Annotated in this window: 213 protein-coding genes, 4 tRNA genes, 3 rRNA genes and 5 pseudogenes; 80 read left to right on the top strand and 145 right to left on the bottom strand. The window is 61.0% G+C overall.

The window, feature by feature from the left end; all coding sequences use genetic code 11:
• The first annotated feature begins 13 nt into the window (after positions 1-13).
• A complete protein-coding gene (locus tag D7I37_RS12475; protein ID WP_061796310.1) occupies positions 14-328 on the top strand; it encodes an MGMT family protein in 315 nt (104 codons plus the stop codon).
• Positions 329-392: 64 nt separating this feature from the next.
• On the opposite strand, the gene D7I37_RS12470 is transcribed toward D7I37_RS12475, so the two are convergent.
• Complete coding sequence (locus D7I37_RS12470; RefSeq protein WP_061796308.1) at positions 393-884, bottom strand: YbaY family lipoprotein; 492 nt, start codon at positions 882-884, stop codon at positions 393-395.
• Positions 885-1,113: 229 nt separating this feature from the next.
• Between D7I37_RS12470 and tesB the strand changes: the two genes are divergently transcribed.
• A complete protein-coding gene (tesB, locus tag D7I37_RS12465) occupies positions 1,114-1,977 on the top strand; it encodes an acyl-CoA thioesterase II (protein WP_061796307.1) in 864 nt (287 codons plus the stop codon).
• Between the two features lie 85 nt (positions 1,978-2,062).
• Here the strand turns inward: tesB and amtB are convergent, their stop codons facing one another.
• The 5 genes from amtB to D7I37_RS12440 form a co-directional block, all read right to left on the bottom strand.
• Positions 2,063-3,349, bottom strand: a complete 1,287-nt coding sequence (gene amtB, locus D7I37_RS12460; protein WP_061796306.1) for an ammonium transporter AmtB — start codon at positions 3,347-3,349, stop codon at positions 2,063-2,065.
• Between the two features lie 36 nt (positions 3,350-3,385).
• Positions 3,386-3,724 (bottom strand): P-II family nitrogen regulator, encoded by a 339-nt coding sequence (glnK, locus tag D7I37_RS12455; protein ID WP_004949337.1) that lies wholly within the window; start codon positions 3,722-3,724, stop codon positions 3,386-3,388.
• 294 nt (positions 3,725-4,018) lie between these two features.
• Positions 4,019-5,797 carry a multidrug efflux ABC transporter permease/ATP-binding subunit SmdB gene (smdB, locus tag D7I37_RS12450; protein WP_061796304.1) on the bottom strand — a complete coding sequence of 593 codons (1,779 nt, stop codon included), beginning with the start codon at positions 5,795-5,797 and terminating at the stop codon, positions 4,019-4,021.
• Positions 5,790-7,565, bottom strand: a complete 1,776-nt coding sequence (gene smdA, locus D7I37_RS12445) for a multidrug efflux ABC transporter permease/ATP-binding subunit SmdA (protein WP_095096045.1) — start codon at positions 7,563-7,565, stop codon at positions 5,790-5,792. The genes smdB and smdA overlap by 8 nt, the downstream gene beginning before the upstream one ends.
• A 92-nt stretch (positions 7,566-7,657) precedes the next feature.
• Positions 7,658-8,119, bottom strand: a complete 462-nt coding sequence (locus tag D7I37_RS12440) for an Lrp/AsnC family transcriptional regulator (protein ID WP_061796300.1) — start codon at positions 8,117-8,119, stop codon at positions 7,658-7,660.
• 122 nt (positions 8,120-8,241) lie between these two features.
• Between D7I37_RS12440 and D7I37_RS12435 the strand changes: the two genes are divergently transcribed.
• Positions 8,242-9,282, top strand: coding sequence for a PLP-dependent cysteine synthase family protein (locus D7I37_RS12435; protein WP_061796298.1), 1,041 nt, complete (start codon positions 8,242-8,244; stop codon positions 9,280-9,282).
• 40 nt (positions 9,283-9,322) lie between these two features.
• On the opposite strand, the gene cof is transcribed toward D7I37_RS12435, so the two are convergent.
• The gene (gene cof, locus D7I37_RS12430) at positions 9,323-10,147 is read right to left on the bottom strand and encodes an HMP-PP phosphatase (protein WP_061796296.1); all 825 of its coding nucleotides are present in this window, start codon (positions 10,145-10,147) and stop codon (positions 9,323-9,325) included.
• 104 nt (positions 10,148-10,251) lie between these two features.
• On the opposite strand from cof, the gene D7I37_RS12425 reads away from it, so the two are divergent.
• Together D7I37_RS12425 and queC are read left to right on the top strand one after the other, a co-directional pair.
• Complete coding sequence (locus tag D7I37_RS12425) at positions 10,252-11,958, top strand: SgrR family transcriptional regulator (protein WP_129543738.1); 1,707 nt, start codon at positions 10,252-10,254, stop codon at positions 11,956-11,958.
• 135 nt (positions 11,959-12,093) lie between these two features.
• Entirely contained in the window at positions 12,094-12,792 is a 699-nt protein-coding gene (queC, locus tag D7I37_RS12420; RefSeq protein WP_061796290.1) for a 7-cyano-7-deazaguanine synthase QueC, read from the top strand.
• Between the two features lie 34 nt (positions 12,793-12,826).
• Here the strand turns inward: queC and D7I37_RS12415 are convergent, their stop codons facing one another.
• From D7I37_RS12415 to bolA, 9 genes are all read right to left on the bottom strand, one after another.
• Positions 12,827-13,240: a thioesterase family protein gene (locus D7I37_RS12415; protein WP_061796289.1), complete on the bottom strand. Its 414-nt coding sequence runs from the start codon at positions 13,238-13,240 to the stop codon at positions 12,827-12,829.
• A 155-nt stretch (positions 13,241-13,395) separates the two neighbouring features.
• Entirely contained in the window at positions 13,396-13,770 is a 375-nt protein-coding gene (locus D7I37_RS12410) for a helix-hairpin-helix domain-containing protein (RefSeq protein ID WP_129543737.1), read from the bottom strand.
• Positions 13,771-13,908: 138 nt separating this feature from the next.
• Entirely contained in the window at positions 13,909-15,792 is a 1,884-nt protein-coding gene (gene ppiD / locus D7I37_RS12400; RefSeq protein ID WP_061796285.1) for a peptidylprolyl isomerase, read from the bottom strand.
• 180 nt (positions 15,793-15,972) lie between these two features.
• Positions 15,973-16,245 carry a nucleoid-associated protein HU-beta gene (gene hupB, locus D7I37_RS12395; protein ID WP_004940351.1) on the bottom strand — a complete coding sequence of 91 codons (273 nt, stop codon included), beginning with the start codon at positions 16,243-16,245 and terminating at the stop codon, positions 15,973-15,975.
• 216 nt (positions 16,246-16,461) lie between these two features.
• Positions 16,462-18,816 (bottom strand): endopeptidase La, encoded by a 2,355-nt coding sequence (gene lon, locus D7I37_RS12390; protein WP_061796283.1) that lies wholly within the window; start codon positions 18,814-18,816, stop codon positions 16,462-16,464.
• 194 nt (positions 18,817-19,010) lie between these two features.
• A complete protein-coding gene (clpX, locus tag D7I37_RS12385; protein ID WP_004940354.1) occupies positions 19,011-20,282 on the bottom strand; it encodes an ATP-dependent protease ATP-binding subunit ClpX in 1,272 nt (423 codons plus the stop codon).
• A gap of 142 nt (positions 20,283-20,424) precedes the next feature.
• A complete protein-coding gene (gene clpP / locus D7I37_RS12380) occupies positions 20,425-21,048 on the bottom strand; it encodes an ATP-dependent Clp endopeptidase proteolytic subunit ClpP (RefSeq protein ID WP_061796281.1) in 624 nt (207 codons plus the stop codon).
• A 438-nt stretch (positions 21,049-21,486) separates the two neighbouring features.
• Positions 21,487-22,791, bottom strand: coding sequence for a trigger factor (gene tig / locus D7I37_RS12375; protein WP_061796279.1), 1,305 nt, complete (start codon positions 22,789-22,791; stop codon positions 21,487-21,489).
• A 367-nt stretch (positions 22,792-23,158) separates the two neighbouring features.
• The gene (gene bolA, locus D7I37_RS12365; protein WP_004949296.1) at positions 23,159-23,473 is read right to left on the bottom strand and encodes a transcriptional regulator BolA; all 315 of its coding nucleotides are present in this window, start codon (positions 23,471-23,473) and stop codon (positions 23,159-23,161) included.
• 315 nt (positions 23,474-23,788) lie between these two features.
• Between bolA and D7I37_RS12360 the strand changes: the two genes are divergently transcribed.
• From D7I37_RS12360 to D7I37_RS12325, 8 genes are all read left to right on the top strand, one after another.
• A complete protein-coding gene (locus tag D7I37_RS12360; RefSeq protein ID WP_061796277.1) occupies positions 23,789-24,367 on the top strand; it encodes a lipoprotein in 579 nt (192 codons plus the stop codon).
• A gap of 53 nt (positions 24,368-24,420) precedes the next feature.
• Complete coding sequence (gene ampG, locus D7I37_RS12355) at positions 24,421-25,899, top strand: muropeptide MFS transporter AmpG (protein WP_061796275.1); 1,479 nt, start codon at positions 24,421-24,423, stop codon at positions 25,897-25,899.
• Positions 25,900-26,337: 438 nt separating this feature from the next.
• Positions 26,338-27,285, top strand: a complete 948-nt coding sequence (gene cyoA, locus D7I37_RS12350) for a cytochrome o ubiquinol oxidase subunit II (RefSeq protein ID WP_061796273.1) — start codon at positions 26,338-26,340, stop codon at positions 27,283-27,285.
• Between the two features lie 4 nt (positions 27,286-27,289).
• The gene (gene cyoB, locus D7I37_RS12345; protein WP_095096036.1) at positions 27,290-29,281 is read left to right on the top strand and encodes a cytochrome o ubiquinol oxidase subunit I; all 1,992 of its coding nucleotides are present in this window, start codon (positions 27,290-27,292) and stop codon (positions 29,279-29,281) included.
• Positions 29,271-29,888 carry a cytochrome o ubiquinol oxidase subunit III gene (locus D7I37_RS12340; RefSeq protein ID WP_061796269.1) on the top strand — a complete coding sequence of 206 codons (618 nt, stop codon included), beginning with the start codon at positions 29,271-29,273 and terminating at the stop codon, positions 29,886-29,888. The genes cyoB and D7I37_RS12340 overlap by 11 nt, the downstream gene beginning before the upstream one ends.
• Entirely contained in the window at positions 29,885-30,223 is a 339-nt protein-coding gene (locus tag D7I37_RS12335; RefSeq protein WP_061796267.1) for a cytochrome o ubiquinol oxidase subunit IV, read from the top strand. The genes D7I37_RS12340 and D7I37_RS12335 overlap by 4 nt, the downstream gene beginning before the upstream one ends.
• Positions 30,224-30,240: 17 nt before the next feature.
• Positions 30,241-31,131: a heme o synthase gene (cyoE, locus tag D7I37_RS12330; protein ID WP_061796265.1), complete on the top strand. Its 891-nt coding sequence runs from the start codon at positions 30,241-30,243 to the stop codon at positions 31,129-31,131.
• Positions 31,132-31,388: 257 nt separating this feature from the next.
• Complete coding sequence (locus D7I37_RS12325) at positions 31,389-32,753, top strand: MFS transporter (RefSeq protein WP_161990695.1); 1,365 nt, start codon at positions 31,389-31,391, stop codon at positions 32,751-32,753.
• A 32-nt stretch (positions 32,754-32,785) separates the two neighbouring features.
• Here the strand turns inward: D7I37_RS12325 and D7I37_RS12320 are convergent, their stop codons facing one another.
• A complete protein-coding gene (locus tag D7I37_RS12320) occupies positions 32,786-33,277 on the bottom strand; it encodes a YajQ family cyclic di-GMP-binding protein (RefSeq protein WP_061796263.1) in 492 nt (163 codons plus the stop codon).
• Positions 33,278-33,458: 181 nt separating this feature from the next.
• On the opposite strand from D7I37_RS12320, the gene panE reads away from it, so the two are divergent.
• Positions 33,459-34,370 carry a 2-dehydropantoate 2-reductase gene (panE, locus tag D7I37_RS12315; protein ID WP_061796262.1) on the top strand — a complete coding sequence of 304 codons (912 nt, stop codon included), beginning with the start codon at positions 33,459-33,461 and terminating at the stop codon, positions 34,368-34,370.
• The gene (gene yajL, locus D7I37_RS12310; RefSeq protein ID WP_061796260.1) at positions 34,333-34,923 is read left to right on the top strand and encodes a protein deglycase YajL; all 591 of its coding nucleotides are present in this window, start codon (positions 34,333-34,335) and stop codon (positions 34,921-34,923) included. The genes panE and yajL overlap by 38 nt, the downstream gene beginning before the upstream one ends.
• A 104-nt stretch (positions 34,924-35,027) precedes the next feature.
• Here yajL and thiI read toward each other — a convergent pair whose 3' ends face one another.
• The gene (gene thiI, locus D7I37_RS12305; protein WP_061796259.1) at positions 35,028-36,476 is read right to left on the bottom strand and encodes a tRNA uracil 4-sulfurtransferase ThiI; all 1,449 of its coding nucleotides are present in this window, start codon (positions 36,474-36,476) and stop codon (positions 35,028-35,030) included.
• 160 nt (positions 36,477-36,636) lie between these two features.
• On the opposite strand from thiI, the gene xseB reads away from it, so the two are divergent.
• From xseB to D7I37_RS12285, 4 genes are all read left to right on the top strand, one after another.
• Positions 36,637-36,900, top strand: a complete 264-nt coding sequence (gene xseB, locus D7I37_RS12300; RefSeq protein WP_061796258.1) for an exodeoxyribonuclease VII small subunit — start codon at positions 36,637-36,639, stop codon at positions 36,898-36,900.
• A gap of 5 nt (positions 36,901-36,905) precedes the next feature.
• A complete protein-coding gene (gene ispA / locus D7I37_RS12295) occupies positions 36,906-37,826 on the top strand; it encodes a (2E,6E)-farnesyl diphosphate synthase (protein ID WP_061796256.1) in 921 nt (306 codons plus the stop codon).
• Positions 37,827-37,917: 91 nt separating this feature from the next.
• Complete coding sequence (dxs, locus tag D7I37_RS12290) at positions 37,918-39,780, top strand: 1-deoxy-D-xylulose-5-phosphate synthase (RefSeq protein ID WP_129543735.1); 1,863 nt, start codon at positions 37,918-37,920, stop codon at positions 39,778-39,780.
• Positions 39,781-39,886: 106 nt separating this feature from the next.
• A complete protein-coding gene (locus D7I37_RS12285; protein ID WP_061796253.1) occupies positions 39,887-40,861 on the top strand; it encodes an aldo/keto reductase in 975 nt (324 codons plus the stop codon).
• Positions 40,862-40,894: 33 nt separating this feature from the next.
• Here D7I37_RS12285 and pgpA read toward each other — a convergent pair whose 3' ends face one another.
• The 6 genes from pgpA to nrdR form a co-directional block, all read right to left on the bottom strand.
• Positions 40,895-41,389: a phosphatidylglycerophosphatase A gene (gene pgpA / locus D7I37_RS12280; protein ID WP_061796252.1), complete on the bottom strand. Its 495-nt coding sequence runs from the start codon at positions 41,387-41,389 to the stop codon at positions 40,895-40,897.
• Positions 41,382-42,374: a thiamine-phosphate kinase gene (gene thiL, locus D7I37_RS12275; protein WP_129543734.1), complete on the bottom strand. Its 993-nt coding sequence runs from the start codon at positions 42,372-42,374 to the stop codon at positions 41,382-41,384. Before thiL ends, pgpA begins: the two co-directional genes overlap by 8 nt.
• 53 nt (positions 42,375-42,427) lie before the next feature.
• Complete coding sequence (gene nusB, locus D7I37_RS12270; protein ID WP_061796250.1) at positions 42,428-42,844, bottom strand: transcription antitermination factor NusB; 417 nt, start codon at positions 42,842-42,844, stop codon at positions 42,428-42,430.
• Between the two features lie 20 nt (positions 42,845-42,864).
• A complete protein-coding gene (gene ribE, locus D7I37_RS12265; protein WP_061796248.1) occupies positions 42,865-43,335 on the bottom strand; it encodes a 6,7-dimethyl-8-ribityllumazine synthase in 471 nt (156 codons plus the stop codon).
• Between the two features lie 231 nt (positions 43,336-43,566).
• Positions 43,567-44,676, bottom strand: coding sequence for a bifunctional diaminohydroxyphosphoribosylaminopyrimidine deaminase/5-amino-6-(5-phosphoribosylamino)uracil reductase RibD (gene ribD, locus D7I37_RS12260; RefSeq protein WP_129543733.1), 1,110 nt, complete (start codon positions 44,674-44,676; stop codon positions 43,567-43,569).
• A 9-nt stretch (positions 44,677-44,685) separates the two neighbouring features.
• The gene (gene nrdR, locus D7I37_RS12255; protein ID WP_004949256.1) at positions 44,686-45,135 is read right to left on the bottom strand and encodes a transcriptional regulator NrdR; all 450 of its coding nucleotides are present in this window, start codon (positions 45,133-45,135) and stop codon (positions 44,686-44,688) included.
• A gap of 175 nt (positions 45,136-45,310) precedes the next feature.
• Between nrdR and D7I37_RS12250 the strand changes: the two genes are divergently transcribed.
• Complete coding sequence (locus D7I37_RS12250; RefSeq protein ID WP_061796246.1) at positions 45,311-45,871, top strand: DUF3251 domain-containing protein; 561 nt, start codon at positions 45,311-45,313, stop codon at positions 45,869-45,871.
• 76 nt (positions 45,872-45,947) lie between these two features.
• Here D7I37_RS12250 and secF read toward each other — a convergent pair whose 3' ends face one another.
• The 5 genes from secF to queA all read right to left on the bottom strand — a co-directional run bounded on the left by secF (position 45,948) and on the right by queA (position 51,432).
• Positions 45,948-46,916, bottom strand: a complete 969-nt coding sequence (secF, locus tag D7I37_RS12245; protein ID WP_061796244.1) for a protein translocase subunit SecF — start codon at positions 46,914-46,916, stop codon at positions 45,948-45,950.
• Between the two features lie 10 nt (positions 46,917-46,926).
• Positions 46,927-48,774 carry a protein translocase subunit SecD gene (gene secD / locus D7I37_RS12240; protein WP_073970258.1) on the bottom strand — a complete coding sequence of 616 codons (1,848 nt, stop codon included), beginning with the start codon at positions 48,772-48,774 and terminating at the stop codon, positions 46,927-46,929.
• Positions 48,775-48,798: 24 nt separating this feature from the next.
• Positions 48,799-49,131, bottom strand: coding sequence for a preprotein translocase subunit YajC (gene yajC / locus D7I37_RS12235; RefSeq protein WP_004940391.1), 333 nt, complete (start codon positions 49,129-49,131; stop codon positions 48,799-48,801).
• Between the two features lie 33 nt (positions 49,132-49,164).
• Positions 49,165-50,289 (bottom strand): tRNA guanosine(34) transglycosylase Tgt, encoded by a 1,125-nt coding sequence (gene tgt, locus D7I37_RS12230; protein ID WP_061796240.1) that lies wholly within the window; start codon positions 50,287-50,289, stop codon positions 49,165-49,167.
• 72 nt (positions 50,290-50,361) lie between these two features.
• Positions 50,362-51,432 (bottom strand): tRNA preQ1(34) S-adenosylmethionine ribosyltransferase-isomerase QueA, encoded by a 1,071-nt coding sequence (gene queA / locus D7I37_RS12225; RefSeq protein ID WP_061796238.1) that lies wholly within the window; start codon positions 51,430-51,432, stop codon positions 50,362-50,364.
• 120 nt (positions 51,433-51,552) lie between these two features.
• On the opposite strand from queA, the gene D7I37_RS12220 reads away from it, so the two are divergent.
• The 3 genes from D7I37_RS12220 to ggt all read left to right on the top strand — a co-directional run bounded on the left by D7I37_RS12220 (position 51,553) and on the right by ggt (position 54,948).
• On the top strand, positions 51,553-52,134 hold the full coding sequence (locus D7I37_RS12220) for an ACP phosphodiesterase (RefSeq protein WP_061796237.1): 582 nt from the start codon (positions 51,553-51,555) through the stop codon (positions 52,132-52,134).
• A gap of 228 nt (positions 52,135-52,362) precedes the next feature.
• On the top strand, positions 52,363-52,965 hold the full coding sequence (locus D7I37_RS12215; protein ID WP_061796235.1) for a peroxiredoxin C: 603 nt from the start codon (positions 52,363-52,365) through the stop codon (positions 52,963-52,965).
• A gap of 219 nt (positions 52,966-53,184) precedes the next feature.
• Complete coding sequence (gene ggt, locus D7I37_RS12210) at positions 53,185-54,948, top strand: gamma-glutamyltransferase (RefSeq protein WP_061796233.1); 1,764 nt, start codon at positions 53,185-53,187, stop codon at positions 54,946-54,948.
• 55 nt (positions 54,949-55,003) lie between these two features.
• Here the strand turns inward: ggt and malZ are convergent, their stop codons facing one another.
• Positions 55,004-56,827, bottom strand: coding sequence for a maltodextrin glucosidase (gene malZ / locus D7I37_RS12205; RefSeq protein ID WP_061796232.1), 1,824 nt, complete (start codon positions 56,825-56,827; stop codon positions 55,004-55,006).
• A 247-nt stretch (positions 56,828-57,074) separates the two neighbouring features.
• Between malZ and D7I37_RS12200 the strand changes: the two genes are divergently transcribed.
• Complete coding sequence (locus tag D7I37_RS12200; protein WP_095096025.1) at positions 57,075-58,334, top strand: mechanosensitive ion channel family protein; 1,260 nt, start codon at positions 57,075-57,077, stop codon at positions 58,332-58,334.
• A gap of 120 nt (positions 58,335-58,454) precedes the next feature.
• Positions 58,455-58,718: a hypothetical protein gene (locus D7I37_RS12195; RefSeq protein ID WP_061796229.1), complete on the top strand. Its 264-nt coding sequence runs from the start codon at positions 58,455-58,457 to the stop codon at positions 58,716-58,718.
• A gap of 33 nt (positions 58,719-58,751) precedes the next feature.
• Here the strand turns inward: D7I37_RS12195 and proY are convergent, their stop codons facing one another.
• From proY to phoB, 6 genes are all read right to left on the bottom strand, one after another.
• Complete coding sequence (proY, locus tag D7I37_RS12190) at positions 58,752-60,158, bottom strand: proline-specific permease ProY (protein WP_061796227.1); 1,407 nt, start codon at positions 60,156-60,158, stop codon at positions 58,752-58,754.
• Between the two features lie 71 nt (positions 60,159-60,229).
• Complete coding sequence (brnQ, locus tag D7I37_RS12185) at positions 60,230-61,549, bottom strand: branched-chain amino acid transport system II carrier protein (protein ID WP_061796226.1); 1,320 nt, start codon at positions 61,547-61,549, stop codon at positions 60,230-60,232.
• 448 nt (positions 61,550-61,997) lie between these two features.
• A complete protein-coding gene (locus D7I37_RS12180) occupies positions 61,998-63,104 on the bottom strand; it encodes a cobalamin-independent methionine synthase II family protein (RefSeq protein ID WP_129543732.1) in 1,107 nt (368 codons plus the stop codon).
• Between the two features lie 220 nt (positions 63,105-63,324).
• A complete protein-coding gene (locus D7I37_RS12175; protein WP_095096020.1) occupies positions 63,325-64,263 on the bottom strand; it encodes a PstS family phosphate ABC transporter substrate-binding protein in 939 nt (312 codons plus the stop codon).
• Between the two features lie 16 nt (positions 64,264-64,279).
• Positions 64,280-65,596: a phosphate regulon sensor histidine kinase PhoR gene (phoR, locus tag D7I37_RS12170; protein WP_095096017.1), complete on the bottom strand. Its 1,317-nt coding sequence runs from the start codon at positions 65,594-65,596 to the stop codon at positions 64,280-64,282.
• Between the two features lie 24 nt (positions 65,597-65,620).
• Entirely contained in the window at positions 65,621-66,310 is a 690-nt protein-coding gene (phoB, locus tag D7I37_RS12165; RefSeq protein WP_004940438.1) for a phosphate response regulator transcription factor PhoB, read from the bottom strand.
• Positions 66,311-66,534: 224 nt separating this feature from the next.
• Here phoB and sbcD point away from each other — a divergent pair, with 224 nt between their 5' ends.
• Complete coding sequence (sbcD, locus tag D7I37_RS12160) at positions 66,535-67,767, top strand: exonuclease subunit SbcD (protein WP_129543731.1); 1,233 nt, start codon at positions 66,535-66,537, stop codon at positions 67,765-67,767.
• Positions 67,764-71,015, top strand: coding sequence for an exonuclease subunit SbcC (sbcC, locus tag D7I37_RS12155; RefSeq protein ID WP_129543730.1), 3,252 nt, complete (start codon positions 67,764-67,766; stop codon positions 71,013-71,015). Before sbcD ends, sbcC begins: the two co-directional genes overlap by 4 nt.
• A 4-nt stretch (positions 71,016-71,019) precedes the next feature.
• Here sbcC and D7I37_RS12150 read toward each other — a convergent pair whose 3' ends face one another.
• Positions 71,020-72,084, bottom strand: a complete 1,065-nt coding sequence (locus tag D7I37_RS12150; protein ID WP_129543729.1) for an AraC family transcriptional regulator — start codon at positions 72,082-72,084, stop codon at positions 71,020-71,022.
• Positions 72,085-72,232: 148 nt separating this feature from the next.
• Entirely contained in the window at positions 72,233-73,243 is a 1,011-nt protein-coding gene (locus D7I37_RS12145; protein WP_061796219.1) for a phosphotransferase enzyme family protein, read from the bottom strand.
• A gap of 252 nt (positions 73,244-73,495) precedes the next feature.
• Between D7I37_RS12145 and D7I37_RS12140 the strand changes: the two genes are divergently transcribed.
• The 3 genes from D7I37_RS12140 (at position 73,496) to licT (ending at position 77,262) form a co-directional block, all read left to right on the top strand.
• A complete protein-coding gene (locus D7I37_RS12140) occupies positions 73,496-74,803 on the top strand; it encodes an aspartate aminotransferase family protein (RefSeq protein WP_061796218.1) in 1,308 nt (435 codons plus the stop codon).
• A 62-nt stretch (positions 74,804-74,865) separates the two neighbouring features.
• Positions 74,866-76,233 (top strand): ethanolamine permease, encoded by a 1,368-nt coding sequence (gene eat, locus D7I37_RS12135; RefSeq protein WP_061796387.1) that lies wholly within the window; start codon positions 74,866-74,868, stop codon positions 76,231-76,233.
• 186 nt (positions 76,234-76,419) lie between these two features.
• Positions 76,420-77,262: a BglG family transcription antiterminator LicT gene (licT, locus tag D7I37_RS12130; RefSeq protein ID WP_061796217.1), complete on the top strand. Its 843-nt coding sequence runs from the start codon at positions 76,420-76,422 to the stop codon at positions 77,260-77,262.
• 97 nt (positions 77,263-77,359) lie between these two features.
• Here licT and mak read toward each other — a convergent pair whose 3' ends face one another.
• Positions 77,360-78,268 carry a fructokinase gene (mak, locus tag D7I37_RS12125; RefSeq protein WP_061796215.1) on the bottom strand — a complete coding sequence of 303 codons (909 nt, stop codon included), beginning with the start codon at positions 78,266-78,268 and terminating at the stop codon, positions 77,360-77,362.
• 201 nt (positions 78,269-78,469) lie between these two features.
• On the opposite strand from mak, the gene D7I37_RS12120 reads away from it, so the two are divergent.
• Positions 78,470-79,204, top strand: a complete 735-nt coding sequence (locus D7I37_RS12120; RefSeq protein ID WP_129543728.1) for a response regulator — start codon at positions 78,470-78,472, stop codon at positions 79,202-79,204.
• Positions 79,205-79,259: 55 nt separating this feature from the next.
• On the opposite strand, the gene D7I37_RS12115 is transcribed toward D7I37_RS12120, so the two are convergent.
• From D7I37_RS12115 to D7I37_RS12100, 4 genes are read right to left on the bottom strand one after another with little or no spacing between them, the layout of a single operon-like run.
• A complete protein-coding gene (locus D7I37_RS12115) occupies positions 79,260-79,946 on the bottom strand; it encodes a D-lyxose/D-mannose family sugar isomerase (protein WP_061796213.1) in 687 nt (228 codons plus the stop codon).
• A 58-nt stretch (positions 79,947-80,004) separates the two neighbouring features.
• Entirely contained in the window at positions 80,005-80,946 is a 942-nt protein-coding gene (locus D7I37_RS12110; protein WP_129543727.1) for an ABC transporter substrate-binding protein, read from the bottom strand.
• Positions 80,947-80,988: 42 nt separating this feature from the next.
• A complete protein-coding gene (locus tag D7I37_RS12105; protein ID WP_061796210.1) occupies positions 80,989-81,978 on the bottom strand; it encodes a ribose ABC transporter permease in 990 nt (329 codons plus the stop codon).
• A gap of 28 nt (positions 81,979-82,006) precedes the next feature.
• Entirely contained in the window at positions 82,007-83,530 is a 1,524-nt protein-coding gene (locus tag D7I37_RS12100) for a sugar ABC transporter ATP-binding protein (RefSeq protein WP_061796209.1), read from the bottom strand.
• 142 nt (positions 83,531-83,672) lie between these two features.
• On the opposite strand from D7I37_RS12100, the gene D7I37_RS12095 reads away from it, so the two are divergent.
• Together D7I37_RS12095 and rdgC are read left to right on the top strand one after the other, a co-directional pair.
• Entirely contained in the window at positions 83,673-86,264 is a 2,592-nt protein-coding gene (locus tag D7I37_RS12095) for an ATP-binding protein (protein ID WP_129543726.1), read from the top strand.
• A gap of 88 nt (positions 86,265-86,352) precedes the next feature.
• Complete coding sequence (gene rdgC, locus D7I37_RS12090) at positions 86,353-87,264, top strand: recombination-associated protein RdgC (protein ID WP_061796207.1); 912 nt, start codon at positions 86,353-86,355, stop codon at positions 87,262-87,264.
• Positions 87,265-87,328: 64 nt separating this feature from the next.
• Here the strand turns inward: rdgC and ppnP are convergent, their stop codons facing one another.
• The 3 genes from ppnP to D7I37_RS12075 form a co-directional block, all read right to left on the bottom strand.
• A complete protein-coding gene (gene ppnP / locus D7I37_RS12085; protein WP_061796206.1) occupies positions 87,329-87,619 on the bottom strand; it encodes a pyrimidine/purine nucleoside phosphorylase in 291 nt (96 codons plus the stop codon).
• A 175-nt stretch (positions 87,620-87,794) separates the two neighbouring features.
• Entirely contained in the window at positions 87,795-87,995 is a 201-nt protein-coding gene (locus D7I37_RS12080) for a YaiA family protein (protein WP_061796205.1), read from the bottom strand.
• Positions 87,996-88,042: 47 nt separating this feature from the next.
• On the bottom strand, positions 88,043-88,447 hold the full coding sequence (locus tag D7I37_RS12075) for a nuclear transport factor 2 family protein (protein WP_061796203.1): 405 nt from the start codon (positions 88,445-88,447) through the stop codon (positions 88,043-88,045).
• A 97-nt stretch (positions 88,448-88,544) separates the two neighbouring features.
• Between D7I37_RS12075 and D7I37_RS12070 the strand changes: the two genes are divergently transcribed.
• The gene (locus D7I37_RS12070; protein WP_095100023.1) at positions 88,545-89,294 is read left to right on the top strand and encodes an AraC family transcriptional regulator; all 750 of its coding nucleotides are present in this window, start codon (positions 88,545-88,547) and stop codon (positions 89,292-89,294) included.
• Here the strand turns inward: D7I37_RS12070 and D7I37_RS12065 are convergent.
• From D7I37_RS12065 to D7I37_RS12040, 6 genes are all read right to left on the bottom strand, one after another.
• Positions 89,258-89,830 carry a TetR/AcrR family transcriptional regulator gene (locus tag D7I37_RS12065; protein WP_095095994.1) on the bottom strand — a complete coding sequence of 191 codons (573 nt, stop codon included), beginning with the start codon at positions 89,828-89,830 and terminating at the stop codon, positions 89,258-89,260. The two genes, D7I37_RS12070 and D7I37_RS12065, sit on opposite strands and share 37 nt — an antisense overlap.
• 80 nt (positions 89,831-89,910) lie before the next feature.
• Positions 89,911-90,960 (bottom strand): aldo/keto reductase, encoded by a 1,050-nt coding sequence (locus tag D7I37_RS12060; protein ID WP_095095992.1) that lies wholly within the window; start codon positions 90,958-90,960, stop codon positions 89,911-89,913.
• Positions 90,961-91,133: 173 nt separating this feature from the next.
• On the bottom strand, positions 91,134-91,658 hold the full coding sequence (gene aroL / locus D7I37_RS12055; RefSeq protein ID WP_061796200.1) for a shikimate kinase AroL: 525 nt from the start codon (positions 91,656-91,658) through the stop codon (positions 91,134-91,136).
• 115 nt (positions 91,659-91,773) lie between these two features.
• Positions 91,774-92,292 (bottom strand): GNAT family N-acetyltransferase, encoded by a 519-nt coding sequence (locus tag D7I37_RS12050; RefSeq protein ID WP_129543725.1) that lies wholly within the window; start codon positions 92,290-92,292, stop codon positions 91,774-91,776.
• Positions 92,293-92,346: 54 nt separating this feature from the next.
• Positions 92,347-94,458 carry a TonB-dependent siderophore receptor gene (locus tag D7I37_RS12045; RefSeq protein WP_095095987.1) on the bottom strand — a complete coding sequence of 704 codons (2,112 nt, stop codon included), beginning with the start codon at positions 94,456-94,458 and terminating at the stop codon, positions 92,347-92,349.
• Positions 94,451-95,566 (bottom strand): ABC transporter substrate-binding protein, encoded by a 1,116-nt coding sequence (locus tag D7I37_RS12040; protein ID WP_129543724.1) that lies wholly within the window; start codon positions 95,564-95,566, stop codon positions 94,451-94,453. Before D7I37_RS12040 ends, D7I37_RS12045 begins: the two co-directional genes overlap by 8 nt.
• A 212-nt stretch (positions 95,567-95,778) precedes the next feature.
• Between D7I37_RS12040 and D7I37_RS12035 the strand changes: the two genes are divergently transcribed.
• Positions 95,779-96,240, top strand: a complete 462-nt coding sequence (locus D7I37_RS12035; RefSeq protein WP_095095982.1) for a GNAT family N-acetyltransferase — start codon at positions 95,779-95,781, stop codon at positions 96,238-96,240.
• Here the strand turns inward: D7I37_RS12035 and D7I37_RS12030 are convergent, their stop codons facing one another.
• Both D7I37_RS12030 and D7I37_RS12025 read right to left on the bottom strand, forming a co-directional pair.
• Positions 96,241-96,798, bottom strand: coding sequence for a class I SAM-dependent methyltransferase (locus tag D7I37_RS12030; protein WP_129543723.1), 558 nt, complete (start codon positions 96,796-96,798; stop codon positions 96,241-96,243).
• Between the two features lie 244 nt (positions 96,799-97,042).
• Positions 97,043-97,327 (bottom strand): YdgH/BhsA/McbA-like domain containing protein, encoded by a 285-nt coding sequence (locus tag D7I37_RS12025; RefSeq protein WP_061796191.1) that lies wholly within the window; start codon positions 97,325-97,327, stop codon positions 97,043-97,045.
• A 310-nt stretch (positions 97,328-97,637) separates the two neighbouring features.
• On the opposite strand from D7I37_RS12025, the gene D7I37_RS12020 reads away from it, so the two are divergent.
• Complete coding sequence (locus D7I37_RS12020; RefSeq protein ID WP_129543722.1) at positions 97,638-98,813, top strand: low temperature requirement protein A; 1,176 nt, start codon at positions 97,638-97,640, stop codon at positions 98,811-98,813.
• A gap of 31 nt (positions 98,814-98,844) precedes the next feature.
• Here D7I37_RS12020 and D7I37_RS12015 read toward each other — a convergent pair.
• Positions 98,845-100,205, bottom strand: a pseudogene (locus D7I37_RS12015) (esterase-like activity of phytase family protein).
• 444 nt (positions 100,206-100,649) lie between these two features.
• On the opposite strand from D7I37_RS12015, the gene aqpZ reads away from it, so the two are divergent.
• Positions 100,650-101,345, top strand: coding sequence for an aquaporin Z (aqpZ, locus tag D7I37_RS12010; RefSeq protein ID WP_061796187.1), 696 nt, complete (start codon positions 100,650-100,652; stop codon positions 101,343-101,345).
• A 58-nt stretch (positions 101,346-101,403) separates the two neighbouring features.
• Here aqpZ and D7I37_RS12005 read toward each other — a convergent pair whose 3' ends face one another.
• The gene (locus D7I37_RS12005) at positions 101,404-102,174 is read right to left on the bottom strand and encodes a class I SAM-dependent methyltransferase (protein WP_061796186.1); all 771 of its coding nucleotides are present in this window, start codon (positions 102,172-102,174) and stop codon (positions 101,404-101,406) included.
• Positions 102,175-102,291: 117 nt separating this feature from the next.
• Here D7I37_RS12005 and D7I37_RS12000 point away from each other — a divergent pair, with 117 nt between their 5' ends.
• The 3 genes and pseudogenes from D7I37_RS12000 (at position 102,292) to D7I37_RS11990 (ending at position 104,583) form a co-directional block, all read left to right on the top strand.
• Entirely contained in the window at positions 102,292-103,095 is an 804-nt protein-coding gene (locus tag D7I37_RS12000; RefSeq protein ID WP_061796184.1) for a helix-turn-helix transcriptional regulator, read from the top strand.
• 108 nt (positions 103,096-103,203) lie between these two features.
• Positions 103,204-103,946: pseudogene (locus D7I37_RS27685) on the top strand (DUF2076 domain-containing protein).
• Between the two features lie 88 nt (positions 103,947-104,034).
• Complete coding sequence (locus D7I37_RS11990; RefSeq protein WP_095095973.1) at positions 104,035-104,583, top strand: GNAT family N-acetyltransferase; 549 nt, start codon at positions 104,035-104,037, stop codon at positions 104,581-104,583.
• On the opposite strand, the gene D7I37_RS11985 is transcribed toward D7I37_RS11990, so the two are convergent.
• The 5 genes from D7I37_RS11985 to D7I37_RS11965 form a co-directional block, all read right to left on the bottom strand.
• Positions 104,574-104,825, bottom strand: coding sequence for a hypothetical protein (locus D7I37_RS11985; protein ID WP_061796181.1), 252 nt, complete (start codon positions 104,823-104,825; stop codon positions 104,574-104,576). The two genes, D7I37_RS11990 and D7I37_RS11985, sit on opposite strands and share 10 nt — an antisense overlap.
• Positions 104,826-104,911: 86 nt before the next feature.
• Complete coding sequence (locus D7I37_RS11980; protein ID WP_129543721.1) at positions 104,912-105,364, bottom strand: thiol-disulfide oxidoreductase DCC family protein; 453 nt, start codon at positions 105,362-105,364, stop codon at positions 104,912-104,914.
• A 70-nt stretch (positions 105,365-105,434) separates the two neighbouring features.
• Positions 105,435-105,770 carry a hypothetical protein gene (locus D7I37_RS11975; protein WP_061796178.1) on the bottom strand — a complete coding sequence of 112 codons (336 nt, stop codon included), beginning with the start codon at positions 105,768-105,770 and terminating at the stop codon, positions 105,435-105,437.
• 154 nt (positions 105,771-105,924) lie between these two features.
• The gene (ycaC, locus tag D7I37_RS11970; protein WP_061796177.1) at positions 105,925-106,551 is read right to left on the bottom strand and encodes an isochorismate family cysteine hydrolase YcaC; all 627 of its coding nucleotides are present in this window, start codon (positions 106,549-106,551) and stop codon (positions 105,925-105,927) included.
• A 122-nt stretch (positions 106,552-106,673) separates the two neighbouring features.
• Positions 106,674-107,555 (bottom strand): pirin family protein, encoded by an 882-nt coding sequence (locus D7I37_RS11965; RefSeq protein ID WP_061796176.1) that lies wholly within the window; start codon positions 107,553-107,555, stop codon positions 106,674-106,676.
• A gap of 125 nt (positions 107,556-107,680) precedes the next feature.
• Here D7I37_RS11965 and D7I37_RS11960 point away from each other — a divergent pair, with 125 nt between their 5' ends.
• Positions 107,681-108,589, top strand: coding sequence for a LysR family transcriptional regulator (locus D7I37_RS11960; RefSeq protein ID WP_061796174.1), 909 nt, complete (start codon positions 107,681-107,683; stop codon positions 108,587-108,589).
• A 251-nt stretch (positions 108,590-108,840) separates the two neighbouring features.
• The gene (locus D7I37_RS11955; protein ID WP_129544764.1) at positions 108,841-109,458 is read left to right on the top strand and encodes a hypothetical protein; all 618 of its coding nucleotides are present in this window, start codon (positions 108,841-108,843) and stop codon (positions 109,456-109,458) included.
• 15 nt (positions 109,459-109,473) lie between these two features.
• On the opposite strand, the gene D7I37_RS11950 is transcribed toward D7I37_RS11955, so the two are convergent.
• From D7I37_RS11950 to pagP, 3 genes are all read right to left on the bottom strand, one after another.
• On the bottom strand, positions 109,474-109,737 hold the full coding sequence (locus D7I37_RS11950) for a DUF333 domain-containing protein (RefSeq protein WP_061796172.1): 264 nt from the start codon (positions 109,735-109,737) through the stop codon (positions 109,474-109,476).
• 52 nt (positions 109,738-109,789) lie between these two features.
• Entirely contained in the window at positions 109,790-110,278 is a 489-nt protein-coding gene (locus D7I37_RS11945; protein WP_061796384.1) for a DUF2501 domain-containing protein, read from the bottom strand.
• Between the two features lie 139 nt (positions 110,279-110,417).
• Positions 110,418-111,011, bottom strand: a complete 594-nt coding sequence (gene pagP, locus D7I37_RS11940; protein ID WP_174524344.1) for a lipid IV(A) palmitoyltransferase PagP — start codon at positions 111,009-111,011, stop codon at positions 110,418-110,420.
• Between the two features lie 830 nt (positions 111,012-111,841).
• Between pagP and D7I37_RS11935 the strand changes: the two genes are divergently transcribed.
• Entirely contained in the window at positions 111,842-113,521 is a 1,680-nt protein-coding gene (locus D7I37_RS11935) for an alpha-keto acid decarboxylase family protein (protein WP_129543720.1), read from the top strand.
• A gap of 53 nt (positions 113,522-113,574) precedes the next feature.
• On the opposite strand, the gene D7I37_RS11930 is transcribed toward D7I37_RS11935, so the two are convergent.
• Positions 113,575-114,690, bottom strand: a complete 1,116-nt coding sequence (locus D7I37_RS11930; RefSeq protein WP_095095958.1) for a DUF1615 domain-containing protein — start codon at positions 114,688-114,690, stop codon at positions 113,575-113,577.
• A gap of 129 nt (positions 114,691-114,819) precedes the next feature.
• Here D7I37_RS11930 and D7I37_RS11925 point away from each other — a divergent pair, with 129 nt between their 5' ends.
• The 4 genes from D7I37_RS11925 (at position 114,820) to D7I37_RS11910 (ending at position 118,829) form a co-directional block, all read left to right on the top strand.
• The gene (locus D7I37_RS11925; protein ID WP_129543719.1) at positions 114,820-115,278 is read left to right on the top strand and encodes an N-acetyltransferase; all 459 of its coding nucleotides are present in this window, start codon (positions 114,820-114,822) and stop codon (positions 115,276-115,278) included.
• 100 nt (positions 115,279-115,378) lie between these two features.
• On the top strand, positions 115,379-116,239 hold the full coding sequence (gene tehB, locus D7I37_RS11920; RefSeq protein WP_129543718.1) for an SAM-dependent methyltransferase TehB: 861 nt from the start codon (positions 115,379-115,381) through the stop codon (positions 116,237-116,239).
• A 300-nt stretch (positions 116,240-116,539) separates the two neighbouring features.
• Positions 116,540-117,178, top strand: coding sequence for a leucine efflux protein LeuE (leuE, locus tag D7I37_RS11915; protein WP_061796167.1), 639 nt, complete (start codon positions 116,540-116,542; stop codon positions 117,176-117,178).
• A 151-nt stretch (positions 117,179-117,329) separates the two neighbouring features.
• Entirely contained in the window at positions 117,330-118,829 is a 1,500-nt protein-coding gene (locus D7I37_RS11910; RefSeq protein ID WP_129543717.1) for an aldehyde dehydrogenase family protein, read from the top strand.
• A gap of 44 nt (positions 118,830-118,873) precedes the next feature.
• Here D7I37_RS11910 and feaR read toward each other — a convergent pair whose 3' ends face one another.
• The 5 genes from feaR to D7I37_RS11885 all read right to left on the bottom strand — a co-directional run bounded on the left by feaR (position 118,874) and on the right by D7I37_RS11885 (position 123,322).
• Complete coding sequence (gene feaR / locus D7I37_RS11905; RefSeq protein WP_061796165.1) at positions 118,874-119,773, bottom strand: transcriptional regulator FeaR; 900 nt, start codon at positions 119,771-119,773, stop codon at positions 118,874-118,876.
• 172 nt (positions 119,774-119,945) lie between these two features.
• On the bottom strand, positions 119,946-120,455 hold the full coding sequence (locus tag D7I37_RS11900; RefSeq protein ID WP_242502909.1) for a hypothetical protein: 510 nt from the start codon (positions 120,453-120,455) through the stop codon (positions 119,946-119,948).
• Complete coding sequence (locus tag D7I37_RS11895; protein WP_242502908.1) at positions 120,367-122,061, bottom strand: hypothetical protein; 1,695 nt, start codon at positions 122,059-122,061, stop codon at positions 120,367-120,369. Before D7I37_RS11895 ends, D7I37_RS11900 begins: the two co-directional genes overlap by 89 nt.
• 122 nt (positions 122,062-122,183) lie before the next feature.
• Positions 122,184-122,813 (bottom strand): DsbA family protein, encoded by a 630-nt coding sequence (locus D7I37_RS11890; RefSeq protein ID WP_129543716.1) that lies wholly within the window; start codon positions 122,811-122,813, stop codon positions 122,184-122,186.
• Positions 122,814-122,920: 107 nt separating this feature from the next.
• The gene (locus D7I37_RS11885; protein WP_129543715.1) at positions 122,921-123,322 is read right to left on the bottom strand and encodes an Exc2 family lipoprotein; all 402 of its coding nucleotides are present in this window, start codon (positions 123,320-123,322) and stop codon (positions 122,921-122,923) included.
• Positions 123,323-123,529: 207 nt separating this feature from the next.
• On the opposite strand from D7I37_RS11885, the gene D7I37_RS11880 reads away from it, so the two are divergent.
• Positions 123,530-123,778: a hypothetical protein gene (locus D7I37_RS11880; RefSeq protein WP_129543714.1), complete on the top strand. Its 249-nt coding sequence runs from the start codon at positions 123,530-123,532 to the stop codon at positions 123,776-123,778.
• Positions 123,779-123,784: 6 nt separating this feature from the next.
• Here D7I37_RS11880 and D7I37_RS11875 read toward each other — a convergent pair whose 3' ends face one another.
• Complete coding sequence (locus D7I37_RS11875; RefSeq protein WP_095095947.1) at positions 123,785-124,543, bottom strand: NAD(P)H-dependent oxidoreductase; 759 nt, start codon at positions 124,541-124,543, stop codon at positions 123,785-123,787.
• Between the two features lie 85 nt (positions 124,544-124,628).
• On the opposite strand from D7I37_RS11875, the gene D7I37_RS11870 reads away from it, so the two are divergent.
• The 3 genes from D7I37_RS11870 to D7I37_RS11865 all read left to right on the top strand — a co-directional run bounded on the left by D7I37_RS11870 (position 124,629) and on the right by D7I37_RS11865 (position 125,571).
• Positions 124,629-124,994: a helix-turn-helix domain-containing protein gene (locus tag D7I37_RS11870; RefSeq protein WP_095095944.1), complete on the top strand. Its 366-nt coding sequence runs from the start codon at positions 124,629-124,631 to the stop codon at positions 124,992-124,994.
• A 158-nt stretch (positions 124,995-125,152) separates the two neighbouring features.
• Positions 125,153-125,290, top strand: coding sequence for a hypothetical protein (locus D7I37_RS27020; protein WP_165283094.1), 138 nt, complete (start codon positions 125,153-125,155; stop codon positions 125,288-125,290).
• Between the two features lie 74 nt (positions 125,291-125,364).
• Positions 125,365-125,571 (top strand): hypothetical protein, encoded by a 207-nt coding sequence (locus D7I37_RS11865; protein WP_061796155.1) that lies wholly within the window; start codon positions 125,365-125,367, stop codon positions 125,569-125,571.
• 36 nt (positions 125,572-125,607) lie between these two features.
• On the opposite strand, the gene D7I37_RS11860 is transcribed toward D7I37_RS11865, so the two are convergent.
• A complete protein-coding gene (locus D7I37_RS11860; RefSeq protein WP_129543713.1) occupies positions 125,608-126,189 on the bottom strand; it encodes a flavin reductase family protein in 582 nt (193 codons plus the stop codon).
• Positions 126,190-126,365: 176 nt separating this feature from the next.
• Here D7I37_RS11860 and D7I37_RS11855 point away from each other — a divergent pair, with 176 nt between their 5' ends.
• Together D7I37_RS11855 and cybB are read left to right on the top strand one after the other, a co-directional pair.
• A complete protein-coding gene (locus tag D7I37_RS11855) occupies positions 126,366-127,964 on the top strand; it encodes an ABC transporter substrate-binding protein (protein ID WP_129543712.1) in 1,599 nt (532 codons plus the stop codon).
• Between the two features lie 152 nt (positions 127,965-128,116).
• Positions 128,117-128,641, top strand: a complete 525-nt coding sequence (gene cybB, locus D7I37_RS11850) for a cytochrome b561 (RefSeq protein WP_095095936.1) — start codon at positions 128,117-128,119, stop codon at positions 128,639-128,641.
• A 174-nt stretch (positions 128,642-128,815) separates the two neighbouring features.
• Here the strand turns inward: cybB and D7I37_RS11845 are convergent, their stop codons facing one another.
• From D7I37_RS11845 to D7I37_RS11835, 3 genes are all read right to left on the bottom strand, one after another.
• Positions 128,816-129,034: a TM2 domain-containing protein gene (locus tag D7I37_RS11845; RefSeq protein WP_061796147.1), complete on the bottom strand. Its 219-nt coding sequence runs from the start codon at positions 129,032-129,034 to the stop codon at positions 128,816-128,818.
• Between the two features lie 235 nt (positions 129,035-129,269).
• A complete protein-coding gene (locus D7I37_RS11840) occupies positions 129,270-130,298 on the bottom strand; it encodes an alpha/beta hydrolase (RefSeq protein ID WP_061796146.1) in 1,029 nt (342 codons plus the stop codon).
• An 18-nt stretch (positions 130,299-130,316) separates the two neighbouring features.
• Positions 130,317-131,498: an MFS transporter gene (locus D7I37_RS11835; RefSeq protein ID WP_095095933.1), complete on the bottom strand. Its 1,182-nt coding sequence runs from the start codon at positions 131,496-131,498 to the stop codon at positions 130,317-130,319.
• Between the two features lie 229 nt (positions 131,499-131,727).
• On the opposite strand from D7I37_RS11835, the gene D7I37_RS11830 reads away from it, so the two are divergent.
• Together D7I37_RS11830 and D7I37_RS11825 are read left to right on the top strand one after the other, a co-directional pair.
• Entirely contained in the window at positions 131,728-132,642 is a 915-nt protein-coding gene (locus D7I37_RS11830; RefSeq protein WP_061796144.1) for a LysR family transcriptional regulator, read from the top strand.
• Between the two features lie 66 nt (positions 132,643-132,708).
• Entirely contained in the window at positions 132,709-133,407 is a 699-nt protein-coding gene (locus D7I37_RS11825) for an RluA family pseudouridine synthase (protein WP_061796142.1), read from the top strand.
• Between the two features lie 25 nt (positions 133,408-133,432).
• Here D7I37_RS11825 and D7I37_RS11820 read toward each other — a convergent pair whose 3' ends face one another.
• On the bottom strand, positions 133,433-133,972 hold the full coding sequence (locus D7I37_RS11820; RefSeq protein WP_061796141.1) for a DUF2058 domain-containing protein: 540 nt from the start codon (positions 133,970-133,972) through the stop codon (positions 133,433-133,435).
• A gap of 302 nt (positions 133,973-134,274) precedes the next feature.
• Here D7I37_RS11820 and D7I37_RS11815 point away from each other — a divergent pair, with 302 nt between their 5' ends.
• Positions 134,275-135,087, top strand: a complete 813-nt coding sequence (locus D7I37_RS11815; RefSeq protein WP_095095924.1) for an alpha/beta fold hydrolase — start codon at positions 134,275-134,277, stop codon at positions 135,085-135,087.
• A gap of 255 nt (positions 135,088-135,342) precedes the next feature.
• Here the strand turns inward: D7I37_RS11815 and D7I37_RS11810 are convergent, their stop codons facing one another.
• From D7I37_RS11810 to D7I37_RS11800, 3 genes are all read right to left on the bottom strand, one after another.
• Positions 135,343-135,999 carry a GIY-YIG nuclease family protein gene (locus tag D7I37_RS11810; RefSeq protein WP_242502907.1) on the bottom strand — a complete coding sequence of 219 codons (657 nt, stop codon included), beginning with the start codon at positions 135,997-135,999 and terminating at the stop codon, positions 135,343-135,345.
• A gap of 346 nt (positions 136,000-136,345) precedes the next feature.
• Positions 136,346-136,421, bottom strand: a tRNA-Thr gene (locus D7I37_RS11805).
• Positions 136,422-136,578: 157 nt separating this feature from the next.
• On the bottom strand, positions 136,579-136,803 hold the full coding sequence (locus tag D7I37_RS11800) for a helix-turn-helix transcriptional regulator (RefSeq protein ID WP_061796381.1): 225 nt from the start codon (positions 136,801-136,803) through the stop codon (positions 136,579-136,581).
• 104 nt (positions 136,804-136,907) lie between these two features.
• On the opposite strand from D7I37_RS11800, the gene D7I37_RS11795 reads away from it, so the two are divergent.
• The gene (locus tag D7I37_RS11795) at positions 136,908-137,156 is read left to right on the top strand and encodes a helix-turn-helix domain-containing protein (protein WP_129543711.1); all 249 of its coding nucleotides are present in this window, start codon (positions 136,908-136,910) and stop codon (positions 137,154-137,156) included.
• 128 nt (positions 137,157-137,284) lie between these two features.
• On the opposite strand, the gene proA is transcribed toward D7I37_RS11795, so the two are convergent.
• From proA to gpt, 5 genes are all read right to left on the bottom strand, one after another.
• Entirely contained in the window at positions 137,285-138,538 is a 1,254-nt protein-coding gene (gene proA / locus D7I37_RS11790; protein ID WP_061796135.1) for a glutamate-5-semialdehyde dehydrogenase, read from the bottom strand.
• Between the two features lie 9 nt (positions 138,539-138,547).
• Positions 138,548-139,651, bottom strand: coding sequence for a glutamate 5-kinase (proB, locus tag D7I37_RS11785; RefSeq protein WP_061796133.1), 1,104 nt, complete (start codon positions 139,649-139,651; stop codon positions 138,548-138,550).
• 113 nt (positions 139,652-139,764) lie between these two features.
• Positions 139,765-140,166 (bottom strand): sigma factor-binding protein Crl, encoded by a 402-nt coding sequence (gene crl, locus D7I37_RS11780; protein WP_061796132.1) that lies wholly within the window; start codon positions 140,164-140,166, stop codon positions 139,765-139,767.
• Positions 140,167-140,226: 60 nt separating this feature from the next.
• Positions 140,227-141,474, bottom strand: a complete 1,248-nt coding sequence (gene frsA, locus D7I37_RS11775; RefSeq protein WP_129543710.1) for an esterase FrsA — start codon at positions 141,472-141,474, stop codon at positions 140,227-140,229.
• A 141-nt stretch (positions 141,475-141,615) separates the two neighbouring features.
• On the bottom strand, positions 141,616-142,074 hold the full coding sequence (gpt, locus tag D7I37_RS11770; protein WP_061796129.1) for a xanthine phosphoribosyltransferase: 459 nt from the start codon (positions 142,072-142,074) through the stop codon (positions 141,616-141,618).
• A gap of 336 nt (positions 142,075-142,410) precedes the next feature.
• Here gpt and pepD point away from each other — a divergent pair, with 336 nt between their 5' ends.
• On the top strand, positions 142,411-143,871 hold the full coding sequence (gene pepD, locus D7I37_RS11765; protein ID WP_095095911.1) for a beta-Ala-His dipeptidase: 1,461 nt from the start codon (positions 142,411-142,413) through the stop codon (positions 143,869-143,871).
• A gap of 43 nt (positions 143,872-143,914) precedes the next feature.
• Here the strand turns inward: pepD and dinB are convergent, their stop codons facing one another.
• Positions 143,915-144,976, bottom strand: a complete 1,062-nt coding sequence (gene dinB, locus D7I37_RS11760; protein WP_061796127.1) for a DNA polymerase IV — start codon at positions 144,974-144,976, stop codon at positions 143,915-143,917.
• 176 nt (positions 144,977-145,152) lie between these two features.
• Here dinB and D7I37_RS11755 point away from each other — a divergent pair, with 176 nt between their 5' ends.
• A complete protein-coding gene (locus D7I37_RS11755; protein ID WP_129543709.1) occupies positions 145,153-146,049 on the top strand; it encodes a glycerophosphodiester phosphodiesterase family protein in 897 nt (298 codons plus the stop codon).
• 67 nt (positions 146,050-146,116) lie between these two features.
• Here the strand turns inward: D7I37_RS11755 and D7I37_RS11750 are convergent, their stop codons facing one another.
• The 9 genes from D7I37_RS11750 to D7I37_RS11705 all read right to left on the bottom strand — a co-directional run bounded on the left by D7I37_RS11750 (position 146,117) and on the right by D7I37_RS11705 (position 153,814).
• Positions 146,117-146,536 (bottom strand): putative T6SS immunity periplasmic lipoprotein, encoded by a 420-nt coding sequence (locus D7I37_RS11750; protein ID WP_129543708.1) that lies wholly within the window; start codon positions 146,534-146,536, stop codon positions 146,117-146,119.
• 168 nt (positions 146,537-146,704) lie between these two features.
• Positions 146,705-146,932 carry a (Na+)-NQR maturation NqrM gene (nqrM, locus tag D7I37_RS11740; RefSeq protein ID WP_129543707.1) on the bottom strand — a complete coding sequence of 76 codons (228 nt, stop codon included), beginning with the start codon at positions 146,930-146,932 and terminating at the stop codon, positions 146,705-146,707.
• 7 nt (positions 146,933-146,939) lie between these two features.
• Positions 146,940-147,971, bottom strand: coding sequence for an FAD:protein FMN transferase (locus tag D7I37_RS11735; RefSeq protein WP_129543706.1), 1,032 nt, complete (start codon positions 147,969-147,971; stop codon positions 146,940-146,942).
• Positions 147,972-149,195, bottom strand: coding sequence for an NADH:ubiquinone reductase (Na(+)-transporting) subunit F (gene nqrF / locus D7I37_RS11730; protein ID WP_095095897.1), 1,224 nt, complete (start codon positions 149,193-149,195; stop codon positions 147,972-147,974). It abuts the gene before it with no gap.
• 15 nt (positions 149,196-149,210) lie between these two features.
• Positions 149,211-149,807, bottom strand: a complete 597-nt coding sequence (gene nqrE / locus D7I37_RS11725; protein WP_061796119.1) for an NADH:ubiquinone reductase (Na(+)-transporting) subunit E — start codon at positions 149,805-149,807, stop codon at positions 149,211-149,213.
• A 6-nt stretch (positions 149,808-149,813) separates the two neighbouring features.
• Entirely contained in the window at positions 149,814-150,443 is a 630-nt protein-coding gene (locus tag D7I37_RS11720; protein ID WP_061796117.1) for an NADH:ubiquinone reductase (Na(+)-transporting) subunit D, read from the bottom strand.
• Positions 150,436-151,230: a Na(+)-translocating NADH-quinone reductase subunit C gene (locus D7I37_RS11715; protein ID WP_061796116.1), complete on the bottom strand. Its 795-nt coding sequence runs from the start codon at positions 151,228-151,230 to the stop codon at positions 150,436-150,438. Before D7I37_RS11715 ends, D7I37_RS11720 begins: the two co-directional genes overlap by 8 nt.
• Positions 151,220-152,461 (bottom strand): NADH:ubiquinone reductase (Na(+)-transporting) subunit B, encoded by a 1,242-nt coding sequence (locus D7I37_RS11710; protein ID WP_061796115.1) that lies wholly within the window; start codon positions 152,459-152,461, stop codon positions 151,220-151,222. Before D7I37_RS11710 ends, D7I37_RS11715 begins: the two co-directional genes overlap by 11 nt.
• Before the next feature lie 3 nt (positions 152,462-152,464).
• Positions 152,465-153,814: a Na(+)-translocating NADH-quinone reductase subunit A gene (locus D7I37_RS11705; protein ID WP_061796114.1), complete on the bottom strand. Its 1,350-nt coding sequence runs from the start codon at positions 153,812-153,814 to the stop codon at positions 152,465-152,467.
• Positions 153,815-154,381: 567 nt separating this feature from the next.
• Between D7I37_RS11705 and dpaA the strand changes: the two genes are divergently transcribed.
• Positions 154,382-155,149, top strand: coding sequence for a peptidoglycan meso-diaminopimelic acid protein amidase (dpaA, locus tag D7I37_RS11700; protein ID WP_061796112.1), 768 nt, complete (start codon positions 154,382-154,384; stop codon positions 155,147-155,149).
• Here the strand turns inward: dpaA and D7I37_RS11695 are convergent.
• Together D7I37_RS11695 and lpcA are read right to left on the bottom strand one after the other, a co-directional pair.
• On the bottom strand, positions 155,084-155,887 hold the full coding sequence (locus D7I37_RS11695) for a class II glutamine amidotransferase (RefSeq protein ID WP_129543705.1): 804 nt from the start codon (positions 155,885-155,887) through the stop codon (positions 155,084-155,086). The genes dpaA and D7I37_RS11695 overlap by 66 nt on opposite strands.
• Before the next feature lie 101 nt (positions 155,888-155,988).
• The gene (gene lpcA, locus D7I37_RS11690; protein ID WP_015671083.1) at positions 155,989-156,570 is read right to left on the bottom strand and encodes a D-sedoheptulose 7-phosphate isomerase; all 582 of its coding nucleotides are present in this window, start codon (positions 156,568-156,570) and stop codon (positions 155,989-155,991) included.
• Between the two features lie 245 nt (positions 156,571-156,815).
• Here lpcA and fadE point away from each other — a divergent pair, with 245 nt between their 5' ends.
• The gene (gene fadE / locus D7I37_RS11685; protein ID WP_061796107.1) at positions 156,816-159,272 is read left to right on the top strand and encodes an acyl-CoA dehydrogenase FadE; all 2,457 of its coding nucleotides are present in this window, start codon (positions 156,816-156,818) and stop codon (positions 159,270-159,272) included.
• Between the two features lie 103 nt (positions 159,273-159,375).
• On the opposite strand, the gene mtnK is transcribed toward fadE, so the two are convergent.
• On the bottom strand, positions 159,376-160,575 hold the full coding sequence (gene mtnK, locus D7I37_RS11680) for an S-methyl-5-thioribose kinase (RefSeq protein WP_061796088.1): 1,200 nt from the start codon (positions 160,573-160,575) through the stop codon (positions 159,376-159,378).
• A 147-nt stretch (positions 160,576-160,722) separates the two neighbouring features.
• Between mtnK and mtnA the strand changes: the two genes are divergently transcribed.
• Positions 160,723-161,751 (top strand): S-methyl-5-thioribose-1-phosphate isomerase, encoded by a 1,029-nt coding sequence (gene mtnA / locus D7I37_RS11675; RefSeq protein WP_061796086.1) that lies wholly within the window; start codon positions 160,723-160,725, stop codon positions 161,749-161,751.
• A 16-nt stretch (positions 161,752-161,767) separates the two neighbouring features.
• Here mtnA and D7I37_RS11670 read toward each other — a convergent pair whose 3' ends face one another.
• From D7I37_RS11670 to D7I37_RS11660, 3 genes are read right to left on the bottom strand one after another with little or no spacing between them, the layout of a single operon-like run.
• The gene (locus tag D7I37_RS11670) at positions 161,768-162,310 is read right to left on the bottom strand and encodes an acireductone dioxygenase (RefSeq protein ID WP_061796085.1); all 543 of its coding nucleotides are present in this window, start codon (positions 162,308-162,310) and stop codon (positions 161,768-161,770) included.
• A complete protein-coding gene (gene mtnC / locus D7I37_RS11665) occupies positions 162,307-162,996 on the bottom strand; it encodes an acireductone synthase (protein ID WP_061796083.1) in 690 nt (229 codons plus the stop codon). The genes D7I37_RS11670 and mtnC overlap by 4 nt, the downstream gene beginning before the upstream one ends.
• The gene (locus D7I37_RS11660; RefSeq protein ID WP_129543704.1) at positions 162,993-163,607 is read right to left on the bottom strand and encodes a methylthioribulose 1-phosphate dehydratase; all 615 of its coding nucleotides are present in this window, start codon (positions 163,605-163,607) and stop codon (positions 162,993-162,995) included. The genes mtnC and D7I37_RS11660 overlap by 4 nt, the downstream gene beginning before the upstream one ends.
• A 161-nt stretch (positions 163,608-163,768) precedes the next feature.
• Here D7I37_RS11660 and D7I37_RS11655 point away from each other — a divergent pair, with 161 nt between their 5' ends.
• Together D7I37_RS11655 and D7I37_RS11650 are read left to right on the top strand one after the other, a co-directional pair.
• Positions 163,769-164,929: a pyridoxal phosphate-dependent aminotransferase gene (locus tag D7I37_RS11655; RefSeq protein ID WP_061796078.1), complete on the top strand. Its 1,161-nt coding sequence runs from the start codon at positions 163,769-163,771 to the stop codon at positions 164,927-164,929.
• The gene (locus tag D7I37_RS11650; RefSeq protein WP_061796077.1) at positions 164,917-165,690 is read left to right on the top strand and encodes an amidohydrolase; all 774 of its coding nucleotides are present in this window, start codon (positions 164,917-164,919) and stop codon (positions 165,688-165,690) included. Before D7I37_RS11655 ends, D7I37_RS11650 begins: the two co-directional genes overlap by 13 nt.
• A 37-nt stretch (positions 165,691-165,727) precedes the next feature.
• Here D7I37_RS11650 and D7I37_RS11645 read toward each other — a convergent pair whose 3' ends face one another.
• The 10 genes from D7I37_RS11645 to D7I37_RS11600 form a co-directional block, all read right to left on the bottom strand.
• A complete protein-coding gene (locus D7I37_RS11645) occupies positions 165,728-167,080 on the bottom strand; it encodes a nucleobase:cation symporter-2 family protein (protein WP_061796075.1) in 1,353 nt (450 codons plus the stop codon).
• 36 nt (positions 167,081-167,116) lie between these two features.
• Positions 167,117-167,452, bottom strand: coding sequence for a hydroxyisourate hydrolase (gene uraH / locus D7I37_RS11640; protein ID WP_061796073.1), 336 nt, complete (start codon positions 167,450-167,452; stop codon positions 167,117-167,119).
• Positions 167,445-167,945: a 2-oxo-4-hydroxy-4-carboxy-5-ureidoimidazoline decarboxylase gene (uraD, locus tag D7I37_RS11635; RefSeq protein ID WP_061796071.1), complete on the bottom strand. Its 501-nt coding sequence runs from the start codon at positions 167,943-167,945 to the stop codon at positions 167,445-167,447. The genes uraH and uraD overlap by 8 nt, the downstream gene beginning before the upstream one ends.
• Positions 167,945-169,201 (bottom strand): allantoate amidohydrolase, encoded by a 1,257-nt coding sequence (gene hpxK / locus D7I37_RS11630; RefSeq protein ID WP_095095883.1) that lies wholly within the window; start codon positions 169,199-169,201, stop codon positions 167,945-167,947. Before hpxK ends, uraD begins: the two co-directional genes overlap by 1 nt.
• Complete coding sequence (locus tag D7I37_RS11625; RefSeq protein ID WP_129543703.1) at positions 169,201-170,391, bottom strand: alanine--glyoxylate aminotransferase family protein; 1,191 nt, start codon at positions 170,389-170,391, stop codon at positions 169,201-169,203. The genes hpxK and D7I37_RS11625 overlap by 1 nt, the downstream gene beginning before the upstream one ends.
• Before the next feature lie 96 nt (positions 170,392-170,487).
• Positions 170,488-171,231, bottom strand: coding sequence for an amino acid ABC transporter ATP-binding protein (locus D7I37_RS11620; protein WP_061796067.1), 744 nt, complete (start codon positions 171,229-171,231; stop codon positions 170,488-170,490).
• Positions 171,212-171,868 carry an amino acid ABC transporter permease gene (locus D7I37_RS11615; protein WP_061796065.1) on the bottom strand — a complete coding sequence of 219 codons (657 nt, stop codon included), beginning with the start codon at positions 171,866-171,868 and terminating at the stop codon, positions 171,212-171,214. Before D7I37_RS11615 ends, D7I37_RS11620 begins: the two co-directional genes overlap by 20 nt.
• Positions 171,868-172,533, bottom strand: coding sequence for an amino acid ABC transporter permease (locus D7I37_RS11610; RefSeq protein WP_061796064.1), 666 nt, complete (start codon positions 172,531-172,533; stop codon positions 171,868-171,870). The genes D7I37_RS11615 and D7I37_RS11610 overlap by 1 nt, the downstream gene beginning before the upstream one ends.
• Before the next feature lie 12 nt (positions 172,534-172,545).
• On the bottom strand, positions 172,546-173,337 hold the full coding sequence (locus D7I37_RS11605) for a transporter substrate-binding domain-containing protein (protein ID WP_061796062.1): 792 nt from the start codon (positions 173,335-173,337) through the stop codon (positions 172,546-172,548).
• Positions 173,338-173,555: 218 nt separating this feature from the next.
• On the bottom strand, positions 173,556-174,395 hold the full coding sequence (locus D7I37_RS11600) for a MurR/RpiR family transcriptional regulator (RefSeq protein ID WP_129543702.1): 840 nt from the start codon (positions 174,393-174,395) through the stop codon (positions 173,556-173,558).
• 200 nt (positions 174,396-174,595) lie between these two features.
• Between D7I37_RS11600 and D7I37_RS11595 the strand changes: the two are divergent.
• From D7I37_RS11595 to hpxZ, 4 genes and pseudogenes are all read left to right on the top strand, one after another.
• A pseudogene (locus tag D7I37_RS11595) lies at positions 174,596-176,181 on the top strand (gamma-glutamyltransferase family protein).
• 25 nt (positions 176,182-176,206) lie between these two features.
• Positions 176,207-176,398 carry an oxalurate catabolism protein HpxX gene (hpxX, locus tag D7I37_RS11590; protein ID WP_095095869.1) on the top strand — a complete coding sequence of 64 codons (192 nt, stop codon included), beginning with the start codon at positions 176,207-176,209 and terminating at the stop codon, positions 176,396-176,398.
• Positions 176,395-177,795, top strand: a complete 1,401-nt coding sequence (locus tag D7I37_RS11585; RefSeq protein ID WP_129543701.1) for an AtzE family amidohydrolase — start codon at positions 176,395-176,397, stop codon at positions 177,793-177,795. The genes hpxX and D7I37_RS11585 overlap by 4 nt, the downstream gene beginning before the upstream one ends.
• 3 nt (positions 177,796-177,798) lie before the next feature.
• Positions 177,799-178,182 (top strand): oxalurate catabolism protein HpxZ, encoded by a 384-nt coding sequence (gene hpxZ, locus D7I37_RS11580; RefSeq protein WP_061796055.1) that lies wholly within the window; start codon positions 177,799-177,801, stop codon positions 178,180-178,182.
• 24 nt (positions 178,183-178,206) lie between these two features.
• On the opposite strand, the gene D7I37_RS11575 is transcribed toward hpxZ, so the two are convergent.
• Both D7I37_RS11575 and D7I37_RS11570 read right to left on the bottom strand, forming a co-directional pair.
• On the bottom strand, positions 178,207-179,091 hold the full coding sequence (locus D7I37_RS11575) for a siderophore-interacting protein (protein ID WP_129543700.1): 885 nt from the start codon (positions 179,089-179,091) through the stop codon (positions 178,207-178,209).
• A 5-nt stretch (positions 179,092-179,096) separates the two neighbouring features.
• Entirely contained in the window at positions 179,097-180,320 is a 1,224-nt protein-coding gene (locus D7I37_RS11570) for an MFS transporter (RefSeq protein WP_061796051.1), read from the bottom strand.
• A 137-nt stretch (positions 180,321-180,457) separates the two neighbouring features.
• On the opposite strand from D7I37_RS11570, the gene D7I37_RS11565 reads away from it, so the two are divergent.
• The 5 genes from D7I37_RS11565 to D7I37_RS11545 are packed head-to-tail and all read left to right on the top strand — an operon-like array spanning position 180,458 to position 188,486.
• Positions 180,458-182,203 carry an IucA/IucC family siderophore biosynthesis protein gene (locus tag D7I37_RS11565; RefSeq protein ID WP_129543699.1) on the top strand — a complete coding sequence of 582 codons (1,746 nt, stop codon included), beginning with the start codon at positions 180,458-180,460 and terminating at the stop codon, positions 182,201-182,203.
• On the top strand, positions 182,200-183,150 hold the full coding sequence (locus tag D7I37_RS11560; RefSeq protein WP_061796048.1) for a GNAT family N-acetyltransferase: 951 nt from the start codon (positions 182,200-182,202) through the stop codon (positions 183,148-183,150). Before D7I37_RS11565 ends, D7I37_RS11560 begins: the two co-directional genes overlap by 4 nt.
• Complete coding sequence (gene iucC / locus D7I37_RS11555) at positions 183,147-184,895, top strand: IucA/IucC family siderophore biosynthesis protein (protein WP_129543698.1); 1,749 nt, start codon at positions 183,147-183,149, stop codon at positions 184,893-184,895. Before D7I37_RS11560 ends, iucC begins: the two co-directional genes overlap by 4 nt.
• A complete protein-coding gene (locus tag D7I37_RS11550) occupies positions 184,892-186,220 on the top strand; it encodes a lysine N(6)-hydroxylase/L-ornithine N(5)-oxygenase family protein (protein ID WP_061796045.1) in 1,329 nt (442 codons plus the stop codon). Before iucC ends, D7I37_RS11550 begins: the two co-directional genes overlap by 4 nt.
• Positions 186,221-186,254: 34 nt before the next feature.
• Positions 186,255-188,486 (top strand): TonB-dependent siderophore receptor, encoded by a 2,232-nt coding sequence (locus D7I37_RS11545; protein ID WP_129543697.1) that lies wholly within the window; start codon positions 186,255-186,257, stop codon positions 188,484-188,486.
• A 34-nt stretch (positions 188,487-188,520) separates the two neighbouring features.
• Here D7I37_RS11545 and puuE read toward each other — a convergent pair whose 3' ends face one another.
• Genes puuE through D7I37_RS11530 form a run of 3 tightly spaced genes read right to left on the bottom strand, consistent with a single transcriptional unit; the run spans position 188,521 to position 190,964 of the window.
• Complete coding sequence (puuE, locus tag D7I37_RS11540) at positions 188,521-189,459, bottom strand: allantoinase PuuE (protein WP_061796043.1); 939 nt, start codon at positions 189,457-189,459, stop codon at positions 188,521-188,523.
• Positions 189,460-189,477: 18 nt separating this feature from the next.
• Positions 189,478-190,221: an allantoin racemase gene (hpxA, locus tag D7I37_RS11535; RefSeq protein ID WP_061796040.1), complete on the bottom strand. Its 744-nt coding sequence runs from the start codon at positions 190,219-190,221 to the stop codon at positions 189,478-189,480.
• The gene (locus D7I37_RS11530) at positions 190,218-190,964 is read right to left on the bottom strand and encodes a GntR family transcriptional regulator (RefSeq protein ID WP_129543696.1); all 747 of its coding nucleotides are present in this window, start codon (positions 190,962-190,964) and stop codon (positions 190,218-190,220) included. The genes hpxA and D7I37_RS11530 overlap by 4 nt, the downstream gene beginning before the upstream one ends.
• A 154-nt stretch (positions 190,965-191,118) precedes the next feature.
• On the opposite strand from D7I37_RS11530, the gene D7I37_RS11525 reads away from it, so the two are divergent.
• On the top strand, positions 191,119-192,579 hold the full coding sequence (locus D7I37_RS11525; RefSeq protein WP_061796036.1) for an NCS1 family nucleobase:cation symporter-1: 1,461 nt from the start codon (positions 191,119-191,121) through the stop codon (positions 192,577-192,579).
• A gap of 46 nt (positions 192,580-192,625) precedes the next feature.
• Here the strand turns inward: D7I37_RS11525 and D7I37_RS11520 are convergent.
• Together D7I37_RS11520 and dnaQ are read right to left on the bottom strand one after the other, a co-directional pair.
• Positions 192,626-192,702: transfer RNA gene (locus D7I37_RS11520), tRNA-Asp, on the bottom strand.
• A gap of 123 nt (positions 192,703-192,825) precedes the next feature.
• Positions 192,826-193,569 (bottom strand): DNA polymerase III subunit epsilon, encoded by a 744-nt coding sequence (dnaQ, locus tag D7I37_RS11515; protein ID WP_095100014.1) that lies wholly within the window; start codon positions 193,567-193,569, stop codon positions 192,826-192,828.
• A gap of 75 nt (positions 193,570-193,644) precedes the next feature.
• On the opposite strand from dnaQ, the gene rnhA reads away from it, so the two are divergent.
• Positions 193,645-194,112, top strand: a complete 468-nt coding sequence (gene rnhA / locus D7I37_RS11510; protein ID WP_061796033.1) for a ribonuclease HI — start codon at positions 193,645-193,647, stop codon at positions 194,110-194,112.
• Here the strand turns inward: rnhA and D7I37_RS11505 are convergent.
• Positions 194,109-194,827 (bottom strand): annotated as a pseudogene (locus D7I37_RS11505) (class I SAM-dependent methyltransferase). The gene rnhA and the pseudogene D7I37_RS11505 sit on opposite strands and share 4 nt — an antisense overlap.
• A gap of 44 nt (positions 194,828-194,871) precedes the next feature.
• Between D7I37_RS11505 and gloB the strand changes: the two are divergent.
• Both gloB and mltD read left to right on the top strand, forming a co-directional pair.
• Positions 194,872-195,627 (top strand): hydroxyacylglutathione hydrolase, encoded by a 756-nt coding sequence (gene gloB, locus D7I37_RS11500; RefSeq protein ID WP_095095845.1) that lies wholly within the window; start codon positions 194,872-194,874, stop codon positions 195,625-195,627.
• A gap of 71 nt (positions 195,628-195,698) precedes the next feature.
• A complete protein-coding gene (mltD, locus tag D7I37_RS11495; protein ID WP_174524347.1) occupies positions 195,699-197,084 on the top strand; it encodes a murein transglycosylase D in 1,386 nt (461 codons plus the stop codon).
• Positions 197,085-197,136: 52 nt separating this feature from the next.
• On the opposite strand, the gene D7I37_RS11490 is transcribed toward mltD, so the two are convergent.
• Both D7I37_RS11490 and D7I37_RS11485 read right to left on the bottom strand, forming a co-directional pair.
• Positions 197,137-197,931: an endonuclease/exonuclease/phosphatase family protein gene (locus tag D7I37_RS11490; RefSeq protein WP_073970255.1), complete on the bottom strand. Its 795-nt coding sequence runs from the start codon at positions 197,929-197,931 to the stop codon at positions 197,137-197,139.
• 241 nt (positions 197,932-198,172) lie between these two features.
• Positions 198,173-199,348 carry an MFS transporter gene (locus tag D7I37_RS11485; protein ID WP_061796025.1) on the bottom strand — a complete coding sequence of 392 codons (1,176 nt, stop codon included), beginning with the start codon at positions 199,346-199,348 and terminating at the stop codon, positions 198,173-198,175.
• A gap of 105 nt (positions 199,349-199,453) precedes the next feature.
• On the opposite strand from D7I37_RS11485, the gene yafC reads away from it, so the two are divergent.
• Positions 199,454-200,341, top strand: a complete 888-nt coding sequence (gene yafC / locus D7I37_RS11480) for a DNA-binding transcriptional regulator YafC (protein ID WP_061796023.1) — start codon at positions 199,454-199,456, stop codon at positions 200,339-200,341.
• Between the two features lie 44 nt (positions 200,342-200,385).
• On the opposite strand, the gene dkgB is transcribed toward yafC, so the two are convergent.
• The 17 genes and pseudogenes from dkgB to D7I37_RS11395 form a co-directional block, all read right to left on the bottom strand.
• The gene (dkgB, locus tag D7I37_RS11475; protein ID WP_129543694.1) at positions 200,386-201,189 is read right to left on the bottom strand and encodes a 2,5-didehydrogluconate reductase DkgB; all 804 of its coding nucleotides are present in this window, start codon (positions 201,187-201,189) and stop codon (positions 200,386-200,388) included.
• Between the two features lie 144 nt (positions 201,190-201,333).
• Entirely contained in the window at positions 201,334-202,563 is a 1,230-nt protein-coding gene (locus D7I37_RS11470) for a beta-ketoacyl-ACP synthase (protein ID WP_061796019.1), read from the bottom strand.
• Complete coding sequence (locus D7I37_RS11465; protein WP_095095842.1) at positions 202,560-203,291, bottom strand: 3-ketoacyl-ACP reductase FabG2; 732 nt, start codon at positions 203,289-203,291, stop codon at positions 202,560-202,562. The genes D7I37_RS11470 and D7I37_RS11465 overlap by 4 nt, the downstream gene beginning before the upstream one ends.
• The gene (locus D7I37_RS11460) at positions 203,288-203,761 is read right to left on the bottom strand and encodes a hotdog family protein (RefSeq protein ID WP_061796015.1); all 474 of its coding nucleotides are present in this window, start codon (positions 203,759-203,761) and stop codon (positions 203,288-203,290) included. The genes D7I37_RS11465 and D7I37_RS11460 overlap by 4 nt, the downstream gene beginning before the upstream one ends.
• Entirely contained in the window at positions 203,758-204,930 is a 1,173-nt protein-coding gene (locus D7I37_RS11455) for a beta-ketoacyl-[acyl-carrier-protein] synthase family protein (protein WP_129543693.1), read from the bottom strand. Before D7I37_RS11455 ends, D7I37_RS11460 begins: the two co-directional genes overlap by 4 nt.
• On the bottom strand, positions 204,927-205,502 hold the full coding sequence (locus tag D7I37_RS11450; protein WP_061796011.1) for a DUF3261 domain-containing protein: 576 nt from the start codon (positions 205,500-205,502) through the stop codon (positions 204,927-204,929). Before D7I37_RS11450 ends, D7I37_RS11455 begins: the two co-directional genes overlap by 4 nt.
• Complete coding sequence (locus D7I37_RS11445) at positions 205,502-207,805, bottom strand: MMPL family transporter (protein ID WP_095095836.1); 2,304 nt, start codon at positions 207,803-207,805, stop codon at positions 205,502-205,504. The genes D7I37_RS11450 and D7I37_RS11445 overlap by 1 nt, the downstream gene beginning before the upstream one ends.
• Positions 207,795-208,400, bottom strand: a complete 606-nt coding sequence (locus tag D7I37_RS11440) for an outer membrane lipoprotein carrier protein LolA (RefSeq protein WP_129543692.1) — start codon at positions 208,398-208,400, stop codon at positions 207,795-207,797. Before D7I37_RS11440 ends, D7I37_RS11445 begins: the two co-directional genes overlap by 11 nt.
• The gene (locus D7I37_RS11435; protein ID WP_061796005.1) at positions 208,397-208,825 is read right to left on the bottom strand and encodes a thioesterase family protein; all 429 of its coding nucleotides are present in this window, start codon (positions 208,823-208,825) and stop codon (positions 208,397-208,399) included. The genes D7I37_RS11440 and D7I37_RS11435 overlap by 4 nt, the downstream gene beginning before the upstream one ends.
• The gene (locus D7I37_RS11430; protein WP_129543691.1) at positions 208,822-210,543 is read right to left on the bottom strand and encodes a glycosyltransferase; all 1,722 of its coding nucleotides are present in this window, start codon (positions 210,541-210,543) and stop codon (positions 208,822-208,824) included. The genes D7I37_RS11435 and D7I37_RS11430 overlap by 4 nt, the downstream gene beginning before the upstream one ends.
• On the bottom strand, positions 210,534-210,878 hold the full coding sequence (locus D7I37_RS11425; protein ID WP_061796000.1) for a 3-hydroxyacyl-ACP dehydratase FabZ family protein: 345 nt from the start codon (positions 210,876-210,878) through the stop codon (positions 210,534-210,536). The genes D7I37_RS11430 and D7I37_RS11425 overlap by 10 nt, the downstream gene beginning before the upstream one ends.
• Positions 210,875-212,245 (bottom strand): AMP-binding protein, encoded by a 1,371-nt coding sequence (locus D7I37_RS11420; RefSeq protein WP_129543690.1) that lies wholly within the window; start codon positions 212,243-212,245, stop codon positions 210,875-210,877. Before D7I37_RS11420 ends, D7I37_RS11425 begins: the two co-directional genes overlap by 4 nt.
• Complete coding sequence (locus D7I37_RS11415; protein ID WP_231922123.1) at positions 212,212-212,781, bottom strand: hypothetical protein; 570 nt, start codon at positions 212,779-212,781, stop codon at positions 212,212-212,214. The genes D7I37_RS11420 and D7I37_RS11415 overlap by 34 nt, the downstream gene beginning before the upstream one ends.
• Positions 212,782-212,796: 15 nt before the next feature.
• Positions 212,797-213,048: an acyl carrier protein gene (locus tag D7I37_RS11410; protein WP_061795995.1), complete on the bottom strand. Its 252-nt coding sequence runs from the start codon at positions 213,046-213,048 to the stop codon at positions 212,797-212,799.
• A gap of 9 nt (positions 213,049-213,057) precedes the next feature.
• Positions 213,058-213,318: a phosphopantetheine-binding protein gene (locus D7I37_RS11405; protein ID WP_061795993.1), complete on the bottom strand. Its 261-nt coding sequence runs from the start codon at positions 213,316-213,318 to the stop codon at positions 213,058-213,060.
• Positions 213,319-213,322: 4 nt separating this feature from the next.
• Positions 213,323-214,126 (bottom strand): 1-acyl-sn-glycerol-3-phosphate acyltransferase, encoded by an 804-nt coding sequence (locus tag D7I37_RS11400; protein ID WP_129543689.1) that lies wholly within the window; start codon positions 214,124-214,126, stop codon positions 213,323-213,325.
• Positions 214,123-214,838 (bottom strand): annotated as a pseudogene (locus D7I37_RS11395) (beta-ketoacyl synthase chain length factor). The gene D7I37_RS11400 and the pseudogene D7I37_RS11395 overlap by 4 nt, the downstream one beginning before the upstream one ends.
• 285 nt (positions 214,839-215,123) lie before the next feature.
• Here D7I37_RS11395 and D7I37_RS11390 point away from each other — a divergent pair.
• Positions 215,124-215,513, top strand: a complete 390-nt coding sequence (locus tag D7I37_RS11390) for a hypothetical protein (protein ID WP_129543688.1) — start codon at positions 215,124-215,126, stop codon at positions 215,511-215,513.
• Between the two features lie 180 nt (positions 215,514-215,693).
• On the opposite strand, the gene D7I37_RS11385 is transcribed toward D7I37_RS11390, so the two are convergent.
• From D7I37_RS11385 to rluD, 8 genes are all read right to left on the bottom strand, one after another.
• Positions 215,694-215,770: transfer RNA gene (locus D7I37_RS11385), tRNA-Asp, on the bottom strand.
• A 94-nt stretch (positions 215,771-215,864) separates the two neighbouring features.
• Positions 215,865-215,980, bottom strand: a 5S ribosomal RNA gene (gene rrf / locus D7I37_RS11380).
• Positions 215,981-216,082: 102 nt separating this feature from the next.
• Positions 216,083-218,990: ribosomal RNA gene (locus tag D7I37_RS11375) — 23S ribosomal RNA — on the bottom strand.
• 247 nt (positions 218,991-219,237) lie between these two features.
• A tRNA-Glu gene (locus tag D7I37_RS11370) sits at positions 219,238-219,313 on the bottom strand.
• Positions 219,314-219,455: 142 nt separating this feature from the next.
• Positions 219,456-220,997: ribosomal RNA gene (locus D7I37_RS11365) — 16S ribosomal RNA — on the bottom strand.
• The 16S, 23S and 5S rRNA genes sit together here with 2 tRNA genes alongside, the layout of an rRNA operon.
• A gap of 560 nt (positions 220,998-221,557) precedes the next feature.
• On the bottom strand, positions 221,558-224,131 hold the full coding sequence (clpB, locus tag D7I37_RS11360) for an ATP-dependent chaperone ClpB (RefSeq protein WP_061795071.1): 2,574 nt from the start codon (positions 224,129-224,131) through the stop codon (positions 221,558-221,560).
• A gap of 131 nt (positions 224,132-224,262) precedes the next feature.
• Positions 224,263-224,997 (bottom strand): purine nucleoside phosphorylase YfiH, encoded by a 735-nt coding sequence (gene yfiH, locus D7I37_RS11355; protein WP_061795070.1) that lies wholly within the window; start codon positions 224,995-224,997, stop codon positions 224,263-224,265.
• A complete protein-coding gene (rluD, locus tag D7I37_RS11350) occupies positions 224,997-225,974 on the bottom strand; it encodes a 23S rRNA pseudouridine(1911/1915/1917) synthase RluD (protein ID WP_061795069.1) in 978 nt (325 codons plus the stop codon). The genes yfiH and rluD overlap by 1 nt, the downstream gene beginning before the upstream one ends.
• Before the next feature lie 131 nt (positions 225,975-226,105).
• On the opposite strand from rluD, the gene bamD reads away from it, so the two are divergent.
• The gene (bamD, locus tag D7I37_RS11340) at positions 226,106-226,837 is read left to right on the top strand and encodes an outer membrane protein assembly factor BamD (RefSeq protein WP_061795068.1); all 732 of its coding nucleotides are present in this window, start codon (positions 226,106-226,108) and stop codon (positions 226,835-226,837) included.
• Positions 226,838-227,070: the final 233 nt, after the last annotated feature.

Below are 227,070 nucleotides of genomic sequence, written 5' to 3'. Positions count from 1 at the left end.
CAGGAAGAGAGAAATGGAACCAGAAGACGCCTCCTTCAGCCAACGCGTATTTCACGTGGTGGCCGCCATTCCTTACGGCAAAGTCACGACCTATGGCGAAGTGGCGCAGCTGGCGGGTTCGCCGCGCGCCGCGCGCCAGGTCGGCGGCGTATTGCGGCGTTTGCCCGAAGGCAGCACCCTGCCCTGGCACCGGGTGATTAATCGCCATGGGCAAATCTCGCAGCAGGGTGAAGACTTTCAGCGCCAGCGGCAGGCGCTGCTGGCGGAGGGGATCATTTTCGGGCCGCACAGCACGGTGGACCTTCAGCGGTACGGCTGGCGCGGATAAAACAAAACAGCCTTTGGCCGAAGCGCAAAGGCTGTTGATATCAGGCTCGTTCAGGAAAGCGACGTTACGGCATCGCCGTCGGCGTCGTCTGAACCGGCACGCCCTGTACCGGAACCAGCAGCAGGTCGGCACGGGTGCCGTTGCGGTTGATCACTTCCTGGATGGTATCGGTGATAAAGATCATTTGGCCATTCACCGTCACCGCCGCACTCAGAATGATGCGCGCGTTCGGCTGAATATCGGCCGGGTTATACGGCAGCACAAAGTTGAACGGCGCCTGGGTACCTTCGGTGCGCACCGCGCGCTGGGCGATGACTTTCGATGGCGCATCCGCCAGCGAGGCGTCAGAGAGGGTGACCGTCAGTACGGCATCCGGCGGCAGCGCAATGCGCTGGCGAATGTTCACCGAACCAGTCACCGCCGGCCCCTGGATCTGCGTTTGCGCCGCCGCCGGATTTCCCGCCGCCGGGGTAGGCACATCCGCACTCTTTTGGGCACAACCCGCCAGCGTGATCGTCAATGCTGCTGCTCCACCTACGATTTGCCAGAGTTTCATGGATCGGTCTCCTTTTTATTATCAACATGTTGGTGGCTTTCACCGCCTCACCCAATAAACTTAGCACAAAATACTGAAAAATCCATTTTGCTCCGCCTATTAATCACTTCCGCCGCTGATAATGCTCACTATTAAGACAATTTTAGCGCCCCTATAACGCAAGATGTTGACGTCATGCCGTGATATTCCGCACACTGCGCAAAATCATTATTAGAAAGGTAATAACTTTATGAGCCAGGCATTGCAAAACCTCCTCGATCTGCTGGATCTGGAGAAAATCGAAGAAGGGCTGTTCCGCGGCCAAAGCGAAGATCTGGGTCTGCGCCAGGTGTTCGGCGGCCAGGTCGTGGGCCAGGCGCTGTACGCCGCCAAACAAACCGTGCCGGCGGAACGCAACGTCCACTCGTTTCACAGTTACTTCCTGCGCCCGGGCGACAGCAGCAAGCCTATCGTGTATGACGTGGAAACCCTGCGCGACGGCAACAGCTTCAGCGCTCGCCGCGTCAGCGCCATCCAGCACGGCAAGCCGATCTTCTACATGACCGCCTCCTTCCAGAGCCCGGAAGCCGGTTTTGAGCACCAGAACCGCATGCCGGACGTGCCGCCGCCGGAAGGCTTGATGTCGGAATCGGAAATCGCCCAGAAGCTGGCGCATATGCTGCCGGAAAAGGTGCGCGATAAGTTTATCGGCCAAAAGCCGCTGGAAATGCGGCCGGTGAAGTTTCACAACCCGCTGAAAGGCAGCGTTGAGGAACCGCATCGCTACGTCTGGTTCCGCGCCAACGGCAGCATGCCGGAAGATCAGCACATTCATCAGTATCTGCTGGGCTACGCCTCCGATTTCAACTTCCTGCCGACGGCGCTGCAGCCGCACGGCGTCGGTTTTCTTGAGCCGGGCATGCAGGTGGCCACCATCGATCACTCGATGTGGTTCCACCGCCCGTTCCGCCTGGATGACTGGCTGCTGTACGCGGTAGAAAGCTCCTCCGCCTCCGGCGCGCGCGGCTTCGTGCGTGGCCAAATCTACAGCCGCGACGGCGTGCTGGTCGCCACCACGGTGCAGGAAGGGGTGATCCGCCAACGCGACGCTTGAGCCAATAAAAAGGGCGATGTCGCCATCGCCCTTTTTGCATCATCATTATTTTATTATTGGTTAGCGCACTGCCCTTCTTCAGGCCTTATTGGTTGTAGGCGCTCTCGCCGTGGCTGTTGACGTCCAGGCCTTCGCGCTCCTGCTCTTCCGGCACGCGCAGCCCGACGATGGCCCCGGCGACCTTGAAGGCGATAAAGGCGGCGACGCCCGACCACACCAGGGTGATCACCACGCTCAGCAACTGCACCCAAACCTGGTGGCCCATGGTCACGCCTTCCGCGTAGCCGGTGCCGCCCAGTGAAGAGGCGGTGAACACGCCGGTCAGCAGGCAGCCGACGATGCCGCACACGCCATGCACGCCGAACACGTCGCAGGTGTCGTCCACCTTCAGCCATTTCTTCAGCGTCACCACGCCCCACAGGCCGGCAATGCCGCCCACCAGGCCGATGATCAGCGCCCCGCCGACGCCGACGGTGCCGGCGGCCGGCGTTACCGCAACCAGCCCGGCGATGCAGCCGGAGCAGGCGCCCAGCAGCGAAGGCTTACCGCGCACGATCCACTCGGCGAAGGTCCAGGAGAGGATGGCGCCCGCGGTGGCAACCACGGTGTTCAGGAATGCCAACGCCGCAATGCCGTTCGCCGCGCTGGCGGAGCCGGCGTTGAAGCCGAACCAGCCGATATACAGGATCGACGCGCCGGTAAACACCATCGGCAGGTTGTGCGGTTTGAACGCTTCCTTGCCGAAACCGGCACGTTTGCCCAACAGGTAAGCGCCGATCAGGCCCGCGCTGGCGGCGTTGATGTGCACCACGGTGCCGCCGGCGAAGTCCAGCGCGCCGTCGGCCGCCAGGAAACCGCCGCCCCATACCATATGCGCAATCGGCAGGTAAGAAATGGTGAACCAGATGGCCGCGAAGATCACCACCGCCGAGAAGCGGATGCGTTCGGCGAAGCCGCCCACCACCAGCGCCACGGTAATGCAGGCGAAGGAGCATTGGAACGCGACGTGGATCATCTGGTTAAAGGTGCCGGTCAGGCTGTCGATGCCGATGCCTTTCAGCATCGCCGTCTGGAAACCGCCGAAGAAGGCGTTGCCCTCGCTGAAGGCCAGGCTGTAGCCGTACAGCACCCACAGCACGCACACCAGCGCGAAGGTGACGGTGACCTGGGTCAGCATCGACAGCACGTTCTTGGAACGCAGCAAACCGCCGTAAAACAACGCGACGCCGGGCAGCGTCATAAACAGCACCAAAGCGGTGCAGATCATCATGAACGCGTTGTCAGCCTTGTCTGCGACCGCCGGAGCGGCCAGGGCCAAAGAAGGAACCATGGTTACCGTACTCAGGCCCAACATGGATAAAAGTTTTTTCATTATCAATCCATCCCCATTACTTAACTGAGCCTGTGATTACAGTGCTGCTTCGTCGGTTTCGCCGGTGCGAATACGAATGACACGTTGCAATTCGGCAACGAAAATTTTGCCATCACCGATTTTGCCGGTGTAGGCAGCTTTGCTAATGACATCAACCACTTCATCCAGCTGGTCGTCGGCAATAGCGATATCGATTTTGACTTTCGGTAAGAAGTTGACGCTGTATTCAGCCCCGCGATAGAGCTCTGCGTGCCCCTTCTGGCGACCAAAGCCTTTCACTTCGGTTACGGTCAGCCCCTGAATACCGACAGAGGATAGGGCTTCACGCACGTCCTCCAGCTTGAATGGTTTTATCACCACGGTCACCAGCTTCATATTGCCCCTCCACGAATTAAGCCCAAACTCACCCCTGGTACTGGTTCTTATAAAGCAAAGGCTATGCCACAAATGATTTTGCATGCGGATTCAGCCAATTAACGGCAAGGAGAGCGAACACCGGGCCGCCGCCGGGTCTGCGATGCGGCCCGCAGCAACTTATCGGTCAAATATTGCGCACTATTTTGGTGCGCGACGCGTCGAAAAAGTGCAGAAGAAGGGATTTGAAAAGGATCGCTGCCTGTTTATGGTGCGCGAAGGGAAAGACAGGGGCCAGATGATGGCCCCTGAGGATCAGGCGGGCTGGCTTTCTTCGCGGGTCGCCGCCGCCAGCTCTTCGCCCACCAGCTGCAGCTGGTACATTTGGTAGTAACGGCCCTGCTGCGCCAGCAGCTGCTGATGGTTGCCCTGCTCCACCGCCTGACCGCGGTGCAGCACCAGAATCGAATCGGCGTCGACGATGGTCGACAGGCGGTGAGCGATCACCACCAGCGTGGTGTGTTCGCGGATCAGGCGCAGCGCGCGCTGAATAGCCTGTTCGGTCCCCGAGTCGATATTGGCGGTGGCCTCGTCGAGGATCAGGATCTGCGGCGCCTGCACCAACACGCGCGCCAGCGCCAGCAGCTGCTTCTGGCCGACCGACAGGTTATTGCCCTGCTCGCCCAGACGGGTGTGGATGCCCTGCGGGAAGCCGCGCACCAGCTCCGCCAGCTGCACCGTCTCCAGCGCCCGCCACACCGCCTCTTCCGCGATGTTGCGCCCCAGCGTCACGTTGGCCAGCACCGACTCGGCGATCACCACCGGATCCTGCTGCACCATCGCCACGCCCTGGCGCAGCGTGCGGTGCGACAGGCCGGACAGCGGGCGACCGTCGAGGCGCACCTCACCCTCGCTGACCGGGTAATAGCCCATCAGCAAATTGGCCAGCGTGCTCTTGCCGCTGCCGGTATGGCCGACCAGCGCCACAAAGCCGCGCGAAGGCACCGACAGCGAAATATGCTGCAGCACCTTTTTGTCCGCCCGATAGGCGAAGCTCAGGTTTTCGATGTCGATGCGGCCGCTGGCCAACGGACGATCGTCGGCGCCATAGCTTTGCTGGCTGCGATCCATCAGCTCGAAGATGCGCTCACCGGCCACCACCGCCTGCTGCAGGATCGATTGTTGCGAGGTCAGTTCGATCAGCGGTTCGTTCAGACGGCCCAGATAGTTGATAAAGGCATACAGCACGCCGACGCCGATCACCCCTTCGCCGCTGAAGCCGAACAGCATCAGCAGGCCGCACAACACCAGCGCCGAAAACAGGCTGAGCAGCGGCCGCAGCAGGAAACCGTCGAGGCGCAGGGTCTGCATGCGCGCGGTGTAATGCGAACGGCTGGCGGCGCTCATGCGTTCGCCGAAGCGGATCTGCTGGCGGAACTGCTGGATCACGCCCATGCCGTTGATCACTTCGTTGAAGCCGTCGTTGATGTCCGCCAGGTAGCTGCGCACCCGACGCACGATCGGCGTGCTGTAGTACTGATAGATGCCCATCACCACAAACACCGCCGGGAAGATGCAGATAGCCACCAGCGCCATGCGCCAGTCCAGGCTGAACATCGCCACCAGCATGGCGCCGATCAGCGCGGCGCTCTTCAGCACCGTGGAGACCACCATCACGTACAGGTCCTTGATCACCTCGGTGTCGTTGGTCACCCGCGAGATCAGCTGGCCGACCGGCTGGGTGTCGAAGGCGCTGAGCGGCTGACGCAGCGCGGCGTCCATCACGTCGGTGCGCAAACGCTGTACCACCCCCACCGCCGCCTGATTGAACAGCAGCGCCTGAAAATAGTGCAGCGCCGCCGCCAGCAGCTCCAGCAGCACGTAGGCCGCCGCCAGGCCGCCGACGATCATCAGCGGCAGTTGCCCTTTGGCGACGTAGTTGTCGATAAAATAGCTGACCAGGATCGGGCCGGCGACCTCCGCCGCCGCCGCCACCCACAGCATCAAAACCGCGATGCCGAGCGGTTTGCGGTACGGCGAGCCGTAAGCCAGCAGCCGTTTCAGCGTCGGCCACAGCTTTTGCACTTTATTCATTGACTAACGCCTCCTCACCCGCTTCCGGCGCTTCATCCAGCGCCGCTTCCAGCTGCTGGTAGCGATACATGTCGCGATACCAGCCCGGCTGCGCCGCCAGCGCCGCATGCTCGCCGCGCTGGGCCACGCCGCCGTGCTGCATCACCAGTATTTCGCTGGCCTCGGTCAACGCCGACAGCCGGTGCGCGCTGATAATCACCGTGCGATTCTGCCCCCAGCTGCGCAGGTTATGCAGGATCTGGTGCTCGGTGCGGCCGTCCACCGCCGACAGCGCGTCGTCGAGGATCAGGATCTCCGCGTCCAGCAGCAGCGCGCGGGCGATGGAAATGCGCTGTTTCTGCCCGCCGGACAGCATCACGCCGCGTTCGCCCACTTCGGTTTCATAGCCCTGCGGCAGCCGCAGAATATCCTCATGCACGCTGGCCAGCCGCGCCGCCTGCTCGATCTGCTCCTGCGTCGCGCCCGGGTTGCCCAGCGCGATATTGTTCGCCACGCTGTCGGAGAACAGGAACGGCGTCTGGCTGACCACCGACAGCCGCGAACGCCAGTCGTCGAGCTTCACCTGGGTCAGCGGCAGGCCGTGATAACTGATTTGCCCTTCGTCCACGTCGAACTGGCGCTGGATAAGAGACAACAGCGTCGATTTGCCGGCGCCGGTCGGGCCGCACAGCCCCAGCATCTGCCCCGGCGCCAGCTTGAACGCCACGTCATGCAGCGCCGGATGCGAATTCTCCGGATAATGAAACGCCCGGATCTCCGCCGCCAGCACGCCGCGCCCGGCCGGCAGCGCCTGCTGGCCGTCCTGCACCGCCGGCGCCTCTTCGAGCAGGCTGCGAATGCGGCTGTATGCGGCGCTGCCGCGCTCGACGATGTTGAACATCCAGGCCAGCGCCAGCATCGGCCAGATCATCAGGCCGAGATACATCACGAAGCTGGTCAACTGCCCCAGCGTCAGAGAGCCGTTGACCACCATCCAGCTGCCGCCGCCGATGGCCAGCAGGTTGGAGGCGCCGATGGCGATATAAATGGTCGGATCGAAGCGCGCATCCACCCGCGCCACGTGCATGTTTTTGGCGCCGGTCTGCGCCGCCACCTCGGCGAACTGATTGGACTGATGATCCTCCAGCCCGAAGGCCTTGATCATGCGGATGCTGGTCATGCTCTCCTGCGCCTGATCGTTCAGGCTGGAAAACGCCGCCTGCGCCGATTTAAAGCGCTGGTGCAGCTGGTCGCCGTAATATTTGATGGCGATCGCCATCAGCGGCATCGGGATCAGCGACAGCAGCGTCAGCTGCCAGCTGATTTGGGTGCTCATCACCACCAGCACCACCAGCCCCATCACCAGCGAATCCACCAGCGTCAGCACCCCCTCGCCGGCGGCGAACACCACCCGATCCACGTCGTTGGTGGCGCGCGCCATCAAATCGCCGGTGCGGTGGCGCAGGTAGAAAGCCGGGTTCTGCCGGCTGAGCTGGCGGTAAAAGTTCTCGCGCAGCTCGACCGCCAGCTGGTAAGACGCGCCAAACAGCAGTACCCGCCACACGTAGCGCAGCAGGTATACGACGATCGCGGTGGCGATCATCAGCCCCAGCCATGCCATCAGCACGCCGGTGGTCATCTGTTTTTCAGTAACGCCGTCCACGATGATGCCCACCAGCTTGGGCGGCAGCAGCTGCAGAATGGCGATGACGATCAGCAGCACCACCGCCCCCAGGTAGCGGCGCCACTCCCGGCGGAAATACCAGCCGATTTGAGCAAATAATCTCACGCAGTTTGTTTCCAGGATTTTATGGGAATTATCTCTTGTTCTGTCTCAACGGAGCAGGATACCACCGTTGCATCGCCAATTCGGTGAACTTTTCACTCTGGCACCGGCAGCGCGGTAGTGTATTTGATTTTTTCCATGGCGAAGCTGGAGGTGACGTCGATCAGGCCCGGCACGCCGTTGACCAGCCGCTTGTAAAAGCTGTCGTAGCTCTTCATGTCCGCCACCTCGACCTGCATCAGGTAATCGTATTCCCCCGCCATGCGGTAGAACGCCAGCACCTCGGGCATCTGGGCGGTCAGTTGAACGAACGCCTGATACCACTCGCTGCTGTGCTGCTGAGTTTTGATCAACACAAACGCCGTCAGCCCCAGGCCCAGCTTTTCGTTGTCCAGCAGCGCCACCCTGCCGCGGATATAGCCTTCGTCCTCCAGCCGCTTCAGCCGTTTCCAGCACGGCGTGGAGGTCAAATTGACCGCATCGGCCAGCGCCTGCAGCGACTGGGTGCAGTCCTGCTGCAGCATGCACAGCAGTTTACGGTCTGTTTTATCTAACATAACGCCAACCCGGAGAAAATTTTTCTCCCATTAGGCGATTAAACAGGAAAAATGGCAATCCTTTTTTCCCGCTGACAGGCTATGCTACGCCATAAACCAGCCCCCTATTTTGAGGCCAAACGATGATAAACTCTTGGGTAAAATATGCTATCGGTGAAATAGAAGCGGATTTTCAGCGCTCCGCCGACACCCACCTGATTCGCCTGAACCTGCCGGCCTTTCCCGGCATTTGCCTGTACCTGAAGGATGAAAGCACCCATCCGACCGGCAGCCTGAAACACCGCCTGGCGCGCTCGCTGTTTCTCTATGGCCTGTGCAACGGCTGGATCACCGAGAACACGACGATCATCGAAGCCTCTTCCGGCAGCACCGCGGTGTCTGAAGCCTACTTCGCCCGGCTGATCGGCCTGCCGTTCATCGCCGTGATGCCGTCCTGCACCGCGCGCCGCAAGGTGGAACAGATCGCCTTTTACGGCGGCCGCTGCCACTTCGTCGACCATGCGGCGCAGATTTACGCCGCTTCGGAACAGCTGGCGAAGGAGCTGAACGGCCACTATATGGATCAGTTCACCTACGCCGAGCGCGCAACCGACTGGCGCGGCAACAACAACATCGCCGACAGCATTTTCCGCCAGATGGCGCGCGAACCTTTCCCGGTGCCGAAACACATCGTGATGAGCGCCGGCACCGGCGGCACTTCCGCCACCCTGGGGCGCTATATCCGCTATCAGGGGCATGACACTCAACTGACGGTGGTCGATCCGGAAAACTCGGTGTTCTACGACTGCTTCCATCACGGCGATCGCACCCTGATCGGCAGCTGCGGCAGCCGTATCGAAGGCATCGGCCGCCCGCGCGCCGAGCCGTCGTTTATCCCTTCGGTGGTCGACAGCATGCTGCGGGTGCCGGACGCCGCCAGCGTCGCCACCATCCACTGGCTGGAAAGCGTGTTGGGGCGCAAGGTCGGCGCTTCCACCGGCACCAATGTCTGGGGCGCGCTGCAGCTGGCGAAACAGATGCGGGAAAATGGCGAACAGGGATCGATAGTCACCCTGTTGTGCGACAGCGGCGAACGCTATCTGGACACCTATTACAACGAAGCCTGGGTCAGCGAGAATATCGGCGACCTGCAGCCGTACCTGGCGCAGCTGGCCGATTTATAAAAAAAGCCGGGTAGCGATACCCGGCCGGCTGTAATAAACCTCATAATTCGGGGGAATAGGTGAGGCAAGGTGAACGCAGCCAATGTTGTAAATAGTGGGCCACCGCCTGCTGTTGGCAGTGGCCGATAACCGGCAGCTGCGGCAGCAAGGATTTCAGCTGCGGCAGGGCGTTGCCCATCACCACGCCGTGCCCGACCGCCGCCAACATCTCTTTATCATTCATCGCATCGCCAAACGCCATGCAGTCGGCCAGCGTTAACCCCAGATGTCGGCTCAGCCTGTCCAAGGCCGTGCCCTTGTTGCAGCCGAGCGGCAGCACCTCCAGGCACTCATAGGCGGAGAAGCACAGGTCCGCGGCGTCGCCAAGCTGCGCCTGCAGCTGCAACTGCAGCTCCAGCAGCGTCTCGTGCGGCGCCACAAAACAGACCTTGCTGTTGCCGAACGCCGGCAGACCACGCAGTTCGGTCAGTTGGTAACGGAACCCGCTCAGATGGTGGGCCCGCAGCATTTCCTCCGGCACCGCAACTTCGGTCATCCAGCCTTCGTCGCGAAACACGTGCATGCTGGCGTCGGTGCGCCAGCGGGTATTCAGCACCTGCTCGGCGACCTCTGCCGGCAGGTCGGTGGCGTGCAGCCGCCGCCCCTGATTGTCATACACCCGCGTGCCGTTGCCGGTGATCAGATAACCCCGCAGGCCAAGCTGCGCCATGATCGGCTGGGCATCGAGATAATGCCGGCCGGTGGCGAAGGTCACCGCCATCTCTCGCTCCACCAGCTGGTTCAGCACCGCCAGCGTTTCCGGGCCAACCCGGTGATCCGGCATCAGCAACGTGCCGTCCATGTCAAAAGCTGCCAGGCGATACATAGAGACCTCTTGAATGTGAAGACGATTACAATCACTGCAGTATGAGATGGCATTTACGGAAGTAATAGTGAACAATTTGAAAAAACTGTTCCGGATTTAACTTCATGCGCCTGGTTCATCGTCTCAGCCAATATCAACGCCTGTATCAACAGCTCGGCAGCGCACCGGCGGCCATTACCATCGGCGAGCTGGCCGCGCTGTTTTATTGCAGCGAGCGCCATGCCCGCACGCTGGTGCAGCAGCTGCAGGATCAGGGCTGGCTGAGCTGGCAATCGCAGCCGGGCCGCGGCAAACGCGCGCGCCTGCACTGCCTGAAAACGCCGGACGAACTGCGGGCGCTGCTGCTGCAGCAACTGCTGCTGCAGGGCAATCATCAGGGCGCGCTGGAGATGGCGCAGCTGGATCCGCAGCATCTGCAGGATCTGCTCAGCCCGCACCTCGGCGGCCAGTGGCAGGCCGGCAGCCCGACGCTGCGCATCCCCTACTACCGCACGTTGGAAACCCTCGATCCGCTGACGCTGACCGGCCGCGCGGAACAGCATCTGGTTTCCACCCTGCACGCCGGGCTGACGCGCCTGACCACCGGCAACCCCGAGCCGCAGCCGGACCTGGCCCACCACTGGCAAATCGGCAATAACGGCCGGCGCTGGCAGTTCTTCCTGCGCAGCCAGCTGCGTTGGCATAACGGCGAGCCGTTAACCGGCCAGCAGCTACTGCAAACGCTGGAGAAACTGCGGCGCCATCCGCGCAGCCAGCCCAGCCTGAGCAACCTGGCCGCCGTCAGCCTGCCGCACCCGCTGTGCATTCAGTTCGACCTGCAGCTGCCGGATTACTGGCTGGCGCATCGGTTGGCCGAGCTGCCCTGCCTGATGACCCATCCCGAGCTGCCGGCCGTCGGCGCCGGGCCGTTCAAGCTGGCGCTGAACGAACCGCACCTGGTGCGGCTGGAGCAGCACGCCTTCTACCACCTTCAGCACCCTTATCTGGAAAATATCGAATACTGGATCACCCCCGACCTGCCGGCCGACGACGCTTACACCAGCTGCCAGCACCCGGTGCGCATCACCATCGGCCAGCAGGACGATCTGGCGCAGGCCAGGCCGGTGCAGCGCAGCATGAGCCTGGGCTGGTGTTATTTGGCGATCAACCTCAGGCACGGCGTGCTCAGCGAAGCCCAGGGACAAAAATTGCTGATGCTGATCCAGCAGTCCGATCTGCTGAGCAACCTGCCGATCCCCAACAGCGTGATTACCCCCAGCCGCGAAATGTTGCCCGGCTGGCATATCCCGCGCCAGCGGATTGATGAAGACGTCACCTTGCCCGCCAGGCTGACGCTGCTGTACCGCCCGCCGGTCGAGCTGGAAACGGTCACCCTCGCCCTGCAACGGCTGTTGGCGCAGCACGGCTGCGAACTGGACGTACGCTACTATTCGGGTAAGCGCTGGCAAAGCGCGGAACAGATCGCCCAGGCGGACCTGCTGCTGGCGGATAACCTGATCGGCGAAGCGCCGGAAGCCACGCTGGAAAGCTGGCTGCGGCAGGATACCCTGTGGCGCGGCATTCTGCCCGAGCCGCGCTGGCGGCTGCAGCAGGATACCCTGCAGCGGATCCAGCAGCTTCAGGCGCAGCAATCGCGCTTTGCGCAGCTGAAAGATTATTATCAGCGGCTGATGGCCTCCGCCATCATCACGCCGCTGTTTCACTACCAGTACCAGATCAGCGCGCCGCCGCGCATCCATGGCGTTACCTTGACCGCCCACGGCTGGTTCGATTTTTGCCAGGCCTGGCTGCCGCCGCCGGTGGAGAATTAGCGCGCTATTTCAGTAAACCGAGCATGCCCGATCCTGCGGCGAACAGCCATTTCTGCTACCATTGCTGCCGCAACGCATTTTTATCCTGCCGCCCGAATGTGTCTCGGGAAAGGCCAAAGCCCATAAGGTGATTTTATGAAGCGCGCGGTTGTCGTTTTCAGCGGTGGACAAGATTCCACCACCTGCCTGATCCAGGCATTGCAACAGTATGACGAAGTTCACTGCGTCACATTCGATTACGGCCAGCGCCATCGCGCCGAGATTGAGGTGGCTCAGGCGCTGTCGGCGGCCCTCGGCGCCAAAGCGCACAAGGTGCTGGACGTCACGCTGCTCAATGAGCTGGCCGTCAGCAGCCTGACCCGTGACAACATCCCGGTTCCGGCCTACGACCCTAATCAGAAAAACGCGCTGCCGAGCACCTTCGTGCCGGGCCGCAACATCCTGTTCCTGACGCTGGCGGCGATCTACGCCTATCAGGTCGAGGCGGAAGCGGTGATCACCGGCGTCTGTGAAACCGACTTCTCCGGCTACCCGGACTGCCGCGACGAGTTCGTCAAAGCGTTGAATCAGGCGGTGGTGCTGGGCATCGCCAGGGATATTCGTTTCGAAACGCCGCTGATGTGGCTGAACAAGGCCGAGACCTGGGCGCTGGCGGACTACTACCACCAGCTGGAGCGGGTTCGCCAGGATACCCTGACCTGCTACAACGGCATCAAGGGCGACGGCTGCGGAGAATGCGCCGCCTGTAACCTGCGCGCCAACGGTCTGCAGCAGTACCAAGGCAACCGGGCGGAAGTGATGGCCAGCCTGAAGCGGAAAGCCGCTCTGGCCTGAGTGCATAACGGCGGCAACCGCCGCCGTCCCTGTTTCACCGTTCCGCTTCCGGCGGCAGCAGCGCCTGCAGGTGTTCGCGCAGCTGCCCCTCAATCGGCAACGCCCGCTGGGTTTTCAGATCGACGCACACGAAGGTCAGCATCGCGTCCGCCACCGGCGTCCCCGCCGGATCCTGCGTCACCTTCTGGCTCAGCACGCCGCTTTTGCCGTTTAGCTGCACCATCTGGCTGTCGATGCGCAGCTTGTCCCCCAATACCGCCGGGCTACGGTAGTTGATGTTGATGTTCACCACGATGAAGGCGATGTTGTTTTCCGTCATCCAGCGAAAGCCTTCTTCATGTTCCAGCCACTCCCAACGCGCCTCTTCCAGAAACTCCAGATAGCGGGCGTTGTTGACGTGCTGGTAGACATCCATGTGGTAACCGCGGACTTTGATAAAGGTTTGCATAAGAAGCGACGACTCCTGCCTGGTGATTACAGAAAGAAGGGGCCGGCTGCGGCCCCCTCGCCCGTTTGGTCAACGCGCCAAACTGGTAAGACCTGTAAAATGTAGCAGAGGAAAAACGGCTGCAAAGGCACTTTGCCACGCAGCCGCGATCGGGATCACATTTTCAAGCGCGCCTGGTTTTTTTCAAACAGCGCCGGCCCGATGCCCGGCACCTCCTGCAGCTGCTCAATCTGGGTGAAAGGCCCGTTCTGTTCGCGGTAGCGCACGATGCCCTCCGCTTTTTTCAACCCAACGCCCTTGAGCATGCTGGCCAACTGTTCGGCGTCCGCCTGGTTGATGCTCACCGTCACCTCATCCGCGGCAGACGCTCCCGGCCCGGCGGCCGCTGGCGACGTCGACAGGATCGGCGGCGGCGCGGCGGGTTTCTCCGCCGCCATCAGCGGCCCCGTCAGGCACAGCAGACAGGCCGCGAGCGCCGCCCTTGCACAGTGACCATAACCATAACGCGCTTTTTTCTCTGTATGTTGCATGCTGTATCCTCCTTGTGTTTGACAGCAAGCTCACCTTGCCGCGGCGGCGGATATTCAGCAATCGACGGATTTCAGATATGGAAAAGGCCGCGAAAGCGGCCTTTGATTATTGCATTGCGTTGCAGAGAAATGCGGCGGTTACTGAGGCTGTTGCTGCTCGGCGGCGCCCATCTTGATCTTGGCGTCCTTACGCAGGCTCGCCAGCAGCGAGTCGAAGGAAACGCCGGTGGCGCCTTCTTCCATCTTGCCCACGAAGGTTTTCATTTCTTCCGCCGGCAGGCTGCCGGGCTTAACCGCGTCGAGCGCGATCAGCACCACGTTGTCCTGACGGTCCTGCGACATGCCGTAAACCGGTTTGCCTTCCTGCGGGTGCGGCAGCGCGAACACGCTCTCCACCAGCTGGCTGTCTTCCGGCGCGCGCGCCATTTTCTGCACGCTGCCGAAGCTCAGGCCGGCGGCTTTCATCGCTTCGTCGCCTTTGCCCTGCTTCAGCTCAACCAGCAGCTTCTCGCCCTGCAGCTTCGCTTCCTGAACCGCTTTGTTGCGCTTCACCAGCTCCGCCACGCGATCCTTGACCTGGTCGAAAGGTTCGATGCCTTCCGGCTTGTGACCGGTCACGCGCACCACGAAGGCGCGGTCGCCGTCGACGGTAATCACGTCGGAGTTGCTGCCCGGCGCGCCGTTCTCGCCGATCAGCGAGCCGTCGAAGATCGACTGCACCACCGGCTTGAAGTTCAGCGCGGCGGGGATGTTGTCGCGGGTGAACCAGTCGGTTTGCGCCGCCTTCACGCCGGCCGCTTCCTCGGCCGAGGCCAGGGATTCGTTATCGCTGGTCGCCGCTTCGCTCACCTTCTGCTGCAGCGCGTAATAGGCGTCTACCGCTTTCTCCTGCTGAACCTGCTTGGCGATGGCGTCATGCACTTCGCTCAGCGGCTTCACTTTCTCAGGCTCGATGTCGTTCAGGCGCACGATCAGGTAGCCGACGGAGGATTTCACCACGCCGGACAGCTGGCCTTTCTCGGTCAGGTCAGCCTGCTTCAGCTCGTCGGCGGTGGTTTCCGGCTCCAGCCAGCCCAGCTCGCCGCCGGTGCGGCGCGAGATGATGTCGGTGGATTTATCCTTCGCCAGGGTGGCGAAATCGCCGCCCTTTTTCAGCTCATCCAGCACCGCATTGGCTTCCGCCTCGGTTTTCAGCTGGATCACGCTGTAGTTCTTGCGCTCCGGCTGGCCATAGCTGCTCTTGTGCTGATCGTAGTAGGCGCTGACGTCGGCGTCGGTAATCTTTACCTTGTCCTGCATGGACGCGGCGTCCATCGGGATATAGCTGACCTTGACCTGCTCAGGCGCGATAAAGCTGTTCTTGTTCTGGTCGTAATAAGCTTTCAGTTCGTCGTCGCCGGCGCTCTGCTTGGCCTGCAGCGCTTTCAGATCGAGCGTAGCCAGGCGCACGTCGCGCTCCTGCAACACCAGCGCCGCCATGGATTGGGACTCGGCCGGCAGCACGAAGCCCGACTCGCCGAAGGCCTGGATCACCTGCTGATTGACCAGCTGCTGGCGCATTGACTGCGCGAAGTTATCCGCGGTGTAGCCCATGCGGCCGATCAGGTCGAGGTATTTGGCGTTATCGAACTGGCCGTTGGTCTGGAAGTAAGGCGCCTTGCGGATGGCCTCCTTGATCTGATCGTCGCTGACGCTCAGACCTAATTTCTTGGCGTATTGGTCCAGCAGCATGTTGTCGATCAACTGTGACAGCACCTGGCGGCGCATCTGCTGCATGTAGCCTTCGTTGCCCGCCAGCGCGGAGAACTGGTCACCCAGCTGCTGCTGCATGCGGCTGCGTTCGCTTTGGAAAGCCTGTTCCAGCTGAGCGCGTTCGATCGTCTGGCCATTTACTTTCGCAGCATAATCGCCGGAACTCCCCTGATAGCTGACCACCCCAGTCAAAAGAAATGACAAAATGATCAGGCCCAGGATGATTTTGAGCACGACGTGATTAGCAGCCGCGCGTAAATTGTCCATCATAGTGTGACAACACTCCGCTGTGATGTGGATTAAAAACCCTTGTGCAGGCGCGTTCCCTGCGACAAAAATAAAAAAAGCGCATCAATCCGATGCGCCTTGTATCTTACCTTACCAGCACCGTTGCGTCAGGTGATTGTTTATTACAAAACCCTGTCTCGCTAAACGGTTAGACGCAAACTATCAGTTTACTGCGTCTTTCAGCGCTTTCCCTGCACGGAAGGCCGGAACTTTGGCTGCCGCGATTTTGATCTCTTTACCGGTTTGCGGGTTACGGCCGGTACGGGCCGAACGCTCACGAACGGTGAAGGAGCCGAAACCAACCAGGGCCACGTCATCCCCTGCCTTCAAGGAGTCGGTAACAGAAGCAATTACTGCATCTAAAGCGCGTCCAGCTGCCGCTTTGGAAATATCAGCACCTGCGGCAATCTTGTCGATCAGTTGTGACTTATTCACTCTATCATCCCCTCTAGAATTCAATCGTCGCACCGAAAAATCCCTACGGTTGCGACAGCGCAGCTGTTATATCAATCCCATCGGACCTTGGCAAGCCACCGTCTGGGAGGCAAAACACAGGCCGACAGCTTACTAACTTAGCGGTACAAAAAAATGCTGGCAAGTCCGAAATGGCTTGCCAGCATAAGTTTTATCAATGGTTTTTGCGATTCGTCACTATTTTACCGCGACCGGCAGTGCGCCGAAGGCCGGGTTTTGCAACGCAATGTTCAAAACTTCATCGATTCGCTGCACCGGATGAATCTCCAGATCGGCGATAACATTGTCCGGAATTTCTTCCAGATCGCGCTTGTTCTCGTACGGGATCAGCACGGTTTTGATGCCGCCGCGATGCGCCGCCAACAGCTTCTCTTTCAGGCCGCCGATCGGCAACACCTGACCGCGCAGCGTGATCTCGCCGGTCATCGCCACATCGGCGCGCACCGGGTTGCCGGTCAGGCAGGAAACCAGCGCGGTGCACATCGCAATACCGGCGCTCGGCCCGTCTTTCGGCGTCGCCCCTTCCGGCACGTGAACGTGGATATCGCGCTTTTCATAGAAATCGGCGTTGATGCCCAGTTTTTCCGCCCGCGCCCGCACCACGGTCAACGCAGCCTGAATCGACTCCTGCATCACCTCACCCAGGGAACCGGTGTAGGTCAGCTTGCCCTTGCCCGGTACGCAGGCGGTTTCGATGGTCAGCAGGTCGCCGCCCACTTCCGTCCACGCCAGACCGGTCACTTCGCCCACGCGGTTTTCGGTATCCGCACGGCCGTAGTCGACGCGCTGCACGCCCAGGTAGTCTTTCAGGTTGTCGCCGTTGATCTCGATGTGCTTGATCTTCTTGTCCATCAGCAGCGCTTTCACCGCTTTGCGGCACAGCTTGGAGATTTCGCGCTCCAGGCTACGCACCCCGGCTTCGCGGGTGTAGAAGCGGATAATGCCGACGATGGCGCTGTCGTCTACCGTCAGTTCGCCTTTCTTCAGCGCGTTGCGCTCAAGCTGCTTCGGCAGCAGGTGCTGCTTGGCGATGTTGAGCTTCTCGTCCTCGGTGTAGCCCGACAGGCGGATCACTTCCATACGGTCCAGCAGCGGCGCAGGAATGTTCATCGAGTTCGAGGTGGCCACGAACATCACGTCGGACAGATCGTAATCCACTTCCAGGTAGTGATCGTTAAACGCCACGTTCTGTTCAGGATCCAGCACCTCAAGCAGCGCCGAAGCCGGATCGCCGCGCATGTCGGAAGACATCTTGTCGATCTCGTCCAGCAGGAACAGCGGGTTTTTCACCCCGACCTTGGCCATTTTCTGGATCAGCTTGCCCGGCATGGAGCCGATGTAGGTGCGCCGGTGGCCGCGGATTTCCGCTTCGTCCCGCACGCCGCCCAGCGCCATGCGCACGTACTGGCGGCCGGTCGCCTTGGCGATCGACTGGCCCAGCGAGGTTTTACCCACCCCCGGCGGCCCCACCAGGCACAGGATCGGCCCCTTGATTTTGCTGACGCGGCTCTGCACCGCGAGGTACTCGAGGATGCGATCCTTGACGCGCTCCAGGCCGTAGTGATCGATATCGAGCACTTCCTGCGCCTTGACCAGGTCTTTTTTCACCTTGCTGCGCGCATTCCACGGCACCTGCAGCATCCAGTCGATATAGCCGCGCACCACGGTCGCTTCCGCAGACATCGGCGACATCATTTTCAGCTTTTGCAGTTCCGCTTCGGTTTTTTCGCGCGCGTCTTTCGGCATTTTCGCCGCTTCGATCTTGCGCTTCAGCGCTTCGTGTTCGTCCGGCGCGTCGTCCATCTCGCCCAGCTCTTTCTGAATCGCCTTCATCTGCTCGTTCAGATAGTACTCGCGCTGGCTTTTTTCCATCTGTTTCTTGACGCGGTTGCGGATGCGTTTCTCGACCTGCAGCAGGTCGATCTCCGACTCCATCATCGCCATCAGGTACTCCAGACGCTCGGTAATGTCGAACATCTCCAGCACCGACTGCTTGTCGCTGAGCTTCAGCGGCATATGCGCGGCGATGGTGTCCGCTAGGCGCGCGGCGTCGTCGATGCTGTTCAGCGAAGTCAGCACCTCCGGCGGGATCTTTTTGTTCAGCTTGATGTAGCCTTCAAACTGGTTGATCGCGGTGCGCACCAGCACTTCTTGCTCGCGCTCGTCGATCGCCGGCGACTCGAGGTATTCCGCCTGGGCGGCAAAATGCTCGCCGCTGTCGGAAAGCGTGGTGATGCGTGCGCGCTGCAGGCCCTCCACCAGCACTTTTACCGTGCCGTCCGGCAGCTTCAGCATCTGCAGGATCGACGCTACGGTGCCGACGGAGAATAAATCGTTAATGCCAGGTTCATCCGTTGAGGCCTCTTTCTGTGCCACCAGCATGATCTTTTTATCATGATCCATTGCTGCTTCGAGGCACCGAATCGATTTTTCCCGGCCAACAAATAACGGGATCACCATGTGCGGATAAACCACCACGTCGCGCAACGGCAAGACGGGGATTTCAATGCGTTCGGAACGCTCAGGGTTCATAGAGCTCTCTCTTAGTTTAATTTCCGCCAGGTTGAGGGGGAATCTCATGAGACGCAAGCATCAAACGTTTCACAAAATCTGGTTAATGAGTATATGGGGATGAATCTCTTACATTCAACGGCAAGAATGCAGGAAAAAGAAATGGGGGATAAAATCCCCCATTTTGCTATTAACGTTCTGGTTTGACTGGCGAATTATTCGCCTGAAGCCTGCGCTTCCGGCTTGCCGTAAATCAGCAGCGGCTTAGACTGGCCGGCGATCACCGACTCGTCGATCACCACTTTGTCTACGCTGTCCATCGACGGCAGATCGTACATGGTGTCGAGCAGCGCGCCTTCCACGATGGAACGCAGGCCGCGGGCGCCGGTTTTGCGCGCCATGGCCTTTTTGGCGATGGCGTTCAGCGCTTCGTCACGGAACTCCAGCTCGACGCCTTCCAGGTTGAACAACGCCTGATACTGCTTGGTCAGGGCGTTTTTCGGCTCTTTCAGGATCTGGATCAGCGCGTCTTCGCTCAGTTCGCTCAGCGTCGCCACCACCGGCAGACGGCCGATGAACTCAGGGATCAAACCGAACTTGATCAGATCTTCCGGTTCGGCCTGCAGCAGCAGCTCGCCTTCGGTCGCCTTCTCGGATTCGCCCTTGACGGTCGCGCCGAAGCCAATGCCGGAACCGGTATTGACGCGCTGACCGATCACCTTATCCAGGCCGGCGAAGGCGCCGCCGCAGATGAACAGGATCTTCGAGGTGTCGACCTGCAGGAATTCCTGCTGCGGATGCTTGCGCCCACCCTGCGGCGGCACCGCGGCGATGGTGCCTTCGATCAGCTTCAACAGCGCCTGCTGCACGCCCTCGCCCGACACGTCGCGGGTGATTGACGGGTTGTCCGACTTACGAGAAATCTTGTCGATTTCATCGATATAGACGATGCCGCGCTGCGCTTTCTGCACGTCGTAGTCACACTTCTGCAACAGCTTCTGGATAATATTCTCCACGTCCTCACCCACATAACCGGCTTCGGTCAGCGTGGTGGCGTCGGCCATGGTGAACGGCACATCCAGGAAACGCGCCAGCGTTTCCGCCAGCAGGGTTTTACCGCTGCCGGTCGGGCCAATCAGCAGAATGTTGCTCTTGCCCAACTCGATACCGTTGCTGGTGTCGCCGTTGCGCAGACGTTTGTAGTGGTTGTACACCGCAACCGCCAGCACTTTCTTCGCCTGCTCCTGGCCAATGACGTAGTCATCCAGGTGATGGCGGATTTCGTGCGGCGTCGGCAGCGCACTGCGCTCACGATGCGGGGCAACTTCTTTAATCTCTTCGCGAATAATGTCGTTACACAGGTCAACACATTCATCGCAGATATACACTGACGGACCGGCAATCAGCTTACGCACTTCATGCTGGCTTTTGCCGCAGAAAGAGCAGTACAGCAGCTTTCCTGAACCGTCTTTGCGCTTATCTGTCATCAGTAAACCTCTTCTTTAGTCTTTGTCCCGCAGGAAAATCACGGCGGCAGTGCGCCCAAACTCATATCGGGAACGCCGATAATCCTCAACAGAGCGAGCCGCGCCCACTCTGATTACTATAGTCTATCGGCGCCGCGTGGTTCTAGCTGCGGTGTGTCAGAATGCCGTCAACCAGACCGTATTCCACGGCTTCTTCCGCGGTCATAAAGCGATCGCGCTCGGTGTCGCGTTCGATCTGCTCCAGCGACTGGCCGGTATGTTCCGCCATCAGCTCGTTCATCCGCGCCTTCACCTTCAGGATTTCACGCGCATGGATTTCGATGTCCGTCGCCTGCCCCTGATAGCCGCCCAGCGGCTGGTGAATCATCACCCGCGAGTTCGGCAGGCAGAAACGCTTGCCCTTGGCGCCGGCGGTCAGCAGGAAGGAGCCCATCGAGCACGCCTGGCCCATACAGATGGTGCTGACGTCCGGCTTGATGAACTTCATGGTGTCATAGATTGACATGCCTGCGGTGATCACGCCACCCGGCGAGTTGATATAGAGGAAAATGTCTTTTTCCGGGCTTTCCGCTTCGAGGAACAGCATTTGCGCCACAATCAGGTTGGCCATGTGGTCTTCAACCTGACCGGTCAGGAAAATGATGCGCTCTTTCAGCAGGCGGGAATAGATGTCGTAAGAACGCTCCCCGCGTGAAGTCTGCTCTACCACCATCGGCACCAGGGCCATGTTAGGTGCAAATTGATCTCGTTCGCCACTGTATGACATTACCGTCTCCTAATAGAAATTGCCTTGGCGGCCAGGGTTACACCCTAATACACCGATTCTACTTGAGAACGGTCATGATGACTATGCTCAAGCATTCGACCCGCGCCACACGTACCCGACGGTTATTTCATCCCGCGCACTCTGGCAAACAGCCCCTAGATTCTTTTTTACAGATTGGGGAACGACGGCGGAATTTCAAGCCCAGGCGGCGATTTTCTCCACGCGCCCGCGCACATCCCGTTCGGCTGACCCTATCATGCCAGCCCCTTCCCGATGCAACAGGGTAAATATAGTGCATATTGCTACGCTTAACCTGAGATTAATCAGCAACGTGGCAAAAAGAAAAGCCCGCAACCGAAGGTTACGGGCTTTTTTATCATGCAGGGGTTCGAAGGCCGAACCCGCGGGCGCAACGGAGTGCGCCCCCGCACGCAGACATTACGCCTGTTGAGTCTGGTTCATCAGCTCGCTGAAGGTAGTGGCTTTCTCAGTCACTTTCGCTTTCGCCAGCAGGGCTTCAACCGCTTGTTCTTCCAGAGCGACGTTGCGCATGTTGTTCATCAGCTCTTTGTTTTTGCTGTAGAACTCAACGACTTCGCTCGGATCTTCGTAGGCGGAAGCCATTTCTTCGATCAGCGTTTTCACGCGGTCTTCGTCAGCTTTCAGATCGTTGGTGCTGATCACTTCGCCCAGCAGCAGACCGACCACCACGCGACGCTTGGCCTGCTCTTCGAACAGTTCGCGAGGCAGTTCCAGCGCTTGCTTCTCGTTGCCGCCGAAACGCTGTGCCGCCTGACGGCGCAGAACGTCAACTTCGCCGTCGATCAGCGCAGCAGGAACGTCGATTTCGTTAGCGCTGACCAGGCCGTCGATCGCCTGAGTCTTGATGCGGTTGCGCACCGCGCCTTTCAGCTCGCGCTCCATGTTCTTACGCACTTCGGCGCGCAGACCGGCGATGGAACCATCAGCCACGCCGAAACGCTTGATGAATTCTTCGGTCAGTTCCGGCAGCTCGCGCTCTTCAACTTTCTTCAGAACGATAGCGAATTTAGCCGCTTTGCCCTTCAGGTTTTCCGCGTGGTAGTCTTCCGGGAAGTTGACGTCGATGGTGAATTCTTCACCGGCTTTGTGACCGACCAGGCCTTCTTCGAAGCCCGGGATCATGCGGCCCTGGCCCATGGCCAGAACGAAATCAGAGGCTTTGCCGCCTTCGAACTCTTCGCCGTCGATAGAACCGGTGAAGTCAACGGTCACGCGGTCTTCAGCTTCCACTGCGCGGTCGCTGTCTTTCCAGCTCGCCTGCTGCTTGCGCAGGGTGTCCAGCATGGTGTCGACGTCAGCGTCGTTAACTTCAACCACCGGCTTCTCGACTTCGATGCTGTCCAGGCCTTTCAGCTCAACTTCCGGATACACTTCGAACTCAACGGCGAAGGTGAAGTCTTCACCCTCTTTGTACTCGCCCGGCACGTAGTTTGGCGCGCCGGCCGGATTAATCTTTTCTTTGATGATCGCGTCAACGAAGCTGCGCTGCATCGCTTCGCCCAGCACGTCCTGACGAACAGAAGCGCCGTAACGCTGTTCAACGATGTTCATCGGCACTTTGCCTTTGCGGAAGCCGTCGATACGAACGCTTTTCGCCGCGTTGATCAGCTCTTTCTTCACAGCCTGATTGATAGTATCAGCCGGTACAGTAATAGAGAGACGGCGCCCAAGGCCTTGAGTGGTTTCTACTGAAACTTGCATCTTGTTACCTCAAAAAAATCACAGTGCTCGGTCAACTCCGTTCCAAGAACCAGGACGGCTACATTACAGAACCGAGTTCCCTGATGACAGAAGCGTCCCGAAACCATTCCGGAAAAATAAGACGCGACATTATAGCGGCGCATGCGTGGCGAGTCGAGGAAAGCAAGGCGGCGCAGGCGCGCTAAAACTCACACTTTTGCCGATTTGATCGCCAAAAGGCCTCAAAGCCGACCGCCGTTTGGCCGCATTGCGCCTCGGCCGTGTCGTCGTCAAAAACAGAAACGGCCCGCAGGCCGTTCCAAAATTCGTCAGTAGTAATACCCCAAATCATGGGCAAAGTTCCACTGATTACCGCAAATTTTAGCCGTCAGGCCAGCGTGCCGGCTCCGCGACAGGGTGGCGAAGCCGGCACCGTGTCCTGCAGCCCCTCCCACTCTTTCAGGGTATAGGTGTGCAGCGCCAGCGCATGCACGCCGTCCGCCAATTCGTCCGACAGCACGCCGTAAATCGAACGGTGACGCGTCAGGAAACGTTCGCCGACAAAGCGATCGCTGACCAATACCACCTTGAAATGGCTTTCTGAGCCCGCCGGAACGTTATGACGATAGCTTTCATCAACGACTTCCAGATACGCGGGCTCAAACGCCGCCCTTAACTTTGCTTCTATTTGCTCGCGAATCATAGGATCTCCTTACAACACCGGCAGAGGACCGTGCCCATCTAGTTCAATATTAGCCGGTTTTGTTCCGTTTAGACCATCGCCGGGATAAATTTCTGTTTCTTGGCGGGCAAACAATGGCCAACCTCGCCCGCCGCTTGAGGTTAATCCGATTGAGCCGGCCAAAAAAGCATGTTTTTATCAACGACAGGTAAAAATTTGTCACTCGGGCGCGTTCCGCGCTTCCACCGGGCAGCGGCGATGCTATGATGTCGGCAATTTGTTGTTGGCTATCCCGCTCTGATTACGACTAAATCCATCGAGAATGAGACAGTAAACATGTTAAAAAAACTTTGTCTTCCTTTGCTGGCCGCGCTGATGCTGGCCGGCTGCGCGACCAGCAGCAATACCCTGAACGTCACGCCCAAGATTGTCCTGCCGCTGCAGGATCCGACCCTGCAGGGCGTGACCGTCAGCATTAACGGCGCGGATCAACGCAAGGATCAGGCGCTGGCCAAAGTGAATCGCGACGGCCAACTGGTTACCCTGACGCCATCGCGCGATCTGCGCTTCCTGCTGCAGGAAGTGCTGGAGAAGCAAATGGGCGCGCGCGGCTACATGATCGGCGCCGACGGCGCGGTAGACCTGCAAATCGTGGTCAACAACCTGTACGCGGACGTCTCTGAAGGCAACCTGCGCTACAACATCACCACCAAGGCCGACATCTCGATCATCGCCCAGGCGAAGAACGGCAACAAACAGGTGAAGAACTACCGCTCAACCTATAACGTGCAGGGCGCCTTCACCGCCACCAACGAGAAGATCACCGATGCGGTCAACTCGGTGCTGGGCGACGTGATCGCCGATATGGCGCAGGACACCAGCGTCAACGACTTCATCAAGCAAAACGCGCGTTAACCCGCGGACGCCGCGTGCCGCCCGGAACGCCGGGCGGCGCCGACAGGGAACTCATGTCGAAACAGTATCTGAACATCTTCACCCAGCGTAATTCCGCCATTCTCCTGCTGCTGGGCTTTGCATCGGGCCTGCCGCTGGCATTGACCTCCGGCACGCTGCAAGCCTGGATGACCGTCGAAAACATCGATCTGAAAACCATCGGCATCTTCTCGCTGGTCGGCCAGGCCTATGTGTTCAAATTCCTCTGGTCGCCCTTTATGGACCGCTACACCCCGCCGTTCCTCGGGCGGCGTCGCGGCTGGCTGCTGATCAGCCAACTCCTGCTGGTGGCGGCGATCGTGGCGATGGGCTTCATGCAGCCGGCGGAACACCTCTGGTGGCTGGCGGCGCTGGCGGTGCTGGTGGCGTTCTGCTCCGCTTCGCAGGATATTGTGTTTGACGCCTATAAAACCGATCTGCTGAACGCCGAAGAGCGCGGCGCCGGCGCGGCGATCTCGGTGCTCGGCTACCGGCTGGCGATGCTGGTTTCCGGCGGGCTGGCGCTGTGGCTGGCGGATCGCTACTTCGGTTGGCAGGCCACCTACTGGTTGATGGCCGGGCTGATGCTGATCGGCATCGCCGCCACGCTGATGGCGCCGGAACCGGACGAAAGCATCCCGGCGCCGCGCACCATGGAACAGGCGGTCGTCGCGCCGCTGCGCGATTTCTTTGCGCGCAACAACGCCTGGCTGATCCTGCTGTTGATCGTGATGTACAAAATGGGCGACGCCTTCGCCGGCAGCCTGAGCACCACCTTCCTGATCCGCGGCGTGGGTTTCGACGCCGGCGAAGTGGGGCTGGTGAACAAAACCCTCGGCCTGTTCGCCACCATCGTCGGCGCGCTGTTCGGCGGGGTGCTGATGCAGCGCCTCAGCCTGTTCCGCGCGCTGATGCTGTTCGGCATCCTGCAAGCGGTTTCCAATTTCGGCTACTGGATCCTGGCGGTGACCGACAAAAACATCATCACCATGGGCAGCGCCATCTTCCTCGAGAACCTGTGCGGCGGCATGGGCACCGCGGCGTTCGTTGCGCTGCTGATGACGCTGTGCAACCGCTCTTTCTCCGCGACGCAGTTTGCGCTGCTTTCCGCGCTGTCCGCAGTTGGCCGCGTCTACGTCGGGCCAATCGCCGGCTGGTTCGTCGAAGCCAACGGCTGGGCGCTGTTCTATTTATTCTCCATCGCCGCCGCCCTGCCCGGCCTGCTGCTGCTGGGCATCTGCCGCCAAACGCTGGAGCACACGCAACGGACCGGCGAGTTTATGCCGCGCAACGCCTTCGCCGGCGCCTATCGTTGGGCGCTGCGCCTGCTGACGCTGGGATGTTCGCTGCTGGGGCTGTGGCTGCTGTTGCTGATTGCCAACGCTCTGGCGTGGACGCAGGCGCCGTCGCTGGCCGATAGCCTGCTGCAGTTCGGCGCCGCGCTCAGCCTGGTGGGCATCCTGATGGGCAGCCTGCTGGACTACCTGGCGCTGCGCCGCACCCGGCCGACATGAGGGACCGGCCGGCGTTCGCGCCGGCCGGCAAAAGAGCCGCGGCGCGAGGTGTTTATTTGGTTAAAAAAATATTAATTGGCCTTGAAATTATTTTTTATCCGAGCGACCCACGCGGAATAAAATTAAATTCACCTTTAATACACAATTATTTTACATTAAATAAACCTTTCCTGCGTATTTCAAAAAAGCGTTTTTTCTGCCCGGATTCATCATACCTTTAGTTTTCCTTAACATACGAACGACCCGGCACGATTCAGCGCGCCAACGCGTTGTTGCCATTGGTAAATTGTCACGCTGGGTGACATCTGTGACCCCCTTAACATAAAGTGTCAACAAGGCGCTGACACTCCCTTAAGCAGGTTTACAGTACTGCAACCTTCCCGTAAAATGCCCGCACACATGAAACGACAATAGAGCCTTTGTAATTGAGGTCGTTAGATGAGACTTAAGAAATACAATAAAAGTATTGGGATGATGTCATTAATTGCGGCAACTGTAATGCTCAGCGGCTGCAATATGGTATTGATGAACCCCAAAGGAGCAATTGGTGTTGAGCAACGGACACTGATTATCACCGCAATCGCCTTGATGTTGATCGTGGTGATACCCGTTATCTTCATGGCGTTCGCCTTTGCTTGGAAGTACCGTGCTTCCAACAAAAACGCCAAGTACAGCCCGAACTGGGCGCACTCCAACAAGATCGAAGCGGTCGTCTGGACCATTCCTATCATTATCATCGCCATCCTTGGCACCATTACCTGGAAGACTACCCACGAGCTCGATCCGTTCAAGCCGATTGTCACCGACAAGAAGCCGATGACGATCGAAGTGGTGTCGCTCGACTGGAAATGGCTGTTTATCTACCCGGAACAAGGCATAGCGACCGTTAATGAGCTGGCTTTCCCGAAAGATGTTCCAGTCGAATTCAAGATCACCTCTAACTCGGTAATGAACTCGTTCTTTATTCCTCAGTTAGGTGGGCAGATTTATGCGATGGCCGGGATGCAGACCAAACTGCACCTGATCGGCAACGAAGCGGGCAAATACGACGGTATTTCCAGCAGCTTCAGTGGCCGCGGGTTCTCCGGCATGAAATTCACCGCGATTGTGACCCCGACCGAAGGCGACTTCGATCAGTGGGTTGCCAAGGTGAAAGAATCGTCTAATAACCTAAACGCCACCAGCGACTTTAACAAACTGGCAGAGCCGAGTGAAAATAACCCGGTCGAGTACTTCTCCAGTGTCAAACCGAATTTGTTCAAAGAAACTATTGCCAAATTCATGGGTGATATGGACATGCACAAAGGCGCTGCCGCGCACGAAGGTATGGACATGAGCCAGGGTATGGACATGGGTGAACATGCTCACGCCGGAGCCGAGGAATAAACTGATGTTGGGAAAATTAACGCTTGATGCGGTTCCGTACCACGAACCGATCATCATGGTCACCGTTGCTGCAATTGTTATTGGAGGCCTGGCACTGCTGGCGCTGATAACCTATTTCGGCAAATGGAAATGGCTGTGGAAAGACTGGCTGACTTCGGTCGACCATAAAAAAATTGGTATCATGTACATCATCGTGGCAATGGTTATGCTGCTGCGTGGTTTCGCCGATGCCATCATGATGCGTAGCCAGCAGGCGCTTGCGTCCGCCGGCGAGGCAGGATTCCTGCCGCCGCACCACTACGACCAAATCTTCACCGCCCACGGCGTCATCATGATCTTCTTCATGGCGATGCCTTTCGTGGTCGGCCTGATGAACGTCGTGGTGCCGTTGCAAATCGGTGCGCGCGACGTCGCCTTCCCGTTCCTGAACTCCCTGAGCTTCTGGTTCTTCGTGGTGGGCGTGGTGCTGATCAACATCTCCCTGGGGGTCGGTGAGTTCGCGCAGACCGGCTGGCTGGCGTATCCGCCGCTGTCGGGCAAGGAGTACAGTCCTGGCGTCGGGGTCGATTACTGGATCTGGAGCCTGCAGATTTCCGGTTTGGGTACCTTGCTGACCGGCGTGAACTTCTTCGCCACCATCATGAAGATGCGCGCGCCTGGCATGCCTCTGATGAAGATGCCGGTGTTCACCTGGGCGGCGCTGTGCACTAACGTCCTGATCATCGTCTCTTTCCCAATTCTGACCGTCACCATCGCGTTGCTGACCCTGGATCGCTATCTGGGCACCCATTTCTTTACCAATGATATGGGCGGCAACATGATGATGTACATCAACCTGATTTGGGCCTGGGGTCACCCAGAGGTGTATATTCTGGTGCTGCCGGTGTTCGGCGTGTTCTCCGAAGTGACCGCGACCTTCTCCAGAAAACGCCTGTTCGGCTATACCTCACTGGTATGGGCAACCATCGCGATTACCGTTCTGTCGTTCATCGTATGGCTGCACCACTTCTTCACCATGGGGTCCGGCGCGAACGTCAACGCCTTCTTCGGTATCGCCACCATGATCATTTCCATCCCGACCGGGGTGAAAATCTTCAACTGGCTGTTCACCATGTATCAGGGCCGCATTCAGCTCAACTCCGCGATGCTGTGGACCATTGGCTTCATCATCACCTTCTCCGTGGGTGGGATGACCGGGGTTCTGCTGGCGGTGCCGGGCGCGAACTTCGTGCTGCACAACAGCCTGTTCCTGATTGCTCACTTCCATAACGTGATCATCGGCGGTGTGGTGTTCGGTTGCTTCGCCGGCCTGACCTACTGGTTCCCTAAATCCTTCGGCTTCACGCTGAACGAAAAATGGGGCATCCGCGCGTTCTGGTTCTGGATCATCGGCTTCTTCGTTGCCTTCATGCCGCTGTACGCTCTGGGCTTTATGGGCATGACGCGTCGTATCAGCCAGAACATCAACCCTGAGTTCCACCCTCTGCTGCTGGTCGCAGCCGGCGGTGCGGCGCTGGTTGCCTGCGGTATCCTGTGCCAGCTGATTCAGATCTTCGTCAGCGTGCGCGACCGCGATCAGAACCGCGATCTGACCGGTGACCCATGGGGTGCTCGTACGCTGGAGTGGTCAACGTCGTCTCCACCGCCGTTCTATAACTTTGCCGTAGTGCCGCAGATCCACGACCGTGATGAATTCTGGGACATGAAAGAAAAAGGCGAAGCCTATAAGAAACCGGCGAAATACGAGCCGATTCATATGCCGAAAAATACCGGCGCCGGCGTGATTATTGCTGGTTTCAGCCTGGTATTCGGTTTCGCGATGATCTGGGACATCTGGTGGATGGCGATCGCTGCCTTCGTGGGCATGATCGTGACCTGGATTGCCAAGAGCTTCGATGAAGATGTTGATTACTATGTGCAGGTTGATGAAATCGAGCGCATTGAGAACCAACACTATGAACAAATCAGCAAAGCAGGCGTGAAACATGTCAACTGATACTCTGACTAACCATAACGCAGCCCATGCAGAGCATGGGCACCACGACGCGGGAGAGACCAAAGTCTTCGGATTCTGGATCTACCTGATGAGCGACTGTATTTTGTTCGCGAGCTTGTTCGCGACCTATGCAGTACTGGTGAACGGGACCGCTGGCGGTCCCTCTGGCAAAGACATCTTCGATCTGAAGTTTGTCCTGGTTGAAACTTTCCTGCTGTTGTTCAGCTCCATCACCTACGGCATGGCGATGATCGCCATGAACAAAGGCAAGGTTGGCGGCGTAAACACCTGGCTGTTCCTGACCTTCCTGTTTGGTCTGGGCTTCGTCGCGATGGAAATCTACGAGTTCCATCACCTGATCGCCGAAGGCTTCGGTCCGGATCGCAGCGCGTTCCTGTCCAGCTTCTTCGCGCTGGTTGCGACCCACGGTCTGCACGTGTCTACCGGCCTGGTCTGGATCATCATCATGATGATTCAGGTGAGCAAACGCGGCCTGACCTCAACCAACAAAACCCGTCTGATGTGCCTGAGCCTGTTCTGGCACTTCCTGGACGTGGTGTGGATCTGCGTATTTACCGTTGTTTACCTGCTGGGGGTTATGTCATGAGCCATTCATCCCATGAAACTTCTCACGGCGGCGCAAGCCACGGTAGCGTTAAGTCATATCTGATCGGCTTTATCCTGTCGATCATCCTGACGGTAATTCCATTTGCGATGGTGATGAACGGCACAGCCTCTCATTCAACCATCCTGGCGGTTGTTGTCGGCATGGCGGTCATTCAGGTGGTAGTTCACCTGATTTACTTCCTGCACATGAACACCTCATCGGAAGAGCGCTGGAACCTGGTGGCATTGCTGTTCACCGCTATGATCATCGGTATCGTTGTTGTGGGTTCACTCTGGATTATGTACAACCTCAACATCAATATGATGGTCAGTTAAGAGTCGAGCTGCACGTGATGATTAAGCAATACCTGCAAGTCACTAAACCAGGAATTATTTTCGGCAATTTAATTTCTGTCGTTGGGGGATTCCTGCTTGCTTCCAAAGGAAGCATCGATTATCCCCTGTTTCTCGCCACCCTGCTGGGTGTCTCGTTGGTTGTCGCCTCGGGCTGTGTGTTTAACAACTACATTGACCGCGACATCGACAAGAAAATGGAGAGAACGAAGAACCGGGTGCTGGTAAAAGGCCTGATCGCGCCGAGTGTAACCCTGGTTTATGCTACCGTTTTGGGTATTGCGGGCTTTGCGTTGCTGTATATCGGCGCCAACCCGCTGGCCATGTGGCTGGCGGTGATGGGCTTCGTGGTTTATGTCGGCGTTTACAGCCTGTACATGAAACGCCACTCGGTATACGGCACGCTGATCGGCAGCCTGTCGGGCGCTGCGCCGCCGGTTATCGGTTACTGCGCGGTGACCAACGAGTTTGACGCCGGCGCGTTGATCCTGCTGGCTATCTTTAGCCTGTGGCAGATGCCGCATTCCTATGCGATCGCCATCTTCCGCTTTAAAGATTACCAGGCGGCCAACATTCCGGTGCTGCCGGTGGTGAAAGGCATTTCCGTCGCCAAGAACCACATCACGGTCTATATCGTGGCCTTTATGGTCGCCACGCTGATGCTGACCCTCGGCGGCTACGCCGGCTACAAATACCTGATCGTCGCTGCGGCGGTGAGCGTGTGGTGGCTGGGCATGGCGCTGCGCGGTTACAAGACCGAGAACGACAGCATCTGGGCGCGCAAACTGTTTGTGTTCTCCATCGTCGCCATCACCTCTCTGAGCGTGATGATGTCGATCGACTTCAGCGCCACGGCGGCGCCTGAAGCGCTGGTGACCTACGTTTGGTAAGCCAAATCGTCTGTGAATGGGCCGCTTCTGCGGCCCATTTTATTTGCCCGTCCAGAAATCCGTTTTTCCCGACATGACTGGCACCGCAGCCAACGCCGCTGCGACGTCAAGCCTGCAAGGAAAGCTGTAATATCTGTTAAACAACATTAGATTTACCCCCCCTGCCCTTCACACTAAAATGACGCAGCTTTTACAGAGGCCATTCCCTCAGGCGCTCTATCCTGTACCTGACGGAATAGTTTTTACCGAGGTTTGATGTGAACGATAATTCAATGACCCCACTGGAGCTCCGCGCCACCTGGGGGCTGGGCACCGTATTCTCACTGCGCATGCTCGGCATGTTTATGGTGCTGCCGGTGTTGACCACCTACGGCATGGCGCTCAACGGCGCCAGCGAGGCGCTGATCGGCATCGCCATCGGCATCTACGGCCTGGCGCAGGCGATTTTCCAGATCCCGTTCGGCCTGATTTCCGATCGCATCGGCCGCAAGCCGCTGATCGTCGGCGGGCTGCTGATCTTCGCGCTCGGCAGCGTGATCGCCGCCGCCACCGATTCTATCTGGGGAGTGATCCTCGGCCGTGCGCTGCAGGGCTCCGGCGCCATTGCGGCGGCGGTGATGGCCCTGCTGTCGGACCTGACCCGCGAGCAGAATCGCACCAAGGCGATGGCCTTTATCGGCGTCAGCTTCGGCATCACCTTCGCCATCGCCATGGTGCTGGGGCCGATCGTCACCCACGCCTACGGCCTGCATGCGCTGTTCTGGATGATCGCCGTGCTGGCGCTGGCCGGCATCGCCATCACCCTGGCGGTGGTGCCTTCCGCCAGCCACCACGTGCTGAACCGCGAGTCGAGCATCGTGCGCGGCAGCTTCAGCAAGGTGCTGAGCAACTCGCGGCTGTTGAAGCTCAACTTCGGCATCATGTGCCTGCATATTCTGCTGATGTCGAGCTTTGTCGCGCTGCCGCTGGCGATGGAAAAAGCCGGGCTGGCGGCAAGCCGGCACTGGATCGTTTATCTGGTGACCATGCTGGTGTCGTTCGTCGCCGTGGTGCCGTTCATCATCTACGCCGAGAAATACCGCCGCATGAAGCAGGTATTCATGGGCTGCGTGGCGGTGCTGTTCTGCGCCGAAGTGCTGCTGTGGCTGTCCGGCGCGCACCTGTGGGGCATCATCGCCGGCGTGCAGCTGTTCTTTATGGCGTTCAACGTGATGGAGGCCATTCTGCCTTCGTTGATCAGCAAAGAGTCGCCGGCCGGCTATAAGGGCACCGCGATGGGGGTTTACTCCACCAGCCAGTTTATCGGCGTGGCGATCGGCGGCAGCCTGGGCGGCTGGCTGTACGGCCTGCAGGGCGCAGGATTGGTGTTCGTCGCCGGCGCGGTACTGGCCGCGCTGTGGTTCCTGGTCAGCGGCACCATGAAGGAACCGCCTTACGTCAGCAGCCTGCGCATTACGCTGTCGGCGCTGGCGGTGAAGGACTCGGCGCTGGAAAGCCGCCTGAAGGCCCAGCCGGGCGTGGCGGAAGCGATTGTGGTGCCGGAGGAGCGCAGCGCCTACGTCAAGGTCGATACCAAACAGACCAACCGCGGGCAGCTTGAAGCCCTGGTGAACTCACTGTAAAAAACAGGGCCGGCATGCCGGCCCTGATGTTTTTAATCGCGGAAGTTCTTGAACTGGAACGGCTGCCCCAGATCCGCGCCGCGCACCAGCGCCATCACGCTTTGCAGATCGTCGCGCGATTTGCCGGTCACCCGCACTTCATCCCCCTGGATCTGCACCTGCACTTTCAGCTTGCTGTCTTTAATCAGCTTGACGATTTTTTTCGCCTGGGTGGTTTCGATCCCCTGCTTCAGCTTGGCTTCCACGCTGTAGGTTTTGCCGCTGTGGGTCATTTCTTCCGGGATCTCCAGCGCGCTGCCTTCGATATTGCGCTTGCTCAGCTTTTCACGCAGGATATCCAGCAGTTGCTGCACCTGGAAATCAGACTCGCTGGCGACCTTGATGCTTTCGTTTTTCTCGTTCAGCTCAAAGCTGGCCGGCACGTTGCGAAAATCCCAGCGGGTGCCGAGATCGCGCGAGGCGTTCTCAACGGCGTTACGTACTTCCTGCATATCAATTTCGGAAACGATGTCGAAAGATGGCATACTTCTTCCTCCTGAATTAATGCCTAACAGCTTAGGCGATTTTGATGCCGAGCATGATAACCGCTTTGCCTCCTCAGGCAAAATCTGCTGAATGCCCCCATAGAGACTCCCCCGGTAGCAGGAAAGTCTATATTTAAATGACGGTAATTGAGCGGTATTCCCGTGTTCCCAAGGAGACCGGATGAAAATAACAATTCTTGGTTGCGGCGCGCTCGGACAACTGTGGCTCTCCCGGCTTTATCGGCAAGGCCACGATGTGCAGGGATGGCTAAGGGTGCCGCAGCCCTTCTGCGCGGTGAACGTAATCGAACCCGAAGGCGATTCGTTCAACCGCAATTTGCCCACCAACGATCCCGAACATTTGGCGCAGAGCGAGCTGCTGCTGGTCACGCTGAAGGCCTGGCAGGTTTCCGGCGCGGTCGGCGCGCTGCTGCCGAAGCTGAACCCCCGCTGCGCCATTCTGCTGCTGCACAACGGCATGGGCACCCAGGATGAGCTGCCGCCGAACAATCTGCCGATCCTGCAGGGCACCACCACCCATGCGGCGCGGCACGACGGCAGCACCATTGTCCATGTCGCCGGCGGCACCACCCATATCGGCCCGACGTCGCCGGCGGCGCAGCCCCTCAGCCATCTGGCGGAGGTGCTGCATCAGGCCCTGCCCGACGTCGCCTGGCACAACAATATCGCCTCGGCAAACTGGCGCAAGCTGGCGGTCAACTGCGTGATCAACCCGCTGACGGCGCTGTACGATTGCCGCAACGGCGATCTGCAGCGTTACCCCGAACAGATCGAGGCGGTGTGCCGTGAAGTCGCCGGCGTGATGGAAATGGAGGGCTATCACACCTCCTGCGAAGGGCTGATGCAGTACATCATGGAAGTGATCCAGAGCACCGCGGACAACGTATCGTCGATGCTGCAGGATATCCGCAGCCAGCGACACACCGAGATCGACTATATTACCGGTTATCTGCTGCGCCGCGCACGCAGCCACGGCGTCACCCTGCCGGAAAATGCGCGGCTGTTTGAACTGATTAAGCGAAAGGAAAATGAATATGAGCGTATCGGCGCTGGTTTGCCTGGCACCTGGTAGCGAAGAAATCGAAGCCGTCACCGTCATCGATCTGCTGGTGCGGGCGGGCGTCAACGTCACCACCGCCAGCGTGGCCGGCGACGGCGATCTGACCCTCGTTTGCTCGCGCGGCGTTAAGCTGCTGGCCGACGCGACGCTGGTGTCTATCGTCGACGACCCGTTCGACGCCATCGTGCTGCCCGGCGGCCTGCAGGGGGCGGAATGCTTCCGCGACAGCCCGCTGCTGGTCGAGAAGGTGCGCCAAATGCACCTGCAGGGCAACATCGTCGCCGCCATTTGCGCGGCGCCGGCGCTGGTGTTGCAGCATCACGATCTGTTCCCGATCGGGAATATGACCGGCTTCCCGGGGCTGAAGGATAAAATTCCGGCGGATAAATGGATCGAGCGCCGGGTGGTGTACGACCCGCGCGTCAACCTGCTCACCAGCCAGGGGCCGGGAACCGCGATGGAGTTTGCGCTGAAACTGATCGACCTGCTGCTCGGCAAGGCCAAAGCGGCGGAAATAGCGGCGCAGCTGGTGCTGATCCCGGGGATGTACGACTTCCGCGACTAAATCCCTTCGCCTTCCGAGCCGTAGCGTTATTGGCTGATCTCACCCCGTTCACTGAGCTGAGTCAGTGAACGGGATGCGGTTGCCGCTTTAAGCGCGATGGGGATTTAAGGGCGATAGACTTTGACGTTGGTGAAGCCCTGCTCCAGCAGGTACAGCGCCTGCAGGCGGCTCATCACGCCGCGCTCGCAGTACAGCAGGTAGGTCTTGCTTTGATCCAGGTCGCCAAACTGGGTGCCGAGCTTATAGAACGGCAGCGGTTTGACCTCCACCTGCTCCAGCTGCAGCGGTTTGTCTTCCTGTTCGTCGTTCGAACGAATGTCGAGGATCACCTCATCGGCGCCGAAGGCCGCGACGGTTTCCACTTCGGCCACCTGCTCCTGCGCCTGCTCGGCGATGGTGCGGATGTCGACGTTCTTCGCTTCGCTCACCACCCGATCGAGAATGGCGAAATCGAAATGGCTTTCTTCTTCTTCGATTCTGGCTTTGATGGCCTTCACCGTCGGGCTTTTCGAAATCACGCCGCAGTATTCGGGCATGGTCTTGGCGAAGTCTTCGGTGCCGATCTCGCGCGCCACCTTAATGATGTGCTCTTTGTCGTGAGAAATCAGCGGACGCAGGATCAGCGTATCGGAAGCGTTGTCGATCAGGCGCAGGTTGGTCAGCGTCTGGCTGGATACCTGCCCCAGCGCTTCGCCGGTCACCAGCGCCTGTACGCCATAGCGCTCGGCCACCCGGGAAGCGGCGCGCACCATCATGCGTTTGAGCACCACGCCCATCTGGCCGTCGTCGACCTTTTCCAGGATCTCGCCCACCACTGGTTCGAAGTCGATGGCGACGAAACGCACCTTGTGCGAGCTGGCGAAGCGGTTCCACAGGTAATGAGCCACCTGTTTTACGCCGATTTCATGCGCCGCGCCGCCCAGGTTGAAGAAGCAGAAATGCACGCGGCAACCGCGGCGCATCAGCATATAGCTGGACACGCCCGAGTCAAAGCCGCCGGAGATCAGCGACAGCACGTCTTCCTGGGTGCCGACCGGGTAGCCGCCGATGCCCTCGCGGCGCGCCTTGACCAGCATCAGCTTGTCGTCTTCGATCTCCAGGTTCACCGTCACCTGCGGGCGGGAAAGATTCACCCGCGCGCTGTCGATGTGCTGATTCAGCCCGCCGCCAACGTAGCGTTCTACGTCCTGCGAATTGAAATCCTGCTTGCCGCGGCGTTTAACCCGCACGCAGAAGGTTTTCCCTTCCAGCTGTTCGCGGTAAGCTTCCAGCGTCTGCTCGAAGATGTGGTGAATATCGCGGTAGGCGCGGTCTTCCACTTCCAGGATATGGTGGATGCCGGGAATGCGCGTCAGCGCGTCGGCAATCACCGGCCGTTGATTTTCATCTTTGGCGCGAACTTCGATATGATCCCAGTGACGGACTACCGCCAGCGTTTCATCATACTGCTTCAGGACGTTGCGAATATTGGTCGAGAGGATCTTGATAAAGCGCAAGCGCACAGATTGGCTCTTGATGGTGATTTCCGGGAACAATTTAATGATAAACTTCATGGCGGTCTTTGTTGTCAGATAAGAATTACGGCGCGGAGTATATCACCATATCGCCGGGCTCTGCGCACAAAACCATACAAGCGCGCCATGATTTGCTAATCAAGATCCGCTAGGATAGGCTCTGGCGCCACTGTTCACATGATGACGTAAAAAGAAAATTATGCCGAAAAAACCAGCACAATCAGACAGTACAGAGCAAAATGTCAGCTTTGAAAGCTCCCTCAGCGAACTGGAAAGCATCGTCACGCGTCTGGAATCAGGTGAATTGCCGCTGGAAGACGCGCTGAATGAGTTCGAACGCGGCGTACAGCTGGCGCGCCAGGGCCAGCAAAAGCTGCAGCAGGCGGAGCAACGCGTGCAAATTTTACTTAACGACAGCGCCGAAGATGCCCCTCTGGCGCCTTTCACTCCGGATGCCGAGTAACCACCATGTCTGAGATCGCCCAATCCGCCGCCTTTGCCGATCGGCTGCAGGCTTTCCGCCGGCGTGCCGATCGCACGCTGTTGGATTTCATCGCGCCACTGCCGTTCAATGACGGTAATATGGTGGCGGCCATGCGTCACGGCGCGCTGCTGGGCGGCAAGCGCCTGCGCCCGTTCCTGGTTTATACCACCGGGCAGATGTTTGGCGTGGCGTTGAATAACCTGGATGCGCCGGCCGCTGCGGTAGAGTGCATTCATGCTTACTCGCTGATCCATGACGATCTGCCGGCGATGGACGATGACGATCTGCGCCGCGGCCAGCCGACCTGCCATATCAAATTTGGCGAGGCCAACGCGATTCTGGCCGGCGATGCGCTGCAAACCCTGGCGTTCTCCATTCTGGCCGACGCCGAGATGCCCGAGGTGGCGCTGCGCGATCGCCTGGCGATGGTGTCCGAACTGGCGGCCGCCAGCGGCGTAGCCGGCATGTGCGGCGGCCAATCGCTGGATCTGGCTGCCGAAGGCAAGCAAATCGGCCTGGCGGCGCTGGAGCAGATCCACCGCCACAAGACCGGCGCGCTGATCCGCGCGGCGATCCGCCTGGGCGCGCTGGCCGCCGGTGAACCCGGCCGGGCGGCGCTGCCGCAGCTCGACCGTTACGCCGCCGCCATCGGCCTGGCGTTTCAGGTGCAGGACGACATTCTGGACGTTGTCGGCGAAACCGAAAAAATCGGCAAACGCCAGGGAGCGGACCAACAACACGGAAAGAGTACCTATCCAGCTTTGCTCGGGCTTGACAGCGCGAAAGCAAAAGCGTGGGATCTCTATCAGGAAGCATTAGCTGCATTGGATACTTTGGCAGCGCAATCTTATAACACAGCGCCATTGCGAGCGTTAGCCAGCTTCATTATTGAACGCGACAATTAACGTGTGACGTTATGCCCAAAAGATTTCACGGGCGGCCAACGTCGCTGCAGCGTGAAAGATGGAGGGTAAACTCCTCTGATATGAGTATCGAATGAGTCTTGATATAGCCAAATACCCGACCTTGGCGCTAGCGGAAAATCCCGATGAACTCCGCTCGCTGCCCAAAGAGAGTCTGCCGAAGTTGTGTGACGAACTGCGGCAATACCTGCTGGACAGCGTCAGCCGCTCCAGCGGCCACTTCGCCTCCGGGCTGGGTACCGTCGAGCTGACGGTGGCATTGCACTACGTCTACAATACGCCGTTCGATCACCTGGTGTGGGACGTCGGCCACCAGGCCTACCCGCATAAAATTCTGACCGGCCGCCGCGATCGCATCGCCACCATCCGCCAGAAAAACGGTTTGCACCCTTTCCCATGGCGCGCCGAAAGCGAATACGACGTGCTGTCGGTCGGCCATTCGTCGACCTCGATCAGCGCCGGTCTCGGCATGGCGGTGGCGGCGGAGCGTGAAGGCAAAGGCCGCCGAACGGTCTGCGTGATCGGCGACGGCGCCATCACCGCCGGCATGGCGTTTGAAGCGATGAATCACGCCGGGGATATCGATCCGGACATGCTGGTGGTGCTGAACGACAACGAAATGTCGATCTCGGAAAACGTCGGCGCGCTGAACAACCACCTGGCGCAGCTGCTTTCGGGCAAGCTCTACTCCACGTTGCGCGAAGGCAGCAAAAAAGTGCTTTCCGGCCTGCCGCCGATCAAGGAGCTGGTGAAACGCACCGAAGAGCACCTGAAAGGCATGGTGGTCCCCGGCACGCTGTTCGAAGAGCTGGGCTTCAACTATATCGGCCCGGTCGACGGCCACGACGTTCAGGGACTGGTCGCCACGCTGAAGAACATGCGCGACCTGAAAGGCCCGCAGTTGCTGCACATCATGACCAAGAAAGGCCGCGGCTATGCGCCGGCGGAAAAGGATCCGATCAGCTTCCACGCGGTGCCCAAGTTCGATCCGGCCAGCGGCACCCTGCCGAAGAGCGCCGGTGGCCTGCCGAGCTATTCGAAAATCTTCGGCGACTGGCTGTGCGAAACCGCCAAAGACAGCGCCCTGATGGCCATCACGCCGGCGATGCGCGAAGGTTCCGGCATGGTGCAGTTCTCGCGTGACTATCCGCAGCAATATTTCGACGTGGCGATCGCCGAGCAGCATGCGGTGACCTTCGCCGCCGGATTGGCGATCGGCGGCTACAAGCCGGTGGTGGCGATCTATTCCACCTTCCTGCAGCGCGCCTACGATCAGCTGATCCACGACGTGGCGATCCAAAAACTTCCGGTGATGTTCGCCATCGACCGCGGCGGCATCGTCGGCGCCGACGGCCAGACGCACCAGGGCGCCTTCGACCTGTCGTTTATGCGCTGTATCCCGACCATGGTGATCATGACGCCGAGCGACGAGAACGAATGCCGCCAGATGCTGTACACCGGCTATCACTACAACGATGGCCCGAGCGCGGTGCGCTACCCGCGCGGCACCGGCACCGGCGCCGCGCTGGAACCGCTCAGCGCGCTGCCTATCGGTAAAGGCGTGGTGCGCCGCGAAGGCAAGAAGATTGCCATCCTCAACTTCGGCACCCTGCTGCCGGAAGCCGCACAGGCGGCGGCGGCCCTCAACGCCACGCTGGTGGACATGCGCTTCGTCAAACCGCTGGACGAGCAGCTGGTGCTGGAGATGGCCGCCAGCCACGAGGTGCTGGTCACGCTGGAAGAGAACGCCATCATGGGCGGCGCCGGCAGCGGCGTCAACGAACTGCTGATGGCCAAGCGCCGTGCGGTGCCGGTGCTGAATATCGGCCTGCCGGACAGCTTCGTGCCGCAGGGCAGCCAGGAAGAAGTTCGCGTCGATTTGGGCCTGGACGCCGCCGGCATCCAACGCCGGATCGAAAGCTGGCTGGCGCAGTAATTTTCCCCTCCGCCGGGCCGACGCCTCCGCTTGCGGGGGCGTTTTCGTCTCTGCCGCCCGAGATCCGCGCTACAGTTAATGTCTGAGCCGTAAATGGGAGGCTAGCATGAAGTACCTGAAACTGGGCAATACCGATCTGAACGTCTCGCGCATCTGTCTGGGCTGCATGACCTATGGCGAGCCGGACCGCGGCAACCACGCCTGGACGCTGCCGGAGGAGAGCAGCCGCCCGCTGCTGAAGCAGGCGCTGGATGCCGGCATCAACTTTTTCGACACCGCCAACAGCTATTCCGACGGCAGCAGCGAGGAAATCGTCGGCAAGGCGCTGCGCGATTACGCGCGCCGCGATGAGGTGGTGATCGCCACCAAGGTCTATTTCCCGCTGAGCAACCTGGAGCGCGGCCTGTCGCGCGGCAAAATCATGCAGTCCGTCGACGACAGCCTGCGGCGGCTGGGCACCGACTATGTCGACCTGCTGCAGATCCACCGCTGGGACTATGAAACGCCGCTGGAAGAAACGCTGGAAGCGCTGCACGACGTGGTTAAAGCCGGCAAGGCGCGTTATATCGGCGCATCCTCGATGTATGCCTGGCAGTTCGCCAAAGCGCTGTATACCGCCGATCTGCACGGCTGGACGCGCTTTGTCAGCATGCAGGACCAGTACAACCTGATCCAGCGCGAAGAAGAGCGCGAGATGCACCCGCTGTGCGCCGCCGAAGGCATCGCCGTGTTGCCCTGGAGCCCGCTGGCGCGCGGCAGGTTAACCCGCCCCTGGGGGGAAACCACCGCGCGGCTGGTCTCCGATCGGGTCGGCAAAGAGCTGTACGATGAAACCGAAGGCATCGACGGCATCATCGCCGAGCGCGTGGCCACCCTCGCCGAAGAGCACGGCGTGTCGCGCGCGCAGATCGCCCTGGCCTGGCTGTTGAGCAAACCGGCGGTCAGCGCGCCGATCGTCGGCGCTTCGCGCAGCGAGCAATTGGCGGACGCCATCGCCGCCGTCGATCTGAGCCTGACGCCGGAAGAAGTGGCTGAACTGGAGACGGCCTATGTGCCGCACCGCGTGACGGGGTTTGAATAACGCAGACAGGGCGCGGCGCACCGCGCCCTGCTATCAGAACAACCCTACCGGCCAGTGGTGGCCAATCAGGTAGATGATGCCGGCGGACAGCACCCCGGCGACGATGTCGTCGATCATGATGCCCATGCCGCCGTGCACGTTGCGATCGAACCAGCGGATCGGCCAGGGTTTCCACATATCCAGAATGCGGAAAATCACGAAGCCGGCGGCGACCCAGCGCCAGTCGTTGACCGGCAGCGCCATCAGCGTGATCCACATGCCGACGAATTCGTCCCAAACGATGCTGCCGTGATCGTGTACCCGCATGTCTCTGGCGGTCTGATGGCACAGATACACGCCGATGCAGATGCTGAACATCACCACCAGCGAATACAGTTGCCACGGCAGCTGGATCAGCAGCAGCCAGAACGGGATGGCCGCCAGCGAGCCCATGGTGCCCGGCACTATCGGCGACAAACCGCTGCCGAAGCCGGTGGCCAGCAGGTGCCACGGATTGCTCATCCGCAGGCGGCGTTTGGCCTCATCCATGGTTGCCCTGCTCCGCACTGAAATGGTCGAAACCTTTCCACGCCAGCTCTACCGCCTCATCGTTGCGGTAAAACTTGATGCCTTCCGCCAGCGGGCCAATCTGGCCGATGCAGGTGTAATCCGCGCCGAGATGGCTCAGCGCCACCTCCAGCGCACCGCGATTGATTTCCGGCACGGTGAAGCACAGCTCGTAGTCTTCGCCGCCGGCCAGCGCCCAGCGCAACGCCTGGTCGGCATCCGCCTGGCTGCTCAGCGCCTGCGACAGCGGCAGCTCATCCAGATCGATGCGCGCGCCGCACTCGCTGGCCTTCAGCACGTGCTTCAGGTCGGAGATCAGGCCGTCGGAGATGTCGATCGCCGAGCTGGCCAAATCGCGCAGCGCCTGGCCCTGCAATACCCGCGGCTGCGGCCGCAGGTGGCGGCCGATCAGGTAGCCGCGCGCCGTCGCATCAGCAACCTGCAGGCGATCCTGAATGATCGCCAGGCCGGCGGCGCTGTCGCCCAGCGTACCGGTCACGTAGATCCAGTCGCCGATGCGCGCGCCGCTGCGGGTCAGGGCCCGGCCGGCCGGGATCAATCCCTGAATGGTCAACGTCATGCTCAACGGGCCGCGCGTGGTGTCGCCGCCGATCAGCTGCATGCCGTAGTAATTAAGCTGTTCGAACAGGCTATCGCTGAAGGCCTTCAGCCAGACCTCATTCACGTCGGGCAGGGTGAGCGCCAGCGAAAGCCAGGCCGGATCGGCGCCCATCGCCGCCAGATCGCTCAGATTTACCGCCAGCGCCTTGTAGCCGAGATCGGCCGGATCGATATCCGGCAGGAAATGAACGCCAGCCACCAGGGTGTCGGTACTGACGGCCAAAAGCTGTTTTTCTGCCACTGTCAGAAGTGCGCAGTCATCTCCAATGCCCAACTGTACGTCCCGGCGTACGCTCTTAAACCGGTCAAAATAGCGGGCAATGAGGTCAAATTCGCCGCATGCCATGGTCGATATTCCACTAGAAGAAATTAAGGCCGGGGATACCGGCCTTAATTTTTTTATTTTTTCTTGCGAATGGTGGGTGCCACTTTATCCAGCACGCCGTTCACAAACTTGTGGCTGTCTTCAGCGCCGAAGGTTTTCGCCAGTTCGATCGCTTCGTTGATAGCCACTTTGTAAGGGACATCCTCACGCATTTTCAGCTCAAACAGCGCAATGCGCAGAACCGCACGCTCCACCTGGCCCAGTTCATCGAGCTGGCGCGACAGGTAGGGAGCCATCAGCTCGTCCAACATACCTGCATTCACCGCCGCGCCGGACAGCAACTCGCGAAAATAGGCGACGTCAACATCTTTGACATCCTGCTCCGTCAGGAACTGGTGTTCAACATCGGCAATGTCATTTTTAGACAACTGCCAAGAGTAAAGCGCTTGAACAGCGCACTCACGAGCGCGGCGACGAGCAGCAGGTTTCACGGAATTCCCCTTAACTAAATTCAGGCTTTAATAGCTTTGATAACATTAATCATTTCAAGTGCGGTCAGAGCAGCTTCAGCGCCCTTGTTGCCCGCTTTGGTGCCGGCACGTTCGATAGCCTGTTCGATGCTCTCGGTGGTCAGCACGCCAAAGGCAACCGGGATTTCGGTGTTCAGAGAAACATTGCCGATGCCGGAACTGGCTTCGCCCGCCACATATTCGAAGTGCGCGGTGCCCCCACGGATAACGGTACCCAGCGCGATAACCGCGTCGTATTTGCCGGTGTTGGCCAGCACGCGCGCAGTCAGCGGCAGCTCGTAAGCGCCCGGGACCCAGACAACGGTGATGTTGTCGTCAGCAACCTGGCCGATGCGCTTCAGTGCGTCGATGGCACCTTGCAGCAGGCTGTCGTTGATGAAATTGTTAAAACGTGCAATTGCGATCGCCACACGGGCATTTGGAGTAGCAACAACACCTTCGATAACTTTCATGGGCTTTCCTTAAAAATGGGTTCAATACCCCGCAGGGGGGCGGATTCTATCATATTCTTTATACCCGTCATACTTGAAGCTGCATCTGTGTTGGCTGCGCGCGCTTACCCGGCTAAACTCATCGGGATAAGCGCCTTGGCCGCCTGGCCGCAACTTCAATTATTTAGGGCGCCGCTGCCTGCGCGGGCGGTTTTGCCACGGGGCACCCCAACCGGCAGGCAAAGGTGGCAATCAGTGTTTGGCCCGCAGGATCAGGCGCAGATCGGGGCCAACCTGCCGCACTTCGCTGAAGACAAACTCAGGGGCGTCGGCCAGTCGCTCCAGCCCCGGCAGATGGCACAGGCCCCGGCCATTATCGCCCAACAGTTTTGGCGCGATGTACAAAATGAGCTCATCCACCAACCCGGCCTGCAGCAGCGCGCCGGCTAACCGAGCCCCCGCCTCGACCCAGATGGAATTCACCTGGCGCTTGGCCAGCTGCATCATCATCACCACCAGATCGACGCCGCCGCCGTGCGCCGGGAAAGTCAGCTGCTCCACCTCCGGCGGCCACGCCTGCTGGTCCGGCTGCAGGCGCGCCAGCCAGGTGGCGCCCGCCTGTTGCACCACCCGGTGCTGCGGGGTGACCCGGTTTTGGCTGTCGAGAATAATGCGCAGCGGCTGGCGCAGGTGCTCTCGCGGATAAATGCGCTGCGTTTCGGCATCCAGCTCGTCCCAGCGCACCGTCAGCGACGGATCGTCCGCCAACACGGTGGCGCTGGTGCTGAGAATGGCGGCGCTTTGCGCGCGCAGACGCTGTACGTCTTGCCGCGCCTGCGCAGAGGTGATCCACTGGCTCTCGCCGTAAGCCATCGCCGTACGGCCGTCCAGCGAAGCGCCCAGCTTCAGCTGCAGATAGGGGAAACCGGTGCGCATGCGCTTCAGGAACCCCAGGTTCACCGCCTCGGCTTCGGCCAGCATCAGCCCATGGCGTACCTCCAGGCCGGCCTGCTGCAGCTTGTACAGCCCGCGCCCCGCCACCTGCGGATTGGGATCCTGCATCGCCGCGACCACCCGGCTGACCCCGGCGGCCACCAGCGCATCGGCGCAGGGCGGCGTGCGGCCATGGTGGCTGCAGGGTTCGAGCGTCACATAGGCGGTCGCGCCGCGCGCCTTCTCGCCCGCCATGCGCAGCGCGTGCACTTCCGCGTGCGGTTCGCCGGCGCGCAGATGGTAACCTTCACCGACGATTTCGCCATCGCGCACGATAACGCAGCCGACGTTCGGGTTGGGCGCGGTGGTAAAACGCCCCAGCCGCGCCAGTTCAAAGGCGCGCGCCATGTAAAATTCGTCGTTGTGCATGAAAGATCCTCAGTCCTGCAGGCGGGCGATCTCTTCGCCGAACTCGCGAATATCTTCAAAACTGCGGTAAACCGACGCGAAGCGGATATAGGCGACCTTATCCAGCTTTTTCAGCGCGTCCATCACCAGATTGCCCACCAGCTTGGTCGGCACTTCCCGCTCGCCGGTGGCGCGCAGTTGGGATTTGATATGGTTGATCGCGTTTTCCACGTCGTCCGAGCTGACCGGCCGCTTTTCCAGCGCTTTCAGCATGCCGCGGCGCAGCTTGTCTTCATTGAACGGTTCGCGCACCTCATCGCTTTTAATCACCCGCGGCATCACCAGCTCGGCCACCTCAAAGGTGGTGAAGCGCTCGTTGCACACCAGGCACTGGCGGCGGCGGCGCACCTGAGAGCCATCGCCCACCAGGCGGGAATCAATTACTTTGGTATCAACGGCGGCGCAGAAAGGGCAATGCATAACACGTCCTGATAAACGTTTTCATAGTTAAGAACAGTTTAACCCGAAGTGCAGCCACAACAAAGGCCGCCGGCCATTTGTTGCGATCGGCCGCGCCGAACCGCCCGCCGGCATGACTTTCCCCGCCGGGCGGACTAAGCTGATAACAGGAGCCACGGAAGAGGGAATCGCCGCCATGACAATCAGTTATCCGAAAGTTTGCCTGCTCGCCGCCGCCGTTCTGCTGGCGGGCTGTGCCAAAAACCCTGAGGCGCCGAAGCTGCGCAGCCAGGTGATCGAACTGAACCAGAAAGTGAGCCAGCTGACCGACCAGGCCACCGCGCTGGAGCAGCAGAACCGGCTGAATCTGGATTCAGAGGACGGGGTTTATCTGCTGCCGGCCGCCGGCAACGCCGCCCGCCTGAACAGCGCCATCGGCGAGCTGAGCGTATCGCTGAGCCACGTCAAGAACGAGGCCAACGGCACTCAGGCGCAGCTGCACGTGCGCATCCTCTCTCAGGCCAGGCTGCCGGCCTTCAAAGCGGTGGTGGAATGGGGCCAACTGGACGCCGCCACCGGCAAGCCGCTGACCGCCGACGCCCTGACTCAGCCGATCGCCAGCGCAGACTCGCTGCTGCCGAAGCCCGCGCAGGCGTTCGAACTGCGTTTCAGCGGCCTGACGCCGGACCAGCTCGGCTATGTTCGCCTGCACGGCGTGGTGCCGACCGCTCAACCGGCGGTGGTGCGGCAGCACTGAGCCCCGGCCCGCCAGGCGTGCAAAAAAAAGGAGCGCCAACCGGCGCTCCTTTTCGTTTCGCTGAATGCCGCTTTGCTTACGGCAGAATCGAAGGCTGATCCGCACCCTCTTTTTCCACTTTCTGCTGCAGCATGTGCTCGCGTTTCATCCCCAGCTTCAACGCCAGCGCGGACGCCACGTAGATGGAGGAGACGGTACCGATCGACACGCCGATCAGCATCGCCAGCGAGAAGCCCTGCAGCATCGCGCCGCCGAAGATGTACAGCATCAGCACCACCATCAGGGTGGTACCGGAGGTCATCAGCGTACGGCTCAGCGTCTGGGTCAACGACACGTTCATGATTTCGTAAGGCGTTCCGCGGCGGATCTTGCGGAAGTTTTCACGAATACGGTCGGAAACCACGATGCTGTCGTTCAGCGAGTAACCGATAACCGACATCAGTGAAGCGACGATGGTCAGGTCAATCTCGATGCGGAACAGCGACAGCACGCCCATGGTGATGATCACGTCGTGCGCCAACGCGATAACCGCCCCCAGCGCCAGGCGCCATTCGAAGCGGAACCCGACGTAAATCAGGATGCAGATCAACGCCACCAGCAGCGCCATGCCGCCGGTTTGCGCCAGCTCGCTGCCCACGCTCGGGCCGACGAACTCGATGCGTTTCACGGTGGCGTTCTTATCCACCGCGTCGTTGATCACGCCGATCACTTTATTGCCCAGTTCCTGGCCTGCGGTGCCGGTCGCCGGTGGCATACGCACCATCACGTCGCGGCTGCTGCCGAAGTTCTGGATAATCGGGTCCTGGAACCCGGCTTTCTCCAACGTATCGCGCATCAGGTCGAGGTTGGCCGGTTTTTCCAGGTTGATTTCAATTACCGTACCGCCGGTAAAATCCAGGCCCCAGTTAAACCCGCGCACCGACATGGTGGCGATTGACGCGACCAGCAGCAGCAATGAGATGCCGAAGGCCACGTAATCCCAGCGCATAAAGTCATAGACTTTACGGCCGTAGTTGAGTTGTTCAACAGTATAATCCTGTGCCACAACGCACTCCTCAGATAGACAGCTTGTTAATGCGTTTGCCGCCGTAAAGCAGGTTGACGATGGCACGGGTACCGACAATCGCGGTGAACATGGACGTCGCCACACCGATTGCGGTGGTAATCGCAAAGCCCTTGATCGAACCGGTGCCCACTGCGTACAGAATGATCGCGGTGATCAGGGTGGTGATGTTGGCGTCGACGATACTGGAGAACGCGCCTTTATAGCCCTCGTGGATCGCCTGCTGAACGGAACGCCCGTTCTTCAGCTCTTCCTTGATACGTTCGTTTATCAGTACGTTGGCGTCTACCGCCACCGCCAGCGTCAGCACGATACCGGCAATGCCCGGCATGGTCAGCGTCGCCCCCGGCAACAGGGACATCACGCCGACGATCAGCACCAGGTTGGCGACCAGCGCCGTGGTGGCGATCATGCCGAATTTGCGGTACCAGACCACCATGAAGACGATGGACGCCACCAGGCCCCACAGACAGGCTTCCAGGCCCTGGGTGATGTTCTGCTGCCCCAGGGTTGGGCCGATGGTGCGCTCTTCAACGATCTGAATCGGCGCAATCAGCGCACCGGCGCGCAGCAGCAGCGAAAGCTGACGCGCTTCGTTCGGGTTGCCGATGCCGGTAATGCGGAAGCTGTTGCCCAGACGCGACTGAATGTTCGCCACGTTGATCACTTCTTCCTGCTTCACCAGAACCGCACGGCCGTTGGCGTCTTTCTTGCCGCTGTCCTTATACTCCACGAACAGGGTCGCCATCGGCTTGCCGATGTTGTCCTTGGTGAAGTTGGACATCGAGGTGCCGCCGGCGCTGTCCAGCGAGATGTTAACCTGCGGCTGGTTGTACTCGTCGGTGCTCGAGGTGGAATCGGTGATGTGATCACCGGTCAGGATCACGCGCTTGTACAGCACGATCGGCTGGCCGTCGCGGGAGTATTTCACCTCGGAGTCGCCCGGCACGCGGCCGCTGGCCGCCGCAGTCGCATCCGCGTTGGTGTTCACCAGACGGAATTCCAGGGTCGCGGTAGCGCCCAGGATTTCCTTGGCGCGCGCCGTGTCCTGAATACCCGGCAGCTCGACCACGATGCGGTCGGCGCCCTGACGCTGCACCAGCGGTTCGGCAACGCCGAGCTGGTTAACGCGGTTACGCAGGATGGTGATGTTCTGCTGCACCGCATATTCACGCGCTTCGCTCAGGCGGGCGTCCGTCAGGTTGGCTTTCAGGGTGTTGCTGCCGTTGGCTGACAGCACCAGATCGCGCTGACGCGGCCCGATGTAGCTGATGGCCTGATCGCGGGCGGCGTCGTCACGGAAGCGAACTTCCACGCCGTTGTTGTCCAGCTTGCGGATAGACGCGTAAGGAATGCCCTTCTCGCGCAGCTCGCTGCGCAGGGTATCCATGGTCTGTTCCTGCAGCTTGCTCAGGGCGGTGTCCATGTCGACTTCCATCAGGAAGTGCACGCCGCCGCGCAGGTCAAGGCCGAGTTTCATCGGCTCTGCGCCCAGCATCGCCAGCCAGGTTGGCGTGGCCGGGGCCAGGTTCAACGCGACGACGAATTTGTCACCCAGCTCCGCCATCAGGGCCTCACGGGCGCGCAGCTGAACGTCGGGATCTTTAAAGCGAGCCAGGATGGCGCCGTTTTCCAGCGCAATCGACTTGCTCGCGATATGGTCTTTTTCTAATACGGTACGGACCTGGTCCAGCGTAGTTTCACTGGCGGCGACGCCGCGCGCGCCAGTGATTTGTACGGCCGGATCCTCACCGTAGATGTTGGGAAGCGCATAAAGCAGACCGACGAGGATCACCACGATCAACATCAGATACTTCCACAAAGGATAACGGTTTAGCACGGCAATTCCCTTAGGGAAAAAAAATTACAGGGCCTTCATGGTACCTTTCGGCAGAACGGCCGCCACGAAGTCACGCTTGATCATCACTTCCGTGGTGTCGTTCAGCGCAATGGCGATGATGCCGGTGTCGGCCACCTTGGTCACGCGGCCAATCAGGCCGCCGGTGGTCAGCACTTCGTCGCCCTTGCCGATCGAGTCCATCAGTTTTTTATGATCTTTCGCGCGTTTCTGCTGTGGACGCAGGATCATGAAATAGAAAATCAGGCCGAACACAACCAGCATAATGATCAGAGAGTACGGGCTTCCCTGAGCCGGAGCCCCTGCGGATGCGACGGCGTCAGAAATGAAAAAGCTCATTGAAATTCCCTCATTAAGTTATCAATTATTAGATCAAGCGTTTAAAGGTGGAATCGGCTTGCCGATCCGACCGTAGAAATCCGCAACAAACAGCTCTAATTTACCCTCTTCAATAGCCTGGCGTAAACCCGCCATCAGGCGTTGGTAGTGGCGCAGGTTATGAATAGTGTTCAATCGGGCACCCAGTATTTCGTTGCAACGATCGAGATGATGCAAGTAGGCGCGGCTGTAATTGCGACAGGTGTAGCAATCACAGTCTTTATCCAGCGGAGAAGTATCATCCTTGTGCTTGGCATTACGGATTTTTACCACACCGTCAGTCACGAACAGATGGCCGTTGCGGGCGTTGCGCGTCGGCATGACGCAGTCGAACATATCTATGCCGCGGCGCACGCCTTCCACCAAATCTTCCGGCTTGCCGACGCCCATCAAATAGCGTGGCTTATCTTCCGGAATTTGCGGGCAAACGTGTTCGAGAATGCGATGCATATCCTCTTTTGGCTCGCCTACAGCCAAGCCGCCAACAGCGTAACCATCAAAGCCGATATCCACCAGCCCTTTTACTGAAACATCACGTAAATCTTCGTAAACACCGCCCTGAATAATGCCGAATAACGCATTTTTATTCTTCAGTTCGTCGAAACGCTGGCGGCTGCGCTGCGCCCAGCGCAGCGACATCTCCATCGAACGCTTGGCGTAGTCCCAGTCGGCCGGGTACGGCGTGCACTCGTCGAAGATCATCACGATGTCGGAACCCAGGTCATACTGGATTTCCATCGATTTTTCCGGGCTCAGGAACACCTTGTCGCCGTTGATCGGGTTGCGGAAGTACACGCCTTCCTCTTTGATCTTGCGCATCGCCCCCAGGCTGAACACCTGGAAGCCGCCGGAGTCGGTAAGGATCGGGCCGTGCCACTGCATGAAATCGTGCAGGTCGCCGTGCAGCTTCATGATCTCCTGGCCCGGGCGCAGCCACAGGTGGAAGGTGTTGCCCAGCAGGATCTGCGCGCCGGTCTCTTTCACTTCTTCCGGCGTCATGCCCTTGACCGTGCCGTAGGTGCCGACCGGCATGAAAGCCGGGGTTTCCACGACGCCGCGGTCAAAGATCAGGCGGCCGCGGCGAGCGCGGCCATCGGTTGTCTGTAATTCGTACTTCACAAAGCCTCCAGCATCAGAGAAACAGTCTGATGTCGTTGAAACGGGGCCGCGCCGTGCGCGCAGCCCGGGAATTTAGCCGCCGACGGACTCGTTTTCCGCCTGCGGGTTGCGGCTGATGAACATCGCATCGCCGTAGCTGAAGAACCGGTATTGCTCGGCCACCGCCTGCCGATAGGCGTTCATGGTGTTTTTATAGCCGGCAAAGGCCGACACCAGCATGATCAGCGTCGATTCCGGCAGGTGGAAGTTGGTCACCAGCGCGTCGATCACCTGATAGCGGTAACCCGGATAAATAAAGATGCTGGTGTCGCCGAAGAACGGCGCAATCAGCGCCCCTTCGCTGGCGTTGGCGGCGCTTTCCAGCGAACGCACCGAGGTGGTGCCCACCGCGACCACGCGCTTGCCGCGCGCCTTGCAGGCCAGCACCGCGTCAACCACCTCCTGCGGCACCTCGGCGTACTCGGCGTGCATCACGTGTTCTTCGATGGTTTCCACCCGCACCGGCTGGAAGGTGCCCGCGCCGACGTGCAGGGTAACGAAGGCCATTTCGATGCCTTTGGCGCGCAGCGCGGCCAGCAGCGGTTCGTCGAAGTGCAGACCGGCGGTCGGCGCGGCGACCGCGCCCGGCTTCTCGCTGTATACCGTCTGATACAACTCGCGATCGGCGGCGTCGTCCGGGCGATCGATATACGGCGGCAGCGGCATATGGCCGGCGGCGTTGAGGATGCCGAACACGTCGCGATCGTCGTTGAAGCGCAGTTCGAACAGGGTATCGTGACGCGCCACCATGGTGGCGGCGATGCTTTCGTCATCGCCCAGCAGCAGCTCGGCGCCCGGCTTGGGCGCCTTGGAGGCGCGCACGTGCGCCAACACGCGATGGTCGTCCAGCACGCGCTCCACCAGCACTTCAATCTTGCCGCCGCTGACCTTGCGGCCAAACATGCGCGCCGGGATCACCCGGGTATTGTTGAACACCAGCAGGTCGCCGGCTTCCAGATTGTCCAGCAGATCGGTGAATACGCCGTGCTTCAGCTCCCCGCTCGGCCCATCCAGCTGCAGCAAGCGGCAACCGCTGCGCTCAGGCTGGGGATAACGGGCAATCAGGGATTCGGGAAGTTCAAACGAAAAATCGGCGACGCGCATGGGTATTCACTTCTTCAATATGGGACGGGTTGGTAAAAAACAGGCGGCCTAGTCTAAAGCCGCGGGCGGTCAGCAGCAAGAAATAAGGAGGATTTACCTGACTTCAGGTATAGTTGCCGGATGAATTTTCTCGCTCATCTCCATTTGGCCATGCTGGCCGACAGCTCGCTGCTGGGCAACCTGCTGGCGGACTTCGTGCGCGGCAACCCGGCGGGCGAGTATGCCCCCGAGGTGGTCGCCGGCATCATGATGCACCGCCGCGTCGACGTGCTGACCGACGGCCTGCCGCAGGTGAAAGCCTGCCGCGACTACTTCAGCGCCGCGCATCGCCGGGTGGCGCCGATCACCCTCGACGTGGTGTGGGACCATTTCCTGGCGCGCCACTGGCAGCAGTTAGAACCGTCGCGCAGCCTGCACGGCTTCGTTCAAGAGGCGCGCGGCCAGATTGTGCCCCAGCTGCCCCAGACCCCGCCGCGCTTCCAGAATCTGAACGGCTACCTGTGGTCGGAACGCTGGCTGGAGCGCTACGCCGAGCTGCCGTTTATCGCCGAGGTGCTGCGGGGCATGGCCAGCCGCCGTCCGCGACTCGCCGCCCTGGCGGGCTCCTTCGCCGACGTCGAACGCCACTATCATCAGCTTGAAACAGAGTTCTGGCAGTTTTATCCGCAGATGATGCAGCTGGCGAAAAGCAAAGCGCTGTAGGTCAAGGCCAACATGTTGAAATTGCAGCGCCTTGCAAGAAAATACGTTTTCGCCCTTGCCCTTTTATGAGAAAAGGTTATTTTTAAAGCTCGCTAAAATTAATTAACGACTTTGATAGGTAAAAACTATCTCATCGATTGGTCTTTTACCCTTTATTCGCCAAGTCACGGCCCCTATACTGGCCCCTGCTTTTACATCAACCCTTTAACACCTATTACAGGAGTAATTATGGTCCTGGTAACTCGTCAAGCCCCTGACTTCACTGCTGCTGCCGTACTGGGCAACGGCGAAATCGTTGAAAACTTCAACCTGAAGAAGCACCTGAACGGCAAACCGGCCGTCCTGTTCTTCTGGCCAATGGACTTCACTTTCGTCTGTCCTTCTGAGCTGATCGCTTTCGATAAGCGTTATGAAGAGTTCCAGAAGCGTGGCGTTGAAGTGGTTGGCGTTTCCTTCGACTCAGAGTTCGTCCACAACGCATGGCGTAAAACCCCTGTCGAAAACGGCGGCATCGGCGAAGTGAAATACGCAATGGTTGCCGACATCAAGCGCGAAATCCAGAAAGCTTACGGCATCGAGCACCCGGAAGCCGGCGTTGCGCTGCGCGGTTCTTTCCTGATCGACAAAGAGGGTGTGGTTCGCTCTCAGATCGTTAACGACCTGCCAATCGGCCGTAACATCGACGAGATGATCCGTACCGTCGACGCACTGCAGTTCCACGAAGAGCACGGTGAAGTTTGCCCGGCGCAGTGGGAAAAAGGCAAAGCGGGCATGGGCGCGTCTCCAGACGGCGTCGCTAAATACCTGTCCGAAAACGCTTCCAAGCTGTAATTTCAGCCTGCAAGTGAATAACCGGCCCGCGCGGCCGGTTTTTTTTGCCCTTTTTTAGGGCACCCTGCCCGCATTCCGTGCTTCATTTCCCTGTTTCCGCTCACATTTCCCAGCCTGATTACCGCGTAATCCCTCATCAGTGGCTACTATCAATAACGCTGGCCCGCGCTTTGCAGGCAAGGCGAACACAATAAGAAAACTGACAGGGTAGGAATAACTATGTTTTTACAGAAATGGAGCAAGCCCCTGACCATGGCGGCGCTGTTGGTCAGCGGCAGCCTGTATGCGGCATCCAATCCGGCGGTAGAAGCCAGGAACGGCATGGTGGTGACCTCGCAGCACCTGGCCTCGCAGGTTGGCGTCGACATTCTGAAAATGGGCGGCAACGCCATCGATGCGGCGGTGGCGGTCGGCTATGCCCAGGCGGTGGTCAACCCCTGCTGCGGCAACATCGGCGGCGGCGGCTTTATGACCGTGCACCTGGCCGACGGCACAGATACCTTTATCAACTTCCGTGAAACCGCCCCGGCGGCGGCCAGCGCCAACATGTACCTGGATGCCGACGGCAAGGTGAAGAAAGACGCCAGCCTGTACGGCTATCTGGCCTCGGGCGTGCCGGGCACCGTGCTGGGCATGGAAACCGCGCGCCAGAAATACGGCAAGCTGAGCCGCGAGCAGGTGCTGGCGCCGGCGATTAAGCTGGCGCGCGAAGGCTTTGTGCTGACCCGCGCCGACACCGATATCCTCGACACCACCATCGCGCGCTTCAAGCAGGACCCCGAATCCGCCAAAATCTTCCTGCGCCCGGACGGCACGCCGCTGCAGCCGGGCGATCGGCTGGTGCAAAGCGATTTGGCCAATACGCTGGAAGCCATCGCCAAAGGCGGCACCGACGCCTTCTATAAAGGCAAAATCCCGCAGGCGGTAGAGGCGGCGGCCAAACAGGGCGGCGGCATTCTGACGGCGGCCGATTTCGCCAACTACAAGGTCACCGAAACCCCGCCGATCGCCTGCAGCTACCGCGGCTATAAGTTCGTTTCGGCGCCGCCGCCGAGCTCCGGCGGCGTGACGCTGTGCGAAATCCTCAACGTGGTGGAAGGCTACGACCTGAAAAACATGGGCTTCAACTCGGCGGCGGCTATTCATACCCTAACCGAAGCGATGCGCCACGCCTATATGGACCGCAACACCTATCTCGGCGATCCCGAGTTCATCAAAAACCCGATCGATCGCCTGGTCAGCAAAAGCTACGCCGAAGAGATCCGCAAGAAAATCGTCGCCGACAAGGCCACGCCGTCGGAGAAGGTGCAGCCGGGCATGGAACCGCATGAAAAACCGGAAACCACCCATTATTCGATCGTCGATCACGACGGCAATGCGGTCTCCACCACCTACACCGTCAACGGCCGCTTCGGTGCGGTGGTGATCGCGCCGGGCACCGGCTTCTTCCTCAATGACGAGATGGACGACTTCACCGTGAAGGTGGGCGAGAAGAACCTGTACGGCCTGGTGCAGGGCACCGCCAACAGCATTGCCCCCGGTAAGCGCCCACTATCGTCGATGAGCCCGACGCTGGTGACCAAAGACAATAAAATCTTCATGGTGCTGGGTTCGCCGGGCGGTTCGCGCATCATCACCATCACCCTGCAGACCGCGCTGAACGTGATCGACCACGGCATGGCGCCGCAGGAAGCGGTGGATGCGCCGCGCATCCATCATCAGTGGCTGCCGGATGAGGTGTATTACGAACAACGCGGGGTGTCCGCCGACACGCTGAAACTGCTGAGCGGCATGGGCTACAAGATGGTCGAGCAGACGCCATGGGGCGCCGCCGAACTGATTCTGGTCGGCCTGCCGGGCGCGGCGGGCGTGAGCCCGGCCAACTCCGGCAACGATTCGGCCGTATCCGGCAAGGTGCGCGAAGGCTACCTGTATGGCGCCAACGACGTACGCCGCCCGGCGGGCTCGGCAGTCGGTTACTAATGATGTAAACGCCCACTCACCCTACCGGGGGGCGGTTCAACGCCCCCTTTCTCCCTTATCCTTCACGCCGCCACAGGGTGACCGACTCCTCCGCCAGCCGCAGGCCGATGGCGCCTTGCCGCTCGCTCAGTTCCCCTTCCCCTTCCAGGCGTCGCCATGGCCCCGCCGCCAGCAGCGGGCTAAGCGGCAACGCCAGCTCACCGTCGCCGCCGCGCCGCAACGCCACCAGCACCTGCTCCTGCTGATACATGCGCACGAACACCAGCGTTTCGCCCTCGGCATGCAGCACCTGGCAGCCGCCGCGCCGCAGCGCCAGGCTCCGTTTGCGCAGCGCCGCCATGCGCTGGAACAGCGCCAGCAACGGCCGATCCCAGCGGCTTTCGTCCCAGGGGAACGGCCGGCGGCAGAACGGATCGTTGGCGCCGTCCAGGCCGATTTCATCGCCGTAGTACAGACAGGGCACGCCGATCCAGCTCAGCAGCCACACCGCCGCCATGCGCATGCGCGCCTGATTGCCCTGCAGCAAAGTGATAAAACGCGCGGTGTCGTGGCTGTCCAGCTGGTTGAACTGAATCAGCTGGCGGCCGTGCGGCAACCCCGCGCGGTAGTCGTCCATCCAGCGCGCGCAGTCGGCGGCGTCCAGCCGCACCGGGTGATGCGCCACGTCCAGCCCGGCCAAAAAGGCGCGCACCGGCAGCGCAAAGCCCATATAGTTCATCGCCGCGTCTTCCACCCCGGCGTGCAGCCAGCGGCGCGCGTCGCCGAAGTGCTCGCCCAGCACGTAGGCCTGCGGGTTTTCCTGCTTTGTCGCCCGATAGATGCCCGCCAGATGCCGCAGGTTGCCGGCGGCGCCGCCGTTTTCCCCCAGCATATGCACCACATCCAGCCGCCAGCCGTCGATGCTGTACGGCGGGCGCAGCCAGTGGCGCACCACGCTGCCTTCGCCGCGGTAAATCGCTTCCGCCACCTGCGGCTCGGCGAAGTTGAGCTTCGGCAGGCTGGCGTTGCCCTTCCAGCACAGCGCCCGGCCGTCAGGGTAGAAATTGAACCAGTTGCGGTAAGGGGAGTCCGGGTGATGGCAGGCGCCGCTCTCGCCCTGCCGGTGCCGATCGAACCAGGGGTGTGAGTCGCCGGTATGGTTGAACACCCCGTCCAGCACCAGCTTCATGCCCACCTTGTGAGTGCTCACTCGCAAACGCTGCAGCGCCGCGTTGCCGCCGAAGTGCGGATCGACCCGGTAATAGTCCTCGGTATCGTATTTGTGCACGCTCGGCGCGGTGAAGATCGGATTCAGATACAGCGCCGTCACGCCCAACTGCTGCAGATACGGCAGCCTTTGGCTGATGCCGTCCAGATCGCCGCCGTAGAAGGTGGAAGCGGCGTGATGGTCCTCCAGCGGGTGCTGCCAGTCGCGGCGCACCGTCTCGGCCCCCGCCGCATGATGGCGGTAGCTGCCGCTTTGGATGCCGTGCTCGCCGCCGCTGCTGGCGAAGCGATCGGGGAAAATCTGGTAAAACAGCTGATCCGCCACCCAGGCGGGGCCGCGGTCCGGCTCATCGACGGCGAACTGCGCCAGCTGGCCCGGCGGCGTCGGCGACCGGCCCTGCGGGCCAAACCACTGCTGGCGGTCGGCCCACAGCAGCTTGAAGCAATAGCGGCGGGTCGGTTCGCCTTCCTGCAAGGTCAGGCTGGCCTGATAGCGATGCATGCCGTCGTGGCGATGCGCCTTCATGAGCAGCAGCCACTCCTCGTTATCCGGCTCGGCGCGTAAAAACACCTGCTCGGGAACTTCATCACCCTGTAACCACAGCGTGATATCCAGACGTTGCCCCTTCTTCACCACGAAAGGCGGGACCGGTTGATGCCAGGCGTTAAGCATACTGTTCTCCTGCTGTAGCAAACGAAATCGACGATGTTCTTCAGTGCCACGAACAATGCCACGTTGCGTGCGGCGCCCCCTCCTCTCTGGCCGCAAAACCCAGGGATGAGCCGGGGGGCGGAGAGCGAAAAACAGCGATAACCCTATGTAAAAAAAGGTAAACAGCGACAAATAGTACGGCTTAACCTTTAGGCTAACGCGTTTCGAGTGTAGTGGATATTTTTTGCGTATTTTTTAAGGAGCGGCAATGCAACAACGGATAACGCGCTGGCTGGAGCAGTTTGGGCTGGAATTCGGCGGGATGATGTCTCTGCTGATGGTGCTGGGGTTGATTCTGCTGATTTCGGTGGTGATACACCTGGTGCTGCACCGCGTGGTGCTGGCCGCCATCCAGCGCCGCGGCCGGCAGTCGCAGCGGGTCTGGCAGCAGGCCATCACCCAGTACAAGCTGTTCCAGCGCATGGCGCTGCTGCTGCAGGGGGTGATCATCAACGTGCAGGCGATGCTGTGGCTGCAGGCCGGCAGCCAGACCCAGGCGGTGATCGCCACCGCCGCGCAGGTATGGATCCTCGGCTTCGCCCTGCTGTCGCTGTTCTCCTTGCTGGATACCCTGCTGGCGATGCTGCGGCAGAATCCCATCTCCAACCAGCTGCCGCTGCGCGGCATTTTCCAGGGGCTGAAGCTGGTGGCGGCGATCCTGATCGGCATCATGATCGTCTCGCTGCTGATGGGCAAGTCACCGTTGCTGCTGCTCAGCGGCCTTGGCGCCATGACCGCGGTGCTGATGTTGGTGTTCAAGGATCCGATCCTCGGGCTGGTGGCGGGCATTCAGCTTTCAGCCAACGACATGCTGAAGATCGGCGACTGGCTGGAAATGCCGAAATACGGCGCGGACGGCGCGGTCACCGATATCGGCCTGACCACCGTCAAGGTGAAAAATTGGGACAACACCGTCACCACCATTCCCACCTACGCGCTGATCTCGGACTCGTTCAAGAACTGGCGTTCGATGGCGGAATCCGGCGGGCGACGCATCAAGCGCAGCATCAATATCGATACCGCCAGCGTGCATTTCCTGTCGGATGAAGAACAGCTGCGTTTGAAGCGCAACCCGCTGCTGCAAAGCTACCTGCACGATAAAGACCAGGAGCTGAGCCAACATAATCAACAAATTGAGGTGGACCTGGCTTCGCCGCTCAACGGCCGCCGCCTGACCAACCTCGGCACGCTGCGCGCCTATTTGACGGCTTACCTGCGCGCTCATCCGCGCATTCACCAGAATATGACCCTGATGGTGCGCCAGTTGGCGCCGACGCCGGAAGGCCTGCCGCTGGAAATTTACGCCTTCACCAACACCACGGTCTGGGCGGAGTACGAAAGCATCCAGGCGGATATCTTCGATCATATGCTGGCGGTGATCGGCGAATTCGATCTGCGCATTCACCAGACGCCGACCGGCAACGATATGCGCAGCATGCTGCGACAGACGCTTCCTGACGCCAACTGACAAAATGGTTTCCGTCGGTAACGATCCTCAATCGACGGCAAACGGATGTCTCGTGCCGCTTCTCTTTCGGCGTAAAAACGGCGTTAATGCGTGCATTATCGCCGACCGGAGGAAAGAGGATTGCTGAAACGGTTACGTCACCGGCTGTTTACCCTGCTGGCCACCCTGCTGTTCGTCGGCTGTCTGCACAGCGCCTCGCTGGATGAAAGCCGCATGAGCCGCAACCTGCAGCCGGCGCTGAGCGCCCTCAGCAACAGCATGCAGGATATCCGCGAAGTGCTGGCGCGCTGCGCCGGCGAGGATAGCGAGGAACGGCTGAACGACGGCTGCCCGCGTCTCGAAGCGCGCGCTTCGGGTGACGATGAGCCGGAGGAAAAGCGATAAAAAAACACCGGCGCCCGGCCGGTGTTGTTATTTTCAGTCCTGCTGTTGCGCCAGCAACGCCCGCTTCTTCTGGCGGTTAACCTTGAAGTAGTATCCCGCCAACAGCACCGCCACCCACACTAACCCGGCATACAGGGAGATGCGGGTCGTCGGGAAGTAGCCGATCAGGCCGATGATAAACACCAGGAAAATGATCGCCACAGCGGAAGTGAACACCCCGCCGCGCAGCGGGAACGCCAGCTTTTTCACCTGGTCTTTGCTCAGGCTGCGGCGGAAGGCTATCTGTGAGAACAGGATCATGATCCATACCCACACGGTGGCGAAGGTAGCCAGCGACGCGATCACCAGGAACACGTTTTCCGGCATGATGTAGTTGAGATACACCGCCAGCAGCAGCGCCAGCATCATCACCATCACCGTCACCCACGGAATGCCGCGTTTGGAGACCTTGCTGAAGATCTTCGGCGCATGCCCCTGATCGGCCATGCCGTGCAGCATGCGGCCAACGCCGAACACGTCGCTGTTAATCGCCGACAGCGACGCGGTGATCACCACGAAGTTGAGAATGCCCGCGGCCACGGTGATGCCCATGTGCTGGAAGGTCAGCACGAACGGGCTGCCGTTGGTGCCCACCTGATCCCACGGATAGATCGACATGATGACGAACAGCGTGCCGACATAAAACACCAGAATGCGCCACGGCACCGAGTTGATGGCCTGCGGAATCGACTTTTTCGGGTCCTTGGCTTCGCCGGCGGTGATGCCGATGATTTCGATGCCGCCGTAGGCGAACATCACCAGTTGCAGCGACAGGATCATGCCGATGAAGCCGTTGCTGAAGAAGCCGCCGTTGGACCACAGGTTATGGATGCCGGTCGGTTGCCCGCCGTTGCCAATCCCCCAGATGATGATGCCGATACCGGCGGCGATCATGATGATGATGGTGGCGACCTTGAAGAACGAGAACCAGAACTCCAGCTCACCGAACACCTTGACGCTCATCAGGTTGATGGCGCCGATGATCAACACCACGCTCAGCACCCAGATCCAGTGCGGCACCTCCGGGAACCAGACGCCCATATAAATGCCGAAGGCGGTCACGTCGGCGATGGCGACGATCAGAATTTCGAAACAGTAGGTCCAGCCGGTGATATACCCGGCCATCGGCCCGAGGTAATCCTGCGCATAGCGGGAAAACGAGCTGGCCTGCGGGTTGTGGACCGACATTTCCCCCAACGCGCGCATGATGATAAAGGCCACGATGCCGCCGATCAGGTAAGCCAGCAGCACGCTGGGGCCGGCCATTTTGATGGCGTCCGCCGAACCGTAAAACAGCCCGGTGCCGATCGCCGAGCCGAGCGCCATAAAGCGAATGTGGCGCGTGCTGAGACCGCGTTTCAGCCTATTGGCGGGAGGGGTGGTGGGTGACTGTTGTTGCATGGAAATGACCCGTAGTTTTAAACGTAAAAAAGCCACGGACAAGTCCGTGGCCCAAAATTCAGACCGGTGTGTTACTGGTGCGCGGTCACTTCAGAACGCGTGCACACCCGATCATAAATCGCGACCAGCACCAGCATCAACAGCGAAGGCGACAACCATGCCAGACCCTGTTCCGCCAGCGGCAGATGATGGGCCCAGGCCGGCAGCAGGTGCTGGAGGCTTGACCCTTTCACCGCGTCAAGGATACCAAACAACAGGCTGACTAACATCACCGGCGCGATGATGCGCGGCGCGCTGTTCCACCAGCGCAGGGTGAAGCTCAGCACCACCAGCACGATGCACGGCGGGTAAATCGCGGTCAGCACCGGAATGGAGATCTGGATCAGATGGCTCAGGCCCAGGTTGGACACCACCATCGAGAACAGGCCCAGAATGAACACCAGCGTTTTGTAGGAGAACGGCAGGTATTGGGCGAAGAACTCGGCGCAGGCGCAGGTCAGGCCCACCGCGGTCACCATGCAGGCGATAAAGATCAGCGCCGCCAGGAAGAAGCTGCCCAGGCCGCCGAAGGTATTCTGTACGTAAGCGTGCAGGATCTGCGCGCCGTTGGTGGCGTCCGGCACCAACACGCCGCTGCCGGAACCCAGCTTGAACAGGCTCAGGTACACCAGCGTCAGGCCGACGCCGGCGATCAGGCCGGCCAGAATGGTGTAACGGGTCAGCAGGCCGGCGTCTTTCACGCCGCGGGAACGCGCCGCATTGACGATGACGATGCCGAACACCAGCGCGCCCAGGGTATCCATGGTCAGATAGCCGTTAACGAAGCCGGAAGAGAAAGGCACATTTTGATAGATATCGGTCGCCGGAATTGGCGCACCCGCCGGCCACAGCAGCGCGGCGATGCCCAGCGCGCCCAGCGCCACGATTTTCAGCGGCGCCAGCACGTGGCCGACGGTGTCGAGCAGGCGGCCCGGATACAGGGAAATGCCGATCACCAGCGCGAAATACACCAGGCTGTAGATAAACAGCGGCATGGCGCCGTCGCCGGTCAGCGGGGCGATGCCCACCTCAAAGGACACGGTGGCGGTGCGCGGCGTGGCGAACAGCGGCCCGACCGCCAGATAACAGACGGTCGCCAACAGCAGGCCCGCGCTGCGGCCAATCGGCGTGCTCAGGGCGTCGATGCCGCCGCCGACGCGCGCCAGCGCGATCACGGTGATCACCGGCAGACCGACGGCGGTGATCAGGAAGCCGAACGCCGCGGTCCAGACGTGTTCACCGGACTGTAAGCCGACCATCGGCGGGAAAATGATGTTCCCGGCGCCGACGAATAAGGCAAAGGTCATGAAACCCAATGCCATAATATCTTTTGACGTTAAACGATGACTCATACGATGTCGTGTTGCCTGTTCAAATGAAAAAAAGTGCCCGATAGCGTGGTGGCGTTACGCCCCACCCGGTTGCCGGCTTGCCGCTTCATCGCGAGAACCATAAGGGCAAAAAACGCATGACGTCCGGCGTTTAGTCCTTATTCGAAAGTGACCGCTCATGATGATGGACAGAGTTTTAGGAGTTATAAAATGGAGGTTTAGTCCGACAACGAGGGGTAAGTTAAACGTTTATAGCGCTTCAAGGCAAGGCGCACGGCGAAAAGCAGAGTTATCGACCAGATAAACTTTCACCACCAGTCGATCATATTGGCTATCAATAAATATACACTACATGATTTGTATCATTTTTGAACAACCGCCTCACGAAACGTGAAGCATATCCCCAGTTACCGCGCGAAAACGCCAATAAATCCGCCATTTTCGCGCGGTATGCGCTGGTTTTTTGCCCTTACCAGAGCTGGCCGGCAAGCGTCACCACGCTTTGCAGCTTATCCCACTGCTGCTGCTCGCTCAGGCTGTTGCCTTCTTCGGTGGAGGCGAAACCGCACTGGGTGCTCAGGCACAGCTGGCGACGATCGACGAACTGCGCGGCCTCTTCGAAGCGCTGTTTCACCTGCTCGATATCCTCCGGCTCGCCGTTCTTGGTGGTGATCAGGCCCAGCACCACCTGCTGTTTGCCCGGTTTGATAAAGCGCAGCGGCTCGAAACCGCCGGAGCGCTCATTGTCGTATTCCAGGAAGAAGGCGTCGATATTGACCTGGCCGAACAGGATCTCCGCCACCGGCTCATAGCCGCCTTCAGAGATCCAGGTGGAGCGGAAATTGCCGCGGCAAACGTGCAGGCCAATGGTCAGATCCTCCGGCTTGCCGGCGATCGCCGCGTTCAGCACCCCGGCGTAAATGCGCGCCAGCGCATCCGGATCCTCGCCGCGTTCGCGGATCTGGCGGCGCTGATCGTCGGAACACAGGTAGGCCCAGACGGTGTCGTCCAGCTGCAGATAGCGGCAGCCGGCGTCATAGAACGCCTTGATCGCATCGCGATAGGTCTGCGCCAAATCATCAAAATAGGCCTGGAGATCCGGGTAGACCCGGCTGTCGATCGCCTCGCGCCCGCCGCGGAAGTGCAGCACGCTCGGGCTGGGAATGGTCATTTTCGGTACGGCGTCGCCGGCCACCGCCTTCAGGAAACGAAAATCCGCCAACATCGGATGCTGCGGGTCAAAGCCCAGCTTGCCGACCACCTTGATGCTGCGCGCCTTGGTTTGCACGCCGCTGAATTGGATCCCCTGCGGCGCATCGTAGCCCTCCACCCCGTCCAGCCCTTCCAGGAAATCAAAGTGCCACCAGGCGCGGCGGAATTCACCGTCGGTCACCACCGCCAGGCCGAGATCTTGCTGTTTCGTCACCGCCAGGCGGATCTGCTCATCCTCAACGGCCCGCAGCCGTGCGGCGTCGATTTCACCGCGCTGGAACTGCTGACGAGCGGTTTTCAGCGCCGCGGGGCGCAGCAGGCTGCCGACGACGTCGGCGTGAAAGGCGTGATTGCAGTTGCACATTTTTTGAACTCCCGAAGACGCGCGGCCGGAACGAACCGTCCGCTTCAATGATTTACAGGTTGAACTATTACGCCGGGTTATTATGGACATCCGGACGTCTAAAAGTCTTATTGAAGGGCATCCTGTCATGCGCATCGGCGGGCGGCAATGGAAGAAATTTCATCGCTGTTGAGAAGAATTCATGTTGGCCGCCGGGCGGCGGCCTCAGGAAGGCGCGACGTTATTTCAGTCCCAGCGCCTGACGGGTTTTCTGCAGCGTGGCGGGCGGCAGCGGCAGATAGCCGTCGTGGTTGACCAGCCCCTGCCCGGCGTCCGACAGCACCCGGTCGAGGAAGGCGGCGGTCAGCGGCTCCAACGGCTGGCTGGGCGCCTTGTTGATGTAGATATACAGATAACGCGACAGCGGATAGCTGCCGTTGCGCACGTTGGCGTCGGTGGGGGCGATGTAATCCTCGCCCGACTCGGCCAACGGCAGCAGGCGCACGCCGCTGGCGCGGAAACCGATGCTGGCGTAACCGATGCTGTTCAATGACCCCGCCACCGCCTGCACCACCGAAGCCGAGCCCGGCAGCTCGTTGACCCGCGGCATGAAGTCCCCGCCGCACAGCGCGCGCAGCTTGAAATAACCGTAGGTGCCGGAAGCGGAGTTGCGGCCGAAGCGCTGCAGCGCGCGCGGTGCCCAGTCGCCGCTGAGCCCCAGCTCGCCCCAGCGCGTCAGCGGGCGGCTTTCGCCGCAGCGCCGGGTGGCGGAGAAGATCCGGTCGAGCTGCGGCAGATTAAGGCCGCGCAGCGGATTGTCCTGATGCACCAGCACCACCAGCGCGTCCACCGCCACCGGCACCGCCAGCGGCGCATAGCCGTAACGGTGTTCGAACGCCGACACCTCCGCCGCCTTCATCGGCCGGCTCATCGGCCCAAGCTGAGCGGCGCCCGCCGCCAGTGCGGTCGGCGCGGTCGAGGAACCGGCGGCCTGGATCTGCAGATTGACGTTGGGATAATGCTGGCTGAAATCCTGCGCCCACAGCGCCATCAGATTGGCCAGGGTATCGGAACCGACGCTGGACAGGTTGCCCGACAGCATGCCGTCAGGCTGCGCCAATGCGCCGCGGCCGGCCAGCAGCGCCAGGCAAAGCAACAGCCATCGGGAAATTCGGGTCATACCGGTGTCTCGCGCGTTAATTTTTCACCGCATTCTCTGATAAAGCGGCGGGAACAATCAACCGGTTAGGCAAGGTAAAGATGAATCGCGTGCCGCTCCCCGGCTCGCTGAGGATTTCCAGCCGCGCATCGTGGTGGCTGAGCGCGTGCTTGACGATCGCCAGCCCCAGCCCGCTGCCGCCGGTCTGGCGCGAGCGCGCCTTGTCGACGCGGTAAAAGCGCTCGGTCAGGCGCGGTATATGTTCGGCGGCGATGCCCGGCCCGTTGTCGCTGACCTGGAACTGCGCGCCCTGCGGCGTCTGCTGCCAGCTCACTTCGATATTGGTGCCCTTCGGCGTGTGATTGACCGCGTTATACACCAGGTTCGACACCGCGCTGCGCAGCTGATCGTCGTTGCCGAACACCTTAAGCTGCTCGTTCACCCGGAAGGTGATTTCGTGGTTGCCGCCGCTCAGCGACTGCGCTTCGCGCTGCAGCACCCGCAGCATCAGCGGAATGTCCACCCGTTCATTCATTTCCACGTTGGGCGCCGCCTCGATGCGAGACAGCGTCAGCAGCTGCTTGACCAGCCCGTCCATGCGCCGGGTCTGCTCCTGCATGGTGCCCAGCGCCCTGCCGCGCAGCGAGCCGTCCAGCTCTTCGTCGCTCATCATCTCCAGGTAGCCCTGCAGCACCGTCAGCGGCGTGCGCAGCTCGTGGCTGACGTTGGCGAAGAAGTTGCGCCGCGCGCCTTCCAACTGGCGCATTTGGGTGACGTCGCGCGCCACCATCAGCAGCTGCCCCTCGGAATAGGGCATCACGCGGAATTCGACGTAGTGTTCGTTATTCAGCTGCAGCGTCAGCGGGCGCGAGAACTCCTGCTGTTGCAAGTAGTGGGTGAATTCGGGGTAACGCAGCAGGTTGAGGATATGCTGGCCGTTGTCTTCCGGCCAGCGGAAGCCCAGCAGGTGTTGCGCCAGCCCGTTGCACCAAAAGATGTTGCCTTCGACGGTGGTCATCACCACCGCATCGGGCAGCGATTCGGCTCCGCTGCGGAAACGCTTGATCAACAAGGCCAGCTCGCGGCGGCGGCGGCGATTGCGCTGCTGCATCTGGTACAGCCCGTAGAACAGCGGCTCCCAGCTCCAGCGCCCCGGGGGCGGCGTCATGCTGCGATCGACCCACAGCCAGTGAGAGAGTTTGAGTTGGTTATAAAAATTCCAGGCCAGCGCCGCCAGCGCGGACGCCAGCAGGAACCAGGGCAGATAACCGAAAATCAGGCCCAGCAGCAAGGCGGGCAGACAGAAAAGGGCCAGCTCCAGGGCCAGCCTCTTCCACGACAGACGTTCTAACACGGCATATTCTCCAGCGCGGCGCGATCAGTAGCGCGTTGAGAACCGGTAGCCGGTGCCCCGAACGGTTTGAACCATTTTATCATGACCACTGGTCTCTAACGCCTTGCGGAGCCGACGGATATGCACGTCAACGGTACGGTCTTCCACATAAACGTTAGTGCCCCAGACGTGATTAAGCAACTGTTCGCGGCTATAAACACGCTCCGGATGGGTCATAAAGAAGTGCAGCAGTTTGAACTCGGTCGGCCCCATATCCAGCGCCTGATCGTTGGCCATCACGCGGTGTGAGGAAGGGTCCAGGCTCAGCCCTTGCATTTCAATCACTTCTTCCACCGCCATCGGGGAGATGCGGCGCATTACCGCCTTGATGCGCGCCACCAGCTCCTTGGGCGAGAAAGGTTTGGTGATGTAATCGTCCGCCCCCACTTCCAGGCCGCGCACCCGATCTTCTTCTTCGCCGCGCGCGGTCAGCATCATCACCGGAATGTCGCGGGTCAGCGCTTCGCGCTTCATATGTTTGATAAACTGAATGCCGGAACCTCCGGGCAACATCCAGTCGAGCAACACCAAATCAGGGAACGGCTCAGACAGGCGCGTCACGGCGCTGTCATAATCCTCGGCTTCCAACGGTTGGTAACCATTCTGTTCCAACACAAAGCACACCATCTCACGGATCGGCGCTTCGTCTTCCACCACCAGTATGCGTCTTGCCATCGTCAATCCTGCCAATGTGTTAGCGATCACAGTTGATTGCGGGCGCCATTATGCGTCAGTTTTGTGACACTTTTATGAAAAAAAGGGATGGTTATAGGCAGTAAGCATAGCGATTATTTTTTACATAAAAGAAAAATCATTCGGTTGTCATAATGATTGCGTCACGACAGCCGCTGCCGCGCCCTTTATAATCCTCGCCATTACCTTATCGCCCCGGGAGTGTCATGCGCCTGATCCACACCTCTGACTGGCATCTTGGCCAGTACTTTTTCACCAAGAGCCGCGCCGCCGAGCATCAGGCTTTCTTGCGCTGGCTGATCGAACGGATCGAACAACAGCAGGTGGATGCGCTGATCGTCGCCGGCGACCTGTTCGATACCGGCTCCCCGCCCAGCTACGCCCGCGAGCTGTATAACCGCTTTGTGGTGGAGCTGCGGCGCACCGGCTGCCAGCTGGTGGTGCTGGGCGGCAACCACGACTCGGTGGCGACGCTGAACGAATCGCGCGAGCTGCTTTCCTGCCTGAACGCGACGGTGATCGCCAACGCGCAGAGCGACATCGAACGGCAAATTCTGGTGCTGAACCAACGCGACGGCCAGCCGGGCGCGGTGTTGTGCGCCATCCCGTTCCTGCGGCCGCGCGACCTGCTCACCAGCCGCGCCGGCGAATCCGGCGCGCAGAAGCAGCTGGCGCTGCAGGAAGCGATCGCCGAACATTATCAGGCGCTGTATCGGGCGGCCTGCGACCGCCGCGACCAACTGGGATTGCCGCTGCCGATCGTCGCCACCGGCCACCTGACCACCGTCGGCGTCACCGCCTCCGACTCGGTGCGCGATATCTACATCGGCACGCTGGACGCCTTCCCGGCGCAGGCGTTTCCCCCCGCCGACTACATTGCGCTGGGCCATATTCATCGCGCGCAAAACGTCGCCAAGTCGGAGCATATTCGCTACAGCGGCTCGCCTATCCCGCTCAGCTTCGATGAACTGGGCAAGGCCAAAAGCGTGTTCATGGTCGACTTCGCCGCCGGCGCCCTGCAGCAGGTGACGCCGCTGGAGATCCCCAGCTTCCAGCCTATGCGGCTGATCAAGGGCGATTTGCCGCAGATAGAGCAACAACTGCGGCAGTTCGCCGATTATCAAGGCGAATTGCCGGTATGGCTGGATATCGAGGTGGCGACCCAGGACTACCTCAGCGACATTCAGCGCCGCATCCAGCTGCTGGCGGATGAGCTGCCGGTGGAGGTGGTGCTGCTGCGGCGCGGCAAGGAGCAGCGCCGCCAGGCGATCGAACAGCAGGATAAGGAAACGCTCAACGAGCTGAGCGTCAGCGAAGTGTTTGAACGGCGGCTGGCGCAGGAGCCGGAGATGGCCGAAGCGCGTCAGCAGCGGATGCGCCAGATGTTCCATCAGGTGGTCGATGAGGTGCGGCATCCTCAACGGGAGGCGGACCAATGAAAATTCTCAGCCTGCGGTTAAAGAACCTCAACTCATTGCAGGGTGAGTGGAAAATCGACTTCACCGCCGAACCTTTCGCCAGCAATGGGTTATTCGCCATCACCGGGCCGACCGGCGCGGGCAAGACCACCCTGCTGGACGCCATTTGCCTGGCGCTGTATCACCAGACGCCGCGCCTCAACGTGACCCCGAGCCAGAACGAACTGATGACCCGCCACACCGCCGAGTCGCTGGCGGAGGTGGAGTTTGAGGTGAAGGGGATCGGCTACCGCGCCTTCTGGAGCCAGCGCCGGGCCAAAAACGCCCCGGACGGCAACCTGCAGGCGCCGAAGGTCGAGCTGGCGCTGCGCGAGGACGGCAAGATCCTGGCGGACAAGGTGCGCGACAAGCTGGAGCTGACCGCCGCCATCACCGGGCTGGATTTCGGCCGCTTCACCAAGTCGATGATGCTGTCCCAGGGGCAGTTCGCCGCCTTCCTCAACGCCGACGCCAATGACCGCGCCGAGCTGCTGGAAGAGCTGACCGGCACCGAGATTTACGGCCGCCTGTCGGAGCAGGTGTTCGAACGGCACAAGCAGGCCAAGGCCGATCTGGATGCGCTGCACCAGCGCGCCAGCGGCATCGAGCTGCTGAACGACGAGCAGCGCCAACGGTTGGCCACCCTGCAGGCGGAGCTGGCGACGGAGGAGCAGGCGCTCAGCCGGCAGAATCAGCGGCAGCAACAGGCGCTGGGCTGGCTGCAGCAGTGGCAGCGCCTCCGGCTGCAGCGGGATAACAGCCAACGGCAGCTGGACGGCGTGCAGCGCGAACAGGCCGACGCCGCCCCGCAGCTGCGGCAATTGGCGCGCAGCGAACCGGCCGAACAGCTGCGCCCGCTGCGCAACGAACGCGATCGCTGCCGTGCCGAGCTGCAGACGATACAACAGCAGGCAGCCCTGCTGATGCAGCAACAGGAACGGCACTCGGCGCAGCTGACGCCGCTGCAGCAGGCGGTGGAGAAAACCCGCCTGGCGCAGCAAGCCCATGCCGAACGGATGCGGCAACAGCAACGGCTGATCGATGAGCAGGTCGCGCCGCTCGATCACCAGATAGCCCAACTGCAGTCGACGCAGGCCGAGCGGCGGCAGGCCGGCGATACCGCCGCGCAGCAGTGCGCCCAGCAGCGGGCGGCGCTGGAGCAGCTCAGCGTCCAGCGCGGCCAGCTGACGACGCAGGGGGCGCAGCATCAGCAGCGCCTGAACGCGCTGACCGAAGCGCTGGCCGTTCAACAACGGCAGCAGCAAACGCTGGAGACGCAAACGCCGCTGGCCCCGCTGCGCCAGCGCCTGAGCGCCCTGGCGGATCTGCGCCCGACGCGCCAGCAGCTGTTCACGCTCTCTTCCTTATCACAGCAAACCGTTAAACGACTGGAACAGCAGCGGCAAGAGTTGCACACCGGTCAAAGTGAACTGACCCGGTTGGAGCCACAGCTGGAACTCGTCCGTCAGCAATTTAAGCAGCAGAAAGCCCATCAGGCCGATGTTGAAAAAACGTATGCGCTGGAACAACGGATCGTTGGTCTGGAAGCCGAGCGCGCACGTTTGCAGCCCGACGCTCCCTGCCCACTGTGCGGCTCGTGCCGGCATCCGGCGGTAGAACAATATCAAGAGGTAAAGCTGTCAGAAACTGCGCAACGTCTGGAACAAATGAAAATCCAGACCGAAGCATTGCAAAAACAGGGCGTCGAACTGCGAGCCCGTTACGACAACTTGCAACAGCAATTGCAGCGCCAGCAACAGGCTATCGCGCAGGATGAACAGCAGCTGGCCGCCCAACGGCAACAGTGGCAGCAGCTCAGCGCGCCGTTGGCATTCGACTTTGCGCTGGCGGATGGCGAGCAACTCAGCGCCTGGCTGAACGGCTGCGACGATGAAGAGCGGCGCGGGCAACAGGCGCTGCAGCAGCATGAACAGGCGGCACAGGCGGTACAACAGGCGAAAGACGCGCTCGCCGCTCTGCAAACGCAACAGCAGCAGGCGCAGCAACAGCTGGCGCTGCTCGAAGAGCGCTTTACGCTGCTGCAGAAAACCCATGCCGACAGCCTGCAACAGCAGCAAGACCTGCAACAACGCTGGCAAGAAGGCGAGAAAACCCTCGCCGAACGTCGCGCACAGCGGCTGGCGCTGTTCGGCGAACAGCAGGTCGCTCAGGTGCGCGAACAGCTGCGCGCCAAACAAACCGCCTGCGAACAGGCCAGTGCTCAGGCCGCCGAGCAGTGGCAAAAGGCGCAGGAACTGCGCGAACGCCTGGCCGGCCAGCAGGCCGGGCTGCAACAACAGCACAGCCAGATGCAGGAGCGGCTGCGACAGGCGGAACAGCACTGGCTGCAGGCGCTGGCCGACAGCGAATTCGCCGACGAAGCCGCCTTTAGCGCCGCACTGCTGGACGACGCCCTGCGCCGCGAATTGCAGCAGCGCAAAGAGCGGCTGCAACAGCGGCAGGTGGAGGCCGCCGCGCTGTTGGCGCAGGCCGCGCAGTCTCTGGAGCAGCTGCTGCAAAACCGCCCTGAAGGGATGGATGAAACCGTCGCCGACGCCGACGCCCTCAGCCAGGCGCTGGCCGCACTGGCGCAGCAGCTGAAGGCGCTGCAGCTGCGGCAAGGCGAGGTGCGCAACCAGCTGGAGAGCGATGCCGCCCGCCGCCTCAATCAGCAGTCGCTGTTCGAGCAAATCACCCAGAGCCAACGGCAGTACGACGACTGGAGCTATCTCAACCAGCTGATCGGCTCCAAAGAGGGCGACAAATTCCGCCGCTTCGCCCAGGGGCTGACGCTCGATCATCTGGTTTACCTGGCCAATAACCAGCTCGGCCGGCTGCACGGGCGCTACCTGCTGCAACGCAAAACCAGCGACGCGCTGGAGCTGCAGGTGGTGGATACCTGGCAGGCGGATGCGCTGCGCGACACTCGCACCCTGTCCGGCGGCGAGAGCTTCCTGGTCAGCCTGGCGCTGGCGCTGGCGCTGTCCGACCTGGTGAGCCACAAAACCAGCATCGACTCGCTGTTCCTCGACGAAGGCTTCGGCACGCTGGACGCCGAAACCCTCGATACCGCGCTGGATGCGCTGGACAGCCTCAACGCCTCCGGCAAGACCATCGGCGTGATCAGCCACGTCGAAGCGATGAAGGAGCGTATTCCGGTGCAAATCAAGGTGAAAAAGGTCAACGGCCTCGGCATCAGCCGGCTGGAGCCTCAGTTCCGGCTGGAATAGCAGTTCAAACCGGCGCCTGTCGCCACTGGCGCGGGCTGATGCCAAACCAACGGCGAAAGGCCCGCGAAAACGCGCTGACCTCGGAATAGCCCAACAGCAGCGCCAGTTCGGAAATCGGCAGGTGCCGCTGTTGCAAATAATGGGTCGCCAGCTCACAGCGCACCTTATCCACCAGCGAGGTGAAAGTCAGCCCCTGTTCGCGCAAGCGGCGTTGCAGCGAGCCGGCAGACATGCCGAGCTTTTCGGCGATGTTTTCCAATACCGGCTCGCCGCTCAACAATGCCAAGCGCAGCTGTGCGCGGGTGCCGTCCACCAGCGTCTGTGCCGGCGTATGGGCATTCAGCCGGCAGATAGCGTCTTGTACCACCATCAACAAAATACCGTCTTGTTCCGGCATCGCCCTACCGAGATCGCGCTTCGGCAGAAGCAACGAATTATAGGGTTGATCGAAATACACCGGCGCGTCGAACCCTTTACAGTGCTCATGCCAACTGGCCGGGCGCGGATGTTCAAAATGGACCTCTCGCGGCGACCAGCGTTTACCCAGTGAGTGGCGAATCAGATTCATCACCATCCCCAATGTCAGTTCGGCATCCTGCCGCTTACATAAAATTCCGCCATGCTGTACCTGGTAGTCGAAGCGATAGTGATCTCCCCGGTCCACCAAGCGCGTCAGCGTGCTGTGCTGATGATGGGGGAAGGCCGCCACCAGATTCTTCAACGCCGACTCCACGGTAGGCGAACACAGGCCGACATAGCCGATCAGGCCTAACGATTGCGGCCTGAACTGCTGCCCGTAGTGCAAACCGAAATTATCACAACCGGAATAGCGCGCCGCCTGCTCCAGCGCCTGACAATAGTTGCTCAGACCAATGCTGAGTGTCGGGCAACTCAGCATCCGCTCGTCAATGCCGGCAATGCCGAAAATCCGATCGGCATCCCCTCCCTTGTGCCGAATAAACTCGCTCAGGCCGCTGGCGGCGGCGGCCAGAACGCCGCGATTGCCTTGCATCAGGCCGGCTTCCAGATGAGTGACCACTCCCGGTTGGCGGGAAAGCGCCGTCTGCATGTTTCACCCCACGGTGGTTGTCAGGTTGCAGAAAGAAAAGCAACTTCCATACCAGCTTGGCGCGCCACTCTTGAGCCTCTCACCGGCGGAAGACAAATCACCAAAAATGCGCATTTTCGCCGCCGTGCCGCCTACTTTTGGTGCGCTCTTAGAGGGAGCCGACGGGCAGAAGGTCGGTTTCCAGGTAGCGGCGACACAAGCGCACGCTGTCCGTCGCCCAACCATCGCCCAGGCTACGCGCCATTTCAGTTTCCGCATGGGAACCCGCCCAGGCTAAAAGCTGAATGCGCCGCTGGATGATAAACGTTGGCACCATAGCCAGATCGCGCTCATCTAACGGGCAGATATGTTGATAGCCTGCCAACCAATGCGCGACCCACTCCTGCGCCCGCGGATGATGTTCGACAAAGCTGATCGCCGCCGCCAGATCATGCAAATACCAGCCAAAACCACAGTCATCGAAGTCAATGACCCGCGTTTCCTCCCCTTGCAACAGCAGATTGCTCAACCGCAGGTCGGCGTGGATCAGCCCGTAACGCTGGGGTGCCTGACCATAGGCCAACAGTTCGTCATTCACCCGCACCAGCGCTTCTTCAATGAGCCGATGGCTGGCCCTCGCCAGATACGGCGCCTCCCGCCAACAACCCCAGTGCCCTTTTTCTCCGATCATCGAGGGATGATCCCAGACAATCCGCCTGAACCCCGCCGGCGGCCGCCAAGTGCGGCTATGTTGATGCAACTGCGCGGTGATCTCGCCAAGCCGCAAGAAGGCTCGGGGATCAACCCCGGTAGTCGGCATTTCACCGTCGATCCAATCGAAAATCACCAGGTGGCGCACGGATCCATCCTCCAGAACCACGTTTTGCACCCGCTCGCCGTCGGCTCCGCGAACCGCCTGTGGCACCTGGATGCCCTGTTCGTTCAGCGCGTCCAGCCAGCTCAACTCGCTTTCGATCTCATCGCGCCGATGGTAATTAGCGCGGTGAAGGCGCAGCGCAAAACGCCGACCATCATCGCTATCCAGCCGGAAGGTGGCATTTTCAGAACGGCACAGCAACCTCAGCCGGCCATTGAGCGATAAGGGGTAATGCCGCAGGCCCCGTTCGGCAAGCTGCTGCAGCGTCTGGTTATCCAAAGTGTCGTACTGTGTTGCTGTCATAGGGCGTACTCCATGAATCAGTGGCCTTCCAGCATGAAATGCCCCCTTTCACCTCGCTTGACCTCGGAACCCCAAATTTTGACTTTATGGCCCAGCGATCGGCGGATCGGACAAAAGTTGACCGCCAATGCCGCCGGTCGCCCATCCGGGGTCAAGTCTTGCCCTTGCCTCATGGGCATTATCAAACGACCCGCCTCGATGGGGGCAAGCCTTCATCTTTGCCTTGCGGACCTACAAACTGGAGATTTCCCCATGCTGAAAACCAATGCCTTTGACGCGGCCGCCGGTAGCGGTCTCGCGCCGGCCACCCTGGCGATGATCGAACGCCGCCGCCGACTGCTCGGCCCGGCCTACGAGCTGTTTTATCAGAACCCGTTGCATCTGGTGCGCGGCGAAGGCGTCTGGGTGCATGACGCCGAGGGGCGGCGTTATCTGGACGTGTACAACAACGTGCCGTCGGTTGGCCACTGCCATCCGCACGTGGTGGCGGCGCTGTGTCGCCAAGCCTCGCTGCTCAACACGCATACCCGCTATCTGCATGAGAACGTACTGGACTTCGCCGAGAAATTGCTTGGCACCATGCCGCCGGCGTTGAGCCAGGTGATGTTTACCTGCACCGGCAGCGAGGCCAACGATCTGGCTCTGCGCATTGCGGAAGACTACACCGGCGGTACCGGCGTGATCGTCACCGAGTACTCCTATCACGGCATGACCGCCTCTATCGCGGCGCTTTCCGCCTCTATGGGCCCCTACGTAAAGGTGGGGCGTGACGCCAGAGTGATCCCGGCACCGGTGCATAATCCCGCTAATCCTGCCGAGGTGGGCAAACGTTTCGCCGCCGACGTACGCACCGCTTTGGAGGACATGCGCCGTCATGGCATAAAACCTGCAGCATTGCTGGTGGACACCTTCTTTACCAGCGATGGGGGTTTTTTCGATCCGCCAGGTTTTCTGCGCGAGGCGGTGGACGCGGTTCGCCAGGCCGGGGGGCTGTATATCGCCGATGAAGTGCAGCCGGGCTACGGCCGCTCCGGCGAACATATGTGGGGCTTCCAGCGTCATGGGCTGGTGCCGGACATCGTCTCGCTGGGCAAGCCCATGGGCAACGGCCATCCGATGGCGGGCATCACCATCAAGCCGGAGATCCTGCAGCGCTTCGGCAGCGAATCGAGCTACTTCAACACTTTTGCCGGCAATACCGTTTCTTCGGCGGTCGGTCTGGCGGTGCTGGAAGTGATCGAGCAGGAAAACCTGATCCCGAGCGTGCGGCGCGCAGGTAACGCGATTGTCGAGGGCATTCGCGCACTGCAGTCGCGTTTTGCTGCCATTGGCGATGTTCGAGGCGCCGGGCTGTTCGTCAGCGTAGATTTTGTTGACGCCGAGGGCCGACCGGACTCTGCGGCAGCGCTCAGGACGGTGAACGCCCTGCGGGAAGAAGGCGTGCTGATCGGCGCCTCGGGCCCCGATGCCAACATATTGAAAATCCGCCCCCCGCTGGTGTTTAACTGTGAGCACGCGGAGATTCTGGTGAGCAGTCTGGAGAAAGTGTTGAGCAAATGACAACCACGGCGCCGGCGCAGCGCTTCGGCCGGTTATGCACCCTTTTCGATCGGGAGAGCGACATGACAATGCAACTTAAGCCCACTCTGGGCACCCTGCACCTTTGGGGGATTGCCGTTGGGCTGGTGATTTCCGGGGAGTATTTTGGCTGGAGCTACGGTTGGGGGGTGGCGGGAACGCTCGGTTTTCTGATCACTACCCTGCTGGTCGCCACCATGTACGGCTGCTTTATCTTCAGCTTTACCGAGTTGACCACCGCCATTCCTCACGCAGGCGGGCCTTTCGCCTACAGCCGTCGCGCCTTTGGCGAAACCGGCGGCCTGATCGCCGGACTGGCGACGCTGGTGGAGTTCGTATTCGCGCCGCCGGCGATCGCCATGGCGATCGGAGCTTACCTCAACGTGCAATACCCGGCGCTCAATCCCAAATGGGCGGCCGTAGGCGCCTATGCAATCTTTATGACGCTGAATATTCTCGGCGTAAAACTGGCGGCGCTGTTTGAACTGTGCGTCACGGTATTGGCGGTATTCGAACTGCTGGTATTTATGGGCGTTGTGGCACCGGGCTTCAGTTTCAGCAATTTCGTTCTCAACGGTTGGGCGGGCAGCGATCATTTCGGCGGCGCTGCGTTATCCGGCATCTTCGCCGCCATCCCTTTCGCCATCTGGTTCTTCTTGGCTATCGAAGGGGCAGCCATGGCGGCGGAAGAGGCGAAGGATCCCAAGCGCACCATTCCACGCGCCTATATATCCGGTATTCTGACGCTGGTGGTATTGGCCTTGGGCGTGATGCTGCTGGCGGGCGGCGCCGGTGACTGGAGCAAGCTGTCAAACATCAACGATCCGCTGCCGCAGGCGATGAAAATGGTTGTCGGTGAAAACTCCGGCTGGATGCACATGCTGGTATGGATTGGCCTGTTCGGCCTGGTAGCCAGCTTCCATGGCATTATTCTCGGCTATTCACGCCAGTTCTTCGCACTGGCGCGCGCCGGGTATCTGCCGACCTCTTTGGCCAAACTGTCACGATTTCAAACGCCGCACCGCGCAATCCTGGCCGGCGGCGCGATCGGCATCGCCGCCATCTTCAGCGATGGCTGGATCAATCTCCAGGGCATGAGCCTGACCGCGGCGATGATCACGATGGCGGTGTTCGGCGCCATCGTAATGTATCTGATGAGCATGCTTAGCCTGTTCAAACTGCGCCGTATCGCACCGGAACTGGATCGCAGCTTTTTGGCTCCCGGGTATCCGTTGGTGCCGGCGATCGCGCTGGTATTAGCGCTGATCTGTCTGATCGCCATGCTGTGGTTTAACCCGGTCATTGGTGGGCTGTTCATTGCTCTGATGGCCTGCGGCTACCTCTATTTCCTGCTGACCAAAAACCAGCGTCGCAATGCGCCCCGGGACCTGATGCTGTCCGGCAGTGACTGAGAAATGTGACCGCGGCGGCAGTCCGCGGTGAAAACCGTTGAGCCGGCATCGCCAAGGGTTATCATGCCTTGATAACAGGATTGTTACTGTAGATAACCCAAGATACAGGCAAAACCTGACGCCCGGGATCGCTTCCGGGCGTCGGGTTTTTTGGTTTTCAGCGCGCTGAAACATCCGGGAATAACCATGAAAATCGCTAAAATACTCAATAATAACGTGGTGATTACGCTGAACGACCGTCAGGAAGAGACGGTGGTGATGGGGCGAGGCATCGGCTTTAAAAAGAAGGCCGGCGACGCGCTGGACGAAAGCCTGATCGAAAAGGTGTTTTCCCTCAATGGCGGCGAGATGGCCGAACGCTACAAGGAGCTGCTGGCGGAGATCCCGCTGGCCTGCGTGGCCACCGCCGACCAGATCATCACCCTCGCCCGCCAGCGCCTGCCGGGCAAGCTGCACAACATCGTCTACATCACGCTGACCGACCATATCCACTTCGCGCTGCAGCGCCATGCGCAGGGGCTGGATATCAGGAACGCGCTGCTGTGGGAGATTAAAAAGCTCTATCCGGCCGAATTCGCCGTCGGGCGGGAGGCCCTGGCGCTGATTGCCCAGCGGCTGGAAACGGCCCTGCCGGAAGACGAAGCCGGCTTTATCGCGCTGCACCTGGTCAACGCCCAGCTCAACGACGAAATGCACAACACCCTGCACATCACCCGCGTGATGCAAGAGATCCTCAACATCGTCAAATACCATTTCCGTTTCGATTACAACGAAGAGGCGTTGAGCTACCACCGCTTTGTCACCCATCTGAAATTCTTCGCCCAACGGCTGCTGGGGAAAAACTACGTCGACAGCGACGACGATTCGCTCTATCAGGTAGTGAAGGAAAAATACCGCGAGTCATTCGCCTGCGCCGGAAAAATTAACCGGCACGTCGAAAAAAATTATCAGCACCGGCTGACCAGCGAAGAGACGATGTTCCTGACCATCCATATCGAACGGGTGCGCAGCGAAAGCGAGGTGAAATAATCTTCGGCGATGCCCGCCGACGCGCGCTGAGTGGATTTGGCTGCGTGCCTGTTGGCGCGAACAAGAAGCGCGAGCGGGCCCGCGCCTTAAGCCGGAATTACAGCTGCGGCCACAGCCAGGCCGCGCCGCGCACGCCGCTGGAATCGCCGTGGACCGCCTTGCGGATCGGCGTCTCGCATTCACCGCCGAACACCCAGGACTTCACCCGCTGCGGGACGTTTTGATACAGGCGATCCACATTGCTCATGCCGCCGCCGAGCACCACCACGTCGGGATCGAGAATATTGATCACCTGAGCCAGCGATTTCGCCAGGCGCATTTCATAACGGCCGATCGCCCGCTCCGCCAGGGCATCGCCGCGCCCGGCCAGCGCCATAATTTCATGGCCCGGCAGCGGATTGCCGCTCAGGCGCGCATAGTCGGTGGCGAAGCCGGTGCCGGAAATAAAGGTCTCGATGCAGCCCTGTTTGCCGCAGTAGCACGGCACTTCGCTGCGGTAACGCAGCTCGTCTTCATCCATCCAGGGCAGCGGATTGTGCCCCCACTCGCCGGCGATGCCGTTGCCGCCCGAATGCGCCTGGCCGTTAAGCGCCACTCCGGAACCGCAGCCGGTGCCGATAATCACCGCAAACACGGTTTTCTTGCCGGCGCCGGCGCCGTCGGTGGCCTCCGATACCGCCAGGCAGTTGGCGTCGTTGGCGATGCGCACCTCCCGCGCCAGCATCGCCGACAGGTCCTTATCCAGCGGCTGGCCGTTGAGCCACACCGAGTTGGCGTTTTTCACCAGCCCGGTAAACGGCGACAGCGTGCCGGGAATGCCGACGCCGACCGAGCCCTGCTGGCCGGTACTGTCCTCCGCCAGCCTCACCAGGCTCACGATAGCCTCCAGCGTTTGCCGATAGTCGTGGCGCGGCGTGGCGATACGATGGCGGAACAGCTCCCGCCCGTCGTTCGCCAGCGCGATCACTTCAATTTTAGTGCCGCCCAAATCGATACCAATGCGCACGTTTTTTCTCCTCAATGCACCACAGCGTTGCCACAGCCTAATGTAACCGGCTTTCGGGATCACTCAATTACCGTCGAGTGTGACGGCGATGGCAATTTCCGCATCAGATCCCCGCCCGGCTACCGCTTATTAATTAGCCATCGGGTACACTGTTTTTAACCATCCGATAACATTCTTCATAATAAAATCCGGAGAGCAGCGATGAAACCTGCCGTATTGATCGTCGATGACGATCCCGCCATTTGTGACGTGCTCCGCGACGTGCTCAATGAACACGTCTTTACCGTTCACGCCTGCCACCGGGGCAGCGACGCTTTAACCTTGCTCGATCAGCAGCCGGACATCGCGTTGGTGCTGCTCGATCTGATCCTGCCGGACACCAACGGCCTGCTGGTGCTGCAGCAGATCCACCGCCAGCGGCCGGATCTGCCGGTGGTGATGCTGACCGGCCTCGGTGCCGAATCAGATATGGTGGTCGGCCTGGAAATGGGCGCCGACGATTACATCGCCAAGCCGTTCAACCCGCGCGTGGTGGTCGCCCGCGCCAAGGCGGTGCTGCGCCGCACCGGCGCGCTGGCGCTGGAACCGGCCGCCGGCCACAGGGCCGAGGGTTGGCAGTTCAACGGCTGGTGCCTGGATACCGCCCGCTGCACCCTGCGGAACCCGCAGCGGCAAACCGTCGATCTCACCCAGGGCGAATATGGCCTGCTGCTGGCGTTGGTGCAGCACGCCCGCAAGGTGCTGACGCGCGATCGTCTGCTGGAACTGACCCACAGCGAAACGCTCGAGGTGTTCGATCGCACCATCGACGTGCTGATCATGCGGCTGCGGCGCAAGATCGAGATCAATCCCCACCAGCCTGAGCTGATCCGCACCATTCGCGGATTGGGCTACGTGTTCGCCGCCGACGTCAGCCAACCGGTGGCCGCCGCCTGATAGCGCCCGGCCGCTCCGGCATGCGCCGGTGAAATCAGCGCCCTCTCGTCGTCCTTCAGTCGATAAAGCGCAAATATTCATGGCACAGCAGCCACTGCGGCGGCTGGTCCTCTTCAATCGGGCTATAGCGGGAAAGCGGCGTCAGGAAGCGGTTATCGTGGTCGTCGTCGTTCACCGAAGACACCTCGCCCACCAGCACGTCGCCAAAGCCTTCCTCGCCCCAGAAACTGTGGTAAATCCCCGGCGTCAGGCAGATGCTTTCCCCCGGCGCCAGCCGCAGGCGCGACCCCGCGGCATGGGTCTGGCGGCAGCCGTCCAGCGTAACGGTCACCGCCCCCTCGGCCAGCCGCTCCTGCCCATCGGCGTTGTGCAGCTCCACGATCAGGTTGCCGCCGCCGCGGTTGATGATGTCTTCCCGCTTGCGCCAGTGAAAATGCATCGGCGTCACCTGCGCCTCGCGGCAGTGCATCACCTTCTCCGCATAGCCTTTGGCATAGGGCTGGCCGCCGGGCGAGCCGTTGCGCAGGGTAAACAGCGTCAGCCCGCAGCGGGCGAAATCCTCGTCGCCAAAGGCGGTGACGTCCCAGCCCAACTTCAGGTCGAACACCTCTTGCCACGGCTGCCTGTCGAGCCGGCGCCATGCCGGCGGGCTGAAGTGGGCAAAGGGCGGCAAATGGACATCGAAACGGGCGAAGAAGTGCTGGGTTTGCTGCAGGATCCGGTTCACTTCGGAACGATTCATGGCACCTCCGGAAGCGGTAAAGCGGGCCCGCTGCGCGCAGGCCCCGAGCGGCAGGAGGTTATTTCACCGTCCAGCCCTTGTAGGTGGCGATATTGTTTTTGTCGATCATCGTCACCGGGATCAATACCGGGGCGGTCGGCGCCGGCTTGCCCTGCAGAATGTCGTAACCGATCTCGACCGCCTTGGCCGCCATCACCTGCGGATCCTGCGCCGGCGTCGCCACGAACAGCGAATTTCCGCGCTTCAGCGCCTCTTCGCCGTCCGGCGAACCGTCCACGCCGACGATAAAGAACTCGCTGCGCTGCGCCTGCTTGGCCGCCAGATCGGCGCCGATCGCCGTCGGATCGTTGATGGCGAATACGCCGTCGATCTTCGGATTGGCCGCCAGCAGCGAGGTCATGATCTCCAGGCCGCCCTCGCGGCTGCCCTTGGCGTTCTGGTTATAAGACAGCAGCTTGATCTGCGGGTGCTTCTTCAGCTCGGTCATGCAGCCTTCCACCCGGTTTTGCACCGCAGAGACCGGCGGGCCGTTGATGATCACCACGTTGCCTTGCTCCTTCAGGCGATCGCTGATGTATTTGCAGGCCATCGCCCCGGCCTGGGTGTTGTCCGACGTGATGGTGGCGTCGGCGCCTTCGGCCGCCACGTCGACCGCCACCACCACGATGCCGGCGTCTTTGGCGCGTTTCACCGCCGGGCCGATGCCCTTGGAGTCCGCCGCGTTGAGGATGATCATATCGACCTTGGCGGCGATGAAGTTATCAATCTGCGCCACCTGCTGGCCGAGATCGTAGCCGCTCGACACCAGCGTGACGTTGACCTTGTCGCCCGCCAGCTCGCGCGCCTTCATTTCGGCGCCCTTGGTGATCTGCACAAAGAACGGGTTGGCCAAATCGCCCACCGTCACCCCGATCGACTTCAGCTCTTTCGCCTGCGCCAGCGAGGCGCCGCCGAGCGCGGCGGTCACCAGCAAGACGGTAATCAATGGCTTGAAACGCATAGTGTTTTCCTCGTTATTATCCGGTGTTTGAAGCTCTGCTGCCTAATGTTGATAGTTGCGGGTACGGTATTTGTCGATCAGCACCGCTATGATGATCACCGCCCCTTTGATCACCAATTGCCAGAAGTAAGAGACGCCCATCAGCGTCATGCCGTTGTTCAACGTCGCGATGATCAGCGCCCCCACCAGCGTGCCGGTGATGGTACCGATGCCGCCGACGAAGCTGGTGCCGCCGAGGATCACCGCGGCGATGGCGTCCAGCTCATAACCCATGCCGAGGTTGCCGTTGGCGCTGTACAGCCGCGAGGCGCTCATCACCCCGCCGAGGCCGGACAGCAGGCCGCTCATGCCGTAAACGAACAGCAGCACCGCGCCGACCTTGATGCCGGTCAGGCGCGCCGCCTGCATGTTGCCGCCCACCGCGTAGATGTGCACGCCCAGCGTGGTGCGGCGCAGGATGAACCAGCACAGCGCGATCACCGCAAAGGCGATGATCACCAACCAGGGGATCGGCCCCAGATAGGCGTTGCCGATCCATTCAAAGCCGATGTTGGAGTTGATGATGGTGGTGCCGTCCGCCAGCAGATAGGCGGCGCCGCGCAGCGCGGTATAGGTGCCCAGGGTGACGATGAACGGCGGCAGCCCGGCGTAAGCCACCAGAATGCCGTTGAACAGCCCCATGCCCAGGCCGGCCAGCAGCGCCAGCGGAATCGACAGCCCGGCCATGCCGGGCATCAGCGAAACCGCCATCGCCACCACCGCGGTGGTGCCGAGCATCGAGCCCACCGACAGATCGATGCCGCCGGTCAGAATGATAAAGGTCATCCCCGCCGCCAGCACGATATTGATCGACGCCTGCCGGGCGATATTCAGCAGGTTGGCGTCGGTAAAGAAGTTGGGGGCGACAAAGCCGAAAACGGCGACGATCAGGATCAATATCGGCAAAATGCCGACGGTTTGCATCATATCGCCCAACAATGCTCGTTTGAGCGTCGGGGCTTTGGCGCCTGGCGGCAGCGGATTTGAAGTCATGACAGGCTCCTTGAGCGTAGGGGTGGAATTATTCATGGGGGATCGCCTGCGGCTGGCCGGCTTCGACGCCGGTGGCCAGCGTCATGATGTTTTCCTGGCTGATGTCCGCGCCGCTCAGCTCACCGACGATGCCGCCTTCGTGCATCACGTAGACCCGATCGCTCATGCCGACCACCTCCGGCAGCTCGCTGGAGATCATCAGGATCGCCACGCCCTGCTGCGCCATCTGGCTCATGATCCGGTAGATCTCGCTCTTGGCGCCCACGTCGACGCCGCGCGTCGGCTCGTCGAGGATCAGAATGCGCGGGCCGATCGCCACCCAGCGCGAGATCAGCAATTTTTGCTGGTTGCCGCCGGAAAGCCCGCCGGCCCGCACCTGCGCGTGCGGCACGCGAATGTTCAGCAGGCCAATCGCGTCGCGCGAGATGTCCTGCGCCTTGCGCCGGTTGAGCAGGCCGTAGCGGCCATCGCGCTCCAGCGTCGCCATCACGATATTTTCATGCGCCGCCAGATCGAGGAACAGCCCCTGCTCCTTGCGGTTCTCGGTCAGGAAGCCGATGCCGAGGGCGATGGCGTCGCGCGGCGAGCCGATGCGCACCGGTTTGCCGTCGATCGCCACCGTGCCGCCGGTGGCGCTGCGCACGCCAAAGATCAGCTGCGCCAGCTCGGAGCGCCCGGCGCCCACCAGCCCGGACAGGCCGACAATCTCGCCGGCGCGCACCTGCAGGCTGACCGGCCCGATCTTCTTGCCGTCGGTCAGGCCCTGCAGCGTCAGCCGGGGTTCGCCCACCGCCACGCCCCGCGCCTTGTTGAACAGGTCGCTCAGCGGCCGCCCCACCATCATGCGCACCAGTTCGCCGGCGGAAAGCCGGTCGCGCAGCAGGCTGCCGACGTACTGGCCGTCGCGCAGCACGCTGACGCGATCCGACAGCTCGTACACTTCGGCCATCCGGTGACTGATGTAAATGATCGCCATGCCCTCGTCGCGCAGCCGTTTGATCAGCGCGAACAGCCGCTGCGTCTCGCGCGAAGACAGCGCCGCCGTCGGTTCGTCCATGACCAAAATGCGGCTGTTGCGGTGCAGCGCGCGGGCGATTTCCACCTGTTGCTGTTCGGCGATGGTCAGCTTCATCACCCGGTCGCCGGCGCTGAACTGCGCGCCCAGCCGGTCGATCACCTGTTGCGCCTCCAGCAGCATCTGCCGGCGCTGCACCAGGCCGCCGCGCTGGATCTCGCTGCCCAGGAAGATGTTCTCGGCTACCGTCAGATTAGGCGCCAGGTTCATTTCCTGATAAATCAGCGTGATGCCTGCCGCCAGGGCGTCTTTTGGCCCTTTGATGGCGAACGGCTGCCCATCGATAAAGATTTCCCCGCTGCTGGCGATATAGGCGCCGGCCAATATTTTCATTAAGGTGCTTTTACCCGCGCCGTTTTCCCCCATCAGCGCGTGGATCTCACCGCGATACACCGTCAGGTCGACGCCCTTCAGGGCATAGAACTGACCAAAACGCTTGGAGATGCCGTGCATTTCCAGGATCGGCGTCGCGCTCATTGTCATCCCTCGGGTTGCGGTTCGGATTAAGCGCAGTTAACCACGGGCAGATAAATGCAAAATGTCAGCATCCGTTCATCTTTGTCATATTGTTAATGGAGCGCGGATTTATACTGCGAACAGTCGGTTACGGGGGAATACCATGCGCAGACTGCCTTTCCTAGCCGGTGCGCGCGGGCGCCTGCTGATGTTCAACCTGCTGGTGGTGGCGGTAACGCTGATGGTCAGCGGCGTGGCGATCGTCGGTTTTAACCATGCGGGCAAACTGCAGGAGCAGGTGCAGGCGCAAACGCTGAAGGAAATGAACGGCAGCATGGCGCTGAGCCGCGACACCTCGAACGTGGCGACCGCCGCCATTCGGCTGTCGCAGGTGGTCGGCGCGCTGGAATACCAAAGCGAATCCGCCCGGCTGAAACAGACCCAATTGGCGCTGCAGGCCTCGCTCACCCGGCTGGCGGACGCCCCGCTGGCGCGCAGCGAGCCGGAGCTGGTCCAGCGCATCATCAGCCGCAGCAACGCGCTGGAAACCAGCGTCACCCGCATGCTGGATCTCGGCCACGCGCGCCACCTGCAGCGCAATATCCTGCTCAGCGGGCTGTACCAGACCCAAAGCACGCTGCGCCATATCGCCGGGCTGAATCAGCTCGGCTCGCCGCCGCAGCCGTTGCTCAGCCAGATAGACCGGCTGTTGTCGATCGCCATCCAGACCCCGACGCCCAAGGCCGCCGCGCAGCAGTTGGACGCGGTGATGGCCTACTGGCCGCCGCACAGCCCCGATGCGCTGATGAATGAAAAAATGCAGCAGTTCCGCGCCAGCGAGCGGCGCCTGCTGCCTGAAACCCTGGAGCTGGAACAGAGCGACCTGGCGCTGGCCTATTACACCTACCACATCAAGGCGCTGGTCGCGATGCTCAACGACGACATCAACCTCTATGTGCGGAAGGTGGCCGGCGAATCGGACCTGCGCACCCACCAGACGCACCGCGAGCTGAACTCCATCAGCATTTTTATCGCCCTGTTCGCCCTGCTGGCGCTGGTGATCACCGGTTTTGCCGGGCTGTACATCTACCGTAACCTCGGCTCCAACCTGACGGCGATCGCCAACGCCATGACCCGGCTGGCGCGCGGCGAACGCGACGTCGGCGTACCGGCGTTGCAACGCCGCGACGAGCTGGGGGAACTGGCGCGGGCGTTTAACGTGTTTGCGCGCAACACCGCTTCGCTGGAGCAAACCTCCCGCCTGCTGAAAGAAAAAAGCACCCAGCTGGAAACCACCTTTCTGGCGATGCGCGACGGCTTTGCGCTGTTCGACAACGCCGGCCAGCTGGTGGTGTGGAACCCGCAGTACCCGCTGCTGCTGGGGCTGCATGAGCACCAGCTGCACCGCGGCCAGCACTACCGCGAGCTGCTGCAGCACGTGACGCCGCCGCCGGGCCAGCGCTGGGAAGCGGTGCTGGCCAACCTGACCAGCGAGCTGCCGCAGCCGCAGGAGCTGCGCCTGAGCGACGGCCGCACCGTCGAGCTGCGTTTCAGCCCGGTGCCCAACCGCGGGGTGGTCAACGTGGTGCTTGAACGCACCGAGCGCAAGGCGCTGGAAGAGGCGTTGCTGCACAGCCAGAAAATGAAAGCGGTCGGCCAACTGACCGGCGGCCTGGCGCATGACTTCAACAACCTGCTGGCGGTGATTATCGGCAGCCTCGAGCTGACCACCCGCCAGACGCAGGACGCACAGACCGAGCAGCGCATCGCCCGGGCGCTGAAGGCCGCCGAGCGCGGCGCGCAGCTCACCCAGCGGCTGCTGGCGTTCTCCCGCAAACAGGCGCTGCATCCGCAGGCCATCGCGCTGCGCAGCCTGGTGGAAAACCTGCAGGAGCTGCTGAGCCATTCGCTGCCGGCGACGCTGACGCTGACCATCGAAGCGCAGCAACCCGGCTGGCCGGCGTGGATCGACGCCAATCAGCTGGAAAATGCGCTGATCAACCTGGTGGTCAACGCCCGCGATGCGATGGCGGGCCGCAGCGGCGAGGTGAAGATCCGCATCTATAACCAGCGGGTGGTGCGCAGCGACGGCAAAAAGCAGGACATGGTGGCGCTGGAGGTGATCGACAGCGGCAGCGGCATGTCGGAAGAGGTCAAGGCGCAGGCGTTCGAGCCGTTCTTCACCACCAAGGCGGTCGGCCGCGGCAGCGGGCTCGGGCTGTCGATGGTGTACGGCTTCGTGCGCCAGTCCGGCGGGCGGGTGCAGATTGAAACCGCGGCGGGCGAAGGCACGCTGGTGCGGCTGCAGCTGCCGCGCGCGCCCGCGCAAACGGCGACGGCGCCTCCTCCCCCCTCGGCAGAAGACGGCGACAGCGCCGATCATCTGGTGCTGGTGCTGGAAGACGAAAACGACGTGCGGCATACGCTGTGCGAACAGCTGCATCAGTTGGGCTACCTGACGCTGGACTGCGCGGACGGCCGGGAAGCGCTGGCGCTGTTGAGCCAGACGCCGGACATCGGGCTGTTGATCAGCGATTTGATGCTGCCCGGCGAGCTGAACGGCGCCCAGGTGATCGCCCAGGCGCGCGCGCTCAATCCGCAGCTGACCGCGCTGCTGATCAGCGGCCAGGACATGCGCCGGCATGGCGCCGGCGATCTGCCGGACATCGAGCTGCTGCGCAAGCCGTTCAGCCAGCGGCAGTTGGCGCTGGCGCTGCAACGGGCGCGCCGGCGAAACGCAATTAGGCGGGAATGAGGCGATTTTTCGTCGTCAATTCGTTATCATGCCGCCCTGCTTTTGACGAATCAGCGTGCCAAACGCACGCCCAGCCAGGGATAACATTATGCTGTGGTTTAAGAATTTGATGGTTTACCGTTTGAGCCGCGAAGTGGCGCTAAATGCGGATGAAATGGAAAAACAGCTCAGCGCGTTTGCCTTCACCCCGTGCGGCAGCCAGGACATGGCGAAAACCGGCTGGGTCTCCCCGATGGGTTCGCACAGCGATGCATTGACGCATTCGGTCAACGGCCAGATCGTCATCTGCGCGCGCAAGGAAGAAAAAATCCTGCCGTCGCCGGTGATCAAGCAGGAGCTGCAGGCCAAGATCGAACGCCTGGAAGGCGAGCAGCACCGCAAACTGAAGAAAACCGAGAAGGACGCGTTGAAGGACGAAGTGCTGCACAGCCTGTTGCCGCGCGCCTTCAGCCGCTTCAACCAGACCTTTATGTGGATCGACACCGTCAACGATCTGATCATGGTCGACGCCGCCAGCGCCAAGCGCGCCGAAGATACCCTGGCTTTGCTGCGCAAGAGCCTGGGCTCGTTGCCGGTGGTGCCCCTGACCATGGAAAGCCCGATCGAGCTGACGCTGACCGAATGGGTGCGCTCCGGCGAAATGCCGGCCGGTTTCGCCATTCAGGACGAAGCGGAGCTGAAGGCGATTCTGGAAGAAGGCGGCGTGATCCGCTGCAAGAAGCAAAACCTGATCAGCGATGAAATCGCGGTGCACATCGAAGCCGGCAAGCTGGTGACCAAGCTGGCGGTGGACTGGCAGGAACGCATTCAGCTGATGCTGTCGGACGACGGCTCGCTGAAGCGCCTGAAATTCGCCGACACGCTGCGTGAGCAGAACGACGATATCGATCGCGACGACTTCGCCCAGCGTTTCGACGCCGACTTTATCCTGATGACCAGCGAGCTGGCGGCGTTGATCAAAAACACCGTCGAAGCGCTCGGCGGCGAAGCCCAGCGTTAACCGCCCCCAGAAACAATCAGGGCTCAGCGTCTGCCGAGCCCTGCGTTCCCGCCGAACAAAGACCTTATTTGCTCAGGTAACGGCACAGATAGGCGGTCGCGTCGGCCACCTGCAGGTTGAATTCGCTGTGCCCCGGCACGAAGAACTTCTCACCCGGCGTAAACACCTGCCAGTCCGGCGACCCCGGCAGCAGCACTTTCAGCGCCCCGGTGATCACCGTCATTTCTTCCGGCTGTGCGGTGCTGAAGGTGTATTCGCCCTCTTCCATTACCCCCACGCTGGTAAGACCGATGCTGCTACTGTCAAAACCGATAGACTTCACTTTTCCGGCAAAATATTCATTTACTTTCAGCATAGACTGGCACCCGCGTAATCATCTTGATGGAAAAACCATATTGGGGGATTACGGTTGATCTGTCACTGGTTTTTGACGCGAAATGCGATCGCGGCGCAGAGTAAGGCACGGCGGGCCTCAGCGGCGTGAAGCCTCGATGGGAAACCGGCACGACGCCGGTTTCGATTGCGGCAGGTTAATCCTCCAACGCCGGATCCTCATAACGGTGCTTGGCGTCGAGCGCTTCCTGCTCGGTTTCATGTTCACTGAGCAGCGTATTCGGCTCAATGTCGTCGGTGCGCACTTCGAAACGGCGCATTTGCAGACTGGGGTCTCCCCGAAAAACCGCCACCACGCGGGCGCTTCTTGGGTAGCCGGGTTGGTCATTTTCGCGCATGCTGTTCTCCCCTGTGATCCACACAGTAGCAAGTATAGCAGCCGGTCTCAGTCCGACACGCGTGAGCCGAGATCGCGATCGCCGTGCGCGCCCTCCAGCAGCTCGGTCAGCTCGTCGCAGGCGCAGATGCGGCCGTCACGCACGGTGAAATGCGCCAGCACCCGCACCAGGCTGCGAGTGCCGTCGCGTTTTTCCACCCGCACCCGATGGTGAGTCAGCACCGCGTCGCCCTGCGCCGCCGCCGCGATAACCTCCAGCGCCATGCTGCGCGTTTGCTGCTTCAGCAGCGCCATATGCCGAACGAACTGCGCGTAGTCCAGCGTATGGCCGTCTACCCGCTGGCGATAATCCGCGCTGAAAAATTCGGCGATCAGCGCCGGCTGGTGCTGCGGGTGGGCGACGATCTGCTGCAGGGCGTCGAGCACCCGATGTAATGGGGTTGGCGGGTTCATGCTTTTTCTCCGAAATGGGATGAATGATGATCCTATCGCGCAACCTTGCTGGCATAATAACCGTATTCAGACTTTCAATAACGCTAAACGGCCAAAGATGACGGCGATACGCAGCCAACGGCTGCAGCATGAAAAAAAGCACCTGACCCCGTGGCATCGCCATGCCGACGGGCAGATCTACCTGCTGACGCGCGGCATGCTGGCGCTGGAGCTGCCCGGCCGGCAGTGGGCGATCACCGCCGGCAACCTCGGCTGGCTGCCGCCGCACTGCGCGCATCAGGCGCTGGCCTGCGGCAGAGTGGCGGGCTGGAGCCTGTATCTGCCGGCGAATAGCGCGCCTGGGCTACCGCCACAGCCGCGGCTGCTCACCGCCACCCCGCTGATGCAGGCGCTGGTCGAACGCATCGCGCAATTTGCCGAGGGCCCGGCGGGCGCCCCGCAGCAGCGGATGCTGCAGGTGTTGCTGGATGAGATGCACAGGGAAGACAGCCCGCCGCTGCAGCTGCCGCTGCCGCAGGACGCCCGGCTGCTGAACATCGCCCGGGCGCTGTTGAACGATCCGGCCAGCGAACGCAGCCAAAACGCGTGGGCCGGCTGGGCCGGGCTGAGCCCGCGCACCCTGAGCCGCCGTTTTATGCGCGAAACCGGCGTCAGCTTTGCGCGCTGGCGCCAGCAGGCGCGGGTGCTGCGATCGCTGGAGCCGCTGTCGCGCGGCGAACCCGTCAACCGGGTCGCCAGCGCATGCGGCTATGACAACGTCAGCGCCTTTATCGCCGCCTTTCGCCAGCGTTTCGGCACCACGCCGGGCAGCTATTTCTGCTCTGGATCCGGCGACGTCAGCGCCTGACGCGCCGCATCGAGAAACTGTTCAGACAGCGCGTCGCCGCGGGTGGCGCGCGCCAGGGTCAAGGCGCCCACCAACATCGCCATCTGCGCCAGCGCCTGCTGCCGCTCCTGCCCGGGCGACAGCGATTGCAGCCGCGCCAGCATCGCTTGCACCCCGCTGAGGTAGGCCTGACGCACCGGTTTGTCCTCCCCCTCGCGCGCCACATCGCCGGCCAATGCGGCGACCATGCAGCCCTCCGCCGGGCAGTCGCGGTGTTTGACATCCAGATAACCGTCGACCAGCGCCTGCAGGCTGCGTTCGCCCGGCAGGTTTTCCCAGCGCCGGCTGGACTCTTCGGCCGCCCGGCGGCTGGCTACCGCCGCCAGTTGGTCCTTGGAGGCGAAATGGCCGTAGAAACCGCCGTGGGTCAGCCCCACCGCCGCCATCAGATCGTTGACGCTGACGCCGTTCAAACCGCGCTCGCGAAACAGTTGCGAGGAAACCTGCTCAATCGCCTCGCGATTGCGCTCCATCTGCTGTTTTGACACCCGGGCCATGCTGTTCTCCTTATCAATCAGGCACCATCTTAGGCCATCCTCCTATGCCGCTCAATAGATGATGCCCTTCATCAAAAAGGTCAGGCGCGCGGCGCGAGCAAAGGGATGAAGCGGCTGCTGTCGCCGCCCTGCGCCCGCGCCAGCGTTTCGGCAATTTGCCGGTGCGGCGTGCCGAGCTCGATGGCGCTGATCTGATCCAGCCGCGCCGCCTGCGATTCGCTGAGGGTCAGCGCCAGCGCCGCCAGCGTGTCGTCCAACTGTTCCCGGGTGCGTGAGCCGAGGATCGGGATCAGGCTGGTGGCGGCCTTCGCCGCCCGATGGCGCAGCCAGGCTATCGCCACCTGCACCGGCTGCGCCTGCAGCTCCTGCGCGATCGCCAGCACCTCATCCAGCAGCCCGGTATCGCGCTCGGTATGCACCAGCCGGCCCGCCAATCCGGTCAGGCGGCCGGCGTCGCTGTGCCGATACTTGCCGGTCAGCAGGCCGCCGCCCAACGGCGACCACAGCGCCGCGGCCATGCCCAGCGCTTCGGCCATCGGCAACAGCTCCCGCTCCGCGCTGCGTTCCACCAGGCTGTACTCCACCTGAATGCCGGCGATGCGCGACCAGCCGCGCAGTTCCGCCAGCGTATCCGCCCGGGCGATGCGCCAGGCGGGGAAATTGGACAACCCCGCATACTGGATCTTGCCGGCGCGGATCAGATCGTCGAAGGCGCGCACGATCTCCTCCATCGGCGTCAGGTTATCCGAGAAATGCGCCCACAGCAGATCGATGCGATCGGTATTCAGGCGTTTCAGGCTGGCCTCGACCGCAGCGATCATCGTCTTGCGGCTGTTGCCGGTCAGCCCGATGCCGCCGGCCGGCGAAGCGTCCAGCGTGTATTTGGTGGCGACCACGAAACTGTCGCGCTCGGCGGCGATAAACTCCCCCACCATCTGTTCCGACTGGCCAAACTGATAGCCGTCGGCGGTGTCGATAAAGTTGCCGCCGGCTTCCGCATAGCGGTCGAAAACCTGTTTGGCCTCGTGTTTTTCCGAGCCGTAGCCCCAACCGGTGCCGAAATTGCCGGTGCCCAAAGCCAGTTCGGAAACGCGCAGGCCGGTATTGCGGCCAAAGGTGGTGTATTTCATGCCGGTGCCTCATAACGTGGATGACGGTTAATAGATGACGATTGTCATTTATTTATATATGACACCCATCATTTATAAAGGCAAGCGCCATGGACAAACATTTTGTGCGCCATCGGGAAGGCAGGTCGGGGATTGGGCACCCATGCGGCGCCCAAAGGAATAAGCGGCGGGGTTTATTTTACCGTTTCGCGCTGCAGCACCGCGAGGATCTGCGCCACCACCTGCTGCGGGTTGCCGGTGCCGTCCATCACATGATGCGCCGTTTCCTGATACAGCGCCTCACGCGCCGCCAGCACTTCGCGCATTTCTTCGGCGATCGGCCTGCCGGTCAGCGTCGGACGCTGCGCATCCTCGGGGTACTCTTCCAGCCGCTGCGCCAGCACGCTGGCCGGGGAGCGCAGATAAATGACCGTGCCCTGCCGGCGCATGAACTGACGGTTTTCTTCCGCCAGGATCGCGCCGCCGCCGGTGGCAATTATAGTTGACGGTTTTGTCACGGTCTGCAGAGCGATGCTCTCGCGGCGGCGGAATCCCAGCCAGCCTTCGCGCTCGACCATTTCCGCCACGCTCATTTGCGCCGCCTGCTGCATAAACAGATCGGTATCGACGAACTGATAGCCCAACGCCAGCGCCAGCGCGCTGCCTACCGTGGTCTTGCCGGCTCCGCGAGCGCCTACCATGAACAGGGTTTGTGTCATTACGGGTTGTCCCTTATACGGTGACTTGAGTGCATTGCATATCGAAATACCGGCGAACCGAGCGTGCGATGGCGTGGATGCTGCATCATACCGCCCTCAGCCTGTATTTCAATATTTACGATAGTGTAAATTCCATGGCACAGCGACTGTCGGCGGCGAATCCGTGCGCCGCATCGGCGGCCAGGTGCCGCCGCAGTTCGGGCGAAAGCTGCGGCTCCTCGATCGGCCGGAAGCCCAGCCGCCGATAATAGGGCGCATTCCACGGCACCGCGGCGAAGGTGGTCAGCGTCAGGCGGTGGGCGCCCCGCCGCTTGGCCGCATCGGCCACCGCGGCGATCAGCTGACGCCCCACTCCCCGTCGCTGCCAGTCATCGGCCACCGACAGTTCGGCGATGTGCCAGTCGGCCTGCTGCGGCTGCACGGCGATAAATCCGGCGATCGCCCCCTCCCGGCTTTCCGCCAGCCACTCGCTCCGCCGTTCGATAAAATCGGCGTGCCGTTGCGCGCTCATGACCTCGCCATCGGCGATAAACCGCCATTCAGGCAGCCGGCGGAACAGCTGCGCCGCCGAGCGTTCGACCGCCATCAGCAGCGGGATATCGCGCCGCCGCGCCAAACGAATCTGCAGGCTCATGGGTTCTCCTTAACGTCGGGGCCGGCCATTTAACCAGATTTCACCGCCGGCGGACTAGAAATCGATGCTGCCGCGCAGCACCACCTCGCGCGGTTCCCCTACCGCCACGCGCAAATTGCCGCCGCTGGAAGGGTAATACGTCTTGTCGAACAGGTTTTTCACGTTCAGCTGCCATTTCACCCGGTAACCGTTGATCGGCATAGTATAGGCGGCGAAGGCGTCGGCGACGGTGTAGTTGCTCAGATAGAAGCTGTTGGCGGCGTCGCCCGGGCGGCGGCCCACGTAGCGCGCGCCGGCGCCGATGCGCACCTCGTCGCCGCTGTACAGGCCCGGCGATCCCAGATTCTGCGTCAGGAACAGCGAGGCGGTATGGCGCGCCACGTTGGTCATTTCCTTGCCTTTATTGTCCGGATCGTCCACCACCCGCGCGTCGGTATAGGCATAGGAGCCGATCAGGCTCAGCGAATCGGTGAGGTTGCCGGCCACGTCCAGCTCCACGCCCTGCGAACGCACGCGGCCGGCGGTGCGGGTGACGGTTTCGCCATCCACCAGTTCGCTGACCATCACGTTGCGTTTGGTGATGTCGAACAGCGCCAGGGTGCCGGTAACGCCGTTCGGCAGCGCTACCTTGCCGCCCACTTCCCAGGACTTGCCCTGTTCCGGCGGCAGCGAGCCGATCTGGGTGGCGATGGAAGAGTTCGGCTTAAAGGATTCGGTATAGCTGCTGTACAGCGAGACGTAAGGCGTCAGCTTGTACACCACGCCGGCGCGCGGCACCAGCTTGCTGTCCGAGCTGTCGGTATTGGTGACGAACGGCCGCCCCTTGCCGGCGAACACGTCGAAGGTATCGTAACGCAGGCCGCCCATCACCAGCCATTTGTCGGTCAGTTGAATGGAGTCCTGCATGAACCAGCCGTAGCTGGTGAGATTTTCGCGCTGGTCGCTGTCGGCCGCGCTGACGCTGGTCGACGCCGGCATCAGCCCATAGACCGGGTGGTAGATGTTGAAATCGCTGTTTTTCTTGCCGCGGATCATATCGCCGCGGTAAGTGCGGTTGTCTTCGAAGTCGAAGCCGAACAGCATCTGGTGATTGACGCTGCCCCAGTCGAGGTCGCCGTTGAGCGTCAGCTGCACCGCATTGGCGTGGCTGACGGCGTTGGCGGTCGCGTCGGCCTGGCGCGTCAGCACGCCGGTTTCCGGGTTCAGCGCCGTGGCGCGCGCCTGATTGTCGCTGTAGCTGTTGCGGCTGTAGGCATAGGTCAGCGAGCTCTTCCAGCTTTCGTTCAGCACCCGATCAATCTGCAGGGTGACGCTGTCCTGATCGCCGCGGGTGGCGTTATAGCCTTCGTCGAAGCGGCGGTCGCGCGGCGTATTCACCGGCTTGCCGGTGCGCGAATCGATAATGGTGCCGCGATCGAACGGCACCAGGTATTCCATATGTTCGTAAGCGAGGCGCACGGTGGTGCTTTCGCCGTACCACATCAGCGAGGGCGCGATCACCGTCTGGCGGTTGCGGCCGAAGTTGCGCCAGTAATCGGTCTCGTCGTGATCGACTATCATCCGGTAGGCGAAGCCGGAGGTGCCGAGCGGCCCGGTCACGTCGAGCTGGCCGCCGCCGCCGTTGAAACTGCTGCCCCAGCCTTCCACATGGGTATGCTGCTGCAGCTGCGGCTTCTTGGTGATCATGTTGATCATCCCGCCCGGCTCGCCCATGCCGTAGAGCATCGAAGCCGGCCCCTTCAGCACCTCAACCCGTTCGGTGGTCGGGGTAAAGTTGCGCGCCTGCACCGAACGCACGCCGTCGCGCAGGATCGAGCCGTCGCGGTTATCGCCGAAACCGCGCTTCATCACGGCGTCCTGGGTGCCGCCCAGCGTATTGGCCTGGGTGATGCCGCTGACGTTGTACAGCGCCTCATCCAGACTGTTGACCGCCTGATCGGCAATCACCTGCGGCGGCACCACGTCGATGGCCTGCGGCACGTTCAGCAGGTAGGTTTCGCTGCGGGTGCCGGTAACGCTGGTCAGCGGCTGATAGCTTTGTACGCCGTCGGCGTCTTGCTGGCCGACCACCTCCAGGGTTTCCCCTTTCTCCGCCGCGATCGCCGGCGCAACCGCGCAGGCCGCCAGCGGCAGTGCGCTCAGCCAGCGACGCTTGTTGTTATTCATTATCTAACTGACTCCAATAGGTCCCTGAAAAAGGTAACGGCAAAAACTGTTGGTACAACTGGTTGAAGGTCTGCTGCGGGTTGAGGTCGGCAAACAGATCCGGATAAAAAGTTTTGGCGAACATCTCAACCGCCACCACGTGGTACGGGCTGAGATAAAAGTTGTGCCAGATGCTCCAGGCCTGGCGGTTTTGCACCGCCCGCAGGCTGCCGAGCAGCGGCTGTTTGGCCATCAGCTGGCGGAAGCTGGCGTCGGCGTCCCGCTGGGTGACCAGCGGCCCCAAACGCAGGTCGGAGACCCGCTTGCCCTGCGGCCCGGCCATGCCGGTGGCGATATAGATATCGGGGTTGGCGGTCAGGATGGTTTCCGGGTTCAGCTCGCCGTACACCCCTTTGATGCTGGCGGCGGCGATGTTATCGCCGCCGGCGAAGGCCAGCAGATCGCCGAGGTTGCCGTGCGCGGCGGTGGTGCAGCAGGTGGCGCGCCGCCCCAGATGCAGATGCAGCATCACCTTGGGCTTCGGCCCCTGATAGCCCGCCAGCCGTTGTCGGATCACCGCCATGTGCTGCTGATAGAAACGGATGAACCGTTCTGCGCGCTGCTGACGGTTGAGCACCTCGCCCAGCAGCCGCACGCTGGGCACGGTGTTGTGCAACAGATCGATGCGCAAATCGACGTAGATAGCCGCAATGCCGGCCTTGCTGAGCGCCTGCAGCAGCAGATCCTGGTCGCCATCTTCCCGCGCATAGCGCGCCAGGATCACCAGATCCGGCTTCAGCTGCAGCAGGCTCTCGATATTGACCTGGCGGAAGTTATTGCCGCTGATGACAGGGATGGCGGCGATCTGCGGAAACTTTTGCGTATACAGCTGCCAGCTTTGCGCGTCGTAGCGCGCCAGATCCGCCGGCCAGCCGACGATGCGCTGCGCCGGATTGCCCGGCTCCAGCAAAGCCAGCGTGTACAGCATGCGGCTTTCCCCCACCACGATGCGCTGCGGGTTGTCCGGCACCGCCACCTGCCGGCCGGTAATGTCGGTGACCGTTTTCGCCAAGGCGGGGAAAAGGCCAAACAGCAGGGAAAGCAGCAGGAAAATGAGGGGATTGCGCATGATTGGGCCAAGACGTAAAAAACAGTCTGCGCATGATAATCACTCTCATTGGCACTTTCAATCGCAACCCATGCCTGCGCGATGAAATCTGTTGAATCACGCAGTTTCAGCGCAGATGCATGCAAAACCGCTGCTATTGCGGCTTTAAAAAGTTAAAAAACCGGTGTGAAAACCGCTTAAATAGACCCGAGCGTTAAAAACAGGAGGTGTGCATGAGCCTACGTATTATCCCGCTGACCGAGTGCCCGCAGTTTGCCGACGTTTGCGCCGCCTGGGCCTTTGGCGAATGGGGGTCGCAACGCGGCGGTTCGCTGGACCGCACCCGGCAGCGCTTCCTGCTGTGCGCCCAGGCAAGCGAAGACCACCTGACGCTGATGGCCGTCGACGGCGAACGCCCGCTGGGCATGGCCAGCCTGTGGCCAAGCGACGATCGTCAGCGCATGGACCTGTCCCCCTGGCTGGCCGGGGTGTTTGTGCATCCGCATCATCGCCGGCGGGGCATCGCCCAGCAGCTGGAAGCGGAAATCGTGCGGCAGGCGCGCCGGCGCCATCACCCCCTGCTGCACCTGATCACCGACAAATCCGAGGCGCTGTATGCCGCCTGGGGCTGGCGGCCTATCGAGCGCAGGCGACAAGATGACGGCGAAGTGGTGGTGATGGAGAAAATACTGTAGCTAGCGCGGGGTGCAGATATACACCAACGCCGGCGGAAAGTTGCGCACCACCCGCACGCGTTTCCAGTGGAAGTAGCGCGACAGCAGCTTTTCCGACAGATGGCTGTACTGGAACAGCACCAGCGTGCCGTTGCGCGCCAGCAAGCGCCGCCGCGCCTGCTGCAGAATGCGTATGCTGATCCTGATCGGGATCGACAGCAGCGGCAGGCAGGAGAACACCACGTCGTAATCGGCCTCCATTTCCTCCGCCGAGCGCGCCATCACCTGCAGCCGGCGATCGTCGATATTGCGCAGCCGATGCACGAAGTTGGGCTGGATCTCAAACGCCTCCAGCGCGGCATCGGCCCGCATGCGCCCCAAAATACGTTTGGTGAGCACGCCGTCCGCCGCGCCCAGCTCTGCGATCGACAGCGCCCGGGTCCACTCGACCTGATTCAGCATCGCCTGGCACAGCCAGGGCGAAGAAGGCGCCAGCGTGCCAATGGTGCGCGGTGAAGCCATAAACTGCTGGAGATAGGAAAAGTGGTTCTTCAGTTGCAGCCGGGTCGCATTTAACATTAGGGCCTCCTGGGGTTGAGACCCCTCAATCTGAGCCTAATTTCTTAAGTATTCATTAACATGATTCCGAAAGCGACCGACAGAGTTGTAATAAAATGCAACCGTCCGCAGGCAGACAGCAAGAAAAACGGCCGTAATAATCACCCGAAAATAAGCCGATAATCGCTTATGGTCAGATTATTATTACAGCCGTTTATTTTATTGACCGCGTTAATGCGGTTAGCAATATAGCGCCACGCGGGAATTAACGATAAATTTCCGCATTGCCGCGCCAGTTGCTGGAATCCCCGGGGGTGTCCAGACCGATAATACGGTAATGGCTGGCGCCGTCCGCCGCCGCTTTTTCTTTCAGCGCGTGGATCGCGTCAGCCGGTGAACCGCTGACGCCGGAGATCGACACCACGCCGATGCTTTGCAGATTGCTGGCCTGCTCGCTGTTGACCTGCTTTACCGACGACAGCGGCGCGGCGAAGGTGGAAAACGAAGCGGCGGCAATCAGGACTGCTGCGATGCTGGGTAATAGTTTCATGATTGACTCCAGATGTTTTTGTTTATTAGCTCGTGGTCAGTGATGTTAATTATCAGCTAATTAATGAAAACGGATGTCATGCAACGTAAAGAACATCAATCATTGTGAGGAAAATAAGGAGGAAGTGCGTGCGGGTGTGTCTTAATTAATGCCGGGGGCGCCGTATGATTGAAACCTTACCCCTAATTTATGAAGAATTAAAGACGGTTTGGCGCAAAGCGCGAACCTGACGCGATTTTAAGATTTTTTACCCGCCGCGCGCCGCTGAGCTACGCTGTTTCTGTGACTTATCACTTCAGGAAGAACGCTTATGTCGCAAGTCTTACTGCGTGTGCGCGATGGTCGTGGCGCCTCGGTTTCGTTCTCGGAACTGCTCTTCGACCTGATCTACGTTTTTGCCGTTACCCAGCTTTCCCACTATTTGCTGCATCACCTGACGCCCACCGGCGCGCTGGAGACGCTGCTGTTGTGGTTCGCCGTCTGGCTGGCCTGGCAATATACCGCCTGGGTCACCAACTGGTTTAATCCGGATACCCGCCAGATCCGCCTGTTGCTGTTCGCCATCATGCTGCTGGGGCTGTTCGCCGCCTCGGCGCTGCCGCAGGCGTTTGGCGAGCGCGGGCTGATTTTCGCCCTGTTTTACGTGGCGATCCAGGTCGGGCGCTCGGCGGTGGTGCTGGCGCTGCTGGAACACGGCCATCCGCTGAAGCAAAACTTTCGGCGCATTCTCGGCTGGCTGTGCATCGCCGCGGTATTCTGGATCGGCGGCGGGCTGGCGGAAGGCCATGCCCGCCTGCTGCTGTGGGCGATCGCCGTACTGTGCGAATACGTTTCACCGATGTTCGGCTTCCGCCTGCCGGTGCTGGGCCGCTCCGACAGCGGCAGCGAATGGACCATCGAGGGTCACCATCTGGCGGAACGCTGCCAGCTGTTCGTGATCGTCGCGCTGGGGGAAACCATTCTGATCACCGGCTCCACCCTGAGCGAAATGGACGTCTGGAGCGCGCCGACGCTGATCGCGTCGCTGGTGGCCTTTATCGGCAGCCTGGCGATGTGGTGGGTGTATTTCGACACCAGCAGCAAGGCCGGCAGCCACGCCATCAGCCAGGCGGAAAACCCCGGCCAGCTGGGCGCCTATTTCCACTATGTGCACGTGGCCCTGGTCGGGGCGATTATCGTCTGCGCGGTGGCCAACGAACTGGTGATCGCCCATCCCGACGGCAGGGTGCAAAACGCCACGGCGGCGGTGCTGATCCTCGGCCCGGCCATCTATCTGCTGGCCAATGCGTTGTATAAACGGCTGGTGTACCGCCGCTTCCCGCTGTCGCACCTGGTAGGGTTGATCGCGCTGGCGCTGCTGGCACCGGCCGCCTATCTCACCGATCTGCTGATGGTCAACGGCCTCACCACCTTGATCATGGTGGGGGTCGCGGTGTGGGAGAGCGTTTCGCGCGGCAGAACGCCGCGCGCCGGGGGCGGCGCCTGAGCTTGACGGGGGCATTGCCCCCGCCATCAGGTTACTTCAGCGCCTGGGGCAGCGTCAGCACCCAGAGTTCGCTCAGCGACTCCGGCTGCTCCAGCGGCCGCAGTTCGATGCGGCTCGGCACCTTTTCGCCCTCCAGCCGCAGCTGGCCCTGCTCGCCCAACTGGTAATCACCGATTTTCTTGCCCTGCGGCTGCGGATCAATCAGCCTGGCCTGCAGGCCGAAATCATTGTCGTTGATCACCGCCAGCGTGCGATCGTCGATTAACGCCAGCCCTTCCACCTTCTCCTGGCGCCAGCCCAGCTTGCGCAGATCGGCCACTTGCCGTTTTTGCGCCAGCTTCACGCCGCGCCTGGCCAGATCTTTCGCATCATCGAACTCCAGCGCCTTGCCCTGGCCGTCGAATTTGCTCAGGTCGCTGGCCTGAGCGAGATCGACCAGGTAGATCTTGTTGATCATCTGCCGGTCTTTATCCGTGCCCTGCTCGATCAATAAAATACGCTGATTATCCAGCGCGACGATGTCGCCAATCTTGGCGTCCTTGGCTTTCTTGTAGCTGTCGACATCGATCGGGTAACCGTACATGGCGGTCTTGCCGCTGGCCGGATCGAAACTGACCAGCCGGGTGAACTGCGCCTTGTTCTTGCTTTTGCCGTCGACGTCCAGCGTGCTCTGCACCGCCGCCAGAATGCGGCCGTCCGGCAGGCGGGTTAGCCCTTCAAAGCCGCGGTTCGGCTGGCGCCATTTGATGATGTTCGGCAGGCCGCCGGCCACCGCCTGCTCGCCCGGCTGCGCCGTCGGGCCATATTTGGCGAGGATCTTGCCCTTGCCGTCGATATGGATCAGGAAGGGCCATATTCATCGCACAGCCAGTAACCGCCCTGGCCGTCGCCGACAATCCCCTCGGTATCCAGGCCGCGGCGGTCGCTCGGCAACCTTTGCAACGCATCGCTCAGCGCCACTTCATTGGTGCTGCCGATCAGCTCCGCCGGCAACGGCAGCCCGCCGATCGGCCCCCGCTCATCATGCAGCGGGCGCGGGTTGCCTGCGGTGGCTTTGCCGCCGCCGATGCGGATATCCATCAGCAACGGGACAAACTGCGGGTTGGCGAAAATTTTCGCTTCCCGCTCACCCACCTTCGGCGCATCGGCGTTGGGGCCGCGATCGGTTAACGTCGTCAGCAGCAAATCTCCCCCCTGCCTGCCGTTGAACACCAGGCCGGAGCCGATCCCCACCGGCAATCCCTGCGGGAAATTTTTGGCGAACTCACCCTGATAACTGACGCGCTCGCCGCCGGGAAAGCTGACGACGTAGCGCGCCACCGCGATGTCTGCGGCATGGGAAAACACGGGAAACAGCGCGGCGATGAGCAGCGAGGACAATTTTATTTTCATGGTTCCTGCTTAAGCGGTGAAGGAGAAATAAGTAACTTGCCAAGGTATTAATCTAGCATGACATTTTGATGACAGCGGCGCCCCCGCCGGCGGCGTGAGCAACATTATCCGCGCTGGCAAATCGGAATGAGCAATTAACCGCAATAAATTGAATGGGGAAAACGAATGGAAAATTATTGTGAATAGCCGCGACGATCGGCACCAATACATCGCCTCCTCTGGCTTAGGGTAAATTCTTATATGAAAGACAAAAAAGCGGCAATCGCGCGCCAGCAAAGCGAAAATCAGTGGTTTTCGCATAGACAAAATAAATCGTTGAGGATTTAATACCGACCGTTATTCAAGGTGCATTAAGAAAATTCCATAGAAACCTGCATTAATTGAAAAAGGGTTCTATAGTTTTTAGTGCTAACGCCCGTTAGTATTTTCCGTGGGATGGAATCTATGTCAAAGCGACTTTTTGCTGAATTTTTTGGTACATTTTGGTTGGTGTTCGGTGGTTGCGGCAGCGCTGTATTAGCCGCGGCATTTCCACAACTGGGTATTGGTTTTCTCGGTGTAGCGCTCGCTTTCGGCCTTACCGTGGTTACCATGGCCTATGCCGTTGGCCATATTTCTGGCGGGCACTTTAACCCGGCAATTACCGTGGGGTTATTCGCCGGCGGCCGTTTCGCGGCTAAAGACGTTATTCCTTACGTTATTGCGCAGGTGATTGGCGGTATTGCCGCCGCCGCGGTGCTGTATTTGATCGCCAGCGGTAAAGCAGGATTTGATGTCACCGGCGGCGGCTTTGCTTCCAATGGTTACGGCGAACATTCGCCGGGCGGATATTCGCTGCAATCCGCAATCGTTATTGAATTGGTGCTGACCGCATTCTTCCTGATCGTTATTCACGGCGTTACCGATAAGCGCGCGCCGGCGGGATTCGCGCCATTGGCCATCGGCCTGACGCTGACGCTGATTCACCTGATCAGTATTCCGGTTACCAATACTTCAGTTAACCCGGCGCGCAGCACCGGCGTGGCGATCTTCCAGGGCACCTGGGCATTGCAACAGCTGTGGGTGTTCTGGCTGGTGCCGTTGGTCGGCGGCGTTATCGGCGGCCTGATTTATCGCTGCCTGCTGGAAGACAAAAAGTAATTCAGGGGTATTCGATCACCTTTAGCAGGGCAGCCCTTATCGGCTGCCCTGCTGTTTTTTAGCCCTTCACCGCTTCAAACATCATGATGTCGCTGGTAAAAGATCCGTCCGGCTGGATGGCGAAATGCCCGGCTACTTCGTCGGACGCCGCCTGCTGCAGCGCGCGGATCGCCGTAACGAAATGCTCCGGGGTGCGCATGCGCGCCACCCAACTGCTGAACTCCAGATACAGCCGATCGGAAGTCACCTCCCGCACCACCAGCCCGGCCTCGGTCAGCAGCGCCAGCCATTCGCCGGGGGCGTAATTGCGTACGTGCGAGGTATCGCGCAGCACTTCGACGGTCTGCAGGTAAATATCCAGCAGCGGATGCCCGGGCGACACCACGTCCATAAAGATCGCTTTGCCGCCCGGCTTCAGCACCCGTTTGACTTCGCGCAGCGCCCGGCCCACATCGTGCCAGTGGTGAGCGGAATAACGGCTGATCACCACCTCGAAGCTGGCGTCTTCGAACGGCAACGCCTCCGCCACGCCCTGCTGCAGCTGAATATTGGCCAGGCCTTTGTCCGCCGCCGCCTGGCCGACCACCGCCAGCATCTGCGCCGACAAATCGTAGGCCATCACCTGCGCGACCCTGGCCGCCGCCGTGAAGCTGGCGTGCCCGGCGCCGCAGCCCAGATCGAGCAGCCGGGCTTCGGCATGCGGCTCCAGCAGGCGCGCCAGGCGCTGCAGATCCTGCCCCTGCGCATGTACCGCGCTGGTTAAATAAGCGTTGGCTTGTTCGCCAAACTGACGGTCTACCGCATTTTTATGGCTGTGGCTGATGCTCATGTTTGCTCCTGTTATTGTCGGGCTTGCGCCTGTGCCGGGTGGCATTCAGCTACTATAATCAGGGTAATATACGGGTACAATATAAGAAGTTATCCTAGTATCTACAGGTACCACGCTATGCAATCCGAAGCCTTATCCGGGCCAAAAGCCCTCGGCGCGTTCCTGCGCGCGCACCGCGAACGCATCACGCCGGAGATGCTGGGGCTGCCCAGCGCCCCGCGTCGCCGCACCAGCGGCCTGCGCCGCGAAGAACTGGCGCAAATCAGCGGCATCAGCGCCACCTGGTATACCTGGATAGAACAGGGCCGCGAGGTGTCCATCTCTCCCTTCACCCTGGCGCGCATCGCCAAGGCGCTGCGTCTCGGGCACGCCGAGCGGCACTACCTGTTCACCCTGGCGCGGGTGGCCGACCCGGAGCAGGAACAACATCAGGAGACGGCCGACAGCGCGGTGCTGCAAAGCGTGCACCAGATGACGGTGCCCTGTTACCTGCTGGACCCGACCTGGAATATCGTCGCCTGGAACCCGCAGGCGGAAGCCTTGTTCAGCGGCTGGCTGGGCCAGGCCAACACGCCCAACCTGTTGCACTTCATGTTCTTTCACCCGCTGGCGAAAACCCTGGTCCGCGACTGGGAAGATCGCGCGCGGCGGATCGTGGCCGAGTTCCGCGCCGAAACCAGCCATCATCAGAATACCGAGGAGATGCGCGCCCTGGTGCGCAATATGACCCACAACAGCGAGGCCTTCAATCGCTGGTGGAAACAGCACGACGTGCTGGCGCGCGAGGGCGGCGAGCGGGCGTTCGAGCACCCTCAGCAGGGGCCGCTGCGCTATCGCCAGCTGACCTTCCACCCGGCGGAAAACCCCAGCCTGAAGCTGGTGATGCTGATCCCTTTGCCGCAATTGGTAACAAATTCATAGACAGGTTTACCCAGCATTTATTTATTGGTTCATATAAACGCGCTAGGGTGATCGCTGCCGATGATAGTTATCATCCAGTACCAATATTCATCTCCTAGAGGTAATCCTATGCAATCCGAAGAACAACGTCTTATTGATGGTCTGTTTGGCCGCCTGAAAGAAGCCGAGACCAAGACGGGCCCGAGGGATCTCCAGGCAGAGCAGCAAATCAACCAGCACATCCGCGAGCAGCCCTCCGCCCCTTACTATATGGCGCAGGCGATGATCATTCAGGAAGCGGCGTTGAAGCAGCTGGATCAGCGGGTTAAGGATCTGGAGGCTCAGATTGCCCAGCTGCAGCAAAACGGCCATGGCCAACAGAGCAGCGGCGGTTTCCTGGCCGGCCTGTTCGGTGGCGGCAGCCGCAGTGCGCCAAGCCCGCGCGAGCAACTTCAGGCGCAGCAACAAAACAACGCGGCGTGGAACGGCCAACCGCAGGGGGTTATGCGCCGCAGCAGCAGCCGGCATACGCCCAGCCGCAGCAGGCGGCGCCCTCGCGCGCCGGCGGCTTCCTCGGCGGCGCGTTGCAAACCGCAGCCGGGGTGGCCGGCGGGGTGGTATTGGCCGACATGCTGACCGGCATGTTCCGCCATTCGCAGCCGCAGGAGATCGTTAACATCATCGACGAAACGCCGGCGCCGGTGGACGACAGCGCGATGCGTAATTTCGACGCTTCCAACAATCTCGACACCTTCAACAACGGCGACGGCAGCTTCCTGAACCAGGATAACGGCTTCCAGAACGCGGACTATCAGAACGACGACTCTGATTTCGCCGACGACTACAGCGACGACGACGATTCGTTTATCTGACGATCCTCCCCTCCTCTCGGGAGGGGTTTCCCGCCCCGCCTGTCTGGTCTACAGTTAACCCTGTCCATTCATCCAGTCAGGGAAAACCATGCCCGCATTTATCCCGTCACAGCCCGTTGTCAGCGCACGCCTGCTGATGCGCCCGCCTGTCGCCGCCGATTTCGCCCGCTACTACGCCATTTACGGCGATCCGCAAACCCAACGCTTCAACCCGGCCGGCCCGCTGACCGACCCGGAGCAGGCCCGGCACATTTTTACCGAGCGCGCCAATCGCTGGCAGCAACGGGGCTACGACTCCTGGGCGATCGCGCTGCGTGAACAGCCAGAACGGGTGATCGGTTTCGGCGGACTATCCTGGAAGCCGCTCGGCGCGCAGCGCACCGTCAACCTGGGCTATCGCTTCGACACCCGGGTATGGGGCATGGGGTTGGCCACTGAAATGGCGTTGGCGGCGCTGAAATTTGGTTTCGAGGGGTTGGGGCTGGATGAAATTTCCGCCGTGGTGCGGGAAAACCACCGGGCCTCACGGCGCGTGCTGGAGAAGGCGGGATTGCATTTGGTGGATACGCTGAACGACGTGCCCGGCGCGGCGCCAAGCCTGGTATATACGCTGATGCGCAGCGACTATCAGGGCTGATCGTCGCCGATTTTCGCCAGCGCCATGCGGTAAGATTTGACCTTCCGCCGCTTTTTCAGCCAGGTGGTGCCGGCAACGAGAGCGATGGCGCCGGACATGGTCAGCACGCCGATCGGATGGCCGTAAAATACCATCAGAATAAAATACACCGCGGACACGATCGCCACCCACTTCGCCGCATTGCCCACGGCATTTTTTTCCTGGGTTAGACGGCGGATCCGCTCTTCTTCACTGATTCCCATACGCGCTCCTTGTTGGCTGAACGTTTCATTATATGGGGGCAGACTGCTGATATTTCAATCGATTAAACGGTAAAGAAGCGTAAAGCTCACCCCGGCGGATCGCCGCGCCGCCCGAGATAACGCCCCGGCTGGTCAGCGCCGGGCAAGGCCGTGCCGTCATTGCGGCCAAACAGCCGGTAGCGATTACACGCGACGGCGTTATAGACGCCATCGGCCAAACGCGTCGGCAGAAAACGCGCCGACGCCAACAGCCGCCAGGGCCAGCCAAGCTGGCTCAGCGCCCGAAAAAACGCCGCCGATCGCAGCCAGTGCCCACGTTGATCAACATACAGGATGGAATCGAACCGGTCGGTCGGCAGCCCGCACCGCCGCAGGATAGCCTGGCCCTCGGCAGACTGCACCGTAGCCAGCAGGATGCGCCGGTGAGCATCGGCGCGGACTAAAAATCTCACCAGCCCGTGGCAAAGATTGCATTCGCCGTCGAACAGCAGCAGCCGATCGTCGGGCCGGAGATAACGGGTGAGCGGTGGGGAATTCATCCTGCCTCCTGAGCGATGGAGATCTCAGCCTAGCGCGCATTGCGCGCCGGGGCCAGCAGGATGGAGACCGTTAAGCTTTCGGCGGTGCCGGCGGCGCATCAGGCACCGCCACCACAGAGACGCGCACCTCATAGTGCTTGGCGTTGCCGGCCGGGATCACCGACGTCAGCTTGTTGATGGTTTCGACCGGATTATCGCTGGCCGAGGTGGCGCAGAACAGTTCTCCGCCGTGACAGAAGCCGGGCTTAGGCGGGTGCCCGCCGGGGAAAGGCGGCAGGTGCGGCCCCTGCCCTGCGGACGGCGGCGCATTGTGGGCCTCCGACGCCGGAGCGGACATCGCTCCCGCGCTGAACAGCATCGCTGCGCCGAGGAATGGCAGAGTCAGAACTTTAATGGCGTGTTTCATGTTATTAGCCTCATTGACCGGAATTGGCTCTAACCTACCCCGCCGCCGGTCAATGAGAAAGGCGCTTTTCGGCACCTTTTCATCCTGATGATCTTTGCTTACATCCCGGGGTTAACGTGATGAAAGGCTAAGGATTTTGTAAAGAGCTGCAAGATTACTTGCCGCCGGTCAGTTGGCCGTAGCTGGTCATCAGATTGCGGTAATCCGGGATATGGTTGGAGAACAGCGCCCCCAGGCCTTCCACATCGTTGCGCCAGTCGCGGTGCAGCTCGCAGGCCACGCCAAACCAGGTCATCAGCTGTGCGCCCGCCGCTTCCATGCGGCTCCAGGCCGACTGCCGCGTCAGCTCATTGAAAGTGCCGGAGGCATCGGTGACCACAAACACCTCGAAACCTTCGTTGAGCGCCGACAGCGCCGGAAACGCCACGCACACTTCGGTAACGACGCCGGCGATAATCAGCTGTTTGCGGCCGGTGGCCTTGACCGCCTTGACGAAGTCGTCGTTATCCCAGGCGTTGATTTGGCCGGGGCGCGGAATAAAGGGGGCGTCGGGGAACCGAGCCTTCAACTCCGGCACCAGCGGGCCGTTCGGGCCGTTCTCGAAACTGGTGGTCAGAATGGTCGGCAGGTTGAAATACTTCGCTAAATCACCCAGTGCCAGCACGTTGTTTTTAAAACGATCGGGTTCGATATCACGCACCAGCGAAAGCAGCCCTGCCTGATGATCCACCAGCAATACGGCGGCCTGATCCTTGTCGAGGCGTTGGTAATTTGCAGCCATGGTTTACTCCTATGGGGGTTTGATTGTTGCGGTTGTGAATGCCCCCGGCCGCAGGGCCGAGAGCACGAGGTTTAACTGTAGCGCCAGGCCCGGAGCTCGTCTCCCGGGCCGGGTTTTCGCGCTTAGCCGGCGTCGGCTTCAGCCGCCATGCTGCCGAACTTGCCGCCGTTGAAGTCGCGGAACGCCTGCTGGATTTCCGCGTCGCTGTTCATCACGAACGGCCCGTAGCCGACGATAGGCTCGTCGATCGGTTCACCGCTCAACACCAGCAGCGCGACGTCGTTGTTGGCTTCGATAGTGACCGAATCCCCCGCACGGTCGAACCGCACCATTTGGGTTTCACGCACCACTTCCTCGCCGTTGACCAGGATGGCGCCGTGCAACATCACCAACGCCAGCGTATGGCCTTCCTGCACCCGCAGGGTGGTGGTATGGCCGGCGTTCAGCTTCATATCCCAGACGTTAAGCGGGCTGAAGGTGCGCGCCGGGCCGGCCTGGCCGTCGAAGTTACCGGCTATCACCCTGACCTGGCCGGCGCCATCCGCCAGCGGAACCACCGGGATGTCGGCGTTCAACAGCGTCTGGTAACCCGGCGCGGCCATTTTGTCCCTGGCCGGCAGATTGACCCACAGCTGCACCATTTCCATGGTGCCGCCGTTGCGCGAGAAGTCCCGGGAATGGAATTCTTCGTGCAGAATGCCGGACGCGGCGGTCATCCACTGTACGTCGCCGGGGCCAATCACCCCGCCGCTGCCGGTGGAATCGCGATGCTCCACTTCCCCCTGATAAACGATGGTCACCGTTTCAAAGCCGCGGTGCGGGTGTTGGCCCACGCCACGGGTGCCGGAGGCGGAGCGGAATTTAGTGGGCGCCGCATGATCCAACAGCAGGAACGGGCTCATTTCCGCCCCCAAATCGTTATAGGAGAACAGCGAATTCACCAGGAAACCGTTGCCGACCCAATGGGCTTCAGGGCTGTTGTAAATACCGAGGATCTTTTTCATCTTGAACTCCTGTTTCAGGTCTCACGACCTTACGTTGATGGCAGAAGTTTAATCCAACGGGGTTTGCTGCAGTAGTAGGCAAGATGTACACTCAGCGTTCTATTGGTAGAACGATGGGAGCGAAGATGTTCACCGATCTGAATGACCTGTTTTTCTTCGCCAGCGTGGTCGATCACCAGGGGTTCGCCCCCGCCGGGCGCGCCCTGGGCATTCCCAAATCCAAACTCAGCCGCCGCGTGGCGCTGCTGGAGGAACGGCTGGGGGTGCGGTTGATCCAGCGTTCGACGCGCCGCTTCTCCGTGACCGAGGTCGGGCAGAACTATTACGCGCATTGCAAGGCGATGCTGATCGAGGCGGAAGCCGCCCAACAGGCGATTGAGCAAACCCGCGCGGAGCCCTGCGGCACCGTGCGCATGTCTTGCCCGGTGGCGATCCTGCATACCCGCGTCGGCAGCATGGTGGCGGCTTTTATGGCGGATTACCCCAAGGTCACGGTGCATCTCGAGGCCACCAACCGGCGGGTAGACGTGGTGGGCGAAGGGTTGGATCTGGCGATCCGCGTGCGGCCGCCCCCGCTGGAAGACAGCGATCTGGTGCTGAAAATACTGGCGCAGCGCAGCTGGTGCATAGCCGCCAGCCCGGCGCTGGTGCGCACTCTCGGCCCGGTGCAGCAACCGGACGATCTGCGCAGGTACCCGACGCTCGATCTCGGCCCGGCGCGCGCGCAACACCTGTGGCGCCTGACCGGGCCGCAGGGAGAAAAAATGGAATGGGAACATGCGCCGCGGCTGGTGACCGACGACATGCTGATGCTGCGCACCGCCGCCATCGCCGGCGCCGGGATCGTGCAGCTGCCGTCGATGATGATGCGCGACGACATGCTGCGCGGCGAGCTGGTGCAGCTATTACCCGGCTGGCAGCCGCAGGGCGGCGTGGTGCACGTGGTCTATCCGTCGCGCCGCGGCCTGCTGCCGGCGGTGCGGCTGCTGCTCGACTATCTGGGGCAACGCTTCGCCGACATCGAAGAAGAGTAATCAGGCGGTGATTTCGATGGCTCTGGCGTTCGGAAAGCCGCCGGCCTCCCGAGCGTTCCGGCGTCTTGCCGGCAATACCCGGCGCATCAATGAATGCTCAAGCGCTCAATGACGCACGCAAACGTCCGAAACCGTACAATTATTTTCGCTGAAGAAAATACCGATGAGGGATTTTAGCCCGCGAGATGTTGGCTATACTGAGGCAAGCAACGTTACCGTAGACGTAACGTCTTGGGCGCTAAGGGAAAATGATGTTATCGACAATCGCAAGGTGGCTGTTTCAATTACCGGGCAGGCTGTTTGGGCTGATTTTTAAAAATCGCCTGACGATTTTTATCTTCTTCATGCTGGTGGCCATGGGAGTGTTCAGCGGTAAACGCTATCTGCGCGCTCATCAGCATGACGACGAAGCGGTGGCCACCTCACCCACCGATTACAACAGCGCCATCAGGCGCGAAATGCCGCTGCGCGAAGCCCGCGAGCAGTGCGGCGGCCCGCTGCACGACAACGCCGGGCAAGCCTGGCCAGCGTCGGCCGGCTATCTGCATCAGCCGGAACGCCCGCCGGCCGGCCACGCGCATCGGCTGACGCTGGACAACCAAGGCAACGATTTCGCGGTGTTGGTCAGGCTGGAAACGCCCGCGGCGCCGCAGCAGCTGGCGGAGGTGTTCATTCCCGCCGCCGGCAGCTTCGACGTCAAAATCGACTCCGCCGCGGACCACGTGATGAAAATCAAGAACATCAAAAGCGGGTGCAACTTCCGCTCCCGCGCGTTCACCCTGGGCAAAGACAGCGACTGGCGGATGCCGCTCAAGCTGCACGCGAACAGCGGCATCGCGTTCCAGCCCATCAGCGACCGCGAGTTCTGACGCGCGCCGCAGCCGTTACTTCTTCACCGGATGATCGCGGCGGAACAGTTCCCAGCTCTCGATTTCCTGCCCGTTCGGCAAGGTGCAGGTGGAATACTGGCCGGCGGCGTTTTGCCTGGCGTTCAGCTTGCCGCCGATCTCGCTGCAGTACACGTCAGCCGGGTTGGCCATGCCGATCGATTTTACCTGCGGCGGTGGCGGCGCGTCGTTGGTTTTCATGGCGCACCCCTGTAGCGCTGCCGTCCCTGCAAGCAGGGAGATGATCAGAGTTTTTTTCATTTTTCAGCTTATTCAGAATAGAAGGCGGCGGATTGCCCCGCCGCCCGGACAATCAGGAAATAAAGGACTGGCCTTGCTTCAGCACCAGATCGCAGGCTTTTTGCTTCACCTTCTCGGTGATTTGCGAGGTGCCCAGGTTATTCAGATCCAGGCTCTTGCCTTCGCCGGTCTGCAACAGGCCGCCCAGCCCCTGCTGGTAGTCCTGGCTCTTGGCGTTTTCAGTGCCGCTGATGCCCAGCTTGCTGAGCAGTTGGTCTTTCACCCCTTCGGCGCCGTTAGCCGACAGCACGTTGTTTTTGACGCAGTACTGCAGGATGCCGGCGGCGTTGGTCATGCTGCTCGAGCTCAGCGCCTTGTCGCCACCGTTCAGCAGGCCGGTCAGCGAAGACAGTGAAGTGGCGCCGTCGCCGCTGCCCGATGATTTGCTCAGCTCACCGGCTGCGCTGCTCAGAGAATCCATCAGCCCGGCGGCCTGGGATGCGCCGCTGGCCAGGGTTGCGGTCAAGGTCAGCGCCAGCAGTAAACGATGTTTGGTGTTCATGGTGGTAAAACTCCTGTAATAACGGCGTGCAATCAGCGCAATGCGCCGGGTCATTTCCTCCGACGCCGCCAGCGGCGACAAGTTCCTTTTCGCTGGCGATATGGCTGTTTTTCGGAATGTCGGCAATCTTCGCCGCGGATTAAAACTGCCAGCGCAGCCAGGCGAAGAATACGTTGCCGTTGTTATAGGTGCCGGGAATGTAAGTGGCCTGGAAGGTCAGCCGCCGGTAGCCGATGGAGGCCAACGGCAGCGGCGCCGGAATAGGAATATAGTTCCAGTTGTCGCGCGCGGTGACGCTGGCGGTGAACCCCAGCCCCAGGCGGAAATCCTTGTCGTCCAGCGGACGCCAGATCTTCTCGTAGGCATAGCCGCCGATCGGCTCCCACTTGTTGAACGAATCCTTGAACGCCATCAGATAGATGCCGTGCCAGTCGCCGTCGCTGTCGTAGCGGGAAATGCCGTAACCGGCGCCCCAGGGGCGTTCGTTGTACTTATCGATGTGCTCGTCGTCGTAAGTCCAGCGGTTGTGCCAGGTGATGGCCGGTATATAGAGGTCGTGATTGGGCGAGTTGTTCCAGGTCTCCGCCACGTTGTCGGTGAAACGCTGCCAAAGACCCGGTTTTTCAGCCTGCGCGGCGTTGCTATTTTCTGCACCAACCTCAGCGTAAGAAGGCAGTGTAGGAAATATCAACGCCAGAGAACATGCCAAAATAGTCCGTTTGAAAAACATCATAAAGCTCCTGTAAAAAATACGGCCGGGGATTCTTGCCGATTGGCCGGGCAAGATCAAGCTGTATCTAATTTATCCAATGCGCCGTTGTCACTTGGTTAAGTTTAGCCGCTGTGCCGCCCCGGCAGGTTCCGGGCGCCAGCCTACCGCCCGCGCGCAGGGCCGTCTGTCGGAAAACTCCGCATTGCCGGCGTCGCCGCGCGTAGCGAAAAGTTTACGTTCGGCGCGGCGCATTATGTGATGGCCAACACGTTATGTCGGCGGCCTGCCGCGCGCTTTTCAGCCTTGGCTGGCCCCCCCGCCGCCCGCGGGCGTTGTAAAGTTGCAATGCCATCGCCAGCGCCGGCCACGCTCGCGATTGTTAATTATTTGTTTACACAAGGTTGCGCGTTGGTGCCGTGCGATTTTTTGCCGTTCCGCGCTTAACGTTATTTTTGCCATGCCGCCAAACGACGGAGCTCGCCGGCGGGGATTTAACCGCCCAGCAAAAGTACCGGCGAGTCATACGCCCGTCGTTATGCTGCCCGGCACTCAGCCATTTCTTGCGCCAATCAGCCGCAAATGAAAAATACCATGGGCCTGCAACCGCAAATAACCTCACGTTTAATGCAGGAAAATAACGCCGTAAACCGCCGGATACGTTCGGCTATTTTGCCGCCTGCCCGGTGCGGCTTGAACAACCCCGCGGTTTAAATAACTGTTAAAGCTAACGTGAACGGCCCTCACCTGCATCAGGGCCGCGTCGATGAATTACCGGCAGCACAACATCGCCAGCAATTTATTTTGCTGTTTTTCGCCTGAAAAAATAAAAGATAAATAATCCGGAGCAATCAATGAAAATAACTATCGGGTCATTCATTCTGCAACAACTTCGCACCCTGAATATCGATCGCATCTATGGCGTGCCCGGCGACTATAACCTGAGCCTGCTGGAATTGCTGGAACGGGACGAACGGCTGGCGTTTATCGGCAACTGCAATGAGCTGAACGCCTCCTACGCCGCCGACGGCTACGCCCGCCTGAGAGGCGCCGGGGCGTTAATCACCACCTATGGCGTAGGCGATCTGGCGGCGCTGTCCGGCATCGCCGGCGCCTACGCCGAGTCTGCGGCGGTGGTGTGCATTTCCGGCACGCCGCCGCTGCACGCGATGAAAAATCATCAGTTGCTGCACCACACCCTGGCCGACGGCAATTTCGACAACGTGATGAACTGTTTTAAGCAATTCACCGTCGCACAGGCGTTAATTACGCCGGAAAATGCGGCGCAGGAAATTCCGCGGGTTATTTCCCGCGCCTGGATAGAAAAAAAGCCGGTCTATTTGCAACTGCCCTCGGATATTTGCGAGGTCGAAATTGAGCTTGCCGCCGCCCCCACGCCGCCGCAGCTGCCGACCAGCGATAAATACAATGTTCAGTTGGCCGCCATGGCGCTGCTGGCGCGCATCAAACGCGCGCAGCGCCCGATTATTCTGGTCGATCAAATGGTGGATCGTTATCGGCTGCAGCGGTTGGTGATCGCGGTAGCGCACCGCTTCGGTATCCCATTGACCAATATGCCGACCGCCAAATGCATCATTCCGGAAACCACCGCCGGCTGGATGGGCGGTTACAGCGGCAATCTGTCGCGCCCCGAGCTGTATGAACATATGGCTCACGCCGACTGCGTGCTGAGCTTTGGCGTGCGGCTGGTGGATTCCACCACCGGGTATTTCTCGCACCAAATCCCCGCCGCCGCCCAGGTGGATATCCAGCCGTTCTCAATGAAGCTGGATAACACCTCCTACCCGGCGGTAGCGGCGGCGGACCTGCTGCAGGCGCTGCTGGAACTGGACGAGGAGCCGGCAGCCAGCCCGCAGGCGCCGCTGCCCAACCCGCGCGACAAGCTGGCCACGCCGGGCGACGCGGCGCTCGATCAGGCCTATTTCTGGCAGCGGATGCAGCGCTTCATTCAGCCTGATGACGTGCTGGTGGTGGAAAACGGCACTTCGGGCGCGGCCATCGGCGGCATGCGCATGCCCGACGGCGTACAGGTGGTCAATCAGCCCATCTGGGGCTCGATCGGCTATACCCTGCCGGCGCTGCTGGGCGCCATGATGGCGGCGCCGGAGCATCGGCACCTGCTGTTTATCGGCGACGGCTCCTTCCAGCTGACCGCCCAGGAAGTCTCCACCCTGCTGCGTTGCGAACAAAAGCCGATCATCTTCCTGATCAATAACGACGGCTACACCATCGAACGCTATATCCTCGGGGAAAGCGCGTCTTACAACGACATCGGGCCCTGGGACTACGCCAGACTGCCGGCGGTATTGAACACCGGCGCCAAACCGTTCAGCGTAGCGGTGGAAACCACCCAGCAGTTGGAAATGGCGCTGGAACACGCGACGCGTCAGGACAGCCTGACGTTTATCGAAGTGAAAGTGCCGATGATGGATACCCCGCCGGTGATGAAAGAGTTCTGCAACCGCTGCAATAGCTTCAACTTCGGCCTGACCAACCCGCGCCGCAGCGCATAGCGCCATTGCACCCTGAGCGGTGAACTTTATCACTCAGGGCACGCCGCTCTCGTTTAACCGCCGGCGCGCGCCATGCAGCGCTGCCGCCGCTCATCCACCCGCTTGGCGAACCAGGCGGTGGTCAGCTTGCGGGTGATTTTCGGGCTTTCCAGCTGGATGCCCGGCAGCATCTCGCGCGGCAATTTACCGCCGGTGGTTTGCTCCGCCAGCGCATAAACCCGTTCATACAGGCTGGTATCGGCAAAGTCGAGCCGATCGCCCTTTTCCAACGCCCGCCGAATGCTGGAGTCGCTCATGTCCAGCCGTTTGCCGAGGGTGCGCGCCGCCAGCTCGGTGGAGCCGGGCTTGTCGGTGCCGTAGTTGATCAGGTCGCCGTCCAGCGCCAGCGGAATGCCGCTCGCCCGGCTGACCGCGCTCTGGAACGCCGCATTGCGGCTGGCGTACCAGCCGGCGTTGAAATCGGCGAAGCGGTAAATCGGCCGGCTGTAGTCGGCCGGATAGCCCAACAGATGCGCGATGCCGAAATACATGCCGCCGCGGCGGCTGAACACTTCACGGCGGATCGAACCGTCGACCGGATACGGGTACCCTTTCGCATGCGCTTCGGCGAAGGCGATGCTCACCTGCATCGGGCCGCCGGTATGCACCGGATTCAGCTTGCCGAACAACGTCTGCCCCATCGGCACCCGGTTGATCATGTCATCGAAGATATCGCTCAGGTCTTTCTCGGTGCGCACCTTGTCCAGGCGTTCGCTGTAGCTCTTGCCGTTCGACGATTTGATCAGCAAGGCGGTGTGCACCAGGAAGTTCGGTATATGCAGCTGGTCGGCGCGCCGGTCGATCTCTTTCCAGGCGATTTTCGACAGCCCCGGCACCTGCGGGCTGGCCTGGAAGGTCGACTCCTGTTCGGTAACCGCCAGCACGGAACACAGATTCTCGTTGCTCGGTTCGATGCCCTGGGCGGCGAACGCGGCGGTGATGTCGGTGGCCCAGCCCTGACGATCGCCGGCGTTGGCCGGCATCAGCCGCACCAGCTGCGCCTTCACGTCGGCGGGGCGCGCCGCAGGGGAAGTGGGGGTGGTTTTACTGGCACAACCCGCCAGCACCAGCAGCGCGGCCAGGCTCAGCGGGCGGAAGAGTTTGGATTGAGTCACACGGCGTAATGGCATCTTTTCCCTGATCGTTATGCATAGGCTGCAGTGAAGTTAGCCCAGCCGGCGGACACAATCCAGTTTAAATATGCCGCCGCCCACACATAGGCTAGTCTGTAGGAGGAAAATAACTCAAGGAATAACAAGATGATCGAACTCAGGGAAATGACGGAGCAGGAGCGCGAGCGCTACCGCGCGCACGGCGTGGAGGAGTACGCCAAAGACCTGGCGCGTTCGCTGCCGCTGGACATGGAGCAGGCGCGGGTGGAGGCGGAAGCCAGCTTCAGCCGCGGGCTGGCGGCGCCGGGGCAGCGGTTGGTTTGCGCCTGGCAACCGGCGTTGCAGGCCAGCGTCGGCATCGTTTGGTACGCCATCGAGACACGCACCTTCGGCCGGCAGCTGTTCATCTACGACCTTGAAGTGGCCCCCGCCTGGCGCGGCCAGGGGTATGGCGAGCAGATACTGAACGCCGTGCTGGCGGCCGCGCGGGCGGCGGGGGCGCAATACGCCGAGCTGACGGTCTTCAACGATAATCCGACGGCGGCGCGGCTGTACGCCCGTCTCGGTTTCAGGGCGGTCACTACCCGCATGCGGCGGCGGCTATAAGCCGCTTTCATGATTTCAGGCATGTTCAAGGCGCATTAAAAGATGTATTTTATATGCATCATATTAAATCGCTTTGACCGCCAAGCTTGAGGAGAGCGTTATGGATCAGCTGCTTTGTTATAAAACCCTGCCCGAATGGAACGCCGCCACGCTGCCGGAGGCATTTCGCCAGCGGCATAACACCCAAAGCGGCACCTGGGCGAAGCTGACGCTGCTGAGCGGCAGCCTGACCTTCGCCATGATGACCGAAGACGGCGCCACCCGCGAAACCTGGCAATTCAGCCCGGCAAGCCAGCCGCCGTTTATCGAGCCGCAGCAGTGGCACCGCATCGTCGCGTTCTCGGACGACATGACCTGCCAACTGGCGTTCTACTGCTCGCCGGAAGATTACTACCATAAAAAATATGAGCTGACGCGCACCCACTCCGAGGTGATTGAGGCCGCAGCGCGCATCGCGCCGGGCAAAGCGCTGGATCTGGGCTGCGGCGGCGGGCGCAACTCGCTGTATCTGAACCTGAAAGGCTTCGACGTCACCGCCTGGGACAAGCACGCGCCGTCGATTGAACGCCTCAACCAGATTATCGACGCGGAACGGCTGTCGAACCTGAACGCCGGCGTGCGGGACCTCAATACCCAGCGTTTCAGCGGCGAGTACGACTTCATCCTCTCCACCGTGGTGCTGATGTTCCTCGATCGCCGGCAAATCCCGACTATCGTGCAAAACATGCAGGACAGCACCCGCCGCGGCGGCCATAACCTGATCGTCGCGGCGATGGACACGCCGGACTACCCTTGCCCGCTGCCGTTCCCCTTCACCTTCAAACCGGGAGAGCTGAAGAACTGTTATCGCGATTGGGAAATTCTCAAGTACAACGAGGAGGTGGGGCAGCTGCACAAGACCGACGCCGCCGGCAACCGCATCTCCCTGCGTTTCGCCACGCTGCTGGCGCGCAAGCTATAAGGCGCCGTGGGATATCCCCCACGCGGCGCCTCATTCATCCGGTTGTCACCTCGCGCGCCCCGCTCCGGCCGGCGCCCCCCTCACAGAGGGGGCTGTCGGTCGGCTTTTTCATCATCCGTTCCTCACGGCGGCTTATCGGTGTTGAGCAGCATGGCCGCGGGGCAGCGCGCTACGACAAATTTCAGCCAACAACATGAAGTTTATTACGTTGCCAACCCGCCTGCACGGCGTTAGGATCGCGGCCGGCCACCGGCGTGGCCAGTGTTTTTGCCTGATTGTTGCGCGCATGGAGAGGTTATTGTGTTAGAGAGTTTTGGCGTCCTGAATCTTTGGACCTATTTAGCCGGAGTGGTTTTCATCATCATCCTGCCGGGGCCGAATACGCTGTACGTGCTGAAAACCGGCGTGTCGCGCGGCGTGCGCGCCGGCTACACCGCCGCGCTGGGGGTGTTTATCGGCGATGCCGTGCTGATCTTCTGCGCCTATATCGGCGTGGCCTCGCTGATCCGCACTACGCCGTTCCTGTTTACCCTGGTGCGTTTCCTCGGCGCAATCTACCTGCTGTTCCTCGGCGCAAAAATCCTCTACGCCACCTTTATCCAAAAGGCGGCGACGCAACAGCAGCAGATTGAAGGCGGCCACAGCATCCTGCGCAAATCGCTGACGCTGAGCCTGACCAATCCGAAGGCCATCCTGTTCTATGTGTCGTTCTTCGTGCAGTTTATCGACTTCAACTATGCGCATACCGGCCTGTCGTTCACCATCCTGGCGCTGATCCTCGAGTCCGTCAGCTTCGTCTACATGACCACGCTGATCTTCTCCGGCGCGATGCTGGCGCACTTCTTCAACCACAAGAAAGGCCTGGCGAAACTCGGCAACGGCCTGATTGGCCTGCTGTTCCTCGGCTTCGCCACCCGCCTGGCGACCCTCAGCTCATAATCCCCCGGCGCCACGGCCGGCGAACGCCGGCCGCTATCGCCAAAGTGTCACGCAGCGCAAACCGAATGTCAGGCAGACCAAAGCCGCTTTTTGGCGGCTGATATAGACTTTGCGGGTTAACCCCAACCCCATATGTCTGACAGGAGGGCGTATGCCTGACAATACCCTGACCGTGCTGGATAGCGTGTCGCGTTTTCTCGAACGTCAGCATGGCCTTTATATCGACGGCCAATGGCGCGGCTCCGCCGCCGATGGCCGACTGGCGGTGTATAACCCGGCCAACGGGCAGCAGATCGCCTCCACCGCCGACGCCAACGAGCACGACGTCGCCCTGGCGGTGCAATCCGCCCACCGGGCGTTCAGCGAAGGCGTGTGGGCGCAGCGCCTGCCGGCCGAGCGCGAGCGCATTTTGCTGCGTTACGCCGATCTGGTCGAGCAGCATGCCGAAGAGCTGGCGCAGCTGGAAACGCTGGAACAGGGCAAATCGATCAACATCGCCCGCGCGTTTGAGGTCGGCAGCACGCTGAACTGGATGCGTTACACCGCCGGCCTCGCCACCAAAATCACCGGCCAGACGCTGGACGTGTCGATTCCGATGCCGCCGGGCGCCAAATATCAGGTTTATACCCGCAAAGAGCCGCTCGGCGTGGTCGCCGGCATAGTGCCATGGAACTTCCCGCTGATGATCGGCATGTGGAAAGTGATGCCGGCGCTGGCGGCGGGCTGTTCGATCGTCATCAAGCCTTCGGAAACCACCCCGCTGACCCTGCTGCGCATGGCCGAACTGGCGACCGAAGCCGGTATTCCGCCCGGGGTGTTCAACGTCGTCACCGGCAGAGGCACGGTTTGCGGCAAGGCGCTGACCCAGCACCCGCTGATCGCCAAGGTCAGCTTCACCGGCTCGACGCCGGTAGGCAAAAGCATCGCGCGCGCCGCAGCCGACCGCCTGACCCGGGTAACCCTGGAGCTGGGCGGCAAAAACCCGGCCATCGTGCTGAAAGACGCCGATCCGCAGCAGGTGGTGGAAGGCCTGATGTTGGGCAGTTTCCTCAACCAGGGCCAGGTGTGCGCCGCCAGCTCGCGGATTTACATCGAAGCGCCGATATACGACCAACTGGTCGCCGGCTTCGAGCAGGCGGTAAAATCACTGTCGGTCGGGCCGGGGATGAACGCCGGCGCGCAGATTAACCCGCTGGTGTCGCGCGACCACCGCAATAAGGTGGCGGCCTACCTGGACGACGCCCGGGCGAAAAATGCCGAGCTGATCGTCGGTTCCGCCGGCCCGGACGCCAACGGTTTTTATATTCCGCCGACGCTGGTGATCAACCCGGACGACCGGCTTGACCTGACGCGTGAGGAGGTGTTTGGCCCGGTGGTCAACCTGATCCGCGTGGCGGACGCCGAAGAGGCGCTGAGCAAGGCCAACGATACCGACTATGGGCTGACCGCCAGCCTGTGGACCACCAGCCTGCAGAAGGCGATGGCCATGACGCCGCGCATTCAGGCCGGCACGGTGTGGGTCAACACCCATACGCTGATCGACGCCAACATGCCGTTCGGCGGCTTCAAGCAGTCGGGCAGCGGCCGCGATTTCGGCCCGGACTGGCTGGACGCCTATACCGAAACCAAATCGGTGTGCATTCGTTACTGAGCGAAAACAACCGGGGCCGGCTCATCGTCAGCCCCGCCAATCGGTTACCGGTATTGCCTGCGGTATTCGCTCGGGGTAACGCCGAAACGCTGTTTGAAGGCGGTCGAAAAATGGCTGTGATCGGTAAAGCCCCAGTCGTAGCCGATGCCGGCCAATTTTTCCTGCCCGTCGGCGCTGCGCAATGCCTGCGCGCACAGGTCCAGCCGACGGTTTTTGATGTACTGCGCCACCACCAGCCCCTGGCGGGCAAACAGGCGATACAGGCTGCGTAAAGAGACGCCAAGCTCCATCGCCACCCATTCCGGCCGCAGCTGCGCCGATTGAATATGCCGGTCGATCAACGCCAGCGCCTGGTTGAATACCGGCTGCCGGCCCGCCGGACGCGCCTGGGCGCCCGCCAGCGCCGGCTGCAGCAGCGCCGCCAGCGCGTTCAATATCGCCTCGCTTTCCGCGCCGTCGATCTGCGGGTCCTGCATGCTGCCCAGCACCAACTGCCGGCTGAGCCGCACCGCGCCGTTTTCCGCCCCCAGCCTGCGCGCGCAGGGCGGCGGCAACGGCAGGCAGCTGCGCGGCAACAACAGCGAAATTTGGCGCGAATCGCGCTGAAAGGTGAAACTGCTGGGCTGCGAGGCGTCGATCAGCGTGGCGTCGCCGGCGGAAAGCACCGCCTGCCGCCCGCCCTGTTCCATCAACGCGGTGCCGCGCAGTTGGAAAACGGTAAAGAAGTGCCCGCCGTCGCTGCGGGCTATCTCGCGCGGGGTGCGGTACAACCGGGCTTGGGCCACGTCAACCACGCTCAGGCGCAGCGCATGGGCGCGGAATTCCTGCATGGCGCCGCTGAAGCCCGGCCCCAGCGTTTTGGCGCAAAACCTGCCGCAGGCGGTGTTGATTTTACCCAGCCATTCTTCAAAGCCGGCGTCCCTGAGCTGCGTCGACACCATCATGTCTCTCCCCTTTCAAACAGCAGCAACGCTGCGCCGTTGAACAGAAAATCAACATAACAATCCGCCAACCCACAAGCAATGGCGGGCCGGGGTTTTGGCGGCGCGATCACAGATCGTCGGCATCGAACAGAAGCGACCCGGCCGCAGCCGGATCGCTTGCGTAGGAACGCGATTACAGAACGTTAAAGTTGATATCGCCAATATAGAGCGATCCGTTGAGCGGCAGATTGGTCAGGTCGATATAAAACAGTAACCATTGCTGGCTGCCGTCGGCGATATTGCGCGGCGCTTGGCCGCTGCCGACGTTGAAGTCGCTGGCGTTGCCGAACATGCCGATCGCCGTTTTCGGCTCGGTGGTCACGGCGATTGAACCGTAATTCCACGTGTTTTTCACGTTGGAGAAATAGTACCCCGCAGGCCCTGAAGTGCTGCGCATGCCCTCACCGGCAAACGCATAACCGGCGGAGGCATTAAACGCTTCACTTCCCATGACCCGCAGGTTGCAATAAGGCACCCGTCCTTCGCCCATCGGCATCGGCACGGCGATGCGCTGGCTGCCGCTGGTCGGAGCGGTCTTCCGGATTTCAATGACCTTACCGGTAAAGCCGGATCCGGCCGGCGCCTGCACCGTTTGCACCAGATAACTGCCGCCGGTAAACGCATAGCCATACAGCGTAGCCATACAGCGTAGCCATACAGCGTAGCCATACAGCGTAGCCATACAGCGTAGCCATACAGCGTAGCCATACAGCGTAGCCATACAGCGTAGCCATACAGCGTAGCCATACAGCGTAGCCATACAGCGTAGCCATACAGCGTAGCCATACAGCGTAGCCATACAGCGTAGCCATACAGCGTAGCCATACAGCGTAGCCATACAGCGTAGCCATACAGCGTAGCCATACAGCGTAGCCATACAGCGTAGCCAGATAGGAGGTAACCTGTTCGGCGGTCTGCAGCCGCAACATTCTGTTATTGGCTGAAGTCAGCGGCTGCAAGACCGGGCACTGGTTCTGGTTAACCATAAAGCAACCCTGAGCGTGCAGTTGGCCATTGCCGGAAAGCAGTGAAGCATGCCCGTAGGTGTTCTCAAATTCGCAATCCTGCAGATTGACCCGGCTGTGATATTGCTGAGCATCGAAATAAGAAGGGGCGGTAATAGGCACGTTGATGGTGCCGTAGAATTTAGTGCCGACGGCGTTAAAACGGCCGCTGCCGGTGATCACCACGCGGCTGCCGACGTTGGTGCTGTTAATCTCCATATGCCCGCCGAGCATGCAAACGCGGGCATTTTTGATGAGAAAACCGACCTGTTGGTAATCGATGGAGCAGTTAACGAAGTTATGCGCGCCGCCTTCCAGATTGATCACGCCGCCGTTGCCAAAGGTGCAATTGGTGTAGCTGAAATTCTCACCGGCATCGGCAATCCCCGCGGGGTAATAAAGATCGCCCCCCGCATTCTGAGAAAAATAGGTGTCATAAAAACGAACCAGATAAGCGCGGGCGCCGTATTGCACCGCCGGCGCCGTGCGGAAATTGTAGAACTTGGCTTCGCGGATCACACAGCGACAAAAACGGAAATCCCCCGCCGCGCCGTCGCCTTCAAACAGCATCGCCGTCACGCCCAGGTTGCCGGTGCCGCTATCGATGCGATTAGGACTGCAGGGGTATATTTCCAGCTTTTCCAACGTGCACTCAATCGTCGGACGGTTCTTCTCGTTATACAACCGCAGCAGCGCCTTGGGCGCATCGGCATTCTGATTGAAGCCCTCGTTGGCGAAGAGCGCGCCGCCGTTGGCATAAAGATTGATGCGCGTATTCCAGGTAACGGTGGCGCTCAGGCCATACTGCCGATTGCCCTTGAAACGCACGCCTGCCGGTTTAGGCGTCCAGTTGATATAGGTGCCGCCCGGCGCATCCCCTGACGCGGCCGGGGGAATAACCAGGGTATCGATCAGCCAGTTCAGCATGCGGCTGAATGCGGGGGCATTGTCGTGACCGTCATTGACGAAACTGCCGGTCTTGCTGCGATAGAACGGCTTGGCGCCCCACCACTCTGGATCGACGCAGTCTTCAAAGACCCGTTCCCAGATTGTCCCGTTGGCGTCCTTAATCAGCATGACGCCGTCGACATTCCAGCGATCTGCCGTCGGGCTGGCGAGTTGCTTGATAAATCGTCCGCCGGTACCGCTGTCCGTAACGACAATTTCTTCGGTATTGGTGGTGTTTGACGCAACGTCATCCAGCGTGGCGACGTAATAGATAGAACTTTGTGCAGGCAGTGCCATAAATGATTCCTCAGTGATATGCCGGAAACCGCAGTTCCCGCCGGGAATTCAACTATATCGATCCGAAAAAGAACGGGTTAACACCGCCCGCACGCTGGCGCATGACAGGACATCGCGCCCGCTTAAGGCTGCGTATCCAGCAGGTAGCGCACCACCGCGGCATACTCTTTGGCATAGCCGTCGACGCGGGTGCTGGCCATGCCGGCGTTGTCGATCTTGTACTTGCCGGCAACGTAGAACGACGGCGTGGCGCGCACGTCCAGCGCCTTCACCGCTTCGTTTTGTTTGGCGACCAGCCCCTTCACCAGCAGGCTGTGGCGGGCATTTTCGTAGGTGGCGGCATCCACGCCCGCCGCGGCGAACACCCGCTGAATATCTTCCACGCCGTTGATGGCGCGCTTCTTCTGCACCGCTTCGAACAGCGGGCCTTCGATCTGGTCTTCGATGCCCAGCGTCATCGCCACCGCCCAGGCTTCGGTCAGTTCATGGCCCAACTTGCCCATCAGGCCGACGTGATACTTGGTCAGCTTGGTGCCGGTGGGCAACGCCTGGCTGACGGTGCTGCCCACGCGGTAGGTTTCGGCAAACTGATAGCAGGGGCCGCAGTAGAAAGAGAAAAACTCCACCACCGCAGGCGCGGCGGCCACCGGCTTGTCCAGCCGGGTATACTGTTCACCCGCACGGTAATCCGCCGCCTGAGCGGCGGGCAACAACAACATCAGTAACGCAACGGCAATCGAAGGCTTCAACATAAACACTCCAGGTTCAGATTTGGACATCGTCCACAATTGCGGTGTTTATAATCAAATAAGCGGCCGATGACCAGCCTTTATTACCTGTTGTTTATGTGGGATTAAGCTCAACGCCCTTCGTAGCCGTCCCAGAAAGCGCCCACCGCTTCCTGCGACAATACCTGTTTGTATTTGGCATTGGCGGTGCTGCTGTAGGTATGGTTGATAAATACGTTCTTCCGCTCCATCCCCTGCTGGAATTCAGGGCTGGCCAGATAATCGGCTTTTTTCTGGGCTTCACCGCGGGCCACGCCCGCAGCCCGGTCTTTTTTGCCCAGCTGGTAGAATTGCTCGAACATCGGAATGGCGTTTTTGATGCTGCTGTTAACATCGGTGCGGAACTGCGGATCGAAATCGTCGCGGGTCTGGTAAACGTAGTGCCTGGCGTGTTGCTCCGCGCTGCCGGCGTGGTTGGCGCAGGCGCCGAGCGCCAGCAAGGGAAGCAACATGGCGCTTTTCAATATTCTCATCTTTCCGAGTCCTTATCAGCGAATGAAATGTCCTTTTAACGCCCCACGATTATAAAGGCGGCGGGGCGCTCGTCAATCGGCGAGATAACGCATAGCGTATTGTTTTAAATTAATATTATATACACCGATTGGTATTTGCCGGCTGAAACACTATGCTTTAGACAGGACATTGAAAGACGCGGAGCCCCCCTGACACCGAGGCAACCAATGAAACCGATCGATAAAAACGTGGGGGAGTATGACCTCACGGCGGAAAAGAAAGCGGGCATGATCACCGGCACCATCAGCGGCGAGCTGCCGGACAGCGACGCCAATTTGCCGCTGGTGCCTTTCTCCGGCACCTTCGCCGGCCCCAGCGTGGCCGAAGCCATCGCGGATATTCAACAGCAGTTCCCGGACATCGAGCCGGCGATTATCGACGATCTGCGTGAAGAGCTGCTGAAAGCCGGCTACTAGAGCGCGTTACCGGTGGCGGACAAACGGGCTGTATTCCGGTGCGCCGGGCCGCAGCGCCAGCTCGGCGGTAAAATCCTCGTTGCGGTTGAACGGCACCTCCGGCCAGCTGCGTTCCTCGGCCAGTCTTGCCCGATAGTCTCGCACCACCTGCGCCAGCCGGCGGTCTTGCGCCTGCCGCTCCCCGGCGGCCAGCCCGCCGCGCACCCCGTAAACCAGAAAAGGCTCGAGGATGCCGAAGCCGATATAATGCAAAGCGTGCATGATCGGCCACAGCATCAGCCGCATATCGCCATCTCGCCCGTCGGGTGCGCAGGCTTGCTCGGCGGCGCCGGCGGTAACGGTCAGCAGCGCCCGTTTGCCGCGCATCACGCCATTTTCATGCCGATGCCGGCTGTCGTACAACCCGCCGTAAACGAACACCCGATCCATCCAGCCCTTAATGATGGCCGGCGCGCCGAACCACCAAAACGGGAACTGCAGGATCAGCCGATCGGCCTGCCGCAACAACGCGATATGGCGCTGAACCTCGGCCGGCAAGGCCCGGTTATCCCAGTGGTGGCGCTGCTCCTGCATCGGATCGAACCTGTCCCGGTCCTTTCTGTTGGCGTAGTTGCCCGCCGCTTCACGCGGGTCGAAGTCTTCCTGATAGAGATCGATCGTCGTCACCCGGTGCCCCTGCGCCCGATAAACCTGCCGCGCCTGGGCCGCCAGGTGCGCATTGAAGGACTGCTTTTCGGGATGAGCCAGTACAATCAGAACGTTCATGATGCCTCTCCAAAAATGGGGGTGTGCTGTTATGCTGGGGTTTTCCGCAGCCGCTTTCAATTACGCACCTTGAGGTAACCACCCTATGGCGTTCCCCGGCGACGTGTATTCCAGCAAGTGTTCTGCGCGCGATGCGTTGGCGTTGATTTCCGGCAAGTGGGTCATGCTGATCTTGCCGGCGCTGGCCGCGCGCCCGATGCGCAACGGCGAGTTGCTGAGGCGTATAGAGGGCATCTCGCAAAAGGTGCTGACGCAGACGCTGCGGCAGCTGGAGCGCAGCGGCCTGATTGAACGGCTGGACTTCAGCGAGCGGAAGGCGGCGCACGTCGAATATCGCCTGACCGCCGTCGCTCATTCGCTGGTAGATACGCTGGTGGCGCTGGATAAATGGGCCGAGCACCACTTTCCCGAGTTGGATGCCGCCCGTGAGCGCTACGATGCAGAAAAATAGCTTAAAAATGAAAAGAGCGGTGAATTAGCCGGCAATATGGCGATATAGAATATTCTTACTTACGCAATCTTTGCGGTTTCCATACTATTCCCATTATTGTCAACCCGACGCTCCGCGGACGATACTGTCCACCTCGATTTTATTATTAAGGTTATATTATGCGTCGTATTCTGATGTTAGTCAGCGCGCTGTGCATTGGCGCCATGCTGTCCGGTTGCTTATTCCCACCGCCGGGTGGCGGCGGTGGCGGTGGCGGGCGCGGCGGCCCGGGCCATCACTTCAACGGCCCACGCTAAATAACAAGCCCTTTCATCGGGGCTTTATTGTTCATTTTATTCCGCCCCTGGCAGCCAACCCACAGGATATAATAATGAAAAAATTAATGCTTATTATCACCGCCGTCCTGGCGTTAAACAGCGCACAGGCTTTTTCCGCGCCGCCGGTGAATGATCATCACGATAAACCGCGCTTGCAGCAAGAGGTGCGGAAAAAACCGCATCACAATAAAAAGCCGCGCCCGCCTAAAAAGAGCCCGGCAAAACGTCCGGTGGAGACCCACCCCGAGCGCCATAAATAATTGCCGCTACGGCTGCGCCCTGCCGAGCGGCCGCGCTTACGGCGCTTTGGCCCGCAAGGTGTCGCCGCTGCGAATAAAATTGCCGGCGCCCAAATGATGAATGGTGTGCAGGCTCGCATTGGCGTCGGCGAAATTCCACCGGCCATTCTGGAACACCCGCTCATCCGCCGCCGCACTCAGCACCTCGCCAAAGCAGGTGTCGTATTTTTCCTGCGCCCCGCTCTCCGGCAGCAGCCGGCACTCCAGCCAGGCCACGCACCCTTGCTCGATCAGCGGTACATTCAAGGTGGTGCTGGGGACTGCGGTGATGTTGAAGCGGGAAAACTTGTCCTCCTCCGCCCCGGAAACGCTGCCGACCGCATAGGTGGTGTCGATAAACATCGCCGCCGGCACGCAGATGCCGAACGCCCCGCTTTCTTCGATCATCAGCCGGGAATGCGCCCCCTTGTCGACCACGATGGCGATGCGCGGCGGGCTGAATTCCACCGGCATCGACCAGGCCGCCGCCATTAGGTTGCGCCTGGCGCCATCGCGGCTGCGGCTGGTGATCAGCACCGTCGGACCATGATTGAGCAGGCGGCTGGCGTGTTCGAGCGCGACGGGACGAAAATAAGTCATGACAAATCCTTGGACATGGGGCAAGTGCCCGCAGTGTAGATCTGCGCCGCAACCACGATCAATGGCGCCGGCGGTGGCGCCGCACAGAATGAACAGGTTCACGTCCCGCCATCCATTATCTATAGTTAACTCAGTTCGCCTCACGGCCCTAACCAACCAGAGAGAATCCCGTCTTGATGCCATTAAAACACCCTACCGCCGGTTTGCTGCTAGCGAGCGCCGGCCTGCTGAGCGCCGGCAGCGCGCTGGCCGCCGCCGATTCCCTGGTGTACTGCACCGTGGCGTCGCCGGAATCATTCAACCCGCAGCTTTCCACCTCCGGGCCGACCTTTATCGCTACCTCACAGGTGCTGTACAACCGCCTGGTGACGCTGCGCGAAAGCGATAAAACCCCGGCGCCTTCGCTGGCCACCGAGTGGGCCATCAGCCCGGACGGCAAAACCTACACCTTTACGCTGCGCAAGGGCGTAAAATTCAACAGCAACAAATACTTCACCCCGACGCGCGACTTCAACGCCGAGGACGTGGTGTTCACCGTGATGCGCCAGAAGGACGCCAATCATCCGTATCACAAGGTGTCCGGCGGCAACTACGAGTACTTCACCGACATGGGGCTGGACAAGCTGATCACCAAGGTGGAAGCGGTGGACGACAACCACGTGCGCTTTACCCTGAGCCAGCCCAACGCCGCCTTTCTGGCCGACTGGAGCATGGATTTCGCCTCGATCCTGTCCGCGGAATACGCCGACGCGATGCTGAAGAAAGGCACGCCGGAATACGTCGACAACTGGCCGATCGGCACCGGTCCGTTCGCGCTGCAGCAATACAAGCAGGACTCGCTGATCCGCTATGTGGCCAACCCGCACTACTGGCAGGGCGAGGTGGCCAGCAAACACCTGATCTTCTCCATCACCCCGGACCCGCAAACCCGGCTGGCCAAGCTGAAAACCAACGAATGCCAGATTATCCCGGCCCCGCTGCCGGAGCAGTTTGACGCCATCAAGGCCGATAAAAACCTGCAGTTGCATAACATTACCGGCCTTAACGTCGGCTATCTGGCGTTCAACACCCAGAAAAAGCCGTTCGATAACCTGCTGGTGCGCCAGGCGCTGAGCTATGCGGTGGATAAAAAGGCGATCGTCGCCGCGGTATTCAAAGACAGCGGCACCCCGGCCTATTCGGTGCTGCCGCCGGGCATGCTGGGCTACAACGAGAAGCTGCCGGAATACGCCTACGATCCGCAAAAGGCGCGCGAGCTGCTGAAGCAGGCCGGGCTGGGACAAGGCTTTGAGACCGACATCTGGTCAATGCCGGTGCAGCGCCCTTACAACCCCAACTCGCGGCGCATCGCCGAGATGATCCAGAGCGATTGGGCCAAGGTGGGCGTGAAGGCCAAGATTGTCACCTGGGAATGGGGCCAGTATCTGGCCGGGCTGCGCAAAGGCGAGCAGCAGAGCGCACTGTACGGCTGGGTGTCGGATAACGGCGACCCCGACAACTTCGCCACCCTGCTCGGCTGCGCCGGCGTGCAAAGCGGCGCCAACGTCGCACGCTGGTGCGACCAGGGCTACGATCGGCTGATCCAGCAGGCGATCCAGGTCAGCAAGCCCGAAGAACGCGCCAAGCTTTACCGGCAGGCGCAGACGATCTTCGCCAAACAGGTGCCCTGGCTGCCGCTGGCGACCGGCAAGGTGTTCTACGCCACCCGCGGCAACCTCAGCGGCTACGTGGTTGACGTGAACGGCAGCGATTTCGCCAAGGCCAAGCTGAACTAGCGGCCTGCTTCGCCCCCGTCGCCGGCGGGGGCGGCAACGCTATCGATATCACCGATACCCATGCGCCGGCGCTTTCCTCGGCCGTAACATTTGGTTACCATCGGCAGACATGCGATTTAACCTCAAAAGGTAACCCGGTGCAGAACACTTATATGCCGATGCAGATCCGTCTGCACTGGCTGGTCGCGATCCTGTTGGTCATCACCTGCACCACCATTGAGCTGCGCGGCTTTGCCGAACCCGGCACCCCGCTGTGGTACGTGCTGGTCGTCACCCATTTCAGCTGCGGAGTAACGGTGTTCGCCTTGATGATTGCCCGCCTGCTGCTGCGCTGGCGCCACGCCTCCCCCGCCATCACCCCCAAACCGCCGAAATGGCAGACCGGCATGGCGCATCTGGTGCATACCCTCATCTACCTGCTGTTGCTGACGCTGCCGGTGCTGGGCGTGTATTCGCGCTACCTGGGCGGCAAAGAGTGGTTTCTGTTCGGCCTGCCGATGCCCTTTGCCGACGTGGCGGATCGGCCGCAGGCGAGGATGATTATCGGCTGGCACAAGACGCTGGCGTCATTCGGCTATTGGCTGATTGGCCTGCACGCCGCCGCCGCGCTGTTCCATCATTATATCGTTAAGGACAATGCGCTGGTGCGCATGCTGCCGCTGATGAAAAAGCGCTGAATAGAGCAAATCAAAGGGGGAACTGATTACCGTCAGCAGTGTGAAAAAGTGCGCGACGAGCTGATTTCCCTCGGGGTCGCATGGCCGCCAGAGCCCCGTTAATAACCGAGACAGGGCCGAGCCGAAGATGCGCTGGCGCCCCCTGCCGATAAAGGGGCGCCGCCGCGGAGAAACTTAAATCAACCCGGGATTGTATTTCTGGTTGAACTTGTCTTCCGACTGGAAGAGATAGTAGATGCCTTCAATAAAGCCGACAATAGACGGGATCCCTGTCCAACAGAAGATCAGATAGAACAGCCCCCACCATTTCATTCCCAAATAAAACTTGTGAATGCCCAGGCCACCTAAAAATATGGCCAACAGGGCCGCAGCGAGCTTGTCTTTTCTGCTCATTTCTCACTTCTCCTTAGCTATCACCGAACCACCGGCATGACCAAATGCCGCGCCGCAGATCGCGGCGCGGCAACACGGGCTTGCGAAGCAACGGCAAACGCCCGCGCTCGCAACGCCAAATCAGGTTAATGATAGCAGCAGATAAGTAAACGGCTGTTTAACCGGCAACAGGCTGGCGGGGGCTAGCCGCCGGCCAGGCAAAGCCGCACCCGAGATCGGGCGCGGCTTTTCGGCATTACCGCAGGTTGGCTTTAAAGAACGAGCTCAGCTTATCGAAAGGGATCAGATCGACGCGATCGTAGAGATCCACATGGCCGGCCCGCGGAACGATGTACAGCTCTTTCGGCTGCCCCGCACGTTTGTAGGCATCTTCACTAAACTCTTTCGAGTGCGCCCGCTCGCCGGCAATAAACAGCATGGGGCGCGGTGAGATGGTCTCGATGTCATTAAACGGGTAGAAGTTCATAAACTTGCCGATACTGCTCAACATCGGTTTTGTCGTCAGCTCGGCCTTCTCGCCCGGCGGGGTATATGCGCCGCGCGGGGTGCGATAGAAATCGAAGAACTCACGCTGAATCGCAGGCGTTGAATCATCAAGTTTGTTAAGGGTGCCGGGAATATAAGCTGTTTCTTCGCCCTTAAACTCGGCCAGCCGTTGCTTCGCCGCCGATTCAATAAAGGCTTTGCGCTGCTCTGGCGTAACGGAATGCTGCAGGCCATTACGGAAAGCCGCCCCCATGTCATACATGCTGACCGTGGCGATAGCCTTCATGCGCGGATCAATTTTCGCCGCGCTGATGACGAAGCTCCCGCTGCCGCAGATCCCCAAAACGCCAATGTTTTCCGGCGAGACGTAGGGCCGGGTGCTCAGATAATCGACCGCGGCGCTGAAGTCATCCGCATAAATTTCCGGAGAAATCAGATGGCCGGGCTTGCCTGCGCTTTCGCCCCAGAAAGACAGATCGATCGCCAGCGTGACGAATCCCTGCTCCGCCAGTTTTTGCGCATACAGGTTTGAGCTCTGCTCCTTTACCGCCCCCATCGGGTGGCCGACGATGATGGCCGGCAGCCGGGCGTTGTGGCTCATGCCTTTCGGCATAAACAGGTTGCCGGCGACATTCATCCGGTATTGATTTTTAAAGCTGACTTTTTGCCGGCTGACCTTGTCGCTTTTATAGAAATTATTCGCGCCGTTGGACATATCGGCGCCTGTGGCGGCAAAAGCGCTGATTAACAGCCCAAACAGCAAGGTGAAGGTTCTCATTAAAGCTTCCTCAGTGGGTTAACGATCTTTGCGCGACGTCCAGAGCGTCAGGGCGGCAGCCATCGCCAGTAACATGGCGCTCAGGGTGAATGTGCTTTGATAACCGCGGTGATCAAAGGCCAGGCCGCCGAGGGTGGACCCCAGCGCGATGGACAGCTGCACGACCGCGACCATCAGGCCGCCGCCCGCTTCGGCGTCGTTCGGCAAGGTTCTGGCGAGCCAGGTCCACCACCCCGTCGGCGCTGCGGTGGCGATAAGCCCCCAGAAACCGAACAGCGGCGCGACAATCCATACGCTGTGGCCGAAAGCCATCAGCCCCCCGGCAATGGCGGCCATCAGCAAAGGGATGGCGATAAGCGTGGGGTAAAAACCCGCCTGCAGAAACGCGCCGATCAGCAGAGTGCCGATAAATCCCGTCACCCCGATGGTCAGCAGAATGAAAGACAACGCCGGGATATCTACCCGCGTCACCGTTTCCAGAAAGGGGCGAACGTAGGTAAACAGAGCAAATTGCCCCATAAAGAACAGCCCGCAGGCCGCCAGGCCAACCGCCACCAACGGATCCGCCAACAGGCGAAAAACCGCGCCGCCGGGTTGCGCGCCTGTAGCCGCCTTCATCTTCGGCAGGCTGAACCACTGCCAGACAAAGGCGAACAGCGCCACGGGAACCAGGCAGAAGAAGGCACCGCGCCAGCCGATAAGCGCCCCCAGATAACTGCCGAGCGGCGCGGCGACAACGGCGGCCAGCGCGTTGCCGCCGTTAAAAATGGCCAGCGCACGCGGAACCTGAGGCTGCGGCACCAAACGAATGGCGGTCGCCGCAGACAGCGACCAGAAACCGCCAATGGCCACGCCGATCAGGGCGCGGCCGGCCATATAGATGAGGTAGCTTGGCGCCAGTGCGATAACGGCGCCGGAAAACGCCATCAGCGCCGTCATACCCAACAGCAAGACTTTGCGATCGAGATTGCCGGCAAGCGTTGAGATCGACAGGCTGGTCAGCACCGCCAACGCGCCGGAGATGGCGATCCCCTGCCCTGCCAGCCCTTCGCTGACGCCCAAATCCCCTGATATCGGCGTCAGCAGGCTCACGGGCATAAACTCCGACGCAATCAGGACAAACACGCACAGCGTCATGGCGAATACGCCGCTCCAGTAGGCGCGTTCCCGGCGGGATACCTCGCTCGACAGCGTGGACATAAATACGACCTCCAAATAGTGGCCCGGCAATTTCAGGCAAGCCGGGGCCGGACGCTAGGGATGGGAATAACGTCAAAAAGAATGTGGTGAGAATAAAGAGAGGCGGCGTGTATTCGCTGCGGGGTAACGATCTCTTGCTTGAAATTCTACACGCAGGGCGTAGGGTGACTAGCTAATGAATGCTTAATGAGCTTATAAGCTCAGGTTATTAATCAACAGGGCCAATCCGATGAGACGCAATTTGAACGACCTGCTCTATTTCGTTACGGTGGCGCGCGAGGGCAGCTTTACCCGCGCTGCCGCGCAGTTGGGCGTAACCCAGCCGGCGCTCAGCCAGGCGATTTCCGGGCTGGAGGAACGCATGCAGATCCGCCTGCTGACCCGCACCACCCGCAGCGTTTCCCCCACCGCGGCCGGAGAGCGCTTGCTGCAGGCCATCGGCAACCGCATCGACGAGATTGAAACCGAGCTGGATATGCTGACCGAATTGCGCGACAAGCCTGCCGGCACCGTGCGCATCACCTGCGGCCCGAACGTGTTGCGCACCACGCTGCTGCCGAAGCTGACGCCGCTGCTGCGCGAATATCCGGATATCCGCATCGAGTTCGATGCCAATCATGGTTTCAGAGATATTGTGGCGGACCGCTTTGATGCCGGAGTGCGGCTCGGCGACACCATCGATAAAGACATGATCGCCGTGCCTATCGGCCCCAGACTGCGCATGGCGGCGGTCGCCTCGCCGGACTATTTTGCGCGTTATCCCCTGCCCCAAACGCCGCAAGAGTTGACGCAACATCTGTGCATCAATCAGCGGATGATCAAATCTGGCGGGCTATACGTGTGGGACTTTGATCAGGATGACGGCGACCTGAACGTACGCGTCGGCGGCCAGCTCACCTTTAACACTTCGGAACATATTGTCGATGCGGCACTGGCGGGGCTGGGTATCGCCTTCTTGCCCGAAGAGGAATTTGGCGCGCATATCGCCGAAGGACGGTTGATCCGCGTGCTGGAGCCCTGGTGCCGCCCTTTCCCCGGCTATTACCTGTATTACCCCAGCCGCAAGCAGCCTTCACCGGCATTTTCGCTGGTTGTGGATGCGCTGCGAATGTTCGAGCCTGGCAGGGGCCGCCGGGCTCGCTAAACGGCGGATTCGTCAGCCGGCCGAAAATTGGTTATTATCCGCTCCCGCTCTTTACCCGGCAGCCCGATGTCTACGATTTTCGATAGCTTTATCGCCCCGCCGTGCCATGACCAGATAGAAATCCTCTATCAGGACGCGCACCTGGCGCTTATCAATAAACCCGCCGGGCTGCTTAGCCTTTCGGGGAAAAATCCGCAAAATCTGGATTCGGTGCATCACCGGCTGGTGCAGATATTCCCCGGCTGCACCCTGGTGCACCGCCTGGATTTCGGCACCTCCGGCCTGATGGTGATCGCCCGCAATAAGGCTATCAATGCCGCTCTTTGCCGGCAGTTCAGCCAACGCACGGTGACCAAGGTGTACAGCGCGCTGCTGTGCGGGCACTTGGCCGACAACGAAGGGGTGATAGACGCCGCGATCGCCAAAGACCCGGCGCTGTTTCCGCTGATGTCGATTTGCGCCCTGCGCGGCAAGCCCGCGCGCTCCCGCTATCGGGTGGTCGAACGCTTTTACCATGAGCCGGCGGAGGGGAGATTGCTGCCATTGACGCGGGTGCGGCTAACCCCGGAAACCGGGCGCACGCATCAACTGCGCATCCATTGCCAGCAGTTGGGCCACCCGATTTGGGGCTGTGACCTGTATGGCGGCCGCCTGCCGCCAGGCACCGAGCGCACCCCGCGGCTGATGCTGCACGCCAGCGAGCTGCATTTTGTTCACCCCATCAGCGAAGAGTGGGTCAAAGCCCAGCATGCCAGCCCGTTCTGAGAGCCAAAGCCGACCGGGGTATGGGTTACCACATCAAATCATCGGGCACTTTAAAGTCGGCATAAGGATCGTCTTCATCCTGCTCTTCCTGGCTCAGCGCGCTGTTTAATACGATACTGTCCGCATCCCGCTGCGCAATTTTATCGGCGACGCTCGCCGGGATGATGGCATATTGGCTCTCGCCGCCGTTATCCGCCACCAAACGGGCAATCGCCAGGCGGCCGCTGATCAGCTGGGCCTGCGTCGGCTTATCCACAACGATTTTTTTAATTAAATTGTTGTCGGTGAAGTTAAAACCGATATCGCCTTTTGAAATGTCGACTCTGTTCATTTCAATCAGCTGCTTCACCTGCGCTTTATATTCTTTGGATAACGCGGCTTGTTTTTGCTGCTCGTTTAGCTGCTTATCACGCTCGAGCTGGGCTTTTTTATTTTCTTCCACCGCCTCTCTGGCCTCGCGCGCCTGAACGCGTGATTTTTTAGCCGTTCTTTGGACCTTGGCCATTTTTTTGCTGGTCACTAAACCCGCTTTTAGCATCTGCTCTTGTAAGGTGAGTTTTGTCATCTTCGCTTCTGAATCCGTTGAATAATTGGTGGGATTATACCTGCAATTTTTGAGGCTGCGCCAGGTTGCAGGCCCCGATCGCCACGAGGCTTGGATCTGCAAGAGTCTATCAGAGGCTGGCGGGCCACGCTCTCTGGATTAGTCCCTTGCAGGCAGAGATTAAGCCGCCATAAACCGATACGGCAAAAGTTGCCGCGCCTTTTCTATAATAACAAGCAAGCGCGCTGCGGGTGGGCCGGCAACCCTTTGATTGCGGGGAAACAAACCCGATGTTGTTTGCAGTAGACTGCGGGAGCAGGGTTATGCCGATAGAAGACACCGATCTCAACCTGTTTCAGGCTACCGGGGCGCCGCCCCTTCCCCCGGCCGCAGTTGCAGGCCGGCTGGAGCATGAGGGGGCGCGTATCTGGTATGCCACCTGCGGTGACGGCCCGCCGGTTTTCCTGCTGCACGGCGGATTGGGCCACTCCGGCAATTGGGGCTATCAGGTGCCGGCGCTCGTCAACGCCGGCTACCGCGCGGTGCTGATCGACAGCCGCGGCCATGGCCGCAGCTCGCGCGATCGCCGGCCCTATTCTTATGAGCTGATGGCCGGCGACGCGCTGGCGGTGATGGACAGGTTGGCTCTGGAACAAGGCTATTTCGTAGGATGGAGCGACGGCGCCTGCACGGCCCTTACCCTTGCCGCCACGCAGCCCAGCCGAACGGCCGGAGTGTTTTTCTTTGCCTGCAACATGGACCCCACCGGCGCCAGAGAAATGCAGCCGGCCCCCAGGATAGATCGCTGCTTTGCCCGGCACCGGCAGGACTATGCGGCGCTCTCGGCCACGCCTGACGGTTTCGAGGATTTTGTCGCGGCAGTCACCGAGATGATGCGGACCCAGCCCAACTATTCGGCAGACGACCTGAGAGCCATCGCCGTGCCGGTCGACATTGTGCTGGGAGAACAGGATGAGTTCATTAAACGCGACCATGCGGTTTATCTCGCCTCAAACATTCCCGGCGCAACCCTGACCATCTTGCCCGGCGTGAGCCATTTCGCCCCCTTGCAGCGGCCCGCGCTTTTCAATCAGGCGGTGCTCAGCTTCCTGGACAGGCTCACGGCGACTCGCTAGGTGACTTATCTTGCTGCTGGAATAAGAGTGGCGGTTTGGAGCGAAGTATAGTCATTCGCAATTTATTACTACCGGATGTGTTTTGATAATGTTTGCGTACATGATTGGCAGGTCAGATCACCCCGCGAAAATTTTCAGCCTGATATTTCCGTAAGAAGGAAGAAATATTATTTCATTTTAGCTCCATCATGTTTTGTGTGACCAACTCGAAAGGTGCAATATCACCAATTGTGTAATTGCATTGAAAATACTGTCTCAACTCTCCCCCCCCATTATGCGGGGTGAACCAGACGGATTGGCAGTTCGGTTAATCATAGCAGTGATGGAGGACACGCCATCACGAAGAACAATCTTAATGTTTTCGCCGTCTTTACCAAAGTATTGAGAACTCACTGCCGACACATTAAAGAACCCTCTACGCCAGTACGTATCTGCCATGTTGAAAGTGAATTTTTTAGTACGGCTATGTGTGATGATTTCAGCTTCAGTTGATATTACCTCATCACTCTTCAGTATTTTCCTCTGAATTCCATTCCATTCAGGACTGATGACACTAATGATTGAGTCCTCAAGACCAGCAGCAAGATTCAAGTGAAATTGCCCGTAGTGTATCAGTCCCGAATCTGGAAGTACGAAGATATCAACGGCAACATTATTAGACAGCATCTCGATAATGTTAGCGTTATTTTTAATATTCGTAGATTGGGAAGGACCAGGACGTGAATAGTGGTACATCCTATTACGTAGTAAACGAGTGGTTTTACCAATGTACTTTACTTCACCATCACAAACAAATGCATACAGGTTGTTTTTAACATCTAAGAATCTGTCATCGAGATGATACTTTAAACTTCCATCTACGATCTGCCAAGATCCTACCTTGATAAAACCAATCTCAATTAAACGATTCATGTTAGGGGTTCAGATGTAAAGAGTAAAAGAATTATACATGCTACCATGCTCGCCGTCGTTAAACACAGTTTGATATCAGTACTGTCTGCTGCTGGCACATAGCAGCCCTGCTCCTGCTCCCAAGCAACTTTAAGCGCTCTTCACCCGCCTTTATGAAACCACATTCCTATCAGCTGGAAGCAACTCGTCAGAAATGGCGCTGTAGTGAGATGTTGAACATGCCGATGCATCGCTGCCAAATCTGCTCCGCCACAATTTTGCTACACCCACAGCGCGCAAAGACGCACCTCAGTGCTGAACAAGGCCAAACACTGAAAATTTAACTTGATGGTTTCATGAAGAAAGATGGTGCCGATAATAGGAGTCGAACCTACGACCTTCGCATTACGAATGCGCTGCTCTACCAACTGAGCTATATCGGCATAAGCCGGGCCGGCGGGGCGCGGCGATGTGCGTTGAACAACTTAGACCTGCGCGCGAAGTGAGTCAATAGTCACCGGGTCGCTTGATTGTTTTGCCGGCAATGGTTAATTGAAAATCGTGCCGCACAGTCATAAAGTGCAGCACATGCAGCTCCCATCATTCGCCACGCATCGCATCAGCATAGCGGGAAGGCCATATTTCCGATGGCGGCAGCTCCAGCGCTTCGGCGATCAACCGCTCCCCTCTCGGCCAACGTCGAACCAGAGCGTTAGCCAAGGTTGAAGATGCCAGCCCCGCCTCTCTGGAAACTGCCGCCAACGTCGTGCCCTCCTTCTTTAAAGCGGCGATAACGTCCGCCGGGTGCCAATCGTGTTTATCCATCATGCTTAATCCTCCTGGTGACCGCTCCCCGCAATTATCCCGTTTTGGGATAATTGCGGGGAGCGCAGATATTCGATTTTGGGATATCACTCGCGGAAAACCTCATGACCTCAGTTTATTCGGCAGAATATCAATTGATTATCAAAACACTTCGGGATGCTCGCGTAGAGAAGGGCATAACACAGGCGAAGCTGGCAGAAGAACTGGGGCGTCCGCAATCTTTTATCGCCAAGGTCGAAAATGGCGAACGAAAATTGGATGTCGTGGAATTTGCGCTGATCGCGCGATTACTGGATGTGGATACCGGCCCGATTATCGAACGTATTGGGCGCAAAACCAAAAAGCTGGCATAGAGGGAACGGGCTCACCGCTGCCCTTCAACGGATAAAGGCCCGGCTCGATCATTCCCGACCGCCCCCCCTCAGAAACAACCAGGGCGCAGCAAGCTGCGCCCTGGCATCGTCAATACCGCAACGCGGCCTTAGCTGCGCACCAGATCATCGCCGTAGCCAATCCACTTGTAGGTGGTCAGCGCGTCCAGGCCCATCGGCCCGCGGGCGTGCAGCTTCTGGGTGCTCACCGCCACTTCGGCGCCCAGGCCGAACTGGCCGCCGTCGGTGAAGCGGGTGCTGGCGTTCACGTACACCGCCGAGGAGTCCACCGCACGCACGAAGTGCTCGGCGCTGCCCAGCGAGCGGGTGAGGATCGCGTCGGAGTGGCTGGTGCCGTGGGTGCGGATATGGTCGATGGCCTGATCGATGTCATCCACCAGCAACACGTTCAGATCCAGCGAAAGCCATTCGTCGTCATAATCTTCCGCGTTCACCGGCACGACCGTCGCCGGGCCATCTTGCAGCAGCGGCAAGGCGTTCTCGGCCGCGTGCAGCGTCACGCCCGCCGCCGCCATGCGCGCACTCAGCGCCGGCAGAAACTCGGCGGCGATGCTGCGGTTCACCAGCAGCGTTTCCAGCGAGTTGCAGGCGCTTGGGCGCTGTATTTTGGCGTTGTCGATCACCGTCAGCGCCTTGTCGAAATCGACGCTGTCGTCCACGTAGGTATGGCAAACGCCGATGCCGCCGGTGATCACCGGAATGGTCGACTGTTCGCGGCACAGCTTGTGCAGGCCGGCGCCACCGCGCGGGATCAGCATGTCGACGTAACGGTCCAGCCGCAGCAGTTCGTTCACCAGCGCGCGGTCCGGGCTGTCGATCGCCTGCACCGCCGCCGCCGGCAGGCCGCACTGTTCCAGCGCCTGCTGGATCACTTTCACCGTCGCCTGGTTGGTGTGGTGGGTTTCTTTACCGCCGCGCAGGATCACCGCGTTGCCGGTCTTCAGGCACAGGCTGGCGACGTCGATGGTGACGTTCGGCCGCGCCTCGTAAATCACCCCGATCACCCCGAGCGGCACCCGGCGGCGTTCCAGCTTCAGCCCGCTGTCCAGCAGGCTGCCGTCCAATACGTGGCCGACCGGGTCGTTCAGGCGGCACACCTGGCGCACGTCGTTGGCGATCGCCGCCAGCCGCGCCGGGGTCAGCAACAGGCGATCGAGCAGCGCCTCGCTCATGCCGGTGGCGCGCGCCTGCGCCATGTCCCGTTCGTTAGCCAGCAGGATAGCTTCGCCGTTGGCTTCCAGCATGTCGGCCATCACCGACAGCACCTGGTTTTTCTTCGCCGTGCTCAGCACCGCCAGTTGCCAGGAGGCCTGCTTGGCGGCCTTCCCCATCTGCTCGAGCATGCTCACTCCTTAACTGACAATCATGTCGTCGCGGTGGACTGCCACCGGACCGTATTCGTAACCGAGGATCTCGCTGATTTCCTGCGAGTGGTGCCCGGCGATAATGCGCATCGCGTCGCTGTTATAACGGCTGACGCCGTGCGCCAGATCACGCCCCGCCAGGTTGCGGATGCGGATCACTTCGCCGCGCGAAAAGTCGCCCTTCACTTCGCGGATGCCCTTCGGCAGCAGCGAGCTGCCGCGCGCCATCATCGCCTCCACCGCGCCGTCGTCGACGGTGATCTCACCGGCCGGCGGCGCGCCGAAGATCCAGCGCTTGCGGTTTTCCAGCGGGGTTTCCAGCGCGTGGAAGCGGGTACCCACCGGCTTGCCTTCAATCACGTCCGCCACGACTCCCGGCTTGCTGCCGGCGGCGATCACCACGTCGATGCCGGCGCGGCAGGCCACGTCGGCCGCCTGCAGCTTGGTGCCCATGCCGCCGGTGCCCAGGCCGGAAACGCTGTCGCCGGCGATGGCGCGCAGCGCGTCGTCGATGCCGTGCACTTCACGGATCAGCTCGGCCTGCGGGTTGTTGCGCGGATCGGCGGTGTACAGCCCCTGCTGGTCGGTCAGCAGCAGCAGCTTGTCGGCGCCGGCCAAAATGGCCGCCAGCGCCGACAGGTTGTCATTGTCGCCCACCTTGATTTCCGCGGTGGCGACGGCGTCGTTCTCATTGATTACCGGCACGATGCGGTTGTCCAGCAATGCCGTCATGGTGTCGCGCGCGTTGAGGAAGCGCTCGCGGTCTTCCAGATCGGCGCGCGTCAGCAGCATCTGCCCGACGTGAATGCCGTAAATGGAAAACAGCTGCTCCCACAGCTGGATCAACCGGCTCTGCCCAACCGCCGCCAGCAGCTGCTTGGAGGCGATGGTGGCGGGAAGCTCGGGGTAGCCCAGGTGCTCGCGGCCGGCGGCAATCGCGCCGGAGGTGACGATAACGATGCGGTGGCCCGCTGCATGCTGTTGTGCGCACTGGCGCACCAGTTCGACAATGTGGGCGCGGTTCAGGCGCAACGATCCGCCGGTCAACACGCTGGTGCCCAATTTCACAACCAATGTCTGGCTGCCGTTCATAGTATTTCTGCCGTGTAGATGAGAATGAGAGTGCAAAGGACTTTGTAACAGGAGAGACGCGTTATGCCAACAGGCACAACGCGAAATCAGCACAATACTGTGGTCAAACGGGGTCAGGCGGAGAGTTTGATCAGTTTTTCTTTGAAATCGGCGGCGGGTTCCAGCGCCAGTTCCATGGTCGCCAGCAGCTCGCCCAGGCGGCGATGGAAATCGCGCAGCGTGGTTTCCAGCTTGGTTTTTACTTCAGCATCCTTAATCTTTTCCGCCGTCCACTGCCCTTCTTTATCGAACAGGCCGAACTGGTAGGAATAGGTAAAGCGCGCATCGTCCGCCTGCAGCTCCATCCACCAGCCCCAGAACTCGCGCTTCTCCGGCGCAGGCTTTACATTGACGCAGACGGCTAAACAATCAAAGAAAAACCGGTCGTTTTCACATTGCCCTTCACGCAGGTACGGCCCCAAGCTGGCGAAACGTTTCATTAGTCGGCTTTTAGGGTGACCACTCGGTAACGTCATTCTCTAACCTCCTCAATGTAGACCACTCTTTTTAACAAACTGTTAAAATTTAGCAACTAATTAACGCATTTTATCTTTTAGCCAACTGGACATCTGCAGCAACGCCTTGTGGAAACCGTCGTAAACCGGCGTGCGCGGAATGGCCAGCAGCTTGCCGCGCAGCGAGGAAGAGGCGATCAGTTGCGATTCCTCTTTCGGGCTGAGCGGATCGCGCTCCCAGTAGCCGGAAAGCATCGGCGTCGGGCAGCGGCGGCCCAGCAGGCCCTGGGTTTTCAGCGAGTAGCTGTTCAGCTCCACCTTCAGCACGTTGTCCGAGGCGTTGGCCATCCCCATCCGGCTGGCCAGCACGTCCATATACATGTCCGGCACGTTCTTCTGGATGCCGCCGTCGCACAGCAGGCGATGCACCACCGGCCCCAGGCAGGCCACGCCGCGCAGCCGCTGCGGCTCCAGGTAGGCCAGCCGCACCGCCACGTTGGCGCCGAAGCGGAAGCCGAAGGCGGTGACCCGCTGATGGTCCACCCAGGCCACCGAAGCCAGCTGAATCAGCACCTGCTGGTGCAGGTAGCTGGAGTCCTGCGTCAGCTTCCATTTGCAGGAGGATCCGATCGACGGCATGTCGAGGGCCAGCATGGCGATGCCGTGCGGCGCCAGATATTCGCGGAACAGGCGGTGATAGTCGGTCTGCAGGGTGTCCAGGCTGCCGCACATCAGCACCGTCGGGAACGGCGCTTCGCCCCTGGCCGGCAGGTGCAGAAAGCCGGTGACGCTGCCGCCGCCCTCGATGCGGAACTCCAGCTCTTTCAGCTGATACGGCAACAGCAGCGCCGCTTCTTCATAGGCGCGGTTGGCCAGCATTTCCGCCTGCTCGGCCAGCTCGTCGCCCTTCAGGTGCGGGTAGCCGGCGATGCTGTAGAAGTTGACCGCCTTCAGCCAATACTGGCCGCCGATCAGCGGGTCCTGCTGCTCCAGCGCGCGTTGCTGCCACTGCATGCCCTGGTGAACCCACTCGTAGATCCAGTTGCCGTTGCGGTAACCCACCACGGTATCGAGGTGCTGCGGCTTGCTGCGTTCGGCGTCCGAGGCGGCGATGCGCGCCAGCACCTCGTTGATTTCGATCGGATCGACGCCGCGCCAGGCCCACAGCAGCGGGTTCAGCATGCGGTACCAGTTGCCGGTGGTGTCGCCTTCCAGCGCGGAATGCAGATCGGCGCTCACTTTATTGCGCGCGCGCAGCACCAGCGTCGAGGTTTCGGGGTGTTTGAATGAGGGTTTGAACAGGATTTCAGAAAGGTTGGCCTGTGCCATGGTAACAACAGCCTCCGTAAATCTGGCCGTAGGCCGCAAACAGCCTACTTAACTGGAGGTAGTGTACCTAACTCTGTCTCAAGAAACCAAAATAACGAAAACGCCCGGCATAACCGGGCGTTTTACGGGAGCGAGCCGGGATTAACGGCCGCCGATCGGCGGCACGAAGGTCACCGCCATATCCCACGGCTGTTCGATCCAGGTGTCCTGCGGGATGTCGACCACGTAGTCGTCCACCAGCGGGCGGCCCGCCGGCTTGGCGAAGATGGTGACGAAGTGGGCTCTCGGGTACATCTCGCGGATCGCTTTCGCGGTGCCGCCGGTATCCACCAGGTCGTCCACCACGATGAAGCCTTCACCGTCGCCTTCGGCGCGCTTGAGCACCTTCATTTCGCGTTGGTTGTCATGGTCATAGCTGGAAATGCAGACGGTATCCACGTGGCGGATGCCCAGTTCGCGCGCCAGCAGGGCCGCCGGCACCAGGCCGCCGCGGCTAACGGCAATAATGCCCGTCCATTGGTCAGCAGGCAGCAGGCGATGCGCCAGCTTGCGCGCTTGCATTTGCAACATGTCCCAGGTAACAACGTATTTTTCGCTCATAGAATGGTGTCCCAGCCAGCAGTGATGTGGCTTACTCAGTAGTCAGGGGAAAAAAGGTTGCGCGAGATTATAGAGACTGGCCGCGCCGAATACCAGTTGTACCGAGGAAATCATAAGTATTTCCTCTGGCGCGGATACTGGTGATTGATGCTGGCAAAGTGAACAAGTTCGCGGCAAAGCCGTGTGATCAAGCGCTTAAACCGCACAATAGGGTGCGCGCACCCGCTGAAATAAAGTGATATTCTCTGGGGATCGTGCCGCCGCGCACAGATGCCCACTTACCCTAACCGCACGGTATTGCCGCCCCGCCGGACATGCCGTTACAGGAGACTTATAGTGTCTGAATTGTCTCAACTTTCGCCACAGCCGCTGTGGGATATTTTTGCCAAGATCTGCTCTATTCCGCACCCTTCTTATCATGAAGAAGCGCTGGCGCAGCACATCCTCGACTGGGCGAAAGAGAAAAACCTGCACGCCGAGCGCGACCAGGTCGGCAACATCCTGCTGCGCAAGCCCGCCACCAAAGGCATGGAAAACCGCAAGCCGGTCGCCCTGCAGGCGCACCTGGACATGGTGCCGCAGAAGAATAACGACACCCTGCACGACTTCACCAAGGATCCGATCCAGCCGTACGTCGCCGGCGAGTGGATCAAGGCGCGCGGCACTACCCTGGGCGCCGACAACGGCATCGGCATGGCGTCCGCGCTGGCGGTGCTGGCCGACGACAGCGTCGAGCACGGCCCGCTGGAAGTGCTGCTGACCATGACCGAAGAAGCCGGCATGGACGGCGCGTTCGGCCTGCAACCCAACTGGCTGCAGGCAGACATTCTGATCAACACCGATTCCGAAGAGGAAGGCGAAATCTACATGGGTTGCGCCGGCGGTATTGACTTCATCACCACCCTGCCGTTGCAGCGCGAAGCGGTGCCGGCCGGTTACCAAACCCTGAAGCTGACCCTGAAAGGCCTGAAGGGCGGCCACTCCGGCGCGGAAATCCACGTCGGCCTGGGCAACGCCAACAAGCTGTTGGCGCGCTTCCTGTTCGCCCATGCCAACGCACTGAAACTGCGCGTGCTGGATCTGAACGGCGGCACCCTGCGCAACGCCATCCCGCGTGAGGCTTCGGCGATCGTCGCCGTGCCGGCCGATCAGGCCGACGCGCTGAAAGCGCTGGGCCAGGAATACCTGGCGACCCTGCAGAACGAGCTCGCCGCCAAAGAGAAGAACATCACCGTATTGCTGGAGCCGTCCGACAGCAGCGCGCAGGCGCTGACCGCCGACAGCCAGCAGCGTTTCCTGGCGCTGCTGAACGGCACGCCGAACGGCGTGATCCGCATGAGCGACGCGGTGAAAGGCGTGGTGGAGACCTCGCTGAACGTCGGCGTGGTCACCACCAGCGAGAACGAAGCGGAAATCATCTGCCTGATCCGTTCGCTGATCGACAGCGGCAAAGACTACGTGGTCGAGATGCTGACCGCGCTGGGCCAGCTGGCCGGCGCCAAGGTGGCGCCGAAGGGCGGCTACCCGGGCTGGCAGCCGGACGCGGCCTCGCCGGTCATGAAGCTGGTGCGCGAGCTTTACCAGGACCTGTTCGACAAGACGCCGAACATCATGGTGATCCACGCCGGCCTGGAATGCGGGCTGTTCAAGAAGCCGTACCCGAACATGGACATGGTGTCGATCGGCCCAACCATCACCGGCCCGCACTCGCCGGATGAGCAGGTGCATATCGAAAGCGTCGGCCTGTACTGGAAGCTGCTGACCGCACTGCTGAAAGCGATCCCTGAACGCGCCTGACCGCCGCGTTTAACCGCATCAGGCCGGCTTTCGCCGGCCTTTTTCATTCCCACGGCAGCAGCAGCTGCCGCTCCAGCTGCGGATCCAGCAGCGTCACGTGCAGCCCCACCAGCCGCACGCCGCGCCCTTCCCGCCGCTCGCGCCACGCCTGCCGCGCCACCTCCAGCAGATCCTGCCGATTCAGCACCGGGAATACGTGCTCCTGGGTGGTTTGCTGAAAATCCTGAAACTTCAGCTTCACCCCTTGGCGGGCGATATGCAGATCCGGCTTCACCTTGCGCAGCCGCAGCTCCAGTTCGGGGTAGAGCTTATCGACAATCAGCGCCTCGCAGTCTTCCCAGTCGTGGATGTCTTCCGCCAGCGTGCGCTCCACCCCTACCGACTTACGCAGCCGCTCCGAGGAAACCTCGCGCAGGTCAATGCCCTGGCAGCGCTCCCACAGCACCCGGCCAAACTTGCCGAAGCGCTTGAGCAACAGCGCCAGATCGTACTGCTGCACGTCGGCGCAGGTGGTTAACCCCACCTCTTCCAGCCGCTTGGCGGTCACCTTGCCGACGCCGGGGATCTTGCTCAGCCGCAGCTGCTGCAAAAACGCCGGCACCTGCGCCGGCGTGATCACATACTGCCCGTTCGGCTTGTTCAGCTCGGAGGCGATCTTGGCGAGGAATTTGATTGGCGCGATGCCGGCCGAGGCGGTGAGGTTCAGTTCATCGGCGATCGCCTGGCGAATTTCCTGGGCGATCAAGGTTGCCGATCCGTTGCACTGGGGGCTGTCGGTAACGTCCAGATAGGCCTCGTCCAACGACAGCGGCTCGATCAGCGGGGTGTAGCGGGCGAAGATCTCGCGGATATGCAGCGAGGCTTCCTTGTAGGCCGCCATGCGGCCCGGCAGCAGGGTGAGATGCGGGCACAGTTTGAGCGCCATCGCCGTCGACATCGCGCTGTGCACGCCGTAGCGGCGCGCCGGGTAGTTGGCGGTGCTGATCACCCCGCGCCGATCGGCGCTGCCGCCAATCGCCAACGGAATATCGCGCAGGCTGGGATCGTCGCGCATTTCCACCGCGGCGAAGAAGCAGTCCATATCGACATGAATGATTTTACGCATCGCACCCTCCAACAATACTGTATAAGTATACAGCCAGTTATTGAAAGCTCAAGGCTCGGTTGGCTCGGGGAAAACGGCGTTTTCGCCAGATATTTTCGCGTTGTTAAAAAAGCTTAATTTTTCAATAGTATGATTTCCGCAGCTTCGCCATTCGCTTCCTCATAAAGGTATCCCGCATGATCAGGTTTTCCCGTTTGCTGTTGGCCTCCGCGCTGTCGCTCTGCGCGCTGGCCGCAGGCGCCGCTGCCGGCCATGCGCCGGCGATTGTCGCCCACCGCGGCGGCACCGCCGATGCGCCGGAAAATACCCGCATCGCCATTGAAACCGCGCTGAAAAACGGCGCCGACGCCGTCTGGATCACCCTGCAGCAGTCCAAAGACGGCGCCATCGTGCTGTACCGCCCATCGGATCTGCAGGCGTTGACCAACCAACGGGGGCCGGTCTCCGCCTACAGCGCCGAGCAGCTGGCCAGGGCCGACGCCGGCTGGTCGTTCGCCAAAGGCGAGGCTCATCCGTTCCGCGGCCAGGGCATCGGCATCCCGCGGCTGGACGAGGTACTGAAGGCCTTCCCGCGCGTCACCTTCTATCTGGACATCAAATCGCCGGACGCCGATCCGGCGCGGTTCGGCAAAGCGCTGCTGGCGACGCTGCAGGAGACCGACAGCCTGAACCGTACCCGCGTCTACTCCACCGACGCCCGCTACCTGCAGGCGCTGCCGCCGCAGATCAAACGCTTCGAGAGCCGCGACCATACCCGCAGCCTGCTGGCCAATATCACTATGGCGCACCAGTGCGACGTTAAGCCGGGCGCCCCGCAGCCGCGTTGGTACGGGCTGGAGCTGAAGCGCGAAGTGGAGGTTGTGGAGAAATACACCCTGGGCGAGGGGCGCTCCAGGGCGTTCCTGACATGGGATAAGGAATCGATGGACTGCTTCCGTTCGCAAGGCCCGGCGCACATCATTCTGTTCGGCGTCAATTCGCCGCAGGAGTACCAGCAGGCGCTGGCGCTGGGGGCAGATGGGGTGATGGTCAACTCGCCGGCCGAGGCGAAAAGCTTCCGCAAGGCGAAATAAACCACCGGCTAACGGCATAAGGCGGTTCGACAAATCATCCTTATGCCTGCCTGGCTTTCAACGTCCGTTAGTGAGCAGGAACCACCTGGATGATGCCATTTTCATTGCGCACACTAAACCCAGCCCCGAATAGCCGGGCGGCAGGTTCAATGCCTTTACTTCGTTTTTCCCGCGACAACAGCGTCACCGAAACCCCGTAAGACCTCCCGCCCTCGAATTTATAGTTAAAATCAGGAATGCATTTATCCGATGTTACCGCGGGCATCTCGTTATCAATGAAATTCTTGCCAAAGATAGCGTTGGCGTTGCCGAGTTCCTCGATAATAATGCCTGATAGCCGCTCATCGCCTTCAGGTTGAACCCGCACACAGACTTGATTATCAAAGGCAGTGACGTCGGCCGTGTAGTTCCTGGGCCTAGGATCGTTTATGTGCATGCAGCCGGAAAGCAACAAAGTCAGAGTTCCTGAGAAAATAATGCGGTTCATCCTGTTACCTCTGCTTAAGAAACTGAGAAAGCGTGCGCTCGTATTTGCCGATTATATTTTTATCCGTCACGCCCTGAAAATTCACGCCATTGTTAATCGTACCCAGCCAGATTTTCATGTGCCTTTCGGCAAGGCCCAATAAAAAACCCGACCTCGGCCGGGTTTTCGCTACAGAATGCGGTGCTTGTCCAGTTGCTCTCGCCGCAGCGCCTCTTTGGCTTGGCGCTTCTTGCGCGCGTCGCAGGGTTCCGGGCAGTCGCATACCTTGTCCATCCCCAGCGCGGTGATGCCGCCGCAGCTGCCCTGCAGGCTCTTGCGTTTAAACACGTAGCCCAGCGACATGCCGCCGATAATCAGCAGAAACAACACGAAGGTGGCGACAAATACCGTCAGCATAGCGGCCTCACGAACTCTTTTTCAGATAAGGCTTGAAGGCGTCGGAATAGCGCTCTTCAAAGCCGTCGGCGGTTTTCACAATCATGAATACCGGGATCCCCAGCAGGTTGGCCAATGCCATGCCGCGCTCCGGCCCCAGCACGTTCAGCCCGGTGGACAGGCCGTCGGCGGTCATGCAGGTTGGGCTGAGCACGGTGATCGACACCAGCCGATGATGGATCGGCCGGCCGCTGATCGGATCGATAGTGTGCGAGTAGCGCACGCCGTCCTGCTCGAAGTAATTGCGGTAATCCCCCGAAGTGGCGATCGACATTTCGCCCGGCTGGATCACCAATTGCGCCTGTTGCCGCGCGCCGGCGGTCGGCCGCTCGATGGCGATGCGCCAGGGTTTTCGCTCGCCGTTATGCCCGCGGGTGCGCACCTCGCCGCCGATATCCACCATGTAGTTTTTGACCTGCCGCGACTGCAGATAGCCGGCAATCACGTCCACGCCGTAGCCTTTGGCAATCGACGAGAGATCGACATACAGCTCGGGAATGCGCTTCACCAGCGCATCGCCCTGCACCGCCAGCTTATCCGCGCCGGTCCAGGCGCGGCGCCGCTCCAGTTCGGCGGCGCTCGGCACTTTGTCCGGCCGCCCTTCCGGGCCGAAGCCCCACAGGTTGACCAGCGGCCCGACGGTCACGTCCAGCGCGCCGTCGGTCACCCGATTGATGCGCAGCGCCTCCAGCACCACCTCGGCGGTGGCCGGCGAAACCGGGAAAGGCTTATCCACCGCGCGGCTGGCGTTGAAGCGGCTCAGCTCGGAATCCGGCCGGTAGGTGGACATCCGATCGTTCACCTGCTCCAGCCGCTTGTCGATCTCCGCCTGCATCTCCCGCGCCGGCGGCGTGCCGTCGCCGGTCACGTAGCGGATCGAATACGCGGTGCCCATGGTTTTGCCTTCCAGGTTCACCTGCTCCGGCCCGCAGCCGGTCAGCAGCAGGGTGGCGCCCAGCGCCACCGTGGTCAGCCAAGCTTTCATCGCCAATGCGCGCATTTAGCCACCAAAGTCATCCAGCATGATGTTTTCGTCCTCGACGCCCAGATCTTTCAGCATCTTGATCACCGCGGCGTTCATCATCGGCGGCCCGCACATATAGAACTCGCAGTCCTCAGGCGCCGGATGGTTGCGCAGATAGTTCTCCAGCAGAACATTATGGATAAAGCCGGTGTAACCGGTCCAGTTATCCTCGGGCTGCGGATCGGACAGCGCCACGTGCCAGGTGAAGTTTTCATTCTCCGCCTGCAGCTGGTTGAAGTCATCCTCGTAGAACATTTCACGCAGCGAACGCGCGCCGTACCAGAAGGTGATCTTGCGCTTCGAGTTCAGGCGCTTCAGCTGATCGAAGATGTGCGAACGCATCGGCGCCATGCCCGCGCCGCCGCCGATGAAGATCATTTCGGCATCGGTGTCCTTGGCGAAGAACTCGCCGAACGGCCCGGAGATGGTCACCTTGTCGCCGGCCTTCAGCGACCAGATGTACGAAGACATGATGCCCGGCGGCACGTCCGGATTGTTCGGCGGCGGCGTGGCGATGCGCACGTTGAGCATGATGATGCCCTTTTCGTCCGGGTAGTTGGCCATCGAGTAGGCGCGCACCGTGGTGTCGGCAACCGTCGAGCGGTAGCGGAACAGGTTGAACCTGTCCCAGTCGCCGCGGTACTCCTGCGGCACCTCGAAGTCGGCGTAGCGGACGTCGTGGGCCGGCGCTTCGATCTGGATAAACCCGCCGGCGCGGAACGGCACGTCTTCGCCGTCGGGGATTTTCAGCTTCAGCTCTTTGATAAAGGTGGCTTTGTTATCGTTGGAGATAACCTCGCACTCCCACTTCTTCACGCCGAAGATCTCTTCCGGCAGCTCGATTTTCAGGTTCTGCTTCACGTTCACCTGGCAGGCCAGGCGGCAGCCCTCTTTCGCTTCGCGCTTGTTGATGTGCGAAAGCTCGGTCGGCAGGATGTCGCCGCCGCCCTCTTTGATCACTACCCGGCACTGGCCGCAGGAGCCGCCGCCGCCGCAGGCCGAGGACACGAAGATCCCCTGGCTGGAGAGCATGTTGAGCAGCTTGTCGCCCGCCGGCGCGCTGAAGCTTTTATCCAGATCGCCGTTGATTTCCACCGCGATGTCGCCGGTGTTCACCAGCTTCGATTTGGCGAATAAAATCAGCAATACCAGCACCATCACGATGCCGGTAAACATGGCCACGCCTAAAATGATTTCCATAAATTCTTCCCGCCTTTACAACTGAACACCGGAGAAGGACATAAAGCCCAGCGCCATCAGCCCGGTGGTGATAAAGGTAATGCCCAGGCCGCGCAACCCTGCGGGGACATTGGCATACTTGAGTTTTTCGCGGATCCCCGCCATGGCGACAATCGCCAGCATCCAGCCGGTGCCGGAGCCGAAGCCGTACACCACCGATTCGGCGAAGTTGTAGTCGCGCTGCACCATAAAGGACACGCCGCCGAAGATGGCGCAGTTCACGGTGATCAGCGGCAGGAAGATGCCGAGCGCGTTGTACAACGACGGGAAGAAGCGATCGAGGATCATCTCCAGGATCTGCACCAGCGCCGCAATCACGCCGATGAAGGTGATGAAGTTGAGGAAGCTCAGATCGACGCCTTCCACCAGCGCGCCGTCGCGCAGCACCAGGTTGTAGACCAGGTTGTTGACCGGCACCGAGATGCCGAGCACCAGGGTGACCGCCACGCCCAGGCCAAAGGCGGTCGACACCTTCTTCGACACCGCCAGGAAGGTGCACATGCCGAGGAAGAACGCCAGCGCCATGTTCTCAACGAACACCGCGCGCACAAACAGGCTGATATAGTGTTCCATCCGCCATTACTCCTTTTCGATCTGTGCGGGCTTCAGGGTGCGCAGCACCCAGATCAGCAGGCCGATGATAAAGAACGCGCTCGGCGCCAGCAGGAACAGGCCGTTCGGCTGATACCAGCCGCCGTTCTGCACCGTCTCCAGCACCGGAATGCCGAACAGCTTGCCGGAGCCGATCAGCTCGCGCAGGAAACCCACCAGCACCAGGATCACGCCATAGCCCAGCCCGTTGCCGATGCCGTCCATAAAGCTTTCGATCGGCGGCGACTTCATGGCGTAAGCCTCGGCGCGCCCCATCACGATGCAGTTGGTGATGATCAGGCCGACGAACACCGACAGCTGCTTGGAAATCTCGAACGCGTAGGCGCGCAGCACCTGGTCCACCACGATCACCAACGAGGCGATGATCGCCATCTGCACGATGATGCGCACGCTGTTCGGAATGTGGTGGCGGATCAGCGAGATGAAGAAGCTGGAGAACGCCGTCACCAGCGTCACCGCGATGGTCATCACCACCGCCGTTTCCAGCTTGGTGGTCACCGCCAGCGCCGAACAGACGCCCAACACCTGCAGCGCGATCGGGTTGTTGTCGAACAGCGGCCCCAGCAGGACCCGCTTAATTTCTTGGGAATCAGCCATTTTTCAGCGCTCCTTCACGAACTTTTTTCAGGAACGGGCCAAAGCCGTGCTCGCCCAACCAGAAATCAAAAGTATGCTGCACGCCGTTGGAGGTCAGCGTGGCGCCGGACAGCCCGTCCACCCCATGCTCATCCCCCGGGCGCGCCCCGCCTTTCACTACGCGGATCGCCGGTTGCCCATCGGCGTCGAACAGCTTTTTGCCGACCCACTGCTGGCGCCAGCCGGGGTTCTCGACCTCACCGCCCAGCCCCGGGGTCTCACCCTGGTCGTAGTAGGTGATGCCTTTTACCGTATTGCCGTCGCTGTCCAACGCCACGAAGGCGTACATCATCGACCACAGGCCGGTGCCGTAAACCGGCAGTACGATCTTGCTCACCGCACCGCCTTCGTCGCGCACCAGGTAGATTTCCGCCTGGTTGCTGCGGCGCTTGATGCCGGCCGGATCGTCGCTCGCCGCCAGCGCCGCGCTCTTGCCGTCGTCGCGCAGCGCGGCCGCCAGATCGAACGCCGCCGCCTTGCCGGCCACAAACTCGCCGCTGTTCAAATCCAGCAGGCGCGGTTCGATGCGCTGGCTGAACAGGCTCTTCACCTGCTCGCCTTCCATTTTCGGCTGCAGCAGGCCGGCCACGTCGAGGATATTGCGCTGCTTGTCGAGCAGCTTCTGCTCCTGCTGTTTGGACTTCAGGCCGACGGCGGAACCCGCCACCACCACCGAACACACCAGACACAGCAGCAGCACCACCAGCAATGTTTTGCCGATGCCGTCGTTTTTAGATTCATTCGCCACGGGCTTTTCTCCGCTTGATGTTGGCCTGCACCACCAGGTAATCGAACAGCGGCGCGAACAGGTTGGCGAACAGGATCGCCAGCATCATGCCTTCCGGGTAGGCCGGGTTGACCACTCGGATCAGCACGCACATCACGCCGATCAGAATGCCGTACCACCATTTCCCCTTATTGGTGAACGAGGCGGAAACCGGGTCGGTCGCCATAAAGATCATGCCGAAGGCGAAGCCGCCCAACACCAGGTGCCAGTACCACGGCATGGCGAACATCGGGTTGGTGGCGGAGCCGATGGCGTTGAACAACATGGCCGAGGCCACCATGCCGAGCATCACGCCGGCGACGATGCGCCAGGAAGCCACGCGGCCGAACAGGATAATCGCCCCGCCGATCAGGATCATCAGCGTGGAGACTTCACCTACCGAGCCGGGAATGTTGCCGAGGAAGGCGTCCATCCAGCCGATCGACTGCCCGGTGGCGACGTTGCTCAGGCTGTGCGCCCCGCCCGCGCTCCACTGCGCCAACGGCGTCGCGCCGGAGAAGCCGTCGGCGGCGGTCCACACCAGATCGCCGGAGATCTGCGCCGGGTAGGCGAAGAACAGGAAGGCGCGGCCGGCCAGCGCCGGGTTGAGGAAGTTGCGCCCGGTGCCGCCGAAGATCTCCTTGGCCACCACCACGCCGAAGGTGATGCCCAGCGCGGCCTGCCACAGCGGCAGGGTCGGCGGTACGATCAGCGCGAACAGGATCGAGGTGACGAAGAAGCCTTCGTTGATCTCATGCTTGCGGATAACCGCGAACAGCACCTCCCAGAAGCCGCCGACGATAAACACCACCGCGTAGATCGGCAGGAAGTAGCAGGCGCCGAGCACCATTTTGCTGATCCAGCCGGCGTCCGCCGCCAGCGAGGCGCCCAGCCACTGCGCCAGGCGATAGTGCCAGTCGCCCGCCAATGCCTGCTGCAGCTGATCGCCGCCGTACAGGTGATGCAGCGCCGGGATCGCCTGCTGGCCGACGTTGTACATGCCCCAGAACATCGCCGGGAATACCGCCAGCCACACCAGGATCATCATGCGTTTCAGGTCGATGGCGTCGCGCACGTGCGAAGCGCCGCGCGTCACCGTGCCGGGGGTGTAGAACACCGTGGTGGTCGCTTCGTACAGCGGGTACCACTTTTCCAGCTTGCCGCCCGGCGTGAAGTGATGCTCAATCTTCTCAAAAAAATTCTTCAGGCCCATCGGTTATCCTTCCTGCTCAATCTTGGTCAGCACGTCGCGCAGCACCGGCGCGTACTCATACTTGCCGGGGCAAACGAAGGTGCACAGCGCCAGATCTTCCTCGTCCAGCTCCAGACAGCCCAACGCCTGGGCGCTGTCGCTGTCGCCCGCCAGCAGATCGCGCAGCAGCAGGGTCGGCAGGATATCCAGCGGCATCACCCGCTCGTAGTTGCCGATCGGCACCATCGCCCGCTCGCCGCCGTGGGTGGTGGTCGAAAAGGCGAACAGCTTGCGCTTCAGGAAGTGGCCCAACGTGGTGCGGGTAATGGAGAATTTGTTCGGCGAAGGCGCGATCCAGCCGAACAGCTCTTTCTCGCGCCCCTCTTCCAGCACCGAGACCTGCGAATGGAAGCGGCCAAGCCAGGCGTTTGGCCCGCTGGCCTGCACGCCGTTCAGCACCGAGCCGGAGATCACCCGGTTTTCGCCGGCCTTCAGCCGCCCGGCGGTCAGCTCATCGAGGCTGGCGCCCAAACGGGTGCGCAGCAACGCCGGCTGCGCCACCTGCGGCCCGGCCAACGCCACCACCCGACGGGTGTCGAGATTGCCGGTGGTGAACAGGGTGCCGATGGCGATCGCGTCCTGATAACCGATATGCCAGACGGTTTTCTTCAGGCTGACCGGTTCGAGGAAGTGAATGTGCGTGCCCACCAGCCCGGCGGGGTGCGGGCCGGCGAATTCGTTGTAGGTTATCTGGCCGCCGGACGATTGGCCCAGCTTGGCGCCGGCGGCGTGGCAGACGTGCACCTTGCCGTCGGTCAGGCGCGCCAGCACCGCCAGCCCGGCGTTAAACGCCGCCTGCCGTTCGGCGATGATCACCTGCGGATCGGCGGCCAGCGGCTGGGTGTCCATGGCGGTGACGAAAATGGCGCGCGGCGTGCTGCCGGGGCGCGGCGTTTTGCTGAATGGCCGGGTGCGCAGCGCGGTCCACAGGCCGCTGGCGATCAGTTCGCTCTCCACCTGTTCACGCGGCAGCACCGCCAATTCGCCGACCGGATAATGCGCGAACGCCACTTGCTCGTCGCCGCCGTTTTCCAGCGCAATCACCACCGACTGCAGCACCCGGCGTTCGCCGCGGTTAATGGCGAGGATGCGGCCGCTGGCGGGAGCCGTGAAGAAAACCCCGGGGTTCTTTTTATCTTCGAACAGCGCCTGGCCTTTCTTAACGGTATCGCCTTCCTGCACCAGCATGGAGGGGCGCATTCCGACATACTCTTCCCCAAGCAGGGCGACATGCTGAATGTTTGGGCCGTCGTGGATCGCCTGAACCGGTGCGCCGGCGATTGGCAGATCTAACCCTTTTCTGATTTTAATCATAGGATTTATACGATGTTTTATGGTTTTACACGTCTCACCGGCCCCAGAGGCAGGTGCTGACGATGCCAGGATGATGAGGCGATGCGGACTGCCTCAGGGTTGAGCGCGCTGACAGTACGCCCAACGTGAACTCTCTCGCGCCGACAACATGGGGTAACGCGCATTCCCTTGATCCTCTCCCCGCTCCGTTGCCAACGTTGTTAACGACCTGCGGTAAAATAGCCATTAGAACAGCCGGGGTTTATTGAACCATCCCTGCGGCTTCAATCATCACGGCGCGTTAAATCGAAGCCGGAATATTAACATTTTTCGCAACATTGTTCTGCGCCGCGCAGTGACTTGGGTCAAGCAAACGCAATTAAATTTTGCCGGTTTTCCGCTACCTATCGTTAAAATCTGCCCGTCGATTCACTTTTATCGAGGTTTGTCGTTTTTTTATACATATCGCATATTGCTAAAAATAAACACGCTGGTAATCTGACGGTGTTTTGCAGCAGTAAAACAATAATCAGTGGCACGTTGGCCTGCATTCATTAAGCCAGCACATAAATATAAGCAGGAATAATAATGAGCAAAATCGCGCTGTTGTTTGCGATGCTTGTTTCCATGCCGATGATCACGGCCTGCAGCGCCAGCGAGCAGGTACCCGAGACGCCGGTAGTTAAACAGCAATTATTGGGTTCGCCGGTCTATATTCAGATCTTCAAAGAGGAACGCAGGTTGGAATTGTATGCCAAAATGGGCAACGAATTCCGTCTGGTCAACGCGTTCCCCATCTGTAATTTCTCCGGCGGCCTGGGCCCAAAACGCCGTGAAGGCGACTTTAAAAGTCCTGAAGGCTTTTATAGCGTCGACGCACGCCATCTGAAACCCGACAGCAAGTATTATCGGGCGATCAATATCGGTTTCCCAAATGATTATGACCGGTCGCAGGGTTATTCCGGCGCCTATCTGATGATCCACGGGGAATGTAAATCGATTGGTTGTTACGCCATGACCAACACCTATATGGACGAGATTTACCGCTACGTTGAAGCCGCATTCGCTTATGGCCAAAGCCGCGTCGACATCAGCATTTATCCGTTCCGCATGACCGAGCAGAACCTGAAGCGCCACGGCTCATCGAGCTATATCGCCTTCTGGCGCCAGCTGAAGCCGGGCTATGACTACTTCGCCAAAAACCATCAGCCGCCGATGGTGGGCGTGGCTAACGGCCAGTATGTGCTGGGGCAACCGCTGATGAGCAGCGGCCAGATGACGCAGTACGCGTCAGCCAGCCCGACGCCCAACACCAATCCCTTCGCCCAGAACAAGCCGCTCACCGAAGTGAAATAACGCGAACTCGCCTGGCTCGATTTTGTGCCAGGTTTCGTTGGCGGTCAGCGGCTGGGTGGCGATCACCGTGACCACATCGTTAGGCGTGGTCTGCCGCTGAAAATCAATCTCAACGTCCTGATCGAGCAGCGTGGCCTTGCCGAACGGCGCGCGGCGGGTGATCCAATACAGGTTGGTGGAGCAGTAGGCCATCACGAAGCGCCCGTCCGACAACAGCATATTAAATACCCCTTTCTTGCGCAGCTGATCCGCCAGCAGCCCGATATAGCGGAATACCGCCGGCCAATGGCTGGGGGTGCGCGGGTATTTCAGCGCCAGCTGATGCAGCAGCCAGCAGAAGGCGTATTCGCTGTCGGTCTGGCCGACCGGGCGGAAAGTGCCGGTTTCCAGCCGGCGATAGCCCTTGAGCTGGCCGTTGTGCGCGTAGGTCCAGTTGCGGCCCCACAGCTCGCGGGTAAAGGGGTGGGTGTTCTCCAGCGCCACTTCGCCGCGGTTGGCCTGGCGAATATGGGACACCACCGCGCAGGATTTTATCGGGTAGTCCTGCACCAGGCGGGCAATCGGCGAGTTGAAGCTCGGCTGCGGATCCTTGAACGTGCGGCAGCCGTTCCCTTCATAGAAGGTAATGCCCCAGCCATCCTTATGCGGCCCGGTGCGGCCGCCGCGCTGTACCAGCCCGGTAAAGCTGAAGCAAATATCGGTGGGTACGTTTGCGCTCATCCCGAGCAGTTCACACATCGCCAGCACTCCTTAACCACACTGACACCGTCTATCTGTACGGACGCGGCATAAGGCGCCCGGACTCTAATTAATGAGGGGCCGCGGCCCCCCGGAGGCCATTAAGCCTTAACCATCTCTTTTTCGATCAGTTGAATCAAGATGTGAATCGCTTTGATGTGGATTTCCTGAATGCGGTCGGCGTAGCCGAAGTGCGGCACGCGGATTTCCACGTCGGCGGAACCCGCCATCTTGCCGCCGTCTTTGCCGGTCAGGGTGATCACCTTCATCCCTTTGGCGCGCGCGGCTTCAATCGCCTTGATGATGTTGCCCGAGTTGCCGGAGGTGGAAATGCCCAGCAACACGTCGCCTTCACGGCCGACCGCTTCCACATAGCGTGAAAACACGTAGTCGTAACCGAAGTCGTTGCTGACGCAGGACAGGTGGCTAACGTCGGAAATCGCGATTGCCGGGTAGCCCGGGCGGTTTTCGCGGTAGCGGCCGGTCAGCTCTTCGGCGAAGTGCATCGCGTCGCAATGGGAACCGCCGTTGCCGCAGGAGATCACCTTCCCGCCGGCTTTAAAGGAGTCCGCCAGCAGGACGGCGGCGCGTTGAATGGCATCGATGTTGGCGTCGTCGCTGATAAATTTCGCCAGGGTATCGGCCGCTTCGTTCAGTTCACTGCGAATAAGGTCGTGGTACATGAGGAACCTCTTGTTATCGTCAATCTTCCGCTCCGCAGTGTACCGGATCGAGGAAAAACCGAGAAGCACTGTCCACCAAACAGCGCCGCGGTTGAGGGGCCGGTGAGGTTTTTGATGATTGGTGCTGTCGGTTTGTGACCTGAGTTGTAATTAAACTGTAAATGCATTGATAAAAATCTGGGCTTGTACTAAAACCTATTACATATACACAACAGGTCAGACCTCTTACTACTTCGGAGCTTCTTATGATGGTTCTTAGTATTGTCGTTTTACTGGCACTCATTGGCGTGGTGTTTTACCACCGAGTGAACCTTACCCTCAGCAGCCTGATCCTGGTGGCCTACACCGCCGCCATGGGCGCCATCGGCCTGTGGAGCTTCTGGCTGTTGCTGCCGCTGGCGATTGTCCTGCTGCCGCTGAACCTCACCTCGCTGCGCCGCTCCCTGCTGTCTGCGCCGGCGCTGCGCGCTTTCCGCAAGGTAATGCCGCCGATGTCCACCACCGAGAAAGAGGCGATCGACGCCGGCACCACCTGGTGGGAAGGCGATCTGTTCCGCGGCGCGCCGGACTGGAACAAGCTGCACAACTACCCGAAACCGCAGCTGACGGCGGAAGAGCAGGCGTTTATCGATGGCCCGGTGGAAGAAGCCTGCCGCATGGCCAACGACTTCCAGATTACCCATGAACTGGCCGATCTGCCGCCGGAGCTGTGGGCGTACCTGAAAGAGCACCGCTTCTTCGCGATGATCATCAAGAAAGAGTACGGCGGCCTGGAGTTCTCTCCTTATGCTCAGGCGCGCGTGCTGCAAAAGCTGGCCGGCGTTTCCGGCATCCTGGCGATCACCGTCGGCGTGCCGAACTCCCTCGGCCCGGGCGAACTGCTGCAGCACTACGGCACCGATGAACAGAAAGATCACTACCTGCCGGGCCTGGCGCGCGGCGACGAAATCCCCTGCTTCGCCCTGACCAGCCCGGAAGCGGGCTCGGATGCCGGCGCCATTCCGGACGTCGGCACCGTGTGCATGGGCGAGTGGCAGGGCCAGCAGGTGCTGGGCATGCGCCTGACCTGGAACAAACGCTACATCACGCTGGCGCCGGTCGCCACCGTACTGGGCCTGGCCTTCAAGCTGTACGACCCCAACCACCTGCTGAGCGACAACGCGTCGCCGGGCATCACCTGTGCGCTGATCCCGACCGGCACGCCGGGGGTGGAAATCGGCAACCGCCACTTCCCGCTGAACGTGCCGTTCCAGAACGGCCCGACCCGCGGCACCGACGTGTTCGTGCCGATCGACTACATCATCGGCGGCCCGAAAATGGCCGGCCAGGGCTGGCGCATGCTGGTTGAATGTCTGTCGGTCGGCCGCGGCATCACCCTGCCGTCCAACTCTACCGGCAGCCTGAAGTCTATCGCGCTGGCGACCGGCGCCTACGCGCACATTCGCCGTCAGTTCAAGATTTCCATCGGCAAGATGGAAGGCATCGAAGAGCCGCTGGCGCGCATCGCCGGCAACACCTACGTGATGGACGCCGCCGCTTCGCTGATCACCTATGCCCTGGTGCAGGGCGAGAAACCGGCGGTGCTGTCGGCCATCGTTAAATACCACTGCACCCACAGGGGCCAGCAGTCGATTGTCGACGCGATGGACATCGCCGGCGGCAAAGGCATCATGCTGGGCGAATCCAACTTCCTGGCCCGCGCCTATCAGGGTGCGCCGATCGCCATCACGGTGGAAGGCGCCAACATCCTGACCCGCACCATGATGATCTTCGGCCAGGGCGCCATCCGCTGCCATCCGTACGTGCTGGATGAAATGGCGGCGGCGCAAAGCAACGATCTGAACGCCTTCGACAAGCTGCTGTTCGGCCACCTGGGCCACGTCGGCAGCAACAAGGTGCGCAGCTTCTGGCTGGGCCTGACCAACGGCCGCACCAGCGCCACGCCGACCAAGGACGCGACCCGCCGCTATTACCAGCAGCTGAACCGTCTGAGCGCCAACCTGGCGCTGCTGTCGGACGTTTCCATGGGCGTGCTGGGCGGCAGCCTGAAGCGCCGCGAGCGCATCTCCGCCCGCCTGGGGGACATCCTCAGCCAGATGTACCTGGCTTCGGCGGCGCTGAAACGCTTTGACGACGAAGGCCGCCAGAAGGAAGACCTGCCGCTGGTGCACTGGAGCGTACAGGACAGCCTGCACAAGGCTGAACAGGCGCTGGATGACCTGCTGCGCAACTTCCCGAACCGCTTTATCGCCGGGGCCATGCGTCTGGTGGTGTTCCCGTTCGGCCGCGTGCACACCGCGCCGTCCGATCGTCTGGACCACCAGCTGGCTAAAATCCTGCAGGTGCCTTCCGCCACCCGCAGCCGCCTGGGCCGCGGCCAGTACCTGACGCCGAGCGAGCATAACCCGGTCGGCCTGCTGGAAGCCGCGCTGGCGGACGTGATCGCCGCCGAGCCAATCCACGAACGCCTGTGCAAAGCGGCCGGCAAAAACCTGCCGTTCACCCGCCTGGATCGCCTAGCCGAACGCGCGCTGGAAGAAGGCAAGATCAGCGCCGACGAAGCGCAGATCCTGGTGAAAGCCGAGGAAAGCCGCCTGCGCTCCATCAACGTCGATGACTTCGCGCCGGATGCGCTGGCGGCCAGCAAGCCGGAAAAGCCGGCGGCGCCGTCTAAGCGCCAACAGCATACCGAAGCGGCATAACGGCGTTAAGCCGGTTCACCCAGGGGCGATAATTATCGCCCCTGTTTCTTTTTCGGCTCCGCCCGTTGGTGGTGTCGGACCAGCCCCATGAGCAGCCGCCTTGTCAGCCGTGCTGCCGGATACGCGCCAGCAGGGCATCGATATGCTCAATCTGCGGCGCATTGACGATCAGCGCGCGGCCCAGCCCCAGCGCATTGCGCTGGCATTCGAGACGCATCTCGGCGTCGCCGATGCTGTCCAGATCGGCGACGTGGGCCAGGCCGATGGTGCGCCGGATCAGCTCGCTGCCGCAATACCCCACCGCATCAGCCCACACCTGCTGCAGGAACTGTTCGGCGTAACCCGGCGTCGCCAGCGCCGCTTCGCGGCTGCGCTGATGACACAGCGACAGGAAGCGATCGGCGAAAATCAGCCACAGCTCGCGCACGTCCTGCAGGCGCTGTTCGCGCCCGGCGGCGGCGTCGCGCGGCCCGAACAGGCCCGGCAGCCCGCAATAATTCAGCAGCAAATTGCCCAACGCGGTGCCGACGTCAAAGCCGATCGGGCCGTAGAAACCGAACTCGGCGTCGATCGCCTTCAGCCGGCCTTCGCCGACAAAGATCGAACCGCTGTGAATATCCCCGTGCAGCAGGGCCTCCGCCTTGCTCAGGAAGCGGTGCTTAAGCCCGGCGATCGCCAGCTTCAGCGCCGCATCGGTGCGCAGCTCCTGCACCTGCGGCAGCAGCGCCGGGTCAAACTGATTGCGCTCGTGCTCGACATAAGGATCGGTAAAAAACAGGTCTTCGGTGATCTGGCACAGTTCAGGGTTGGTAAAGCGGCTGACGTCGGCCTTCTTCTGCTGGGCCGGCTGGTAAAAGTCGGAGGTGTGGAACAGGGTTTGCGCCAGATATTCCGCCAGCTGCCCCGCCGCCAGCGGATGGTAGTTGCCCTGCACCAGCTCGCTGCGCCAGATGCGAAGGTCGGAAAGATCTTCCTGCACCATCACCGCCAGCTCAGGATCGTGATGCAGTACCTTCACCGTGTGCCGCGGGCAGAAGCCGCCGTGGATCAGCAAGGTTTCCGCCTCGATGCGCGCCCGGTCCAGGGTCAGCGGCCAGGATTCGCCCACGCAGCGGACATAGGGCAGCGCCTGCTTGACGATCACCCGGCTCACGCCGCCGCGGTCGCGGATCTTGAACACCAGATTCAGATTGCCGTCGCCAATTTCATCGGCGCTCACCAGCGCCTGCGGATCGGCCACCTGCCCATATTGACGGGCATACTCAACGGCATCGGCAGCAGTAAACGTACGATAAAGCGACATTCCCAACCCCTCTGTTCTCTCTCGCTCACGGACACGGCGACAGTATTTTTTAGACGTAAAAGCATTTGGACGTCTATACATCCGGAAGTCATGTTGGCAGAATAGCTTTCCAGATGCAATAACTACGCAACAAGGAATTAACTGCCGATGCAAGCGCTTAACACCACCAGTTTGACCCTGCGTGACAACCGACTTTGGATCCTCGATCAGCAAGCCCTGCCGCAGGAAAAGCAGTGGCGCGCCTGCGACAGCGTGGAAGAATTGGTGGGGCATATCCACAGCCTGCGGGTCCGCGGCGCGCCGTTGATTGGCCTGTCCGCCAGTCTGCTGCTGGCGCTGCTGGCGGAGCGCGGGCTGCCGCGCGGCGAGCTGGAGCAGGCGTTGCAAACGCTGCGCGCCGCCCGGCCGACGGCGGTGAACCTGATGAACAATCTGGACCGCATGAAGCAGGCGCTGGAAAGGCCGGACTGGGCGCCGGCGATGGCGGAGGAAGCGCTGCGGCTGGTGGAGGAAGACCGCCGGTTGTGCGATCGCATCGCCGATCACGGCGCAGAGCTGGTACCGCCCGGCAGCCGTCTGCTGACCCATTGCAACACCGGCGGGCTGGCGACCGCCGGCATCGGCACCGCCATCGGCGTGCTGCTGCGCGCCCATCAACAGGGCAAGGTGCAGCAGGTGTGGGTCGATGAAACTCGGCCATTATTGCAGGGCGGCCGCCTGACCGCCTGGGAGCTGGGCGAACTGGGCATCCCCTACCGGCTGATTTGCGATTCGATGGCTGCCGGCCTGATGGCGCAGGGCCAGGTCGACGCCGTGTGGGTCGGCGCGGACCGCATCGCCGCCAACGGCGACGTGGCCAATAAAATCGGCACCTACAGCCTGGCGGTGCTGGCGCGCTATCACCGCATTCCGTTCTACGTCGCCGCCCCGCACACCACCCACGATCCGCACTGCCCGAACGGCGCGGCCATTCCGATCGAGCAACGCGCGGCAACCGAGGTCACCGGCGTGTCCGGCAGCTTCGGCACATGCCAATGGGCGCCGCTCGATGCGCCGGTGTATAACCCGGCCTTCGACGTGACGCCGGCGGCGCTGATCGACGGTTGGGTATTCGACAGCGGCGTGATTACGCCACAGCAGGTCAAGGACGGGATTTTTCAGCGGGCGTTAGGGTAACGCCCGCGCAGGTGACTCAGTCGAGACGCGGGTAGGCGTCGGCGATGTTGTCGCCGGTGAAATGCGCCACCCAGCCTTCCGGGTTATCGAATACGCGGATCGCCGTGAAGTTGGGCGCCGATCCCATATCGAACCAGTGGCGGGTGTTGGCCGGCACCGAGATCAGATCGTTCTTCTCGCACAGGATCTGGAAGATCTTGCCGTCCAGATGCAGGCAAAACAGCCCCGCGCCTTCGACGAAGAAGCGCACCTCGTCTTCGCCGTGGGTGTGTTCCGACAGGAACTTGTCGCGCAACGCCTGCCGCTGTTCGTTGTCCGGCCGCATGCTGATCACATCCCAGCTCTGATAGCCTTTTTCCGCCACCAGCCGGTCGATTTCATGCTGATAGGCGGCGATCACCGCCGCCGGTTGCGGGTTATCGCCCAGCTCGCGATCCGCCTGCCAGCGCTCGAAACGCACGCCGATTTGCGCCAGCCGTTGCTGAATAGCCTCCGCATCCTGGCTCTGCCACAGCGGCTGCTGCGGCTGCCGATCGCTAAAAATGGTCAATCCACTCATGAGGCAAACTCCCCTAAATCAATCTGATCAAAACGGTTAACCTGCGGGTGCCGGCTCTGTGCGTCCGCCTGATCGCGGATCAGCTGGCAGGTATGCCAACCGGCGGCCTGGGCGGCGTCCAGCTCCTGATGAATGTCGGACAAAAACAGCAGCTCATCGGGCGCCAGGCCGATGGCCTGGGCGATATTGCGGTACGAAGCGGTTTCGCGCTTGGCGCCGACGCGGGTGTCGAAATAGCCGCTGAACAACGGCTGCAGATCGCCGGCTTCGCTGTAGCCGAACAACAGCTTCTGCGCCTCCACCGAGCCGGAGGAGTAAACGTACAGCCGCAGCCCCTGCCGCTGCCAGGTCGCCAGTTGGCCGGCCACCTCCGGGTACAGATGGCCGCGGAAATCGCCGCTGAGATAGCCGCTGCGCCAGATGATGCCCTGCAGCGCCTTCAGCGCGGTGGACTTGCGATCTTCATCCATAAAGCGGTACAGCGCGGCTGTCAGCGATTCGATGCCCGCCTCGGGTTGCCCAAGCTCCTGACGCAGGGCGGCCAGCGGCGCGGCCACCTCGCGGTCATCGGCGTGTTGGCGCAAAAAATCCGCCAGCCGCGCGCGCGCATAGGGAAACAGCACCTGGTGCACAAAGCGGATATCGCTGGTAGTGCCTTCAATATCGGTCACGATGGCGCGGATCATTTCGCCTCCAGTAAGCGGCGTTGCAGTTCACACTGGAACAGGAATTCCAGCCCTTCAAGATGACGGCGGGCTTCCGCCACCTGGCGGCCCCAGCAGTACAGACCGTGGCCGCGCACCAGAAAACCGTACTGCAGCGGCGTGGTTTCCGCATAGGCCGCCACGCGCGCCGCCAGCCGCGGAATATCCTGATCGTTGTCGAAGATAGGGATCGCCACGCGATCCAGGTGGCTGTTCTGCCCGCCGAGCGATTTTTGCATCTCATAGCCCTGCAGCACCAGCGCTTCGCTGCGCTCGACGCGCGACAGCACGGTGGCGTTGACCGAATGGGTATGCAGCACCGCGCCAATCTGCGGGTACAGGCGGTAAATCAGGGTATGCAGACCGGTCTCCGCCGAGGGCGTGCGGCCGCTCGGCACGTGGTTGTCGGCGGTATCCACCCGCAGGAAGTCCGCCGCCGTCAGGCTGCCCTTGTCCTTGCCGGATTCGGTGACCAGGCACCGCTCATCGTCGAGGCGCAGCGACATGTTGCCGCCGGTCGCCGGGCACCAGCCCTTTTCGCCAATCCAGTGGCAGGCGGCCAATAGTGCTGTAAGTTGCGGATTATCCGTCATTATCGTATCCCGATCTGTGAAGTCGCCAGCCGATGCGGCTTAGAATGACCGGCGTCGCGGCAAGATCCGCCCCGCATTTAGCCATCTAAGCGTCTTGATTGCCAAATACTAACATCGTGTTATATTGACGGCAACATAAGCGCCAGGAGTTTAAGCCGACCATGAGCACTTCCGCATTGATTCCCGAAAGCAAACTGCCTGCACTGGGCACCACCATCTTTACCCAGATGAGCGCGCTGGCGCAGCAGCATCAGGCGATCAACCTGTCGCAGGGCTTCCCCGATTTCGATGGCCCGGACTACCTGAAAGAGCGTCTCGCCTGGCACGTCGCCCAGGGCGCCAACCAATATGCGCCGATGACCGGCGTCGCGCCGCTGCGCGAGGCCATCGCCGAGAAAACCGCCCGGCTGTATGGCTGGCAGCCGGACGCCAATAGCGAAGTGACCGTCACCGCCGGCGCGACCGAAGCGCTGTTCGCCGCCATCAGCGCGCTGGTGCGGCCCGGCGACGAGGTGATTTGCTTTGATCCCAGCTACGACAGCTATGCGCCCGCGGTCACGCTGGCCGGCGGTACGCTGAAACGCATCGCCCTGCAGCCGCCGGCCTTTAGCGTCGACTGGCGGCAGTTCGCCGGGCTGCTGTCGCCGCGTACCCGTCTGGTGATCGTCAATACGCCGCACAACCCGTCCGCCACCGCCTGGCAGGCGGAAGATTTGCAGCAGCTGTGGCAGGCCATCGCCGAGCATGAAATCTACGTGCTCAGCGACGAGGTCTACGAGCATATCTGCTTCGCCAGGGGCGGACACGCCAGCGTGCTGGCCCACCCGCAGCTGCGCCAACGGGCGATCGCCGTCTCTTCGTTCGGCAAAACCTTCCACATGACCGGCTGGAAAGTCGGTTACTGCGTGGCGCCGACCGCGCTGAGCGCCGAAGTGCGCAAGGTGCACCAATACCTGACCTTCGCGGTCAATACCCCGGCCCAGCTGGCGCTGGCGGATATGCTGCGCGCCGAACCGCAGCACTGGCAACGGCTGCCGGCGTTCTACCGCGCCAAACGCGACCGCTTTGTGCAGGCGCTGGCGAACAGCCGACTGGAAATTTTGCCCTGCGAAGGTACATACTTCCTGCTGGCGGATTACGGCGCCATCTCCGATCTGGACGATGTGGCGTTCTGCCGTTGGTTAACCGAGCACGCAGGCGTGGCGGCCATTCCGCTGTCGGTCTTCTGTGCCGATCCTTTCCCCCATAAATTGATCCGGCTGTGCTTCGCCAAACAGGACGACACGCTGGATGCAGCTGCGGAGCGGTTATGTCGACTTTAAAAATCACCCTGTTGCAGCAACCGCTGGTCTGGCGCGACGGCGCCGCCAACCTGCGCCATTTCGACGCCCTGCTGGCCCCGATCGCCGGCCGTGACCTGATCGTGCTGCCGGAGATGTTCACCACCGGCTTCGCCATGGACGCCGGCGAAAGCGCGCTGCCTGAACAGCGGGTGATCGACTGGCTGCATGGCTGGGCGGTGAAAACCCACGCGCTGGTAGGCGGCAGCGTGGCGCTGAAAACCGCCGAGGGCGCGGTCAACCGCTTCCTGCTGGTGGAGCCGGGCGGCCGGGTGCATGCCTATGACAAACGCCATCTGTTCCGCATGGCCGGCGAACACCTGCATTATCAGGCCGGTAAACGCCGCGAGATTTTCGAATGGCGCGGCTGGCGCATCCTGCCGCAGATTTGCTACGACCTGCGCTTCCCGGTGTGGTCGCGCTACCAGCAGGATTACGATCTGGCGCTGTACGTCGCCAACTGGCCGGCGCCGCGCAGCAGACACTGGCAAACGCTGCTGGCGGCGCGGGCGATTGAAAATCAGGTCTACGTGGCCGGCTGCAACCGCGTCGGCGCAGACGGCAACGGCCTGGACTACAGCGGCGACAGCCTGATCCTCAGCCCGCAGGGCGAAATCCTGGCCGATGCCGAAGCCGGCGCGGCCGCGCGGCTGGACGCCGAGCTGTCGCTGGAAAACCTGCAGGGCTACCGCAGCGCCTTCCCCGCCTGGCGCGATGCCGACAGCTTCCTGCGCCACGACTGATATCCCGCCCGGGCGCAGCCCGCTGCGCCCGCACCTTTCAGGAAAGCTCCTCTTCCGCCGCGTTTTTCTCCGCAGGGCCGACCCGGTTGAACAGCAGATTCAGCAACAACGCCGCCAGGCAGGCCGCGCTGATGCCGGAATGCAGCAGGGTGCGCACCCAGTGCGGGAACCGATCGTAGAACGTCGGCATCACGATCGGGATCATGCCGAAGGCGATGGACGTCGCCACCACCACCAGATTCATGTTGTCCTTGTAATCGACTTTCGCCAGCGTGCGAATGCCGCTGGCGGCCACCGAGCCAAACAGCACCACGCCGGCGCCGCCCAACACCGGCAGCGGAATGCAGGCCACCAGCCGGCCCAGTACCGGCAACAGCCCCAGCAACACCAGGATCGCGCCGCCGGCGCTGACCACGAAGCGGCTCTTCACGCCGGAGATCGCCACCAGCCCGATATTCTGCGCGAACGAGCTCTGCGGAAACGAATTGAACACCGGCGACAGCGCGCTGGACAGCATATCGGCGCGCAGGCCGTTGGCGATGCGGCGCGAGTCCACCGGCGAACCGACGATCTCGCCGACCGCCATCAGGCCGGCGGTGGTTTCCGTCAGCAATACCAGCACGATCAGCAGCATCGACAGAATGGCGCTGGGCTCGAAGGTCGGCCAGCCGTAGGCGAACGGCTCGGGAAACGCCAGCCAGGGCCCCTCGCCCAGCGCAGCGAAGCTCAGCTTGCCCGTCAGTGCCGCCGCCGCGCAGCCGGCCACCATCGCCAGCAGCACCGACAGCCGCTTCAGCGCCGGTGACCCGACCTTGTTCAGCAGCAAAATCACCGCCAGCGTGAAGGCCGCCAGGCCGATATTGCCGGTCGATCCCCAGTCCGCCGCGCCGGCCTTGCCGCCCATCGCCCAGCGCACCGCGACCGGCATCAGCGACAGGCCAATCGCCGTCACCACGCAGCCGGTCACCACCGGGGGAAAGAAGCGGATAATCTGCGCAAAGAACGGCGCGATCAGCAAGCCGACCACCGAAGCGGCGATCACCGCGCCGAACACCGCCGGCAGCCCGCCGTCGCCGGTCGCTATGGTCACCATGGCCGCCACCCCGGCGAAGGAAACGCCCTGCACCAGGGGCAACCGCGAGCCGAAGCCGCGCACGCCCAGGGTCTGCAACAGCGTCGCCAGCCCGCTGACGAACAGCGCCGCCGTCACCAGCATGCCGATCTGCGGCGCGTTCAATCCGGCGGCGGAGCCGATGATCAGCGGCGGCGCGATGATGCCGCCGTACATGGTCAAAATATGCTGCAGGCCGTAGGCAAAGGTTTTTCCCAGCGGCAGTTTTTCATCTTCCGGGCAGCACGAAGCCGCGCCCTTATCCTGAGACAGAGCCATAGGCACCTCGTCAATTGGGTTAACCGCGGTGGGGCGTTAGCTGCCCCGGTAGGTTGAATACGAATAGGGGCCGATAAGCAGCGGCAAATGGTAATGCTGCGCCGCATCGCGGATGGCCACCTCGATAATCGCCGTGCGGTACAGCGTTTCTCGCCCGTCGGCGGCAAAGTAAGCGCCAAGATCGGCATGCAGGCGATAATGCCCGGCGCCGGCGCCCTCCGGCGTCAGATCGCGAACGCGGCCGTCGGCGTCGGTGCGGCTTTCCGCCTGCTTCAGCCACTGGCCGTCGCATTCGCGCTCCAGCCATACCCGCACGTTGGCCGCAGGTTTGCCGACCGAGGTATCCAGAATATGGGTGCTGATGTTACTCATCGCTCAATAACTCCTTCAAACGCAACAAGGTGATTTCACGCAGCTGCTCGGCGGTTTCACGCTGTTCCTGCTGCGGGTCGTTATGCAACCGGCGCTCCAGCTCTTGCAGGATGCTCTGCCCATCGCGGCCGGCGGCGCGGATCAAAAATACCCGTTCAAACTGCTGTTCATAACGGCGATTGGCCGCCAGCAGCGCCTGTTGCAGCGCCGCGTCCTGCGCGTTTACCGCCGATTGCTCGCGCCGGGAAAACGCCGCTTCTCGCCCGGCCCCCTGCGCGCGCTCGCCGATGCGCGGATGCTGCGCCAGCGCCTGGGCCACCTCTTCCGGCCGCCAGCGCAAGGCGGCCTGGCGCGCCGTCGCCAACGCGGCGTCTACGCCGCTGAACGGCCGCGCGGCAATCAGCGCCGCGATCCAGCTGTCGATGTCCACGCAGGGGCGCAGCAGGCGCTCCGCCTCCGCCGCCGACAGCCGGTTAAAACGTTGCAGCTTCATCAGCCGTTCTCCCAGCTGGCGACCGTCTGGCAGTAGGCCTGAATGGCCAGCGCCACGTCCGCCGGCGTGACGGCTTCCGCCGGGTGATGGCTGATGCCGCGGTCACAGCGCACGAACAGCATGCCCACCGGCCAGTCCGCCGCCACGGCGATGGCGTCGTGCCCGGCGCCGCTCGGCAACGCCATGCTGCGCCCCTGCACCCGCTGCACGCCGTCATGCCAGCGCCGCTGCAACCCGGCGTCGCACGCCGTCGCGTCGATACGGTAAAACTCTTCGCTGGCAAACCGCAGCCCGCGCCGCGCGCAGATCGCCTGCGCCTGCCGCAACAGCTGCGCCAGCAGCGTCGCCAGCGCGCCGTCTTCCGGACCGCGCACGTCGAGCGTCAGCTTCACCTCGCCGGGGATCACGTTGACCGCTCCCGGCAGGCTGTCAATGCACCCCACCGTCGCCACCAGATGCGGATCGGCGGCGCGGGTGATGCCCTCGACCGCCACCATCCACTCCGCCGCCGCCGCCAGCGCGTCTTTGCGCTGCCCCATCGGCACGGTGCCGGCATGGCCGGCCTCGCCGCTGAAGGTGCAGTTAAGGCGGCGAGCGCCGTTGATCGCCGTCACCACGCCCAGCGCCAGCCCGGCGGCCTCCAGGCAGGGGCCCTGTTCGATGTGCAGCTCCAGATAGGCGCAGATATCGCCTGGCGCGCGGCGCGCCTGCGCAATGGCCGCCGGATCCAGGCCGAAATCGCGCAGCGCCTGCGCCACGGTAACGCCGTCGGCATCGGTGCGCGCCAGCCATTCCTCCGGCCACCGGCCGGTGATGCCGCGGCTGCCCAGCAGGGCCACGCTGAAACGCGTGCCTTCTTCATCGGCAAAGCCGATCACCTCGACCGCCACCGGCAAACGGCGCTGCCGGCGGTGCAGCTGCGCCACCACTTCCAACGCGGTCAGTACGCCGAGCATGCCGTCGTAACGCCCGGCGTTGCGCACCGTATCCAGATGCGAGCCGAGCAACAGCGCCGGTGCGCCGGGCGTCTGGCCCTCATAGCGGCCGCAGATATTGCCGACGCCGTCTTGCCACACCTCCATGCCGATGCTGCGCATCCAGTCCCCCACCAGCAGGTTGGCGCGCCGATGTTCCGGGGAGAGATAGGTGCGCGTCAGCTGCCCCGGCGTGGCCGAGATCGCCGCCAGCGCGTCGCAGCGCGCCATCACCCGCGCCGCCGCCTGTTCCGCCTCCTGGGCGGTTAACAGCGCCGTCATCAGCGGCTCCCGGCGTCGTAAGTATTCCAGGCCGCCTGCAGCGCTTCCCCCTGCTGGCTGGCGAAGCCCAGGCGGTTCAATACCGCCTCCAGCGCGGTCAGGGTCTGCAGCACGCAGTCTTTGCGCGCGTTGTAGCCCATGGTGCCGATGCGCCAGATCTTGCCCTGCAGCGGGCCGAACGAGGTGCCGATTTCGATGGCGAAGTCGTTCAGCATCATCTGCCGCACCTGCTCGCCGTGCACCTGCGGCGGGATCACCACCCCCAACACGTTGTTCATGCGGTGGTCGAGATCGCCGAACACCTCCAGCCCCATGCCCTGAATGCCGGCCAGCATCGCCGCGCCGTGCAGCCGATGGCGGGCAATGGCGTTATCCAGCCCTTCTTCGAGGATCACCCGCGCGCATTCGCGGGCGGCGAACAGCATGCTGGTGGCTTCGGTGTGGTGATTGAGCCGTTCGGGGCCCCAGTAATCCATGATCATGCCGAGGTCGAAATAGTTGGAGTAGATCATCTCGTCGTCGCCGTCGGCGTGATCGGCGGTGCGAATGCCCTGCTCCACGCATTTGCGGCGGCGCACGATCTCTTCAAACTGCGGGCTGAGGGTGACGGGCGAGCTGCCGGACGGGCCGCCCAGGCATTTTTGCAGGCCGGCGGACACCGCATCCAGCCCCCAGGCGTCGGTTTCCAGCGGGTTGCCGCCAAAGGAGGCGGTGGCGTCGGTGTAGAACAGCACGCCGTGCCGACGGCAGATTTCGCCCAGCTGCTCCAGCGGCTGCAGCATGGTGGTGGAGGTGTCGCCCTGCACCGTCAGCAGCAGGCGTGGGCGCACCTTCTTGATGGCGTCTTCGATGCGATCGGCGCTGAACACTTCTCCCCACTGCGCCTCGATGCTGTGCACTTCGGCTCGGCAGCGGCGGGCGATTTCGCACAGCAGGTGGCCGAAGCGGCCGAATACCGGCACCAGCACCTTGTCGCCGGGGCGAATGGCGGAGACCAGCATCGCCTCGATGCCGGAGCGCGAGGTGCCGTCCACCAGCATCGTCCAGCGGTTTTCGGTGCGGAACAGCGCGCGGTACAGCGCCATCACCTGATTCATGTAGCCGGTCATCGCCGGATCGTACTGGCCGATCAGCTGGCTCGACATGGCGCGCAGCACGCGCGGGTCGGCGTTGATCGGCCCCGGCCCCATCAGCAGACGGGCGGGGGGTTAATCTGATCGAATTGAGTGATATCCAGCATGTTAATTCCTTACCAGCTTAATAACTTGTTATTTTGAGCGTCGAAATCAGGCCTCAGACAGCCCGCGGACCGAAGCGATAAACTGTTTTAATTCCTGCGTTTGCGGGTTGGCGAACAGCGTGCGGCTGTCGCCCTGCTCCCACACTTTGCCCTGGTGCATAAACACCACCCGGTCGCCCACCTCGCGGGCGAAGTTCATCTCATGGGTCACCAGGATCAGGGTCATGCCTTCCTTCGCCAGCTGCTCGAGCACCTTCAGCACCTCGCCCACCAGCTCGGGATCCAGCGCCGAGGTGATCTCGTCGCACAGCAGCACCTTAGGCTTCATCGCCAGCGCCCGGGCGATCGCCACCCGCTGCTGCTGCCCGCCGGAGAGGTTGGCCGGCGCATAGTGCATGCGCTCCCCCAGCCCGACCTTGTTCAGCATCTCTTCCGCCAGCCGGCGGCATTCGGCCGGGCTTTTTTTCAGCACCCGGCGCGGCGCCAGCATCACGTTTTCCAGCGCGCTCATGTGCGGGAACAGGTTGAAGTTTTGGAACACCATGCCGATCGAACGGCTGATTTCACGCGCCTGCGAATCGCGGTCGGTGATGGTCATGCCGCCCAGCTTGATGCTGCCTTCCTGGTAGCCCTCCAGCCCATTGATGCAGCGCAGCAGCGTGCTTTTGCCGGATCCGCTGCGGCCGATGATGGAAATCACCTGCCCCATGTCGATATCCAGATCCACGCCTTTCAGCACATGGTTCTGACCGTAATATTTTTGAACCTGATTAATTGTGATGAGCGGCATGGAATTTTTTCTCCAGATAATGACTGTAGCGCGACAGCGGATAACACATCAGGAAATAGCCCAGCGCCACCAGGCCGAAGACTTTAAAGGGTTGATAGGTCACGTTATTCAGCATGGTGCCGGCCTTGGTCAGCTCGACGAAGCCGATGATCGACGCCAGCGCGGTGCCCTTGATCACCTGCACCGAAAACCCGACGGTCGGCGCGATGGCGATGCGCACCGCCTGCGGCACGATCACCCGCAGCAGGGTCTGGCCGAAGCTCAACCCCAGGCAGCGCGAGGCTTCCCACTGCCCCTTCGGCAGCGCGGCGATGCTGCCGGACCAGATATCCACCAGAAAGGCGCTGGTGAACAGCGTCAGCGCCAGCGCGGCGGCGGTCCAGGGGCTGACGTCGATGCCGAACAGCGCCAGGCCGAAAAACGCCAAAAACAGCTGCATCAGCAGCGGCGTGCCCTGAAACAGCTCGGCGTAAAAGCGGACAAACCGCAGCGCCCAGCGCCGTTTGCTCAGGCGCAGCAGCAACAGCGGCAGCGTCACCAGCGTACCGCCGAAGAACGCGGTCAGCGACAGCAGCAGCGTCCAGCGCGCCGCCAACAGCAGGTTGCGCACGATGTCCCAGTCGGTAAAGGTCAGCATCAGCCCTGGCTCCCCAAAAAGCGTCGTCCGGCGGCCAGCAGCAGCTGGCGCATCAGCACCGACAACAGCAGATAAAACAGCGTCGTCACCAGATAGACCTCAAAGCTGAGGAAGGTGCGCGACTGGATCAGGTTGGCGGCGAAGGTCAGCTCTTCGAACGAGACCTGCGACACCACCGATGACCCCAGCATCACGATAATGCACTGGCTGACCAGCGCCGGATAAATGCGCTGCAGCGACGGCGGCAGCACGATGCGCAAAAAGGTCTGGCTGCGGCTGAACCCCAGCACCCGCCCCGCCTCCCACTGGCCCTTCGGCGTCACCTGAATGCCGGCGCGGATAATCTCGGTGCTGTAGGCGCCGAGGTTAATCACCATCGCCAACAGCGCCGCCTGCCCGGCGGTCAGCTTCCAGCCCAGGCTCGGCAGACCGAACACGATAAAAAACAGCTGCACCACGAACGGCGTGTTGCGCACCGCTTCGACGTAAAGGCCCCAGATGCGGCTCAGCAGGGTGGTTTTGCCGCTGCGGATCGCCGCGCCGCAAATCCCCAGCGCCACGCCCATCAGGGTCGCCATCGCCGTCAGCTCGACGGTGGTCAGCAGCCCCGCCAGCAGCTCCGGCAGATAGGGCCACAGGGCGGGAAAATTCAGCTGATAGGTCATCGGACGCTCCCGTTAGGCGCCAAGGTTGGCGGGCAGCGGCGCTTTCAGCCATTTTTCCGACAGGCCATTCAGGGTGTTGTCCTGCAGCGCCTGCCCAATCAGCTCGTCCACCCTGGCCTTCAGCGCCGGTTCGCCCAGGCGCAGGCCCACGTAGCACGGCGAATCCTTCAGCATGAACTTGGCGACCGGCGCCTTGCCCGGATTCTGCCGCGCCAGGGCGCTCACCACCAGATTGCCGGTGGCGATGTATTGCACCTGGCCGGACAGATAGGCCGACAACGTGGTGTTGTTATCCTCATAACGTTTGATCTGCGCGCCCTTCGGCGCGCTATCGCTCAGCACCATGTCTTCCACCGCGCCGCGCGTCACGCCGACGGTTTTGCCGGCCAGCTGCGCGGCGTCGCCCAACGCGGCGTCCTGCGGACCGAACACGCCGAGGAAGAACGGCGCATAGGCGCGGCTGAAGGCGATGGTCTTCTCGCGCTCCGGGTTTTTACCCAGGCTGGAGATCACCAGATCCACCTTGTTGGTCTGCAGGTAAGGCACGCGGTTGGCGCTGGTCACCGGCACCAGCTGCAACTTAAGTTTCATTTTGTCGGCCAGATAATGCGCCATGTCGATGTCATAACCCTGCGGCTGCAGATCGGTGCCGACCGAACCGAACGGCGGGAAATCTTGCGGCACCGCCACGCGCAGCACGCCGCGCCGCTGGATCTCCTGCAGCTGGTCCGCCATCGCCGAAGCCGCCTGCGTCATCAACGCGACCGCAGCCAAGGCAACCCACAGTGTTTTCTTGATGTTCATAGAGTATCCCCGATGGTGAAATGATGAAACAAAAGATTCTTTGCGTATCACTCTGCAACTAATGTGCCAATCGGGGATGCGATGAACGATCTGCTTTAATGCCCGCAGGTTATCGGATGACCATCGCTATTTCCCCGCGCTCGCTGCGGCGGGGAGGGGAACAACATGGGGAAGAGAATGCACCATTAAAGTGCACAAGCACCAAAACGGCGCCGGATTCAGCGCTGTTCCAGTTCGTCCAGCTCCTGGTACAAATCGGCGATTTGATGGATGCGCTGCCTGCCCTGCGCCAGCGTCTCGTGCAGCAGCGCGTTGCTGAGCAGATTGGCCAGGCTCATGGCGGCGGAGTAGCTGTCGAAGGCCGACACGCTGTCGAGCGGCGCGGCCAAATGCCAGCTGGCCAGCGGGATCAGCGCCTGCGCCTGCGGCTCGCAGATCAACAGCGTCGGCACCCGTTGAGTTTGCAGCCGGGTCAGGATCGCCCTGAGCTGGCGCGGACGGCGGCGAAACGCCACCACCACCGCCACGTCCTGCGGCGCCAGATCGGTCAGCTCTTCCGCCAGGGTTTGCCCCGGCTGCGGCACCAGCAGCACCCTTTCGCGCACCTGCAGCAGCTGTTGGCGCAGGTGCATCGCCACCGGGTAACTGTTGCGGAACCCCATCAGCACCACGCGCCGCGCCTGCACCAGCGCGGCGATCACCGCATTGAACTGGTGCGCATCGATATGGTTCACCCAGTGAGTCAGGTTGGCCATCTCCTGCTTGTAGTGGCGCGCCAGCAGGGTGTTGCCCTGCACCGCGTCCCGGTTGTCGGTCAGCGGCATGCCGCTCTGGCGCAGGGTGCGCAGCTCATCGCGCATATCGCGGTAGCTGCGGTAGCCCAGGCGCTTGAACAGCCGGCTGACCGTGGCTTTGGATACGCCGCTCAGGCGCGCCAGTTCGGCGCTGTTGTAGCCGAGCAGGTCATCGAAGTGGTCGAAGATAAAATCGGCCACCCGCTGCTCCAGCGGCGTCAGCTGCGGATATTCGCCGCGCAGGCGCTCATCAATCTGTTGCATCGTTACTCCTGCTTGCCCCTGCCGTTCAGCGCGCAGCCAACGCCGCCGCACGCTGAAAAGATGACGGGGATGTAACCTTTGTTTCAGCGGAACATAGCACGCTTCGGCCACCCGCTGGCAAGCGATTATTGTCCGGCGGGAAAAGTGGAACGCCTCTTGCTTGTCCTTAATCAGATGCGACCTCAGAAAAGGGCCAAGAGATGATTAACAGCAACACCGCGCCATTGGGCATGGCGGTCACTCCCCATCACCTCGCCAGCGAAAGCGCGCTGGCGGTGCTGCGCGCCGGCGGCAACGCCATTGAAGCGATGGTGGCCGCGGCGGCCTCCATCGCCGTGGTCTACCCGCATATGAACGGCATCGGCGGCGACGGCTTCTGGCTGATTGTGCCGCCGCAGGGGACCCGGTGGCGATCGACGCCAGCGGCGCGGCGGGATCGCTGGCGTCGCTGGATTTCTACGCCGGGGAAAGCCGCATACCTCACCGCGGCCCCAGGGCGGCGCTGACCGTCGCCGGCACCGTCGGCGGCTGGCAAGCGGCGCTGGACTATTCCGCCGAACTGGGCGGCGAACAGCTGCCGCCGTCGCGCCTGCTGGCCGACGCCATTCGCTATGCGGCCGACGGCATCCCGGTCACCGCGTCCCAGGAGGCGGCGACGCGCAGCAAGTATCATGAGCTGGCGGAGGTGGAACACTTCGCCCGCACCTACCTGCCGCAGGGGGAGATCCCCCAGGCCGGCCAACGCTTCTGTCAGCCGCGCCTGGCCGATACGCTGATCGCCCTGGCCGAAGACGGGCTGGACAGCTTTTATCGCGGCCCGCTGGCCCGCAGCATGGCGGCGGACATGGCGACGCTGGGCATGCCGCTCACCGCCCAGGATCTGGCGGATTACCGGCCGCGTCGCCGCGTTCCGCTGCGGCTGGAGCACCAGAAAGGCGAGATCTTCAACCTGACGCCGCCGACCCAGGGGCTGGTGTCGCTCGCCATCCTCGGGCTGACCGATCGCCTGCCGCTGGTCGGCCAGCCCGAAGGCGCCGTGGTGCATAGCCTGGTCGAAGCCACCAAGCTGGCGTTCGGCCTGCGCGACCGATACATCACCGATCCGCGGCATATGACGCAGGATCCGCAGGCGCTGTTGGCGGCCGAACATCTGGATTCGCTGGCGAAACGCATCGATCCGCAGCAGGCGGCGCCCTGGGGCGCGGGCAAAGGGCCGGGCGACACCGTCTGGATGGGCGTGATGGACAGCAGCGGCCTGGCGGTGTCTTTCATTCAGAGCATCTATCATGAATTTGGCAGCGGCGTGGTGCTGCCGCAAAGCGGCGTGCTGTGGCAAAACCGCGGCGCGTCCTTCAGCCTGGACGCCGACCACCTGCTGGCGCTGGCGCCGGGCAAGCAGCCGTTCCACACCCTGAATCCGGCCGCCGCCAGGCTGTACGACGGCCGCACGCTGGTGTACGGCTCGATGGGCGGCGACGGCCAGCCGCAGACCCAGGCGGCGCTGTTCGTGCGCCATGTGGTGCAGGGGCTGCCGCTGCAGCAGGCGATCAGCGCGCCGCGCTGGCTGCTCGGCCGCACCTGGGGCGAAAGCTCCGACGCGTTGAAACTGGAAGGCCGCTTCAGCGCGGAAACCCTCGATTACCTGCGCCGACGCGGCCACGAGGTTGAACTGCTGCCGGACTTCAGCGAAGCGGTCGGCCACGCCGGCGCCATCGTGCGGCATACCAACGGCATGCTCGAAGGCGCCTTCGATCCGCGCAGCAACGGCAGCGCCGCCGGCTTCTAGCCACTTTTGATTACCGGGAGAACCTATGGACCACCACACCGCCGCCGACTGGGCGACCTACATTCGCCAGATGGAAACCATCCTGGCGCTGGAGCTGGACGATGCCCGCCGGCAGGAACTGCTGACCCAGTTCCGGCGCATCGCCGCCATGGCCGAGCCGCTGATGGCCTTTCCGCTCGACCAGCGGCTGGAGATCGCGGGGGTATACCGCGCATGAATTCGCTAAGCTCACTGTCGATCGCCGAGATCCGCGCGGCGCTGAAGCAAGGCGCCATCTCCGCCCGCGAGATAGCCCAGCAAACGCTGGACGATATCGACCGGCACAATCCCGCGCTGAATGCCTATACCCACGTCACCCGTGAACGCATGCTGAGCGAGGCCGATAATCTCGACCGCGCCCGCGCCAAGGGCCTGCCGCTGCCCGCCCTGGCCGCCATTCCCTATGCGGTAAAGAACCTGTTCGACGTGACCGGGGAAACCACCCTGGCCGGCGCCAGCCTGTTCAGCGACCGGCCGCCGGCCAAACGGGACGCCTGGGCGATAACCCGGCTGGCCGGGCAAGGCGCCCTGCTCTCCGGCATGCTGAATATGGATGCCTATGCCTACGGCTTCACCACCGAAAACAGCCATTACGGCGCCACCCGCAATCCGCATGACGCCACCCGCATCGCCGGCGGTTCCTCCGGCGGTTCGGCGGCGGCGGTGGCGGCCGGGCTGGTTAATTTTTCACTCGGCAGCGACACCAACGGGTCCATCCGCGTGCCCGCTTCGCTGTGCGGCATTTACGGCTTGAAGCCGACCTTCGGCCGCCTGTCGCGCAGCGGCAGCCAGCCGTTCGTCGCCAGCCTGGATCATCTCGGCCCGTTCGCCCGCCGGGTGCGCGACCTGGCGGCGGTCTACGACGTGATGCAGGGGACCGACATTGAAGACCGTTTCCAGGCCGACAAGCCGGTAACCCATACCGAAGCGCTGCTGCCGCGCGGCCAGCAAGGGTTGCGCTGCGCGGTGCTGGGCGGATACTTCCAGCAGTGGTGCGACGACGACGCCAAACAGGCCGTACGGCGGGTGGCGCAGGCGCTGGAGGCGATCGCCGACGTCGAACTGCCGCAGGCCGAGCTGGCGCGTTCGGCGGCCTTTATCATCAGCGCCGCCGAAGGCGGCAATCATTACCTGCCGCAGCTGCGCAGCCAGCCCGAACGTTTTGAACCGCTGTCGCGCGAGCGGCTGCTGGCCGGCGCCATGCTGCCCGCCGCCTGGTACGTGCAGGCCCAGCGTTTCCGCGCCCATTTTCAACAGCAGGCATCGCCGCTGTTCGAACACTGGGACATCCTGATCGCCCCGGCCACGCCGTGCGGCGCCACCCCGATTGGCCAGGAGACGATGCGCATCAACGGCGTCGATCTGCCGATCCGCGCCAGCATGGGCATGCTGACGCAGCCGATTTCGTTCCTCGGCCTGCCGGTGGTGAGCGTGCCCTTGACGACCGCCGCCGGCCTGCCGCTGGGCGTACAGCTGATCGCCCCGCCGTGGCGCGAAGATCTGGCGTTGCGCGCCGCCTATGCGCTGGAACAGCGCGGCGTGACCGCCTGCGTGTTACCGCAAAAACAGGATTAATCCATGAAAAGTGAATATATCGACCGGCCGGCGGTGCTGGCAGAGGTGAACGCCGCTTTCTATCGCTATGAGCAGGCGCTGATCGGCAACGATATCGAGGTGCTGGATGAGCTGTTCTGGCACGACGGCCGCACGGTGCGCTACGGCGCCGGCGAGAATCTGTACGGCATCGATCAGATCCGCGACTTCCGCCTGCGGCGCCCGTCGCAGGGGCTGGATCGGCAGTTGGAAAACACCCAAATCACCACCTATGGCGACGACATGGCGGTGGCCAGCACCGAATTTCGCCGCCCGGGCAGCGACAGCGTCGGCCGGCAGATGCAAACCTGGGTGAAGCTGCCCTGCGGCTGGCGCATCGTGGCGGCGCACGTCAGTTTGATCGGGTAATTCAACGGGCGCCGCCGTGAGCAGTCAGCACCAGTAGGCCATAAAGTTGACGGTTGAGCGGTCCAAATCGCATTCGCCGATCAGATAACGCCGCAGCGATTTCACCGCCGAGGATTCGGCCGCCACCCAGGCGTAGAAGCTTTTCGCCCCCTCGGCGCGTTCCCACAACAGATCGCCGCCCAGGCTGTTCTCCGCCAGCGACTGCGCTTCGGCGCGCGCCGAAGCGGGGATCGCCACCCGCTGGCGCACCGCTTCCACCAGCAGCGTGCCGTGCATCTGCTGGTGCCCGACGTCGCGCGGCAGCCAGTACACTTCGGCGAACGGGAATTGCTCCAGCGCCAGGCAATCGCCCGCCACCGGCACTTCGAAGAACGCCTGCACCCGCGGCGGGTTGGCCTGGCGCGCCAGCTGCTCCAGAATGCCCATCGCCGCCGGCACCGCCGTTTCATCGGCAATCAGCAACGCCTGCTGCAGCTGCGCCGGCGGCGCCCATTCGTAACCGCCGCTGTCGCCGGCGAAGTCGCCGTTGGGCGCCACCACCTGAATGGCGTCGCCCGGCGCGGCATGGGTCGCCCAGGCGGAGGCCGGGCCGTTCACCCCGTGCAGCACGAACTCCACGTCCAGCTGATTTTGCGCCCGACGCAGCGCCCGCAGCGTATAGGTGCGCATCACCGGGCGCCGCTCTTTCGGGATCGCCATATAATGGCTGTACCAGTCCGCGCCGTTTTCCAGCTGCGGGATCTGGCCGTCGGCGGCCGGGAACAGCAGCTTGATGCGCTGATCCGGCGCCTCCAGCTTCATGCGATGCACCTCCGGCCCCTCGAACACGCAACGCAGCAGCGAAGGCGAGACGTTTTCTTTGCTTTTCAATTTGATGTCAAAAATTCTGTAGCTTGATGCGCCGGACATGTCGATTACTCTCCCGCGGAATTGATCGTTATGCGATGCCGGCGCCACAGCCAGCCGCTGACGCCGCCCAGCAGGACGGCCATCGCCAGCGCCGCAGCGATCAGCTGCGACTCGCCATAAAACTTCGCCACCACCGGCACCATCAGCGCGCTCAGGCCGTAGCCCAGCGTGTGGCTGGTGGCTATCGCGCCGGATCCTTTGCCGGTGGACAACTTGTCGTTCAGCATCAGCTGATAGCCCGGCGTCGCCATCGCCGCGCCGAAGGAAGCCAGCGCGCAGCCGACATAGAACAGCGCCAGCGGTGGCGTGCACATCAGCGCCAGCCCCGCGGCCATCAGCACGGCGGCAATCAACAGCAACCGGGGGGCGCTGAAACGCTGCGGGCGCACCACCAGGAACTGCGCCAGCAGCGTACAGCCCGCCGCCACGCTCAGCAACACCGCCACATGATGGCTGACGGCGATGGCGGAATGGCTGAACAGCCGGGCCAAATGCGGCGACAGGCCAAGCTGCATCAGGCTGACCGACGCCGCCAGCAGCACCGCGCACAGCAGATACGGCGCCATGCTGAGGCGCAGACGATTTTGCTGGTGCGCCACCGGCGGCAGAGGCGGATCGTTATGCTGCCGGCAGACCACCAGCAGTGCGATCAGCGGCGCGATGGCCATCAGCCACAGCGGCGCCATCGGATGGATCGACAGCGCCAGCGCGGCGCACAGCGGCCCGAGCAGGCGTCCGCAACTCAGCCCCGAACTGATGGTGGCCAGCGCCGACATGCGCTGTTCATAACCTGCGCGCTGCAGCGCCCAGGTTTGGCTGGCCGGCACCATGCCGGAAACCGTCAGCCCATAGATAATGCGCGCCGCGATCAGGCCGCCCAATCCGACCATCGGCGGCAGCCAGCCGGCCGAAAGTCCCCACACCGCCAGCGCCAGTAAAGCGAAACTGAACAAATACCCCGCTAACGCCATGGTTACCACAAACTTGCAGCCGCGAATTTCCGACTGCCGCCCCCACCAGGGCGAGCCGACCAGAAACAGCATCGAACCGAGCGTCAACAGCCCAGCCCAGACGGACAGCGACAGCTGGGTCATGCCGACTAACATCGGCAGCGCGACCAGCAATCCGTTTTGCCCAATGCCCAGCAAACCGGCGCAAAACGCCAGCGGCCAATTGGAAGGCGACGCATTGCCAATTGTCGGTGATTTTATGGAGGAAAAAATACGCATCGAACGTAAAGATACCGTTAATAAAATTATGGGTTTATGTTAGATTCATTGAAAAATTGTATCATAGCGCAATTGATAACAATAAATATTATTGATATAAGAATCATTCTCAATTGATTCAACAGTGAAATGGGATCATGACAATCCAGTTTGAAACCGCGGCAACAGACGTGGCTGCGCAGTGCTTTTTGAACGCATTAATGCGTGAAACCCGGGACTGGCAAATCGTTCCGGCCACCGATCATCGACAACATCCGCAGCTTCACATTCCTCTTTCACCGACCCAAGCCATTCGCATCGCTTTACGCCATATTTCGCCAACCCAGCATCACCAATACCTGTTCCCCGCCCGCCTGCATCGGCAGGATGACGGCGCCGGCGAAGCGCTGAGCGTCGAACGGCTGGTGAGCCTGCTGCTGGAAAAGCCGGCGGTGAAAGGCGAATTGCCCGCCGAGGCGGTCGAACGTTTCCGCCAGCGGGTGCTGGAAAGTCATGATAATACCCAACGGGCGATCGCGGTCCGTCTCGACTGGCCGGCGCTGCGCGACCGGCCATTGAATTTCGCCCAGGCGGAACAGGGGCTGTTGGTGGGCCACGCCTTCCATCCGGCGCCCAAATCCCACGAACCCTTCGACGAACGCCAGGCGCACCGTTACCTGCCGGACTTCGCCGCCCGGTTCCCGCTGCGCTGGTTCGCCGTCGACCACCGCTTCCTGTGCGGCGAAAGCCTGAACCTGACGCTGCAGCAGCGCCTGCAGCGCTTCGCCGCCGAGAGCGCGCCGCAGTTGCTGACGCACTTCACCGACGATGTCTGGCTGCTGCCGATGCACCCCTGGCAGGCCGACCATCTGCTGAGCCAGCGCTGGTGCCGGGAGCTGGTTAGCCAGCATCTGCTGCGCGATCTGGGCGAGGCCGGCGAACGCTGGCTGCCGACCAGTTCGTCCCGCTCGCTGTACAGCGCCAGCAACCGCGACATGATTAAATTTTCCCTCAGCGTGCGCCTGACCAACTCGGTGCGCACCCTGTCGGTCAAGGAAGTGAAGCGCGGCATCCGCCTGGCTCGCCTGGCGCAAACCCCGCGCTGGCAACGGCTGCAGGCGCGCTACCCGACCTTCCGCGTGATGCAGGAAGACGGCTGGGCCGGCCTGCGCTCCGTCGAGGGCGTCATTCAGGAAGAGAGCCTGATGGCGCTGCGCGACAACCTGCTGTTCGAACAGCCGGAAAGCCAGACCAACGTGCTGGTGACCCTGACTCAGGCCGCGCCGGACGGCGGCGACAGCCTGCTGGCCGCCGCGGTGCGCCGCCTGGCCGCCCGCCTGAACCTGCCGCTGCGCCAGGCGGCGCACTGCTGGCTGGACGCTTACTGCCAACAGGTGCTGCTGCCGCTGTTCAGCGCCGAAGCCGACTACGGCCTGGTGCTGCTGGCGCACCAGCAAAACATTCTGGTGGAGATGCAGCAGGATCTGCCGGTCGGCATGCTGTACCGCGACTGCCAGGGCAGCGGCTTCACCCGCGACGCCGCCCCCTGGCTGGAGGAGATCGGCGAAGCCGAGGCGGAAAACCGCTTCAGCGAGCAGCAACTGCTGCGCTACTTCCCTTATTATTTGCTGGTGAACTCCAGCCTGGCGGTCACCGCCGCGCTGGCAGCCGCCGGCTTCGACAGCGAAGGATCCTTGATGGCCCGGGTGCGCGACGCGCTTGGCGGCCTGCGCGCCACCGCCAGGAATACCCTGTGCCTGGACTACGTGCTCGACAGCCCGCACTGGAACTGTAAAGGCAACTTCTTCTGTTACCTGCACGATCATAACGAGAACACCATCGTCGATCCGGCGGTGATCTACTTCGATTTCGTCAACCCACTGTTTACGGGGGCCGCCCAATGACGCCGTCCGCCAAACTGACGCATGCCGGCAGCGCTTTCCGCTGCGAACGGCTGGAACGGGATCTGCAGCTGGGCCTCGGCCTGGACGGCAGCGCCGTGCTGCATTACCCGGGCGCCCTGCCGCAGGGCTGGCTGGTGCAGGCGCTGGATCAATTGCTGGTCGCCGCGCCGCAGCTCAGCGGCGTGGCGCTGCCCTACGCCGAATGGCGGGAAGAACCCCAGGCTCAGGCGCTGTTCGCCCTGGCCAGCGGCGACTACCTGGCGCGCGAAGTTTTCTACCAGCTGCCGCTGTGGCTGAGCGGCGAACGCAACCGCGCCTCCGGCCAGATGCACTATGACGCCGAACGCCAGATCTGGTTCCCGCAGCGCCCGGCGCGGCCGAACGGCGAGGTTTACCGCCGTTACGATCCGCAGCTCAAACACACCCTGAGTTTCCGCCTGCCGGAGGTCGAACGCGACGCCGAACAGTTCACCCGCTGGATGAATTCGCCGCGCGTCGATGCCTTCTGGGAAATGAGCGGCCCGCTCGAGGCGCAGGCCGCCTATCTGCGGCGCCAGCTGGACTCCAGCTACTGTTATCCGCTGCTCGGCTGTTTCGACGATCGCCCGTTCGGTTACTTCGAGGTCTACTGGGCGCCGGAAGACCGCATCGGCCGCCACTACCGCTGGCAGCCGTTCGATCGCGGGCTGCATATGCTGGTGGGCGAAGAGGACCGCCGCGGCGCGCAATACATCCGCAGCTGGCTGCGCGGCCTGACCCATTATCTGTATCTGGACGAACCGCGCACCACCCGGGTGGTCGCCGAGCCGCGCGCCGATAACCAGCGGCTGTTCCGCCACCTGCCGGCCGCCGGCTATCACAGGGTGAAGGAGTTCGACTTCCCGCACAAACGTTCGCGCCTGATCCTCAACCAACGCGATGCGTTCTTTCGGGAGGCGTCGGTATGATCGCTCATGACTACGCCGACTGGCAGCGCGTCAACCGCCAGATGATCGCCAAGATGCTGGCCGAACTGGAATACGAACGCACGCTGCAGGCGGAATCGCACGACGGAAAATGGCGCATCGCCCTGGGCGACGCCAGCTACGGCTTCAGCGCCACCCGCGGCATCTGGGGCTGGCTGCACATCGACCCCGCCACGCTGAGCTGCGATCGGTTGCCGCTGGCCGCCGACCAAACGCTGCGTCAGCTGGCGCAGGTGCTGAAAATGGACGATGCGCAGATAGCCGAACATCTGGAGGATCTGTACGCCACGCTGCGCGGCGACATGCAGCTGCTGGCCGCACGCCACGGCATGAGCGCGCAGGATCTGATCGCCCTCGATGCCGACGCGCTGCAATGCCTGCTGGCCGGCCACCCGAAGTTCATTTTCAACAAGGGCCGTCGCGGCTGGGGCCTGAACGCGCTGCAGCAGTATGCGCCAGAGTATCAGGGCCAGTTCCGCCTGCACTGGATCGCGGCCAAACGCGACGGCTTCGTTTGGTGCGCCGACGCGCAATTCCCGCTGGACAGCCTGCTCGACAGCGCCATGGATCAGGGCGAACGCCAACGCTTCGACCGCCGCTGGCGCGAGTTGAAGCTGAGCGACGACTGGATCCCGGTGCCGCTGCACCCCTGGCAATGGCAGCAAAAAATTGCGCTGCATTTCCTGCCGCAGCTGGCCGCGGGCGAGCTGATCGAACTGGGCGAATTCGGCGACCATTACCTGGCGCAGCAATCGCTGCGCACCCTGACCAACGTCAGCCGCCGTTCGGCGTTCGACATCAAGCTGCCGCTGACCATTTACAACACCTCGTGCTACCGCGGCATTCCGGGCAAGTACATCAGCGCCGGCCCGGCCGCCTCGCGCTGGCTGCAGGACATTTTCGCCGAGGACCCGACCCTGCGCGCCAGCGGCGCCGAGATCCTCGGCGAACCGGCGGCGGGTTACATGACTCACCCAACCTACGCCTCGCTGGCCAAAGCGCCGTATCGCTATCAGGAAATGCTTGGGGTGATCTGGCGCGAGAATCCGTTCTGTTACCTGCAGGAGGGCGAACACGCCATCTTGATGGCGACGCTGATGGAAACCGACAACCACGGCGAGCCGCTGATCGCCGCCTATATCGCTCGCTCCGGCCTGAGCGCCGAAGCCTGGCTGCAACAGATGTTCAGCGCGGTGGTGCTGCCGATGTACCACCTGATGTGCCGTTACGGCGTGGCGCTGATCGCCCACGGCCAGAACATCACGCTGGTGATGAAGGATCATGTGCCGCAGCGCGTGTTGCTGAAGGATTTCCAGGGCGACATGCGCCTGGTGGATCGGGACTTCCCCGAAGCGGCCTCGCTGCCGCAGGGGGTGAAGGACGTTACCGTGCGCCTTTCCGCCGACTACCTGATCCACGATCTGCAGACCGGCCACTTCGTTACCGTGCTGCGCTTCATCTCACCGTTGATGGCGTCCTGCGGGGTGAGCGAAGCGCGTTTCTATCAGCTGCTGGCGCAGGTGCTGCAAGGTTATATGGCGCGGCATCCGGCAATGGCGGATCGCTTCGCACTGTTCGACCTGTTCAAGCCGCAGATTATTCGCGTGGTGCTTAACCCGGTCAAACTCACTTATTCAGAGCAGGACGGCGGCAGCCGCATGTTGCCCAACTACCTGCAGGATCTCGATAACCCTCTCTATCTGGTCACCAAGGAGCTTGCCCAATGAATCAGCCTCTGGATTTCATCGGCATCGGCATCGGCCCGTTCAACCTCAGCATCGCCGCGCTTGGCAGCGAAGTGAACGGTTTTAACAGTAAATTCCTTGAGCGCAAACCGCACTTTTCCTGGCATCCCGGCATGATGGTGCCGGATTGCCACATGCAAACCAGCTTCCTGAAGGATCTGGTGAGCGCGGTGTCGCCGACCAACCCGTACAGCTTCCTCAACTATCTGGTTAAACGGAAAAAGTTCTACCGTTTCCTGACCACCGAACTGCGCACGGTGTCGCGCGAAGAGTTCGCCGACTACCTCGACTGGGCCGCCAACGGGCTGAATTCGCTGGAGTTCAGCCAGGACATCCAGAGCGTGGATTTTGACGACCAGCAGCGCCAGTTCGTGGTCACCACCCAGCGCAATGTCTACCGCGCGCGCCACGTCTGCCTCGGCATCGGCAAGCGCATCAAGCTGCCGGACTGCGTTACCGAACAAAACGACCGCTGCTTCCACGCCAGCGAAATGGCGCTGCGCAGCCCGGATCTGGCCGGCAAACGCGTTACCCTGGTGGGCGGCGGCCAGAGCGGCGCCGATCTGTTCCTGAACATTTTCCGCGGCGAATGGGGCCAACCGGCGCAGCTCAACTGGATCTCGCGCCGCAACAACTACAACGCACTGGATGAAGCGGCCTTCGCCAACGAATACTTTACGCCGGACTACGTCGACGGCTTCTACGGCCTCAACGACGGCGCCAAGCAGCGCATGCTGACCGAGCAGAAGATGACCTCCGACGGCATTACCGGCGAGTCGCTGCTGGCTATCTACCGCGCGATGTATCACCGCTTTGAAGTGCTGCGAGAAAAGCCCTGGGCGCGCCTGCTGCCAAGCCGTTCGCTGGCGGCGATGCACGCCGACGGCGACGGGTATCGGCTGGTGACGCACCACCATCTCGATCAGGGCCGGGAAACCTTCGATACCGACGTGACGATCTTCGCCACCGGTTACCAGCAAGATCGGCCGGCTTTCCTGGCGCCTTTGGCCGATCGCCTGCTGACCACCGCCGATGACCAGTACCGCATCGCCCCGGACTTCACCCTGGAGTGGCAGGGGCCGCAGGAAAACTGCCTGTTCGCCGTCAACGCCGGCATGCACAGCCACGGCATTGCCGAACCCCAGCTCAGCCTGATGGCCTGGCGCTCGGCGCGCATTCTCAACCGGGTTTTAGGACGCGACCAGTTCGATTTAACGTCCACCCCGGCGGTGATCCAATGGCGCAGTCAGCAAGCGGGCACGCCCGCCCGCGCTGAACACGTCATGCTCAATTACACCGAGTTTTAACCACACGCAACCTGGGAACACTGGAAAAATAACGATGAAACGCAAACACCTTTGGGTATTGAACCCGTGTCTGCTGGCGATGCTTGCGCCGGCGGCCTGGGCAGAAGAGCAAAAAAACAATGATGAGCAGGTGGTGGTTTCCGCCAGCCGTTCACACCGCACCGTCGCTGAAATGGCGCAGACCACCTGGGTTATCGAGAGCCAGGAGATTGAGCAACAGGTGCAGGGCGGCAAGGAAATCAAGGACGTGCTGGCGCAGCTGATCCCCGGCATGGACGTCAGCGGCCAGGGGCGCACCAACTACGGCATGAACCTGCGCGGCCGTTCGATGATGGTGATGATCGACGGCGTGCGCCTGAACTCCTCACGCAGCGACAGCCGCCAGCTGGATTCGATCGACCCGTTCAATATCGACCACATCGAGGTGATCTCCGGCGCCACCGCGCTGTACGGCGGCGGCAGCACCGGCGGCCTGATCAATATCGTCACCAAAAAAGGCCAGAAAGAGCAGCAGGTTGAGCTGCAGGTCGGCGGCAAAACCGGCTTCGGCGGCCACAACGACCACGACGAAAACGTCGCGGCGGCGGTCAGCGGCGGCAACGACAACGCTTCGGGGCGGCTGTCGGTCTCCTATCAGCGCTACGGTGGCTGGTACGACGGCAAGGGCAACGAGGTGCTGATCGACAATACCCAAACCGGCCTGCAGTATTCCGATCGCCTCGACGTGATGGGCACCGGCACCATCAATATCGACGATCACCAGCAGCTGCAGCTGACCACCCAATATTACAAGAGCCAGTCCGACGGCGATCACGGCCTGTATCTGGGCAAAGACTTCTCGGCGGTCACCGGCGACGCCAGGGCGTACAACGGCGGCAACCTGAACGCCGACCGCATTCCGGGCACCGAACGTCACCTGATCAACCTGCAATATTCCAACACCGACTTCCTCGGCCAGGATCTGGTGGCGCAGGTCTACTATCGCGACGAGTCGCTGACCTTCTACCCGTTCCCGACGCTGAACTCGGCGGGAAATGCCGTCACCAGCATCGGCGCCTCCCAGCAGAAAACCGACTTCTACGGCGGCAAGCTGACGCTGAACAGCAAGCCTGTCGACGCCCTGACGCTGACCTATGGCATCGACGCCGAACATGAGAGCTTCAATGCCAACCAGCAGTTCTTCGATCTGGCGAAGGCGAAGCAATCCGGCGGCATGGATTTGGAAAACGCCTACAACACCGGACGTTATCCGGGCTACACCACCACTAACCTGGCGTCGTTCCTGCAGGCCAGCTACGACATCAACCCGATCTTCACCCTGAGCGGCGGCGTGCGTTACCAGTACACCGAAAACAAGATCGATGACTTCGTCGGCTACAACCAGCAGCAAGCCATCGCCACCGGCGCGGCAACCTCCGCCGACGCCATCCCGGGCGGCAAGACCGACTACAACAACGCGCTGTTCAACGCCGGCCTGCTGGCGCACCTGACCGAGCGCCAGCAAACCTGGTTCAACTTCTCGCAGGGCTTCGAGATCCCGGATCCGGGCAAGTATTACGGCAACGGCACCTATGCGCTGAACAACGGCCACTATCAGCTGAACAATAGCGTCAACGTCGGCGACTCCAAGCTGGAAGGCATCAAGGTCAACGCCTACGAGCTCGGCTGGCGCTACACCGGCGACAACCTGCGCACGCAGGTCGCCGCCTACTATTCTCTGTCCGACAAAAGCATCTCCATCAACAAAACCGACATGACCATCAACGTCAACTCGGACAAGCGCCGCATCTACGGGCTGGAAGGCGCGGTGGATTACTTCTTCGAAGACAGCGACTGGAGCGCCGGCACCAACTTCAACCTCATTCGCTCCGAGACCAAGGTCAACGGCGAATGGAAAAAGTTGGTGGTCGACACCGCCAGCCCGTCGAAAGTCACCGCTTACGTCGGTTGGGCGCCGGGCGACTGGAACCTGCGCCTGCAGTCGCAGCAGACCTTCGACGTGTCGGACGACGGCGATTACACCAAGGCCAACTCCACCCAAGGACGCAAGATCGACGGCTACAACACCATCGACTTCCTCGGCAGCTACAACCTGCCGGTGGGCAAGCTCAGCTTCAGCGTGGAAAACCTGTTGGACAAGCAATACACCACCGTTTGGGGCCAGCGCGCGCCTATCCTGTATAGCCCGACCTACGGCTCGTCTGAGCTGTACAGCTATAAAGGCCGCGGCCGCACCTTCGGCCTGAACTATTCGGTATTGTTCTGATCCTATGCAAAAGGGCCGGCAATGCCGGCCCTTATCATTTGCTGAACGGATGATGCTCCGCCCAATGCTCGGCGATATCCTGCCGCCGGCATATCCACACCCGATCGTGCCGCTGAATATAATCCAGGAAGCGCTGCAGCGCGCGAAACTTGCCGGGGCGCCCCAGCAAGCGGCAATGCATGCCGATCGACAGCATCTTCGGCGAGGTTTCGCCCTCGGCGTACAGGACGTCGAAGCTGTCCTTCAGATAGGTAAAGAACTGCTCGCCGGTGTTGAAGCCCTGCGGCGACGCAAAGCGCATATCGTTGGCTTCCAGCGTATAGGGCACAATCAGATGCGGCCTGCTCTCGCCGGTGGCGCACCGCACCTCGGTCCAGAACGGCAAATCGTCGCCGTAATAGTCGCTGTCGTATAAAAAGCCGCCTTGTTCCACCAGCAGCCGGCGGGTATTCGGGCTGTCGCGGCCGGTATACCAGCCGATCGGCGCCTGGCCGAACAGCTCGCGCAGCGTCGCGATCGCCTGCCGCATATGCTGGCGTTCGCTAACCTCATCCATCTGCTGGTAATGGATCCAGCGCCAGCCATGGCTCACCACGTCATAGTCGGCCTCTTTGATCGCCTGCACCACCTGCGGATTGCGCGCCAGCGCCATGGCGACGCCAAACACCGTCAGCGGCAAAGCGCGGCGCTGAAACTCCTGGTGGATCCGCCAGAAGCCGGCGCGCGAGCCATATTCATACAGTGAATCCATCGACATATGCCGATCCGGATAGCTGGCCGCGCCGATGATGTCGGAAAGAAACTGTTCAGAGCCGGCGTCGCCGTGCAGCACGTTGTTTTCCGCGCCCTCTTCATAGTTGAGGACGAACTGCACCGCGATGCGGGCGCCTCCCGGCCAGCCCGCGTGCGGCGGGCGGCCGCCGTAGCCGATCAGATCGCGCGGGTAGTCTTTGTCAAATTGGTACTGATTCATCGCCGCTTCCCATTAAAATTACGAATTAAAACCGTCGAACCTGCCGGACAGCGGCTTGGCCAACGGAAAATCCAGATCGCCGTGCTTGCTGGTGCTCAACCCCAGCGCATGCAGCGACTCGATCATTTTGACCGCCGCGCTGACGCCGTCGATCACCGGGATCCCCAGCTCGCGCGTCAACTCACGCGCCAGATCCGCCATGCCGCCGCAGCCGAGCACGATCGCCCCGCTGCCGTCCTGCCGCTTGGCCTGCAGACATTGCTGACGCACCTTTTGCTGCGCCGCCCCGCTGCCGTCTTCCAGCGCCAACACCGGCAGATCGATGGCGTGCAGCGCCGCGCAGTGGCGTTCGAAACCGTATTGATGCAATAAATGACGGGCGATGATCAGCGTGCGCGGCAGCGTGGTGACGATGGAGAAACGCGTCGCCAGCAGCGTGGCGGTATGCATCGCCGCCTCGGCGATGCCAATGACCGGCGCGCGCGCCAGCTCCCGCGCCGCCAGCAACCCCGGATCGCCAAAGCAGGCGATGATATGGCCGCTGACGCCGGCTTCGCGGCCAAGCTTCACCTGCTGCAGTACGCCGACGGCGGCGATCGCCTCGTCAAAATGCCCTTCGATGGACGGCGCGCCCTCCTGCGGACACACCGCCAGGATTTCCGTATCCGCCGCGGCCACGGCGCGTGCGGCGGCGCCGATGGTGGCCGTCATCGCCTGGCTGGTATTGGGGTTGATCACCTGGATCACGCAGCGACCGCTCATTGCGCCCCCTTTTCTTCCGCCGTAAAGAGCCGCGCAAAATCGGGCGATTCGTCGTCGCCCTGGGTAAAGCGCAAATGGGCCAGGATATCGTCAAAATGGCCGGCCATCCGCTGCGCCAGCGCCGCGGCGTCGCGCTGTTGCAACAGCGTCAGCAGATCGCGGTGATCGTGGCAGCGGCAGCCTTGCTGCCAGGGCGCGCCATAGACGGCGATCACCAGCGATGAACGCAGCGTCAGCTGCGACACCAGCTCGGTCAGCACCGCGTTGCCGGCGATCGCCTGCAGCTGAACGTGAAACGCGGCGGACAGCCGGATCGCCGCCGCGCCGTCCCGCTCCTGGTGCGCCCGCTGTTCCTGCTCGACGATGGCCGCCATCGCCTGCAGCCGTTCAGGGCCGCAGTGGGCGATCACCTGCGGCAGGTTGGCGCACTCCAGCATTTTGCGCGTCCGGAACACATCGATCGCCTCTGCTTCCCCCGGCCTGGCGACCTGTGCACCACGTTTGGGCAGCTGGCTGACCAACTGCACTGCGGCAAGGCGCTGCAGCACCCGACGGATGCCGGTGCGGCTGACGCCGAAGGTCTCCGCCAGCGCTTCTTCCGGCAATTTGCTGCCGGGCAGCAGCCGGTGTTCAACGATAGCTTTTACCAGCGAGTTATAGATGTGATCGTCCTGATCCTCAATGAAATAGGCGGCGGATTGCCCATGCTGCGCGGCGTTGGCGCCGATCGTCGTGCCGATCATCTTGCTGCTCCGTATACCCTTAGATAATCAAATCGTATACAAGAACAAGATATTTTGTATACAAAAAAGATAAATTTGGCCTGAATCCTGCAAAAGCCCTGTCAACGACCTTTGCCAACCGTCCTGGCGCCCGTTCTTGAGAGGAGCACGATTTATGCCAAACCCCAATGACAACTACAGCCCCAAGCTGTGCAACGACGATCTGGCGCCGACGCGCGACCAGAACTGGAGCTGGTACAACATTTTTTCTTTTTGGATGTCGGATGTGCACAGCATGGGCGGCTATGTGGTGGCCGCCAGCTTCTTCGCCCTTGGGTTGTCGAGCTGGCAGGTGCTGATCTGCCTGCTGGTGGGGATTTGCATCGTGCAGCTCTGCGCCAATCTGGTGGCCAAACCCAGCCAGATGGGCGGCGTGCCTTATGCGGTGCTGAGCCGCCAGGCATTCGGGGTGTTCGGCGCCAATATTCCGGCGGTGATCCGCGGCATGATCGCCTTTGCCTGGTATGGCATACAAACTTACCTGGCGTCCAACGCGCTGATGCTGACGCTGTTGAAGTTCTTTCCGTCGCTGGAGCCGATGACCGTGCCGCATTTTCTTGGCCTGTCGCAGCTCGGCTGGGGATGTTACATCACCATGTGGCTGCTGCAGGCGATGGTGTTTTGGCACGGCATGGAGGCGATCAAACGCTTTATCGATATCGCCGGTCCGGCGGTCTACGTGGTGATGTTCGTGCTGGCGGGCTGGATTGTTTATCGGGTGGGGTTCTCCAACCTCTCTCTGACGCTGGCCAGCAAGAATCTTGGCGCCGGTGAACAAGGCTGGCTGATGCTGACCGCCACCGCGCTGGTGGTTTCTTACTTCTCCGGGCCGCTGCTGAACTTCGGCGATTTCACGCGCTACGGCAAAAGCTTTGCCGAGGTGCAGCGCGGCAACCGTTGGGGGCTGCCGTTCAACTATTTGCTGTTCTCGCTGGTCACCGTGGTGATCGTCTCCGGCACCCTGCCGCTGTTCGGCCAGCTGATCACCGATCCGATCGAAACCGTAACCCGCATCGACAGCGACATCGCCGTGGCGCTCGGCCTGCTGACGATGATCGTCGCCACCATCGGCATCAACATCGTGGCCAACTTCGTGTCGCCGGCGTTCGATTTCTCCAACTGTTCGCCGCAGAAAATCAGCTTCCGCACCGGCGGCATGATCGCCGCGGTCGGCTCTTTCCTGCTGACGCCGTGGAACCTGTTTCAGTCGCCGGAGCTGATCCACTACACGCTGGACGTGCTGGCCGCCTTTATCGGGCCGCTGTTCGGCATCCTGCTGGTGGATTTCTACGTCATCAAACGCGGCGAACTGCACGTGGACGACCTGTACAACGCCACGCCGGGCGGGCGCTACTGGTACAAGAACGGCTTCAATCCGAACGCCATCTGGGCGCTGGTGCCGTCGGTTGCCATCGGGTTAGCCATCAGCTTTACGCCGAGCCTGCATGAGGTGGCCAACTTCAGCTGGTTTATCGGGGCGGCGCTGGGCGGCGGCTGTTACCGCATTATCGCCCGCCGCGAATGGGCGGCCAATCAGGCGGTGCGCTTCGCCAAAACCGAATTGAGCAAGGATTAGAAACGACGAAGCCCTGAGTTATCGCTAACTCAGGGCTTCTGAATAGTGGCGGAACGGACGGGGCTCGAACCCGCGACCCCCTGCGTGACAGGCAGGTATTCTAACCAACTGAACTACCGCTCCGCGCCATTCCCTCTTGCGGGGGAACGAGGCGCATATTACGGACGCCCCTCAATTCCGTCAACGCCTTTTTCTCACCAAATGAACCGTTTGCACAGTTTTTCAGCGACGGCGCGCCGCGAGCGATTATTCGGCCGCTTCCGCGCGCCACAGGCAGCTGCCGCCCTTTTTCGCCACCAGATCCAGACGCGCCTCATGGGCCTGCACTTCTTCATCGCTGGCGTAAACCACCTTCATGGCGGTCGCCGGGCGAACGATGCGCTGGATATCCTGGGCGGAGTCGGTCTGCTGGGTGTCGCCCTCCATCTGAAACGCCATCGATGTCTGGCCGCCGGTCATCGCCAGATAGACTTCCGCCAGGATCTCGGCATCGAGCAATGCGCCGTGCAGCGTACGCTTGCTGTTGTCTATCTCATAGCGGCCGCACAGGGCGTCGAGGTTGTTGCGCTTGCCCGGGAACAGGCGGCGCGCCATCAACAGGCTGTCGGTAATGGTGCAGAAGGTCTCGGTCTTCGGGATCCCCTGCTGCAGCATGCGGAATTCGTGATCCATAAAGCCGATGTCGAACGTCGCGTTATGGATCACCAGCTCGCCGCCGCGGATGAAATCGAGGAACTCGTCGGCTATCTGATCGAAGGTCGGCTTGTCGGCCAGGAACTCGTCGCTGATGCCGTGTACCCCATAGGCTTCCGGGTCCACCAGCCGGTCCGGCTTGACGTAAACGTGATAATGACGCCCGGTCAGACGGCGGTTAATCACTTCCACCGCACCGATTTCGATGATGCGGTGACCTTCGTAATGCACCCCGAGTTTGTTCATACCGGTGGTTTCGGTATCGAGGACGATCTGTCTGGTAGTGGTGGTTGAGATCATATTGCAGTGCTCGCAGCGCTCGTTTATGTCAGACTTGGCTTTTATAAAACTGATAGGAAGAGTCTACCAGAGATGCTTAAACAGGTAGAAATTTTCACCGACGGCTCCTGCCTCGGCAATCCCGGCCCCGGTGGTTACGGCGCAATCTTGCGCTATAAACAGGTTGAAAAAACCTTCAGCGCGGGCTATCGCCTGACCACCAACAACCGCATGGAGCTGATGGCGGCGATCGTGGCGCTGGAAGCGCTGACCGCGCCCTGCGAAGTGGTTCTCAGCACCGACAGCCAGTATGTGCGCCAGGGCATTACCAGCTGGATCCACAACTGGAAAAAGCGCGGCTGGAAAACCGCCGACAAGAAGCCGGTCAAAAATGTCGATCTGTGGCAGCGTCTCGATCTGGCCATTCAGCGCCACACCATCAAATGGGAATGGGTCAAGGGCCACGCCGGCCACCCGGAGAACGAACGTTGCGACGTCTTGGCGCGCGACGCCGCCGGCAATCCGACCCAGGCAGACGTCGGCTACAAGCCGGAAGCCTAAGGCAGTTTGCGGTAACTCTTGGTCGCGCCCACCGCGCGGCTGAGAGACGGTTTTCTCGCCCCCATCTTCATCGGCGTCGGCGTCAGCGGCAAGGTGCGCTTGCGCGCCACGATCACGCTCATGGTTCCCAGCGCCGGCAGATGAGTACACAAAAACTTGCCGCCCTTACGGTGCCACGGCAGCACGTGAAACCGCGCCTGATGCAACACCTCGTAATTCAGCAGGCTGAGCCAATCCAGCAGCCGCATCTGGGTAAACATGCGGCTGGCGTAGGGTTGGCGATGGCGCAACCCGGGCACCAGCTTGCCCAACCCCAGCAGGCTGAACGGATTGAAGCTGCTGACCACCAGCCAGCCGTCGTCGATCAACACCCGGTCAACTTCGCGCAGCAGCCGGTGCGGATCGTCCGCATAGGACAGCGTATGCGCCAACAGGCAGGCATCGACCGACTTGGCGGCGAACGGCAGCCGATAGGCGTCGGCGATCACCTGCAGCCCCTCGCCCTCCAGGCCCACGTTGACCTGATGCGAGATGGCGCACTTGTCCGTCGCCAGGCCGGCGCTGAGGGTGCCGAGCTTCAGCAGGTGGAAACCGAACAGCTTTGGCCACCAGGGTTGCAACTGCCGCTCGAGCGCCTCACGATAGTATTCCCCCACGGCAGCTCGGCCCATGACCGTGGGCCGGTGAGCTTTTGTAGAGTATGGGCTGGTTTCATGATTTATTATCTTCTTTCAAGCCGTTGCCAACGAGAGGTACAACATGAATCTTATCAGCATTCCCGCCTTCCAGGACAATTACATTTGGTTATTGGATGACCGGCGGGGCCACTGCGTGATCGTCGATCCGGGCGAGGCGCAGCCGGCGCTCGACGCTTTGCGGCGCCTGCAGCTGACGCCGGATGCGATTCTGCTGACCCACCATCATCAGGATCACGTCGGCGGCGTGGCGCAGATGGTGGCGCAGTATCCTGGCCTGCCGGTATACGGCCCGCAGGAGACGGCCGACAAAGGGGCGAATCATATCGTCCGCGACGGCGAAACCTTCGAAATTAACGGCCGCCGATACGCCACCATCGCGGTTCCCGGGCATACCCTGGGCCATGTGGCATTCTATAGCGCCCCTTATTTGTTCTGCGGCGACACGATTTTCTCCGCCGGCTGCGGCAGATTATTTGAAGGCACGGCGCAGCAGATGCACGACGCATTTCAACAACTCGCGCAACTTCCCGATAACACCTTAATTTGCTGCGCGCATGAATATACTCTTTCAAATCTTAAGTTTGCACGGGCTATTTTGCCGCAAGATCGAGAGATTGAAACATATCAACAACATGTTGAAGCGTTACGGGCAAAAGGCCAACCCAGCGTGCCGACCACGCTGCAATTAGAGCGAAAAATTAACCTTTTCTTACGCTGCCATGACACTGATTTACAAAACAAATTAGGCTTTAATTCACCGCCAAAAAGCCTTCATTCGGTTTTTTCCGAATTACGCCTGCGGAAAGATAACTTCTGAGCTTTTAGTTGTGTTATTTGACGAAGCAAAGTATGATTGCTCGTCTTTTAAGCAACTATATTGACACACACATGAAGGCTAAAGCGATATTTCTCGCCTCAGTCTTGCTAGTGGGGTGCCAGTCGTCCAGGCAGGACGCGCCGGCCCCAGAACAGCATGCACAGAGTTTGTCTTCGGCAGGTCAAGAGAGTGAAGCAGGAGAGTACACAGCGAATGGTCGAGCGAGCTCGGCGCGGTGGCTAGATAATAATAGCCCGGCCGCACAGCAGAACCTGTGGAACTTCATTAGCGACGAGCTGAAGATGGAGGTTCCGGAAAATTCCCGGATCCGTGAACAAAAAAGAAAGTACCTAAAAAATAAGAGCTATCTCCACGATGTAACATTACGGGCAGAGCCGTACATGTACTGGATAGTCGGGCAGATTAAGAAACGCAATATGCCGATGGAACTGGTACTGCTACCCATAGTGGAGAGCGCTTTTGACCCCCACGCCACGTCAAGTGCCAACGCTGCAGGGCTATGGCAAATCGTGCCGCAGACGGGTCGCAATTATGGTTTGAAAAACAATCAGTGGTATGACGGGCGACGCGATGTCGTAGCCTCGACGACCGCTGCGCTTAACATGATGCAATACTTAAACCGTATGTTTAACGGCGACTGGTTACTGACCATTGCCGCTTATAACAGCGGTGAAGGTCGCGTGATGAAAGCGGTTAAGGCAAACAAACGCCAGGGTAAGCCAACCAATTTCTGGGCACTGTCGCTTCCGCGTGAAACGTCGATTTATGTCCCGAAAATGCTGGCGCTGAGCGACATCGTCAAACACAGCAAGAAGTACGGCGTCAATCTTCCGAAGACGGATGAAACCCGTGCGCTGGCGCGTATCGATGTCGGGCAGCAAATACGGTTGACTCAGGCGGCTGAGATGGCTGGGCTTTCGGTCACCAAGATGAAGGCTTACAACCCAGGCTACAAGAAAGGCGTTACGGCACCCAACGGGCCCCATTACATCATGGTTCCCAAAGGAAATGCCGATCAGCTGAAAGACTCGCTGGCCGATGGCCAGATCGCCGTGACTCAGCCAACCACCCAGTTGGCGAAAAACAGCGGTCTGACCGGCGGCAGCTCGTATAAAGTTCGCTCCGGCGACACCTTGTCGGGCATTGCGAAGCGGTTGAACATCAAGACCAGCGATTTGCAGAGTTGGAACAACTTGCGCGCCAAGAGCGCCTTAAAAGTTGGGCAAACCCTGCAGGTGGCCAGCAATACCGGCAGCAACAGCAGCATCACCTATCAGGTTCGCCAAGGTGACTCGCTGGCCAGTATCGCACGTCGTCACGGCGTCGACATTAACGACGTGATGCGTTGGAACTCGACGCTCGGCAAAGGCAACAGCCTGCAGCCCGGTCTGAAGCTGACCCTGTTCGTCGACAACAAAATGACGCCGGACACCTAAATTTCCGGCACAAAAAAAGCACCCTCCGGGGTGCTTTTTTATTGCCTGACGATCACCAGTGCGGCTTGTCTTTCTCCGGGTGGAACTCCACCAGCAGCGGGTTATGGTCCGAAGCGCTGGTCACCAGTACCGAGGCTTCGGCCACGCCCAGGTTGCGGTAGAACACAAAGTCCAGCGGGCGGCCGAAGGCCTTGCGGCGATGGTCGTCGGTAAAGCTCACCTCGCGCAGCGCCATGTCGCTGGCGAATTCATACAGCGCATTGATGCGTTTGCGGCTCCAGGCGTTAAAGTCCCCGGCCATGATCACCGGCCCCTGATGATTGGCGATCTGCTCGCCAATCGGCCCCAGCTGCTTGCTATACACGTCGACGCCCAGGCTGAAGTTTACCGCATGGATATTCACCACCATCAGCAGTTGGCCGTTGAACAGCGGGTAAACGGTGATCAGCGCCGATTTGGCCAGCCGCAGCAAAGGTTCACGCTCCCGCAGCGGGCAGCAATATACCGGATGCGCCGCCGCCAGCGTCATTACGCCGGAAGGGTGCTGCGGCAACGCGAATGCCGGCACCTGATCGGCCGCCAGATAGTTGGCGGTGGCGAAGCTCACCAGCTCCGGGGTGGTTTGCGCCTCCTGCAGCAGCACCAGCTGCGCATCCTTACCGTGGCTTTTCAGCACCGAAAGCCAGTCGGCCCGCTGCTGCTTGAAGATATTCCATACCATCACCCGCAGGGCGCCGGCCGTAGGCAATGCGGCCCCAGGCGGCAAAGGGTGATTGATGGCGCCAGGGAAAATTCGCTCAACCGGCTGGCCTGCAACATACCTCATTGCATAAGTTCGTTTCGGCACGCTATTCGCCTATTTCCCATTAGGATGAAACTGGCGGTCAGATCGCCGCCAACGATGAATTGATTATACGCCCGCCCTGCGCCGACGGCATGGCTTTTACCGGCATCCCCTTCCAGTTATAGGGGCGACGGAGAGGGAATTCAATCTTCTGAGGGTATAGGTGTGTAAAGGTAGGCGCCGTTAAGCGAGAAATGCGAAAAGGCCCGCAAAAGCGGGCCAGATTCACGATCGTCGGGATACATCAGGCGGTCTGGGGCTGATACTTTTTATCCAGCCGGCCGCTGAGGCCGACCAGCAACAGGGCGACCAGCACAATCAGCGCGCCAATCCACGGCGTCTGCGCCAGCCCCAGCGAGGCGACGGTCTGGCCGCCAATCACCGATCCGAGGGCGATGCCGACGTTAAAGGCCGCGATGTTCAGACCGGAGGCCACATCCACCGCATTCGGCGTGTACTGCTCGGCTTTTTGCACCACGTAAACCTGCAGGCCCGGCACGTTGCCGAAGGCGAATACCCCCATCACGATCACCGTCGCCAGCGCGGCGATGCTGTGGCTGGCGGTGAACTGGAATACCAGCAGCAGCGCGGCCAAAGAGGCAAAGATAAAGCTCAGCGCGCGCACCGCGCCGTGGCGATCCGCCAGCTTGCCTCCCCAGATATTGCCGATGGCCACCGCGATGCCGTACGCCAGCAGGATCCAGCTTACCGTCGGGGCGGAGAAGCCCGCCAGCTCTTGCATCATCGGCGCCAGGAAGGTGAAGGTGGTAAACACCCCGCCGTAGCCCAGCGCGGTAATGGCGTAAATCAGCAGCAGGCGCGGGTGGGTCAGCACTTTCAACTGCTCGCCGATGCCGGCGCCGGCCTGATTCTTAATGTTGTTCGGCACCAAAATAATGCTGGCGACGGTGGCGATCGCGCCGATCAGCGATACCGCCAGGAAGGTTTCACGCCAGCCGAAGTGCTGGCCGATGAAGGTGCCCAGCGGCACGCCGGTCACCAGCGCCACGGTCAGGCCGCCGAACATGATGGCGATGGCCGACGCCGCCTTCTCTTTCGCCACCAGGCTGGTGGCGATGGTAGAGCCGATTGAGAAGAACACGCCGTGCGCCAGGCCGGTCAGCAGGCGGGCCACCACCAGCGACTCATAGCTCGGCGACTGCCAGGCCAGCAGGTTACCGAGGGTGAACAGCGCCATCAGCCCCACCAGCAGCAATTTGCGCGGCACGCGGCCGGTCAGGGCCGTCAGCACCGGTGCGCCGATCGCCACGCCGATGGCGTAGAGGGTCACCAGCAGCCCGGCGGACGGCACCGTCACCCCAAGCTGTTCCGCGATGGTCGGGATCAGGCCGACGATCACGAACTCCGTGGTGCCGATGGCAAAGGCGCTGATGGTTAATGCAAGTAATGCGAGTGGCATTTTTTACTCCAAAATAGCGTTCAGGTTGATGACGGCTATTATCGGCCTATGCTTAAATGATAAAAATGCTCAAAATATCAAATAAATTTTGCCACCGGAGCAACAATGAAAGCGAATTCCGACGAGTTGATCACCTTTGTGACCGTGGTGGAAAGCGGCAGCTTCAGCCGGGCGGCGGAGCGGCTGGAACAGGCGAATTCGGTGGTGAGCCGCACGGTGAAGAAGCTGGAAAACAAGCTGGGCGTCACCCTGCTTAACCGCACCACGCGGCAAATCAGCCTGACTCAGGAAGGCGAGAATTATTTCCGCCAGGTGCAAAAGGTTTTGAGCGACATGGCCGCGGCGGAAAACGCGCTGATGGAGAGCCGCCGGCGCCCGCAGGGGCTGCTGCGCGTCGACGCCGCCACGCCGGTGGTGCTGCACGTGCTGACGCCGCTGGTGGCGGAGTTCCGCACCCGCTATCCGGAAATGTCGCTGTCACTGGTGTCGTCGGAAAACTTTATCAATCTGATCGAACGCAAGGTGGACATCGCCATCCGCGTCGGCGAACTGACCGATTCCAGCCTGAAGGCGCGCAAACTGATGACCAGCTACCGCCGCGTGCTGGCCTCCCCCGCCTACCTGGCGCAGCACGGCACCCCGCAGCGGGTGGAAGATCTGGAACGGCATTGCTGCATCGGCTTCAACGATCTGCCCAGCCTGAACCGCTGGCCGTTGGCCTGCGCCGATGGCCGCCAGCTGGAAATCACCCCGGGGCTGACCACCAACAGCGGTGAGACCCAACGCCACCTGTGCCTGCACGGCAACGGCATCGCCTGCCTGTCGGACTTTATGATTGGCGAAGACATTAAGCGCGGCGATCTGGTGCCGCTGCTGGTGAAAGAAACCCTGCCGGTCGCCATGCCGATCAATGCGGTGTACTACAGCGACAGCGCGGTCAGCAACCGCCTGCGCAGCTTTATCGATTTTGTCAGCGAACATCTGCAGCCATGAAAAAGGCGCCCGATGGGGCGCCCTGAGTTGCCGCACGCGGGGAATCAATCCCAGTCTGGCGCCAGACCTTCCGGGCTGACCAGGCGGCCGTTGTTTTCCAGCGCGGCGATCTGCGCCATATCTTCGTCGGTCAGCTGCAGCTGCTGCGCCAACAGGTTGCTGGCCAGGTTTTCGCGCTTGGTGGATGACGGGATCACCGCATAGCCCAACTGCAACGCCCAGGCCAGGATCACCTGCGCCGGGGTGGCGTTATGGCGCGCGGCAATGCCTTTGATGGTCTCGTCCTGCAGCGCCTGGCCGTAGGCCAGCGTCATGTAAGAGGTGACGGCGATGCCGTGCTGCCGGGCAAACTCCGCCACCTTGCGGTTCTGCAGATACGGCGACAGCTCAATCTGGTTGGTGGCGATCTGCTCGGCGCCGACGGCGTCGATCGCCCGCTGCATCAGATCCAGGGTAAAGTTGGAGATGCCGATTTGGCGGGTCAGCCCCAGCTGCCTGGCCTCAACCAGTTCGGCCATAAACTCCGCCACCGGCACCTCGTCATTCGGCGACGGCCAGTGGATCAACGTCAGATCGACGTAAGAGGTCTGCAGCTTGTTCAGGCTTTCCTGCAGGCTGGGGATCAGTTTGCCTTTCGCCAGGTTGGCGATCCAGATCTTGGTGGTGATGAACAGCTCTTCGCGCTTGACGCCGCTGGCGGCGATGGCCTGGCCGACGGCCGCTTCATTCTCGTAAATCTGCGCGGTGTCGATCGCGCGGTAACCCAGCTCCAGCGCGGTGCGCACCGAGTCGACCACCACTTGATCCTGAAGACGGAAAGTGCCTAAACCAAATGCGGGGATGCTCATAATATTTTTCTCTCGTTAGCGGGTAGATGCGGTATGGCGGAGATTATGGCAACTGTTTTGTTGATCACAAACGCCCTATTGCGCATAAGACTTTTGACTAACCGGCAACAATAGCCGGAGCGGGCGCTCCGGCCGAAAGAAAGATCAGGCCCAGCGCCGCAGAATCAGCGAAGTATTGATGCCGCCGAAAGCGAAGTTGTTCGACTGGACAAACTCGGTATCAATCGCGCGATGCTCACCCATGATGTAGTCCAGCTCACCGCAGGCGCTGTCCGGCTCGCTCAGGTTGATGGTCGGCGCAAAGCTGGCGTCACGCATCATTTCCAACGTCATCCAGGCTTCCAGCGCGCCGCAGGCGCCCAGGGTATGGCCAAAATAGCTTTTCAGCGAGGAAATCGGGGTGCGGTTGCCAAAAATGGCCGCCGTGGCCTGGCTTTCCGCGACGTCGCCGCGATCGGTGGCGGTGCCGTGAGCGCTGATGTAACCGATATCGGCACCGGCGATCCCGGAGGCTTTCAGCGCCTGCCGCATGCAAATCTGCATGGTTTCCTGCTGCGGCTGGGTGATATGCGCCGCGTCGCAGTTGGTGGCGAAGCCGATAATTTCGCCGTAAATGGCGGCGCCGCGCGCCAGCGCATGATCCAGTGATTCGAGGATCAGCGAGCCGGCGCCTTCGCCGATCACCAGGCCGTCGCGCCGGCGATCGAACGGCCGCGGCGACAGCGCAGGCGCGTCGTTCCGCTGGCTGGTGGCGAACAGGGTGTCGAACACCGCCGCCTCCGACGGGCACAGTTCTTCCGCCCCGCCCGCCACCATCACCGTTTGGTAACCGTGGCGGATGCTTTCATAGGCGTAGCCGATCGCCTGGCTGCCGGAGGTGCAGGCGCTGGAGGTGGGGATCACCCGACCGCGCAGGCCGAAAAACAGTCCGGCGTTAACCGCGGTGGTGTGCGGCATCATCTGCACATAGGTGGTGCCGGTGATATTGCCGGTGTGCTTTTCGGTCAACATGGTGGCGAACTCGCTGACCGGCTTGGTGCTGCCGGTGGAAGATCCGTAGGCGATGCCGGTTTCGCCGTTGGTCAACACCGCCTCGCCCAGCAGCCCCGCCTGCTCCAGCGCCAGCTCGGTCGCCCGGGTGGCCAGCAGCGAAACGCGGCCCATCGAGCGAATGCGCTTGCGGGTATAGTGTTCCGGCAAGGTGAAGTTGTCGATCGGCGCCCCCAGCCGCGAGTTCAATCCCTGATACTCCTCCCACGGCGCCATGTAACGCACCGCGTTTTTTCCCTGTTTCAAACGGCCGGACACTTCCGCCCAGCTATTGCCGAAGGCGGTAACGCCCGCCATGCCGGTAACCACCACGCGCTGCGTCATGCCATGCCCCCATTGATGGAGATCACCTGTCGCGTCACGTAGCCGGCGATATCCGACATCAGATAGCTGGCCAGCCCGGCCACCTCTTCCGCCGTGCCGATGCGCTTGAGCGGGATGGCGCGCATCGCTTCGTCCAGCGCCGCCGGTTCCAGGTCGATCATGCCGGTGTCGATCAGCCCCGGGGCGATGCAGTTGACGGTAATTTTGCGCTTGGCCAGCTCGATCGCCAGCGCCTTGCAGGCGCCGATCACCCCGGCCTTGGCCGCGCTGTAGTTAACCTGCCCGCGATTGCCCATCACGCCGGATACCGAGGACAACGCAATGATGCGGCCGCCCTGGCGCAGGCCGATCATCGGCATCACGCAGGGGTGCAGCACGTTATAAAAGCTGTCGAGGTTGGTGTGGATCACCCCATCCCAGTCGCTGTCGCTCAGCGCCGGGAATGCCCCGTCGCGGGTGATGCCGGCGTTGTTCACCACGCCGTAATAGGCGCCGTGGGTTTCGATATCCTGCTCCAGCGCCGTACGGCACTGCTCGCGGTTGCTGATATCGAACCGGATCAGCCGCCCCTGGCCGCCGGCGGCGACAATCTGCTGCAGGCTGCGTTCGGCCCCGGTTTTATCGCTGTGGTAGTGAACGACGATCAAAAAGCCATCCGCGGCCAGGCGGCAGGCGATGGCCTGACCGATCCCTTTACTGGCGCCGGTGACTAAAACGGAACGCGTCATGCGTCTCCCCTTAAGCTGGTCAATTGAACTATTTCTTGTTGATCAGGCTGATAGGTATTCAACCTGCCGTGCGCGACGCGCACATTATCGATGCTGATTTCACACTCGAAGCTGGCCAGCTTCTCGTCTTTCAGCAGTTGCTGCACGCTGACCCGCAGTTCGCTGCCTGGCGGAAACGCCGGCAGTTCACAACGGATGGCCCGGCCGCCGAGCAGCATGCCGAGCTGCGGCGGCTGAGCGGCCTGCCGCCCGTGCCAGCCGCTCCAGACGCCGATCGCTTGCGCCATCAGCTCGATGCCGAACCAGCCCGGCAGCGCGCCCTGCGGATCCAGGAACGGCGCCAGCACGCCGTCGGCGCTGACCGTTACCGCGCACTGCGCATGCTCTTCGCCCACCGCCAGCACCCGTTCCAGCAGCACCATAGGCGCGGCGTGGGGCAGATAATATTCCGCATTGCGGTAATGATTCACGGCGCGTCTCCCAGCAGCAGGCAGGCATTGTTGCCGCCAAAGGCAAATGAATTTGACAGGATCGCCCGCTGACGCAGCGCTTGCTGCGGCCGGCACACCAGGCCAATCTCCGCCAGCCGATCGTCACGCGGCGCAGCGCTGAAGTCCTGCTGGGGCAGCGGCAGCGGCTGGGTCAGCAGCAGCCAGCTCAGCGCGGCTTCCACCGCCCCGGCGGCGCCCAGCGTGTGGCCGGTAAGATGCTTGGTGGAGCTGCAGGGCGTCTGCGCGCCAAACAGGCGGTTGATCACCTGCGCCTCCACCCGATCGTTCAGCCGGGTGGCGGTGCCATGCAGATTAATATAACCGATCTGCCCGGCGCTCATGCCGGCCTGCTTCAGCGCCATGGCGATGGCTCGCTCCGCGCCCGCGCCTTCGGGATGCGGCGCCGACATATGCCAGGCATCGGAGGACTCGCCGGCCCCCAGCAACGCCACCGCCGCCGGTTCGCGCGTCAGCAGCATCAGCGCCGCCGCCTCGCCGATATTGATGCCGCTGCGCCCGGCGGCGAACGGCGTGCAGCGTTCCAGCGACAGGGATTCCAGGCTGTTGAAACCGTTGATCGGCATGCGGCACAGGCTGTCGGCGCCGCCGACGATCGCCGCATCGGCCAGCCCCGCCGCGATCAGGCGCTGGCCGCTGATAATGGCCCGCGCGCTGGAGGAACAGGCGGTCGACAGGGTGTAAGCCGGGCCGGCGGTGCCCAGATAGGCGCTGAGAAACAGGCTCGGGTCGCCCAGCTCCTGTTGGCGATAATGGTAGTCCGGCGGCCAGGCCCCGTTCTGCCGCTGCGACAGCGCCCGTTCCCCTTCGTCGATGCCGGAAGTGCTGGTGCCGAGGATCACCGCCACCCGATCGGCGCCGTAGCGGGCGATCGCCTCACGCACCGGCGCATCGATTTGCGCCAGCGCCGCCAGCAGCAATCGATTGTTGCGCGAATTGTGCCGCCACAGCGCCCGCGGGATCGCCGGCAGCTCGCCCTGCACGTTGCCGAACCAGGAAGACGCGCCGCCGATCAGCCAGCGATCCTGCCGCTGCATGCCGGGCGCGGCGCCCAGCGCCAGGTTATGCGCGATCTGCGGCAGATTGTCGCCCAGCGCGTTGACCATGCCGACGGCCGAAAAGTAGATCACCCTGCCTCTCCCAGATTCTGAATGCTGATGCGGTAGTGGAAAGCGGACTGCGCGATCGAGACCGGATCGCGACGGCCTTCCCCCAGCTGATAGCGGATTTCGCTGACGATCGCGCCGCGCTCGTCGTACAAACGGCGCACCTCCGGCCGATCCTCCAATCGCCAGCCTGCCGGCAGCAGCGGCCGCCAGGCGTTGACCGGCCAGTAGCTGAGCATGATATCGGCCAGCACCTGGCTGGCCGGCGGCAGTTCGCCGACCTTGATCAATTGCTCGGTATGGATCCCCTGCCGATCGTAAGTCAGGTTGAACAGGCGAATGCCCAGCGGCGACATGCCCACCAGCGTCAGCCGTTGGCCGTCGGCATTCAGCAGCACCAGCATCGAATGCCGCTGCCCTTTGGCCTCCGCCGTCAACAGCTGCTGCTGGGCGACGGGCTGCGCCAAGGCGGGCGGCGGCAGCGTCACCCGGGCCCCCGGCTTCAGCCAGGCCTGCGGCGCCACCGAAGACGGCGAACCGGCGCAGCCGGCCAGCGCGGCGGCCAGCGATAACAACACTATGCGTAAGCCATGCATCAGGCTTTTCCTCTTGTTCGGGTGGCCAGCGTCAGCGGCGCCAGCAGAAACGCCACGGCGATGCCGCTGCTTAATACGATGCCGAAGCTGCTGATGGCCTGAGTATGGCTCAGCACCAGCATGCCAAACGTCAGTTGGGTGGTGATCACCGCCATAAAGATGGCGAACATCGAGGTGGTTGGCGTGCCGCGCGGGTTGGTAAAGAACAGGGTGTAGTTGATGCCGATCCCCAGCACCAGAACCAACGCCAGCAGCGAAAACAGGTTCAGCGTGTGGCCGCTCAGCGCCAGCGTGGCAACGCCGGCGCCCAGCGACAGCAGCGTTGGCACCATGCAGCGCAGCGCGTGCCGCCAGCCGAAACGCCACAGATAGATAAGCCCGATCGCCGCCACCGACAGCGCCAGCAGGTAGGACAGGTACAGACGATACTGGCCGAACAGCTCGCTGAATTCGGTTTTGCGATCGATCCAGCCCGTGCCAGGCACCTGCCGCGCCAGCGCCAGCATCGCCGCGCTGTTTTGCACGCCGCTGACCGGCACCAGCGCCGCGCTGCGCCCGTCGGGCAGCGTCAGCCACAGCAGCCGCCAGCCTTCGCTGACCACGCTGCCCAGCCACGCCTGCGGCGTGACCCAGTCGGCGGTTAAATCCGGCGTTTTCAGCGCCACCTCCGCCTGCTGCAGGCGTTCAATCACCCGCGGCGCCTCCCGCTGCAGCAAAGCGATATTTTCCCGTTGGCGGCGCTGCGAAGGCAACGGCAGCAGGCGGTAATCCGCCAGCAGGCCCTGCCGTTGCGCCTGCGCCAGCTTGGGTTGCAGCTGCTCGAGGCGCTGCAGCAGCCGTTCGTCGTTGGCGCCGTACACCACCAGCCATTTCTGATCGTTATGCTGGCCGGTCAGCGCGGCGATGTGTTTTTCCTGCTGCTGCAGCCCGGCCGGCAGGGCCTGCAGCTGGCCGATGTCGTCGTCGACCTTCAGTTGACTGAAACCGACGACGATCGCCAGCAACACCGCGCAGGGCAAGCCGTAGCGCAGCGGCTTCCAGTGACGCCAGGCATGCAGCCAGCGCAGGATCAGAGCCAGCCCCGGCGCCGGATGCACCGGCAGGCGGCGCGACAGCCGCGGATACCAGCAAATCACGGTCATGCAGGCGGCGCTCAGCCCGGCGGCGGCGAACACCGCCAACTGCCGCAGCCCGGGGAAAGGCGCGATCAGCAACGCCAGATAGGCGACCACGGTCGTCAGCAGCGCCATCGACAGCGCCGGCAGCAGCTTTTGCAGGCTGGCCAGCGGCGTCGCCTGCCCGCCGTGCACCCGGCGCTCGGTCAGGAAATAGAGCGTATAGTCGGCGGAAATGCCGACGATGCTGATGCTCAACACCAGCGTCATCAGGTGGATTTCGCCAAACGCCAGCAGCGTGGCGACGGCGCCGGCCAGCGCGCCGATCCCCACCGACAGCGCGCACAGCAACAGCGGCAGCGGCGAGCGGAACATCAGCAGCACCAGCAGGAACACGCCAATCACCGACGCCAGGCCGATGGTGGAAATATCCCGCTCGGCCTGCTGGCTGGCGTAGTTGCTGTAGAACAGCGTGCCGCGGTTCAGCACCTCGGCCCCCGGCCAGCGCTGCTGCAGCTGCCGCTGCAGCGTCGTCAGTTTATCCACCGTGCGGCGCGCGCTGTTGATGTCATAAGACGAAGCGCTCAGCTCGGCATGCAGCAGGTACCAGCTGCGGCCCTGCGCATCGCGCGCCACCAGCCAGCCGTCGGCCAGGTTGAGGCCGCCGCCGTTGCGCTGCTGCGCCAGCTGCGAGCCGCGCACCAGCATCAGCGGATCGTTCGCCAGCTCTTTGCCGCTCACCCCGGCGAAAGCCGAGTAAAGCTGGCCGAGGATCCACTGGCTCTGCGCGTCCGCCCCCTGCGCCAAGCGTCGGCGGGTGGCGTCGTCCAGCAGCACGTTGCGGTGCCGGTAGAAAAACGCGCCCCACTGCTGCTGACGCCGGGCATCCATCGGGCCGCCCACCTGCTGCAGTTCCGGCAGTTGCCGCAGCTGCTGCCACCACCAGTCGACCGCCGCCGCATCGGCGCCCGGCGGAGGGCTGACCAGCCACATCAGCTGACGATCGAGCCGCCGGCTGAAGCCATCGGCCAACGCATCAGGCACGCCCGCCAGCTGTTGTTTCGGCAACAGCGCCAGCACGCTGCTGTTGATCTGGCTGCGCGGCAGCAGCCAGCACAGCGCCGCCAGCAGCAGCACAACGATGGCCAGCCAGCCAAAGGCCAGCCGCCGGTACAGGTCAGGACGCAAAACGCTGCCGCTCCTCGGCCGTCAACGCCGCCGGCCGGGTGCGCTGATTAAAGAAACGGATATGGGTGGCGTCACCCTGCAAATCGTCAATATCGATGGTCTCGAGGAATTCCCCGCCGTGCAGGGTGATGCTTTTAAACAGCCGGTCGAGCGGCGTGGTTTTCGGCTTCAGCACCAGTCGCCATTGCTCGCTGCCCAGATCGCTGAACTGCAAAGCGAAATTCTGTTCCAGCGCCTGGCTGTCGGCATGGAACAGCGCGGTCAGCAGGCGATTGAACTGGAACATCTGCGGGTTGTTGTCCGCCGTCACCACCTGCGGCGCCTGCCCGGCCAGGGTTTGCACCATGCGCCGGTCGTCCAGTAACAAGGTCAGCGGGAAAGGCTGCCGTTGCGCCCACCACAGCCCTTTCTGTTGGGAGATCAGCAATTCGCCGCTGGATTTCAGCGGCTTCGCCATGCCGCTGATGCTACGCTGCTGTGCGAATTCGGCGCGCAGCACCGGCTGTTCGCCGAATCGCTGTTGCAGGTCGGCCAGGGTAACCGCCTGCGCGCCAAGGCTGAAAACGCAGAGGATACACAGCAACCAGGCTTTCATGACGCCCCCTCGATATTGTCCAGCAACGCCTGCGGCGAGACGAAGCACATCTCTTGGCTGGCGATGTCCACCGCCACCTGAATGGTATGCCCGCGGGTGGTTTGCTGCCCGCTCTGCGCGTCAAGGATGCGATACCCGATGCGCAGACGGTTCTCATACTCTTCCAGCTCGGCGCACACGATGATCTGCTGCTCAAACCGCACCGGCGCGATGTATTTCACCCGCGTGTCGACGATCGGCCAGACGTAGCCCGAAGCCTGCATCTGGCGGTAGCCGTAATTGAACTGCTTCAGCAGCGCCTCGCGGGCGATTTCAAAATAGCGGAAGTAGTTGCCGTGCCAGACTACGCCCATCGGATCAACATCGTGAAACGGGATGGTGATCGCCACCCGCACGGAAAAACGCGCATCGTCGTTCAGCTTCATGTCTCAGGCTCCTGTTGCGCTGACGGCGCGGCCGTCAGCTGCCAGAAATCGAAAAAATTAAACCAGTCGAGCGGCGCCAGCAGACAATAGTGCTCCAGCCGGGCGGCGTAGCGATCCACCGCCCGCTGCAGCGCCTGTTGGCGTTCGGCGCGCGGCAATAACAGCGGATCGGCGAAAGGTTCGAAGTGGACCTTCAGCCGCCCCCGCTGCTTCAGGCCGAACATCAGAAATACCGGGCAGCGCAGCGCGGCGGCCAATACGAACGGCCCCTGCGGGAAAGGCGCAGGCTTGCCGAGAAAATCGCTCCATATCACCCGCGGCTGCTCACCGCGCTGATAGCCGCCGGCCGAGGTGCGATCGCCGACGATAGCCACCCATTCACCGGCGTTTAACTTATCCTGCAGCCGCATGGCGGTCTCCGGCCCCAACGTGGCCACCGGGATCAGATGCAGGTTGGCGCGCGGGTTGACCTCTTTCATCACCCGATTGAAACGCTCGGCGTGCTCGGTAAACACCAGCGCATTCACCGTCACGCCGGAATCCAGCTCTCCCAATGCCCGGCAGGATTCGATATCCCCCAGGTGGGAAGCCAGGATCAAGGTGCCCTTGCCGCCGGCGATCTGCCGTTCGCACCGCGGGCGATCCGCCAGCTCGATGTCATGCCATTCCCCTTGCCAACTTGCCAGCTTATCAAGCATGGCGTCGCCAAAGCGCATGAAGTGACGGAAGCTGCTGAGCGGAGCAGGCAGCGGCTGCCGCCGGCTATCGGCAAACTGCCGCAGGCGCTGCAGATAGTCACGCGACGCCTCGCGCTGGGTGCGGCCGGTCAGCCAGAAATAGCCGACCACCGGATACAGCAGCAGCTGAAAAGCCCGCCGGCCGAACAGGCGATAAACCCGCAGCATCAGCCGGATGCCCCACAGGCCGTGCCGCTCTTGCGTCGCCGACCAATGCCGCTGCGATGCCGCCAGGCGCCGCCGCTGGCGCAGCAGACGAGGAATGCGCGGCAGCATGCCGAAAAACAGCCGGGTGTGCATCCAGGAAATACTCAGGTTATCGCGCAGCGCATCGAAATGGGAAACGCCATCGGCCGGATAGGTGACGCGCGTCGGCAAGAAACGGCTGGGCACGCCTCGCCAGTACAATCGCACCATCACTTCGGTGTCGAAATCCATGCGCTTGCCCAGCGGATGACGCGCGGCCAGCGCCAGCGTCGGCGCTAGCGGGTAGACGCGGAAACCGCACATGCTGTCCTTCAGCGACAGCGACAGCGTTTCGATCCACACCCAAACGTGCGTGACGTAACGGCCATACAGCCGCGCCTTCGGCACCGAGCTGTCGTACACCGGCCGACCGGAAATCAGCGCCCCGGGATAGCGGCGCGCTTCGGCGATCATCGCCGGGATATCGCTCAGCTGGTGCTGGCCGTCGGCGTCCACCTGCAGCGCGTGAGTAAACCCTTGCTGTTGCGCCAGCCGCAGCCCGGCAATCACCGCCGCGCCCTTGCCCTGATTATGCTCGAGCCGCAGCAGCGTCACCCACGGCAGGCGCTCCGCCAGCCGCCGCAGCTGCGCGGCGGTAGCGGCATCGCTGCCGTCATCCACCACCAGGCACGGCAGCTGGAAATCGGCCAGCGCAGCCAACACCGCGGCCATCGTCTGCCCATGGTTGAAACAGGGAATAACCAGGCAGGGGGTAAAGCGTTCGTTCACCGACATAGCGCGATCTTCCCGCTGCTGGCGGTGGCGCCGCCCACGCGGTAGCTGAACAGCAGCTTGCCGCGTTCGGGCTGCCACTCCAGCAGCAGCCGCACCTGCTGTTCCGGCAGCAGCGGCTGCTGAAACTTGACCACCTCGACCCCCTTGAAGGCGGCCTCGATGCCCAACAGCTGATGAGCATACTGCATGGCCCAGTTGATCTGGGTGACTCCCGGCAGGATCGGATGCCCGGGGAAATGGCCGCGAAACCACAGCAGCCCGGCGGGTAAACGCAGCTGCAGGCTGGCGTGCGTGGCGTCGTCCCGCTGCTGTTGCAGCACCTCAGGTTGCATCATAAAAACAGTTCCCGTAGTTCAGCGTAAGCGCGTTTGCCCTGCGGATTAAGCGGCATGGCGGCAATGATGCGCCAGCGACGCGGCAGCGCCACCGGCTCCAGCCAGGCGCGCAACGCCTGACGCAGCTCACGCGTAAATTCCCCCTCGGTGAGCGCCCGCCTGCGGGCCTGCCCCAGCGGGGTCAGTACGATAACCGCCGCCAGCAGGATACGCCCATGTTGCTGCAGGGTCAGTACCGAGGCATCGGCGATCGCGGGCAGCGATTGCAAACGGCGTTCGATCTCCGTCAGCGACAGGCGCTTTTCTTCCACCTTGATAATTCGATCGGCGCGCCCCTCCAGCTGAAATTGCCGGCCATCCGGGGCCAGCGCAATAATATCGCTCAGCCGCATCCCGGCTTCGCCAATCAGCGGGGAGCGCACGCTGACGCCGCCATCCGGCTCGCGGCTAAGCGCGATGGGCTCGAACAGCCGCCACGGGGTCTCTGCCTGCCGCTGCATGCGCCAGGCCAGCATGCCGGTTTCGGTCGTGCCGTAGATTTCCAGCGGCAATACGCCGAGCATCTGTTGCGCCAGCTGCGCCTCAGCCAAGGATAGCGGACCGCCGGCGGAAAACACCTGCAGACATTCCGAAAACGCCAATCGGTTGTCCAGCCGTTTCAGCCAGGCCGGGCTGCTGATAAAAATCAGCCGACGGCCCTGACGGCGGGCAATCAGCTGTTCGTGATATTCGGTCGGTTGGGCGTCGAACGGCAGGCCGAAAGCCAACGGCAGGAACAGGCGAAAGCTCAAACCGTACATGTGCTGATGGGAAACCGAAGCCGCGACGCAGCCGCCCTGAAAAGCCGGGAGCCAGCGGGCGGCCAACAGTTCGCTTTCGCTTTCCATGCAGGCGACAGATTTAACCACCGCCTGCGGCTGGCCGGTAGAACCCGAGGTGTAGAGTATGAATTGAGGATCCCGGGGCCACTCGGGCAATGCGCGCGCGCGTTCGGTATCCTCTTCCACCGCCATGACCGGCGCGCCGGGATCGAGCGGCAAATCGGTCAGCAGCGCATCGAAATCCCGCCGCTGTTCTTTGAGAATGGCTTCCCGCTGATGGCCGAAAATCACCGGCAGCTTTTTGGCATACAGCGCGGCCAGCAGCGCCACGGCAAAGCGGTAGCTATCGTCAAAACACAGCGCCCAGCGGGTTTCTGGCCGCGCAGTCAATCTGGCCGCCAAGGCGGCGACGTCGCGCCGGAACTGGCCGAGGGACAATGCCCGTTCACCGCGCCAGGCGACAAGCGTGGCGTCATCCCGGTCTGCGCTTAGCCAACGGCGCATCGGCAAACTCAGCCGCGCCGGATCCTTTTCCTGACTATCCATTCAATACCCATTAATGCCCCGATCAGCAGATAGCTGATGCCGCCGTTGTACAGCGTCCAAAGCGCTATATCCCCCGACAGGCAGGTTGCCAGCGCGACGGCGCCATTGATCGTAAAGAATCCGCACCAGACCTGGGTGACCCGCCGGGTATAAGCCACGCCCGCGGCGTCCAACTGCGGCTCGGTGAGCCGCGCCAGTCTTTCGATCACCGTCGGCGGCGAATACAGCGAGGAGGCGAACAGCCCCAGCAGCAAGAGGTTAACCAGCACCGGGTAATACAACAGCCAGTGGGTTTGCTGCAATCCCCAGCTGGCGAACGCCAGCAGAATGCCGACCCATGCCAGCGCCTTGCCCAGCCACAGCTGCTGACGCAGCCGGCTTCGCAATGCGACTAATCGCAGGGTGAACACCACGGCCAGCAACGGCGCAAGGATGGCCTCTCCCCAGCGCGTCAGGCCAAGCCAAACCGCCAGCGGATAAAGCGCCAGCGCCGCCCAGGTTAGCCCCTGCAGCAGGCGCACAGCCGGTTTCGCCACCTTCACCCGGCGGGCTTAGCTCTCGGACTTCAGCAGTTGATCGATAGCGTCAACCACATCCTGCACGGTGCGTACCGATTTGAACATTTCCGGCTTGATCTTCTTGCCGGTCACTTTCTGCAGATGCACCACCAGATCCACCGCATCGATGCTGTCGAGCTCCAACTCTTCGTACAGGCGAGAGTCCGGCTTGATGTCTTCGGCGTTCAGTTCAAACAGTTTGACCAACAGCGCCTGAATCTGCTGGAAGATTTCTTGCTTATCCATGAAAGATCCTCAGTTGCCACGCTGTGCCGAAACAAACTTCGCCAGCGTTTCCACGGAATAAAAGTGTTGGCGCATGTCTTCGCTTTCGGCCGACAGCACCACGCCATAACGGTTTTTTAATGCCAGGCCCAGCTCCAGCGCATCGATGGAGTCCAGCCCCAGCCCTTCACCAAACAGCGGCGCTTCGGCGTCAATCTCCTCCGGCGTCATACCTTCAAGATTGAGCGTATCAATGATCAATTGCTTGATTTCGGTGCTCAATAAATTCATTCCACTATTTCTCATTATTTATAAGATCTGACTGTAAGGCGTCAGTTAAATGCTGGGTTAATCTTCTTGCCGCAAGGGCGGGAGAAACGTCATCCGCATGGATGAATGCGCGGGTGTCGATCTTATCCTGAACAGTTATCTGAAACTGCGGTTTTATCGCCGGGATATTATACCATTTGCCCTGCTTCGTCAGCATGGGCGGCTGACAGCGAATATGCACCACGCGGATCTCGCACTGGCTTCGCAGCGCAATATTCGCCGCGCCCCGTTGCAAAGACAGCGGCTTGCCGGGCGTGGTGCGCGTGCCTTCAGGAAAGACCAGCAGGGTGCCGCCGGCCGCCAGCCGCTGCTGACACTGCTCCAGCAAACGATCCGACTGTGCGTTGGCCAGATAGCCCGCCGCCTTGATCACCCCACTGACAAACGGGTTGCTCAACAGAGCCTCCTTGACGATGCAATCGCAGCGCGGCATGCGCGATGCCAGCAGCACATAGTCCAACAGGCTGGGATGATTGGCGATCACCAGACAGCCGCGATCCTGATTAAAACGTTCTGCATGGTCGAAACGGTAATCCAGCACGCCGAAAAAGCGCGTCGTCGCCAGGAAAAAGCGGAAGCTGTGGCGAATGGAATTTTGCGTGAGCTGGCTGCGGCGCGCCGGATCCCGTACCGCCAGACGCATCAGGGTAAACCACACGCCTGACAACAACAGCCCGCCGATGCCGAACAGCGCAAAACAAAAACCGGTGGCGACCACCCGCCAGGCCCGGTTGAACCAGGAGGAGCGCGACGGGGGCATCGCATTCATCCGCGTTCCCACCGCCAACTCTGGCGCAGCCCCGGCACCCGAAAGCAGGCTTCCCGGCTTAGCCAGCCGCGTAAAAACGACAGGCTTTGCGGCTGAGCAAGCGGCGCCGGCTCGGCGGGCTCCGGGCGACAACGCAGTTGGTCCCCGCCTTCAAGCAACAGCGCCACGGCATAGGGAAAACGACTTTCCGGCGCAAAGGGCTGATACGCCCCGGGCAGCACGCCATCAAAGTCGACCAGCAACACCCGTTCAGCACCGCCGGCCAGCACCGCCTGCGCCTCGATCATTCCCTGCTGGAAACTGTCTTCACCGGCGGCGATTGAGGTGGTCGGCAAGGTGTTTTGGGCGATAATGGTCAGCCAGCCCGCCGCCGTATTATGGACTGACATGGCGAAATCGGTGGGAGACAGCGCCTGCTGCTGCTGAAGGTGGCCCAGAATTTTGTGCGTGCGATCCAGCTCGCCGTGACGACTGGTAAAAATCGCCATATCCGCCGGCCGCTCCGCCAGCAAATGCAAACCGCTCTCTACCGCCAGGCGCGTTCCTGCGCTCATACGGCGCAGCGACATCATTGGAATATGCCTGCAGGCAGGCAACCCCCCTGAGACCGGTCAGCGTTTTCAGTCTCTATAGCCCATTGGCGCCACGCATCACGCGTTCCACGATCGGGAGCCATCGCCCACCAACTGAGTATATTCATGCCGCCCGCCATTGATGCCATCATCGACCTAAAAAATTCCGTGCGTAAATTTATTATATTTAACCGCAGAATGCATGCTCAAAATTCCTATTTTTGCTCGGAATATTCACTCGAATGATTAAATTTGGTTATATCCAGAGGGCAGGACGTTTCCATCGGATAAAAATTATCATGCTGAAAAGCAGCAATATTTGTCGATAAAGCGCAACTGGAGTATCTTTGACCGCCTGAGGCCGGGAGCGATACCTGGCTTCAGGCTAATATATTTCTTATTACCTTTTACTCATGGAGAAGAGGATGAAACCCGTTAAGTTTATTTTGGCCGGCGTCATCGCCGCAGCGGCGCTCAGCGGCTGCGCCGGGACCGCCCCGGTGCAAAACGTCAGTCAAAGCGTGGTCGGTGCCCATACTTCACAGCAGGTGCGCCAGGCCATTCTCTATGCCGGCCTGAACCGCGGTTGGATCATGAACCAAACGGCCGAAGGGGTGATCGACGGCAAGATCCTGTTGCGTGGCCACACCGCCGAGATACGGATCACCTACAACCCAAATAGTTATCAAATTAATTATGTCGGCAGCAGCAATATGGATGCCAAAAACGGCAAAATCCACTCGAACTATAACCGCTGGGTGGCGAATTTGAATAAGGATATACAGCTAGAACTGGCGCGGCAGAATATCAGCTAACCAAGAACCGGCCATATTACCCGGCACAGATAATGATGCCGGGTATATTATTCTGTTTATTGCGGTTAATTTTGGATAATGATTTATGAAAGGCGTTATTAAACATATAAAAAATTCAACACCATTGAATTTTACATATGAAAAAGCCCTGAGTCAGAGACTCAGGGCTTATCAATTAAGTGGCGGAACGGACGGGGCTCGAACCCGCGACCCCCTGCGTGACAGGCAGGTATTCTAACCAACTGAACTACCGCTCCACCGATTCTTTTACGTCGCACCTTTCGATGCCGGCAAAACCGCCTCGGCGATTTCGCTCATTACCAGGTGTCAGGCTGATAACGTTTATTTGATGCCTGGCAGTGTCCTACTCTCGCATGGGGAGACCCCACACTACCATCGGCGCTACGGCGTTTCACTTCTGAGTTCGGCATGGGGTCAGGTGGGACCACCGCGCTATTGCCGCCAGGCAAATTCTGTTTCATTCTTGGCCGTTACTCGCGTAACCACCAGAACCAATCTAAGAACTTCGCTGAAAATTATTCGTCTCTCTAAAACACCTTCGGTGTTGTAAGGTTAAGCCTCACGGATCATTAGTACTGGTTAGCTCAATGCATCGCTGCACTTACACACCCAGCCTATCAACGTCTTAGTCTTAAACGTTCCTTCAGGGGCCTTAAAGGCCCAGGGAAGACTCATCTCGAGGCAAGTTTCGCGCTTAGATGCTTTCAGCGCTTATCTTTTCCGCACTTAGCTACCGGGCAGTGCCATTGGCATGACAACCCGAACACCAGTGGTGCGTTCACTCCGGTCCTCTCGTACTAGGAGCAACCCCTCTCAATCTTCCAACGCCCACGGCAGATAGGGACCGAACTGTCTCACGACGTTCTAAACCCAGCTCGCGTACCACTTTAAATGGCGAACAGCCATACCCTTGGGACCTACTTCAGCCCCAGGATGTGATGAGCCGACATCGAGGTGCCAAACACCGCCGTCGATATGAACTCTTGGGCGGTATCAGCCTGTTATCCCCGGAGTACCTTTTATCCGTTGAGCGATGGCCCTTCCATTCAGAACCACCGGATCACTAAGACCTACTTTCGTACCTGCTCGAGCCGTCACTCTCGCAGTCAAGCTAGCTTATGCCTTTGCACTAACCTCACGATGTCCGACCGTGATTAGCTAACCTTCGTGCTCCTCCGTTACTCTTTGGGAGGAGACCGCCCCAGTCAAACTACCCACCAGACACTGTCCTCACCCCAGATTATGGGGCCGAGTTAGAACATCAAACATTAAAGGGTGGTATTTCAAGGTTGGCTCCACGCAGACTGGCGTCCACGCTTCAAAGCCTCCCACCTATCCTACACATCAAGGCTCAATGTTCAGTGTCAAGCTATAGTAAAGGTTCACGGGGTCTTTCCGTCTTGCCGCGGGTACACTGCATCTTCACAGCGAGTTCAATTTCACTGAGTCTCGGGTGGAGACAGCCTGGCCATCATTACGCCATTCGTGCAGGTCGGAACTTACCCGACAAGGAATTTCGCTACCTTAGGACCGTTATAGTTACGGCCGCCGTTTACTGGGGCTTCGATCAAGAGCTTCGCCTTGCGGCTGACCCCATCAATTAACCTTCCAGCACCGGGCAGGCGTCACACCGTATACGTCCACTTTCGTGTTTGCACAGTGCTGTGTTTTTATTAAACAGTTGCAGCCAGCTGGTATCTGCGACTGGCTTCAGCTCCATCCGCAAGGGACTTCACCTACGCGCCAGCGTGCCTTCTCCCGAAGTTACGGCACCATTTTGCCTAGTTCCTTCACCCGAGTTCTCTCAAGCGCCTTGGTATTCTCTACCTGACCACCTGTGTCGGTTTGGGGTACGATTCTGTGTTACCTGATGCTTAGAGGCTTTTCCTGGAAGCTTGGCATCAACTACTTCTGCACCGTAGTGCATCGTCATCACGCCTCAGGGTTGACAGCGTTCCGGATTTACCAGGAACACCCCCCTACACGCTTAAACCGGGACAACCGTCGCCCGGCTAGCCTAGCCTTCTCCGTCCCCCCTTCGCAGTAACACCGAGTACAGGAATATTAACCTGTTTCCCATCGACTACGCTTTTCAGCCTCGCCTTAGGGGTCGACTCACCCTGCCCCGATTAACGTTGGACAGGAACCCTTGGTCTTCCGGCGAGCGGGCTTTTCACCCGCTTTATCGTTACTTATGTCAGCATTCGCACTTCTGATACCTCCAGCAACCCTCACAGGCCACCTTCAACGGCTTACAGAACGCTCCCCTACCCAACAACGCCTAAGCGTCGCTGCCGCAGCTTCGGTGCATGGTTTAGCCCCGTTACATCTTCCGCGCAGGCCGACTCGACCAGTGAGCTATTACGCTTTCTTTAAATGATGGCTGCTTCTAAGCCAACATCCTGGCTGTCTATGCCTTCCCACATCGTTTCCCACTTAACCATGACTTTGGGACCTTAGCTGGCGGTCTGGGTTGTTTCCCTCTTCACGACGGACGTTAGCACCCGCCGTGTGTCTCCCGTGATAACATTCTTCGGTATTCGGAGTTTGCATCGGTTTGGTAAGCCGGGATGGCCCCCTAGCCGAAACAGTGCTCTACCCCCGAAGATGAGTTCACGAGGCGCTACCTAAATAGCTTTCGGGGAGAACCAGCTATCTCCCGGTTTGATTGGCCTTTCACCCCCAGCCACAAGTCATCCGCTAATTTTTCAACATTAGTCGGTTCGGTCCTCCAGTTAGTGTTACCCAACCTTCAACCTGCCCATGGCTAGATCACCGGGTTTCGGGTCTATACCTTGCAACTAGTCGCCCAGTTAAGACTCGGTTTCCCTACGGCTCCCCTATACGGTTAACCTTGCTACAAAATATAAGTCGCTGACCCATTATACAAAAGGTACGCAGTCACACCACGAAGGTGCTCCCACTGCTTGTACGTACACGGTTTCAGGTTCTATTTCACTCCCCTCGCCGGGGTTCTTTTCGCCTTTCCCTCACGGTACTGGTTCACTATCGGTCAGTCAGGAGTATTTAGCCTTGGAGGATGGTCCCCCCATATTCAGACAGGATGTCACGTGTCCCGCCCTACTCATCGAACTCACAGTCAATGCATTTTAGTGTACGGGGCTATCACCCTTTACTGCGCGACTTTCCAGACGCTTCCACTAACGCAAGAACTGATTCAGGTTCTGGGCTGCTCCCCGTTCGCTCGCCGCTACTGGGGGAATCTCGGTTGATTTCTTTTCCTCGGGGTACTTAGATGTTTCAGTTCCCCCGGTTCGCCTCGTTAAGCTATGTATTCACTTAACGATAGTGCAACGAATTGCACTGGGTTTCCCCATTCGGGTATCGCCGGTTATAACGGTTCATATCACCTTACCGACGCTTTTCGCAGATTAGCACGCCCTTCATCGCCTCTGACTGCCTAGGCATCCACCGTGTACGCTTAGTCACTTAACCTCACAACCCGAAGGCGTCTTTTATAAATAATCGACACTTCGCATTGCAAACATTTGAGAGACTCTATGACGGGTTACTCCTCATCCCGATATTTCTACGGAGGGACAAGTTTCAGCCGTCATGTTTCAATTTTCAGCTTGTTCCAGATTGTTAAAGAGCAATATCTTAAACACGACTCGCAAGAGTCATCTTTAAGATTTTTTGGTCACGCATGACCGGTGATAATGTCTTTCACTCATTATCGGAATGGCGTCCCCAAGGGGATTCGAACCCCTGTTACAGCCGTGAAAGGGCAGTGTCCTAGGCCTCTAGACGATGGGGACACAAAATCCGATTAAACCAGGGTTTAACCGTTTCTCGTATCAGCATGAGTCAGAGACTCATTACATCAACAGGTAGCGCTTTGCTCGTTACTTTCTATCAGACAATCTGTGTGAGCACTTCACGCGAATCGATATCATTAGGTAAGGAGGTGATCCAACCGCAGGTTCCCCTACGGTTACCTTGTTACGACTTCACCCCAGTCATGAATCACAAAGTGGTAAGCGCCCTCCCGAAGGTTAAGCTACCTACTTCTTTTGCAACCCACTCCCATGGTGTGACGGGCGGTGTGTACAAGGCCCGGGAACGTATTCACCGTAGCATTCTGATCTACGATTACTAGCGATTCCGACTTCATGGAGTCGAGTTGCAGACTCCAATCCGGACTACGACGTACTTTATGAGGTCCGCTTGCTCTCGCGAGTTCGCTTCTCTTTGTATACGCCATTGTAGCACGTGTGTAGCCCTACTCGTAAGGGCCATGATGACTTGACGTCATCCCCACCTTCCTCCGGTTTATCACCGGCAGTCTCCTTTGAGTTCCCGACCGAATCGCTGGCAACAAAGGATAAGGGTTGCGCTCGTTGCGGGACTTAACCCAACATTTCACAACACGAGCTGACGACAGCCATGCAGCACCTGTCTCAGAGTTCCCGAAGGCACCAATCCATCTCTGGAAAGTTCTCTGGATGTCAAGAGTAGGTAAGGTTCTTCGCGTTGCATCGAATTAAACCACATGCTCCACCGCTTGTGCGGGCCCCCGTCAATTCATTTGAGTTTTAACCTTGCGGCCGTACTCCCCAGGCGGTCGATTTAACGCGTTAGCTCCGGAAGCCACGCCTCAAGGGCACAACCTCCAAATCGACATCGTTTACAGCGTGGACTACCAGGGTATCTAATCCTGTTTGCTCCCCACGCTTTCGCACCTGAGCGTCAGTCTTCGTCCAGGGGGCCGCCTTCGCCACCGGTATTCCTCCAGATCTCTACGCATTTCACCGCTACACCTGGAATTCTACCCCCCTCTACGAGACTCTAGCTTGCCAGTTTCAAATGCAGTTCCCACGTTAAGCGCGGGGATTTCACATCTGACTTAACAAACCGCCTGCGTGCGCTTTACGCCCAGTAATTCCGATTAACGCTTGCACCCTCCGTATTACCGCGGCTGCTGGCACGGAGTTAGCCGGTGCTTCTTCTGCGAGTAACGTCAATGCGATGCCGTATTAAGACATCGCCCTTCCTCCTCGCTGAAAGTGCTTTACAACCCGAAGGCCTTCTTCACACACGCGGCATGGCTGCATCAGGCTTGCGCCCATTGTGCAATATTCCCCACTGCTGCCTCCCGTAGGAGTCTGGACCGTGTCTCAGTTCCAGTGTGGCTGGTCATCCTCTCAGACCAGCTAGGGATCGTCGCCTAGGTGAGCCATTACCCCACCTACTAGCTAATCCCATCTGGGCACATCTGATGGCGTGAGGCCCGAAGGTCCCCCACTTTGGTCCGTAGACGTTATGCGGTATTAGCTACCGTTTCCAGTAGTTATCCCCCTCCATCAGGCAGTTTCCCAGACATTACTCACCCGTCCGCCGCTCGTCACCCAGAGAGCAAGCTCTCTTGTGCTACCGCTCGACTTGCATGTGTTAGGCCTGCCGCCAGCGTTCAATCTGAGCCATGATCAAACTCTTCAATTAAAAGCTTGATTTGCTTCAACTCGTGAAGCGATGCTCAAAGGTTACTGCTTCAAAAATTGCTTTTTTACAAGCTAGTCACTCTTCAAGACTTGATATTTTTTCGTACCCGAAGGTACTGGATATCGTCTTGTGGAGTGCCCACACAGATTGTCTGATAAATTGTTAAAGAGCGTTGGTTACTGAGAGATAACTCTCGGTAACGCGGGAGGTGCATATTACGCTTTCCCGCTGAAGAGTCAAGCTTTTTTCTTATTAAGAAACGGCGTTTTCACCGGCTTGCTTCTTCCTGGCTGGGCGACTGGTTCTCGTTAGAGGAGTCGTTGTTCCCGGTCAGTGGAGGCGCATTATAGGGAGTTCTCAGAACGCCGCAACCCCTAAATGCAAAAAACTTTTCAAGCGTTCAAATAATCGCCAACGACGTCATTTTAGGATGTTTATTAGCCAGAAAAACGGCTTTTAGGCGCGGTTAGAGCAGCAAACCCGGTAAAGCCTACAGAATAGAGATAAAGAAAAGGGAGCGGTTGCCCGCTCCCTTTTATCTTTATTACTCTTAATCGCCGTTACTGACGGGCAACGATGTGCTCGCCTTCCACGTCCAGCGTCACCGGCAACCCCGGGACCAGCTTGCCGGAAAGGATTTCCTGCGCCAGCGGGTTTTCGATCTCCTGCTGGATGGCGCGTTTCAACGGGCGCGCACCATAGACTGGGTCGAAACCGGTTTTACCCAACAGTTCCAGCGCCGGCTCGGTCATGGTGACTTCGTAACCGCGCTCTTCCAGACGTTTATACAGACGCGCCAGCTGAATCTTGGCGATCTCGGCAATGTGTTTCTGGCCGAGTGGGTGGAACACCACCACTTCATCTATACGGTTGATGAATTCCGGACGGAAGTGATGGCTCACCATTTCCATGACGGATTCTTTCATCTGCGCGTAGTTCATCTGACCGAAGTGCTCCTGGATCAGATCGGAGCCCAGGTTCGAGGTCATGATCACCACGGTATTGCGGAAGTCGACGGTGCGGCCCTGGCCATCGGTCAGGCGCCCGTCATCCAATACCTGCAGCAGAATGTTGAACACGTCCGGGTGCGCCTTCTCCACTTCATCCAGCAGGATCACCGAATAAGGTCTGCGGCGCACCGCTTCGGTCAGGTAACCGCCCTCTTCATAACCGACATAGCCTGGGGGGGCGCCCACCAGCCGCGATACCGAGTGTTTTTCCATAAACTCGGACATGTCGATACGCACCATGGCGTCGTCGCTGTCGAACAGGAACGAAGCCAACGCCTTGCAAAGCTCGGTTTTCCCCACCCCCGTCGGGCCGAGGAACAGGAACGAACCGATCGGCCGGTTAGGATCGGACAGCCCGGCACGGCTGCGGCGAATCGCATTGGATACCGCACTGACCGCTTCATCCTGGCCAATGACCCGCGAATGCAGCTCTTGCTCCAAGCGCAGCAGCTTATCGCGCTCGCCCTCCAGCATTCTGGCTACCGGAATACCGGTGGCGCGCGCCAGCACTTCGGCGATCTCCGCATCGGTGACCCGGTTGCGCAGCAGCTTCATGGTTTTGCCTTCGGCCTGGGTAGCGGCTTCGAGCTGTTTCTCCAGCTCGGGGATCTTGCCGTATTGCAGCTCGGACATCCGCCCCAGGTCGCCGGTACGGCGGGCCTGCTCCAGAGTTATCTTGGCCTGCTCGAGTTCGGCCTTGATATTTTGAGTGCCGGAGAGCGAGGCCTTTTCGGCTTTCCACTCTTCTTCCAGCTCTGAGTATTCGCGCTCTTTCTGCTCCAGCTCGCTGCTGAGCATTTCCAGACGTTTCTTGCTGGCGTCATCAGACTCTTTATTCAGCGCCTGCTGTTCCAGCTTCAGCTGAATGATGCGGCGTTCCAGGCGATCGAGCGATTCCGGTTTGGAATCCATCTGCATGCGAATGCTCGACGCCGCCTCATCGATCAGGTCGATGGCCTTGTCCGGCAGTTGGCGATCGGAAATATAACGGTGCGACAGGGTCGCCGCCGCCACGATGGCCGGATCGGTGATCTGCACATGGTGGTGCAGCTCATAGCGCTCTTTCAGGCCGCGCAGAATGGCGATGGTGTCTTCAACGGTCGGCTCCGCCACAAACACTTTCTGGAAACGACGTTCGAGCGCCGCATCCTTCTCTATATATTGGCGATATTCATCCAGCGTGGTGGCGCCGACGCAGTGCAGCTCCCCGCGCGCCAGCGCGGGTTTCAGCATGTTGCCGGCGTCCATGGCGCCGTCGGCCTTGCCCGCGCCAACCATGGTGTGCAGTTCGTCGATGAACAGGATCACGCTGCCTTCCTGTTTCGCCAGGTCACTCAGCACGCCTTTCAGACGTTCTTCAAATTCACCGCGATATTTGGCCCCGGCGATCAGCGCGCCCATATCCAGAGACAATACGCGCTTGTGCTTCAGCCCTTCCGGCACTTCGCCATTAATGATGCGCTGCGCCAGGCCTTCGACGATGGCGGTTTTACCCACGCCAGGTTCGCCGATCAGCACCGGGTTGTTTTTGGTACGACGTTGCAGCACCTGAATGGTGCGGCGGATTTCTTCGTCACGGCCGATAACCGGATCGAGTTTGCCCTGCTCGGCGCGCTCGGTCAGATCGATAGTGTACTTTTTCAATGCCTGACGCTGATCTTCAGCCCCTTGATCTTCCACGCTGTCACCGCCCCTCATTTGTTCAATGGCTTTGCTGATCTTGTCGGCTGTCGCGCCGGCCGCTTTCAACAGGTCGGTCAGCGAACCGCGATCTTCAAGCACCGCGAGGACGAACAGCTCGGAAGAAATGAATTTGTCCGCGCGTTTCTGCGCCAGCTTGTCGCACAGGTTCAGTACGCGCACCAGCTCGTGAGACGGTTGAACGTCGCCACCGGTGCCCTCGACCTGAGGTAAACGGGACAATGCCTGTTCGATTTCGGTGCGCACGCGCCCGGCGTCGATACCGGCGGAAGTTAACAGTGGGCGAACCGTGCCCCCTTCCTGATTGAGCAGGGCGCTCATCAGATGTAACGGTTCAATAAACTGGTTGTCGTGCCCAAGGGCTAGGGATTGGGCATCGGCGAGGGCAAGCTGGAATTTGTTGGTAAGACGATCCAGACGCATAACACCTCCAAGATGGGTCGAAATTGCTACTGGAGATTAAATGAGGTCATCCCTCAAATTTTCAAGGTTATCTCGACTCTATATTTTCGGTACTGCAATCATGCGTCGTTGGATCGTCCTAATTCAATAGGTTATATCAGCCAGATTAAACTTGCCAGACGTCCGGTTATTCCATCGCGTCGATAGGAGAAAAAATGACTCGTTTCGCTTAGCGTACAGCGGTCGCCACCGTAAACGGCGTTAACGCCGGCGCGCTGCAACCGCTGGCGGGCCAATAAATAGATATCCGCCAGGAATTTATCGCCGCCGCGCGGGGTAAACGCGGCGGCGGCGGCGGTGTCCGCCTCGATAAAGGCGGCGCGCACTTCCGGCCCGACCTCAAACTGCCGGGGACCGATCGCCGGGCCCAGCCAGGCGCTGATACTGCCGGGCTCAGCGGCGAACGCCGCCAGAGTTTGCTCCAGCACGCCATGGCACAGCCCACGCCAACCGGCGTGCGCGGCAGCCACCTCATCGCCGTTTTCGGAACAGAACAGCACCGGCAAACAATCCGCCGTCATCACGGCGCACACCTGCCCCGGCACATTGCTGTATACCGCGTCCGCCCGCAGGTCGACGGGCGTTTGCCCCTCCAGCCGCAGTACACGGGTGCCATGCACCTGCTCCAGCCAGACCGGCATCTGCGGCAGGCCTGCGCCGGCCACCAGCCGCTCGCGGTTGCGCGCCACCGCCTGCGCCTCGTCCCCCACGTGGGTGCCGAGGTTGAGCGAATCGTAAGGCGGCAGGCTAACGCCGCCGCCGCGGGTGGTGCTGCAGGCGTTAACGCCCGCAGGCAACGGCCAGTCGGGCAGAATGAGCGACGTCATTACCAATCCATCTGATCTTTGAACTCTTCGGTATCGACCTTCAGCGCGTTGATCAGATCGACCATATCCTGCGGCAGCGGCGCATGCCACTCCATCTGGATGCCGCTGATCGGATGGTATAAACGCAGCATGGTGGCGTGCAGCGCCTGGCGGTCGAAGCCGCGCAGCGTGTTGATAAAGGCTTCCGAGGCGCCTTTTGGCGGACGCGGACGGCCGCCGTACAGCGGGTCGCCCACCAGCGGATGGCTGATATAAGACATATGCACGCGGATCTGGTGCGTACGGCCGGTTTCCAAACGCAGGCGCAGGCGGGTATGGGCGCGGAAGTGTTCCATGATGCGGTAGTGAGTCACCGCCGGTTTGCCCATCGGGTGAACCGCCATGTGGGTACGCTTGGTGGAATGGCGCGAAATAGGCTCGTCGACGGTACCGCCGGCGGTCATGGTGCCAATCGCCACCGCTTCGTATTCGCGCGTGATTTCACGCGCCTGCAGCGCTTCCACCAGCCGGGTTTGCGCCGGTACGGTTTTCGCCACCACCATCAGACCGGTGGTGTCTTTGTCCAGACGGTGCACGATGCCGGCGCGCGGCACATCGGCGATTTCCGGGTAGTGGTGCAGCAGCGCGTTCAGCACCGTGCCGTCCGGGTTGCCGGCGCCAGGGTGAACCACCAGGCCGCGCGGCTTGTTGATCACCAGAATGTCGCTGTCTTCGTAGACGATATTCAGCTCAATGTCTTGCGGTTCCCAACGGGCGTCTTCTTCTATCTGTGCATCAATGGCGACCGTCTCTCCCCCCAGCACCTTCTCTTTCGGCTTGTTTGTCGTTTTGCCATTGACCTGCACCCGATCGTCCAGGATCCACTCTTTTATGCGAGATCGTGAATAATCAGGGAACAATTCGGCCAAAGCCTGATCTAAACGTTGTCCGAGTTGAGATTCGGCCACCGTTGCGGTGAGTTGTACTTGTTGTGCCATATGCAGCTTCTTCGTTAACGTTGGGTTTTCACGGCGATGCCGTTTAATATAATGTGCTATTGTACCTGGTCTTTGTCGGGAGCTTAACGGACAGTCTCCCGGAATAACACCCTGAGGATAATCAAAACGTCATGACGCGTATGAAATATCTGGTGGCGGCAGCCACGTTGAGCCTGGCGCTGGCAGGTTGCTCCACATCCAAGGATGCGGTTCCCGACAACCCACCTTCGGAAATCTATGCTACTGCCCAGCAAAAACTGCAGGACGGTAACTTTAAGGGCGCGATTACGCAACTCGAAGCGTTAGATAACCGCTATCCTTTCGGGCCGTACTCTCAGCAGGTCCAGCTGGACCTGATTTACGCCTACTATAAATCTGCCGATTTACCGCTGGCTCAGGCCTCTATCGATCGCTTCATGCGTCTGAACCCGACGCACCCGAACATCGATTACGTGATGTACATGCGTGGGCTGACCGATATGGCGCTGGATGACAGTGCGTTGCAGGGCTTCTTCGGGGTCGACCGTTCAGACCGCGATCCACAGCACGCCCGCGCTGCGTTCCGCGACTTCAGCCAGCTGATTCAGCAGTATCCGAACAGCCAGTACGTAACCGACGCCAACAAGCGTCTGGTGTATCTGAAAGACCGCCTGGCCAAGTATGAGCTTTCGGTGGTGGAATACTACACTAAACGCGGTGCTTACGTCGCGGTCGTTAATCGCGCCGAACAGATGTTGCGCGAATATCCGGATACCAAGGCGACGCGCGACGCGCTGCCGCTGATGGAAAACGCCTACAAGCAGCTGCAGTTGAGCGGTCAGGCCGATAAAGTGGCCAAAGTGATCGCCGCCAACCCGCAGTAATCTGGCTGGCAACGGCAGGAAAACCAAACGGCAGCCGAGGCTGCCGTTTTCATTGGCGATGACGCTGCGTTGCACTGGACAAATACATAAGCAAAAACACGTTGTTAGCAACACTGCAACGCCGGTCATCCTATCGATAATGCGCCATCCGGCGACAAGACTCAAGCCCTAGATGACCGATTCAGATGCTGAATCACAGATTGAACTAACTTTGCAAAAAGTGACAAAAAAAC

The sequence above is a fragment of the Serratia sp. 1D1416 genome, from assembly GCF_003641105.1.
Taxonomy (GTDB): Bacteria; Pseudomonadota; Gammaproteobacteria; order Enterobacterales; family Enterobacteriaceae; genus Serratia; species Serratia ficaria.
The sequence above is the reverse complement of the archived record's forward strand: the minus strand, read 5'-3'. Positions and strand labels throughout refer to the sequence as shown.

Coding starts and splice junctions, on each gene's coding strand:
- D7I37_RS12475 (WP_061796310.1), top strand. CDS start 14: ATGGAACCAGAAGACGCCTCCTTCAGCCAACGCGTATTTCACGTGGTG.
- D7I37_RS12470 (WP_061796308.1), bottom strand. CDS start 884: ATGAAACTCTGGCAAATCGTAGGTGGAGCAGCAGCATTGACGATCACG.
- tesB (WP_061796307.1), top strand. CDS start 1,114: ATGAGCCAGGCATTGCAAAACCTCCTCGATCTGCTGGATCTGGAGAAA.
- amtB (WP_061796306.1), bottom strand. CDS start 3,349: ATGAAAAAACTTTTATCCATGTTGGGCCTGAGTACGGTAACCATGGTT.
- glnK (WP_004949337.1), bottom strand. CDS start 3,724: ATGAAGCTGGTGACCGTGGTGATAAAACCATTCAAGCTGGAGGACGTG.
- smdB (WP_061796304.1), bottom strand. CDS start 5,797: ATGAATAAAGTGCAAAAGCTGTGGCCGACGCTGAAACGGCTGCTGGCT.
- D7I37_RS12440 (WP_061796300.1), bottom strand. CDS start 8,119: ATGTTAGATAAAACAGACCGTAAACTGCTGTGCATGCTGCAGCAGGAC.
- D7I37_RS12435 (WP_061796298.1), top strand. CDS start 8,242: ATGATAAACTCTTGGGTAAAATATGCTATCGGTGAAATAGAAGCGGAT.
- cof (WP_061796296.1), bottom strand. CDS start 10,147: ATGTATCGCCTGGCAGCTTTTGACATGGACGGCACGTTGCTGATGCCG.
- D7I37_RS12425 (WP_129543738.1), top strand. CDS start 10,252: ATGCGCCTGGTTCATCGTCTCAGCCAATATCAACGCCTGTATCAACAG.
- queC (WP_061796290.1), top strand. CDS start 12,094: ATGAAGCGCGCGGTTGTCGTTTTCAGCGGTGGACAAGATTCCACCACC.
- D7I37_RS12415 (WP_061796289.1), bottom strand. CDS start 13,240: ATGCAAACCTTTATCAAAGTCCGCGGTTACCACATGGATGTCTACCAG.
- D7I37_RS12410 (WP_129543737.1), bottom strand. CDS start 13,770: ATGCAACATACAGAGAAAAAAGCGCGTTATGGTTATGGTCACTGTGCA.
- ppiD (WP_061796285.1), bottom strand. CDS start 15,792: ATGATGGACAATTTACGCGCGGCTGCTAATCACGTCGTGCTCAAAATC.
- lon (WP_061796283.1), bottom strand. CDS start 18,816: ATGAACCCTGAGCGTTCCGAACGCATTGAAATCCCCGTCTTGCCGTTG.
- clpX (WP_004940354.1), bottom strand. CDS start 20,282: ATGACAGATAAGCGCAAAGACGGTTCAGGAAAGCTGCTGTACTGCTCT.
- clpP (WP_061796281.1), bottom strand. CDS start 21,048: ATGTCATACAGTGGCGAACGAGATCAATTTGCACCTAACATGGCCCTG.
- tig (WP_061796279.1), bottom strand. CDS start 22,791: ATGCAAGTTTCAGTAGAAACCACTCAAGGCCTTGGGCGCCGTCTCTCT.
- bolA (WP_004949296.1), bottom strand. CDS start 23,473: ATGATTCGCGAGCAAATAGAAGCAAAGTTAAGGGCGGCGTTTGAGCCC.
- D7I37_RS12360 (WP_061796277.1), top strand. CDS start 23,789: ATGTTAAAAAAACTTTGTCTTCCTTTGCTGGCCGCGCTGATGCTGGCC.
- ampG (WP_061796275.1), top strand. CDS start 24,421: ATGTCGAAACAGTATCTGAACATCTTCACCCAGCGTAATTCCGCCATT.
- cyoA (WP_061796273.1), top strand. CDS start 26,338: ATGAGACTTAAGAAATACAATAAAAGTATTGGGATGATGTCATTAATT.
- cyoB (WP_095096036.1), top strand. CDS start 27,290: ATGTTGGGAAAATTAACGCTTGATGCGGTTCCGTACCACGAACCGATC.
- D7I37_RS12340 (WP_061796269.1), top strand. CDS start 29,271: ATGTCAACTGATACTCTGACTAACCATAACGCAGCCCATGCAGAGCAT.
- D7I37_RS12335 (WP_061796267.1), top strand. CDS start 29,885: ATGAGCCATTCATCCCATGAAACTTCTCACGGCGGCGCAAGCCACGGT.
- cyoE (WP_061796265.1), top strand. CDS start 30,241: ATGATTAAGCAATACCTGCAAGTCACTAAACCAGGAATTATTTTCGGC.
- D7I37_RS12320 (WP_061796263.1), bottom strand. CDS start 33,277: ATGCCATCTTTCGACATCGTTTCCGAAATTGATATGCAGGAAGTACGT.
- panE (WP_061796262.1), top strand. CDS start 33,459: ATGAAAATAACAATTCTTGGTTGCGGCGCGCTCGGACAACTGTGGCTC.
- yajL (WP_061796260.1), top strand. CDS start 34,333: ATGAGCGTATCGGCGCTGGTTTGCCTGGCACCTGGTAGCGAAGAAATC.
- thiI (WP_061796259.1), bottom strand. CDS start 36,476: ATGAAGTTTATCATTAAATTGTTCCCGGAAATCACCATCAAGAGCCAA.
- xseB (WP_061796258.1), top strand. CDS start 36,637: ATGCCGAAAAAACCAGCACAATCAGACAGTACAGAGCAAAATGTCAGC.
- ispA (WP_061796256.1), top strand. CDS start 36,906: ATGTCTGAGATCGCCCAATCCGCCGCCTTTGCCGATCGGCTGCAGGCT.
- dxs (WP_129543735.1), top strand. CDS start 37,918: ATGAGTCTTGATATAGCCAAATACCCGACCTTGGCGCTAGCGGAAAAT.
- D7I37_RS12285 (WP_061796253.1), top strand. CDS start 39,887: ATGAAGTACCTGAAACTGGGCAATACCGATCTGAACGTCTCGCGCATC.
- pgpA (WP_061796252.1), bottom strand. CDS start 41,389: ATGGATGAGGCCAAACGCCGCCTGCGGATGAGCAATCCGTGGCACCTG.
- thiL (WP_129543734.1), bottom strand. CDS start 42,374: ATGGCATGCGGCGAATTTGACCTCATTGCCCGCTATTTTGACCGGTTT.
- ribE (WP_061796248.1), bottom strand. CDS start 43,335: ATGAAAGTTATCGAAGGTGTTGTTGCTACTCCAAATGCCCGTGTGGCG.
- ribD (WP_129543733.1), bottom strand. CDS start 44,676: ATGCACAACGACGAATTTTACATGGCGCGCGCCTTTGAACTGGCGCGG.
- nrdR (WP_004949256.1), bottom strand. CDS start 45,135: ATGCATTGCCCTTTCTGCGCCGCCGTTGATACCAAAGTAATTGATTCC.
- D7I37_RS12250 (WP_061796246.1), top strand. CDS start 45,311: ATGACAATCAGTTATCCGAAAGTTTGCCTGCTCGCCGCCGCCGTTCTG.
- yajC (WP_004940391.1), bottom strand. CDS start 49,131: ATGAGCTTTTTCATTTCTGACGCCGTCGCATCCGCAGGGGCTCCGGCT.
- queA (WP_061796238.1), bottom strand. CDS start 51,432: ATGCGCGTCGCCGATTTTTCGTTTGAACTTCCCGAATCCCTGATTGCC.
- D7I37_RS12220 (WP_061796237.1), top strand. CDS start 51,553: ATGAATTTTCTCGCTCATCTCCATTTGGCCATGCTGGCCGACAGCTCG.
- D7I37_RS12215 (WP_061796235.1), top strand. CDS start 52,363: ATGGTCCTGGTAACTCGTCAAGCCCCTGACTTCACTGCTGCTGCCGTA.
- ggt (WP_061796233.1), top strand. CDS start 53,185: ATGTTTTTACAGAAATGGAGCAAGCCCCTGACCATGGCGGCGCTGTTG.
- malZ (WP_061796232.1), bottom strand. CDS start 56,827: ATGCTTAACGCCTGGCATCAACCGGTCCCGCCTTTCGTGGTGAAGAAG.
- D7I37_RS12200 (WP_095096025.1), top strand. CDS start 57,075: ATGCAACAACGGATAACGCGCTGGCTGGAGCAGTTTGGGCTGGAATTC.
- proY (WP_061796227.1), bottom strand. CDS start 60,158: ATGCAACAACAGTCACCCACCACCCCTCCCGCCAATAGGCTGAAACGC.
- brnQ (WP_061796226.1), bottom strand. CDS start 61,549: ATGAGTCATCGTTTAACGTCAAAAGATATTATGGCATTGGGTTTCATG.
- D7I37_RS12180 (WP_129543732.1), bottom strand. CDS start 63,104: ATGTGCAACTGCAATCACGCCTTTCACGCCGACGTCGTCGGCAGCCTG.
- D7I37_RS12175 (WP_095096020.1), bottom strand. CDS start 64,263: ATGACCCGAATTTCCCGATGGCTGTTGCTTTGCCTGGCGCTGCTGGCC.
- phoB (WP_004940438.1), bottom strand. CDS start 66,310: ATGGCAAGACGCATACTGGTGGTGGAAGACGAAGCGCCGATCCGTGAG.
- sbcD (WP_129543731.1), top strand. CDS start 66,535: ATGCGCCTGATCCACACCTCTGACTGGCATCTTGGCCAGTACTTTTTC.
- sbcC (WP_129543730.1), top strand. CDS start 67,764: ATGAAAATTCTCAGCCTGCGGTTAAAGAACCTCAACTCATTGCAGGGT.
- D7I37_RS12150 (WP_129543729.1), bottom strand. CDS start 72,084: ATGCAGACGGCGCTTTCCCGCCAACCGGGAGTGGTCACTCATCTGGAA.
- D7I37_RS12145 (WP_061796219.1), bottom strand. CDS start 73,243: ATGACAGCAACACAGTACGACACTTTGGATAACCAGACGCTGCAGCAG.
- D7I37_RS12140 (WP_061796218.1), top strand. CDS start 73,496: ATGCTGAAAACCAATGCCTTTGACGCGGCCGCCGGTAGCGGTCTCGCG.
- eat (WP_061796387.1), top strand. CDS start 74,866: ATGACAATGCAACTTAAGCCCACTCTGGGCACCCTGCACCTTTGGGGG.
- licT (WP_061796217.1), top strand. CDS start 76,420: ATGAAAATCGCTAAAATACTCAATAATAACGTGGTGATTACGCTGAAC.
- D7I37_RS12120 (WP_129543728.1), top strand. CDS start 78,470: ATGAAACCTGCCGTATTGATCGTCGATGACGATCCCGCCATTTGTGAC.
- D7I37_RS12115 (WP_061796213.1), bottom strand. CDS start 79,946: ATGAATCGTTCCGAAGTGAACCGGATCCTGCAGCAAACCCAGCACTTC.
- D7I37_RS12110 (WP_129543727.1), bottom strand. CDS start 80,946: ATGCGTTTCAAGCCATTGATTACCGTCTTGCTGGTGACCGCCGCGCTC.
- D7I37_RS12105 (WP_061796210.1), bottom strand. CDS start 81,978: ATGACTTCAAATCCGCTGCCGCCAGGCGCCAAAGCCCCGACGCTCAAA.
- D7I37_RS12100 (WP_061796209.1), bottom strand. CDS start 83,530: ATGAGCGCGACGCCGATCCTGGAAATGCACGGCATCTCCAAGCGTTTT.
- D7I37_RS12095 (WP_129543726.1), top strand. CDS start 83,673: ATGCGCAGACTGCCTTTCCTAGCCGGTGCGCGCGGGCGCCTGCTGATG.
- rdgC (WP_061796207.1), top strand. CDS start 86,353: ATGCTGTGGTTTAAGAATTTGATGGTTTACCGTTTGAGCCGCGAAGTG.
- ppnP (WP_061796206.1), bottom strand. CDS start 87,619: ATGCTGAAAGTAAATGAATATTTTGCCGGAAAAGTGAAGTCTATCGGT.
- D7I37_RS12080 (WP_061796205.1), bottom strand. CDS start 87,995: ATGCGCGAAAATGACCAACCCGGCTACCCAAGAAGCGCCCGCGTGGTG.
- D7I37_RS12075 (WP_061796203.1), bottom strand. CDS start 88,447: ATGAACCCGCCAACCCCATTACATCGGGTGCTCGACGCCCTGCAGCAG.
- D7I37_RS12070 (WP_095100023.1), top strand. CDS start 88,545: ATGACGGCGATACGCAGCCAACGGCTGCAGCATGAAAAAAAGCACCTG.
- D7I37_RS12065 (WP_095095994.1), bottom strand. CDS start 89,830: ATGGCCCGGGTGTCAAAACAGCAGATGGAGCGCAATCGCGAGGCGATT.
- D7I37_RS12060 (WP_095095992.1), bottom strand. CDS start 90,960: ATGAAATACACCACCTTTGGCCGCAATACCGGCCTGCGCGTTTCCGAA.
- aroL (WP_061796200.1), bottom strand. CDS start 91,658: ATGACACAAACCCTGTTCATGGTAGGCGCTCGCGGAGCCGGCAAGACC.
- D7I37_RS12050 (WP_129543725.1), bottom strand. CDS start 92,292: ATGAGCCTGCAGATTCGTTTGGCGCGGCGGCGCGATATCCCGCTGCTG.
- D7I37_RS12045 (WP_095095987.1), bottom strand. CDS start 94,458: ATGAATAACAACAAGCGTCGCTGGCTGAGCGCACTGCCGCTGGCGGCC.
- D7I37_RS12040 (WP_129543724.1), bottom strand. CDS start 95,566: ATGCGCAATCCCCTCATTTTCCTGCTGCTTTCCCTGCTGTTTGGCCTT.
- D7I37_RS12035 (WP_095095982.1), top strand. CDS start 95,779: ATGAGCCTACGTATTATCCCGCTGACCGAGTGCCCGCAGTTTGCCGAC.
- D7I37_RS12030 (WP_129543723.1), bottom strand. CDS start 96,798: ATGTTAAATGCGACCCGGCTGCAACTGAAGAACCACTTTTCCTATCTC.
- D7I37_RS12025 (WP_061796191.1), bottom strand. CDS start 97,327: ATGAAACTATTACCCAGCATCGCAGCAGTCCTGATTGCCGCCGCTTCG.
- D7I37_RS12020 (WP_129543722.1), top strand. CDS start 97,638: ATGTCGCAAGTCTTACTGCGTGTGCGCGATGGTCGTGGCGCCTCGGTT.
- aqpZ (WP_061796187.1), top strand. CDS start 100,650: ATGTCAAAGCGACTTTTTGCTGAATTTTTTGGTACATTTTGGTTGGTG.
- D7I37_RS12005 (WP_061796186.1), bottom strand. CDS start 102,174: ATGAGCATCAGCCACAGCCATAAAAATGCGGTAGACCGTCAGTTTGGC.
- D7I37_RS12000 (WP_061796184.1), top strand. CDS start 102,292: ATGCAATCCGAAGCCTTATCCGGGCCAAAAGCCCTCGGCGCGTTCCTG.
- D7I37_RS11990 (WP_095095973.1), top strand. CDS start 104,035: ATGCCCGCATTTATCCCGTCACAGCCCGTTGTCAGCGCACGCCTGCTG.
- D7I37_RS11985 (WP_061796181.1), bottom strand. CDS start 104,825: ATGGGAATCAGTGAAGAAGAGCGGATCCGCCGTCTAACCCAGGAAAAA.
- D7I37_RS11980 (WP_129543721.1), bottom strand. CDS start 105,364: ATGAATTCCCCACCGCTCACCCGTTATCTCCGGCCCGACGATCGGCTG.
- D7I37_RS11975 (WP_061796178.1), bottom strand. CDS start 105,770: ATGAAACACGCCATTAAAGTTCTGACTCTGCCATTCCTCGGCGCAGCG.
- ycaC (WP_061796177.1), bottom strand. CDS start 106,551: ATGGCTGCAAATTACCAACGCCTCGACAAGGATCAGGCCGCCGTATTG.
- D7I37_RS11965 (WP_061796176.1), bottom strand. CDS start 107,555: ATGAAAAAGATCCTCGGTATTTACAACAGCCCTGAAGCCCATTGGGTC.
- D7I37_RS11960 (WP_061796174.1), top strand. CDS start 107,681: ATGTTCACCGATCTGAATGACCTGTTTTTCTTCGCCAGCGTGGTCGAT.
- D7I37_RS11955 (WP_129544764.1), top strand. CDS start 108,841: ATGTTATCGACAATCGCAAGGTGGCTGTTTCAATTACCGGGCAGGCTG.
- D7I37_RS11950 (WP_061796172.1), bottom strand. CDS start 109,737: ATGAAAAAAACTCTGATCATCTCCCTGCTTGCAGGGACGGCAGCGCTA.
- D7I37_RS11945 (WP_061796384.1), bottom strand. CDS start 110,278: ATGAACACCAAACATCGTTTACTGCTGGCGCTGACCTTGACCGCAACC.
- pagP (WP_174524344.1), bottom strand. CDS start 111,011: ATGATGTTTTTCAAACGGACTATTTTGGCATGTTCTCTGGCGTTGATA.
- D7I37_RS11935 (WP_129543720.1), top strand. CDS start 111,842: ATGAAAATAACTATCGGGTCATTCATTCTGCAACAACTTCGCACCCTG.
- D7I37_RS11930 (WP_095095958.1), bottom strand. CDS start 114,690: ATGCCATTACGCCGTGTGACTCAATCCAAACTCTTCCGCCCGCTGAGC.
- D7I37_RS11925 (WP_129543719.1), top strand. CDS start 114,820: ATGATCGAACTCAGGGAAATGACGGAGCAGGAGCGCGAGCGCTACCGC.
- tehB (WP_129543718.1), top strand. CDS start 115,379: ATGGATCAGCTGCTTTGTTATAAAACCCTGCCCGAATGGAACGCCGCC.
- D7I37_RS11910 (WP_129543717.1), top strand. CDS start 117,330: ATGCCTGACAATACCCTGACCGTGCTGGATAGCGTGTCGCGTTTTCTC.
- feaR (WP_061796165.1), bottom strand. CDS start 119,773: ATGATGGTGTCGACGCAGCTCAGGGACGCCGGCTTTGAAGAATGGCTG.
- D7I37_RS11900 (WP_242502909.1), bottom strand. CDS start 120,455: ATGGCTACGCTGTATGGCTATGCGTTTACCGGCGGCAGTTATCTGGTG.
- D7I37_RS11895 (WP_242502908.1), bottom strand. CDS start 122,061: ATGGCACTGCCTGCACAAAGTTCTATCTATTACGTCGCCACGCTGGAT.
- D7I37_RS11890 (WP_129543716.1), bottom strand. CDS start 122,813: ATGTTGAAGCCTTCGATTGCCGTTGCGTTACTGATGTTGTTGTTGCCC.
- D7I37_RS11885 (WP_129543715.1), bottom strand. CDS start 123,322: ATGAGAATATTGAAAAGCGCCATGTTGCTTCCCTTGCTGGCGCTCGGC.
- D7I37_RS11880 (WP_129543714.1), top strand. CDS start 123,530: ATGAAACCGATCGATAAAAACGTGGGGGAGTATGACCTCACGGCGGAA.
- D7I37_RS11875 (WP_095095947.1), bottom strand. CDS start 124,543: ATGAACGTTCTGATTGTACTGGCTCATCCCGAAAAGCAGTCCTTCAAT.
- D7I37_RS11870 (WP_095095944.1), top strand. CDS start 124,629: ATGGCGTTCCCCGGCGACGTGTATTCCAGCAAGTGTTCTGCGCGCGAT.
- D7I37_RS27020 (WP_165283094.1), top strand. CDS start 125,153: ATGCGTCGTATTCTGATGTTAGTCAGCGCGCTGTGCATTGGCGCCATG.
- D7I37_RS11865 (WP_061796155.1), top strand. CDS start 125,365: ATGAAAAAATTAATGCTTATTATCACCGCCGTCCTGGCGTTAAACAGC.
- D7I37_RS11860 (WP_129543713.1), bottom strand. CDS start 126,189: ATGACTTATTTTCGTCCCGTCGCGCTCGAACACGCCAGCCGCCTGCTC.
- D7I37_RS11855 (WP_129543712.1), top strand. CDS start 126,366: ATGCCATTAAAACACCCTACCGCCGGTTTGCTGCTAGCGAGCGCCGGC.
- cybB (WP_095095936.1), top strand. CDS start 128,117: ATGCCGATGCAGATCCGTCTGCACTGGCTGGTCGCGATCCTGTTGGTC.
- D7I37_RS11845 (WP_061796147.1), bottom strand. CDS start 129,034: ATGAGCAGAAAAGACAAGCTCGCTGCGGCCCTGTTGGCCATATTTTTA.
- D7I37_RS11840 (WP_061796146.1), bottom strand. CDS start 130,298: ATGAGAACCTTCACCTTGCTGTTTGGGCTGTTAATCAGCGCTTTTGCC.
- D7I37_RS11835 (WP_095095933.1), bottom strand. CDS start 131,498: ATGTCCACGCTGTCGAGCGAGGTATCCCGCCGGGAACGCGCCTACTGG.
- D7I37_RS11830 (WP_061796144.1), top strand. CDS start 131,728: ATGAGACGCAATTTGAACGACCTGCTCTATTTCGTTACGGTGGCGCGC.
- D7I37_RS11825 (WP_061796142.1), top strand. CDS start 132,709: ATGTCTACGATTTTCGATAGCTTTATCGCCCCGCCGTGCCATGACCAG.
- D7I37_RS11820 (WP_061796141.1), bottom strand. CDS start 133,972: ATGACAAAACTCACCTTACAAGAGCAGATGCTAAAAGCGGGTTTAGTG.
- D7I37_RS11815 (WP_095095924.1), top strand. CDS start 134,275: ATGCCGATAGAAGACACCGATCTCAACCTGTTTCAGGCTACCGGGGCG.
- D7I37_RS11810 (WP_242502907.1), bottom strand. CDS start 135,999: ATGAATCGTTTAATTGAGATTGGTTTTATCAAGGTAGGATCTTGGCAG.
- D7I37_RS11800 (WP_061796381.1), bottom strand. CDS start 136,803: ATGGATAAACACGATTGGCACCCGGCGGACGTTATCGCCGCTTTAAAG.
- D7I37_RS11795 (WP_129543711.1), top strand. CDS start 136,908: ATGACCTCAGTTTATTCGGCAGAATATCAATTGATTATCAAAACACTT.
- proA (WP_061796135.1), bottom strand. CDS start 138,538: ATGCTCGAGCAGATGGGGAAGGCCGCCAAGCAGGCCTCCTGGCAACTG.
- proB (WP_061796133.1), bottom strand. CDS start 139,651: ATGAACGGCAGCCAGACATTGGTTGTGAAATTGGGCACCAGCGTGTTG.
- crl (WP_061796132.1), bottom strand. CDS start 140,166: ATGACGTTACCGAGTGGTCACCCTAAAAGCCGACTAATGAAACGTTTC.
- frsA (WP_129543710.1), bottom strand. CDS start 141,474: ATGGCACAGGCCAACCTTTCTGAAATCCTGTTCAAACCCTCATTCAAA.
- gpt (WP_061796129.1), bottom strand. CDS start 142,074: ATGAGCGAAAAATACGTTGTTACCTGGGACATGTTGCAAATGCAAGCG.
- dinB (WP_061796127.1), bottom strand. CDS start 144,976: ATGCGTAAAATCATTCATGTCGATATGGACTGCTTCTTCGCCGCGGTG.
- D7I37_RS11755 (WP_129543709.1), top strand. CDS start 145,153: ATGATCAGGTTTTCCCGTTTGCTGTTGGCCTCCGCGCTGTCGCTCTGC.
- D7I37_RS11750 (WP_129543708.1), bottom strand. CDS start 146,536: ATGAACCGCATTATTTTCTCAGGAACTCTGACTTTGTTGCTTTCCGGC.
- nqrM (WP_129543707.1), bottom strand. CDS start 146,932: ATGCTGACGGTATTTGTCGCCACCTTCGTGTTGTTTCTGCTGATTATC.
- D7I37_RS11735 (WP_129543706.1), bottom strand. CDS start 147,971: ATGCGCGCATTGGCGATGAAAGCTTGGCTGACCACGGTGGCGCTGGGC.
- nqrF (WP_095095897.1), bottom strand. CDS start 149,195: ATGGAAATCATTTTAGGCGTGGCCATGTTTACCGGCATCGTGATGGTG.
- nqrE (WP_061796119.1), bottom strand. CDS start 149,807: ATGGAACACTATATCAGCCTGTTTGTGCGCGCGGTGTTCGTTGAGAAC.
- D7I37_RS11720 (WP_061796117.1), bottom strand. CDS start 150,443: ATGGCTGATTCCCAAGAAATTAAGCGGGTCCTGCTGGGGCCGCTGTTC.
- D7I37_RS11710 (WP_061796115.1), bottom strand. CDS start 152,461: ATGGGCCTGAAGAATTTTTTTGAGAAGATTGAGCATCACTTCACGCCG.
- D7I37_RS11705 (WP_061796114.1), bottom strand. CDS start 153,814: ATGATTAAAATCAGAAAAGGGTTAGATCTGCCAATCGCCGGCGCACCG.
- dpaA (WP_061796112.1), top strand. CDS start 154,382: ATGAGCAAAATCGCGCTGTTGTTTGCGATGCTTGTTTCCATGCCGATG.
- D7I37_RS11695 (WP_129543705.1), bottom strand. CDS start 155,887: ATGTGTGAACTGCTCGGGATGAGCGCAAACGTACCCACCGATATTTGC.
- lpcA (WP_015671083.1), bottom strand. CDS start 156,570: ATGTACCACGACCTTATTCGCAGTGAACTGAACGAAGCGGCCGATACC.
- fadE (WP_061796107.1), top strand. CDS start 156,816: ATGATGGTTCTTAGTATTGTCGTTTTACTGGCACTCATTGGCGTGGTG.
- mtnK (WP_061796088.1), bottom strand. CDS start 160,575: ATGTCGCTTTATCGTACGTTTACTGCTGCCGATGCCGTTGAGTATGCC.
- mtnA (WP_061796086.1), top strand. CDS start 160,723: ATGCAAGCGCTTAACACCACCAGTTTGACCCTGCGTGACAACCGACTT.
- D7I37_RS11670 (WP_061796085.1), bottom strand. CDS start 162,310: ATGAGTGGATTGACCATTTTTAGCGATCGGCAGCCGCAGCAGCCGCTG.
- mtnC (WP_061796083.1), bottom strand. CDS start 162,996: ATGATCCGCGCCATCGTGACCGATATTGAAGGCACTACCAGCGATATC.
- D7I37_RS11660 (WP_129543704.1), bottom strand. CDS start 163,607: ATGACGGATAATCCGCAACTTACAGCACTATTGGCCGCCTGCCACTGG.
- D7I37_RS11655 (WP_061796078.1), top strand. CDS start 163,769: ATGAGCACTTCCGCATTGATTCCCGAAAGCAAACTGCCTGCACTGGGC.
- D7I37_RS11650 (WP_061796077.1), top strand. CDS start 164,917: ATGTCGACTTTAAAAATCACCCTGTTGCAGCAACCGCTGGTCTGGCGC.
- D7I37_RS11645 (WP_061796075.1), bottom strand. CDS start 167,080: ATGGCTCTGTCTCAGGATAAGGGCGCGGCTTCGTGCTGCCCGGAAGAT.
- uraH (WP_061796073.1), bottom strand. CDS start 167,452: ATGAGTAACATCAGCACCCATATTCTGGATACCTCGGTCGGCAAACCT.
- uraD (WP_061796071.1), bottom strand. CDS start 167,945: ATGAAGCTGCAACGTTTTAACCGGCTGTCGGCGGCGGAGGCGGAGCGC.
- hpxK (WP_095095883.1), bottom strand. CDS start 169,201: ATGACGGCGCTGTTAACCGCCCAGGAGGCGGAACAGGCGGCGGCGCGG.
- D7I37_RS11625 (WP_129543703.1), bottom strand. CDS start 170,391: ATGGGGCCGGGGCCGATCAACGCCGACCCGCGCGTGCTGCGCGCCATG.
- D7I37_RS11620 (WP_061796067.1), bottom strand. CDS start 171,231: ATGCCGCTCATCACAATTAATCAGGTTCAAAAATATTACGGTCAGAAC.
- D7I37_RS11615 (WP_061796065.1), bottom strand. CDS start 171,868: ATGCTGACCTTTACCGACTGGGACATCGTGCGCAACCTGCTGTTGGCG.
- D7I37_RS11610 (WP_061796064.1), bottom strand. CDS start 172,533: ATGACCTATCAGCTGAATTTTCCCGCCCTGTGGCCCTATCTGCCGGAG.
- D7I37_RS11605 (WP_061796062.1), bottom strand. CDS start 173,337: ATGAACATCAAGAAAACACTGTGGGTTGCCTTGGCTGCGGTCGCGTTG.
- D7I37_RS11600 (WP_129543702.1), bottom strand. CDS start 174,395: ATGCAACAGATTGATGAGCGCCTGCGCGGCGAATATCCGCAGCTGACG.
- hpxX (WP_095095869.1), top strand. CDS start 176,207: ATGGACCACCACACCGCCGCCGACTGGGCGACCTACATTCGCCAGATG.
- D7I37_RS11585 (WP_129543701.1), top strand. CDS start 176,395: ATGAATTCGCTAAGCTCACTGTCGATCGCCGAGATCCGCGCGGCGCTG.
- hpxZ (WP_061796055.1), top strand. CDS start 177,799: ATGAAAAGTGAATATATCGACCGGCCGGCGGTGCTGGCAGAGGTGAAC.
- D7I37_RS11575 (WP_129543700.1), bottom strand. CDS start 179,091: ATGTCCGGCGCATCAAGCTACAGAATTTTTGACATCAAATTGAAAAGC.
- D7I37_RS11570 (WP_061796051.1), bottom strand. CDS start 180,320: ATGCGTATTTTTTCCTCCATAAAATCACCGACAATTGGCAATGCGTCG.
- D7I37_RS11565 (WP_129543699.1), top strand. CDS start 180,458: ATGACAATCCAGTTTGAAACCGCGGCAACAGACGTGGCTGCGCAGTGC.
- D7I37_RS11560 (WP_061796048.1), top strand. CDS start 182,200: ATGACGCCGTCCGCCAAACTGACGCATGCCGGCAGCGCTTTCCGCTGC.
- iucC (WP_129543698.1), top strand. CDS start 183,147: ATGATCGCTCATGACTACGCCGACTGGCAGCGCGTCAACCGCCAGATG.
- D7I37_RS11550 (WP_061796045.1), top strand. CDS start 184,892: ATGAATCAGCCTCTGGATTTCATCGGCATCGGCATCGGCCCGTTCAAC.
- D7I37_RS11545 (WP_129543697.1), top strand. CDS start 186,255: ATGAAACGCAAACACCTTTGGGTATTGAACCCGTGTCTGCTGGCGATG.
- puuE (WP_061796043.1), bottom strand. CDS start 189,459: ATGAATCAGTACCAATTTGACAAAGACTACCCGCGCGATCTGATCGGC.
- hpxA (WP_061796040.1), bottom strand. CDS start 190,221: ATGAGCGGTCGCTGCGTGATCCAGGTGATCAACCCCAATACCAGCCAG.
- D7I37_RS11530 (WP_129543696.1), bottom strand. CDS start 190,964: ATGATCGGCACGACGATCGGCGCCAACGCCGCGCAGCATGGGCAATCC.
- D7I37_RS11525 (WP_061796036.1), top strand. CDS start 191,119: ATGCCAAACCCCAATGACAACTACAGCCCCAAGCTGTGCAACGACGAT.
- rnhA (WP_061796033.1), top strand. CDS start 193,645: ATGCTTAAACAGGTAGAAATTTTCACCGACGGCTCCTGCCTCGGCAAT.
- gloB (WP_095095845.1), top strand. CDS start 194,872: ATGAATCTTATCAGCATTCCCGCCTTCCAGGACAATTACATTTGGTTA.
- mltD (WP_174524347.1), top strand. CDS start 195,699: ATGAAGGCTAAAGCGATATTTCTCGCCTCAGTCTTGCTAGTGGGGTGC.
- D7I37_RS11485 (WP_061796025.1), bottom strand. CDS start 199,348: ATGCCACTCGCATTACTTGCATTAACCATCAGCGCCTTTGCCATCGGC.
- yafC (WP_061796023.1), top strand. CDS start 199,454: ATGAAAGCGAATTCCGACGAGTTGATCACCTTTGTGACCGTGGTGGAA.
- dkgB (WP_129543694.1), bottom strand. CDS start 201,189: ATGAGCATCCCCGCATTTGGTTTAGGCACTTTCCGTCTTCAGGATCAA.
- D7I37_RS11470 (WP_061796019.1), bottom strand. CDS start 202,563: ATGACGCAGCGCGTGGTGGTTACCGGCATGGCGGGCGTTACCGCCTTC.
- D7I37_RS11465 (WP_095095842.1), bottom strand. CDS start 203,291: ATGACGCGTTCCGTTTTAGTCACCGGCGCCAGTAAAGGGATCGGTCAG.
- D7I37_RS11450 (WP_061796011.1), bottom strand. CDS start 205,502: ATGCATGGCTTACGCATAGTGTTGTTATCGCTGGCCGCCGCGCTGGCC.
- D7I37_RS11440 (WP_129543692.1), bottom strand. CDS start 208,400: ATGAAAGCCTGGTTGCTGTGTATCCTCTGCGTTTTCAGCCTTGGCGCG.
- D7I37_RS11435 (WP_061796005.1), bottom strand. CDS start 208,825: ATGAAGCTGAACGACGATGCGCGTTTTTCCGTGCGGGTGGCGATCACC.
- D7I37_RS11430 (WP_129543691.1), bottom strand. CDS start 210,543: ATGTCGGTGAACGAACGCTTTACCCCCTGCCTGGTTATTCCCTGTTTC.
- D7I37_RS11425 (WP_061796000.1), bottom strand. CDS start 210,878: ATGATGCAACCTGAGGTGCTGCAACAGCAGCGGGACGACGCCACGCAC.
- D7I37_RS11420 (WP_129543690.1), bottom strand. CDS start 212,245: ATGGATAGTCAGGAAAAGGATCCGGCGCGGCTGAGTTTGCCGATGCGC.
- D7I37_RS11410 (WP_061795995.1), bottom strand. CDS start 213,048: ATGGATAAGCAAGAAATCTTCCAGCAGATTCAGGCGCTGTTGGTCAAA.
- D7I37_RS11405 (WP_061795993.1), bottom strand. CDS start 213,318: ATGAATTTATTGAGCACCGAAATCAAGCAATTGATCATTGATACGCTC.
- D7I37_RS11400 (WP_129543689.1), bottom strand. CDS start 214,126: ATGAATGCGATGCCCCCGTCGCGCTCCTCCTGGTTCAACCGGGCCTGG.
- D7I37_RS11390 (WP_129543688.1), top strand. CDS start 215,124: ATGAAACCCGTTAAGTTTATTTTGGCCGGCGTCATCGCCGCAGCGGCG.
- clpB (WP_061795071.1), bottom strand. CDS start 224,131: ATGCGTCTGGATCGTCTTACCAACAAATTCCAGCTTGCCCTCGCCGAT.
- yfiH (WP_061795070.1), bottom strand. CDS start 224,997: ATGACGTCGCTCATTCTGCCCGACTGGCCGTTGCCTGCGGGCGTTAAC.
- rluD (WP_061795069.1), bottom strand. CDS start 225,974: ATGGCACAACAAGTACAACTCACCGCAACGGTGGCCGAATCTCAACTC.
- bamD (WP_061795068.1), top strand. CDS start 226,106: ATGACGCGTATGAAATATCTGGTGGCGGCAGCCACGTTGAGCCTGGCG.